This is a genomic window from Limnohabitans sp. 15K, from assembly GCF_002778285.1.
Taxonomy (GTDB): domain Bacteria; phylum Pseudomonadota; class Gammaproteobacteria; order Burkholderiales; family Burkholderiaceae_C; genus Limnohabitans_A.
In genome coordinates, this window is record NZ_NESM01000002.1 from 230,687 (window position 1) to 457,457 (window position 226,771).

224 protein-coding genes, 3 tRNA genes and 1 riboswitch (2 of these 228 cut by a window edge) are annotated in these 226,771 nt (G+C 56.1%); of the genes, 111 read left to right on the plus strand and 116 right to left on the minus strand.

Annotated elements, in window-relative coordinates; translation table 11 throughout:
* The 16 genes from B9Z40_RS09890 to B9Z40_RS09995 all read right to left on the minus strand — a co-directional run.
* A protein-coding gene (locus B9Z40_RS09890) for a ShlB/FhaC/HecB family hemolysin secretion/activation protein (protein WP_100173187.1) crosses the window boundary here: on the minus strand, nt 1-560 show its beginning. Its footprint begins 1,096 nt before the window's first position; 560 of the gene's 1,656 nt are visible here — the first part of the coding sequence; its start codon is at nt 558-560; its stop codon lies beyond the left edge, outside the window.
* Nucleotides 561-578: 18 nt separating this feature from the next.
* The gene (locus tag B9Z40_RS09895; RefSeq protein WP_100173188.1) at nt 579-7,826 is read right to left on the minus strand and encodes a YDG domain-containing protein; all 7,248 of its coding nucleotides are present in this window, start codon (nt 7,824-7,826) and stop codon (nt 579-581) included.
* A 126-nt stretch (nt 7,827-7,952) separates the two neighbouring features.
* On the minus strand, nt 7,953-10,262 hold the full coding sequence (locus B9Z40_RS09900) for a CHASE2 domain-containing protein (RefSeq protein ID WP_100173189.1): 2,310 nt from the start codon (nt 10,260-10,262) through the stop codon (nt 7,953-7,955).
* Nucleotides 10,262-11,605 carry a FecR domain-containing protein gene (locus B9Z40_RS09905; protein ID WP_100173190.1) on the minus strand — a complete coding sequence of 448 codons (1,344 nt, stop codon included), beginning with the start codon at nt 11,603-11,605 and terminating at the stop codon, nt 10,262-10,264. Before B9Z40_RS09905 ends, B9Z40_RS09900 begins: the two co-directional genes overlap by 1 nt.
* Nucleotides 11,602-12,315: a response regulator transcription factor gene (locus B9Z40_RS09910; protein ID WP_100173191.1), complete on the minus strand. Its 714-nt coding sequence runs from the start codon at nt 12,313-12,315 to the stop codon at nt 11,602-11,604. Before B9Z40_RS09910 ends, B9Z40_RS09905 begins: the two co-directional genes overlap by 4 nt.
* Before the next feature lie 33 nt (nt 12,316-12,348).
* Entirely contained in the window at nt 12,349-14,109 is a 1,761-nt protein-coding gene (locus B9Z40_RS09915; RefSeq protein WP_158238076.1) for a peptidase domain-containing ABC transporter, read from the minus strand.
* 17 nt (nt 14,110-14,126) lie between these two features.
* Nucleotides 14,127-20,987: a calcium-binding protein gene (locus B9Z40_RS17095; protein ID WP_143473950.1), complete on the minus strand. Its 6,861-nt coding sequence runs from the start codon at nt 20,985-20,987 to the stop codon at nt 14,127-14,129.
* Between the two features lie 55 nt (nt 20,988-21,042).
* Nucleotides 21,043-22,629, minus strand: coding sequence for a hypothetical protein (locus B9Z40_RS09955; RefSeq protein ID WP_143473951.1), 1,587 nt, complete (start codon nt 22,627-22,629; stop codon nt 21,043-21,045).
* 31 nt (nt 22,630-22,660) lie between these two features.
* Nucleotides 22,661-23,920: an HlyD family type I secretion periplasmic adaptor subunit gene (locus tag B9Z40_RS09960; RefSeq protein ID WP_158238077.1), complete on the minus strand. Its 1,260-nt coding sequence runs from the start codon at nt 23,918-23,920 to the stop codon at nt 22,661-22,663.
* On the minus strand, nt 23,917-24,669 hold the full coding sequence (locus B9Z40_RS09965) for a hypothetical protein (protein ID WP_100173200.1): 753 nt from the start codon (nt 24,667-24,669) through the stop codon (nt 23,917-23,919). The genes B9Z40_RS09960 and B9Z40_RS09965 overlap by 4 nt, the downstream gene beginning before the upstream one ends.
* A gap of 30 nt (nt 24,670-24,699) precedes the next feature.
* Nucleotides 24,700-26,136, minus strand: coding sequence for a TolC family protein (locus tag B9Z40_RS09970; protein WP_100173201.1), 1,437 nt, complete (start codon nt 26,134-26,136; stop codon nt 24,700-24,702).
* A gap of 241 nt (nt 26,137-26,377) precedes the next feature.
* Nucleotides 26,378-28,348 (minus strand): adenylate/guanylate cyclase domain-containing protein, encoded by a 1,971-nt coding sequence (locus B9Z40_RS09975; protein WP_100173202.1) that lies wholly within the window; start codon nt 28,346-28,348, stop codon nt 26,378-26,380.
* Between the two features lie 431 nt (nt 28,349-28,779).
* Complete coding sequence (locus B9Z40_RS09980) at nt 28,780-29,148, minus strand: hypothetical protein (protein ID WP_100173203.1); 369 nt, start codon at nt 29,146-29,148, stop codon at nt 28,780-28,782.
* A gap of 11 nt (nt 29,149-29,159) precedes the next feature.
* Nucleotides 29,160-29,669: a hypothetical protein gene (locus B9Z40_RS09985; RefSeq protein WP_143473952.1), complete on the minus strand. Its 510-nt coding sequence runs from the start codon at nt 29,667-29,669 to the stop codon at nt 29,160-29,162.
* Between the two features lie 10 nt (nt 29,670-29,679).
* Entirely contained in the window at nt 29,680-30,738 is a 1,059-nt protein-coding gene (locus B9Z40_RS09990) for a hypothetical protein (RefSeq protein ID WP_143473953.1), read from the minus strand.
* A 155-nt stretch (nt 30,739-30,893) separates the two neighbouring features.
* Entirely contained in the window at nt 30,894-32,426 is a 1,533-nt protein-coding gene (locus B9Z40_RS09995) for a sigma-54-dependent Fis family transcriptional regulator (RefSeq protein WP_100173206.1), read from the minus strand.
* Nucleotides 32,427-32,555: 129 nt separating this feature from the next.
* On the opposite strand from B9Z40_RS09995, the gene B9Z40_RS10000 reads away from it, so the two are divergent.
* Nucleotides 32,556-33,584: a hypothetical protein gene (locus B9Z40_RS10000; RefSeq protein WP_100173207.1), complete on the plus strand. Its 1,029-nt coding sequence runs from the start codon at nt 32,556-32,558 to the stop codon at nt 33,582-33,584.
* A 252-nt stretch (nt 33,585-33,836) separates the two neighbouring features.
* On the opposite strand, the gene B9Z40_RS10005 is transcribed toward B9Z40_RS10000, so the two are convergent.
* The 30 genes from B9Z40_RS10005 to B9Z40_RS10150 all read right to left on the minus strand — a co-directional run bounded on the left by B9Z40_RS10005 (nt 33,837) and on the right by B9Z40_RS10150 (nt 57,966).
* A complete protein-coding gene (locus B9Z40_RS10005) occupies nt 33,837-34,292 on the minus strand; it encodes a lysozyme (protein ID WP_100173208.1) in 456 nt (151 codons plus the stop codon).
* The gene (locus tag B9Z40_RS10010; protein WP_100173209.1) at nt 34,289-34,765 is read right to left on the minus strand and encodes a hypothetical protein; all 477 of its coding nucleotides are present in this window, start codon (nt 34,763-34,765) and stop codon (nt 34,289-34,291) included. The genes B9Z40_RS10005 and B9Z40_RS10010 overlap by 4 nt, the downstream gene beginning before the upstream one ends.
* Nucleotides 34,762-35,061 (minus strand): DUF6127 family protein, encoded by a 300-nt coding sequence (locus B9Z40_RS10015; RefSeq protein WP_100173446.1) that lies wholly within the window; start codon nt 35,059-35,061, stop codon nt 34,762-34,764. The genes B9Z40_RS10010 and B9Z40_RS10015 overlap by 4 nt, the downstream gene beginning before the upstream one ends.
* Before the next feature lie 75 nt (nt 35,062-35,136).
* Nucleotides 35,137-36,504, minus strand: a complete 1,368-nt coding sequence (locus B9Z40_RS10020; RefSeq protein WP_100173210.1) for an SPASM domain-containing protein — start codon at nt 36,502-36,504, stop codon at nt 35,137-35,139.
* Nucleotides 36,504-37,058, minus strand: coding sequence for a hypothetical protein (locus B9Z40_RS10025; RefSeq protein WP_143473954.1), 555 nt, complete (start codon nt 37,056-37,058; stop codon nt 36,504-36,506). Before B9Z40_RS10025 ends, B9Z40_RS10020 begins: the two co-directional genes overlap by 1 nt.
* Entirely contained in the window at nt 37,058-37,849 is a 792-nt protein-coding gene (locus B9Z40_RS10030) for a hypothetical protein (RefSeq protein WP_100173212.1), read from the minus strand. Before B9Z40_RS10030 ends, B9Z40_RS10025 begins: the two co-directional genes overlap by 1 nt.
* Nucleotides 37,850-37,860: 11 nt before the next feature.
* Entirely contained in the window at nt 37,861-38,472 is a 612-nt protein-coding gene (locus B9Z40_RS10035) for a hypothetical protein (RefSeq protein ID WP_143473955.1), read from the minus strand.
* A 12-nt stretch (nt 38,473-38,484) separates the two neighbouring features.
* The gene (locus tag B9Z40_RS10040; RefSeq protein ID WP_100173214.1) at nt 38,485-38,679 is read right to left on the minus strand and encodes a hypothetical protein; all 195 of its coding nucleotides are present in this window, start codon (nt 38,677-38,679) and stop codon (nt 38,485-38,487) included.
* A gap of 2 nt (nt 38,680-38,681) precedes the next feature.
* Entirely contained in the window at nt 38,682-40,127 is a 1,446-nt protein-coding gene (locus B9Z40_RS10045) for a hypothetical protein (protein ID WP_100173215.1), read from the minus strand.
* 18 nt (nt 40,128-40,145) lie between these two features.
* The gene (locus B9Z40_RS10050; protein ID WP_100173216.1) at nt 40,146-40,334 is read right to left on the minus strand and encodes a hypothetical protein; all 189 of its coding nucleotides are present in this window, start codon (nt 40,332-40,334) and stop codon (nt 40,146-40,148) included.
* 14 nt (nt 40,335-40,348) lie between these two features.
* Nucleotides 40,349-40,687, minus strand: a complete 339-nt coding sequence (locus B9Z40_RS10055) for a hypothetical protein (RefSeq protein ID WP_100173217.1) — start codon at nt 40,685-40,687, stop codon at nt 40,349-40,351.
* 1 nt (nt 40,688) lies between these two features.
* Entirely contained in the window at nt 40,689-43,658 is a 2,970-nt protein-coding gene (locus B9Z40_RS10060; protein WP_100173218.1) for a phage tail protein, read from the minus strand.
* Nucleotides 43,658-44,125 (minus strand): GNAT family N-acetyltransferase, encoded by a 468-nt coding sequence (locus tag B9Z40_RS10065; protein ID WP_143473956.1) that lies wholly within the window; start codon nt 44,123-44,125, stop codon nt 43,658-43,660. The genes B9Z40_RS10060 and B9Z40_RS10065 overlap by 1 nt, the downstream gene beginning before the upstream one ends.
* Nucleotides 44,122-44,685 (minus strand): hypothetical protein, encoded by a 564-nt coding sequence (locus tag B9Z40_RS10070; RefSeq protein ID WP_100173220.1) that lies wholly within the window; start codon nt 44,683-44,685, stop codon nt 44,122-44,124. The genes B9Z40_RS10065 and B9Z40_RS10070 overlap by 4 nt, the downstream gene beginning before the upstream one ends.
* On the minus strand, nt 44,685-45,284 hold the full coding sequence (locus B9Z40_RS10075) for a hypothetical protein (protein ID WP_100173221.1): 600 nt from the start codon (nt 45,282-45,284) through the stop codon (nt 44,685-44,687). Before B9Z40_RS10075 ends, B9Z40_RS10070 begins: the two co-directional genes overlap by 1 nt.
* A gap of 3 nt (nt 45,285-45,287) precedes the next feature.
* Nucleotides 45,288-47,783, minus strand: a complete 2,496-nt coding sequence (locus B9Z40_RS10080) for a phage tail tape measure C-terminal domain-containing protein (protein WP_100173222.1) — start codon at nt 47,781-47,783, stop codon at nt 45,288-45,290.
* A 7-nt stretch (nt 47,784-47,790) separates the two neighbouring features.
* Nucleotides 47,791-48,027 (minus strand): hypothetical protein, encoded by a 237-nt coding sequence (locus B9Z40_RS10085; protein WP_100173223.1) that lies wholly within the window; start codon nt 48,025-48,027, stop codon nt 47,791-47,793.
* A 23-nt stretch (nt 48,028-48,050) separates the two neighbouring features.
* Entirely contained in the window at nt 48,051-48,494 is a 444-nt protein-coding gene (locus B9Z40_RS10090; protein ID WP_100173224.1) for a hypothetical protein, read from the minus strand.
* 17 nt (nt 48,495-48,511) lie between these two features.
* Nucleotides 48,512-49,159, minus strand: coding sequence for a phage tail tube protein (locus tag B9Z40_RS10095; protein ID WP_100173225.1), 648 nt, complete (start codon nt 49,157-49,159; stop codon nt 48,512-48,514).
* Nucleotides 49,160-49,175: 16 nt separating this feature from the next.
* The gene (locus B9Z40_RS10100; RefSeq protein ID WP_100173226.1) at nt 49,176-49,514 is read right to left on the minus strand and encodes a DUF3168 domain-containing protein; all 339 of its coding nucleotides are present in this window, start codon (nt 49,512-49,514) and stop codon (nt 49,176-49,178) included.
* Nucleotides 49,515-49,522: 8 nt separating this feature from the next.
* Entirely contained in the window at nt 49,523-50,008 is a 486-nt protein-coding gene (locus B9Z40_RS10105) for an HK97-gp10 family putative phage morphogenesis protein (protein WP_100173227.1), read from the minus strand.
* The gene (locus B9Z40_RS10110) at nt 50,009-50,353 is read right to left on the minus strand and encodes a phage head closure protein (RefSeq protein WP_100173228.1); all 345 of its coding nucleotides are present in this window, start codon (nt 50,351-50,353) and stop codon (nt 50,009-50,011) included.
* Nucleotides 50,350-50,973, minus strand: a complete 624-nt coding sequence (locus B9Z40_RS10115) for a head-tail connector protein (RefSeq protein ID WP_100173229.1) — start codon at nt 50,971-50,973, stop codon at nt 50,350-50,352. The genes B9Z40_RS10110 and B9Z40_RS10115 overlap by 4 nt, the downstream gene beginning before the upstream one ends.
* Nucleotides 50,974-51,420, minus strand: coding sequence for a hypothetical protein (locus tag B9Z40_RS10120; RefSeq protein ID WP_100173230.1), 447 nt, complete (start codon nt 51,418-51,420; stop codon nt 50,974-50,976). It lies immediately after the preceding gene.
* A 26-nt stretch (nt 51,421-51,446) separates the two neighbouring features.
* A complete protein-coding gene (locus tag B9Z40_RS10125; protein ID WP_100173231.1) occupies nt 51,447-52,760 on the minus strand; it encodes a phage major capsid protein in 1,314 nt (437 codons plus the stop codon).
* Between the two features lie 133 nt (nt 52,761-52,893).
* Nucleotides 52,894-53,820 (minus strand): S49 family peptidase, encoded by a 927-nt coding sequence (locus B9Z40_RS10130; protein WP_100173232.1) that lies wholly within the window; start codon nt 53,818-53,820, stop codon nt 52,894-52,896.
* Complete coding sequence (locus B9Z40_RS10135; protein WP_100173233.1) at nt 53,817-55,301, minus strand: phage portal protein; 1,485 nt, start codon at nt 55,299-55,301, stop codon at nt 53,817-53,819. Before B9Z40_RS10135 ends, B9Z40_RS10130 begins: the two co-directional genes overlap by 4 nt.
* A gap of 4 nt (nt 55,302-55,305) precedes the next feature.
* Nucleotides 55,306-57,018 carry a terminase large subunit gene (locus tag B9Z40_RS10140; protein ID WP_100173234.1) on the minus strand — a complete coding sequence of 571 codons (1,713 nt, stop codon included), beginning with the start codon at nt 57,016-57,018 and terminating at the stop codon, nt 55,306-55,308.
* Between the two features lie 9 nt (nt 57,019-57,027).
* Nucleotides 57,028-57,486 carry a phage terminase small subunit P27 family gene (locus tag B9Z40_RS10145; RefSeq protein WP_100173235.1) on the minus strand — a complete coding sequence of 153 codons (459 nt, stop codon included), beginning with the start codon at nt 57,484-57,486 and terminating at the stop codon, nt 57,028-57,030.
* Between the two features lie 114 nt (nt 57,487-57,600).
* A complete protein-coding gene (locus tag B9Z40_RS10150) occupies nt 57,601-57,966 on the minus strand; it encodes an HNH endonuclease (RefSeq protein WP_100173236.1) in 366 nt (121 codons plus the stop codon).
* Between the two features lie 128 nt (nt 57,967-58,094).
* Here B9Z40_RS10150 and B9Z40_RS10155 point away from each other — a divergent pair, with 128 nt between their 5' ends.
* Both B9Z40_RS10155 and B9Z40_RS10160 read left to right on the plus strand, forming a co-directional pair.
* Nucleotides 58,095-58,283 (plus strand): hypothetical protein, encoded by a 189-nt coding sequence (locus B9Z40_RS10155; protein ID WP_100173237.1) that lies wholly within the window; start codon nt 58,095-58,097, stop codon nt 58,281-58,283.
* Nucleotides 58,284-58,297: 14 nt separating this feature from the next.
* The gene (locus B9Z40_RS10160) at nt 58,298-58,771 is read left to right on the plus strand and encodes a DUF3489 domain-containing protein (protein ID WP_100173238.1); all 474 of its coding nucleotides are present in this window, start codon (nt 58,298-58,300) and stop codon (nt 58,769-58,771) included.
* Here B9Z40_RS10160 and B9Z40_RS10165 read toward each other — a convergent pair.
* From B9Z40_RS10165 to B9Z40_RS10230, 15 genes are all read right to left on the minus strand, one after another.
* On the minus strand, nt 58,720-60,003 hold the full coding sequence (locus B9Z40_RS10165; protein WP_100173239.1) for a site-specific DNA-methyltransferase: 1,284 nt from the start codon (nt 60,001-60,003) through the stop codon (nt 58,720-58,722). The two genes, B9Z40_RS10160 and B9Z40_RS10165, sit on opposite strands and share 52 nt — an antisense overlap.
* A 188-nt stretch (nt 60,004-60,191) precedes the next feature.
* On the minus strand, nt 60,192-60,713 hold the full coding sequence (locus B9Z40_RS10170) for a DUF6456 domain-containing protein (RefSeq protein WP_100173240.1): 522 nt from the start codon (nt 60,711-60,713) through the stop codon (nt 60,192-60,194).
* Nucleotides 60,706-61,248 (minus strand): hypothetical protein, encoded by a 543-nt coding sequence (locus B9Z40_RS10175; protein ID WP_019425663.1) that lies wholly within the window; start codon nt 61,246-61,248, stop codon nt 60,706-60,708. Before B9Z40_RS10175 ends, B9Z40_RS10170 begins: the two co-directional genes overlap by 8 nt.
* A 399-nt stretch (nt 61,249-61,647) precedes the next feature.
* Entirely contained in the window at nt 61,648-63,969 is a 2,322-nt protein-coding gene (locus B9Z40_RS10180; RefSeq protein ID WP_100173241.1) for a PriCT-2 domain-containing protein, read from the minus strand.
* Between the two features lie 8 nt (nt 63,970-63,977).
* Entirely contained in the window at nt 63,978-64,247 is a 270-nt protein-coding gene (locus B9Z40_RS10185) for a DUF6511 domain-containing protein (protein WP_143473957.1), read from the minus strand.
* 68 nt (nt 64,248-64,315) lie between these two features.
* Nucleotides 64,316-65,890 carry a DEAD/DEAH box helicase gene (locus B9Z40_RS10190; RefSeq protein WP_100173243.1) on the minus strand — a complete coding sequence of 525 codons (1,575 nt, stop codon included), beginning with the start codon at nt 65,888-65,890 and terminating at the stop codon, nt 64,316-64,318.
* 45 nt (nt 65,891-65,935) lie between these two features.
* Nucleotides 65,936-66,889 (minus strand): oxidoreductase, encoded by a 954-nt coding sequence (locus tag B9Z40_RS10195; RefSeq protein ID WP_100173244.1) that lies wholly within the window; start codon nt 66,887-66,889, stop codon nt 65,936-65,938.
* Complete coding sequence (locus B9Z40_RS10200) at nt 66,882-67,283, minus strand: hypothetical protein (protein WP_143473958.1); 402 nt, start codon at nt 67,281-67,283, stop codon at nt 66,882-66,884. The genes B9Z40_RS10195 and B9Z40_RS10200 overlap by 8 nt, the downstream gene beginning before the upstream one ends.
* A gap of 11 nt (nt 67,284-67,294) precedes the next feature.
* The gene (locus tag B9Z40_RS10205; RefSeq protein WP_100173246.1) at nt 67,295-67,807 is read right to left on the minus strand and encodes a DUF669 domain-containing protein; all 513 of its coding nucleotides are present in this window, start codon (nt 67,805-67,807) and stop codon (nt 67,295-67,297) included.
* A 22-nt stretch (nt 67,808-67,829) separates the two neighbouring features.
* On the minus strand, nt 67,830-68,624 hold the full coding sequence (locus tag B9Z40_RS10210) for an ATP-binding protein (RefSeq protein ID WP_100173247.1): 795 nt from the start codon (nt 68,622-68,624) through the stop codon (nt 67,830-67,832).
* Nucleotides 68,624-69,148 (minus strand): hypothetical protein, encoded by a 525-nt coding sequence (locus tag B9Z40_RS10215; RefSeq protein ID WP_100173248.1) that lies wholly within the window; start codon nt 69,146-69,148, stop codon nt 68,624-68,626. Before B9Z40_RS10215 ends, B9Z40_RS10210 begins: the two co-directional genes overlap by 1 nt.
* Nucleotides 69,149-69,161: 13 nt before the next feature.
* Nucleotides 69,162-69,584 (minus strand): hypothetical protein, encoded by a 423-nt coding sequence (locus B9Z40_RS17100; RefSeq protein ID WP_143473959.1) that lies wholly within the window; start codon nt 69,582-69,584, stop codon nt 69,162-69,164.
* Nucleotides 69,585-69,764: 180 nt separating this feature from the next.
* Nucleotides 69,765-70,340: a sigma factor gene (locus tag B9Z40_RS10220; RefSeq protein ID WP_100173249.1), complete on the minus strand. Its 576-nt coding sequence runs from the start codon at nt 70,338-70,340 to the stop codon at nt 69,765-69,767.
* Between the two features lie 87 nt (nt 70,341-70,427).
* Entirely contained in the window at nt 70,428-71,240 is an 813-nt protein-coding gene (locus B9Z40_RS17105) for an ImmA/IrrE family metallo-endopeptidase (protein ID WP_143473960.1), read from the minus strand.
* Nucleotides 71,241-71,249: 9 nt separating this feature from the next.
* The gene (locus tag B9Z40_RS10230; protein ID WP_100173251.1) at nt 71,250-71,528 is read right to left on the minus strand and encodes a helix-turn-helix transcriptional regulator; all 279 of its coding nucleotides are present in this window, start codon (nt 71,526-71,528) and stop codon (nt 71,250-71,252) included.
* Nucleotides 71,529-71,716: 188 nt separating this feature from the next.
* On the opposite strand from B9Z40_RS10230, the gene B9Z40_RS17200 reads away from it, so the two are divergent.
* From B9Z40_RS17200 to B9Z40_RS10245, 4 genes are read left to right on the plus strand one after another with little or no spacing between them, the layout of a single operon-like run.
* The gene (locus B9Z40_RS17200) at nt 71,717-71,857 is read left to right on the plus strand and encodes a hypothetical protein (RefSeq protein WP_158238078.1); all 141 of its coding nucleotides are present in this window, start codon (nt 71,717-71,719) and stop codon (nt 71,855-71,857) included.
* The gene (locus B9Z40_RS10235) at nt 71,850-72,293 is read left to right on the plus strand and encodes a DUF2924 domain-containing protein (protein WP_100173252.1); all 444 of its coding nucleotides are present in this window, start codon (nt 71,850-71,852) and stop codon (nt 72,291-72,293) included. The genes B9Z40_RS17200 and B9Z40_RS10235 overlap by 8 nt, the downstream gene beginning before the upstream one ends.
* The gene (locus B9Z40_RS10240; protein ID WP_100173253.1) at nt 72,293-73,636 is read left to right on the plus strand and encodes a recombinase family protein; all 1,344 of its coding nucleotides are present in this window, start codon (nt 72,293-72,295) and stop codon (nt 73,634-73,636) included. The genes B9Z40_RS10235 and B9Z40_RS10240 overlap by 1 nt, the downstream gene beginning before the upstream one ends.
* Nucleotides 73,633-74,052, plus strand: coding sequence for a hypothetical protein (locus tag B9Z40_RS10245; protein ID WP_100173254.1), 420 nt, complete (start codon nt 73,633-73,635; stop codon nt 74,050-74,052). The genes B9Z40_RS10240 and B9Z40_RS10245 overlap by 4 nt, the downstream gene beginning before the upstream one ends.
* Nucleotides 74,053-74,101: 49 nt before the next feature.
* Here B9Z40_RS10245 and B9Z40_RS10250 read toward each other — a convergent pair whose 3' ends face one another.
* From B9Z40_RS10250 to B9Z40_RS10265, 4 genes are all read right to left on the minus strand, one after another.
* On the minus strand, nt 74,102-74,848 hold the full coding sequence (locus B9Z40_RS10250) for a DCL family protein (protein ID WP_100173255.1): 747 nt from the start codon (nt 74,846-74,848) through the stop codon (nt 74,102-74,104).
* A 115-nt stretch (nt 74,849-74,963) separates the two neighbouring features.
* Entirely contained in the window at nt 74,964-75,482 is a 519-nt protein-coding gene (locus tag B9Z40_RS10255; protein ID WP_100173256.1) for a macro domain-containing protein, read from the minus strand.
* The gene (locus tag B9Z40_RS10260) at nt 75,472-76,053 is read right to left on the minus strand and encodes a hypothetical protein (RefSeq protein ID WP_143473961.1); all 582 of its coding nucleotides are present in this window, start codon (nt 76,051-76,053) and stop codon (nt 75,472-75,474) included. Before B9Z40_RS10260 ends, B9Z40_RS10255 begins: the two co-directional genes overlap by 11 nt.
* 20 nt (nt 76,054-76,073) lie before the next feature.
* Nucleotides 76,074-76,364, minus strand: coding sequence for a hypothetical protein (locus B9Z40_RS10265; RefSeq protein WP_143473962.1), 291 nt, complete (start codon nt 76,362-76,364; stop codon nt 76,074-76,076).
* Between the two features lie 162 nt (nt 76,365-76,526).
* Here B9Z40_RS10265 and B9Z40_RS10270 point away from each other — a divergent pair, with 162 nt between their 5' ends.
* The 8 genes from B9Z40_RS10270 (at nt 76,527) to B9Z40_RS17110 (ending at nt 87,693) form a co-directional block, all read left to right on the plus strand.
* The gene (locus B9Z40_RS10270; RefSeq protein ID WP_199172541.1) at nt 76,527-77,444 is read left to right on the plus strand and encodes a YafY family protein; all 918 of its coding nucleotides are present in this window, start codon (nt 76,527-76,529) and stop codon (nt 77,442-77,444) included.
* Nucleotides 77,441-79,528, plus strand: a complete 2,088-nt coding sequence (locus B9Z40_RS10275) for a DEAD/DEAH box helicase family protein (protein WP_100173259.1) — start codon at nt 77,441-77,443, stop codon at nt 79,526-79,528. Before B9Z40_RS10270 ends, B9Z40_RS10275 begins: the two co-directional genes overlap by 4 nt.
* The gene (locus B9Z40_RS10280; RefSeq protein WP_100173260.1) at nt 79,525-79,725 is read left to right on the plus strand and encodes a hypothetical protein; all 201 of its coding nucleotides are present in this window, start codon (nt 79,525-79,527) and stop codon (nt 79,723-79,725) included. Before B9Z40_RS10275 ends, B9Z40_RS10280 begins: the two co-directional genes overlap by 4 nt.
* On the plus strand, nt 79,722-81,707 hold the full coding sequence (locus tag B9Z40_RS10285; protein WP_100173261.1) for an AAA family ATPase: 1,986 nt from the start codon (nt 79,722-79,724) through the stop codon (nt 81,705-81,707). Before B9Z40_RS10280 ends, B9Z40_RS10285 begins: the two co-directional genes overlap by 4 nt.
* Nucleotides 81,704-82,105: a hypothetical protein gene (locus B9Z40_RS10290; protein WP_143473963.1), complete on the plus strand. Its 402-nt coding sequence runs from the start codon at nt 81,704-81,706 to the stop codon at nt 82,103-82,105. Before B9Z40_RS10285 ends, B9Z40_RS10290 begins: the two co-directional genes overlap by 4 nt.
* A gap of 4 nt (nt 82,106-82,109) precedes the next feature.
* Nucleotides 82,110-84,746 (plus strand): DNA-directed RNA polymerase subunit alpha C-terminal domain-containing protein, encoded by a 2,637-nt coding sequence (locus B9Z40_RS10295; RefSeq protein WP_100173263.1) that lies wholly within the window; start codon nt 82,110-82,112, stop codon nt 84,744-84,746.
* Between the two features lie 377 nt (nt 84,747-85,123).
* Nucleotides 85,124-86,506, plus strand: a complete 1,383-nt coding sequence (locus B9Z40_RS10300) for an AAA family ATPase (protein ID WP_100173264.1) — start codon at nt 85,124-85,126, stop codon at nt 86,504-86,506.
* A gap of 152 nt (nt 86,507-86,658) precedes the next feature.
* Nucleotides 86,659-87,693, plus strand: coding sequence for a hypothetical protein (locus tag B9Z40_RS17110; protein ID WP_143473964.1), 1,035 nt, complete (start codon nt 86,659-86,661; stop codon nt 87,691-87,693).
* Here B9Z40_RS17110 and B9Z40_RS10305 read toward each other — a convergent pair.
* The 7 genes from B9Z40_RS10305 to cysS form a co-directional block, all read right to left on the minus strand.
* Complete coding sequence (locus B9Z40_RS10305) at nt 87,686-88,870, minus strand: site-specific DNA-methyltransferase (RefSeq protein ID WP_199172542.1); 1,185 nt, start codon at nt 88,868-88,870, stop codon at nt 87,686-87,688. The two genes, B9Z40_RS17110 and B9Z40_RS10305, sit on opposite strands and share 8 nt — an antisense overlap.
* Before the next feature lie 361 nt (nt 88,871-89,231).
* A tRNA-Ser gene (locus tag B9Z40_RS10310) sits at nt 89,232-89,324 on the minus strand.
* An 18-nt stretch (nt 89,325-89,342) separates the two neighbouring features.
* Complete coding sequence (locus B9Z40_RS10315) at nt 89,343-90,605, minus strand: aspartate kinase (RefSeq protein ID WP_100173266.1); 1,263 nt, start codon at nt 90,603-90,605, stop codon at nt 89,343-89,345.
* A gap of 72 nt (nt 90,606-90,677) precedes the next feature.
* Nucleotides 90,678-91,667, minus strand: coding sequence for a tRNA lysidine(34) synthetase TilS (gene tilS, locus B9Z40_RS10320; protein WP_100173267.1), 990 nt, complete (start codon nt 91,665-91,667; stop codon nt 90,678-90,680).
* Nucleotides 91,668-91,696: 29 nt separating this feature from the next.
* Nucleotides 91,697-92,671: an acetyl-CoA carboxylase carboxyltransferase subunit alpha gene (locus B9Z40_RS10325; RefSeq protein ID WP_100173268.1), complete on the minus strand. Its 975-nt coding sequence runs from the start codon at nt 92,669-92,671 to the stop codon at nt 91,697-91,699.
* Between the two features lie 47 nt (nt 92,672-92,718).
* Nucleotides 92,719-93,366, minus strand: a complete 648-nt coding sequence (locus B9Z40_RS10330) for a DNA-3-methyladenine glycosylase (protein WP_100173269.1) — start codon at nt 93,364-93,366, stop codon at nt 92,719-92,721.
* The gene (gene cysS, locus B9Z40_RS10335; RefSeq protein ID WP_100173270.1) at nt 93,363-94,739 is read right to left on the minus strand and encodes a cysteine--tRNA ligase; all 1,377 of its coding nucleotides are present in this window, start codon (nt 94,737-94,739) and stop codon (nt 93,363-93,365) included. The genes B9Z40_RS10330 and cysS overlap by 4 nt, the downstream gene beginning before the upstream one ends.
* A gap of 241 nt (nt 94,740-94,980) precedes the next feature.
* Between cysS and B9Z40_RS10340 the strand changes: the two genes are divergently transcribed.
* From B9Z40_RS10340 to B9Z40_RS10355, 4 genes are read left to right on the plus strand one after another with little or no spacing between them, the layout of a single operon-like run.
* A complete protein-coding gene (locus tag B9Z40_RS10340) occupies nt 94,981-95,493 on the plus strand; it encodes a tetratricopeptide repeat protein (RefSeq protein WP_100173271.1) in 513 nt (170 codons plus the stop codon).
* A gap of 28 nt (nt 95,494-95,521) precedes the next feature.
* Nucleotides 95,522-96,199 carry a peptidylprolyl isomerase gene (locus B9Z40_RS10345; protein WP_100173272.1) on the plus strand — a complete coding sequence of 226 codons (678 nt, stop codon included), beginning with the start codon at nt 95,522-95,524 and terminating at the stop codon, nt 96,197-96,199.
* Between the two features lie 4 nt (nt 96,200-96,203).
* Nucleotides 96,204-96,710: a peptidylprolyl isomerase gene (locus B9Z40_RS10350; RefSeq protein ID WP_100173273.1), complete on the plus strand. Its 507-nt coding sequence runs from the start codon at nt 96,204-96,206 to the stop codon at nt 96,708-96,710.
* 11 nt (nt 96,711-96,721) lie between these two features.
* Nucleotides 96,722-97,501, plus strand: coding sequence for a UDP-2,3-diacylglucosamine diphosphatase (locus B9Z40_RS10355; protein WP_100173274.1), 780 nt, complete (start codon nt 96,722-96,724; stop codon nt 97,499-97,501).
* Nucleotides 97,502-97,571: 70 nt separating this feature from the next.
* On the opposite strand, the gene B9Z40_RS10360 is transcribed toward B9Z40_RS10355, so the two are convergent.
* Entirely contained in the window at nt 97,572-100,424 is a 2,853-nt protein-coding gene (locus tag B9Z40_RS10360) for a DUF349 domain-containing protein (RefSeq protein ID WP_100173275.1), read from the minus strand.
* A gap of 244 nt (nt 100,425-100,668) precedes the next feature.
* Between B9Z40_RS10360 and B9Z40_RS10365 the strand changes: the two genes are divergently transcribed.
* The 3 genes from B9Z40_RS10365 to nrdR all read left to right on the plus strand — a co-directional run bounded on the left by B9Z40_RS10365 (nt 100,669) and on the right by nrdR (nt 103,410).
* Nucleotides 100,669-101,418, plus strand: coding sequence for a lytic transglycosylase domain-containing protein (locus tag B9Z40_RS10365; RefSeq protein ID WP_158238079.1), 750 nt, complete (start codon nt 100,669-100,671; stop codon nt 101,416-101,418).
* A gap of 60 nt (nt 101,419-101,478) precedes the next feature.
* A riboswitch (ZMP/ZTP riboswitch) is annotated at nt 101,479-101,651 on the plus strand.
* A 52-nt stretch (nt 101,652-101,703) separates the two neighbouring features.
* Nucleotides 101,704-102,948: a serine hydroxymethyltransferase gene (gene glyA, locus B9Z40_RS10370; RefSeq protein ID WP_100173277.1), complete on the plus strand. Its 1,245-nt coding sequence runs from the start codon at nt 101,704-101,706 to the stop codon at nt 102,946-102,948.
* A gap of 12 nt (nt 102,949-102,960) precedes the next feature.
* Entirely contained in the window at nt 102,961-103,410 is a 450-nt protein-coding gene (gene nrdR / locus B9Z40_RS10375; protein WP_100173278.1) for a transcriptional regulator NrdR, read from the plus strand.
* Between the two features lie 24 nt (nt 103,411-103,434).
* Here the strand turns inward: nrdR and B9Z40_RS10380 are convergent, their stop codons facing one another.
* Nucleotides 103,435-104,001 (minus strand): GspH/FimT family protein, encoded by a 567-nt coding sequence (locus B9Z40_RS10380; protein WP_233204871.1) that lies wholly within the window; start codon nt 103,999-104,001, stop codon nt 103,435-103,437.
* A gap of 71 nt (nt 104,002-104,072) precedes the next feature.
* On the opposite strand from B9Z40_RS10380, the gene B9Z40_RS10385 reads away from it, so the two are divergent.
* The 6 genes from B9Z40_RS10385 (at nt 104,073) to B9Z40_RS10410 (ending at nt 109,599) form a co-directional block, all read left to right on the plus strand.
* The gene (locus tag B9Z40_RS10385; protein WP_233204872.1) at nt 104,073-104,534 is read left to right on the plus strand and encodes a type IV pilin protein; all 462 of its coding nucleotides are present in this window, start codon (nt 104,073-104,075) and stop codon (nt 104,532-104,534) included.
* 5 nt (nt 104,535-104,539) lie between these two features.
* Nucleotides 104,540-105,163, plus strand: coding sequence for a PilW family protein (locus B9Z40_RS10390; RefSeq protein WP_100173280.1), 624 nt, complete (start codon nt 104,540-104,542; stop codon nt 105,161-105,163).
* Nucleotides 105,160-106,377 (plus strand): hypothetical protein, encoded by a 1,218-nt coding sequence (locus B9Z40_RS10395; RefSeq protein WP_100173281.1) that lies wholly within the window; start codon nt 105,160-105,162, stop codon nt 106,375-106,377. The genes B9Z40_RS10390 and B9Z40_RS10395 overlap by 4 nt, the downstream gene beginning before the upstream one ends.
* Nucleotides 106,374-106,793: a hypothetical protein gene (locus tag B9Z40_RS10400; protein WP_100173282.1), complete on the plus strand. Its 420-nt coding sequence runs from the start codon at nt 106,374-106,376 to the stop codon at nt 106,791-106,793. Before B9Z40_RS10395 ends, B9Z40_RS10400 begins: the two co-directional genes overlap by 4 nt.
* Nucleotides 106,794-106,869: 76 nt before the next feature.
* Nucleotides 106,870-108,003, plus strand: a complete 1,134-nt coding sequence (ribD, locus tag B9Z40_RS10405; protein WP_233204873.1) for a bifunctional diaminohydroxyphosphoribosylaminopyrimidine deaminase/5-amino-6-(5-phosphoribosylamino)uracil reductase RibD — start codon at nt 106,870-106,872, stop codon at nt 108,001-108,003.
* A 60-nt stretch (nt 108,004-108,063) separates the two neighbouring features.
* Nucleotides 108,064-109,599 (plus strand): AMP-binding protein, encoded by a 1,536-nt coding sequence (locus B9Z40_RS10410; RefSeq protein WP_100173284.1) that lies wholly within the window; start codon nt 108,064-108,066, stop codon nt 109,597-109,599.
* Between the two features lie 9 nt (nt 109,600-109,608).
* Here B9Z40_RS10410 and rpiA read toward each other — a convergent pair whose 3' ends face one another.
* Entirely contained in the window at nt 109,609-110,280 is a 672-nt protein-coding gene (rpiA, locus tag B9Z40_RS10415) for a ribose-5-phosphate isomerase RpiA (protein ID WP_100173285.1), read from the minus strand.
* A 92-nt stretch (nt 110,281-110,372) separates the two neighbouring features.
* Between rpiA and B9Z40_RS10420 the strand changes: the two genes are divergently transcribed.
* Nucleotides 110,373-111,416 carry a quinone-dependent dihydroorotate dehydrogenase gene (locus tag B9Z40_RS10420; RefSeq protein WP_100173286.1) on the plus strand — a complete coding sequence of 348 codons (1,044 nt, stop codon included), beginning with the start codon at nt 110,373-110,375 and terminating at the stop codon, nt 111,414-111,416.
* 22 nt (nt 111,417-111,438) lie between these two features.
* Here B9Z40_RS10420 and B9Z40_RS10425 read toward each other — a convergent pair whose 3' ends face one another.
* The 5 genes from B9Z40_RS10425 to B9Z40_RS10445 form a co-directional block, all read right to left on the minus strand.
* Nucleotides 111,439-111,729 carry a BrnA antitoxin family protein gene (locus B9Z40_RS10425; RefSeq protein ID WP_100173287.1) on the minus strand — a complete coding sequence of 97 codons (291 nt, stop codon included), beginning with the start codon at nt 111,727-111,729 and terminating at the stop codon, nt 111,439-111,441.
* Nucleotides 111,719-112,018 (minus strand): BrnT family toxin, encoded by a 300-nt coding sequence (locus B9Z40_RS10430; RefSeq protein WP_100173288.1) that lies wholly within the window; start codon nt 112,016-112,018, stop codon nt 111,719-111,721. The genes B9Z40_RS10425 and B9Z40_RS10430 overlap by 11 nt, the downstream gene beginning before the upstream one ends.
* A gap of 70 nt (nt 112,019-112,088) precedes the next feature.
* Nucleotides 112,089-112,907 carry an acyl-CoA thioesterase II gene (locus B9Z40_RS10435; RefSeq protein WP_100173289.1) on the minus strand — a complete coding sequence of 273 codons (819 nt, stop codon included), beginning with the start codon at nt 112,905-112,907 and terminating at the stop codon, nt 112,089-112,091.
* A gap of 80 nt (nt 112,908-112,987) precedes the next feature.
* On the minus strand, nt 112,988-113,620 hold the full coding sequence (locus B9Z40_RS10440; protein ID WP_143473965.1) for a hypothetical protein: 633 nt from the start codon (nt 113,618-113,620) through the stop codon (nt 112,988-112,990).
* A 28-nt stretch (nt 113,621-113,648) separates the two neighbouring features.
* Complete coding sequence (locus B9Z40_RS10445) at nt 113,649-114,758, minus strand: NAD(P)/FAD-dependent oxidoreductase (protein ID WP_100173291.1); 1,110 nt, start codon at nt 114,756-114,758, stop codon at nt 113,649-113,651.
* A gap of 188 nt (nt 114,759-114,946) precedes the next feature.
* Here B9Z40_RS10445 and B9Z40_RS10450 point away from each other — a divergent pair, with 188 nt between their 5' ends.
* Nucleotides 114,947-115,708 carry an SDR family NAD(P)-dependent oxidoreductase gene (locus tag B9Z40_RS10450; protein ID WP_100173292.1) on the plus strand — a complete coding sequence of 254 codons (762 nt, stop codon included), beginning with the start codon at nt 114,947-114,949 and terminating at the stop codon, nt 115,706-115,708.
* Between the two features lie 244 nt (nt 115,709-115,952).
* Here B9Z40_RS10450 and B9Z40_RS10455 read toward each other — a convergent pair whose 3' ends face one another.
* Both B9Z40_RS10455 and xseA read right to left on the minus strand, forming a co-directional pair.
* Nucleotides 115,953-116,534: a superoxide dismutase gene (locus B9Z40_RS10455; protein WP_019431287.1), complete on the minus strand. Its 582-nt coding sequence runs from the start codon at nt 116,532-116,534 to the stop codon at nt 115,953-115,955.
* A gap of 205 nt (nt 116,535-116,739) precedes the next feature.
* Nucleotides 116,740-118,035: an exodeoxyribonuclease VII large subunit gene (gene xseA / locus B9Z40_RS10460; protein ID WP_233204886.1), complete on the minus strand. Its 1,296-nt coding sequence runs from the start codon at nt 118,033-118,035 to the stop codon at nt 116,740-116,742.
* A 414-nt stretch (nt 118,036-118,449) separates the two neighbouring features.
* On the opposite strand from xseA, the gene B9Z40_RS10465 reads away from it, so the two are divergent.
* The 6 genes from B9Z40_RS10465 (at nt 118,450) to adk (ending at nt 122,344) form a co-directional block, all read left to right on the plus strand.
* Complete coding sequence (locus tag B9Z40_RS10465; RefSeq protein ID WP_100173294.1) at nt 118,450-119,067, plus strand: MotA/TolQ/ExbB proton channel family protein; 618 nt, start codon at nt 118,450-118,452, stop codon at nt 119,065-119,067.
* An 11-nt stretch (nt 119,068-119,078) separates the two neighbouring features.
* Complete coding sequence (locus B9Z40_RS10470; RefSeq protein ID WP_100173449.1) at nt 119,079-119,501, plus strand: biopolymer transporter ExbD; 423 nt, start codon at nt 119,079-119,081, stop codon at nt 119,499-119,501.
* Between the two features lie 15 nt (nt 119,502-119,516).
* Complete coding sequence (lpxK, locus tag B9Z40_RS10475) at nt 119,517-120,536, plus strand: tetraacyldisaccharide 4'-kinase (protein ID WP_100173450.1); 1,020 nt, start codon at nt 119,517-119,519, stop codon at nt 120,534-120,536.
* Nucleotides 120,537-120,577: 41 nt separating this feature from the next.
* Entirely contained in the window at nt 120,578-120,784 is a 207-nt protein-coding gene (locus tag B9Z40_RS10480; RefSeq protein WP_100173295.1) for a Trm112 family protein, read from the plus strand.
* 10 nt (nt 120,785-120,794) lie between these two features.
* Complete coding sequence (gene kdsB / locus B9Z40_RS10485; protein ID WP_100173296.1) at nt 120,795-121,571, plus strand: 3-deoxy-manno-octulosonate cytidylyltransferase; 777 nt, start codon at nt 120,795-120,797, stop codon at nt 121,569-121,571.
* 116 nt (nt 121,572-121,687) lie between these two features.
* Nucleotides 121,688-122,344 carry an adenylate kinase gene (gene adk, locus B9Z40_RS10490; RefSeq protein WP_100173297.1) on the plus strand — a complete coding sequence of 219 codons (657 nt, stop codon included), beginning with the start codon at nt 121,688-121,690 and terminating at the stop codon, nt 122,342-122,344.
* Between the two features lie 88 nt (nt 122,345-122,432).
* On the opposite strand, the gene B9Z40_RS10495 is transcribed toward adk, so the two are convergent.
* Nucleotides 122,433-123,404, minus strand: a complete 972-nt coding sequence (locus B9Z40_RS10495; RefSeq protein WP_100173298.1) for an asparaginase — start codon at nt 123,402-123,404, stop codon at nt 122,433-122,435.
* Nucleotides 123,405-123,478: 74 nt separating this feature from the next.
* On the opposite strand from B9Z40_RS10495, the gene lexA reads away from it, so the two are divergent.
* The 10 genes from lexA to B9Z40_RS10545 all read left to right on the plus strand — a co-directional run bounded on the left by lexA (nt 123,479) and on the right by B9Z40_RS10545 (nt 131,563).
* Nucleotides 123,479-124,150, plus strand: a complete 672-nt coding sequence (gene lexA / locus B9Z40_RS10500) for a transcriptional repressor LexA (protein WP_100173299.1) — start codon at nt 123,479-123,481, stop codon at nt 124,148-124,150.
* A 120-nt stretch (nt 124,151-124,270) separates the two neighbouring features.
* Nucleotides 124,271-124,612, plus strand: a complete 342-nt coding sequence (locus B9Z40_RS10505) for a hypothetical protein (RefSeq protein ID WP_100173451.1) — start codon at nt 124,271-124,273, stop codon at nt 124,610-124,612.
* 57 nt (nt 124,613-124,669) lie between these two features.
* Entirely contained in the window at nt 124,670-125,677 is a 1,008-nt protein-coding gene (locus B9Z40_RS10510) for a D-2-hydroxyacid dehydrogenase family protein (protein ID WP_100173300.1), read from the plus strand.
* Nucleotides 125,678-125,721: 44 nt separating this feature from the next.
* Nucleotides 125,722-127,242: a 3-hydroxyacyl-CoA dehydrogenase gene (locus B9Z40_RS10515; RefSeq protein ID WP_100173301.1), complete on the plus strand. Its 1,521-nt coding sequence runs from the start codon at nt 125,722-125,724 to the stop codon at nt 127,240-127,242.
* Between the two features lie 2 nt (nt 127,243-127,244).
* On the plus strand, nt 127,245-128,024 hold the full coding sequence (locus B9Z40_RS10520; RefSeq protein WP_100173302.1) for an oxepin-CoA hydrolase, alternative type: 780 nt from the start codon (nt 127,245-127,247) through the stop codon (nt 128,022-128,024).
* A 57-nt stretch (nt 128,025-128,081) separates the two neighbouring features.
* Entirely contained in the window at nt 128,082-128,801 is a 720-nt protein-coding gene (locus B9Z40_RS10525; protein WP_100173303.1) for a Crp/Fnr family transcriptional regulator, read from the plus strand.
* A 64-nt stretch (nt 128,802-128,865) separates the two neighbouring features.
* Nucleotides 128,866-129,951 carry a phosphotransferase gene (locus B9Z40_RS10530; RefSeq protein ID WP_100173304.1) on the plus strand — a complete coding sequence of 362 codons (1,086 nt, stop codon included), beginning with the start codon at nt 128,866-128,868 and terminating at the stop codon, nt 129,949-129,951.
* A 39-nt stretch (nt 129,952-129,990) separates the two neighbouring features.
* On the plus strand, nt 129,991-131,250 hold the full coding sequence (locus B9Z40_RS10535; protein ID WP_100173305.1) for an acyl-CoA dehydrogenase family protein: 1,260 nt from the start codon (nt 129,991-129,993) through the stop codon (nt 131,248-131,250).
* A gap of 55 nt (nt 131,251-131,305) precedes the next feature.
* Nucleotides 131,306-131,382 (plus strand) — tRNA-Pro (locus B9Z40_RS10540).
* A 104-nt stretch (nt 131,383-131,486) separates the two neighbouring features.
* A tRNA-Arg gene (locus B9Z40_RS10545) sits at nt 131,487-131,563 on the plus strand.
* Nucleotides 131,564-131,596: 33 nt separating this feature from the next.
* On the opposite strand, the gene fliS is transcribed toward B9Z40_RS10545, so the two are convergent.
* The 7 genes from fliS to flhA form a co-directional block, all read right to left on the minus strand.
* Entirely contained in the window at nt 131,597-132,019 is a 423-nt protein-coding gene (gene fliS / locus B9Z40_RS10550; protein ID WP_100173306.1) for a flagellar export chaperone FliS, read from the minus strand.
* 109 nt (nt 132,020-132,128) lie between these two features.
* Nucleotides 132,129-132,719, minus strand: a complete 591-nt coding sequence (locus B9Z40_RS10555; RefSeq protein ID WP_100173307.1) for a hypothetical protein — start codon at nt 132,717-132,719, stop codon at nt 132,129-132,131.
* A gap of 5 nt (nt 132,720-132,724) precedes the next feature.
* Nucleotides 132,725-133,282: a hypothetical protein gene (locus tag B9Z40_RS10560; protein WP_233204874.1), complete on the minus strand. Its 558-nt coding sequence runs from the start codon at nt 133,280-133,282 to the stop codon at nt 132,725-132,727.
* 8 nt (nt 133,283-133,290) lie between these two features.
* Nucleotides 133,291-134,001 (minus strand): RNA polymerase sigma factor FliA, encoded by a 711-nt coding sequence (fliA, locus tag B9Z40_RS10565; RefSeq protein WP_233204875.1) that lies wholly within the window; start codon nt 133,999-134,001, stop codon nt 133,291-133,293.
* A gap of 5 nt (nt 134,002-134,006) precedes the next feature.
* Nucleotides 134,007-134,831, minus strand: coding sequence for a MinD/ParA family protein (locus tag B9Z40_RS10570; protein WP_100173309.1), 825 nt, complete (start codon nt 134,829-134,831; stop codon nt 134,007-134,009).
* On the minus strand, nt 134,824-136,308 hold the full coding sequence (locus B9Z40_RS10575) for a hypothetical protein (protein WP_100173310.1): 1,485 nt from the start codon (nt 136,306-136,308) through the stop codon (nt 134,824-134,826). The genes B9Z40_RS10570 and B9Z40_RS10575 overlap by 8 nt, the downstream gene beginning before the upstream one ends.
* A 6-nt stretch (nt 136,309-136,314) precedes the next feature.
* A complete protein-coding gene (flhA, locus tag B9Z40_RS10580; protein ID WP_100173311.1) occupies nt 136,315-138,432 on the minus strand; it encodes a flagellar biosynthesis protein FlhA in 2,118 nt (705 codons plus the stop codon).
* 235 nt (nt 138,433-138,667) lie between these two features.
* Between flhA and B9Z40_RS10585 the strand changes: the two genes are divergently transcribed.
* Genes B9Z40_RS10585 through B9Z40_RS10630 form a run of 10 tightly spaced genes read left to right on the plus strand, consistent with a single transcriptional unit; the run spans nt 138,668 to nt 146,886 of the window.
* Complete coding sequence (locus B9Z40_RS10585; protein ID WP_100173312.1) at nt 138,668-140,191, plus strand: flagellar hook-length control protein FliK; 1,524 nt, start codon at nt 138,668-138,670, stop codon at nt 140,189-140,191.
* A gap of 24 nt (nt 140,192-140,215) precedes the next feature.
* Entirely contained in the window at nt 140,216-140,794 is a 579-nt protein-coding gene (gene fliL / locus B9Z40_RS10590) for a flagellar basal body-associated protein FliL (RefSeq protein ID WP_100173453.1), read from the plus strand.
* Nucleotides 140,795-140,831: 37 nt separating this feature from the next.
* Nucleotides 140,832-141,830, plus strand: a complete 999-nt coding sequence (gene fliM / locus B9Z40_RS10595; RefSeq protein ID WP_233204876.1) for a flagellar motor switch protein FliM — start codon at nt 140,832-140,834, stop codon at nt 141,828-141,830.
* Between the two features lie 19 nt (nt 141,831-141,849).
* Entirely contained in the window at nt 141,850-142,161 is a 312-nt protein-coding gene (fliN, locus tag B9Z40_RS10600; RefSeq protein WP_100173314.1) for a flagellar motor switch protein FliN, read from the plus strand.
* A gap of 17 nt (nt 142,162-142,178) precedes the next feature.
* Nucleotides 142,179-142,517: a flagellar biosynthetic protein FliO gene (gene fliO, locus B9Z40_RS10605; protein ID WP_100173315.1), complete on the plus strand. Its 339-nt coding sequence runs from the start codon at nt 142,179-142,181 to the stop codon at nt 142,515-142,517.
* The gene (fliP, locus tag B9Z40_RS10610) at nt 142,514-143,266 is read left to right on the plus strand and encodes a flagellar type III secretion system pore protein FliP (RefSeq protein WP_100173316.1); all 753 of its coding nucleotides are present in this window, start codon (nt 142,514-142,516) and stop codon (nt 143,264-143,266) included. Before fliO ends, fliP begins: the two co-directional genes overlap by 4 nt.
* Before the next feature lie 11 nt (nt 143,267-143,277).
* Nucleotides 143,278-143,547 (plus strand): flagellar biosynthesis protein FliQ, encoded by a 270-nt coding sequence (gene fliQ / locus B9Z40_RS10615; protein ID WP_100173317.1) that lies wholly within the window; start codon nt 143,278-143,280, stop codon nt 143,545-143,547.
* Between the two features lie 18 nt (nt 143,548-143,565).
* A complete protein-coding gene (fliR, locus tag B9Z40_RS10620) occupies nt 143,566-144,342 on the plus strand; it encodes a flagellar biosynthetic protein FliR (RefSeq protein WP_100173318.1) in 777 nt (258 codons plus the stop codon).
* Complete coding sequence (flhB, locus tag B9Z40_RS10625) at nt 144,335-145,498, plus strand: flagellar biosynthesis protein FlhB (protein WP_100173319.1); 1,164 nt, start codon at nt 144,335-144,337, stop codon at nt 145,496-145,498. Before fliR ends, flhB begins: the two co-directional genes overlap by 8 nt.
* Nucleotides 145,495-146,886 carry a hypothetical protein gene (locus tag B9Z40_RS10630; protein ID WP_100173320.1) on the plus strand — a complete coding sequence of 464 codons (1,392 nt, stop codon included), beginning with the start codon at nt 145,495-145,497 and terminating at the stop codon, nt 146,884-146,886. The genes flhB and B9Z40_RS10630 overlap by 4 nt, the downstream gene beginning before the upstream one ends.
* A 168-nt stretch (nt 146,887-147,054) precedes the next feature.
* Here B9Z40_RS10630 and B9Z40_RS17115 read toward each other — a convergent pair whose 3' ends face one another.
* Both B9Z40_RS17115 and B9Z40_RS17120 read right to left on the minus strand, forming a co-directional pair.
* Nucleotides 147,055-147,234 (minus strand): hypothetical protein, encoded by a 180-nt coding sequence (locus B9Z40_RS17115; RefSeq protein ID WP_143473966.1) that lies wholly within the window; start codon nt 147,232-147,234, stop codon nt 147,055-147,057.
* 21 nt (nt 147,235-147,255) lie between these two features.
* Nucleotides 147,256-147,444: a hypothetical protein gene (locus tag B9Z40_RS17120; RefSeq protein WP_143473967.1), complete on the minus strand. Its 189-nt coding sequence runs from the start codon at nt 147,442-147,444 to the stop codon at nt 147,256-147,258.
* Nucleotides 147,445-147,528: 84 nt separating this feature from the next.
* Between B9Z40_RS17120 and B9Z40_RS10640 the strand changes: the two genes are divergently transcribed.
* Entirely contained in the window at nt 147,529-148,533 is a 1,005-nt protein-coding gene (locus B9Z40_RS10640) for a hypothetical protein (RefSeq protein ID WP_100173322.1), read from the plus strand.
* Between the two features lie 19 nt (nt 148,534-148,552).
* On the opposite strand, the gene B9Z40_RS10645 is transcribed toward B9Z40_RS10640, so the two are convergent.
* Both B9Z40_RS10645 and B9Z40_RS10650 read right to left on the minus strand, forming a co-directional pair.
* Entirely contained in the window at nt 148,553-148,963 is a 411-nt protein-coding gene (locus tag B9Z40_RS10645; protein WP_100173323.1) for a surface-adhesin E family protein, read from the minus strand.
* Between the two features lie 8 nt (nt 148,964-148,971).
* Nucleotides 148,972-149,898, minus strand: a complete 927-nt coding sequence (locus B9Z40_RS10650; RefSeq protein WP_100173324.1) for a GNAT family N-acetyltransferase — start codon at nt 149,896-149,898, stop codon at nt 148,972-148,974.
* 87 nt (nt 149,899-149,985) lie between these two features.
* Between B9Z40_RS10650 and B9Z40_RS10655 the strand changes: the two genes are divergently transcribed.
* From B9Z40_RS10655 to B9Z40_RS10670, 4 genes are all read left to right on the plus strand, one after another.
* A complete protein-coding gene (locus tag B9Z40_RS10655) occupies nt 149,986-150,168 on the plus strand; it encodes a hypothetical protein (protein ID WP_100173454.1) in 183 nt (60 codons plus the stop codon).
* A 15-nt stretch (nt 150,169-150,183) separates the two neighbouring features.
* On the plus strand, nt 150,184-151,047 hold the full coding sequence (gene motA, locus B9Z40_RS10660) for a flagellar motor stator protein MotA (RefSeq protein ID WP_100173325.1): 864 nt from the start codon (nt 150,184-150,186) through the stop codon (nt 151,045-151,047).
* On the plus strand, nt 151,047-152,027 hold the full coding sequence (locus B9Z40_RS10665) for a flagellar motor protein MotB (RefSeq protein WP_100173326.1): 981 nt from the start codon (nt 151,047-151,049) through the stop codon (nt 152,025-152,027). The genes motA and B9Z40_RS10665 overlap by 1 nt, the downstream gene beginning before the upstream one ends.
* 83 nt (nt 152,028-152,110) lie before the next feature.
* Complete coding sequence (locus B9Z40_RS10670) at nt 152,111-152,614, plus strand: hypothetical protein (RefSeq protein ID WP_100173327.1); 504 nt, start codon at nt 152,111-152,113, stop codon at nt 152,612-152,614.
* 74 nt (nt 152,615-152,688) lie between these two features.
* On the opposite strand, the gene B9Z40_RS10675 is transcribed toward B9Z40_RS10670, so the two are convergent.
* On the minus strand, nt 152,689-153,960 hold the full coding sequence (locus B9Z40_RS10675; RefSeq protein ID WP_100173328.1) for a sigma-54-dependent Fis family transcriptional regulator: 1,272 nt from the start codon (nt 153,958-153,960) through the stop codon (nt 152,689-152,691).
* Nucleotides 153,961-154,287: 327 nt separating this feature from the next.
* Here B9Z40_RS10675 and B9Z40_RS10680 point away from each other — a divergent pair, with 327 nt between their 5' ends.
* From B9Z40_RS10680 to B9Z40_RS10700, 5 genes are read left to right on the plus strand one after another with little or no spacing between them, the layout of a single operon-like run.
* Complete coding sequence (locus tag B9Z40_RS10680; protein ID WP_100173329.1) at nt 154,288-154,779, plus strand: LPP20 family lipoprotein; 492 nt, start codon at nt 154,288-154,290, stop codon at nt 154,777-154,779.
* A gap of 4 nt (nt 154,780-154,783) precedes the next feature.
* A complete protein-coding gene (locus tag B9Z40_RS10685; RefSeq protein ID WP_100173330.1) occupies nt 154,784-156,040 on the plus strand; it encodes a hypothetical protein in 1,257 nt (418 codons plus the stop codon).
* A gap of 21 nt (nt 156,041-156,061) precedes the next feature.
* Nucleotides 156,062-156,616 (plus strand): hypothetical protein, encoded by a 555-nt coding sequence (locus B9Z40_RS10690; protein WP_100173331.1) that lies wholly within the window; start codon nt 156,062-156,064, stop codon nt 156,614-156,616.
* A gap of 22 nt (nt 156,617-156,638) precedes the next feature.
* A complete protein-coding gene (locus B9Z40_RS10695) occupies nt 156,639-157,751 on the plus strand; it encodes a flagellar hook-length control protein FliK (protein WP_100173332.1) in 1,113 nt (370 codons plus the stop codon).
* Nucleotides 157,748-158,029: an EscU/YscU/HrcU family type III secretion system export apparatus switch protein gene (locus B9Z40_RS10700; RefSeq protein ID WP_100173333.1), complete on the plus strand. Its 282-nt coding sequence runs from the start codon at nt 157,748-157,750 to the stop codon at nt 158,027-158,029. The genes B9Z40_RS10695 and B9Z40_RS10700 overlap by 4 nt, the downstream gene beginning before the upstream one ends.
* 43 nt (nt 158,030-158,072) lie before the next feature.
* Here B9Z40_RS10700 and B9Z40_RS10705 read toward each other — a convergent pair whose 3' ends face one another.
* The 3 genes from B9Z40_RS10705 to flgA form a co-directional block, all read right to left on the minus strand.
* The gene (locus B9Z40_RS10705) at nt 158,073-158,495 is read right to left on the minus strand and encodes a flagellar protein FlgN (RefSeq protein ID WP_233204877.1); all 423 of its coding nucleotides are present in this window, start codon (nt 158,493-158,495) and stop codon (nt 158,073-158,075) included.
* Between the two features lie 16 nt (nt 158,496-158,511).
* The gene (gene flgM / locus B9Z40_RS10710; RefSeq protein ID WP_100173335.1) at nt 158,512-158,814 is read right to left on the minus strand and encodes a flagellar biosynthesis anti-sigma factor FlgM; all 303 of its coding nucleotides are present in this window, start codon (nt 158,812-158,814) and stop codon (nt 158,512-158,514) included.
* Nucleotides 158,815-158,961: 147 nt separating this feature from the next.
* Nucleotides 158,962-159,804 (minus strand): flagellar basal body P-ring formation chaperone FlgA, encoded by an 843-nt coding sequence (flgA, locus tag B9Z40_RS10715; RefSeq protein ID WP_233204878.1) that lies wholly within the window; start codon nt 159,802-159,804, stop codon nt 158,962-158,964.
* A gap of 266 nt (nt 159,805-160,070) precedes the next feature.
* Here flgA and flgB point away from each other — a divergent pair, with 266 nt between their 5' ends.
* The 12 genes from flgB to fliD all read left to right on the plus strand — a co-directional run bounded on the left by flgB (nt 160,071) and on the right by fliD (nt 172,950).
* On the plus strand, nt 160,071-160,460 hold the full coding sequence (gene flgB, locus B9Z40_RS10725; RefSeq protein WP_100173337.1) for a flagellar basal body rod protein FlgB: 390 nt from the start codon (nt 160,071-160,073) through the stop codon (nt 160,458-160,460).
* 2 nt (nt 160,461-160,462) lie between these two features.
* A complete protein-coding gene (gene flgC / locus B9Z40_RS10730; RefSeq protein WP_100173338.1) occupies nt 160,463-160,888 on the plus strand; it encodes a flagellar basal body rod protein FlgC in 426 nt (141 codons plus the stop codon).
* 14 nt (nt 160,889-160,902) lie between these two features.
* Entirely contained in the window at nt 160,903-161,592 is a 690-nt protein-coding gene (locus B9Z40_RS10735; RefSeq protein ID WP_100173339.1) for a flagellar hook assembly protein FlgD, read from the plus strand.
* A gap of 44 nt (nt 161,593-161,636) precedes the next feature.
* Complete coding sequence (locus B9Z40_RS10740) at nt 161,637-164,042, plus strand: flagellar hook-basal body complex protein (RefSeq protein WP_100173340.1); 2,406 nt, start codon at nt 161,637-161,639, stop codon at nt 164,040-164,042.
* Between the two features lie 40 nt (nt 164,043-164,082).
* On the plus strand, nt 164,083-164,844 hold the full coding sequence (locus tag B9Z40_RS10745) for a flagellar basal body rod protein FlgF (RefSeq protein WP_100173341.1): 762 nt from the start codon (nt 164,083-164,085) through the stop codon (nt 164,842-164,844).
* A 20-nt stretch (nt 164,845-164,864) separates the two neighbouring features.
* Nucleotides 164,865-165,650, plus strand: coding sequence for a flagellar basal-body rod protein FlgG (flgG, locus tag B9Z40_RS10750; RefSeq protein ID WP_199172543.1), 786 nt, complete (start codon nt 164,865-164,867; stop codon nt 165,648-165,650).
* A 7-nt stretch (nt 165,651-165,657) separates the two neighbouring features.
* Entirely contained in the window at nt 165,658-166,398 is a 741-nt protein-coding gene (locus tag B9Z40_RS10755; RefSeq protein WP_100173343.1) for a flagellar basal body L-ring protein FlgH, read from the plus strand.
* 24 nt (nt 166,399-166,422) lie between these two features.
* Nucleotides 166,423-167,547, plus strand: a complete 1,125-nt coding sequence (locus tag B9Z40_RS10760) for a flagellar basal body P-ring protein FlgI (RefSeq protein WP_100173344.1) — start codon at nt 166,423-166,425, stop codon at nt 167,545-167,547.
* Nucleotides 167,548-167,557: 10 nt separating this feature from the next.
* A complete protein-coding gene (locus tag B9Z40_RS10765; RefSeq protein WP_100173345.1) occupies nt 167,558-168,040 on the plus strand; it encodes a rod-binding protein in 483 nt (160 codons plus the stop codon).
* A complete protein-coding gene (flgK, locus tag B9Z40_RS10770) occupies nt 168,037-170,520 on the plus strand; it encodes a flagellar hook-associated protein FlgK (protein ID WP_100173346.1) in 2,484 nt (827 codons plus the stop codon). Before B9Z40_RS10765 ends, flgK begins: the two co-directional genes overlap by 4 nt.
* A gap of 11 nt (nt 170,521-170,531) precedes the next feature.
* Nucleotides 170,532-171,446 carry a flagellar hook-associated protein FlgL gene (gene flgL, locus B9Z40_RS10775; protein ID WP_100173347.1) on the plus strand — a complete coding sequence of 305 codons (915 nt, stop codon included), beginning with the start codon at nt 170,532-170,534 and terminating at the stop codon, nt 171,444-171,446.
* Between the two features lie 82 nt (nt 171,447-171,528).
* Nucleotides 171,529-172,950: a flagellar filament capping protein FliD gene (gene fliD, locus B9Z40_RS10780; protein ID WP_100173348.1), complete on the plus strand. Its 1,422-nt coding sequence runs from the start codon at nt 171,529-171,531 to the stop codon at nt 172,948-172,950.
* A gap of 29 nt (nt 172,951-172,979) precedes the next feature.
* Here the strand turns inward: fliD and B9Z40_RS10785 are convergent, their stop codons facing one another.
* Genes B9Z40_RS10785 through B9Z40_RS10795 form a run of 3 tightly spaced genes read right to left on the minus strand, consistent with a single transcriptional unit; the run spans nt 172,980 to nt 174,698 of the window.
* On the minus strand, nt 172,980-173,846 hold the full coding sequence (locus tag B9Z40_RS10785) for a hypothetical protein (protein ID WP_100173349.1): 867 nt from the start codon (nt 173,844-173,846) through the stop codon (nt 172,980-172,982).
* 1 nt (nt 173,847) lies between these two features.
* Nucleotides 173,848-174,201: a cyclic nucleotide-binding domain-containing protein gene (locus B9Z40_RS10790; RefSeq protein WP_100118856.1), complete on the minus strand. Its 354-nt coding sequence runs from the start codon at nt 174,199-174,201 to the stop codon at nt 173,848-173,850.
* Nucleotides 174,198-174,698: a Crp/Fnr family transcriptional regulator gene (locus B9Z40_RS10795; protein ID WP_100173350.1), complete on the minus strand. Its 501-nt coding sequence runs from the start codon at nt 174,696-174,698 to the stop codon at nt 174,198-174,200. The genes B9Z40_RS10790 and B9Z40_RS10795 overlap by 4 nt, the downstream gene beginning before the upstream one ends.
* 341 nt (nt 174,699-175,039) lie before the next feature.
* Between B9Z40_RS10795 and B9Z40_RS10800 the strand changes: the two genes are divergently transcribed.
* Both B9Z40_RS10800 and B9Z40_RS10810 read left to right on the plus strand, forming a co-directional pair.
* Entirely contained in the window at nt 175,040-176,983 is a 1,944-nt protein-coding gene (locus B9Z40_RS10800; protein WP_100173456.1) for a methyl-accepting chemotaxis protein, read from the plus strand.
* A gap of 218 nt (nt 176,984-177,201) precedes the next feature.
* Nucleotides 177,202-179,049 carry a methyl-accepting chemotaxis protein gene (locus tag B9Z40_RS10810; RefSeq protein WP_100173352.1) on the plus strand — a complete coding sequence of 616 codons (1,848 nt, stop codon included), beginning with the start codon at nt 177,202-177,204 and terminating at the stop codon, nt 179,047-179,049.
* 103 nt (nt 179,050-179,152) lie between these two features.
* Here the strand turns inward: B9Z40_RS10810 and B9Z40_RS10815 are convergent, their stop codons facing one another.
* A complete protein-coding gene (locus tag B9Z40_RS10815) occupies nt 179,153-179,542 on the minus strand; it encodes a response regulator (RefSeq protein ID WP_100173353.1) in 390 nt (129 codons plus the stop codon).
* Between the two features lie 26 nt (nt 179,543-179,568).
* On the minus strand, nt 179,569-182,787 hold the full coding sequence (locus B9Z40_RS10820; protein ID WP_158238082.1) for an ATP-binding protein: 3,219 nt from the start codon (nt 182,785-182,787) through the stop codon (nt 179,569-179,571).
* A gap of 194 nt (nt 182,788-182,981) precedes the next feature.
* Here B9Z40_RS10820 and B9Z40_RS10825 point away from each other — a divergent pair, with 194 nt between their 5' ends.
* From B9Z40_RS10825 to B9Z40_RS10870, 10 genes are read left to right on the plus strand one after another with little or no spacing between them, the layout of a single operon-like run.
* A complete protein-coding gene (locus B9Z40_RS10825) occupies nt 182,982-183,356 on the plus strand; it encodes a response regulator transcription factor (protein WP_100173355.1) in 375 nt (124 codons plus the stop codon).
* Nucleotides 183,357-183,364: 8 nt separating this feature from the next.
* On the plus strand, nt 183,365-184,528 hold the full coding sequence (locus tag B9Z40_RS10830) for an adenylate/guanylate cyclase domain-containing protein (protein ID WP_100173356.1): 1,164 nt from the start codon (nt 183,365-183,367) through the stop codon (nt 184,526-184,528).
* Between the two features lie 39 nt (nt 184,529-184,567).
* Entirely contained in the window at nt 184,568-185,098 is a 531-nt protein-coding gene (locus B9Z40_RS10835; RefSeq protein WP_100173357.1) for a PAS domain-containing protein, read from the plus strand.
* A complete protein-coding gene (locus tag B9Z40_RS10840; RefSeq protein ID WP_100173358.1) occupies nt 185,064-186,569 on the plus strand; it encodes a methyl-accepting chemotaxis protein in 1,506 nt (501 codons plus the stop codon). The genes B9Z40_RS10835 and B9Z40_RS10840 overlap by 35 nt, the downstream gene beginning before the upstream one ends.
* 19 nt (nt 186,570-186,588) lie before the next feature.
* Nucleotides 186,589-187,992 (plus strand): chemotaxis protein CheW, encoded by a 1,404-nt coding sequence (locus B9Z40_RS10845; RefSeq protein WP_100173359.1) that lies wholly within the window; start codon nt 186,589-186,591, stop codon nt 187,990-187,992.
* A 7-nt stretch (nt 187,993-187,999) separates the two neighbouring features.
* The gene (locus tag B9Z40_RS10850; protein WP_100173360.1) at nt 188,000-189,046 is read left to right on the plus strand and encodes a protein-glutamate O-methyltransferase CheR; all 1,047 of its coding nucleotides are present in this window, start codon (nt 188,000-188,002) and stop codon (nt 189,044-189,046) included.
* Entirely contained in the window at nt 189,043-190,149 is a 1,107-nt protein-coding gene (cheB, locus tag B9Z40_RS10855) for a chemotaxis-specific protein-glutamate methyltransferase CheB (protein WP_100173361.1), read from the plus strand. The genes B9Z40_RS10850 and cheB overlap by 4 nt, the downstream gene beginning before the upstream one ends.
* A 10-nt stretch (nt 190,150-190,159) precedes the next feature.
* Nucleotides 190,160-190,567: a response regulator gene (locus B9Z40_RS10860; RefSeq protein ID WP_019431196.1), complete on the plus strand. Its 408-nt coding sequence runs from the start codon at nt 190,160-190,162 to the stop codon at nt 190,565-190,567.
* Between the two features lie 48 nt (nt 190,568-190,615).
* Nucleotides 190,616-193,885: a chemotaxis protein CheA gene (locus tag B9Z40_RS10865; protein ID WP_100173362.1), complete on the plus strand. Its 3,270-nt coding sequence runs from the start codon at nt 190,616-190,618 to the stop codon at nt 193,883-193,885.
* A 19-nt stretch (nt 193,886-193,904) separates the two neighbouring features.
* On the plus strand, nt 193,905-194,321 hold the full coding sequence (locus B9Z40_RS10870; protein ID WP_100173363.1) for a chemotaxis protein CheW: 417 nt from the start codon (nt 193,905-193,907) through the stop codon (nt 194,319-194,321).
* 37 nt (nt 194,322-194,358) lie between these two features.
* On the opposite strand, the gene B9Z40_RS10875 is transcribed toward B9Z40_RS10870, so the two are convergent.
* Nucleotides 194,359-194,946 (minus strand): hypothetical protein, encoded by a 588-nt coding sequence (locus B9Z40_RS10875; RefSeq protein ID WP_143473968.1) that lies wholly within the window; start codon nt 194,944-194,946, stop codon nt 194,359-194,361.
* A gap of 346 nt (nt 194,947-195,292) precedes the next feature.
* Here B9Z40_RS10875 and B9Z40_RS10880 point away from each other — a divergent pair, with 346 nt between their 5' ends.
* A complete protein-coding gene (locus B9Z40_RS10880; protein WP_100173365.1) occupies nt 195,293-195,661 on the plus strand; it encodes a flagellar protein FlaG in 369 nt (122 codons plus the stop codon).
* A 161-nt stretch (nt 195,662-195,822) separates the two neighbouring features.
* Nucleotides 195,823-196,659 (plus strand): flagellin, encoded by an 837-nt coding sequence (locus B9Z40_RS10885; protein ID WP_100173366.1) that lies wholly within the window; start codon nt 195,823-195,825, stop codon nt 196,657-196,659.
* Between the two features lie 561 nt (nt 196,660-197,220).
* Here the strand turns inward: B9Z40_RS10885 and B9Z40_RS10890 are convergent.
* The 11 genes from B9Z40_RS10890 to pseB are packed head-to-tail and all read right to left on the minus strand — an operon-like array spanning nt 197,221 to nt 207,746.
* The gene (locus B9Z40_RS10890; protein WP_100173367.1) at nt 197,221-199,002 is read right to left on the minus strand and encodes a motility associated factor glycosyltransferase family protein; all 1,782 of its coding nucleotides are present in this window, start codon (nt 199,000-199,002) and stop codon (nt 197,221-197,223) included.
* Complete coding sequence (pseI, locus tag B9Z40_RS10895) at nt 198,992-200,077, minus strand: pseudaminic acid synthase (protein ID WP_100173368.1); 1,086 nt, start codon at nt 200,075-200,077, stop codon at nt 198,992-198,994. Before pseI ends, B9Z40_RS10890 begins: the two co-directional genes overlap by 11 nt.
* On the minus strand, nt 200,064-200,603 hold the full coding sequence (pseH, locus tag B9Z40_RS10900; RefSeq protein WP_233204879.1) for a UDP-4-amino-4,6-dideoxy-N-acetyl-beta-L-altrosamine N-acetyltransferase: 540 nt from the start codon (nt 200,601-200,603) through the stop codon (nt 200,064-200,066). The genes pseI and pseH overlap by 14 nt, the downstream gene beginning before the upstream one ends.
* Complete coding sequence (pseG, locus tag B9Z40_RS10905) at nt 200,596-201,687, minus strand: UDP-2,4-diacetamido-2,4,6-trideoxy-beta-L-altropyranose hydrolase (protein ID WP_100173369.1); 1,092 nt, start codon at nt 201,685-201,687, stop codon at nt 200,596-200,598. Before pseG ends, pseH begins: the two co-directional genes overlap by 8 nt.
* Before the next feature lies 1 nt (nt 201,688).
* Nucleotides 201,689-202,456: an imidazole glycerol phosphate synthase subunit HisF gene (hisF, locus tag B9Z40_RS10910; protein ID WP_100173370.1), complete on the minus strand. Its 768-nt coding sequence runs from the start codon at nt 202,454-202,456 to the stop codon at nt 201,689-201,691.
* Entirely contained in the window at nt 202,450-203,088 is a 639-nt protein-coding gene (gene hisH, locus B9Z40_RS10915; protein WP_100173371.1) for an imidazole glycerol phosphate synthase subunit HisH, read from the minus strand. The genes hisF and hisH overlap by 7 nt, the downstream gene beginning before the upstream one ends.
* Nucleotides 203,089-203,098: 10 nt before the next feature.
* Nucleotides 203,099-204,250: an N-acetyl sugar amidotransferase gene (locus tag B9Z40_RS10920; RefSeq protein ID WP_100173372.1), complete on the minus strand. Its 1,152-nt coding sequence runs from the start codon at nt 204,248-204,250 to the stop codon at nt 203,099-203,101.
* Nucleotides 204,251-204,268: 18 nt separating this feature from the next.
* Entirely contained in the window at nt 204,269-204,889 is a 621-nt protein-coding gene (locus B9Z40_RS10925) for a pseudaminic acid biosynthesis-associated methylase (protein ID WP_100173373.1), read from the minus strand.
* The gene (pseF, locus tag B9Z40_RS10930; RefSeq protein WP_100173374.1) at nt 204,886-205,590 is read right to left on the minus strand and encodes a pseudaminic acid cytidylyltransferase; all 705 of its coding nucleotides are present in this window, start codon (nt 205,588-205,590) and stop codon (nt 204,886-204,888) included. Before pseF ends, B9Z40_RS10925 begins: the two co-directional genes overlap by 4 nt.
* Nucleotides 205,587-206,747: a UDP-4-amino-4,6-dideoxy-N-acetyl-beta-L-altrosamine transaminase gene (gene pseC, locus B9Z40_RS10935; RefSeq protein WP_100173375.1), complete on the minus strand. Its 1,161-nt coding sequence runs from the start codon at nt 206,745-206,747 to the stop codon at nt 205,587-205,589. The genes pseF and pseC overlap by 4 nt, the downstream gene beginning before the upstream one ends.
* 3 nt (nt 206,748-206,750) lie before the next feature.
* Nucleotides 206,751-207,746 (minus strand): UDP-N-acetylglucosamine 4,6-dehydratase (inverting), encoded by a 996-nt coding sequence (pseB, locus tag B9Z40_RS10940; protein ID WP_100173376.1) that lies wholly within the window; start codon nt 207,744-207,746, stop codon nt 206,751-206,753.
* 187 nt (nt 207,747-207,933) lie between these two features.
* Between pseB and B9Z40_RS10945 the strand changes: the two genes are divergently transcribed.
* From B9Z40_RS10945 to B9Z40_RS11005, 13 genes are all read left to right on the plus strand, one after another.
* A complete protein-coding gene (locus tag B9Z40_RS10945; protein ID WP_100173377.1) occupies nt 207,934-208,761 on the plus strand; it encodes a flagellin in 828 nt (275 codons plus the stop codon).
* A gap of 106 nt (nt 208,762-208,867) precedes the next feature.
* The gene (locus B9Z40_RS10950; protein ID WP_143473969.1) at nt 208,868-209,326 is read left to right on the plus strand and encodes a M48 family metallopeptidase; all 459 of its coding nucleotides are present in this window, start codon (nt 208,868-208,870) and stop codon (nt 209,324-209,326) included.
* Between the two features lie 347 nt (nt 209,327-209,673).
* Complete coding sequence (locus tag B9Z40_RS10955) at nt 209,674-210,150, plus strand: hypothetical protein (RefSeq protein WP_100173379.1); 477 nt, start codon at nt 209,674-209,676, stop codon at nt 210,148-210,150.
* Nucleotides 210,151-210,211: 61 nt separating this feature from the next.
* The gene (locus tag B9Z40_RS10960) at nt 210,212-211,390 is read left to right on the plus strand and encodes a flagellin (protein WP_100173380.1); all 1,179 of its coding nucleotides are present in this window, start codon (nt 210,212-210,214) and stop codon (nt 211,388-211,390) included.
* 203 nt (nt 211,391-211,593) lie between these two features.
* Nucleotides 211,594-211,806: a hypothetical protein gene (locus tag B9Z40_RS10965; protein WP_199172544.1), complete on the plus strand. Its 213-nt coding sequence runs from the start codon at nt 211,594-211,596 to the stop codon at nt 211,804-211,806.
* A 159-nt stretch (nt 211,807-211,965) separates the two neighbouring features.
* Complete coding sequence (locus tag B9Z40_RS10970) at nt 211,966-213,399, plus strand: sigma-54-dependent Fis family transcriptional regulator (protein WP_100173381.1); 1,434 nt, start codon at nt 211,966-211,968, stop codon at nt 213,397-213,399.
* A gap of 11 nt (nt 213,400-213,410) precedes the next feature.
* Entirely contained in the window at nt 213,411-213,782 is a 372-nt protein-coding gene (fliE, locus tag B9Z40_RS10975; RefSeq protein ID WP_100173382.1) for a flagellar hook-basal body complex protein FliE, read from the plus strand.
* Nucleotides 213,783-213,807: 25 nt separating this feature from the next.
* The gene (gene fliF / locus B9Z40_RS10980) at nt 213,808-215,661 is read left to right on the plus strand and encodes a flagellar basal-body MS-ring/collar protein FliF (RefSeq protein WP_233204881.1); all 1,854 of its coding nucleotides are present in this window, start codon (nt 213,808-213,810) and stop codon (nt 215,659-215,661) included.
* 22 nt (nt 215,662-215,683) lie between these two features.
* Nucleotides 215,684-216,778, plus strand: coding sequence for a flagellar motor switch protein FliG (gene fliG / locus B9Z40_RS10985; protein ID WP_100173384.1), 1,095 nt, complete (start codon nt 215,684-215,686; stop codon nt 216,776-216,778).
* On the plus strand, nt 216,765-217,751 hold the full coding sequence (locus B9Z40_RS10990) for a FliH/SctL family protein (RefSeq protein WP_100173385.1): 987 nt from the start codon (nt 216,765-216,767) through the stop codon (nt 217,749-217,751). Before fliG ends, B9Z40_RS10990 begins: the two co-directional genes overlap by 14 nt.
* Nucleotides 217,738-219,060 (plus strand): FliI/YscN family ATPase, encoded by a 1,323-nt coding sequence (locus B9Z40_RS10995; RefSeq protein ID WP_233204882.1) that lies wholly within the window; start codon nt 217,738-217,740, stop codon nt 219,058-219,060. Before B9Z40_RS10990 ends, B9Z40_RS10995 begins: the two co-directional genes overlap by 14 nt.
* Nucleotides 219,061-219,080: 20 nt before the next feature.
* The gene (locus tag B9Z40_RS11000; protein WP_100173459.1) at nt 219,081-219,530 is read left to right on the plus strand and encodes a flagellar FliJ family protein; all 450 of its coding nucleotides are present in this window, start codon (nt 219,081-219,083) and stop codon (nt 219,528-219,530) included.
* A 133-nt stretch (nt 219,531-219,663) separates the two neighbouring features.
* Nucleotides 219,664-220,848, plus strand: coding sequence for an ABC transporter substrate-binding protein (locus B9Z40_RS11005; protein WP_100173387.1), 1,185 nt, complete (start codon nt 219,664-219,666; stop codon nt 220,846-220,848).
* Nucleotides 220,849-220,938: 90 nt separating this feature from the next.
* On the opposite strand, the gene B9Z40_RS11010 is transcribed toward B9Z40_RS11005, so the two are convergent.
* Entirely contained in the window at nt 220,939-221,874 is a 936-nt protein-coding gene (locus B9Z40_RS11010; protein WP_100173388.1) for a LysR family transcriptional regulator, read from the minus strand.
* A gap of 111 nt (nt 221,875-221,985) precedes the next feature.
* On the opposite strand from B9Z40_RS11010, the gene B9Z40_RS11015 reads away from it, so the two are divergent.
* The 6 genes from B9Z40_RS11015 to B9Z40_RS11040 form a co-directional block, all read left to right on the plus strand.
* On the plus strand, nt 221,986-223,251 hold the full coding sequence (locus B9Z40_RS11015; RefSeq protein WP_100173389.1) for an aromatic ring-hydroxylating dioxygenase subunit alpha: 1,266 nt from the start codon (nt 221,986-221,988) through the stop codon (nt 223,249-223,251).
* Nucleotides 223,251-223,739 carry an aromatic-ring-hydroxylating dioxygenase subunit beta gene (locus B9Z40_RS11020; RefSeq protein ID WP_100173390.1) on the plus strand — a complete coding sequence of 163 codons (489 nt, stop codon included), beginning with the start codon at nt 223,251-223,253 and terminating at the stop codon, nt 223,737-223,739. Before B9Z40_RS11015 ends, B9Z40_RS11020 begins: the two co-directional genes overlap by 1 nt.
* A 95-nt stretch (nt 223,740-223,834) precedes the next feature.
* Nucleotides 223,835-224,152 carry a non-heme iron oxygenase ferredoxin subunit gene (locus B9Z40_RS11025; protein WP_100173391.1) on the plus strand — a complete coding sequence of 106 codons (318 nt, stop codon included), beginning with the start codon at nt 223,835-223,837 and terminating at the stop codon, nt 224,150-224,152.
* 119 nt (nt 224,153-224,271) lie between these two features.
* A complete protein-coding gene (locus B9Z40_RS11030) occupies nt 224,272-225,135 on the plus strand; it encodes a branched-chain amino acid ABC transporter permease (protein WP_100173392.1) in 864 nt (287 codons plus the stop codon).
* Between the two features lie 13 nt (nt 225,136-225,148).
* On the plus strand, nt 225,149-226,156 hold the full coding sequence (locus B9Z40_RS11035; protein ID WP_100173393.1) for a branched-chain amino acid ABC transporter permease: 1,008 nt from the start codon (nt 225,149-225,151) through the stop codon (nt 226,154-226,156).
* On the plus strand, nt 226,149-226,771 hold the 5' portion of the coding sequence (locus tag B9Z40_RS11040; RefSeq protein WP_100173394.1) for an ABC transporter ATP-binding protein. It continues 145 nt past the right edge of the window; 623 of the gene's 768 nt are visible here — the first part of the coding sequence; it begins with the start codon at nt 226,149-226,151; the stop codon falls past the right edge of the window. Before B9Z40_RS11035 ends, B9Z40_RS11040 begins: the two co-directional genes overlap by 8 nt.

The window sequence follows — 226,771 nt, forward strand, 5'->3', positions numbered from 1 at the left end:
AAGGAAAAGCTCACCGCATCGAGCTTTTGCTCCAAAGACAAAATATCCACGGGCATACCGGGCTTGAAGTCGGCCTCGAAACGGGCGTTCAAATCTTTGAGGTAAAGGTTGGCCAGCGCCTCGTCACGGGTGAACACCTTGACACTGTTGATGCGCGGCAGCACCAAACGGATGTGCAACTTGTTGCCCTCGACATCGGTTTGGGCATAGGCCATGAAGCCCATGGCCTTGGCCGTGTCGTTGACCCAGCCTTTGAAAGCGATCATCTCTTCTTCGGTCACGGGCTTGCCCATGAAACGCTTGAAGTAAGCCTCAATCTCGGGGCGAAGTGCGTCGTCTTTGATGTCCAGCACATCCAAACGCGCCATGGGGCTCACGTCTGAAAAGTCTTGCAAATCCGGCGCTATCGGTTTGGCCGCTGGTTTGGCGGGCAGTTTGCTTTGCGATTCTTGAATGCTGCGCTGCGCGTCTGCGCCCGCATTGCTCTGCGCCCAGACGCCTGAAGTAACGGCCATCAAAGCCAAAGTCAATGCGGTTTTTTGAAAAGGATAAAGTTTCATGACTTCACTCGTTTTGTATTAGTTCTTGCTGTTAGCAGCCTGCACCGGTGCAAAGCACATCTCGACGCCCGGAATTGTAGATTCTTGGCACTCGCACTTTTCTGGGTTGAGCACCGAACACTCTTCGCGGCTGATGACTTCGTCTTCAGTCGAACCCTCAGCCACACCCAAAGCCGCACCGCTGTTACCACTGCCCGACACCACTACCCGGCCACCACCACTGGTCCTCGATGGGTTCACGATCGGCTGGACCGGATTGATCGCAGCCACCAAAATGGCGGCTCGTAAGACCTCGCCCGCCAAGGTGTAGTTTCTTGCCACGCCATTGGCGCCATTGGCCAGAGCGTACTGTGTGGTCACCGCCTTGTTGCTGCCAATCTCTGCATCGGCAAACTGGCCTGTGGCAGAGACCACCAGCGACTCGCCCGCCACCAAATTCACCAATTGACCGGGTTTGACTTGCGCGTTCGTGTTGCCGTCTACGGTTTTGTCTTGTGCCACGCTGCCCGTGATGCTCAGCGCCCGTTGCAGCACTTTGGCCGAAGCACCCGATTTGTCACTCACGTTGTAGTTGCCAGCGGATGTACCGTTCAGGCTCAAACCACTGACGGTGACCGCCTGGCTGGCCACAACGCCTGCACCGTCAAAGGCCACGTCTTTGCTGGCAAAGTTGCCCACGCCCGACTGGGTCGACACGCTCACGCTGTCGCCCGTGACCAGGCCTGAGACTACTGCATTGACAGTGTTGATAGTTGCGGTGGTGGTGCCGTCGTACACCTTGTCGCTGGCGGTGATGCCTGAGACGCTGAGGTCTTTGGGGGTAATCTTGGCCGTAGTGCTGGCAATGCTGGTGGCATTGGTCAGTGTGTAGTTGGCACCATCGGTACCACCCAAGCCCACACCCGTTCCTGTCACCGTCACAGTTTGTGCCACCACATTGCCGGCCCCATCACGGGCCACGTTTTTGCTGGCGAAGGTGCCTGTTGCACCCAACACGTTGACCACATCACCGGTCAAGATGCCAGCGCTGTTGGCGTTCAGTGTGGCGGCATTGTTGCCGTCATAGACTTTGTCAGCTGCGGTCACCGTGGCTGCAATCGCTTTGGGTGTGACCACGTAGTTGGCCAAACTGGTGGGCGCTGCGGTGTAGTTTGCAGCGTCATCGCCGCTCAGGCCGTTGGCCACGGTCTGTTTATAGGTGCCTGCCTTGAGTTGGCTGCTGCTGCTGTTGGCTGCGTCCACCAAAGTGGCCTTGGCATTACCCAGATCGACTTTGTCACCCGAGAGCACACCACTGACGCTGGCCGCACCTGTGGCCGCTGTTGTGCCGTAAGTGGTGGTCACGCCAGCGATCTGGGTGTTCAGGGCCAGTTTGCTCACCACATAGTTGGCACTACTGGTACCGCTGAAGTTGTAGTTATCAGCATCGGTGCCACTCACCCCTGACGAGACGCTTTGCACATATGTTCCGGCTTTCAAATTCCCACTGCTGCTGTAAACAGGCGCAATCAGAGACGCAGAGTTGATGCCGACCAAATCACCCGCAATTGCACCAACAAACTGCACCCCACCGATGCCCGCATTGCTGCCGTATGTGGTTTGAACAGCTGCAATGTCAGCACCCAGCGCCAACTTGCTCACGTTGTAATCGCCTCGATTGATATCGGAAAATGAATAATTTCCAGCATCTGAGCCGCTGAGGGCGGTGACAGATTGGATGCCAGCATAACTTCCGAATTTCAGGTTGCCACTGCTGCTGGTGTTGCCCGTTGTATCAATGGTCACTACTGGAGAGATGACATCACCCGCCAGAATTTTGGTCAGTGTGACTGTTCCCTTTACAAGTGGTGAGCCATAAACAGATTGACTTGCACCCACTGAACCTGTCAAAGCCAATTGCCCCACTGTCACGCGCGCTACTTCACCTGTTTTCAATGTCATTGTGTACTGGTTGCTTGCAATGCCGAAGTCGTAACTTCCTGCATTGAGAAAACTGGCACGGCTGTATGTAGCACCGGTTGAAGGAGTCAGCGACACATCATTCATCAAGTCAGCACTGGAAATATTCAACGTACCCGCCGCGCTAGTCTGGGTGATCGTCCCCGCATTGCTGGCAATCACAGCAGATTTGAGTGACGCATTCAATGCTGAAACGTCTGCACCCGAGTTAGATGTGTTCACATCACCGTAGGTTTTTGTGACACTGCCACCATTAACTTGAATCGCCACCTTCTCGCGGAACATCACTTGTGCACTGGCACCGCCAGGGATGGTGCTGCCATAAGCCGCGTTAGCGACAGCGTTCTTCGTGTTCGCCAAAATGGTGGACAGAAAAAGGCCACTGTTAAATACACTCAAGTTGGACAAGGCACCGGTGTCGATGGCGTTCCCTGTATAGACGTAGGTCTTGCCTGTGCTGTTTTGCGTAATGGTGTTACCCGATACCGTCTTCACCTGACCGCCTGTGCCGGTGCCTGCAGCAATGGCCGTGCCCGCAGCAACGACTACGTTACCGGTGCCGTTATTGATAATTTTGGGTGCAGTAACGTTGCCTGCACCTGAGGTTGTGACTTGAACGCCGCCACTGCCATTTTGGGTAATGGCCAAATTAGTTCCGTCGATCGCACCCGAATCAGTTGACAGGCTTGGCCCTGCAGACAAAACGACCGCTCCAGATCCTGCGTTTGTGATGGTGTTAGCCTGACCGCTGTTAGCAATAACGTCTCCTTTAACCGCCGTGATTTGAACACCTCCATCAGCACTGGTGTTCTCAATGATGGTTTTATACAGTCCCACACTGCTGCGGCTAGTACTGTTGGTCGAGCCTCTCAAAATCAGATTGCCAGTTGCCGAACCAACTGCTAATTTGTTGAGCACTTGAGCGCCATTGTCCAAGCCAATACCTGAATCGATGTTGCTGGTACCTGTGATGCTCATGCCAGTACCAGACTGGGTTTTACCAGACCACATGTAAAAACCTACACCAGCACCTTTGCTCTCTGCAGTGGCCGTGAGGTTGTTGGTTGCAATCAAGCTACCGCCAGCCCCGTAGTAACCCAACACATCAGCGGTAGTGTTAGAAGCCAACGCGTTGAGCGTGATGTTTTTTGCAGTCACTGTGGCACCATTGGTAATGCCTGCAAATACAGTGTTGTTTGGACGGTTGTCGGCTGCAGTCTTGCCCGTCAAAACCACATCACCATTGCCTGTGATGTTTGCCGCAATATTTAAACCCGTCCCACTTGTTCCTGTCGAAGTACCGTCAAGTGTGATGTTGCCTGTACCCGCGGAGGTGACGCCGTTGATACCGTTCACAGATGTCACATTCAAGGTGCCGTTGGTTGTTTTGACGTCAATATTGCCTGAGCCTGTTGTCTTGGCTGCAAGGTTTAGCGCATTGACTTGGCCTGAAAACTGGTTGCCTGCCGACGACATAGCCAAGTTGGACACATTGCTAGTGATGCGTTTACTCAAAGTGCCAATGCCACCACTCGTAGCTGTCAAATAGAGGTTTGTGGCAGTGATCGAGCCAGCAGATTGGGTGATATTCCCACTGGCGTTGAGGTTGACGGTGTTGCCTACGGCGCTCAAGTTGACGGCTTTGGCCACATCCAAATTGCCAGTGATGGTGGCGCTGACCGTGCCATTGCCTGAGATGGTGTTGTTGATCACGGTATCGACGTTACGGTTGTAGACCAAGCCAGCACCGTTGGCAAGAGTAACGTCTCCTGCACCCAAGGTGCCTGTGCTGCCGCCGCTGCCAACTTGCAAAGTACCAGCGCTGATAGTCGTGGTTCCGGCGTAGGTGTTGGTGCCCGTGAGGGTGGTGGTGCCTGCACCTTGCTTGACCAAAGATCCACCGCCGCTGATCACGCCCGACAGTGTGCCTGCCATGGCGCTGTTCACCGTGATCGAGCCGGTGTTGCCCGCAGCTGTGGTGATGTTGCCTGTACCCGAGACAGCGCCGGTGGTCGATGTGAGCGTGGTCGTGCTGCTGGTGCCGGTGGTGCTGATGGCTGCCCCGATATTGAGGCCAACACCTGGTGTGGTGCGCTCACCGGTCAAGCCAATTTGACCTGTTGCAGTAATGGCTGCGGTGGTAGAAATGCCATTGCTGGCGGTGCTGGTGCCCAACAAGCTCGTCGTTGGAGCCACAAAACTGACAGTGCTGCCAATGCGCACACCTTGAGACGAGGTTGAATTGTTACCAGTGCTCTTGCCGCTAAGCACAATTTGACCACTGGTATCGCTGGCTGTGATGGTGCGCAGAGTCGGGTTGCTGGCTAGATACAGGTCGTTGCTGGCCAGGCCATCTGAGATTTGAACGCCTGCGTGAGTGGTTGAAGTGGCCGTACCACTGCCTGCTGTAAAAACGCCCCCAGTGAACGTGCCGCCGGTGTTGTCAATGATCACGTTCTTGCCGGTGATGGCTGTCGAGGTCACCGAGTTGGGAACGCCGTCTTGAATGAAGATCGCGCCCTGGTTGCTCTTGAGGGTGGTATTACCGCCTGTAGACACAAAGGAAGATGCACCGCCTTGGTAGCCAGGGGCAGCGCCACCTGAAAGGTAAAGAGCCGAATAAATAGAAATGGCGTCTGTCGCAGCATTGTTGTTGGTGGCGCTGACGGTGAGGTCACCACCTGCTCTGGCCTGGACACCGGCCATGGTGATGGTGGCGCCGGTGTTAGCTGTCGAAGCGTTGTTGGTGCCCGTGATGCTCAGGGTGCCGCCTGCGGTGTAGGCATTGACCAAGTTTTGCCAGTTGGTGGAGGTGTGGGCAACGGCTGTGCCGGATCCTGCGCCATTGAGGGTGCCGGTGATGGACAGATTGCCAGCAGCCGTGATGGTGTTGCCTGCGCCTGGACCGATCATGCTGTAAAAACCGTAGCCCGTTTGACCGCTGGCGGTGTTGGCTGTACCGTTGATGGTGACGTTGTTGCCGTAAACGCGCACATTGCCGCCGTTGAACTGAACGCCTTGGTTTCCACCCTTTCCAGAGCCAATGATGGTGACATCACCGCCGCTGTTCAATGTACCAACCTGGTTGCTATTGAAGTACACGCCATGGCCGCTGGTGGTGGCCACGCCGTTTAGAGTAATGGCACCTCCATTAGATTTGATAGTGCCGTAACCGTCATACAAGTTAATACCTGTACCTGTTGCCTGCCCTTTGATGGTTAGGCTGCCTGTGTCCGCGGTGATCAAACCACCTCGAAGCATGAAGCCAGCATTCAAACTGGCATTGCTCGAGTCTTGAGTGCCCAAGGTGACGTTGCCTTTGGTCGTCAAGCTGGGGTTGGTGGAGCTGCCGCCATAGGCACCAAAGCGAATGCCGCCATAGCCTGCCACGTCATGCGTGCCTTGAACGGTCAAGCTGCCCGTGCCGCCATCCAACGTGACGTTAGAGCCATCGTTAAAGACGACTGCGGAATTGATCGCACCGGCTGTGCTGCTGCTGATGCCGGTCATGACGCTACTGCCTATTGACTTGAAGCTGCTAGTGCCAGAAAAAAGCACGCCCTGGTTCCACTCGGCAGAGCCCTTAGCAGTGCCTGTCACCGTGATTGTGTTGGCGGTAATGCCCGAGCCATTGTTGAAGTTCACACCACGGCTGCCGCTGTTGGTGTTGCTGTTGGTGCCTGTGAGGCTCACGTTGCCATCGCCGGCATCGATTACGCTGTTGAGCGTTAGGCCGCTGCGGTTGGTGACCGTCGCGGCATTGCCAGATGCAGTCATGGTGACGTCGAGCTTACCCGTGGAGGTATCGCTACTGGCTTTGCCAATACGTTGATTCACAATGATGCCGTTGTTAGCTTCGAGCGTAAGCTTCGCATCTTTGCTGCCATTTTTAACAATCACAGCATCGACCACGATGTTTCCATCAGAAGTGCCAACAGAGCCAGCTAAACCTGTACTGATTTTGACGTTGGTCCCCGCATTCAGCGCATCTTGAATGGTTGTGTTTTTTATTTGGCTTTCAGTGACTGCTATTGTGTCTTGAAATGTGGTGTTTGCAGGGGGTGCTCCAGCATCTGAAATCGAGGGGGTAAAAGGTAAAGGTGTGCCACTGACAATCCGGATGTTGGTGGGGTCGAGCAACCAGTCTTTGGCTTTGACGGAGATGCCGTCCACTTCCAAATAACCGCCCGAAGTCTCCACAAATCCGCCCTTCGACTCCAGCTTTGCCCCGCTCGCGTCGGTGCTTTTAGCCAGCACGCCTGATTCGGTGTCGCGACCAATGATGATGTCGCCGCCCTTACTCATGATTTGCGTGCTGTTGGCTGTGATGCTGCCACTCACCTTAATCTGCCCGCCGTCGGCCAGCAAGTGCACCGCCCCGCCCTGCACCCCTGTGGCGTCAATGCTGCCGCTTTGGATGATGCTCGCCACCATGGTGCTGAGCGATGTCGCTTGCATGTAAACCTGACCGCCTTCGGTGACGATGGTGCCGGTTTTGCCGTTGGCCACGGCTGCGTTGATGCGGCTGGGGCTCAGTTCGAGCTTGATGCGGCCGCTGCCGCTGACTGGGATCTTGACCGTTTCGGCTGCGGCCAGGTAGGCAGTGCCGCCTTGCGTGTTGATTTGGCCTTCGTTGCTGACACTGGCGCCCAACAAAGCGACGTAGCCGCCCGTGGTGTTGATGCGGCCTTGGTTGACCACTGTGGCCGTGCTGCCGTTGCGCTCAAACTGCTGGTTGCCCGCCATGAAGTTGGCGTCGGTGATGCCCAGAGTCGAAGCCGTGAAGCTGCTGGCGTTGACGCTGCCGTCTTTGCCAAAGAGCACGCCATTGGGATTGACCAAGACCACTTGGCCGTTCGCATTGAGCTGGCCCAGGATCTGGCTGGGGTTGGCGCTGGTCACGCTGTTGAGCATGACGGCGTCTGCGCCGGGTTGCACGATGTTGACCTTGGCGTTTTGACCAATGTCGAAGGTATTCCAGTTGACCACCGCTTTGGAGGTGCTCTGGGTGATGTTCATCACGGCACCCGACTGGCTTATAGAGGCTGCACCTTGAGCGACTTGACCACCTGTGGGCAATGCGCTTGTTGCAACCGGCCCAGCCCATGCCAAAGTGACCAAAGCGCACGAGGCCGTCAAAACACCCACAAATTGCAAAACCGTACTGAGCCAATCGGTGCCCGCAAAACCCACAAATTGGCCTGAAGCTGCGCCGGTGGCCTTGCCTTGGCTGCTGGCATGTTCGCCCACGGCGACCAGGCAGCCCAAGCGTTTCGAAAATATGGTTTTAAAGTGACCCGAATTCATAACCGCTCCAAACAGATACCAAAGATTTCACAAAGAAGTCGGTATTGTCGTGGCGATTATCGAAATTAACTCTTAAGGAATCATAAATTAACCAATGAAATCAATCAATTTGGCAGAAAAGACCATTCAAAGTCCATTTATTGTCGAAATTGGTACTTTGATGCGCACCAAGGCGCGGCTACCGGGCTCGGTGGGCAAGTCCAGTTGAATTTGGCCGTTGTGTTTTTGAACCACCGTTTTCACAAACTCTAGCCCCAAACCGAACCCTCTGGACGTGTGCTCTTGGCCTGTGCTGTTGGCCACTTGTTCGCCCACGGTATTGGCGATGGTCAAGTGCACCATGCGCCCTGCCAATTGGGTATCGGGGTCGTGCGACAAGCTGAGGCGTATCTCGGTGTTGGCTTGGCCATAACGGATCGCATTGACCAGAAGGTTCACCAGCATGCGGGTGAACAGGCGCTGATCGGCCAGGATGAATTGCGGATCATCGTCAAAGTCTTGCACCAGTCGCATTTGGCGGCTGTGCGCCAAGTCTTTGACCTGGAACATGGCTTCGTCCAGCAGGCCGTCCACCAAAATCTCAGACCGCTGGTAGGTTTGCGCCTGCGCTTTGATAGAGAAGATGAAGTCGTCCATCATGTTCAGCAGGGTGTAGGCGTGGCGGTAGATGTTGGCTGCGGTTTTTTGGGCTTCGGGGTCTTGTGCCCGAGCCTCACCGGCCGAGTCCACTGGCTTTTGGCGGCTGAGCGAGATGATGGACGCAATGGGGGTGCGCATGTCGTGCGAGAGCAGTTGCAGCGTTTGCTCGCGCTGGGCCTGAAACTGCCGCACTTCGGTGATGTCGGTCAGGGCAAAAATCCACAAGGTGCTGTCGTCAGACTGCGGCAACTGCGCCACGCGCAAGATAAAAAACCGTGCTGTGCCAGACCCCACTCGGGCCGTGACGTAATGGTCTTTGCCCAAAAGGGGCTCCAGGTGGCGAGTCGTGCCCAAACCCAAATGCGCCAACAAAGGGAGCAGTGACTGGCCCGTATCGAGCAAACTCTCGGGAATGTCTTGCTTCATGCGGGGGCTGACCAAGAGCACGCGCTGCTCGGCATCGGCCACCAACATGGCGGTCGGGATTTCAGAGACGATGCGGTTCAAAAATGCCACCCGTTCGCTGGTCACGCCAATGGCTTTGTCGAGCAAACGCGAGTATTGCAACACGGTGTCACTGGCAAAGTGCCGCAGCTTGAGCCCACCTCTGCCCAGCGTTTTGCGTTGAATTTGAACTTGCTGCAGTTGTGCGGCACGTTCACCCATGAAGCTGACAATCATCTCGTTGCGTCGCCAAGCCCATGCGGGTTTGACCAAGCCAATCGCCAAAATGCACAGCCCCGGGTCAAACCACGCATCACCCGCCCACAGAAAAACAAAGCTAACGACCAAGGCTGAAACCACGGTGATCAGCGTGACCAGCAGCTCAAAAAATGGGCTGAACACCATGAGGGCGATCATGACCGAGAGCACCGCCCAAGAGCTGAGCGCCAACTGCACCCACAGGGGGACAGGGCTGATGAGGTTACCGCGCAAGATGTCATTGAGTAAGTTGGCATGCAACATCACACCGGGGGTGCCCGAGCCTTGCCGCCCGGAGTAAATGGTGGGAAAGTGGTCGCCCAAACTGGGGGCGACCGAGCCGATCAACACGTATTTGTCTTTCAGCAGCCCCAGCGGGAATGAGCCCGACAAGGCGTCGGCCAAAGACACCACGGGCAAACCGATTTCGGGGTCAACCAAATTGAAACGGCGATAGGCCCCGTGAGACTGGTAGTTTTGAGCAGGTTGGCCAGACACCGCCAAGGCCAAATGCGGCAAGTTGCCCTCTTGCAAATAAGCTCCCCGAGAAAACCCGTCGCTCTCAAACGTGATGTTGATGTGCGCCAGTCCTTGGGCCGCGTCGATCAATTGGCCTTCAGGCTTGCGAACGACAAAGTGCGCACTGGCCTGAGCGCGGGGTTGCTCCACCGACAAAAAAACCTTGTGCCGCCGCATCTCTTGCGCCAGCTGCGCGTCGGCCGGACTGGGGTCGGGGAACAAGATGTCAAAGCCAATGGCCTTGGGTTGGTTGCCGGTGTCGGCCAGCTTTTTGAGCAAATCAGCATACACACGGCGGTTGAGGGGCCAGCCGCCCAGCTCATCAATGGTTGCGTCGTCAATGCCGATGATGACCACGTCGTTCGAGGGCAAAGGGGCTCGCAAACGGTGCATCTGGTCATAAATGACCAGGCCCGGCGTGGTGCCCCATTGCATGACGGTGAAGAGGCACAAGGTGCTGAGCGCAAGCAGCGTGACGACTACCCATTCCAGATAGAAGCGCTGCTCGTCGCGTGATCGCCGTCCTTGCCACAAACTTGGCCAAATCTTAGTCAAAGTGGCCAACAAGGGGTTCATCAGTCGGCGCCAGGGATGGCCACCAACTCAAACTGGCCGTTGATGCCGGCTTTCGCAGTGCTGTTCACATCGTGCTGAATGCGCCAACGGTATACGCCAGAGGGCAAGCCTCGAAACACCAACAGGTTGTTGACATTGGCCTGAATGGGGCCATTGATCAAATCCACCGTTTGGCCTTGCGCATCCACTTTTTGGAAAAGCAAGTGCGGGTTGTTGAACCCTGCCATGTTGAATGGCACGTTGCAACGCCATTGGTCCAGGCGTTTGTAGCCCTTGCACACGGCAAAGTCTTGCGACGAACCCATCAGGCCCGTGGTTGAGACCGAGGCCCATTGGTAAAACACGGGTTTGACACCCAACTCAGGGGCCAACACTTGGGACTGCTTGGGTTGGCTTTCGGTGACGGGGGCGCTGAAGTTGGCGTCCTCGGCCGTGAGCAGCATGAAACGGTCCGCCGAGGGATCGGCCTCGAACTTGAGCAGCCAGTCTTTGCTGCCGCCTTGCACTTCGGCTTTGCTGTAGCGAGGGGCAGAGAGCAGTTTTTCGATGTCGAGCGACTGGCCATTGGCTGCGATGGCCACACCTTCGCCAGATTGAGCGCGTTTTTCGGCCTTTTCTTGCCCGCCGCGTGCACCCACAGCGCCAACTTTGACTTCGACCTGGCTGGTGCGCTGACGGGCATTGAAGCCCACCCGGAACTCGGTGCCACGGACACCCGCGACCGACGTGGGCGTGAGCACTTGGAAAGGCGCGTCATTGCTTTGGCGTTTGCGGGGCACGTCGATTTCCATGCGCCCATCGAGCAACTCGATTTTGACTTCTGGGGATGTTTCGAATGCGTTGCGGCGCAGAGTTTTGAGCTGAATAACGGCCCCCGACATCAGGCGAAGCATGGAGTCGTCTTCGAGGGTCAAGGCAAATTGGCAGCCCGCTGGGATGCGCAGAACAGCGCCTTCGCTCAGAACGGTGCCCATTTGGATGGGTGCAGAAGCGTTGCCATCGATCTGGATCACCGATTTGCAATTGAGCCTGGTAACGGTGGCTGTGGCAGGCGTGTGCTTGAGCAAGTCACGCGGGATGTTGATTTTGTGCCCCACCGAAATGCGGTTCACGTTGACCAACTTGTTGGCCTGAATCAAGCGTTTGAGGGCATCAGCGCCCTGCATGTGCTTGGCGACCAAGCCCAACAAGGTGTCGCCTGGCTGCATTTGGTAGACCAAGTGGTCGGCATCCGGCGGTGTGGCGATTTGCGCATGGGCGGCGCTGGTCATGGCCAACAAAGACGCCAAGACGGCGCAGCGCCAATGGGTCAAGGTCTTTTGCATGGGTTTGATTTTGGTCATGAACTGGCCCCCTCGGCTTGGGCCATTTGCATCAGGCGGTACCCAAATCCGTGCACCACCACCAAACGCACTTTGTCGGCGTTGGCACCGATGTTGAGTTTGCGGCGAATCCAGGAAATGTGCACGTCCAAGGTGCGTGATAGCGCGTCTTCCTCGCGACCCCAGACCTCTTTCATGATCCGGTTGCGGGCAATCGGACGGTCGGGATTTTCAAACATCAAACGGCAAAGTTCATATTCTTTTTCGGTCAGCACCACCGCATGGCCGTCGACCTTGATCGAGCGGTCGATGTGGTCAAACACGTAACCGGGCATCAACTCCCCCCCTTTGCTCAAAGGGGCAGCGGGTGCAAATCGACGCTGCAAAGCGGCCACACGGGCCATGAATTCAAATGCCCGAACGGGTTTGGCGCAATAGTCGTCGGCACCCGCATTGAGGGCCTGGACAATCTGGTCTTCGGCGCTGTTGCTGGTCAAAAAGACCACGGGCGAAGCGAGTTTGAGCACTTCACGCAGGTGCTGCAAAACCTCGAGCCCATTGGGACCCGGCACATGCCAGTCGAGCACAAACAAGTCAAAGGTGTCTCGGCCCAGCGCCCGCATGATCTGGTGGCCGTCTGCGCAATGCTCCACCGTGTGTCCGGCTGCGGTCAAAAGCGCCGTGACTTCTTGGGCCAGGGTGATTTCATCTTCAAGCAGGGCGATGTGCATAAGCGGCGTTCAAAAAATAGGTCTCAATTCTAATCAAGCCACCAAAAGCTTTGAGGTGGCGTCGTCGGCCAGCAGACGACCTTGGTCCAGCACCAACAGTCGCTGCGTGATGGCCAACACGGCCGCACTGTGGGTCACCACGATCAAGGTCACGTCGGTCAGGGCGGACAAGCGCTGCACGATGGTTTTCTCGGTTTCGGTGTCCAGGCCGGTGGTGGGCTCGTCCAACAGCAGCAGGCGCGGGCGGGTGGCGAGTGCACGGGCCAGGGCCACTTTTTGGCGCTGACCACCGGACAGGTTGGCGCCGTATTCCTCTACCGGCAGGTCGAGGCGGAGCGCACCCGAGGCCAGGTCGATGTCGAGCGCCGAGACATGCACGGCGTGGGCCAGCGCAGCCATGCGCTGCTCGGGCGTGGCGTCGTCGGGCACGTTCATCAAAATGTTGGACTCGAGCGTGCCAGCCATCAGCGGTGCTTCTTGCGGCTTGAAAGCCAGCCAGGTCACCCGGTCTTGCGGGGCAATGCTGTGCAGCGCAGCGTGGTCGACCCGCACCTCTCCCTGCGTGGGCTGAATGGCCCCCGCCAAAATGCGAAGCAAAGTGGACTTGCCCGAACCCGGGCGACCCAGAAGGCCCACACGTTCACCGGGCTGAAAGTTCAGGTTCAGCTCTCGCAGTGCGGACTGGCCGTTGGCATATTGATGCACCAGCTGGTGCGTGGCGATATGCCCGCGCACCGTGCCCACCGGGCGACGCAGGCTGTCCATGACGTCGGCGCTGCTGGCTGTAGGCGTGGGCAAGGCGTTGGTGTGGTCAGTGGGCAGTGCTCCACCCTGACCTGGCGCGGACTGCAAAAAGGGGGCGAGCTGCTTCATGGACTGGCGCAACTCCGTCCAACGGCCCAGCGCCATCAGCACCTGGCCCACCGTGCCCAGTGTGCGGCCGCTGAGCATGGACACCGCAATCAATGCACCCACCGTGATTTGCTGACCGAAGATCAGATAAGCACCGACCACCAACAAGCTCACATAGCTGAGCAAGCTCACGGCCATTTGCCAGTGGCTTTGCACCACCAAAGACAGACGCAAGTCGCTGGAGGATTCGGCGTGTTGGCGGGCCGATTGCTGAAAGCGGCTTTGCATGCGCGTACCTGCGTGGCTGGTGCGCAGGGTGTCGAGCGATGACAAGGTGTCGGTGAGCAAGGCCAACTTGTTGGCTTGCTGCTCGTTGACGGCGCGGTTACAGCGCTCGGTTCGCGATTTGAGCCACTGGCCGACGGCGATGTAGAGGCCCACCCAGACCAAGACGACGATCAGCAGTTGCCAAGCGATGACACCGATGGCCACGAGGATGAACACCAAAAACGGCAGATCGGCCATGGCCAGCAGATACTGCGACGAAAAGAAGTCGCGGGCCGAAGCCAGGTCTCGGTAGAGCGTCAAAAAACGGGCCGCCATGCCCGGCTGCGCACCACTGCGGGCAGAGGGCTGAAGCAAGACCGCAAACAAGCGATCGTCAATTTTCTCGTCAATCAGCTGCGCCACACGCTCGATGTCCCGCACCCGAATGGAGCGCAACACCAACTCAATGGCCAAGTACAAGACCACCCCAATGGCCAGCACCCACAGCGTTTCAAAAATGCCGTTGTGCACAACCTTGTCGTACACCAACATGCCAAATAAAGCTGGCACCAGCGTTCCTATGTTGATGAAGAAGCTCGACAAGGTGAGCCAACCTAAACGGCCACGCAGAACGTAGGCCAGCCAGGATTTGAGGCTGGTGAGGTCTTGGGGCATGGGGGATAGCGAGTCACTCATACGTATTGCACCTGCGCAATTTGAACCAATTTCGTGGAGTCAGAATAGAAGGTTGTGGAGTTGCGGGTGTCTGTGAAATAGACGCCCGTCTCAGCCACGATGTCATAACTGTCGTTTCCGCCCAAAGCCAGCTTTAAAACACAGGCCGCACCGGAAAGATCAACCAAACTCTTGATGGACGCGCTGTTGAACTGCACTGTAGAAGCCACACCATCTCCAGCCATATCGATTTTATCGATAGAGGTGAATGAGCCGTTGGTCAAGATGGTCAGATCAATGGTTGCGCCTGCAGTTCCCTTGATTTGCAATGTGTCTATGACCCCTGCTGCCCCCTGGATAAGGGCAGTTGAAGCACTGGCGGTCAAGTTTGATGAATTAACGATGAAGGTATCCCCCCCACCACCACCGATGGCCTGATCTCCAGCCAACGAGGTGTTGTTTGTAGCCAGATCAAAGGTATCGGAACCTGTACCGCCCGTCAGGGTATCAACACCGTCCCCCCCCACCAAAGAATCATTGCCACCACCACCCGTGATGCTATCGTTGCCAGCGCCACCAAAAATAGTGTCGTTGCCGGTCCCTGCGCTCAGTTTGTCGTTACCCGCTTCGCCATGAATTGTGTTGCTGCCATTACCACCGCTCACGGTATCGTCACCTTCACCAGCATAAATGGTGTCATTGCCCGTGCCCGCAGTCAGCGAATCATTTCCGGTACCACCATCCAGTGTATTGTCCCCATCGCCACCATTGACCGTGTCATCTCCAGCGCCTGCATAAATGGTGTTGGCAACTCCCAATGTGCCAGTCGCTGAAATATTGTCCTTACCGGCACCAGTTTTGATGTTCTCGATGTTTTTGATCGTATCGGTGCCTTGTTCCACGGCATTGATCATGAAAGAAAGCGTAGACGTGTCGTTGGCCTTCAGCTCAACCGTCATATCGTTGGTGGCAGTGCTGTAATCCACCCAATCACTTCCGGCACCACCATCCAAGGTGTCATCTCCCAAGCCACCGACCAAGGTGTCGCTTCCGGTACCGCCAGTGATGCTGTCATCGCCAGCCATGCCATTGAGTGTGCTGGCGACATTGCTGCCAATGATGGTGTTGTCAAGCTCGTTGCCGTTGCCATTGCTGGCACCACCAGTAAGGGTCAATTTTTCTAAATTTGTGCCCAACGTCAGATCAACAGCACTGTTGACTGTATCTATACCTTCATTTTGTAGTTCAACGATTTCGTCTGTTGAGATGCTGACAAAATAAGTGTCGTCACCTTTGCCGCCAGTCATCTTGTCGACGTCACCACCGCCATCAAGTGTGTCATTACCATCACCGCCACTGAGGGTATCGCTACCCGCATTGCCGATCAAATAGTTGTTACCACTGTCACCAGTCAAGGTGTCGGCGGCACTGCCACCGGTCAGGTTGGTGATGCCACTGAACGTATCGCCTAATGCATCGCCTTGCGTGCCTTGACCTGATGCCAAGGACGCAGTGACAGACAATGACGATGATGCGTACGAAGCAGTATCAATGCCACCGCCACCGGTGAGCGAGTCAGCACCAAGCCCTCCGATGAAGATGTCGTTGCCTGTGCCGCCGATGAGGGTATCGTTTCCATCCAAACCCGACAGCGTATTGCCAGAGTTGTTCGCCTGAATGATGTTGGCCACGCTGTTGCCTGTGCCGGTCAGTACCCCCGTGCCAGTCAAGGTCAGGTTTTCCAGATTGGTCGAAAGCAAATAGCTGATCGAGCTTTGGACTGTGTCTGTGCCCGCCGAAGAGTTTTCTGTGATGGAGTCTGAGCCACTGTCGACGACATAGGTGTCGTCTCCCAGGCCTCCAATCATGCTGTCATTGCCTATTCCGCCGTCAAGCGTATCGTTACCTGTGCCTCCAGTTAGCGTGTCATTTCCGGCACCGCCACTGAGGCTATCGCTGTTGTTATTGCCGGTCAGGGCGTTATCGCCCGCATTGCCTATCGCTGATGTTGCCAACCCGATCAATTGCAAATTTTCAACATTGACTGCCAATGTGTACCCATCGAGCGACACTTGAACGGTGTCAATGCCAGCCGAGGCATTCTCAGTCACAACATCACTCAGACTGTCGACCACGTACACGTCGTTGCCAGTGCCGCCAGCCATGCTGTCGTTGCCAGAACCCCCATCCAGCGTATCGTTGCCAGTACCACCGGTCATCGTGTCATTGCCAGCGCCACCACTGAGGCTATCGCTGCTGTTGTTACCGACAATGGTGTTGGCCAAATCATTACCCACACCCTGCGTCGCGTTGCCGGTCAGCATCAGTTTTTCGAGGTTGGCACCCAGTGTGTAATTGATCGCGCTTTGAACCGTATCCGAGCCTTCGCCAGGATTCTCGGTCACCACGTCACCGGCGTTTTCCACAACGTACGTGTCATCGCCAGCACCTCCCACCAGGGTATCGGCACCTGAACCACCATCGAGAACGTTGGCCCCACTGTTGCCCGTGATGGCATTGCCCAAAGTGTTGCCTGTGCCGTTGATCGCCGAACTGCCGGACAAAATCAGATTTTCGACGTTGGCAGACAGCGTGTAGGTCACCAAACTTTGAACAAGGTCCATGCCTTCGTTGGCGTTCTCTGTGACCACATCACCGAGGTTGTCCACCACGTAAGTGTCATCACCAGCCCCTCCGATCAAAGTATCGGCACCAGCCCCTCCATCGATTAAGTTGGACGCACTGTTGCCTGTGATCGTATTGCCCAGACTGTTACCTGTGCCGTTGATCGCAGCAGTGCCGGTCAATGTCAGCTTTTCAATGTTGTCAGCCAATGTGTAGGTCACAGCGCTTTGAACTTGGTCAATGCCTTCGTTCAGTTTCTCAGTGATCACGTCGCCAATGTTGTCCACCACGTAGGTGTCGTTGCCATCACCGCCCACCAAGGTATCGGCTCCTGCACCACCGTCCAATGTGTTGGCTGCACTGTTGCCGGTGATGGTGTTGTTCGCGCTGTTGCCAGTGCCATTGATTGCCGTACTGCCAGTCAATGTCAGATTTTCGATGTTGTCACCGAGCGTGTAAGTCGCAGAGCTTTTGACAGTGTCTGATCCTTCATTGGCCACTTCCACAATCACGTCCGATGTGCTGTCCACCGAGTACGTGTCATCACCAGCACCGCCGACAAGGGAGTCCTCGCCTGCCCCACCGTCCAAGGTGTCATTGCCTGCGCCTCCATTGATGGTGTCTTTTCCGTCACCGCCATTGAGCGCGTTATTGCCTGAATTTCCCGTGATGGTGTTGTCCAGGCTGTTGCCTGTGCCGTCGATGTTGGCTGTGCCTGTGAGGGTCAGCTTTTCGATGTTCTCGCCAATGACATAGGTCACCGAGGTTTGAACTTCATCAGTACCTTGACCTGCATTCTCAGCGGTTGAGTCGGTGGTGTTACTCACAATGTAGGTGTCATCACCTGCACCACCGGCCAATTTGTTGTCGCCTACACCGCCATCGAGCGTATCGTTTCCGTCCCCGCCATCCAGCGCGTCATTGCCGTCTCCACCCAACAACTTGTCATTGCCGTCGTTGCCCGAAATATTGTCATTGCCCGCACCGCCGTCCAGCGTGTTGTCGGCGTTGTTGCCTTTGATGACGTTGTCATCGGCATTGCCGGTGCCGTTGATGGCGGCATTGCCCGTCAGGGTCAGGTTTTCCAGGTTGGCTGCCAGCGTGTACGTGAAGCTGCTCTGCACCAGGTCTTTGCCTTCGCCTGCGTTTTCGGTGATGACATCGCCCGCATCGTCCACCACATAGGTGTCGTTGCCAGCGCCGCCGACCAGGGTGTCGGCACCTGCTGCGCCGTCGAGCGTGTTGTCTGCGCTGTTGCCGGTGATGACGTTGGCCAAGCCGTTGCCCGTGCCGTTGATTTTGGCGCTGCCCGTCAAGGTCAAGTTTTCAAGGTTGGAGCCCAAGGTGTAAGTCACAGAGCTGCTGACTTGGTCTTTGCCTTCGTTGATGTTCTCAACGATGGTGTCGGCCACGTTGTTGATAACGTAGGTGTCGTCACCCGTGCCGCCAATCAGGTTGTTGATGCCGCCACCGCCGTCCAGTGTGTCGTTGCCCGCCAGGCCTTGCAGCGTGTTGTCGCTGGCGTCTCCGGTCAGGCTGTCGTTGAACTGGGTGCCACGCAGGTTTTCGATGCTGGTGTAAATGTCGCCCGCGGCTTCGGCCACATTTTGTGCAGCGCTGCCAAGCGAAGCGGTCACGCCTTGGGTGGCGTTTTCATAGCTGACGGTGTCGTGGCCTTCACCACCTTGCAAAGTGTCTGCACCCAGACCGCCTTCGAGCACGTCGTCACCGCCGCCACCTTGCAGCAGGTTGCTCTCTGCGTCGCCCACCAGCACGTCGTTCTTTTCTGTGCCGATCAGGTTCTGGATGTTTTTGAAGGTGTCGCCAGAAGCGTCTGGCCCCGAGTTGTAAATCTGCTGGTCCGCGCCCAGGTAAACGCTCACGCCCATGGCCGAGTGCACATAGGTCACGGTGTTGCTCCCGGTGCCGCCGTCAAACACGTCGCCACCCGCGCCGCCTTCGAGGGTGTCGTCACCAGCACCACCGCTCAGGCTGTTGTTTTTCTCGTCTCCCACCAGGGTGTCTGCATAGGCGCTGCCCAGCAGGTTCTGGATGTTGGTGAAGGCATCGCCTTGGGCGTCACCACCTTGGTTGTCAAGCTGGCGGTCCGCCGCCAAATAAACGGTCACGCCCTGAGACGAGCCTGCATAGCTCGCGGTGTTGGTGCCCGCGCCACCGTCCAAGCGGTCAGCACCGCCCGAGCCTTCCAGCGTGTCATTGCCCAAACCGCCGCTCAGCTTATTGGCTTGCGCGTTGCCTGTCAGGTGGTCGTCATAAGCACTGCCCAGCAGGTGCTCGATGTTGACGAGTACATCGCCTTGGGCATCGCCACCTTCGTTGACGGCTTTGCCTTGTAAGGACACTTTGACCGCATCGGTGGATGCGCTGTAACTGGCTGTGTCTTGGCCATCCCCACCATCCAGGGTGTCGAGGCCCACGCCACCTTGCAGCGTGTCATCGCCCGCACCGCCGCTTAGGATGTTGTCGTTGGCGTCGCCCGTCAGGTTGTCGGCCTGCGCGCTGCCCAGCAGGTTTTGGATATCGGTGTAATGGTCGCCTGCTGCGTCTTCGGTGTTGTTTTCTGGGTGCAGCAAAGAGGCAGTCACGCCAGCTTGAGCGCTGGCATAACTTGCGGTGTTGTTGCCCTCGCCGCCAATCAGCTGGTCGGCCCCGCTTCCTCCGGCCAGCGTGTCGTCGCCTTTGCCACCGCTCAAGGTATTGGCACGGCTGTCGCCCCACAGGCTATCCGCGAAGTCGCTGCCCACCAGGTTCTGGATATTTTTGAGCACATCGCCTTGGGCTTCGCCGCCTGCGTTCAGGCTTTGCTCTGCGCTGGCCGTGTGCACGGTCACGCTTGTGGCCGACGTGCTGTAGCTGGCGGTGTTGGTGCCGGTGCCACCGTCCAGCGTGTCGGCACCCAAGCCGCCGATCAGGGTGTCATCGCCACGCCCGCCGTTGATGGTGTCGTTGCCGCCCAAGCCGCGCACGATGTCGTGGCCGTCGCCTGCGTTGATGACGTCGTTCAGTTTGTCGTCGCCCTGAATGTCGTAACTCACGCCACGGGCCAACAGGTTAAAGATGGGTTGGCCGTTGGCGTCGTTCGCGTAGGTCTCTGAAACAGATCGGAAATCGCCATGCGAGAAAGTGAGCGTCTGGCCACCCGTTTCAATGACGCTACCGGCCGCGTTGTAATACTTGACCAAGACTTGAAAGTCGGTTTTTTGAACGGTGACGCCGTCTTCGGCCACCTTCCAAGTCAGGGCCAACTGCTGGGTTGCACCGCCTTTGACGACCAGCTCCAGCGGCTTGTCAACAAGGCTTTGGCCGTTGATTTTGAAGTCTGCAGGCACGCTGGTGGTGCCCAGGGCCAAGGTGTAGACGGCTTTGACCGCTGTGGGCGCACCGGAAAGCAGCAAGTTGTTTTGCACCACGCCATCGACCCATTGCGGCTTGACCTCAGACGAACCGGCCGCAGGAGCTTTGACCACGACTGGGAGTGGGGCCTCGGCCATCATTTGCCGCGGCTGAACAGCATCCAGCGTCTTGGTGGCATCCAGCAAAGTAACCGCAGTGACTTTGTAGTCGCTGCTGGCCCGCAGCTCGCGGTCTTTGCCCGATTGCTCTGAGGTATTGGTGTTTTCTGGTACAGGCGGGCTGCCCGGCGTCGGCGAAGCCAAGGGGTTGGCCACCACGTCAGAGGCTTTTTTAAAACCTGTGCCAGGGCCCTGCCCTTGCGCCTGCGCATCTCGACCGTCATTGGCCGAGGCACTGACCGTGGACAGACTTTGCAGCAATTTTTCGACCTGCTCAGCCGTTTCGGTCATTTGTTTCAGCGCATCGTTGACGTCTTGCCCAAGTCCAAATTCACGACCCTGAACGTTGTCGGCTTGCGCAGGTTGCATGTCTGCAGAGCGCAAGCGAAAGCTGCCACCCTCGACGGGTTTAAGAATGCCAATTTTTTTGACCTGATCGGCTGCGGTGATGCTGGAGCCATTGCTGAAAACAATTTGGCTGTCGGGTTGAACCGCCGCCTGCAGAGCGCCTTGCTGCAAGATGATTTTTTCACCCGACAGCGTGATGATGACCAAATCCAAATCGACCGATTGAACAGAGGCCACATCCTGTTCCCGAATGGGCAGTTTGAACTGTGTGCTGCTGTTGAGGGGCGTTGCTGCAATCAGTTGAACTGCTGGGTCCTGCGAGGATGAGGTGGACGGCTTGGGCTCAACAGGCGAGATGGTTTTTTCGGTCATTTTGGAAGCGTGAAACAGAACGGCGATAGAACACTGGCCAGGCCAGTCTTATCGATCAGGTGTTGATGGGGCTTGGCTGTGGGGTGTTGAGACCCAGCAAATGCACCATTTGCTCGTTGCGGAACTTGTTTTCTGTGAGCAATGCATCGAGGCGGTTGAGCAACTCGGCCCGCGTTTGAGCCTGATCCTGTGTGCGCATTCCGACTTGCTCGATGGCAGTCAAAAATTCCTTTTGGTGCACGGACAGCTGAACTTGGGTTTCTTTTCCGTGCAATACATTGCGCTGGTCTTGCTCGGCCATTTGTTTGACCAGCAATTGGGTGCCGTGCAAATGGGACACCATTTGCTGCAAGCCCGATTGCTGAATTTGGGCCCAGTGAGACCATTCGTTTTGGCGCGTTTGGTTGTCGGTTTGCATCTGCACTTGCCAATTGTTTTGCTGAACCTCCAGCATGTGCTGCTGGTGCACCGCCTGGTTGCGCCAAATTTCTTGCAATTCGTTGGACTGCGCTGTCAAGCGTTGGTTTTGATCGGCAAAGGCTGTTTGCAAAAAATTGTTTTGCTGGGACAGCTGCTGGGCCATCAACTGGCTCGCATCGACCATTTGGGCCTGGTTCTCGGACAATGCGGTTTGTGAGGATTGCAGTTGAAGCAAGGCCTGCAAAGCCTTGTCTTGCGTCTGTGTTTGCTCTTGCAAATGCTGCACCAGCGAGCTGGCCGCATGGTTGGAGGTTTCAACCCGGGCGACCAATGTGGCCATGCTGCCCAACAACTCCCTGACCCGCCTTTCAGACTGGTCCAACGCCAAAGCCAGGCCTCGCAACAAAGGCGAGTGCTCAGACAGTTGCCCCAATGCCTCGGCCAATTCAGCGGCAGGGTCATCCAAGTTTTCTTCGGTGTTGGGCGCGATGTCCAGCATCAACGAGGTGTCGGAATGCACGAAGGACACCAGGTCACTGGAGGCGCTGCGCACCCCCACCGACAACACGCCCATGATGAGTGAACCTAAAACACCGAACAGCGAGGCACTGAAGGCAACGCCCATGGCTTGCATGGGCGCCGTCAATCGCGCCACCAGCTCACTGATGGCGGCGACGGGATCGATCATGCCAGCGCCCAGATTGAACGAGCCAATCAGCTTGCCGATCTCGGCCAGCGCGCCCAGCAAACCAATAAAGGTGCCCAGCAAACCCATGCCGACCATCATGCCGCCCATGAATTGCGACATCATCAAACGACGGGTTTGTCGTGCGCTGAATCGCTCCATCTCCGATTCGACGGCGGAGTGCTGAACCGATGAAAGTGGTTTGCCGCGCAAACCCTGAATCAATTGCATCAAAGAAACGACATCGTACTTTTTGCTGATGTCATAAAGCGTGGCCTCAAGCTCTGCGTCGGCAATGCCGCTGTCCACCATGAGGCGGTATTGACGGAACAGGCTGCCCTCTTTGTTGATGCGGCGAACGTGTGCCATCATTTGGTAACAGCCTACAACCACCAACAGAAAGATGATGTAGTTGATCTGAGGGTGAGGGTTGCCCTCGACCGTGCTCATGATGGCATCCCAAAAAATCACTGCGCCTAAGAAGACGAGCGCAACAGGAACACCCATGTACCAGTAATAAAGTTGGAGTCTTTTCATTTTTTATCCTCTGTCTATCTAAGAGCGTGAATCAGTGGGGTTCGGTGAAAGCTTGCTGCTGAAAGCGCAGCAAAGGCGAGAGCAAATAGGACATGACGGTGCGTTGGCCCAACACGACATCGGCGCGGGCCGTCATGCCGGGCAAGATGGCCAAGGCGGTCATGCGTTCGGAAGGTGTGTCGGTTTGAATCAAGACTCGGTAATAACGCTGGCCCGATTCATCGGCCAAGGTGTCTGCACTGACCTCGACGAGGCGGCCGCTCAGGGCGCCGTAAACGGCATAGTCGTAAGCACCAATCATGACCCGCGTGCTCAGACCCGGTCGCAGAGAAGCACGGTCGTTGGGCCTGACACGGGCTTCAACCGCCACGGGGCCTTGGTTGGGGGTGATTTCCAGAAGGACCTCGCCTGGCTTGACCACGCCACCCATGGTGTTGAAGTTCAGCCGGTTGATGTAGCCACTGGTGGGGGCACGGACTTCTGTGCGTTCAAGGCGATCGGTATCGCCATCGACCGCCAAATGGAGTTTGGCCAGTTCAGCGCTCACCTGCGTCAACTCGGTACGCGCCTCTGAACGGAACTTGGCAGAAGACTCGTCCAAACGCGCCGACAACTCGGACACCGCCGCTTGCAAGCGCGGCAAGGAAGCCTGGATGTCGTTCAAAGTGGTGGTCAGGCGCTGGGTACGACTTTGCGAGTCGATCAACTCCATTTGCGAGGCGGCGCCTTTTTTCGCCAAGCCCTCCATCATGTTGGATTGTTTTCGGGCCAAGTCCAGCTCAATCTGGGTGCTGACAATGCGGCTACGGGCCTCCGTCAACTCAGCTTGACGTTGTGTGTGTTGCTGGCCGATGACCAAGCGCTCCGAGCGCAAACGCGACAAACGCTCTTTGAAGGCATTGACCGCTTCTTGTTGGATTTCTTGCGGCACTTCCAATGGAAACTGCGGTGCTGCCTGGCCTTGTGCCTCTGCGGTCAAGCGGGCTTGTTGCGCCAACAAGGCTTGCAAACGCGAACGCCCTTGCTGAACGGATGTGTTGGCCTGCACGTCAGACAAACGCATCAACACGTCACCAGCTTCCACCACTTGGCCTTCGCGCACCAAAATTTGCTGCACGATGCCGCCTTCCAGGTGTTGCACGATTTGCGCACGGCCTGCCGCAATGATGCGGCCCTCAGCGCGAACAATTTGGTCCACTGGAGCGACCATGGCCCAGGCGATGGCGCCGGCCATCAACACCACCAAAAAAGCCAAAAGCATCCGATCAAAGCGCACTGAACGTTGGTTCATGGCACCCATTTCAAGAGCACTTTGCTGTTGTCGGCACCGGCTTGTGTGCTCTCGTGGATTTTCAGGTCAATGGCTGCGCTGGCGGCTCCGTTTTCAAGCAAGGCATTGCGCACCGCATTGGCGCGGTAGAAAGACAAGCGAGCCGCCTCTGAAAAGCCCTTGGGCGAAATCACCGTGATTTGCCAACGGCCTGCCTGCAAAGGACTGATGGTTTTCAGTTTGCCCATCAGCTCGGTTGTTTCGGCAGCAGACATGGTGACCACGTCTGGGCTGAACATCACCACAATCGCCGATGGCGACAGGTTTTGGACTTTGTTGGCCTGTTTGGGTTCGACGGGTTTGTTGTCTTTGACCTGCACCACCTCCTGCCGTACATCTGGGCTTTGGGCCAGTTGACGCTGCGTCTCTTCCAGTTTTTTCTGGGTGATTTCAAGTTTGGCCTTCACCTCGTTGATCGTTTGCTGCATGCGGCTGACGGTGTCGTCTTTGCTTTGTGCATTCGCGTCTTTTTGTTGCTCACCCTTTTGCTTGTCTTGGGTGTGGGAGGCCGATGTGGCGGTTTGCTGGGACTGAGCCTCTTCAATCGCTTTCTTTTTGGTCATTTGCGCCAATTGCAAGGTCGCGCCCAACACCACGATGCTCATGACCGCGATCACAAACAGCAGGTTGATGGCCAGGTTGGTGACGGCGTCAACGTAACCGGGCCAAAAAATATCAGCGGCTTCGCCGGAATCAGAGGTGCTGGCCATGGTGTTTTCTTATATTCAGGGGTGAGTTCATCAAGGCTTGATGGCGCGCAACTGGCCTGTGCGCTGAAGAATTTGAGCGTGGGCCTTGATGTTTTGACCCATCGACTGCACCAAACGTTGCCGCGCTGCGAAAAAACGCTCGCTGGCATCCAAGGCATCCAGCAAAGACCCCAAACGGCCTGTTTTTAATTGTTCGGCCACGGCCTCCACCACTTTGGCAGCCGACGCTTGCTCCAATTGCGCCGTTTGAATGCGCAAAACAGCCGATTGCAACAAGGCCATATCGCCTTCCAAGGCCTGACTCAAGCGTTGGCTTTCGTCGGTGAGTTTGGCCTCACGCGAACGCAACTCCGCACGCGCTTGTTCAGCTTGGTGCCACTCCTTGCCACCCAAAGACGTGGCCCAGGTAGCGACCAACAAAGCGCGTGTATTGGTGTGCGGGCCGTTGGTGCCTTGCACGTTTTTGCTGTTGTCGTGCTCCAAGCTGACACCGACCACAGGCAAGTACTTGGACATTTCTGCCTTGATGCGTGATTGCTGCGCTTCGATGTCAAGCTGGAGTGCTCGCAAATCTGGGTTTTGCGCCAATGCCAAAGTTTGGAGTTGCGGCGACCCGACAGCGACATCTGGAAAGCGGGATGCATCGGGCAAACGAATGGCCAAGGGCGTCAAGCCGGTGAGGCGACTCAACTCCAATAGGCTGTTGCGATAAGCCGCTTGTTGCTCGATGCGGATTTGACGGGCGTTCAGCACCCTTGTACGGGCCCGCTCCAAATCTGCTGGGCTGGCGGCACCCGCTGAAACACGCGTCTCCAAATAATTGAGGATGTTTTGCAGTTGCGCCAGTTGCACGTTCGAAAAATCAAGCACCAAGCGTGTCGAGGCCACATCGACCGTAGACCGAACAACGGACATGAGGACGTTGTCGTAAGCCGATTGAAAACGGAACTCGGCCGACGTTTCGGCTTGACGGCTGGCTGCCAACTCATGCGACAAAGGCGCGTTGTACAAGGGTTGCGTGAGGCGAACCGTGCTTTGTCGGTAGGTGTGTTTGTCTTGCGCCAGTTGCAGGGCTTGCGATTGCTCAGGCCCCGTGGCGTGACGCAATGAAAAACTGGGCAACAAATCGGCGCGGGCGATTTTTCGGCCGGACTGGGCCATTTCAAGCTGAGCGCGGACTTGTTGCAATTGGGGGCTGATGTCGAGCGCGCGCTGGATAAATTCGGTCAATTCAAGCGCTGGCTCGTTTGAAGGGCTCACCTGAGCAGAGGCATCCCCAATCTCGACTGCGGGCAATGCCAACACATCGCTTTGGGTCACATCGCGAAAGCGAAGCGGGTTGCGCTCATTGACCGCTGTTTGACTCCAAACGCTTGACGCCCCCATGGCCAAGGTGGCGATGCATGCCCAATTCAATAAGCGCAAGGGTGGCCAAGGGCAAACAGCAGAATGGTTGATGATTTTCATTTGTGTCAATTTTTGAACTTATTGACGCAATTTTCTCATCTAATATGCCTAATTAATGTTAAAAATTCTTATAAAACACTCTCAAATTGTAATTTTTTGTTAAACAAACCAGTTGAAAATCATTAAAATTGACAACCACGAAAAACATCCAAAGATGCTGGATACCCCAAACAAGTCCATGTGAACTTCTACGTGAGGTCAGGTCATCCGCACCTCATGATTAAATTTATCAAAATAAATTTCACTTATTTTGAAATACATATTCCCCACCCCAGTCATGACCTGGCGGGTTGTTGATGTAATCGCCACAACGATCAATGAATATTTTGCAGGCCAGATCATCTTGCCGCAACGTCAGCAGCTTTTGAAATCTAAAGATGGCCCTGTCCCAATCCTTGTTAAGGTAAGACTGCACCGCCTTGCTGAACATCTCAAGGAACTCAGCATCTGAGCCCGTGATATCCCCTTTGCGAGAGACCAGCTCATAGATTGGCACCGGCTCAGTCTTGCCCTTGACAACAACAATGTCTAGCAACCTGTAGACAAACTCGTCTGGCAGCTCATTGAGTACAGACTGACTGATGATGATGGAGGTGGCGTACTCCTTATTAAGCCCCTCCAAACGGCTTGCAAGGTTGACGGCGTCTCCCATTGCCGTGTAACTTAATCGCTGGTCTGAACCAATGTTGCCTACGACCACATCCCCCGTGTTCAGCCCTATGCGGGTCTTGAAAACAGGGCGCCCCTGGTTGGCCCACTCTTTCGACAGCACCTTGAGTCGGTTGTTGCACTCAATGGCCGCCAAACAAGCCTGAGTCGCATGCTGAGGCGTCTCATTGGGGGCACCCCAAAACGCCATGATGGAGTCTCCGATGTACTTATCTACAGTCCCACCGTGCCTCAGAATAATTTCCGTCATCACGGTCAAATACTCAGATATTTGACTTGACAGTTCGTTGGGGGTTAATTTTTCAGAGATGGTTGAAAAGTCAGCGATATCAGAAAAGAAGATCGTGAGTCTGCGTCTTTCTCCCGATGCCTCTATCTCCTCACCGTTGCGGATAAGTTGTTGAACCAACTCCGCAGGAATGTATTTTTTAAATGAACGCAGACCAATCTTCATCGCGTTCATCGCGTCAATGAGTTCTTTGAGCTCCCCCAACTTGGCGGGTATTTTGAGTGTGCCCTCGAGTTCAAAGTTTTTAATTTTTCCCGTTTCGATCACAAGGCCCTTGATTGGCAAGGTGATCATGCGGAACAAAAGGAAAATGATTCCTGAGGAGAGCAGAAATCCTAAAGCGCAAATCAAGATGGCGTTGTTCCTGACCTCGGCGAGGGAATCAAAGTATTGGGTCTTGCCCACATACTTCAACAGCGCGACATAGTCACCCTGGAAGTTTTTGATAGGTATGTAAATTACCTTTGTATTGAGTGCTTTATCAAGCTCAGTCAGAGTGGCCCCGGACTTTGCACTCTTGATGACGTACTCATCGGGCATCAGGTTCTTGAAATACTTCTCTTTGGACTCGCCAACCGAGTCAATCAGCGCCCGGTCGTCCAGCGAACCAGACCCCCTAGAGAGGTTGTAAATTGCCCAGTCACCAGCGTAGTTGTCTAGCAACCTGTTCAGCAAGGCCCCGCCCAATTCAAAGCCAGTCTCCAGTGAACCAATATGCTTCGTCTCCAAGGTTAACGGTATGACCGCGCGGAATCCAAAGCCACTTGTCCCTTGTTGCAAGCCCGAGACCAGTGAGTTGGTCAGGTTTGACTTTGCCAAGTTTGGGCGATTGTCAGCAGAGTCATCAAATCGTTCAGGCGTCTGTGCCCTGTAAAAAAACTTCCAGACAGGTGACTTATCTGGCTTGTAATAGAGCTGCAACTGGCTAAACCCTAACGGCTTTAAGTCAGCCCAGATGCTGTCCATTACTGGCCGGACGGCCTCACGGTCGTACTTCGAAAAAATGTTCAAAAGTGTCGCATTTTTAGCGGTTACCACAGCAACAGCATCAGCAAGCTTTTGAACCTCGTTTAACTTGTCGTACACGCCTGCGATGAGCATTTGATTGGACTGCTCTTCCGACATCAAGATGGATGACGCAGTCTGCTTGTAGAAAATAACTGTCAAAAGAATCAACAGCACCTGTATCAATAGAAACACGAGCACGAACGAATTTTTCAGCTTGAAAATTTTCGCCCATTTAATTAAGTTCATGCCATTCCTTAGATTATTAATAATTTGGGGTTAATTCAAAATCAAAGTGACTGGTCTTTTTAATCGCCAATGCCCAAAATCTGAATCGGATTTTTACAGTAAGTTTAGCTTCGAAAGTATCGTTGCCTGCCTTCGCTAAACGCAACATGCTGAGCCGTATGTGTACTGATTTTGAGCAACTCACTAGAAAGTGAGAGACCTATTGATGTTGATCGTGTCAACAACTTCACTCATGTGAATACCCAAAACAAAACCCCGCACCAGATGGCTCTGATGCGGGGTTTTCTTTACTGGCGGGCTAGAAGATACCAGATCGCAAACCGCCTAAATCCCCCAAGGGCAAGCCGATCAAGCACTTGGGGGCCGGTTGATCATTCTAACTGTTGGGACGTCGCCTTGAAGTTGCCCAACCGGGCTGCAGGTAATACAAGTTACTTGTCTTCAACCTTTAAATTGCCGACGAGTTGAGCGTAGAAATCTGGCATTTCTTGCTCACTGAACTCCCACGCACCACACTCATTTCTGATGGCGTCCCACAACGACCATCCCCCGAAAGCAACAACCGCTTGACCAATAATGCTCATGAATGCCGCGATTGCCTTATCGGCGTCAGGCTCTGCTTTCTCTTCATAAGCAAGCAATACCGCGATAGGCAAACCCTCGCCTACAGCCATCACCTTCCCTAGGTAGCCCTCCGACCCCATTGCACGCATTCTTTCATCGATCGTGTCTGCGATATTTTTTAGGTCTAGCTCGAAGGGCAAGCATTCCAAACTTAGCGAAAAGGCAATAGTTTTCATTCGAATGGCTCTTAAAATTCAAATTTATGGAATTTCCAATTGGCACCAGATGGAATTTCAACTACTTGCGAACCCCCATCAAAAGCGTTTTCAATTGAATAAATGTATCGCTTGATAGCGTCAACATTTGGCTTTGGCCCACCTTGGTAAATATCTGGCATTGGCGGGAAGCTCCTATCAACGCCTTGAGCTTGTTTTCTTTTGAAATTGAACATCTCAAAAAATTTGTGCATCTTGTCCTGCTCACGTTCGTTTGGGAAAACGATTTTCACGTGAGTGGCACTTTCGTGGATGGCCTCAACGCCCTCAAATTCAGAGACTCCGATTTGTGTACCGTTGTTCAGAATCCACTCAATAATTTGCCTGTAGCAGCTCCAAGGAAACAAGTATTCAAGCTGCCAGTCCTTGGACTTTCCATCTTCTGACTTAAGAATAGCTTGGAGCATATACAAGTCTGCTGCAAAGCTGAATTGTGCTGGTTTGCTCATTGAGTTTGGCTGTGGGCGTTGGCTGAAAAACATGATTTTCCTTTCACTCTGCTGAGTAGACATTACGGAAGTAGCCTTGGCTAGACCATCGCCCTGGGCTACCTTTGGGGTCCCAGCAAGTAGTTCTGATCTTTGAGCCAACGAGAGTTTTAGCCTTTTGAGTGATGGCTCCATCAGGATCAAATGTGGACGTCTTCATATGCCGCTGGCTTCCGTCGCCCATCATCAGAACGGTACAAACTGAGCCGCGCACTATTTGATTTTCCTTAATGCTAACAAGCGCATCTGGTTCTGAAAGAGTGGCAACACTCTTTTCGCTTTCTGCAGTTTCAGTCTCAGACTTAAAAGTTGCCTGCTCATTGGCGGCAATCTTTTTCAACAGCAGGATCTGCGCTTCCAGAGCTTTGTTTCTCGCCTCGAGTTCATCCACTGGCAGCTGTGATTCCGTTTGGGCCTCACTCACATCTTTGGGCTCCGTTGAATAGCGCCACGCGGCACATCGCCATGACCTTGTTCGCCAAGAAGCAGGATGCATCCGACGAATGGTTTGCACATTGGGAAAGTGAGCGCGTATCGTTGCCTCAACCAAAGACCGCAACGGAGTATTCACTTCAAAGTCATTGCCCTTGGTGCAGCAGTTCATGACAACGTCATTCGGTCTGAGCAACGCCCGAAGTCTTGAAACAAAATTCTCCTGACCACCTTGTGCCCACACAGCCCGGAAGACTTTGTCGCGGTGCACGGAAGTACTCGTGCCTAGGGAGCATTGATGTTGAATTGCATTGATCAGCACCAATCCAAAACCATCAACGTCTTGAAGGTTGATAACTTCATGCAGAAAATCGCGAATCATGTCTCCGGTAAAGCCCTTGGCTGGACCGATGTCGCCGATGAACTCATCAACGTGCGGCGACTCCAAAACCATGATTAAACAAGGTTGCCCAGTTCGTTCTTGCGCTGCTACCCGCAATGGGAATTGTGGTTTTCCGACGGTGTCTGACAGGAGGCCAAGGTACTGGTCTGGACAGGCTCGCGCATCAATCGAATGTTCAGTCCCCAAGATTGTGTTACCGACAATTTGTTCAAAATTCAGTGCTGCCATTTAGATCTCCTAAGGTTTGTTGCCTTAATAATTGCGAGATCCATGCCAACCGCCCCAGATTCATACACTCTATATAAATCAACCACTTAGGCCATTCGACCTGCGACGAAATGTAAATTTATTTACAATAAAATAAAATTATTTACGATGAAATCTTAATTGGGCGGAAAATCTACGCTCATGCCCAATCGCTTCATCCAATTGGCAAGAGTCTGATGATTTGCAAAGCCAAGCAGTTTTGCGGCGGCGGATTTGCGTTGTCCCGACTGCTGCAGAGCCTGGTTGATGAGGCTCCGCGCCACTTCATCCAACTGCTCTTGCAACTCAAAGCCGTCACTCAATATCTGGAAACGATTTGGCAATGCATTTCGCGCCACGGGAAGCATCGCCGCTTGAATGTCTTGCTCAGTGACATCTGGACCTGCAGACCAAATGACAGCGCGCAACAGCGTGTGATAAAGCTCGCGGACGTTGCCGGGCCATGCGTATGACTGCAAAAGCTTAAGTGCGGCCGGAGTAATAGTCTTATTTTGTGCTTCGGGCCTGCCTGCCGAATCTGCGTTGATGCTTGCCAAAAAATGGTACGTCAGTAATTCTGCATCACCCGTACGTTCCCGTAGCGGCGGCAGCTGAATAATGCCTACAGCTAGCCGGTGAAAAAGATCTTCCCTAAAGCGACCCGCAGCTACGTCGGCTGCTAAGTCACGGTGTGTTGCCGCCAGGATGCGCGTGTTTATTTTGATGGGCTTGGACTGCCCCATTGGGGTAATTTCATGCGACTGCAACGCGCGCAACAAGCGGACTTGAGTATCCAATGGCAAGTCACCCACTTCGTCAAGAAAAAGCGTTCCGCCTGAAGCCTCCAGAAAGTGTCCTTTTCTGTCGGCAGTAGCTCCTGTGAAGGCCCCTTTTTTATGCCCGAACAATTCCGAGTTGGCCAACTCTGGAGCAATGGCGCCGCAGTTGACCGCGACGAACGGCTGCCCCGCCCTTGAACTTGCAGCGTGTATGGCCTCTGCAAACAACTCCTTGCCTGTACCGGTCTCCCCCAGAATCAGGACGGGGACCTCATATGCAGCAATTCGGCGTGCAAGGCCTATTTGGCTGGCAACCACCTGGCTTTGATGAATGATCTTCTCAAACTCTGGTGTTGAGAATTGGGCTGCGTCAGACAGTCGCTGGACCCGCTCACCGCTGCGTTGCAGATATTCTGGAAGGAAGTCGCTGGCCAAATCGAAGAAAAAATCAACAGACTCGACGCCTTTTTCTCTGGAAGTTTGAATCAGCTTTGCTGGGAAACGCGTCTTCGACAGAATGATCCAGATGGCGGCCATTGCTGGTGTGCCAGGACTGACGTGAAAAGTGAGTTCTACGTCATCGCGCGGCAAGCCTGCTTGCTGGAGGTTTGAACTGACTTGGGTGTAGATGTCCCCGTAATCGATGGGACTGCTAAGGTCAACGCTGTAGAGGTCGATTGAGGAAGAGTCGTAACTGGACACGGACTCCAGCCAAGTGCAGTAACTCTTGCTTCGATCAAAGTCGTAGTTTGTCAGCAGATAGACGCGGTCGTAACGGTTTTTATCGCGCAATGCTGTCGCGATTGGGCCAAGGTCAGAGCCGCGCTTGGCCTCAGCGCATTCGTGGTCGGCTGCGCCGATCCATGCGATTAGCCAAGATTTGGGGTTCATCAATCAAATCATATGTCATCCAGGACGCTTACTTCAAGTCAAATGCCATGTTACTTCTCAGTTCGCAATCGTACTGATAAGATGGAATTCGTTGAAAAATTCGATTGACTGTAGATCTCGAAGGTCCCTATGCAGATGAAAAAAAACGAACAATCCAAAGTAACCAGTTTTGGCGACATGAAGAAATTAGTCACGCCATCAACGGTGTTCGACATACACGAATTTGTAATTAACCAAGTTAACGAGTATGACTCTCTGGATGTTGTCGTCCTCTGCAATGAACATGCTAACTGTGACTCTCTTCCGCTTCGCTATGGGATGCATTTCAAGACGGACGAGACAATTAGACTTTCACGCATTAAATTTTCAACAAGAACTCAAAAAGATCCAAATCGAATTGGCCTAGAGGCGTACTTTATTGACTCTAATAATATTGAACAATCGGGTCAGTTTGTCATCGGGACACGCCGGGGCTTTGATAAGCCAGTTCTGATCACAGTTTGGCGTAACGACACCGACACTGAGTTACATCTCTCAGAAGTAATGATTAGCCTCAGAAAAGATGGCTACTTAACCCCAGAGGTACTACTTGATTTGCATCCAATGTACATGCAAGGGAAGATTGCCAAACATGCGGATTTGGTAGTACTGCTAGGAAATACCTTGAGTGAGCAACAAGTACAAAGAATGAGTGAAATCGTGGCCGAAGCCGTCAGCAAGACTGATCAGTTGATTGCTGAACGGGATGCAGCGACCGCCCTTGCACAAGAGAAGGCTCAAGACCTCGAAAAGGAAAAGGGAGATCATGCAATAACGAAAGAACGGGAAAAATTTCTAGAAAAAGAAGTTGAGCGTTACAAGTTAGAAAAACTCTCTGCAAGCCGGGATAACAAGCAAGCAACGCTTTCATCACCAGACACCTTAGTGCAAGTACTTGAGCGACAAATCTATCGTGGATCAAGTTGTACCATTCTTAAAATGGGTGACGGAAGCCAACGTCACATGAAGACATCTACATTTGACCCAACTGGATCAGTTACTGCCCATGCGAAAACACTCATAGGTAAACGTGTTCGTATATCTTGCTGGGACCCAATTAACCAGCCCGGCCGTTGGAGCAATGAAGGTTATTTCAGAAACGTATACGCGACTGAGTAGCCATTAACTACTTGAGCCGAAAGGCTCAGAGAATATCAAGCCAACTGAACCATAAGGATCGACTTGATAACTCTTCGGGATCGAAGCAACCATGCGGCTCCACGAACCCAAAGGAGCCCGCAGCATGCAAGCCCACACTCAAGAACTAATCGACTCAAAGTCCGAGCCAAGTCCCATGGCCATCATTGGTGCCATCCTCGCCCAAGGGGCAATACGATGCCTTGATCGGCAGAAAAGGGAACAACGAGTTGCTCAAAAAAGTAGCGAAACTTCCGCCTCGCGCCTGAGAACCAACCCTGGCAGTACTCTGCCGCCACCGTAAACCCACCGCCGTAACTCCTGCCCCGCACCTGGCCAGTCCCGCTGATTGACACGCCGTCGAAGCGTTGACACCTGCAACCTACCGGCTCCAAGGTTGAACGTGAAATCCACAATGGCTGCAAGCCGTCCCTCTGGCTCAGTGGCCAGCACCGGACAGAATCGCAGTGTGGCTCGCAGTGCATAGGCCATATCGACAGCGAGATAAGCCTCGCCCTCTTCCATTGTGATCGGCCGATGCTTGGAGTCGCAAAGATGGCCGTATCCGATTGTCCAAAACCCTGACGGACAGACATACGGATAAGCGCGGTCAGGGTCTGACTTGGGCACCCGGCAGAACCCCTCGAACCGCTTGGCCAAGTCGATCGCTGCCTGCGGCACTTCGATCATGGCCGAACCTTGTCAAACACGCGCCCCAAAAACCAGAAGTTCAGCACCCCGGCCCAAAGAGCCTGGTCAGCTTCAGTCCATGCGTGCAGAACTGCTGTGCCCCAATCAGCACCTGCAGAAAGTGCCGCCGCAAATGCCGCCGTCTTTGCCGCACAGTACAACGCCATGAACCAGTAAGTGATCACCGGGCGCACCGTGCTCGAGAGCGCATCTGCCCATGCTACCCCGGTCTTTTCACCTTGGGTGCGCACGGCATCGCGCAAGGTTTCGATTGCGCCGGTGTTCCATGCTCCGTCGGCAGCCGCGCCGATCTCGGACATGCGCTGGGCACCGCGCAGTTTCTCGAACTCCAGCGCCTTATCCTGCATAGCCAATTCATGGCCACGCTCGCCTTGGCGGTCGAACCATTTCAGGACCTCTGGAGCCAGGCGGAACGCGCCACCCAGCAAGCCACCCAACAGTGTCTCGATCATTGGGGACCTCCCATCAGCCGTAACTTGATGGCGATGCCGACCAGCAGTGCAGCTAACACTCCGGTGGTCAGCACCTTGACCGTGGTTTGCCAGGCCGTTCGGCGCGCTTCACGCCAGGCATCGATGAGACCCCGCAGGTCACGGATATCGCGTGCAGCGTGCCCGTTTTCAAGGCCAAGGCAGGCCAATGCACGCTCGGCCCCTCGCTCGGCTGCCCGGGTGAGCAACTCATCAAGGTCCTCCGGGCGCAGGTTCAGGATGTCAGCGCTGTGGGTGTTGGTGGATTCTTCTGTCATGGGCATCTCCAAAAAGAAAAAGCCCGCACTGGAGTGAACCAAGCGGGCGATTGATGAAACGATTTATTTGTTGGCTTAGGCTGTTTGCTGCGCTGCAATGATCGGAATCACGCGCCTTACTGGCGGCGACTCCACGGTGCTTTTGGCCAGGCCAAAGATGTCCTTGCGCTCCGGAGGCAGATCGCCATCGATAAAGACCGGCATGCAACCGGTGAGGTACTCAATAGCCGCCGCAAAGAACACCAAGTTGTCCGAATAGGCGGCGTCGCACCCAGCATCCCAAAGCGGCCCTTCCAAGAACATGCACGAGCCCTTGCACATTTGAAGCACTGGGCAAGACGAGCAGCCTTGGCGCTCGCTCCAGTGCGTGGCGCTTTTCATGCGCACGGCGGACAGATCGGAAAGCTGGCCGATCAAATGACTCTGGCCATTCGGAGCCGTCGCTGCGGCGCTCACGTTTTGGCAGGTGACGACATTGCCTTTGAGATCGACAGCCAGGTTGTGGCTGCGGTCCATACCGCACTTTTGTCCCAGCGCAGAGGCTGGGCGCTGGTAGCGAATGGAATCGATGAAGTCTTGGATCTTTTGGTTGGTGAGGTCAAAGCGACTGGCAAGGCCGGTGCGGACTTCACCAAACCCTTGCCTGCGAAACTGTGCGTGCTCAGCGGTGGTCTTGAAGGTGGCGGCCAGGCCACCTTCATCGTAGGGGTCGATGAATGCGCCTTCACCAATCTGAACGTCAACTCCAAAGCGTTCTTGCAGCCAAAGTTGCACCGCCGCCCTGCTGGGGTTTTGGCTGCTGATCATCGCGTTGATGCTGATGCGACCCTGCGGATGGAGGCGCGCGTACAAATCCATGATGGCGGCGCGCTGCTGCGGATCATCCATCGGGTCTACCCCGCGTGCGTGGTATCCCGGCCCATCGTGGGAGAGCCCGACGACGAAGCCTATGCGGTCCAGCCACTCGTTGGTCTCAAGACTGAGCAACGAGCCGTTGGTGATAATAAAGAACTCAGCATTCGGGTACAGCCCTCGCAGGCGCACAGCCAAAGGCTTCAAGGTCTTGATGTACACCAGCGGTTCACCGCCCCAAAATTCAATCCGTTCGGGAGCCTGGCTCAGGCTGGCGGTCAACTGCTGCAGGAAATCCTCCACATCCTCGGGGTTCGTGCTTTCGGCATGGGGAACAAAGCGCTGGCTGCAGTAGTTGCACTCGTAGTTGCAGGACAAACCGAGGCTGATTTTGAGGGTCTTGATCAGGCCTTTTCGGCCTGGCTGGGTGGTGCTCACGACCGTGGCGTCCTGAAACGTCTTGGGCTTGACTTCCATTACCGGGGAGCCAAACCCATCCGCTCCCCAAGTCAGGCTGCTGGTCTGATTGTCGTAATGCAACTCGCGTTCCGTGTTGTCCGGCGCAATGAGCTTGATCTTGAACTGGGCCATCAGAACACCTCCATCTCGAGATGAATCTCGACGCTGGGACGCTCGCCCAGGTAAACATGGCCGAAATGCAGCAAGTGGCTCGGAAACACCAGAAGCAAATCCGGCTGCGGATCGACCATGGTCACGCGCTCTTCACCAGGCAGCGCCTTGCTGCCAAAGGGTCCGATCGGACTTTGCAAAACAAGTGCGCCATCATGCTTGCCGCGCTCATGGTCAGGGTGGGCATCCCCATCGATCCAGTAAATGGCAGAAAGGTGTGCCGACTCCACATGAGGAGGCACAAAGTCGCCTTTGAACTGAACCAACTCCCTTCCAGTTATGGATGCGACATCAATGCCAAAAGCCTTGGCTGTTACCGCTTTGATTCGGGCGAAAACTTCTGCAAATGCTGGGTCCATGAGTTCGAGTGACTCGCGGGTCGAGCGGCTCCAAGGTTTTCTCTTGGAGTTGAGTTCGCCATAGACGGCGAGCGTCTTGTCCTTAAGGACCTGGCGCTCCTCATCCGTCAATCCAAGTTGGGTGCGAAAGACCGGAGTTGGGAAAAGCAGTTGCATCATGCAGCCACCACCGCAATCCGCGCATCCTCTGCGCCTGGAAAATACTTCCAGCCGAACTTCACCCGGATTTCATCTCCAGCAGACATGCCTGCCGCCGAGACGGGAACCGAAGCCAAACCATGAGACGCACGCACGCGTGTAAAAGGCACCAGCCCACTCACAGCTTCCAGGCAGACAACAGCCTCCCGGTCAAGCAGTTGACCAGCTACATCCTCGATGCGCAATTCGATCAAGGCACTGCCGCCTGCTGCAACACTGGCAGGCGCTTGCACATGAATGAACGGAAACGCCATGGTGCGAACAGCGCCGCTGCTGGCCGCATCGCTCCAGACCAACGCGCAGTGCTCATCGACCTGAATGTTGGCATCCGTCGCCTGCGCGTTGAGGTTCACCGTGATGAACAACTCATCGTCACTGGCCGCTGCGAATGGCACGTTGATGCCCACCAACAGATTTCTCTTGAGGCGTTGGGCGTAATCGACCGCTGTCTCGCGATTGGGGAGTGTCTCTGGGTACAGCGCAAAGACAGGAAGAAACGCCCCGGCATGAACAGCCAAAAAGTAGGTCTGGTGATCGCACCAGTCGTAGCGCTTGCGCAGGTCAGCGATGTTGACGACCACCGACTCAAGCAGCGTCAAACCACCTTCACCAGTAGCTGATTCATCGGTCGCAAGCGCAGGAAGATACAAGGAAACGCTCAGGTCGCTGGTGGCGGGGTCGAAACCAAGGTGAACGGTGGGTTGAAACTGGGGATGGATTTGTGCGTTGCGCACTGCAATGATTTTCATGAGCGGAGTCCTTAGCAGCAGCAATCGCAGTTGCAGTTGCAGTTTGTGTTTCGATAAATACGCACCGTGTTGTCAGTCGCGACTTGAACCAGTGCGTTGACAGCTAACGCACCTCCGATGCCGTCACCAACATTTCCGCTGTACTGAAAGGCCGCCACTGCAGTGGGGCGTCCGCTCACCCCTGTCCAGGGCACGCTGCCTGCGCTACCCGCGTAGTTCACTGAGAAGTTCGACGGGTTGTAGACATAGAAGTTGGTGCCGTCGTTGCCTCCCCACAGCCAGGTGGGTTGGCCAGCTTGCCCAGACCAGTTGTAGGTACCAGCACCTGCGGTTGAATTGAGCTGACTTGCCGTTGCCGCGTTGCCACTCACGCTGATGGGCCAGGTTCCCGATGCACCAGTACCGCCGGGTTGTGGAGGCGTAAAGCCAAGGGCAACAATCACCTGCGCATAGGTCGGAGCTGTGGCGTTGATAACACCCAGAGCCGTGCGCGCTGTTGCGGCTGTGCCGTCTGAGCCCAACAAACCCGTGAGGTAGTCGTTCAAAGAATCAAGGGCAGTTTTGAACTGCCCTTGGGTGACTGTTGTGCCAGTGAAACTGGCCTTGGATGGAATAGTCGCCATGAATGCCTCCGGTTATTTCCACATGGGCGCGGAGTCCCCCTGACCCGGCACATAGCCAGGCACAAAGGTGACGATCACGCCGTCTGCGCGTTTGAGATAAATCTTTCCGTCCGCCACGTTGAGCACCAACTCACCCAGCGTGACTTGCGCAGCGGTGGGCACGGCGGCTGCCGTGCTGCTGCGCTTGTGCAGGATGGTGTTGGCCATGGTTAGAACGAGCCTCCGTCAATCGTGGCGCTGGTGGACAAAGCGTCCGTGATGCCAAAGCCAGAAAGGGTTGTGGGTTTGCCGCTGACGCTCGTCCACGCGGGCGTAACAGTGACAGCCGTACCGATTGCTGTGACCCTGCCCTTGGCATCGACCGTGATGGGTGAAACGGCAGTCGCACTGTTGTTGTAAGTGCCCGCAGTCACGCCACTGGCAGCCAAAGTCAGCGCCATGGAAGTTGTGCCTGAGCCAGTGACATCGCCCGAAACGGTGATGTTCTGGTTGGCTGTGATGTAGCCTGGGTTGGTTCCCGCAGTGACCCGTCCGGTAACGTCCACCGTCATGCTTGAGTAAGTGCCAGCCGTGACGCCCGAGGCGGTGATCGACAGGGTATTGCCGGACTTGGTCAAGCCAGTACCCGCAGTGAGTTGGCCCAGACCGTTGAATTGCTGGAAGGTCAGCGCGGTGGTGCCAAGGGTGATCGCCCCATTGGTCGCAAGCACCCAACCCGAGTCAGCGTAACTGGTGCCTTCCTCAACAAAGACATAAAGGCCAGAGGTCAGTTCGCCGCCCGGAGAGTTGTCAGCATCTGCCGATCGAGCCCATGCACCCGCCGCTGCAATATACAAACCGTTTTGCGCACCAGCGGTTTGGTCTTTTACCAAGACACGGTCACCTGCCACCAGTACTACACCGTCAATGGTCTGAATACCAGACAAGGTGATGTTGGCCGTCGTGGTCGCGCGAACCGAGGCTTTGAAATCAAGGCCAGTGATGGCGTTGTCTACGTATTGCTTCGTCGCAGCGTGCAGCGCATTGGTGGGGTCCGCAGCCAGTGTCAATGCACCGGTAAGCGTGCCACCTGCAAGCGCCAAGGCATCGGTGATGCCGTAGCCGGACAGTGTGGTGGGTTTGCCAGTCACGCTTGACCAAGCCGGTGTCAGAGTGACCGCTGCACCTGTCGCTGTGATCCGCCCCTTCGCATCCACAGTGAAAGGTGTAATGGCTGTGGTGCCGTTGTTGTAGGTACCCGCAGTGACACCGCTGCTGGTCAGAGTCAGCGCAATCGCTGTTGTGCCTGAACCCGTAGCATCACCAGACACCGTGATGTTCTGGTTGGCAGTGAGATAACCCGGATTTGAGCCGCCAGTCACGCGTCCCTTGGCATCCACCGTGACGTTGGAGTAACTGCCAGCAGTGACACCACTGGCCGCCAGTGCCAGCACCACGCCACCCGACAGCGTGCCGGTGCCAGTTGCATCTCCACTGACTGCGAAGCTGTCAGCTTTCTTAGCAAAGACACCCGAGCCAGCGGCGGCGGTGACAACACTTCCGGACTCGCCGATGAACAGAGTCTTGCTGACTTCGGACCAAGCCAGTTCACCCACTGCCAGCGTGGGCGGCGTAGCGGTGGTGGCGGATCGTTTGATTTGAATGAGGTTGGGCATAAGGTTCTCCGTTGGAATTTAGAAATAGCCCGCGTCCAGGGCCAAGGCAGTGACATCAGGCAAGGGGCCGGGCGGACCGACCGCACCCTGATCGCCCTTTGGACCTTGAGGTCCGGGAACGGTGAGCGTGACTTCAACCGAAGTGCTGTCCCATTGCGGCTCCAGGCTTAGGCTGACTTCGGTGGTGGTGGTGATCGTTGTGCTCATTGACCGGCCTCCATTTACTGGCTCACATCGGGCACCACTGGCACGATGAATGTTTCAGTCGATCGCACCATCCCGCCGTCATGCACTTCGACATCGCAGTACAGATTGGCGGGTGCCGGGAATGTGGCCGACTGCGCCGGATCAACAAGCGAAAGGTAAAAACGGCCAGGGTTCACGGTCTGGTCAGGGTCAATCGCCGCCGACAGATTGGCAACCAAGCCTCCAACGCTGGTGCGCAATTGGGATCGAATGGTTTGGTTGGTCAATTGACTCGCCACACCGTTGATGCGGTAAACGCCAGACAAAGCGAAGGTATCGCCCCGCTTGAACGGGGGCGTTGTTTGTGAAGTCATCTCAATATCCTTGGACGTAGGCGTCCACCGTCCCAGCGGTTGCAGCGCCACTGGCGTTGAAACACTGGATCAGGGGACCTGAAGTTGATTTATCGACCACGCGGGCCGTGGTGGCAGAGCCACCGTCAGAATGCAAAGTAAGACTCACGATCACCACGTTTCGCCAGCCGGTGCCAATCGACAAACGCGAACCGCTCGTTGCAATCTGTACATCCGGCAGGCGAATCGTTTTATCCGGCACATCGATTTGCGCAACCACCGAGCCAATGAGGCCTTGCAAATTGCTCTGATCTACATCGATGCGGAACTGGTAGGTCGTTCCTGCGTCAGCCCAAGCCCGACCCGGAAATGGCACGTAGGCCACGTCCGATGACTTCTTCCAAGTGATCTTCCAGGCATAGCCACTGACGGTGGCAGCGATGGTGAGGCTACCGCTCTCGGTAAACGTGACGCTGCCAGTCCAGAAAATGGCCTGGTACTGGGGCACCAGAAACACGGCTGTGGTGTTGGTCCACAACTGCGCCGTGTCGTTGCTCCACATGCGCGATGAATCGGGTGCCACCACCGGCGTCGTATTGAGCGTGTAGCTTGCAAATACGTTCTCCACCGGCGCATCACCTAAGTTGCAAGCAATGGCTGTGACGTTCAGGCTCTCATTGCCGGTGGTATCGACCGCTTTGATCAGGATCTGACCAGCACCATAAGGAATGGTCACCAAATCCCATGGGGAGACAGCCAGCAGGCCGGTATGCAATTCCAGCGCGTCCGACCAGGAGCGACTGCCACCCGGCTGCCAGCGCACCCGATAACCGGCAAGATCGATATCTGAGACCGGCCCCCAAGTCAGGCGCTCGCCGTCCAGGCGTAGCCATGGAACATCTGACGGTGGCGCAGTCTTGCCCACTACCTGCACGGTTCCCTGGCTCCAGGCTCCGCGCACGCCGATCGAGTTGATCGCACGAATGCGCACGTTGTAACTGGCACTGTCTTGCACGGGCGACACCCAGGCCACGCCCAACTCGGCAGCCACGATATCCACCGGTGACCATCCCAGATCGGTTGTCGCTTTGGATTGAACTTCAACCTGCCCCTTTTGGGCGTAGACCTCGGTAGGTGCCGTCCAGCCCACGCGAATGCGGGAAATGACAGAGCCATCAGCCAGTCGCAGTAATTCAGATGTGCCAGAGGCCAGGGTGAGACCCGACACCGCAGGCACGCTGAACGGATCTGGCAAATTGGACTGAGCGATGACGGCGGCAGGCGACAGGACCGCTTGCGTGTAAACACTGGCGCTGTATTCACGGGCAACGACATAGACCTCGTCGTTGTCCTTGATCTCGATCTGCATGATCCGGAACAACTTGGCGGACCAACCCGGCGTTGAATGCGTGATCGGCACGACATCACCGACTTCGCAGCGCAAACCTTCCTGAAAAGCGGAGAACTTCACGACCAAACCGTAGCGGCTCTGATTCAGCGTCAATTGACCGATGTTTTGCGCGCGGTAGCTATTGGCCGTGAACGGCAAATCAATCTTGGCCTCCAGAATGAGGCCGTTATCGGTAGCACGCAAAGCTGTGGACTCGACCATCGCCAGATCAGGCTGCCACTTCTTGGCTGGGTTGTAGAACCCTGCGGTGACCCGGTTGTACTTGGCGCGTTTACCGGCCTGGCTGATGACCCAGGAGCCGGTAATGTTGCTCTCGGTGAACCCAAAGCTCGAGGCTGTGGTGGCAACGTCAAGCACCAACCGGTACTTGCCGCCGCTAAACACCAGCATGCCACGGCACGCGGTAAGCAGTGCGCGCACGTTGTCATATGCAGTCTGGTTGGTGTCGATCGTGCCATCGCATGCGTAAGCCGCATAGTTCACCTGGGCGAGCGTGTGCTGGCCAGAGCCTGCTGAAGTCAGATCGATAGCGGTCCCAGCAAAGGCATTGGCCATCGTGGTGGCCAGTTGGTAGCTGGTGTCAGTGACCTTGATTGCGTAATAAGTCGTTCCCGCCACCAACGGACTGGGCACGGTGGTTGTGCTGCTCACCTTGACGCCATCCCCTGTGTCGATAGGTATCGGCTGGGCGAAAGTCAGCGCTTCGGTTGTGGTGCTGACAGTAAAGATGTCAGAGAAACTTGGAGCCGTGATCCGAATATCGCAGGCGTTCGCAGCTGCTGCAATGCTCGTGTCATCGATTGCGCTGGACGCAATACCGCGACCGTAAATGGCGTTGCTCAGGTAGTCCCGGATGACGAGTGCCGGATTGTTGGAGTACCGGGTCTGGCCGTCTCGTGGGTCGAACAAAGTCCTACCACGCACATCGGCGGTGATCGTGGGCAGGCCGGAGAATGCGTTGCGGTCGTATTTGAGCTTGACGTACAGGTAGGCGCAGTTGGAAAGTTTGCAGGCGCTGGTCCACTTGGGCACATCAGCGGTTAGTGCTGCATCGGCTGCTTCACCGGGTGTACCCAGATGCTTGGTGACAGTGAGCAGCCCCGTGAACTTGGCGTCCGTAGAAAGCACATCGTCCAGATACACGTTGTCGATCGCTGTCACTGGCCCTTCTGAGAGAACCAGCACCAGATGCAGGTATTCGTTGCTGCTTCCGGAGACCTCAATGAACACCCGCGTGCCACCCACCCGTCGGCGACCGTAGATCACTGGGATGGGGTCGACATTGCTCTGGGAGTTGATCAGGATGCCTTGCGCCTGGGCCGAGGACAGCGCGGACTGGGCGCTTGATGGCGAGTTCGAACCGATCAGTGACTGCACCGCCAGGTTGGCAACACCCCCGGCGACCAGGCCTGTAGCACCGCCGATGAAACTGGCGGTGGCAAGCGATGCGCCAAGAACGTCAGCCGCTGCAGCCGTAATGCCAGACTCAATGACCATGCCAAGTACGGCATCGGCCACCACCGCACCAACGGCCTCAGACACCACCGATCCAACGATGGCTCCAATGACGATGCCTGCCATTACGCGACTTCCCTGCGGCGAACTACCTTGGCGTACATGCGTTCAACGTCCTGGTAGCCCAGGTGTTCGAGCAGGCGACCGAAGTCTTTGGTCTGTTTGACGTGGTAATAAATCTTTTGCACGCCCTGGGCTTTGAGGCCCATCTCGGCAAAGCGCAGCAGCTTCAGAACGACACGCCCGGCCCGTACCTCGGGCACGGCATACACGGCGCTGTTGGCGGCGACCAGTGCGTCCTGGTAATGGATGTGGGTCTGCACGATGAATGCGGCGTAGCCCACAATCACACCATTGCGTTTGGCGATGAAGGTGGCAAGTTTCCCGGCTGCATCGAGTTCGCCGTAGCGAGCCCAGTCGACGTTCAGACGATCGAGATCCTTCTGGCCGACTTCCTCGTACTCGCGTTCGGCCAATGTTTGAAGTTCTCTCGTAGCCATGCCGATGGGGATGCGCGCATACGTGTAGCTCAAAGAGACCCCCACTTGATTTCACGGTTGATATTGGTCACGAACTGAAATCCCCGGTCGCCCGGAAACCAGATCTGTTCTTCCGGGTCGTTGGTGTGTCTGCCCGGCGTGCGTTGGAAATCCACCCATTGCGAGCTGGCAGTCACGGCGATCGTGCAGGTGCCGTTGTTCGGGTCGTCGGAAATTTCCATGCTGTCAATCCGACCATCGAACACCAGCAAGGGGTTGCTGATGATGGCCAGGCGGTAATCCAGAAAACCCTTGTAGATGGCGATGCGCCGGTCGATATAAGGCTTGGACAGTGCAATCGAAATCCAGGTCTGGTCCACTGCCGAGACTTGCACCGTGACATTGGGGATGCTCATGTCACTGGTCTCTGACAGACCGGAGAACCCGAGAAAGTGACCGTTGGCCGTATAGGTATTGGTGCTCCACAGCACGTTGATCCAGGCGTCCGTCATACGGATGGTGCCGTCGTCAAACCAGGCCTCAACCAAATAGACAGGCTGGTTGCTTGACTTGAGGATCTCGGCGATGAATTCTGAACTTGCGCCGCGATCCATTAAAAGGCCTCCACCAACTGCAAGCTGAAGTTGTAAATCGACCCAGGAGCCACTGCAGACTCCATGGTGTCTGCGCCCAAAGCCAGCGTGAACGGCACGTTGCGCACGGTAATCACTGCGCCGTCGGCAGGCACCGCCAGCAAGGCTGGCTCAATCGCAACGGTAGCCAGGCCAAAGGCATCGGCATTCACATCAGCGGTGACCATATAGACCTTGGTCTGGCCTGTGATGCCAAGGAAGTCACCCGCTTTAAGGGCACCAGTAAGTCCTGCCGTCCAGCCACGCGTCGACAGACTTCTGCCTTGTTGGTTAGCACCGTTGATCTGCGGCGTGCCAGTGGCCACGCCTTGAGGCAGTTTGTGCGCAGGCAGCACAGCGGTGAAGCTGTCCCACTGGCCGCGTTGGGCGACAACAAAGGCCTGAATCGGTGCGAATTGCGCACGGGTCAAACCCACCCAGTCGGCAGTGATCACCCAACGCTGAGCGCCGTTGGTACGAACACTGCGGCGCAGGTTGTGCGAGATCGACACGCGTGTGGGCTGATAAGACTGAATCTTGATGGCGCTGGGCGCTGGGGTCAGGGGAAAGGTGCCGCTCATGACTTATCCCGTGATCCCATAGCGTCCGCGCATGTTGAGCGCCTGGTTCACGATGCCCACCACCACGGCCTTGTTTTGCACCATCGCAGACTGGAAACTTCGTGCATCCATGGCTCGAACCGAGAAATTGATGTTGATTGGCGCTTGGGCTGTGGCCGTGCTGCTGTCACTGCCGACTGGGGTGCTGGGTGACTTCCCGTTGGGAACGATTGTTCCTGCGCCATTGGGCACAAACCACTCCGGGCCTTGCTCGCCCACGATGTAGGGCTGACCACCTGCGACCGGGCCGCCATCAGCCTTGAACAGGCCCGACAGAAAGTTCCCGGCACTGCTGAACATTCCTGAGAGCGACATGCCGCTGGTCGCTTGCGCCAGTGGTTTCATGATGCTGTTTTGAATCTGGATGCGAATCAGGTCCGCGATGATGGAGTTGGCCAGGCTCTTGAAGTCGAGCTTGCCGGTCTGCACAAAGCTCACCAGCGCGTCTTCCATGCCCTTAAACGCATTCGTAAAAAGGCGCTCGGACTGAGCAGCCGCGTTGGTGACGGTGTCGATGTAGTTGTTGAGTGCCTTGGTAACGCCCATCTCCCACGAGCGCTCAGCATCCCATCGGGCTTCAATCGCTTTGACCATGACTGCCGTGGATTTGACGGCCTCATAGCGCAGGCGCTGCTGGGTGTCTGCTGTTAATTTAGTGCCGCTTTGCTCGGCATCCCAGATTTGCTGCTCGACCGCGAGAAAGTTCTTGCGCTTGACGTTGGCAATTTCCTGCGCTTGGGCGTTCATTCCAATCAGATCGGTCTGAAAGATGTACTGCTCGTTGGCTTGCTCCAGGCTGTGCGTAAAGGCATTGATGCGCTTGGTCTCATCGAACTTTTGTTGGGCATCGAAACGCTCATTAACGGCCTGCACCAGGGCGGCTGTTGACTTGGTAGCCTCAGCGCGCAATCTCTGCTGGGCCTCTGAAGACAGCTTGGAGCCGTTCTTTTCTGCATCCCAGATTTGCTGTTCAACAGCCAGAAAGTTCTTGCGGCCCTCAGTAGCAAGCGCTTGGTCGCGGGCGTTCAGTCCAATCAGGGTGTTTTGAAACTCATACTGCTGGTTGGCAACATCCAGGCTGTGGGCGAAAGCATCAATACGTTTGCCCTCATCAATCGACTGGATGCTCGACACCGTGGCCGTCACCTTGGCCATGTCACCCAGACGGCCTTCCTTGACCGCCAGCAGGCGGCCTTTTTCGATCATCGCCTCGTACTTGCCCAGTTTGTCTTTGATGGCTTCGACATTGAGCGAGTCCAGATACGAATCAAACGGGCTGGTTTTGTCAGGCCGCTGGTCTGGAATGGCAAACGAGCGCTTGGCTGACTCGACGGGCTTTTTCAGCCCCGCATCACGCTGGGCAAACTGCTCGTCGAGTTTGGTGAGAAACAGCGGCGCGGTCCAAATCTTGACCATGTCCTCATTGAAGGACTCGGCGTGGCTCTTGAGGTCTGAGGTCAGCGTTTCAAAACGGCGCTTGACCGGATCGAGTGACTTCTCACTGATCATTTCTGCGCCAATGCCGTCCATGAAAGCCAGGACCGAAACGATGTCCGCCCCGGTGGCTGCAATTGCGTTACCGGCAATGCGAACAATCCGAACGCAAGCGTCGAAGATGTCGATGAAGGCAGCCACTGCGCGCAAGCCTTCACGCGCCCAGGTCTCAATCACGTTGTCCTGCTTGAGTTGCTTGGCGGTGTCGTTAAGGCGCTCGGTCATGCTGCCTGAAGCCAACAAGGCATCGGTGAAGTCACGCATCACCGGAAGCAAGGCCGAGGCAATGGTGTTGTAGAGCGACTTCTTTCTGCCCTCCAGGCGCACGAGGTTCTTCTCGTACATGTCTGCTTCGGCTGCCATCTCGGACGTGACCTTGGCGTTGAGTTCGCCGATCTCAGCCAAGTCTTGCATGAACGGAAGCAGTTCTGCGCCGCGTTTGCCCAGCAGCATCTGGGCTGTGGCCACCGCCTGGGTGCTGCTGTCCATGGAGTCGAGCTTTTTGGCCAGATCCAGCATGACTTCACCCGAGTCGCGCAACTTGCCAGAAGAATCGGTGACCTCAACGCCAAGCGATTTGAATAAGTCGGACTGCTTTTGACTGCCGCCTGCTGCCTCGAACATGGCTTTGGAGAGCTTTTGCAGCCCGCCACCAACCTCTTCCAAGCTGGTTCCCGAGAGTTTGGCTGCCGACTTCAAGCCTGAGAGGGCTTCAACCGTCGCGCCGGTCTTCTTAGCCATCTGGTCGAGTTCACCCGCCGACGCAATCGCCCCCTTGATGCCGTCGGCAAAGGCATCAAAGGTGTATGCCGCCGCCATGGCCATCACTGCGCCCTTGACCGCCTTCATGGCGGTTTCCGACACATTGCCGATGGTGTCCATGGCTTTTTTGGCCATGAACTCGGCCTTATTCAGGTCGGATTCAAAGCGAGCGACATTGACCACGAGACTGGCGAGGGTTGCCATGGGAGATTTATTCCTTTTTGCCCAAGAGGGCTGAGATCAAACGGCTGTGCGCCTCCGCATCGGGCGGGGCATCGGCATCCTTGGTGGTGGCAGGCTCTGCAGTTCGCAGTCCCGGCATAAAGTCATCGGCCTGATACGCGTCCTGACCTTCTCGGCGGTGGACGTTGGCCAGCGTGGCGCAGACCTGACCGAAGCCAAAGTCGGCCCGCATGTCCGGCAAGCCTTCCAGAGAGGCAAACGCCATCCACTCCGCAACCTGCTGTGAACTCAGGCTTGCGAGGAGATGGTCAGGGTGTTGGAATCCAAGGGCAAGGCAGAGTCGGAAGTAGAAACGGCGCTCGGGACGCCGCTGGAGTTTTTTGTGAGTTCCTCCACATCTGCGCCGGACAAGCCATTGAGCTTTTGCGCAATGGCAAAGACCCGGTCCAGTGCCGCGCCAGATTTGGCACCGAGCAGATCAACTTCATCGTCGGTGAACAGACGCTGGCCACCTTCATCAATCACAGTCAGCCCAACCAGACGCGCACGCATATTGGTGAGATCAACCTTACGGTCCTTGCCCTCGCCACGGACCATGCTGGCCTCAAAGGCATCACGCTCGCGACCGGTGAAGCTGCGAACACGCACGGAACCACCCCATTCGGGGACATCGACGTCCTCTGTTTGAAGGTCGTTGGCGCAAAGGATGGCGGTTTTGGAAAGAAGTGTCATAGGAGTCCTTGGAAAAATTAAGCCCAGGTGATCGAGCCGGAAATGCGCAGTTCAGCTGAGCGCCGGATCGCCTGATCCACCGCGCCTTGGCTGTTGAATTTCTTCACGTAGGCGGTGAAGGTTGCGGTGTTGCCGTTGGGCAGAAGTAACTTGAAGCTCTTGGCCACGCCGGTCACCAGGGCAGTCATCAGGGCCAGTTGGCCTGCATCGCTGTTGTCCTGATCGACCTCGATGGCAAAGGCACCCGGATCAAAGAGACCAAGAATGAATTCCTTTGCCGTCGAGTCAAAGTTGGTTCGCTCAATCTCGGAGGCTGAGCCGTCAAAGCCGCTGTAGCTCTTGACGTTGGAAATCTTGGTCCACTGCACAGGGGTTGCAGTGCCGCCGCTGGTGTAGGTCGTATAACCAGTCGCGTCCAGTCCAGCGAGGGTGACGATCTTGGTCGTAGGTTCGATGTACTGAACAACGAAGCTGTTGCCGTTAAGCTGCGTGGTGCCAACTACGCCAGCGATAGTGATCACATCGCCCTTGTTCAATGCGGTGACTGCTGAGAGCGTGACCCGGCAAGGGTTGGTGAGCGAGACGGCAGTGATGGTGAGCGCCGACCCGGTGGTTGTGCCGATACTGACGGTGGAGCCTTGGGCTGAGATGGCGGTGCTTGGCATAGAGTTCTCCTAAAAGTTAGTGCCAGATCGAAAAATCCAAAATCACCCGGTGCAGGAATGCCTCGGGCTCGAATTGGTCTTGCTCAAGAAGCAAGACGTGGGTGATGGCGCTGCTTTTCATGGCGGCCTTGACCGTCTCGGCTAAAACAACGGCAGCGGCGTAGGTGGTGTCAAAGCAGTCCACCTGCAGGCGGGTGTTTTCAACGGGTGCGCCGTCGGCCAGGGTGTTTTCTGGTGCGCTGGATACGCGGGCATAGACCACGTAGGGCTTTGACACGTTGTTGGGTGCAACGTTCGGAAACACCCTTCCCCCGGCCACACCTGCGAGGGCCGCGAAAAGGTCTTGTTGAATCATTTTTTGATCTACTTTTTCAATTCGCGTGCGGCTTGCTCTATGCGTTCAGCCAGCCGTGTCTTGATGGCTGTTAGCGCATCGTTTTTCTTCATGTCAAAAGCAGGCCGCAAAAAGGGGCGCGCGGACATCTTTACGGTCCCGAACTCCACAAAGCGCCAGTACCAGGCGTCCTGGGACAAGTTGCCCTTCTTGCCTTGCTTGCGGTACTTCTTGCCATGCCGAACCGTGACAAAGAAGGTCTGCTTGTTCTTGTTCGACAACTCTGGGATTTGTTTCAAAATCACCGAGCGCTTCAAAGTGCCGGGTGGTGGCTGGTCAGGCCCCAGATCGCCCGTGGCAACAGGAGCTTGCAACTTGGCTTCATCCCGGATCAGCTTGGCTCCGGCATAGACCGCTGCTCGCAAGCCGTTCTTGGCCACGCGGTCAGGCAACTCTTTCAAAGCCTTGGCCAAAGCATCAAAGCCCTCAATCTGAACGCTCTCGTACTTAGCCATTCAATCCAGACCCTCAGAGGCCAGCAGCGTGACCAGCACGTTTCGCTCTTCATCATTGAGAGCCGCGTGGATGTTGAAAATCCGCGATCGGTACAGAGCCCGGTAACCAGCCACCTGACGCGTGTCAGCAAAGATGGCTTGATAGCGCACAACGATTTGGTGTGAGACCTCGCTTGCCATGCGCTGAGAACTTTCCAATTCCCGGCCACTCAAGGGTTGAATCTCAGCCCAAAAGGTGCCCAGGTCAGTCCATGTACGAACAGGCCCGCCGTAACTGTCTTGCGCCGTGCTTTGCCGCTGCAAGGTGATGCGCCGGTTTAACTGACCAGAGCGAACCGGATTCATACCGTCACAACCTTGTACGGATCGAGCAGCCCATCAATGAAGGGCAATGATTCGATGCGTCCTCGCGAGAGCGCAGCCACCTCTTCGCGGTGCGCATACAGGCTGCCCACGCGCAGCTTGATCCAACTCTTGATGCCTTCTGGAACTTGCGAAGCAGTACCGTACCCGGCATCAAAGGTGACCGACACCGCACCGATCTGCGGCAAGCAAATCGGCCAGATCTGCCCGAACACCGGCGTGATTCGCGCGGGTTCACAGGCTGCATCGACCGTGTAGGTCAAAGCAGGCATGGTCTGATTCACAGACCCCATGTCCAGGTAATTGATCGACACCACCGACTGCACCGGAGCTTTGGCCAACAAAATCGCATGGCCTGGCAAGGTGAAAGTCTGCCCTGCAGGCACACCCATCAGCGACGGTCCGGGAAAGCAGTCGAGCACTTGCTTCCAGCGGGCAGTGGTGAGCTGCCTGCCGGTCAGTGTCTCGGCTGCTTGCCGAGCCGCAGTGATGAGTGAGGCGATCAGCATGTCATCCTCGTCAAAGTCCACCCGCAGATGCAGCTTGGCCTCAAGAAGCGACACCGGCTCCTCTGTGGGTGGCGTGACGAGTTGGATGGGCATTTAGATGACCTGCACCACAGCCGCTTGGTTCGAAGCATCCGCAGGCGCAAAGCGTGGATTGAGGCCAAGCACCTGAGCTGAGGTCTGGCTTGTTGCCACTCCCACCGTGACTGACAGGCGAACAAAGCCAAAGCCGTTCACAGTGTCGAGTTCCTCGGGCTTGACGTTGATCAGCGCCTGCTTGTTGTCGCCGGTGGCTTTGACGATCTGTGTGATCGCTTTGCCGGTAATGTCCTTGGCACTGGTGCCAGAGCTGTCCATGGCCTGCTGTAACTTCGCATCCACTGTGGCGCTGGTGCCCAGCACTCCGGTCTGGACCAGAGAGAGAAACCCGTGGTGGTTAGCCACAGAAATCCAGCCCGTAGTGAGTGTTCCCGCCGCTTGCACGGCAGGGTCGATGGTGGCGAGAACGGACAGCAGTTCGCTGCCTTTTGCATTGGGAAACATAGTTTTCTCCTAAGGTTGGGGGCGGCTTAGCGCGCGCCCAGTTGGATGAAGGGCGACATCGTTGCGCTGCCTTTGGCAGGTGTGATGGGGCTGTTGAGCTTGGACTGGCCATCCATGCGAAAGGTCGTGCGAAACGCCGTCAGGTCCGCATCGAAGTACAGGTGCATCGATGTGGCGGTCTGCATGCCACCCGCCTTGGTGATGGTCTGGTAGTACTTGAGGTCCACCAGCAAGATGTCGCCTTGGGCCGAGAAGGTGTTGGCGTGTTGAGACACAAACACCGGGCGACCGAGCAAGGTGCCGTAGGGCGAGACCTGCAAGCCACCGACGGGCAGGCCCGTGGGGATGTAGATCGGGTAGTTGCCCAAAGTCAGCGTGAACAGCGCTGGCAACACGTCGTTGTTGACGATCCAGACGGCATTGGCAAAGCTGCCTGAGGGCAAACGCGCAATCATCTTGGCCAGGTTCTGAGGCACCAGCGTTTGGGTTGCTTGACCAGACTCCTTGGTCACGGTGACCGTTGCGCCAGAGCTGAGCGCTCCCACGGGCACACCGTTGCCAGCACCAAATAGGATGGACTCGTTGGTTTTCCAGCGAATGGACAAGGCAACCTTTTCGGGCAGATAGGTGGTCAGCGCATTGGCGTCGTCCAGAAGTTCGTCCGTGGTGGGGACCAGCGCCATCAGCTTTTTAAGGCGCAAGGTGGCCAGGCCCAGCACCGGCTTGGATGCAACAGCCGAGGCTGCTTCTCCCTGCCAGTAGGCGCGGATACCGTTGGTGCCCCAGGGCGTGGTCTCGTCCTTGGGGAACGCCATGCTGTTGCCGCTGATCTCGACGTTGTCGGTCATAGGCAGCAAGGAGTCCTCACCCAAAGAGAGCTTGAAGATTTGCTGAGAGAACTGAGGAGGCACCAAAAAGCCGCCGTCTTGACCCGAAGCCTCGTTGGCAAAGCTGCCAGGTGCTGCCGCACCACGACCACCGCCAATGAGCAAACGATCATCGAGGGACTTGCCGGGTTTTTCTGCTTGGTAGACCGCCTGCATGAACTCGCCCGCTGTGCGAAAGCCGTGCATGGGATCGGCCTCGCGGTTGTCGGTGACTGTAATGAAAGCGCCAGAGGCTGCTGGAGCCTGGGCCATTTGCGCCTCTTCGGCGATCAGACTGGCTTCGCGATCAATGGCGTTGCTCGCGGCTTCAATTCGACTCTTGAGTGCGTCGAAGGCAGTCACCTCCTCATCGCTCAGGTCACGGTTATCCGCTGCGGCACGGTCGGTGAGCGCACGCGCTTCTTTGACCAGGGTAGATTTGCGAGCCTGCAGCTCGCGCAATTGCTTACTCATTTGGGATTCTCCAAAATCAATGGACGTAAAAAAACCACCGGGTCTGAATTGACGAGGTGGTTACTTGGGGTGCGGCCAACGGGCCGCTTCACTTTGCTGACAGCCCTCTACGGAGTGCTGCCCGAAAAAAAATTCACATCAAGGCCAGCGAATTTCTCGCCTGGTTGAGCCGTGATGCATTGGGTTTAATTTGTGCGCGCGCATCGCGACGCATCTTTTTGACGACATCTTCAAATGTGGCAATGCCGTCGACCATGCTGCTTGCAAGAGCTGCCTCAGCTCCAAGAACCCGGCCCTGTCCCATGCCGTCTCGCACCTGGGAGATGGGCACACCGCGCCCTTTGGCCACGGCCTTGGTGAACGCCGCGTAGTAGTCATCGACGCGGGACTGCATAAAGCCCTGAGCTTCTTCATCGAGCGGTGCATACGGATTGCCCTCAACCTTGAACTTGCCTGCCGAGATAAGCGTGGTTTTGACTCCGGCCTCATCCATGGCTTTGCTGTAGTCCTGGTGCGCTTGCCACACACCGATGGAACCTACTTCGCCGCCAGGGGTGACGTAAAACTCGGAAGCTGAACAACCAATCCAGTAAGCCGCCGATGCAGCCAAGCTGTTGGCGATGGCCACGACAGGCTTTTGGGCGCGGGCACTGACGATTTCATCGGCCAGTTCAGCAACTCCGTAAACGCTGCCGCCAGGGCTGTCGATGTCGATCAGGATTTGAGTGACGGTTTCGTCCTGGAGTGCAGCCCGGAGCATGTTTGAAAACTGCTGAGTACTGGCAGTACCAGGGCCAGAAACATCGTCCACCATGTTGCCTCGTTGCGTGACAACCCCGTACAACGGCAGCACAGCAATCCCGCCGCCAGATTTGGACACGCTTGCTTGGCGACGCGCATCGCGTGCACTTCGGTCGGCTGCAATGCTGTGCATCACTTCATCGCTGGCGCGGGCATCTCCTGACCAACGGGCAATAACCGCAGTGACTGCACTGAGACGCTCGGGCATCAATGCCCAGGGGGTTGCCAAATATTCAGCAACCAGTAATTGGTGGTTCATTGTTTCATTCCCAGTGATTTAAGTGATTGGCAAAGCTGCGCCTCTTCAACTGATGTGCTCGTCTTCGCCCAGGCGTTGACTTGCTCCAATGGCACTGCCAGGGATTGCGCAATCAAAGTCAGTTCTTTCTCTTCAACCCGACCGGCCCGCGCGATGCGCCTGGCCCAGCGCTCAGCGCTCGAATCGATCAGGGCACGCAAGCGAGCAACTGCTTCGACCGAGGGCTCTGTTGCTTCTTGCGACGGATACTCGGTTTGTTCGGTATCAAGTTCCACATCCTCTGCGTTACTTTCCTCGACCATATTGAGCGGACGTAGTGGTTCGTCCAGGCCCTCAAGCGGGTTGAGGTTCTCCGCAATGCGTGCTTCGTTGCGGGTGAGCCACCCGTTCTGAATGCCACTTTGGTAATACGACGCCCGGCTGGCGGCATCGCCGCGCATCAGGTTGGCGAAATCAAACTCAACCTCGATGTCGTCACCTTCAAGCAGCAGCTCGGACTCGATGCTGGCTTCCCAGCGCTCGGCCCACGGCGTCATGGTGTGCATGACGAACTCCAGACTTTGCTGCTCGATGTTGGAAAACGTTGCTCGGTCCAGGTCGCCAATCATGTGCGGAGGCACACGAAAGAGTCTGGCCACATCCGTGATCTGAAACTTGCGCAGTTCCAGGAACTGGGCGTCTTTGTTGGTGACGCCCACTTCGTGAAACTTCATGCCGTTTTCCAGCACCAGGACCTTGCCCCGGTTGGCACCGGACTGCGCCTGTTGGTAGGACTCGCGAAACACCTTCTTGGCCTCGGAGTCCTTGAAGGAGCCGGGGAACTCAATCCAACCGCCGGTAGGCTTGGCATCATTGGCAAAGAAGCGCGCGCCGTAGTCTTGGGCTGCCAGTGCCATTCCAAGGTTTTCTCGGGCAAGCTCAATCGGGCTCATGCCCATCAAGCCATCTGAGGACAGACCACGTAAGTGCCAGACCTCGCCACGCGGCAGGATTGACTCCGTGCCAAAGCGGTCTGTAAACCGGTATCGGTATTCACCTGATGGCAGCAACTCAAGCCGAATACGGTCCGGATGCAGTGGCATCAACTCCACCACCTCCCCTTTGGCGTTCGTGATGATCTGGTTGTAGGCGTTGCCACGCAGCGCCAGATGACCTTGCAGCATCTCGCGCCACTCAAACGGGTTCTGAAAACGGTTGGGTCGCTTGGCAAGCAAACGGTAGAGCCAGTGGTCGGTCACCTTGTCTTTGCCACCATCGGCGCGCCGTTGGTAGATGACCAGTGGCAGTGAGGCCATGGACTCCGACAAAACTCGAACGCAGGCATAGACCGCCGCAAGGCGAAGCGCGCTGTCGGGTGAGACGCGCATCCCGCTGCCAGTGCGAGCGGAGACCGGTTCAAAAAAGAAGTCTCCCCACGGCGAGCGATCTCCACCGGAAGCGTTGGGACCACGGAAGCGATCAAAGAAGCTTAAAAATCCCATCAGTTCAGAGCAACACCAATTCGTAGTCGGATCCCAGCACCACCGAGTCCCCCGGTTTGATCGCGCGCGACAGCGCCATGATCAGTGCAACGATTCCGTCGATCTTGTTTTCTGCTCGCTCCTTACGCGGGTAAATGTTGTCTTTGGCATCAAGGTGGGCCACCACGTTGCTGACCATCCAACCGAGTACTGGGTCACCGTCATGAACCAATTTCTTTTGAAGCACCAGGGCTTCAAGCGTCTTCATCGGCTCTGAGAAATTCAGCACCGTGGGACGCACTTCAATCATGGGCAGGCCCTCACTCATCATTCGGGTCGAGAGTTGCGTCGCCTGAAACGGATCAAACGCGACTGCCTGAACAGCAAAGCGAGAGGACAGATCGTTCAGATCCGCTTCGATCCAACTGAAATCAATCACATTGCCCGGCGTCACGGTGAGGCGTCCGGTATGCATCCATCCCGGGTACTGACTGTTGCCGTTGGCATTGACCGTGTCCTCTGGCAGGTAGTACTTGCCGAAGACTACGAATGCGTCAGCAATCTCGGGATGGGCAAACACAATCACCAATGCCGCAATGTCTGTCTTGCTGGCCAAGTCCAGGCCCACCCAGCAGGGCTGGCCAACAAAGGACTCGATGTCTAGGTCCTGATCAGCACAGGCGTCCCAGGAGCGCATGTCCATCCATGCGGTGTCGGCATTGACCCACTCGTTCAAGTGTTTGGTCTTGAAGTTGTTCATCGCACTGGGCAACTGCATGGCCTTGGCCTGCAGCGGTCCCAGGATTTCCGGGCGCACAGAGATACCCCAGTTGGGGTTGGCCTTCATCAGCGAGTCTTCGCTGGTCCAGTCGTCCCCGTCATCCAGCCCGTAGACGATGCCAAACTGGCTGTCATCCTCGAACACGCCATCGAGCAGTCGGGTTACAAAGGTGCGTACCTCGTAGCAAATGCCTGCGCGATTGCTGCCAGCGGTGGTGATCACCCACAGAAGTGAGTTGTCTCGCTTGCCGGTACCGGTCTCCACAACGTCGTAGACGGTGCGAGTCTTATGGGCGTGCAGTTCATCAATGCAGCCGAAGTGAATGTTCAGGCCGTCGAGCGTAGATCCCTCTGCCGAGAGCGCTTCAAACTTTGAGCCGGTATGCAGCACGTTCATGTTGTGCGCACCAACGTTGACAGAGAACCGGCTGCGAAAGCCCTGTGACCTGCGAGCCATGGTCTGCGCATCACCAAACACAATGCGCGCCTGGTCGCGGGTGGTGGCCAGAGAGTAAACCTCTGCACCACCTTCACCATCGGCGGCCAGCATGTACAGCGCAAGCGCAGACGACAGGGTCGACTTAGCGTTGCCACGTGGCACCTCAATGTACGAGCGCCGAAAGCGGCGATTACCGTCAGGCTTGACCCATCCAAATACGGTGGTCAGGATGAACACCTGCCAAGGCTCCAACTTGATCGTCTCGCCTGCCAGCGGCCCCTTGACGTGGGGCAGGCGTTCAATGAACGCGCACAGGTTGTCAGCGGGATGGAATTCCCGCCCGTCCTTGTCGGTGAGCTTTGGGTTGAACTGGTAGGGACTTGCCTTGCCCTTGAACTTTGCCAGATCGTTCAACTGCCGTTGGCATGCCCGCTGGACCCATTTGCAGGTCAGGATGTCACCGGCAACGACTGCCTGCGCATACTTGCGGGCAACGGCGGCGTAGTTATCTGCTGCCAAAGTTCAGTCTCAGCCTGCTATGTCCGCCCAAGGATCGAGATCGATCTGGGTATCTGTGGGCTGTGTGATACGCGATCGAGAGGCTGGCGTAAATCCCATCTCCACCGCTGCCTTGGTCATGATCTGGGCCTGCTTGTTGGCGATGGCCAGGTACGGCGACTGCATCGGCACACCGGTGTTCGGCGCTTTGATCAGCAGACCCGTCTTGGTGATTCCGATCTGGGCCTTGCGGTACAGGTCAGCGGCGCAGGACCAAACCTCCAGCACCGACATATCGAGTTTGCGCAGCAAATGCTCGGGCGCGCTGTCAATGGCATAGCGCCAGGCCTGCTTGGCACCGTCCGACATGTACTCGGGCGGCGCAACCAGATCCCCTTGGGGCTGCGGCTCATGCGGGTTGGTCCTGCACTTTTGCAGGGTTCCCCTGAGCTTTTTAATCTCTGTGGGCAGTGGCTTTCTTCCGGCCATCAATATTCCGTTCTGGGGTAACCCCCCTAGGTTTCAATTTGCACGCGCAAAAATCTTGGCAGGCGCACGCATCTTTGGCCGCCGTCTGTAGAGATTCAGACCCCCTAGGGGGGGTCAGCTGCGCCGTGCGGTCTCTCGCGCCGTCTTTCGGTTGTGACATGAGACGCAAAGGCCTTGCAGGTTCAGCCAATCAAAGCGCTCTCCGCCGTCCTTAAGCGGCCTGATGTGGTCAGCAACCTTGGCAGCCACCACCAGTCCAGTCGCCTTGCAAGCCACACACAACGGGTGTTCTCGCAGGAAGGCGGCACGGACCTCACGCCAGCGCACTGACTGGTAGAAGCCCACCTCCGCATCAAAGCCACGCCTGGCACGCCCGTAGTCCCGGTGCACTTGGGTACGGTGTTGATCGCAGTAGCCCGGTTTGTCCAGCACCAACCCACAGGCGGGATGTCGGCAGGGTGTTGGAGCACTGCGGGGCATGGCGGCTTGTTATTGGCTTATTGCCAACTCTTTCAAAAAACTAATCGCAAATGATGCAGATAAAGCTTGGATTCACTGGGAATCAGAGCGTTCATAGGAACGTCATCAACAAACGAAGGAGCCAAGTGATGGACACCCAAAAACTGGAGCAACTACTCAACCAAATCGCCGCAGAACATCTGCACATCGACACGCTGGCAACACGCAACAGCGACCGCCTGGACTTTCATGAAGTCAGCGTCTGGGGCCTCAAAGAAGCCCTGCAAGCCGCATTCACGGCTGGCCAGCAATCCAAACAAACAACCCAACCAAACTGATACCAGAGGTCAACATGAAACTCACACCCAGCCAAACCTTGCTTCTCAACGCTGCAGCCAGCCATCCTCAGCATGTGCTGACCGACTTCCCGTCCAACCTCAAAGGTGGTGCATTGATCAAGGTACTAACTAGCCTTGGCAATGAAGGCCTGATCAGACCCCACAGCAAAGGACCAGAGGGCTCTACCCGTTTTGCCATCACCGTTGCAGGCATGAAGGCCATTGGTATTGAGCCACCGGCCAAACCCAAACGCGAAGGCAGCAAACAGTCGGTACTCATCGATCTGATGAAACGCCCCGAAGGTGCAACCCTCCCTCAAATGGTGGAGGCCACAGGATGGCAAGCGCACACGGTGCGCGGATGCATGGCCGGGACTTTGAAAAAGAAACTGGGCCTGACCATCGACTCCGTCAAGGAAAGCGGTGGTGAGCGGGTCTACAGGGTCTCACCCTCCAGCTCGCTCCCCACAGCATCCAAAACAGACTGACCTTGCGGCGCAAGATCCGAAAACGCAGAGCCATCCGATTCACGGGTGGCTTTCTGTCCTGTGAAGTCCTCCCAGCGCTTGACGATCACGTCCACATACTTGGGATCCATCTCCATGAGTCGTGCCTGTCGATTGGTTTTTTCGCAGGCAATGAGCGTGGTGCCAGAGCCGCCAAACAAGTCGATCACGATGTCACGCGTCTTCGATGAGTTCTTAATGGCACGCTCTACCAACTCCACCGGTTTCATCGTCGGGTGCAGGTCGTTCACGCGAGGCTTGTTGTAATTCCAAATGTCTGACTGGTCGCGGTCGCCGCACCAGAAGTGTTTAGCGCCGTCCTTCCATCCGTAGAGGATGGGCTCGTACTGGCGCTGGTAGTCGGCGCGACCGAGCGTGAAAGTGTTCTTAGCCCAGATCACAAATGTCGACCACTTGCCACCCGCATCAAGCCAGGCCTTTTGCAGTGTGTGCAACTCGGATGAGCTCATGCACACGTAGCAGGCACCTTTGGTGACCACCAACAAGTTGACACAGGCGTCATAAAGGAACTTGTAGAACCCGTCACCGAGCGCATCGTTCATGATGCGGCGGTCCTTGCCGCGCATCTTGTCTTTGGCGTTGTTGCCGTAGTCCACGTTGTAGGGTGGATCAGTGAACGCCATGTCGGCGAGTTGACCGTTCATAAGGCGCTCCACATCGGAGAGCACTGTGGAGTCACCACACAGCAAACGGTGCTGACCCAAGACCCACACATCACCTGTTTTGGAAACAGGTTCGGCTGGCAATTCGGGTACTGCATCGTCTTCGGTCAGGCCCGTAGTGTCGCCGTCGCCATTGAGCAAACGCTCGAGTTCTTCGTCACCAAAGCCCATCAACTCCAGATTGAAGTCAGCCTCATCGAGTTCGGCAATCTCAAGCTTGAGCAACTCTTCGTCCCAGCCAGCGTTTGCAGCAATGCGGTTGTCGGCCAGGATGTAGGCTTTCTTTTGAATTGCGGTGAGGTGGCCCAGCTCAATCACGGGCACTTGTGTCAGTGAGAGTTTGCGCGCGGCAGCCAAGCGGCCATGTCCTGCGATCACGCCTTTTTCGCCGTCTGTCAGGATGGGATTGGTAAAACCAAACTCGGAGATGGATGCGGCAATTTGTGCCACCTGGTCTTCGCTGTGGGTGCGGGCGTTTCGCGCATACGGGATGAGCGAATCCACCGGGACCATTCGGATCTCGGGTGTCATTTGCAAGCTTTCGGGTTGAAGCGCAGCGTGTAAGTCGACCGGTAGCGGGTACTTGCAAGCGCGATAGATGTGAGAGGTGAAGACCCAAACAAAACGCCCACAAGGCGCGAACCGTGTGGGCGTAATTTGAGTGATTAGCTGAATGCTACCGCTTCGATATATACCGCGTCAATAGGTTATTTGATGATTTATCGCGAGTACCCGTAATGCACCGCCAACACCCCCAAAGCGCCAACCAAAATACCCTTGGCTTCATATTGATTGAGTGATCGTCCGTTCCACCCTTCTTGGGCAGACCACTCCTTCACGCTTTGACCCAAACCGGCCACGTGCCAGACAGCGCAACCACCGGGGCTGCCGATACCGCCCACCGCATCGAGCGCCTCACCCAACCGCTTTCTAGCCCAGGCACAGCGCTCAGTCATCGTGTCCTGCCAATGACCACCAGGTATGCGATCAAGCGGTGGTGAGCCCGCTGAACTTAGCTGAGCAAAAACAAATGTGCGAGAGAAGTCCTGACCCGCGTCGTGCATCTGCGCCGTGATCGCGCCATTGCGCATCAAAAGGCCGAGCGAGTCGACAGTCCGGAAATGCTCGGTGCGAAAGCTGGTGCCTTCCTCCGCCTCACTGATCCACTCACCAACCCGACCGCCGGGCAGACTCACCAAAGTGCCATGGGTCAATGGCTGTGCAACTTGCTTTTTAGCCATGGCGCACCTCCTTGCTCAAGGCGGGATCCGTACACTGCGCCAGCGCCCAGTGCAAGAGCGCAAGAGCATCCGCCTCGTTGTCGTCGGTGACTGGGTGGCCCAGCGCTTTCATGGCCGCAATCACCTCGGCCTTGCCCGCGTTGCCTTTGCCAGTGGCATGGCGTTTGATGGTGCCCACAGGCACACCTTGGTACGGTATCTGGTGACGCTCACACCATGCGGTCAGCGTGGCCAGCAAACCGCCGTAGACATGCGCAGCATCTACGCCGAGGTGACGGCGCACCTCTTCAAAGTAAACGGCTCCAATGACCGCTGAATCGGTTGGTGCGTCACTCTCTGAGCCACTCAAGGCGAGCATGTCATCGAGCCAACGTCCAAAGCGCAGATAGCGCATGCCACCGCCCTCAAAGCGTTGGGACTTGAAGCTCACGAAGCCATGCGCCACAGGACCGTTTGCCGAGCGCAGTGCCCAGCCGGTGGTCGTACCCAGGTCAAGAGCCAGGATGACGAGGCGTGGGGTTGATTTGTAATTCATCAGGGATTTCCTCCAAGGGTTCGTACAAGTTTTCTTGTGCGACCTGGAGGAGCACTGGCACCAAAGCCGTGTCAGGGCGGGTGCGGCTCCCTCATGTCTGTCATTTCCGATTTTTTCAATCGGATGCGGTTATCAGGGCTTACAAAAAGTCTTCAACAGATGGCGGGGCTTATTTCAATACTTCATCTTTCAAAGGTGGAGTCCGGGTCTGGTGGGGTACTTATTTCAATACTTCTTCTTTCAATATATATACCTATGTCTCTCTCTGACCACCTCTAGGGCAGGCGTTTCGCGCGCGCGAGGATTTTTGGGTGCGTATAGCTACCCCTGTATTTATTTGTATATAGAGGCACCCCCTTTGAAAGAAGGTCGTAATTGAATGAAGTCCTCATAGACCGTTCACTGTTCAGTTGGGACATCATTTCCCGCCAGCTTGATCCACTGGCTGGGTCTGCCGCCCGTTGGCATGGCGAACACCTCAACCAGGTGGGCGTCCGTTAAGGTACGCAGCACGCCATCTCGCTGGCGGTGGTCCATGAACTGGGTGCGCCGTGTGAACTCGCTCTTTGACATACCAGCGGCATCGCCATCACGCAGGATTTGCAAAGCGCGCTTGTGGTTGGACTCGACTTGGTTTTCTGAAACGCGCGCGCTTGCTTCTCGAATAGTCAGCTCGGCACAGTGGCGCGAGAGCGCAATTCCCCAGTGCGCGTCGTGGTCCTCGATCTGCGGTGTCACCGCGTCGCGCGACACAGCGCGAATGAGAGCCAATTTGGTGGCGTTCTCTTCAATGCGCGCCAAGATCGATGAAAAACCGGTGCCTCTCGATAAGCGAAGCTTTGTCAACAACTCGTGGTCTAGCAAGCGAAACGCGTCACGCGCTTGCGCGGTCATCGGAACGACACGCGGATCCACCAGCACTTCATCAATCGCGCCCACATCCGTGAGGTTGCCGTTCAACTGACCACCTCCCTGGTGGATCAGCAGCAGTCGGTCGATGAGATCTTGCGGGGGATCTATCGTGCCAAAAAGTTCGTTGCTATTGGGGAAATCGTCCTCGCTCTCCAGAATCAGAAAGCGCGCCAATGAACCGTCGGCCACATTCGACGCCTGCAGCGCCTGCCAAAAGTGCAAGGGTGTGGTGGTGCCGTAGATGCAAGCGCAGGGCTGGTGAATGGCACGGTGCGCGTTGTTGAGTTGGTTGCTTGCGTACTCAATGCCAAAGTAAGTCGTGCCTGATGTGGTGTACAGCTCGGTCATCAGATCCAGGATTTCACACACGTAGCGCGGGGAGCGTTTACGGTCAGCGGCTGCCGACAAAAACATACCGAACTCATCTAGCTGAAAAAGAATGGCGGGCTGACGCTGGATGGCTGTCAAAAGACCGGAACCCGATGCGATCTTGTTGCCGCCCAGGTATTGCAGCAACCCGGCCTTGCGGAATAGCTCGTTGATAACCACGCGGCTGTGGTTCTTGCCTGCGCCGCTCTCAGCGATACCTACGACATAAAGGTTCGAGCGCGTGTTGCTCTCGGTGCGGTACTTACGCCCCATCAGCGCGCCGATGGCACACAAACTCGCTCCAAGCGCCAGCACAGGCTGTGGACGCTTTGCCGTCGTTGCCATGAGCGCCATCATGTCGGCAATCACGCCGCCAACTTGATCCCAGCCCGTCGGCAGTGGTTTGGGTGGTGGCAGCACGGGAGGTGCACCTGATCCACCAATCGTGATGGGGTTTGATGTTTGCAGCGTTTGCAGCATCTCCTTGGCCGGGTGGTGTCCGTTCATCACAATCTCACCATTGAGCTGCAGATCAGCATCTGGAATCCAGCCGTTGTCCAGCGCCAGCTTGTAGATGGTTCCCGCCCCAATGCGCTGAGGCGAAAAGCTCCCCCAACTTTTAGCGGTTGTCTTGGCATCGTTTTTACTGGACGACGCAGACCAGGACTCAAAGAGCGGCCACCCCTGCTCGGCAAGCGCACCTTTGATGGCCATGCCAATGCGCACCCAACTGTCGTAGTCCAGGTCCTGGTTGGGGATGTACTGAAGCGCGTCTTGCACTGCCTCGAACGTGCCGCGTTGCTCAGGCAGATTGGCGAACGCCTCTGGAGACTTCAAACCTACAGCCAGACTTTTGGGGCGCATAGATTCGGGGACCATCTCGTAAGCCTGGCGCGCAAACTCTCGAGCCTGTGCCTCGGTGATGACAGGCAGTTCTTCGATTTTCAGGTCGGCCAAGGTTTGCACGGGCCACTCGTAGGGCTTGCCGGTATCCGGGTGAATGCCATAGGCGATGAACTGCTGCCCCACACCCAAGACCTCAATGGGCGGGAACTTAAATCCACTGAAGGGCTGGGCCGCACGGTACACCAGCAATCGCTTGGGGGCGTTGCCGATACGAACTGCAGGTGTGTCGCCCAGCAGCCGCTTGGCTAAGCCCTCAATCTGAACAGCGATGTCTTTGGACTGCAGCACATCAATGTCGATGCCAATCACCTTGCCTGCGGCAATACCAATGCCAGCTTCGGGCCAGTCGCCCCAGATATCGACTTCGTTTTCAGTCGTGTCGCGCTCACAGTGACGGCTCCACTTGGGATAGTCTTGCCAGGCACCCAGGCGAAACATGCCCGGCTTCTTAGTGCTAGGCTGGATCGGCAAAATGGCATAGCCGCGATCTACGAGCGTGGCCCCAAGATGGGCCATGTAATTATTTGGATTCATGCGTTCCTTCAAAATGGTGGGTCATCTGCATAGGCAGTGCGAAGTGAGTCTTGAAAGGCGGTCACGACCACATCAATCAAGGTTGACCACTCCACTGCGGTGAAGGTGGCCAAGTCTGTTTTGGCAAGTGACTCGACGTACTCGCCACCTGTCTGGCAGGCCGCCGCCAGAGCATTGGTTTCATGTTGGTTTGGATCAATCATTCCCTTTAGCCTTGCTGCAATGTTTTGACAGCGCCTCGAACACAACTTCACGCTCGGCGCATCAATACGGATCAAACATGGCGCGAACCCATACCCTCGGGCATCGCGCCTGCAAATGGCGCACATCATTTATGCGCTCGACATCAAAAGCGCGCGCCGACGATTTCTGTGTAACGCCCGCTCGGGCGCACCGCGATCTGCGATGGGCACTTGAGCCGCAGCGATACGGCCAGAGCTTCATCAACACCACGGGGAAGTGGCAGCCCCGGTGCTCGGTTTGCCCACCAGCTCGCAGCCTTTTGCCGCGCATAGCCCTGGTGCTCAATGCAAACCCATTCGCTGTGGGAACTCAGTCCACTCCAGTAATCAACTCGAAGTGACGGCGGCTTACCAGTCTTGTCGTGCCGGGCATAGCTGACCCGTGTCACGGGCACCCACTCGGGTGGACCGCCAGAGAGGATGTCCAAAGTGCTGGCTTTGGCGTCAATCTTGATTTGCGGCTCCGGGAACATGTGGCCACAGTCGGGGCACTGACGTACCGCCGCGTGCACGATGCTGTCGCACTCAGGGCAGGCTTTGGTGGGCGCATCGCCGTCTTCACCCGCTTTGGGTGTCTTGGGCTTGATGGCGTCAATGGGTCCGTGGCGCGCAATGTTCCCGGCAAAGTCGAGAACCAAGCAGTCGGTCTTGCCCGGTGCAAGGCGGCAGCCACGACCAACGATCTGCACATACAAGCCCGCCGACTTGGTCGGGCGCAGCATGGCAATCAGGTCTACCGCAGGAGCGTTAAAGCCTGTCGTCAAGACATTGGCATTGGTCAGGCACTGAATTCGTCCGGCCTTGAAGTCATTGATGATCGCTTCGCGCTGGGCGCTGGGCGTATCGCCCACAATCGTCTCGCAGGTCACCCCTCTGCTGCGCACCGCATCACGCACGTGGTACGCATGGTCCACGCCAGCACAGAAGATCAGCCAGCTTTTGCGGTTTGTTGAGTACGAGAAGATTTCATTGACTGCGCTTTGTGTGATCGCGTCCTGGTCAATGGCCGCTTCCAAATCCTTCGGGATGAACTCACCGCCGCGTGTACCCACACCAGTGAGGTCAATTTGCGTTGCCATGCGTTTGGAGATCAGTGGCGAAAGGTAGTGGTCATCAATCAACTCGCGCACCGAAACCTCGTAGGCGATGTCAGTGAAGATGGCCTCACTACCTTCATGCAACAACCCAGAGTCAAGGCGGTATGGCGTGGCCGTCAGACCAATCACTTTGAGCATGGGGTTAATGCGCTTCAAGCCATCAAGAAACTTGCGGTACATCGTGTTTGAGGAGCGTGGGATCAAATGCGCTTCATCAATCAACACCAGATCGCACTGCTGAACGTCATACACACGCTTGTGAATGGACTGGATGCCAGCAAACAAAATCTGCGCACGGATCTCACGCTTCTTAAGACCTGCTGAATAAATCCCTGCCGGGGCTTGCGGCCAAAGCTTTTTGAGTTCGGCAAAGTTCTGTTCAATCAGCTCACGCACATGAGTCACGATCAGGATGCGCTGATCTGGAAAGGCTTTGAGCACGCCCTCAACAAAGGTGGCCATGACAAGGGACTTGCCACCAGCGGTTGGAATCACCACCAGCGGGTTGCCGCTCTCATCTTGGAAATAGTTGTAGATGCCTTGGATGGCAGCGCTTTGGTAGGGGCGGAGGGAAAAGCTCATGACGGGACTCCTTTTTCAATTGCGTTTAGGTTTGCGGTTGGGGATTCAGTTGGCGGCGTGCTTGTTCAAACCGGCATCGCGCCAGCGAACACCGTTGGTAAATTCGTAGTCAACCCAGTCGTCACCCGCATCGACTTGCGTAGCAGGAACAAGTGGTGGCAAATACAGGTGCTGCTCACAGCCGCTGCGCTGATCTACTTCGGTCAGGCGCTTTTGATGCCGGTCGCAATGCCAACCACCATCCACGGGTGTTGAGTGCAGGCAAGTACGGCAATTGATCGCAGGTGCCACCACGCTGTTGCCACTTGCATGGCAAACCGGTGCGTGGTCACACATGCGGCACTGATACCAACTTGGCTCTTCGCTGATGCGTGGCAGTGGTGTTTGGGTAAAGATGATTCGCCGAGCTTTTTCCAGAAGAAGTTCCGCATAAGTGACATCTGCCTCCACGCGTTCGACATACAGGTCATCGGTGTCCTTGTTCACAGCCAAGTACATCGATCGGGTAATTCCCATCAGGTGCATGTAGATTTGCATCTGGGCAAAGTGCTGCGGTTTGGACTCGCGTACATTCTTGGCCACCAGATCGCCAAAGCTCTTGTTGGAGTGCGTCTTGAACTCCAGCACGTGCCAGACTTTGGGTGCTTCAAGCAAATTGATGGCAACGCCATCGAGCGAACCACCAAAATGGCCGCCATGGGCTTGAACACGAAACTGACGTCCAGTCTCGGGATCGACTTCCAGCACAGTCGCACCGGTGCGTCTCAGGTTCAGCACCAGGCGCGCCTCCTCCAATTGACCGGTTTCAAACAAGCGCAGAAGTCGGCCTGGGTGCTTGCTGCGCGTGACCCAGCGAAAGTCGTACCAAAGCGCACGCTCGCATTCCTTGCCAATGAGGGACGCGCCAAGGTGGCTGCGAAACCCATCACTGGCATCTGCTTCATAGCCAGAGAAGATGGCCTCGCGGGTAAGGCTTGTGATGGCGGGCAATTCAGCCATGGTTTTCTCCCTGGCTGGCGTGCAGGTCACGTGCACGTTGCACCAGGCCTGCCCACTCCTGGTCATTGCAGTTTTCACGCACCACTTCAATCAAAGTGTCTTTGAAGGCATCACGGTGCTTGGGCGCAGCGCGTTTATCAAAGGTTGCAAGATGCACAGTCACCTGCGCCAGTTCCTGCTGCTTTAAACGCAGCGCGGTTTTGGCGCGATGGAACCAGGCAGCATCAAGCGTCTTCTTCTCTGTTTGCCGCCGAATGTCAGTCGTTGCGATCTGAATACGAATGGAAGCAATCTCGCCTTGCAGCGCAGCCATTCGCTCCCGACAGCCCTGCGCAGAGTCCGGCAGGTGAACCGGCTCAAGCGCGTGTTGATGCAATGTGAAGTGTTCTTGCATGCAGTGCGACCTCAGGCTTGGCGCTTCCAGGGCAGTCCGTTGGCAGCAGGCGTTGCTGTAGCAACGGCAGGACGCGCTGACGGGTTGGCTGGACCAGTGCTGAATGTGGGGGCGTTTGCTGCCTGACCGCTGCGAGGCAGGTAGCGGACCGAGTTGCTCTCGCCATACATGCCCTTCGGGGGGCGCACACGCACATCAGCAATCAATGGAATGAGGTGCAACTGCTCCGAATTGCTGACCTGCAACTTGCCAACGGCACGGCAGATAGAAGACAGCGTGCGCTGTGCGATTTGCACAGCATCTGCATTGGCATTGATGAGGTTCAGGCGATCAAAGAGCTTGCGGCCTGCGTACTGCCCCTCAATGACATCCACCTCAAGGTAGAGGTACTGGCCCATGCCGTCTTTGGTTGCACGCATTTCGCTTGCAACAATTTGGGCTAGGTATTTACCGGGTGGCAGGACTTCGTAGCCGCTGCTGGGTTCAACTGAGGATGCGTCGAAAGTTTGTCCGAATGAAGCCATGGTGATTTCTCCTATTTCAATTTCAGGTGGTTGGGTTGGTGGGGGTGACTGGGTTGGCGATCAACATGGGCTTGATCACATCGGGCATGGCCTGGGCAAAGGACTGCCAGTCCAGTGGCAGGGTCTCGGGAAGGCCATAGCGGTTCTTGGCCAAAAAGGCTGGGCGCTCGGCGGTGTGAATCACCCGCTCGCCCGAGCCCATGGCGCGGTTTACTTTTTTGTTGAAGCCGACATCGGCCTTCACGGTTGAGATGCGGTAGTTGGCAAAGAGCACGATGTCGGAGTGCTCCTGCATCAGCGCCGCTGCACGGGTGTGCAACTTGATGACGTACCGGTCATAGGGGTCGTGCTCGGGCGAGTCAAAACGCTTGATGTCGGTGTGCGCGATTTGCACAATGGTCATGCCACGGTCGTCACGCAGTGCGTTCAGGCCGTCGATGTACTGACGCCATAGGCTCAAAGCGGCCACGTAGCCTTTGCCGTACCCGGCGTCTTCAATCGATCCCCAGCCGTTGTCGCGGCAGGCCTTGCCCCAAACTAAGGGCTCGAGCCAGTCAACGCTGTCAATGACCACGGTTTTGAAGTCATGGTCTTCGGTGTAGAGCGAGGCCAGTGACTCAAGGACTTCCTCAAACGTGCGTGCAAGCGGGAAGCTAGCTGCCGGAATTGTTCCCAGACCGTCTTCCGTTTGCACGAACACAGGCTTGCTGGCTTCGGCGGCGAAGGTGGTTTTACCAACGCCCGCAACACCGTGAATCAGAATGCGAGGTGGCTTGGGCGTATTGGCGCGGGTGAGTTGTGCAAGTGAAATGGCCATCACACACCCCCACCAAAGTGACTGTCGTTGGCAGCGTCGGGGATTTCTCCGGTCTTGATCTGCTCGAGCTTGTAGCTGGGCTTACCGGTTTTGAGCGTGCGTGCAGGCTCGAATAAGTCGCGGATTCCGGGCGGCCAGGCGGTGTACTTGGACTCGGCAACTTTGATTTCGATGCCGACGTAGTTCTCAGGGTCCTCGCCCCACTTGCGCAGGGCTTCCACGGCTTCTTTGAGCTTGACCTGGTTGTACTCAGGACGTTTGGGCAAATCGGCGACGACCAAGTAGCCGTCGACTTCAAAGCGCACCGTGCCGGTGGACTTGCCAGCCTCTTGGCGAAGCTGTTGGGCCTGTTGTGCAAAACGATTGTTCAGCGTTGAGTGCAACGCCGCTTCATAGTGTCGGGCGGTATCACGAACTTCACTGACCTGCCTGATCAGGTGGTCCAGTTCAGCAAGTGGCAAAGCATCAAGCTCTGCCATGGAAAGCTGGCCGATTTCGTCCAGGATGGCGGATGTGGCGATCATCTGTATCTCTCTTTCAATGGGCTTTACGGGGGGCGGGTTGTGCGGTGCGCAATTGAGCGCGAATTTCTGGTGGCTTTAGGGAACTGCTTGTTCGTATGGCCAGATACCGATAGTTGTTATCTGAAATACGTTGGCTAAATAGATGCACGAGACCGAATTCGCATGCGATCCAAGCTCTGCGCGCGAGGGCATGGATGCGTGCGCGCTCTTTGGTTGAGCGGTCACTGCTGATCTCTGAGCGATCTCGTAATAACAAGCCCTCGTGATAAAGAATGGCTTGCCCCACTGATGCACTGGCAATCCAGTCGCACAGGTTTGCCTCACTCAAGGCAACAGTTGGCACGTAGACTTTGCGCTCTTGGACGAGCGGCATTGGGTCTGGTGGTAAACCCAGGTGGGCCTGGGTGATTTCGAGAAATTTTGTAGGTGCTAACAATTGCAGGCTCCATCAGCGTGTTGATCAATTGGCTTGCACAACCCGACCGGGTGGTGCTGCCGTCTCTTGCAATCGCGCTGATGGCGGAGCTCACTGCTCTTTGCTTTTCACGCGATATATAGGTTCTTACTGGTCGAGGCCATGGTTTTTCTCAGGCCACTTTGGCCTGCGGTATTGGGCTTACGCCGCCAACCTGAAGCCGAACATTCGAAGGTGCATTTGCATTTCATTGACACGCCGATAAAACGTGGCACTGGACATACCACTAGCTTTGCAGGCACTGGACACGTCAAGGTGGGCATCAAGCAAATCAAAAAATTCGAGTTGCTCATCGTTCATGTACTTCCGGGCTTTATCCAGGTCCAACAAAGCCATGTGGTCACTGATCAAATCGGTTTCATCTGCCCACATAGGCACCAGGTTGTCGTCGATGTGCTGCTCTGGATCACCCATTTGCGGGTCATTGGCTGCTTCACTTCCCGCCGAGAAGAAGCAGATGCGAGCGCGGTCTTTCATCAGTTCATCAAGAACTTCAACGGCGCGGTGCTTTGACACCAACCCGGTGTAGGTGTTGGCGCTGGCGCGTTGCGGATCAAACCCCGGAGCTCGTTCAAGCAAATCAAGCAGTAACTCTTGCTGCAAGTCTTCCCTGTCCGCGCTTGGAAGTCCCAGGCGTGCGGCGAGTCGGTAAGTTCGCGTTGCTGCTGCAGCAAATGCAGCATCGAGGTATGTTGGGTCAATTGGTTGGTTTTTCATCTTCTTTTGCCTTTGCGCGTTTAGTCAATGGTTAACGATATAGTTCAAGAAAAGGCACCCGCAGGTGCCCACTGTTAATTGGTCCGGTCAGTTGGCCTTGTTTGCCGACGAAATCATCCCGTATCGCATCATGCGCACTTCGATGAATGCTGGAGTGACCCCGAAATGCGGAGCCAAGGCTCGTGTAAACGACCAGCAGTCCATGTCATAGGTGACTTCAGACCAGACGATCTTTTTCTCACCATCCGGGGTCTCCGCGAAAAGCGTGTCTTCACCGTAACGGATTTCAAGGGCGTGCTTGGGGGCTTCTTCCATCACCGCGTCCCACAACAGATCTCGAGGCACCAAGAGCGAGCCCATGAATTCATTGGCCCGCAGTTCTGCAAACCGAATATGAGAAGGCAGAAGGGTGTCAGCTTTTTGCAATTGCGCCTGTGTTTCTGTCACCAATCTGAAAGCGCGAACGGTACCCGTTTGCATCAAATCTGCAAGCGGCTGATTCTGGTGGTGTGACACAAGCGAAGGGCCATCAAAAATTGCATGGCCCATCTCATGAGCCAATGTCGACAAACGCAGTTCTTCGCTAATGCCAGAGCTAGCTGGGGATACGCAAACTGAAACCGCATCGACAGAACTTGTTGGGGTGAACTCGAATACTCCGAACACCGGATTTTTTTGTTCATCATGGACTTGGTGTTCAAGGTCAAGCCAAACATCGTATGCCACGCCATTGACATTTAGTTCGCTGATTGCAGCAACGTCCGCAATGGTCAATGCACGGCGGTCTGAAAGCCCAAGTTGCCGCCGCACCTCACTGGCCACCCGTTCAATGTCTCCATGGCTCGGGTAATGTGGCTCGTAACGGTGGTTATGTCGGTAGTGCAGTTTGAGGGCTGGCATAGGCGGGGCTTACGGTTTCTTGTTGAGGGAGCGATACAGACGAACGACCTCAGCTACTTCCTCTTGCATGTCGGGGGGCAGTCGGGATGCCTCAATGAACAACTCATCCTCACTCAAACCAAGGATGGTTGCTGCCTTTTTGATCAGTTCATCTTTTGGGGGGTTTTCACGCCCTGTTTCGATGCGAGACCAGTAGGCGGGACTGATCTCCAGTTGCCGAGCGAATTCGGTTAGCGTCATGCCAGCCTCCTCTCGCTTGGTTCGCACATAGGTGCCAAATGGGTTCATGAAAGTCCTAGATAGTCGTTACGTCGTTGCATTATAGCGCAACGACAAAATTTTGTGCAAGTGCCCTTTAAACGCACCCGCAAAGGGGGCAAGCGCCCTGAGAAAAACCACACCCGGGGGCGGTATGAACCTTCATGACCGCCCCAAAACACACCCCACAACCAACTCCGACCGCAGAGCCCAGCCCCATGGCCGTCATCGGCTCAATCCTGGCTCAGGGCGCTATTCGCCTGCTGGACCGCCAAAAACGCGAAGCTCAACTTGCTAACCGTACCGAAGAGAGCGTTCATACAGGTGTTTTGACTACCAAGGACAACACCCATGAATGACTCACTTATTGCACGCGTTGCAGCCCTTAAAACCTCGCCCACACCTGACCTCAAGCAAATGTGGCGAGAAATGTTTCAGACCGAACCACCGCCGTTTAACCGGCGCTTCCTTGAAACGCGTCTGGCATACCGGATTCAGGAGCTGGCCCTTGGGGGCCTACGCCGCGAGACCGTCAAGCGCCTAGAGAAGCTTGGCGAACAACTCGATGGCGGCAAAGCCGATGTTCGCCGCCGCAGGGTTGATGGCAGGCCCATCTGCGGAACGCGCCTGATTCGGGAATGGGATGGTGAGCGCCACGAGGTGGTGGTGCACGTTGACGATTTCGAATACGCGGGTCAACGCTACAAGTCCATTTCACGCATAGCCATGGTGATTACAGGCACCAACCGAAACGGTTGGACCTTTTTTGGCTTGTCTTCTGGAAGGAGCGTCTGATGGCTACCAGCCCTAAAGTCCTGTGCGCGATCTACACACGCAAGTCCACCGAAGAAGGCTTGGACCAAAACTTCAACTCACTGGACGCCCAACACGATGCCTGCGCAAATTACATTGCCAGCCAAAAGTCTGAGGGCTGGGTAACGCTCAAGGACCGGTATGACGACGGCGGCTTCTCAGGAGGTACGCTTGAACGCCCGGCCATCAAGCGTCTGCTCGAAGACGTCAGTAAGGGCCTGGTGAACACCATCGTGGTTTACAAGATTGATCGGTTGTCTCGGTCTCTTGCCGACTTTGCAAAGCTGGTCGAACTGTTTGATCAGCACAAGGTGACCTTTGTTTCGGTCACCCAGTCCTTCAACACCACCACCTCTATGGGACGGTTGACGCTCAACATCCTGCTGTCCTTTGCGCAGTTTGAGCGTGAGTTGTCCGGTGAACGGGTGCGCGACAAGATTGCTGCCTCACGCAAGCGTGGCATCTGGATGGGTGGGATGCCCGCTTTGGGCTATGACGTGGTTGAGCGAAAACTGGTGCCCAACCCCAAAGAAGCAGCCATTGTTCAGGAGATTTTTGCTCGCTTTGCGGCTACGCCCTCGATGGCAACCATTGTCAAAGACCTGCGCAAGCGCGGTGTCACCTCCAAATCATGGACAACAGCCAAGGGCGTTGTCCGCGAAGGCAAGTTGATCACCAAAGGCCTTGTCTACAAGATCTTCAGCAACCCGGTCTACATAGGCATTGCGGCCTACAAGGGTCAGCACTTCCCTGGTGAGCATGACGGCATCATCACGCAAGATCTGTGGGATACGGTGCAGACGCACCTGAAAAACGGCACCCCTATGAATAAGGCGAGGCTGGCGGGTCGGGGCAGCGCACCGTCTCTACTGCGCGGACTTATTTTTTCTGAACAAGGACGGGCCTTCACGCCTGGCTGGACGCGCAAGCAGCACAAGACCTACCGCTACTACATCAACACCGACTCAATCAAGATCGGCAAAGAAAGCTGCGACATCTGCCGTATCCCCGCCGGTGAGATCGAACAGGTGGTGGTTGAGAAGATGCGCGGCATCCTGCGCTCACCAGAGGTGCTGGCCCACGCGGTGCGTGAGGTAAATACTCAGCGGCCCAAAGTTGAAGAGACAAACGCCATAAGCGCATTGCAGTCCATCGACGCGGTCTGGGACGAACTCTTCCCAGCGGAGCAGGCCAAGGTTCTGCATACCCTGGTTGATCGAATCACAGTGCGCAAGGACGGCATCGCAATCAAATGGCACGACAAGGGCTTGAACAAGCTGTTGCGCGACACGCTTGAACCACAGAAAGAATTGGAGGCTGCATGAGCACCGATACCGAAGCGGGATTCACCACCGAGATTCCGATGACTTTTCGCAGGCGTGGGGGCAAGGCCGTGATCGTGCTACCCAACGGGGATCGCGCCATTGAGCGGCGCGAGGCGCTGATTGATAACGCCATGGTCAAACTGCTGGCTCGCGGCCACCGCTGGCACCGGAAACTATTTGACGGTACCCACGCTTCAATTGAAGACTTGGCTAAGTCAGAGAGCATCAGCCCATCGTTTGTGAGCCGCATTTTGCGATTGGCCTATCTATCACCAACGGTTGTTGAAGCCATCCTGGACGGAAAATACCCAGCGAATCTGACAATGAAAGATTTGATGGAGCCGTTTCCAATGGAGTGGGAGGGGCAGGAAAAACTCTTCCTAAATCCAATACCTATCGAGAAAACTAGCAGATGAACAGGCACTTGATATATTTTTAGAAAGTGCACGCAACCAAGAAAAATCTCTAAGAGACTTTCACGGGACGCGCCACCTTAGGTTTTCTAGCAGCGCTCGCGGTTTGAAGATTTGCCTCTTTCGAAAGTATCCTCATCACAGCTTGGGCATGGTGAAACGATCGAAAAGCATCTGCAACTATTTGATCAATAAAAACAGACTTCATCTGACCATCTGCAGGTTCAGAAATAATTCCAGTTGGCACATCACTGCTCCAGCCTCTCGCGGCTCTAAAGCCGCTAACCATGTGCGAAAAAAAAGGCCAGGCGTGATCAAGATGCGCTTCATCTATCGTGACAAGTTTTCCAGTCAATTCGCAAACGACACGCCCCTGACTATCACCGTAGTCTTTAAAGGCTTTCTTCTTTGCTTGAATCAGATCAAGAGCAACAGCTTCGCGGCAAGCGTTATAAAAATCCTGCGAAATGCCCTTGGGTTTCCCTTTCACCGCATCAATGTAAGAAAAATCTGTTTCGCTTCCGTCGTTACGAACAACCCAAAACCCTGAACTGCTCCAGCCTGTGCCTGTATTTAATCGTCGTTCAAAATGAGCAATCTGGCCATTACCCTTCAACGGTTCGCCCACAGCTTCCAGAATGGGATCGTAGCGGTCAATAAGGTCAACTAAGTCTGTGTGATGGGAGCCATCATTCACTCGATCGTTATCTTGATATGAGTGCAGAATCTTCTTGAAGTGCTCAAGAGCACTTGATTGCGTCTTAAACACGCGAGACCCAACAGTGACTGATTTGGCCATTTAGTTATCCTTTTTAAATGTACCAAGAAAAATTTCTTAAGATTAAAGAATACTGCTTTTAACGTTCTTATCCACTTGAACTTAATGCGTACCAAGTGTCCACGATAGAGCGTGGCTAAGATCTTGTTGTTGACGACTCGAGGGTAGAAGTAAATACCCCCTTCATTTCTTGCGTGCCAACGCAAATCCGTACCAAATGGATCTCTGGGTAGTCCTCACTTCGACTCACTAGGCCGTTAATGATGATTTCAGCAGACAACTCTGGTGGGAACTTGAAAACGCCAGTTCCGATCGCGGGCATGGCCATTGATTTGATTCCTGCTTCTTTGGCCACACGGAGAGTCTGCGCAACAGCAAGGTCGAGGTATTTCTCGGGGTGATCGTCATTGATGAAGCTGGCTGCCCTCGTGTGAATCACAAATAGGTTTGGCAGTTCAAAGCCGGGGGTCACAACCGCTTCACCCAGAGCAATCGGCGAATGGCGACGGCAGTATTGCTCAAGCTCTGGCCCGGCTGCAGTATGAATTGCACCGGCAACACCTGATCCAAAGCGAAGGTTGGCATTTGCTGAATTAACCAAGGCATCGACGTCAGGTTGATGGACGATGTTACCTACGACGATTTCAATGCGCACGCTTTTTCCCTCGAGATTTCTTCTTTTCCCACATCGACAAAATCACCTGATCCGAAATATCGCCCATACGTGGAATGACCCAATTGACGCCGCCATCGCCCACGGCTTCATAAAATTCGTCGGGGGTCTTCCAAAGTCCCCACCATTCACACACTGGCCCGCCTTGCCCATGTATTTCGATCTGACAGCCTACAAAAGCATGAGATCCGTCACTACCAGTCAAACGGTACGCGTGTAACGAAGCAAGCAAATAACCATCGTCACCGGTTTGCCCATGTTCAATTCGTTGTCGCGCCCAATTCACACGGTCGGCATCTTGAACTTCAACTTCCTTGGGGATTTCAAGGTTGTAACGAGTCTCTGAGTCTGAAAATTCAAGTTGAGCGATGTAACCCAACTTAAGGGCAGATTGCTCCCCAAGATCGTTTATCAAAAAGTCCCATCCATCGACCTCCAGCCACTCGTAGATAAGACTTAGCCCCTCAGGCGCTTCTACACCAGCCGAAAATTCTCGCAATACAGTGTCCGCGACAGCTTGAAGATTAGAAGGCAAATGCGGGGCAGTATTCACTCGGGACTTTCATTCATTTTTTACCAGTTGTCGTCGCTCATGCCAAACTTATCGGCTTTTGAGCTTGGCCAGTCATCTTTGTCGTTAAAAACGGCTCCGAGTCCTGTGGCCGAGCTTCCCAAGCGGGTGCTGCCGTCAGTGCTGAAGCTTCCCATCTGAGTGAAAACAGACCCATCTGACCCAAAGGTGGTAGAGCCCATCTTTGTGTAGGTCGTGCCGTCGGACGATACGCTGGTGGTATCCGAGACTTTTTGCAAAGTCTCCCCTGAGTCGGACACAGCGAATCGCCCCAAGATTTGCCAAAAAGACATGCTCATCTCCTAAAAGTGATGATTTCGGTCCAACCGACCGGGTACGACCTTATCGTTCAAAAAAATTCTAGCACCAATGACGCCTATCTGCATCAAAATGATTAAGTGCAGTCATTGAATATGCTAGAGTGGAACATTCGCAAATAAGGTGGAGATAAATCCGTGGTCAACAAACGTGTTGCTGCTGCACTTGACGACCTGACGCAGACGCAAAGAGAGCGACTTTTCTTCATTGAAGTCAAAGCTTTCTTCTGTGGCGATCTGACCCGCGCGGATATTGAGAGACGCTTTGGGGTCAAGCCTGCTGCTTCAGCACGCGACCTAAGCACCTACCGTCGCCTGGCACCACTCAACCTCTTCTACGACGCCGGTCAACGCAAGTACGCAACGACCGACCGCTTCACACCCTTGTTTGAACACTCAGCAGAGCGCGTTCTCACCTGGTTCCGAGCAGGCTTTGGCGACAACATGGACCAAAAGCTCAAGCGCTCTGTCCCCTGTGAAAGCGCCAGCGACCTGGTTAAACCCGAAATCGAAACACTAGCGACGCTTACTCGCGCCATTGCCGGAAGACGCCAGGTCAAGGTCAACTACCTGTCGTTGACCTCTGGAGCCTCAACAAAGACGCTGTGCCCCCTAGCCTTGGCCGACACTGGCCTGCGCTGGCATCTGCGCGCATATGACCGCGAAAAAGACCGCTTTGCTGACTTTGCGTTGACCCGAATCGTCAAGGCCAAGGCTCTTGATTCACCCATCCCTGTCGAAGAGCAGATCGAATCAGATGTGCAGTGGGCGCGGATTGTCCATATTGAACTGGTTCCACACCCTGGCATTGCACACCCAAAAGCCATCGAAGCAGATTTCAGAATGAACAACGGTTTGCTGGCCCTTGACATGCGAGCACCACTGGTTGGGTATGCCCTACGGCGATGGTCAGTGGATTGTTCTACCAAGCACTCCTTGGATCCCAAAGAACATCACCTCTGGCTGAAAAATTCACAAACTCTCTACGGAGTGGAGAGCGCTGCACTTGCGCCAGGGTACTCAAGGAATCTCCAACCAGGAGGTGAACTGCCTTGAACAATAAACAAATTGGGGATTTCGAAGACCTATCAACACTTCCTTTAGATTCGCACTACAGGACAGGTGAAAGAGACCCTGTAACTGGTTTTTATAAGCCATGCTTAGATTCGTCAGTCACATACGATCGAGCTGTCGGTTACTTCAGGTCAAGTATCTTCGCAGTGATTGGCCAGCCCTTTTTAGATTTTGCTAGGCGAGGAGGCAAGGCTAGATTCATTTGTTCTCCATCCATCACTGAAGAAGATTCCAAAGCTATTGCATCAGGATATCTTCAAAGAGAGGAAGCAATTGAGCGTGCGATCACCAGAGACGTTGATGAACTTTTGTCAGACCCGGCCTCCGACCACCGAGCCAAGCTTTTAGCCACCTTCATTAAATTCGAAACACTCGATATCAAAGTCGCAATCCGCAACGGTGGAAACGGTATTTATCACGAAAAAATCGGTATCTTTGCGGATGGAAATGGTCACCATGTAAGTTTTTTGGGGTCAGCGAACGAAACTTGGAGTGCCTGGCATGCAGAAGGTAACCACGAATCAATCGAAGTTTTTAGAAGCTGGCTGAGCACGGACGAAATCAGAGTTCAGTCTCATCGAAAGATATTCGATTTATTGTGGAAAGGCGAAACGCCTGGTGTAGATACGATTGAATTCCCTGAAGCCCAAAGACGCAAAATATTGTCAGTTGCGGCACCCGGTTTAGACGACCCAACCGGTGATACGCCACGGCCTATGAACTCTGGTCGCAGAAGGCTGATGCCACATCAGGCTAAAGCCATTGAACTATGGGAAAACGCAGGTCGACGCGGAGTCTTCGAACATGCAACGGGTAGCGGAAAAACATTCACCGCAATCGAGGCAATAAAAAAACATCTGGCAACTGGCGAGCCTGCACTTGTGCTTGTCCCAAGTCAATTGCTGCATGAGCAATGGAAGCGAGAAATACTTGAGGAGATTCCGGACGCATCAGTTCTGATGGCAGGAAGTGGGCATGTCAAGTGGAAAGATCGCGGAAGACTGCGCTCGCAAACGAGCCCAGGGCTTGGGATGAACAGAGTAGTGATTGCAACGATGCAGACAGCTTCGACCGATGCATTCATTAACGGACTCTATCAAGGCGAACATCTTTTGATTGTTGCGGACGAAATCCATCAGATAGGTAGCCCCAAAAACTCCATCGCGCTAACTATTAAAACTGGCGCTAGCTTGGGTTTGTCGGCAACTCCTATCCGATATGGAGACCCAGAGGGTACACAGCGAATATTCACACGCTTCGGCCCGGTGATACCCCCGGCGATTACTTTACAGGATGCGATTGCAGCAGGAAGACTTGTTAACTACGAGTATTTTCCGCATGCCGTCCACCTAAGTGATGAGGAATCTGAACTCTGGAAAAAACTCACTAAGCAAATCAGTTTCGAGTTGGCGAAATCCAAGAAAAAGGACAACAGCACGGGGCTGTCCGACAAAGCCAAGATGCTACTTATCCAGCGCTCGCGAATTGCCAAGAAGGCAAGGGTAAAAACAGGTCTGGCCACAAGTGTGATTAAAAAGGAATTCAATGAGGGGCAAAGTTGGCTGGTCTATTGCGAGGACTCGGACCAGCTAAATGAAATGCTTCTCAAGCTCCGCGCCGAGGGCTTACGTCCACTTGAATACCATTCAAATATGTCTGGCGAAAAGTCCGATGCACTTAACTGGTTCAAGAAATTCGGTGGTGTACTGGTATCAATAAAGTGCTTGGATGAAGGCGTTGACATACCTGCGGTTAGCCACGCTTTCATTTTGGCTTCAAGCCAAAACCCCAGGCAATTCATTCAGCGACGTGGGCGGGTGCTACGCAAGTCTGCTGAAAAGAACTTAGCGGTAATTCATGACGCGATCGTAGTACCGATCGATCCTCAAAGCGAAAGTGAACAGATATCACTCTTAAAAGCAGAATTGATTAGGGCATTAGAGTTTGCCAACTCAGCACTAAACAAGGGTGCCGGAGCAGACCTTCGGCGAATCGCGCTAGAAATGGGAATTGACCCCTCACCCGATGGTGAAGCTGCCATTGAAGAAGACCAGGAGGAAGAATGACTAATGACAATGATATGGCCCTTGCGGCCTTACTGAAAGCTGCGGAGATGGATACATCTTTGCCAACGGAACTGCTTCGCAAATCTTTTGCTATTCAGCGCAGGCATCAATTTGACCGTGATGAAACTCGTGAAGTCTCATTGCAGGAGCTGAGAACTTTGCTGGATGCAATGGTCGAAGAAGAGGAACAAAAATGATTCTGCACAGCCTCACCGCAACGAACTTCATGCCTTATAGGGGCAAGATGTCATTAACGTTTCCGACCGATGCCGACAAAAATGTAATGTTGGTTTTCGGTGACAACATGCGTGGAAAAACCAGTCTACTTAACGCATTGCGTTGGGTTTTCTATGGAAAAGCGATAGGTCGGCACTCTCGCGAAATTGCACTCTTTGATCTTGTTAATTCCGAAGCGACCATGGAGGGCGACTGGTCTATGGAGGTGGTCGTCACCTTCGAAGCCGATGGTCACCGTTATGAAATGCGACGAACCGCCAATAGACGCGCATTGGTCTCTAAGCCCACCCGCTCCGAGGACCTGGTCATGGATCGAGGCATGCGCAAGGATGACATCCCCTTAGGTGATCATTTGATCGACGCCGAGATAAATCGATTCGCTCCAGAGCAAACATCACGGTTTTTTCTTTTTGACGGCGAATTGTTGGACGAATACGAGCAACTGCTCATAGACGGGAGCGAGCAAAGCAAGGCAATCAAAGAAGCGATCGAACAGGTCCTGGGAGTGCCAACTCTTATTCGAGGGCGGGACGATGCTCAAACAATTTTGAAAGCGGCTCAAAAGCAGCAGACCGCAGATCTCCAGAAGATGGGGGGATTTGAGTCCCAAGCCGAGAAGCAGAGGCACTACCAGACACAAATCGATTCAATTGAAAAAGACATTAAAGATCAACATGAACGTTTAAAAAAGGTCAATACGGATCGCGAAGAACTTGACGACGATCTAGCAAAAGTTGAAGCTTTATATCAAGCGAAGCAAAAGCTCGATGACGCAATTTCAACTAGAGATAAGGCTGCCAAACGACAAGATGAACTTCAGCAACAGAGGATAGGACTTGTCAAAGATTCCTGGAGGGAAGTGATTCGACCACTTTTGACTCTTAAGCGAGAACACATTCAGGACGAGCATTCGAAGTTCACCACCCAAATGCTCGCCCGTGACAAGGTTGAGACAAAGATTGCACAGCTACAAGAGGCCGTTAAATCGGAAACTTGCCAGGCTTGCGGTCAACAGTTGCATGAAAAGGAACGTGTAGCTGCAGGCGAAGAACTCGGGAAGCTTCAAGCGGAACTGTTGGGATTTAAGGTTGATATTGCGTTGTTCTCAAAACTGTCTAGCGATATGCAATCACTGGACAAATTATTGAAACCCACAGATGCACGTCAAATCGCTTTCATTGACAACGAAGTAAACCGTCTTAGTGTCGAATTGACAAAACTTGACAATCAAATTGAGGAACTCAACGAGTTGATCAAAGGTCAAGACACTGCCGAAATAGCACGCAAGCGATTTATGCGTGACGGTCTAATTAAGGAAGCTGCACGAATTACTGGCGAGATTGCATCAAGCCAAGAAAAACACACTGGATTTCAACGCGAGTTAGCAATGATCTCCAAAATCCTCGAGGGACTTCCGAAAGCGCGGGCTGCCAAAAGTTCACGATTGGTCAAAATTGCATCTGCCCTGGAGAAGGTGTACGCAAAAAGCATTGATCAGTTGCGCGACGATCTCAAAGCCACAGTAGAAGTTTTGGCCAGTCAGGCTTTTCGCAGACTCACTACGCAAAGCCAATATTCAGGACTACGGATAAATAGCAATTATGGTTTAACGATACTAGACGAGCGCGGTCAAGAGGTTCCGATAAGAAGCGCTGGTGCAGAACAGATTGTCGCCCTGTCGCTCATAGATGGTTTGGCTCACGCGGGCCGGTCAGCTGGCCCCGTGGTCATGGACACTCCATTTGGCCGCTTAGACAAGAAGCATCGGGCGAACATACTTGCCTATTTGCCTACCACCACATCTCAACTCGTTATGTTTGTTCACGAAGGAGAAGTTGACCGAGCGAATGACCTTGTTCAACTCAAATCAAAAGTTGGCTGTGTTTATGAAATCAAGGAAGTAAGCCTAAGGCACTCGCGCATCGAAAGGATTAACCAATGAGCGAACTTACTACAAACTCCACTGCAATCCCAAATGAGCGCACCCAAGTGCGACTGAGCAATAAATGCCACTCTATTCTTACTCAAATGAAGGAAGACGGCTATCTAGCGGAAATGACTGATGGATATCGTCTGGGGATCGCCCTAGCGCTGTCAATGGGAGCACAACTTGACGAATTGTCTGCTGAAAACCGAAACTTTATTGCTGTTTCAACATTAGATCCAACCGGGGAAATCGCTGCTGCTATTCGAATGTTAGTAAATCTGGAAGGGCAAAGTGTGTATGGCTATGCGGAAAGATTAGCAGACTGGGGAATCAAGGAGATGCAAACTCGATTCAAAGGAGGGTTCCTCGATGTCGCATCGCTAATGAACACAGCTGCAGAAATGGCGACTTGAACCAATGAGGCCAATTCGCGCATTTTTGTTCTCCCAAGGTGAGAACGGCCAATGGGGTTGCCAAGTTTTTAGAGACTTTGAGCCACTTTCTGAAGCGGCAATCGTAGCTAATTGCGAAAAGCAGTATCCCGTCGGTGTGCATGTAGGGTTTGAGCGACCCGATACGGAATCTGTCGCAGAATTGCTCTGCAAACAGGAAGGACTTGTCTACTTATCAAACGGGGCTGTTGGAACAATGCCCCTACCAGTGAAAGCAAGTGCTATATCAATTGGATCTGCTGGTGAGTGCACTTTTCATACTGCAATCGATGGCTTCGGATACCAATTGGAAAATACTGATGATGTGTCATCAAATTCGCTGTTGGTGCGACCCACACCATCAATACCTGAAAATATCAGCCCCAGGGGATGGGTTGCATCATTGTCCAAACACATTCCTGAATTAGCGCACAAGGTAAGCGCGGCGAAAATTTGGGACGAAGACTCCTACCTCTTACGGGAGTCAGATTTAGATTTGGATACACGCTATCTTGCAGGCCTTCGTCGCTATGAAATATTGGAGAGCGAACAACCCAACGCTCTCACATTTATCGACCATCTCAAATCAGCCCCCCCATGGCTCCTAAACGCTCCAATTGCACTTCTAAATCTTTCGGTTCGATCAAACAATGTATGTGCTGCACATGATCTAAAAACTATTGGCGATTTCGCCAAGTACGGGCTTAAAGGTTTGTACAAGCTTCCAAATTTAGGCCAAAAATCTGTCCATGAAATCAGCCGAGAAATGGTTCATCTTTTCACGACTGGGCATCCATTAAGGGCAGTTGAGACGAAGCTTGAGTGGGTAATTCCCGCTCGGTTGGGCGGTCCCAGACCGGAATCCGAATCTGACGAAAACACTAAAGAATCCGATACTAAACCGAGTGGCACCAAGGAGCCTGCTACACGAGCATATGCAAATATCACTGAAGGCCTTGTAGAAGCGGGACAAAATCTCGATCAAAACGAACGAGGTATTTGGGCCGCACGAATGGGATTCCGCTGTGAGGCCATGACCTTTCAACAGATCTCTGATCAAATTGGACTAACCCGCGAGCGAGTACGTCAGATCGAGGTAAAGATTTACAAAAAGGTCCGATCTCATCCATTTTGGGATGAGCTTTCAAGCAAAGTCAGTGAGCACCTTCGCGGAAGAAGTGCCCCATTATTTCTTAATGGTCTCTCTGCTATCGATCCATGGTTTGACGGCGCAGACGATCTTGTCAATCCACTTCGACAAATTTCAGACAACATTGCTCGACTTGGATTCCACATCCTGACATGGAACAACGCAGTTGTGGTTTCGCGTATGACTCAGGCCCAATGGCATGAAGCGATTGACGATGCCAAAAGCACCTTAATGGCAATAGCTGACCAGAATCTTAGCGAGCAAGACGCGCTATCGCAGGCAGCTGGGGCCTTGATAGGGAAAGGCGAGGATATGCGCGAAGCTTTGCTAGAAGAGGTCTCCAAGTTTTGCATTTGGTCTGCGCTACCTGATGGCTCTCGAATTTTCACGGGCTTTGGAAAATCTGCAACCGCTTTAGTAGCGGGACTATTGCAAGCATCAGACACGCCCTTGCATATAGATGAGATTCAAAGTCGCATTCGTGCCAATTCCAGCTATGAAGCAACAAACGCTTCCAATATACGCAGGGCGGCTTCCGAAGTTTGCATGCTTTTCGGCCGAGGCACCTACGGTCTGATGAAGCATTGCCCTCTGAATGCATCACAAATGCTGGCTGTCAGAGCAGAGGCTGAGGACATCGTCGCGGGAGGGGCACCTTCAAAGCAATGGCATAGCAGTGAACTTTACAACGAGCTTCTAAACCGTGGATTCTCTTACGAAGGAAAGCTTGATAAATACATCATCAATATTGCATTAGCTAATTCCTCGAGCCTAGTCTACTTGAGACGGATGATTTGGGGTGTGCGAGGTGAATGGAAAGACAGCGCCGATGCGCGCCTAGATGTTAAACAAGCTATTGTTTCCTTAATTGAGAGTGAAGGAAAGCCGATGACAACGGCACAGATTCGCTCAAAGCTTATCGAAGACAGAGGGCTGAATATTCACTTTCAAATATGGGCTACAAGCCCGCTCGTACGTATCGGACCCGGAATCTGGGGGCTGGAAGGTAGGGATGTGGATATGGAGCAGGCTGGAGCAACAGCTTACCGCCTACTAAAGGAGCTTTCAGCTAGACAAGAAGGTATGCATGTTTCGGAAGCCGCTGCATTCTTGGGCCTCGGTAGCGAGGACGAAGTATCGATGCTGACATCAATTGGGAATAAGGATGGCTTGCGGATGGATAAAGGTCAGTACTGTTATCTACAGCCGTGGGGTGAGTCGCGCCGTATATCTGTTTGGGAAGCTGCTACCTCAACACTAAAAGATCACCCTCAAGGCCTTGCAAGAAGCGATCTGCAAATGTATGTAGAGAGAATTGCAAAACGCAAGATTGATCGCCAACAACTCAGTGGAATTTTGCAAAACATCGACGCCATTTACGACGCGACATCAGGACTTTGGAAATTCGCAGGGCTGGTTGGCGCAGATGATGAAAATGAAGAGGAAATTGGCAGCCTTTCCGATGCGGCATGAACTAGTCGGACAAGGTAAAAATAATTCACACGAAGGGCTACATCTTGGCAACTTTGCAGAAGAACATTCTTGGGGCGGAGGCTGCAACACGCTCAGCCTGCGCGGCTCCATTACGGGACTTTTCCTATGACCGTAGGACATGCGGAACCCGCGACCTCAGCTTATCTGAACCAGTGTCACAAGAGACTGGTTATTGGGCAAACCCGTCAAACATTAGCAGTAAGCCTCCAAGGTGGATCGTCCGTATCGACGGAACTGGGCCTGATCTTTCTGTTGACTTAGCCCGCAACGAAGATGGGCAGCCATTACAAGGTGCGGGGACTGTTGGCTACATAAATAACGGTCAGGGTCGATGTGCCTTAGCTGCATTTCGGCTAATGCCTTCTGTGCAAGTTGATGCCGAATCGTATGCATTCCCAAGCGATTGGGAGTGGATCGTACAGTTCGCTTTTGGCAAACCGCTACCTGTCGGCACTTCCGGTGATTCGTTAAGTGATTTTGCTCCGGAGCGAAGCGAAATTGGCTACAAGGGTCGTGCTGACAACAAATCAAACGTAAAGATTCAGCAAATCAGTTTGGTGATGTCTCTTGCCTCACGGCAGCCATTCGAATTACCTGACGGCCGGATAATTACCTACGAAGCAGCAACAGACGCATTGCAATCTTGGCTCTCATCAGGTACGGCCGAAACCTTTGCCTACGACCCTAGCGATCCAAATGAACTCACTCGACTAGAACTCGACTTAAGGCGCTGTTTTGGATCGGCAATTGCAGCAAATCCATCTGATTCGCCAAACATCATTCCATCTCCCGAACTATTCGGAATTCCTGAAGAAGTGTATGACCTGATAAATGCTTCTCTTCGAGCGGGTAAACGACACTTCATTTTTCATGGCCCACCTGGAACCGGTAAGACCACTTTGGCTCAATATATCGCTGAAAGCATCGGGGACGGCACAAGCGAAAGTTACACCCTACTCACTGGATCTTCATCGTGGAGTTCACAAGATCTTGTTGGCGGTTATCAGCCGCTAGGCCCAGGAAAAATGGGCTTCATCCCCGGCGTTATGCTCAGAGAATTTAGCAAGCCTATCATCATCGACGAACTTAACCGCTGCCCAATTGACAAGGTCATTGGTCCTTTATTTGCAGTGCTTTCCGGTCATTCAACTTATCTTCAATATCGAGTTGATGTTGAGGACCCTCAAAGCGCTTTTTACCGGCTGCTTCCAAAAGCTAATCTTGCAATGGAGCCGCATGAATTCGCCCCAGGCCCCAAATGGGCAATGATTTGTACTTTAAACCAAGCTGATAAAAATCAACTCGAGCAAGTCAGTCTTGCAATGACTCGCAGATTCACTTGGATTCGAATTGGTACACCTCCAGATCTACGCAAGTTTGTTTACAGCGTCCTCGCCAAGCTTGCTCTTTTGAAGCGTCCCTACACCGACCTTTCACCAAACCCGGTCGCTGAAGCTTGGAGGATTGTTTGCGGATTTCGAGAGCTTGGAGCTGCTCCTGCAATTGACTTTTTGAAGCTCGCTGCAGCTGTTGATGACTCGATTGACTTTCTTGCAGTTCCTCTTCCATCCACCCAACGAGTGTTTGTCGCTGCTTTTGCTTCAACGTTCCTCCCACTGCTAGATGGCATCGGCAAAGACGAAGCTGTTGAAATGGCCTCTGCCTTATCGAGCGCGTGGAATCTCTCCGAAGAGACTTCCGCCGAGATGGAACGTAGACTTATGGATCTAGCCCTTTGAGCATAGAGGACATCGACCCTGTCTCTGGTTTCAGCTTGGGAATTGTCCTAGCAAGCTATGAAAGACTTGCGCCAAGAGGGCGTCTGCTAAACACAGATCACGCGCGAGTTCAGCGCGATGCTCTGCTTTTAGCCTGGGCAACTTCCAACGACATGTTTGAAATTGCTAAAGGTGCTATCAGCCATCGTTGGGGTATGCATCAGAGTGAATCATTGGAGTCAGCAGTTCAATTTGGGCAAATATCCGGATCAATCGACGCACGTGAAACCTTACTGCAACAGCACTTAACTGCAGACCTAAGCTTATTTGTTATCAATGAAGTGGTCCCTTCAAAAGAGTCTCTGGATAGGCGAAAGGTCGTAGCTTGGGCTTTGAAGCTCGCTCGCGATGAAATTTTGAAGGCACTTGATAGCAAACAGTGCTTCAGCCATACCAAACAGTTTCTTGATGAGCGGCTCGCTGTCCAAAAGACCGCACTTGCCACTCCCATGCTCAAAGATTCGGCCTCAGGAAAACTCGGACGATCGCCCCCAGGTGAGGCAGCGATAAATAGCGCACGTCGCAGTAAATCTGGCCTACATCCAAAGGCTGGAGATACATTACGCATTTACGAAGGGCTAAGACGGCTAGCTCCGTTTGCAGTGAGACGGATAGTTTCACAAGCTTTGATAGAACGCCTGAATAATCAGCGCCGTCTGGAACTAGCAGGCGGCCTAGCTATGGCAGAGGCTTTATCTATTGCGAGTGGTTACCCTCTGAAGTGGAACTCTGATGTCGCATCCGATGGGGTTATGGCCATAGTTGGGCCTTATGCTGTTGGCTGGCACAACCCTATAAACATCATTTCAGATCACTTTCAAGCGACCGTATCGACAAAAGATACGCGAACCGCCACAAGCATCTCATTCATTCAATGCGCAGTTGCGTCAGAGGCAAACCATGAGAACGAAACGATCAGGCTGGCCACAGAATCATTAGTAAGCCTATGTCGAAATGAATCAAAAAAAGGACCTAGCTTTGAAGAAACGCCTTTGTTTAACTGTGCAGTAGTCATGCGCAAACTCTTTGTATTTAGACCTGTAACGACTTCACCTGACCAGATGATCATCACTGAATTCGAAGAGATGGCACGGGGAAGACTACTTGAATTGGCCCGTCGAGTTTGCACCAGAACTCTTACTACCTAGTCTCGCCCCCATTGGGATGAAGTGGAACCTGAGACTCGTCTATTGGCTGAGCGCAGGGTGTGTTTATCGAGTACAGAGATGGCTTCCCTTTTACATTTTCTTGAGTCGCAGACTGGAACCGCGCCATTCCCCCTCGGATGTATTCACTGGACAGCTCAATGCATGCCCATTTTCGCTTTAAATTCTCGGCCACCATTCCAGTTACGCAAGACCCACCGAAGGGATCCAGAACCATATCACCAGGATCGGTAAGCATACGAATGAAGTATTCTGGTAACAGCGCAGGAAATCTAGCGGGATGGATATCGATGCCATTTTCACGACAATAGTCTTGGTAAACACCGTTGCTTTCGGTGTTTGCTATTGCCAATAAGTTTGGAGGAACAGCTCCACCGTTATCTTTGGAAAACTTGTCCGATATGTCATGCCCGGAAGGTCTCAGCTTCGCGTCATAGCCATTTTTTAGAAGTCCTTTCATAGAGTCCGAATAAGGAGCTAATACGCGTTTGTTACTTGCTTTGGGGAAAGGCGTTTTAGAAAGCCACCAGACACAATTGACCGCATCCTTCACTCTAACTCTTCTCACATTGACCCATTCTGCAGGACTAGGTAATTTTGCAGGATTCCACCAGTAGTGTTCTTGTGCCAGATGAAACCCGTACTCTTCGCACAGCATCACTAAGAGCTTAAAGTGGTACAGAGACCTAGTTGGAGTTCCAGACTTCCAGGCACCGCCGATGTCGATAACCAAACTGCCATCCGACTTTAGGACTCTATGGAACCCTTCTGCGAAGGGTCTAAACCATTCGCAATACCCTGCCGCATCTTCATTTCCATAACTTTTTTTTCGCACAAGGCCGAACGGCGGAGAAGTCATGATCAGGTTTACTGACTCAGGCTTTGCAACATGATGTAAATATTCAAGCGAGTTGCCTTGCAATATCCTTCCCTGCGATGTCTTGTGGGCTTCAATTAACTTGCCAAAGTCTCTGCCATGTAATTCCTCTTGCTGCTTTCGGGCCGGGGCCATGGAGACGTTATGCAAATGTCGTAAGTAGTCACCAAGAGACTTAAATCCAAGAGATGCAGAGACATCTTCCATCTCTTGTCGTTCGTTTGTAGTGAGTCTGATGCTCGTTACGTTTTCGCGAGTTTGTGCTAACAGCGGCCGTCCCATTGAATACTCCTTGGCAATTTTTTCGCATTCATCTAACTAGCAGTTAATTGTAATACAAAAACTCTTTGGATGGCCCGAACCACATAGCCACATCTTCTTGTGAATAGGTTGACTACCAAAACCCTCTGAACAAAGAAAATTCGTTCGGCTTGGTTCAAAGCACGTTTTGCAGAATCCTGCAATTTCACGGCTCGGAACCAAGTCCGAAAAAGTCATGAGGTTTTGAGACAAACGGGGTTTGAGACGTCTTTGCCGGGCCGCTGCATGAGGTTGCAGTCAGGAGCCCAAAGCAAAAAGCCCCGCGTGGTGCGGGGCCTGAGGCTGCCTCAAGGCCTGCTGAGCAGGTTTGAGGTCTTTGTACTGGCGGAAACGGAGGGATTCGAACCCTCGATGAGGCTCTACACCCCATACTCCCTTAGCAGGGGAGCACCTTCGGCCACTCGGTCACGTTTCCAGTAGATGAAATTATAACTTAGGCTTGGTCCAGATCGAAGGCTTTGTGCAGGGCGCGCACCGCCAATTCCATGTATTTTTCGTCGATCACGACCGAGGTCTTGATTTCCGATGTGGAGATCATTTGGATGTTGATGCCCTCTTCGCTCAGGCTGCGGAACATCTTGCTGGCCACGCCCACATGGCTTCGCATGCCGATGCCGACGATGGACACTTTGCAGATCTTGGCGTCGCCCGACACTTCGGCCGCACCCAGTGCGGGCAAGACTTTTTCCTTGAGCAGATCGATGGTCTTGGCGTAGTCGTTGCGGTGCACCGTGAAGCTGAAGTCGGTCTTGCCGTCTTTGCTCAGGTTCTGGATGATCACGTCCACTTCAATGTTGGCATCGGCCACTGCGCCCAAAATTTGGTAGGCAATGCCGGGCTTGTCGGGCACGCCCAACACGGAAATTTTGGCTTCGTCGCGGTTGAATGCGATGCCAGAAACGACGGCTTGTTCCATTTGTTCGTCTTCCTCAAAAGTGATCAGGGTGCCGGAGGCGGCTTCTTCGTTGATGTCAATGTCCCAGGGCGTGAAGCTTGACAGCACACGCATGGGCACTTTGTATTTGCCAGCAAACTCCACCGAGCGGATTTGCAGGACCTTGGAGCCCAGAGACGCCATCTCCAGCATCTCCTCAAAGCTCACGGTGTGAAGGCGACGCGCTTCGGGCACCACGCGGGGGTCAGTCGTATAAACGCCATCCACATCGGTGTAGATCAGGCATTCGTCGGCTTTGAGGGCAGCAGCCACGGCCACAGCCGAGGTGTCAGAGCCGCCACGGCCCAGCGTGGTGATGTTGCCGTTGTCGTCCACGCCTTGGAAGCCCGTGATGATGACCACTTTGCCGGCGTTCAGATCGCCCATCACGCGGGCATCGTCGATCGACTCGATACGGGCTTTGGTGAAGGCGCTGTTGGTCTTGATGGCCACTTGCCAACCGGCATAACTGACCGAAGGCTGGCCTTCTGATTGCAAGGCAATGGCCAACAAGGCTGAAGATGCTTGCTCACCTGTGGAGGCGAGCATGTCGAGCTCACGGCTGTAGTCATCGCCAGGTTTGGCGGGGGCCAATTCTTTGGCCAGGCCGAGCAGGCGGTTGGTTTCGCCGCTCATGGCGCTGGGGACCACGACAATCTGGTGGCCAGCACGGGCCCATTTGGCCACGCGCTTGGCGACATTGCGGATGCGCTCGGTCGAGCCCATCGAGGTGCCGCCGTATTTGTGAACGATCAAAGCCATGTGTAAGGTTCAAGTGATGGTGAAACCGGCCACGCAACGCCAAGAATCCTTGTCGCTGGCTCCGGAAAAACCCTAGATTGTACCCATCGGCCTGACGTTTTCTTGACCCGTCCAAGCCAAATGCTGGCCCTTTCGCTCGACAAAGCCCTGCCCCACCTTCAGGTGCAGTTGATGCCCCCGGGTCGTGCACGCCGCCACTTGGTCGAGCAATTCATGCAGTTGAGCCGTGCTGGGCGTGGTGGCATGGTGTTGACGCAGCCAGTGGCGCAACACCAGCGCTTGGCGGGCACGGCTGAGTTGCTGCAAAGCCTGAATGCATGGGGGCACGCCCACTTGCGCCAGGTCCATTGCAGCCACCTCGTTCAAGACCTCTTGCGCCTGTGCGGCATGCGCGGCACTGCGTGCAAAGGTTTCGCGAAAAGCGGGCAAAGCCTCGGCCAATGCGGGCAAGACGCGGGCGCGGATGCGGTTGCGGGTGTAGCGCTCGTCGGTGTTGCTGGGGTCTTCAACCCAGCTTTGGGGTTGCGCTTGTTCCTTGAGCCATTCGCGCAACGCTGCGCCCGGCACAGCCAAGCAGGGGCGGTGCCAGTTCAGGCCCTGGCGCCTCCACTGCGCCGGCATGCTGGCCAAGCCGGGCAAGCCTGCGCCACGCGACAAGGCGATGAGCAAAGTCTCTACCTGGTCATCGGCATGTTGGGCCAGAGCAATGTCTGGTACGTCTGGCCATTCGCTGTGCACCGCTTCGGCCAGTGCCGCATAACGGGCTTTGCGAGCGGCGTCTTCGGGGCTTTGACCTGGGGCATGGCCAGCTTGCACCCGGCGCACAGCCAAAGGCACGTTCAGTTGTTGGCACAGGTCACGGCAATGGGCTTCAAAAGCATCGGCCGCATCTTGCAAGCCGTGGTGGATGTGCACCGCCCTCACCTGCCCTGGCCAACGCTGCGCGCACGCCAACAGCAAGGCGGTCGAATCGGCCCCGCCGCTGAAGGCCACTGCAAAAGGAAGGCCCGGGCTGAAATCAGCCAGGGCCTGTTCTAGGGGGTGCGCCGATGGTTTGGCCATGTGGGGAGCCAGACGCCTCAGCTCAGCGCTTACTTGCCGGCTTTGGTGTCGGTGAAACGGCCGTAGCTGTTCAGGCGTTCATAACGGCGATCCAGCAGCTCTTTGGGTTTGAGATCGGCCAACTGACGCCAGGCATCGGCCAGAGCACGCTTGAGGAAAGAGACCATCTGGTCGGTGTCACGGTGAGCGCCGCCCACAGGTTCGTTGACGATCTTGTCGATCAGGCCCAAGGCCTTGAGGCGGTGGGCAGTGATGCCCAAGGCATCTGCCGCGACTTCGGCTTTGTCGCTGGTTTTCCACAAAATCGAGGCACAACCCTCCGGGCTGATGACCGAATACACCGAATACTGCAGCATCAGCACTTGGTCGGCGACCGAAATGGCCAATGCACCGCCCGAGCCACCTTCGCCGATGATGGTGGTGATGATCGGCACTTCCAACTGGGCCATCTCGAATATGTTGCGGCCAATGGCTTCGGACTGACCGCGCTCTTCGGCGTCGATGCCGGGGTAAGCGCCTGGCGTGTCCACAAAAGTGAAAACAGGCAACTTGAATTTTTCGGCGGTCTTCATGAGGCGCAGCGCTTTGCGGTAGCCCTCGGGCTTGCTCATGCCAAAGTTGCGCAGCGTGCGTTCTTTGGTGTCGCGCCCTTTTTGCTGACCCAGCACCATGCAGGCCTGACCGTTGAAACGGGCCAAGCCGCCCACAATGGACAAATCATCGGCAAAGTGGCGGTCGCCGTGCATCTCGACAAAGTCGGTGAAGATGCCGTGGATGTAGTCCAGCGTGTAAGGACGCTCAGGGTGGCGCGAAATTTTTGTGACTTGCCACGGGGTCAAGTCGCTGTAAATGTCTTTGGTCAGCTGCTGGCTTTTCTTGCTCAACTGCTCGATTTCGAGGGTGATGTCCACCGCCGACTCGGTCTGCACGTAACGCAACTCTTCGATCTTGGCTTCGAGTTCGGCAACAGGTTGCTCAAAGTCGAGAAATGTTTTTTTGGCCAAGTGGAACTCCTCTGTTCAGTTTTCGGGTGGACGCAGCGTCCAACCCCTCAATAGGCCACCGGAACCGGGTCCAGCGAGCGCCAAATATACCAAGTCGCCACCGTGGCGTAGGGGCTCCAGGCTTGGGCCACCTCACGGGCGTCGCTGCGGCTGACCGGCTCGCCCGAAAAATAGTTGCGGCTGATGCCGTTGATCAAGCCCACATCGTCCAGCGGCAGCACATTGGGCCGCATGAGGTGGAAGATCAGGAACATCTCGGCCGTCCAGCGGCCAATGCCCCGAATGGCGACCAATTCGTCAATGATGGCCTCGTCGTCCATCTCTTGCCAGGCCTTGACGTGCACCGTGCCCGAGCTGAAGTGCATGGCCAAGTCGACCAGATATTCGACCTTGCGGGCTGACAAACCGGCCGCCCGCATGTCGTCCACCTTGAGCTTGAGCACAGCTGCAGGCGTCAGGCGCTTGGTGAGCAAGGAAAAACGATCCCACACCGATTGGGCCGCTTTGACCGAAATCTGCTGGCCCACGATGGAGCGCGCCAAAGTGACAAAGGCGTCGCCCCGGGTTTCCAAAATAGCATTGCCGAACTGGGGGATGAGCTTTTTCATGACCCGGTCTTTTTTGGCCAGGTGCGCGCAGGCCTCGGCCCAGTACTCGGGCGTCACGGGAATCACTGCAGGCGACGAGGCGCTCATGGTGCAGCCTCCCAAGTTGTACCTGCGGCAGAGTCTTTCAAGACGATGCCTTGAGCCAACAGGTCCTGGCGGATGCGGTCGGCCTCGGCAAAGTTTTTGGCTTTTTTGGCGTCGGCCCGGGCTTGGATCAGCGCCTGAATGGCCGCCTCATCCAAACCGGCACCCGCTTGGAGGTACACCGTCGGGTCGGTTTGAAGCAAACCGAGCAAGCCACCCAAGGCTTTGAGCAAGCCCGAACGCTCGGGAGAGCCGCTGCGGTTGACTTCCCCTGCCAACTCAAAGAGGACGGCCACCGCCTCAGGCGTGCCAAAGTCTTCGTCCATGGCGGCTTTGAAGCGCGCGGCCAAAGGGTCTGCCCAGTCGATTTGAACGTCCGCAGCTGGCACAGCTTGCAGCGCGGTGTACAGGCGTTTCAAAGCGCCTTTGGCGTCGTTCAGGTGCACATCGCTGTAATTAAGGGAGCTGCGGTAGTGGCTGCGCACGATGAAAAAACGCACCGTCTCGGCGTCAAACTCTTTGAGCACATCGCGGATGGTGAAGAAGTTGCCCAGGCTCTTGGACATTTTCTCGTTGTCCACATTGATGAAGCCGTTGTGCATCCAAAAACGCGCCAAAGGCTGGCCATTGGCGCCTTCGCTTTGAGCAATCTCATTTTCGTGATGAGGAAACTGCAGGTCGGCCCCACCGCCATGGATGTCAAAGGTCTGGCCGAGCAACTCGCAGGCCATGGCCGAGCACTCGATGTGCCAGCCTGGACGGCCCGCGCCAAAGGGGCTGGCCCATTTCACGTCTTCAGGCTCGGTGGGTTTGGCGCTCTTCCACAGTACAAAGTCCAGCGGGTCTTGCTTGTCCGTCTCCACGGCCACGCGCTCACCAGCGTTCAGTTCGTCCAATGACTTGCCCGACAACTTGCCGTAACCCGGGAACTTGCGCACCGAATAGTTCACGTCGCCGTTGCCGGTGCGGTAGGCCAAGCCTTTTTGCTCCAGCGTGCCGATCATGCTGAGCATTTGGGGCACAAAGTCGGTGGCGCGGGGCTCGTGTTGGGGGCGCTCAATGCCCAACGCGTCGGCGTCCTGGTGCAGCGCATCGATCATGCGGTCGGTCAGGTTGCGAATGGTTTCCTTGTTTTCCAACGCGCGCTTGATGATCTTGTCGTCGATGTCGGTGACGTTGCGGACATAAGTGACCTGGTAGCCGCTGGCTTTGAGCCAACGCTGCACCACGTCGAAAGCGATCATGGAACGGGCATGGCCCAAATGGCACAGGTCGTACACCGTCATGCCGCAAACGTACATGCGCACATGGCCCGGCTCGGCTGGCGAAAAGTCAGAAACAGCACGGCTCAGCGTGTTGAAGATGCGCAGACTCATGTCAGATCAAAGAAATTTCAGAAAACAAAAAACCCACAAGACAAGGCCCAGCATCGGGCGCTGGGCAGTCAAGAGGCAGGCAGGAAATTCAGCTCAAATACAGCGCACATCAACGTGGGCAGCAAGTCTCGAAGGCAGCTTTGAGGCCACAGGGCCTCCGCTACAATGGCTTTCCAGTATATCCCCGTCAGGGCCCCTGCACTCCCTTTTTGGCTGCCCAGACCCGATCCTTTTGGCGCGCATGCACTCCCTATTTACTTTCGTACTGTCTTGTGTATTGCTCATGTTCAGTGGAGGTGTTCATGCGGACATTTACAGGGATGTGAACCGCCTGGTGGTGACTGAGCAATGGGCCAAAGCACAGACACAAGCCGAAGAACACCTGAAAACCCAGCCCACCGATCCGCAAATGCGCCTCTTGCTCAGCCGCATTCAAGACGGCCAAGGCCAAACCGTTGCGGCCATGCAAACCTTGCAGGCCCTAACCCAGTCTTTCCCAGAACTGCCAGAGCCGCACAACAACCTGGCCGCCCTGCTGGCACGTCAAAACCGTTATGCCGAAGCGCTGGAAGCTTTGCAAGCGGCTGTGCGTGCACGCCCGGATTACGCCACGGCCCTCGAAAACCTGGGTGATGTTTACATGGCATTGGCCATCGAGGCTTACCAAAACGCCAGCAAAGCCCTGCCATCACAACCCCGAACGGCTGCCAAACGCCTGGCAGCTGAGCAGCTTTTGAAGTCTTCAGCGCCATGACGCATGAAGTGAACGCTGAAAGAACACCATGAACCGGTTTCGTTTTTTGACCTCTTTGGGCCTGTCGATTGCCCTGGCCTTGCCGATGGCCAGCCAAGCTCAAACACCCAATGTGAGCAAAGTGCGCATCACCACTTCGATGGGCAACATCGAAGCCGAGCTGTACGCCGACAAAGCCCCGAAAACCGTGGCCAACTTTTTGCAATACGTGAACGACAAACACTATGACGGCACCGTGTTTCACAGAGTGATTGCGGGCTTCATGGTGCAAGGCGGCGGCTTCGACGCCCAGTACAAAGAAAAGAAAACCCGCGCCCCTGTGCAGCACGAAGGACGCCAAGCCTTGGCTGGGGGCCTGAAGAACAGCACCGGCACGCTGGCCATGGCCCGCACCAACGATCCGCAATCGGCCACCGCGCAGTTTTTCATCAATGTGGTGGACAACGCCTTTCTCGACCCCACCCCCATCCCCGAAGGCGATCCTGTCGCCAAGTTTGAATACCAAGGCCGTGTTTACGAGAACGTGGCCCGCGCCCAACTGCTGAATGCCCCCCAGCTGTTTGGTTACACCGTTTTTGGCAAAGTCACGTCCGGCATGGACGTGGTCCAAAAAATCAGGACCACCCCCACCGGGGCGGGCGGTCCTTTTCCTTCCGATGTCCCCCGGACACCGGTCCTCATCCAATCCATCACTTTGTTGAAGTAACACCATGAGCAACCCACAAGTCGAACTGCACATCACCGGTTACGGTGTCATCACCCTCGAACTGGACGCTGAAAAAGCCCCCAAGTCGACCGAGAACTTTTTGGCCTATGTGAACAAGGGCCACTACAACAACACGATTTTTCACCGCGTCATCCCTGGCTTCATGGTTCAGGGCGGCGGCTTTGAACCCGGCATGGACCAAAAGCCCACCGATGCCACCATTGAGAACGAAGCCAACAACGGCTTGAAAAACGACAACTACACCGTGGCCATGGCCCGCACATCGGCGCCCCATTCCGCAACAGCGCAGTTTTTCATCAACGTGGCCGACAACGGCTTTTTGAACCACACAGCGCCTTCTGCACAGGGCTGGGGCTACGCCGTGTTTGGCAAAGTGGTCAAGGGCACGGAAGTGGTCGACCAGATCAAAGGCGTGAAAACGGGCAGCAAAGGCGGCCACGCTGACGTGCCCAAAGAAGACGTTGTGATCGAAAAAGCCATCGCGCTCTGATTCACTGAGCCATGTCCGACTTGCGCACCACCATGCCGCCCTTGGGTCGGCTGACAGCGCCAGCGGCATGGCAAACCGTGGACCTGATCTCCGACCTGCACTTGCAGGCTTCGGAGACCGCCACTTTTGAAGCCTGGCGTGCCTACATGGCCAGCACCTCTGCCCAAGCGGTGTTGATTTTGGGCGATTTGTTTGAAGTCTGGGTGGGCGACGATGCCGCGGCCCTTGACCCTTTTTTGCAAAGCTGCGCTGACGTGCTGCAACAAGCCAGCCAACGCCTGCATGTGGCTTTTATGCCCGGCAACCGCGACTTTTTGGTCGGCCCCGATTTTCTGAACCGTTGCGGTGTGCAAGCGCTGTCAGACCCCTGCTTGCTGGAACTGGGAGCACAGCGCCTCTTGCTCAGCCACGGCGATGCCCTGTGTTTGGACGACAAGCCTTACCAAGCTTTCAGGCTTCAGGCGCGCAGCCCCGAATGGCAACGATCGTTTTTGGCGAAACCGTTGGCCGAGCGCCAGGAATTTGCCCGCAGCTTGCGCGCCTTGAGCGAGTCGCAAAAGCACGAGGGCATGAGTTTTGCCGATGCCGACGCTGAGATGAGCCTGTTTTGGTTGGCACAAGCGAGGGCCGATCGCTTGATCCATGGCCACACCCACCGGCCTGCAGACCATGCGCTGGGCGCGGCCCAGCGCCATGTCTTGAGCGACTGGTGTCTCGACCACAGTCCGTTGCGGGCGCAAGTGTTCAGGCTTCACCGCGACAGCGGATCAGAGCGGCTGAACTTGCCCTGAGCTTGGTATGCACTCGGTTTCAGATACAAAAACGGCCGCTTGAAGCGGCCGTTTTGCTGAGGGCAGTCAATCAGCCGCGCAACAAGTTTTTCAAGACGTTTTGCAAACGCCGTGCCGTGGCTTCTTCGTGCGGGCCAGACAAGACCTGCGCCACGTCTTGACCCCAGGTTTCCGTGGGGCCGGGCTGGTTGCGCTGCGTCAGCAATTGCAATTGCAACATGCGGCGCTCGCTCAGCTTGTCGGCAGGCGTCGGCACATCGGCGGCCATCTCCAAGCGCAGCAAGGCGGTAGAAGCCGGGGTCTTGGCCTGTGCGTTCACAGCTTGTGCCCAAGCTTGGCGCGTGGCGGTGTTGATGGCGCGGCCCAACTCCTGAGCACTGGGCAAGGCATCGGCTTGGCGATCTTGCCAAGCAGACATCAAACGGGTCAGCGTTTCGCCATGGGCCTGTGCCGCCAGCTTGCGCAGGGACATTTCTGCACGCTCCATGGCTTCACGCTGCGCACGGAAGGCGGCATCGCCCAAACGGGGGCCTCGGTCTTCACGGAAATCGCGCCCTTGGCCGGGAGCACCACGCGCGCCGCGGTCACCGAAGCGGTCTGCGCCGCGGTCGCCGCCTGGGCGTGCGCCACGGTCACCGGGTCGGCCGTCGCGCCTTGCATCGCGGCCATCTCGCCCGCCCGCAGCTTCTGTTTTCTTTTGACCTGGACGGTCGTCACCCCGCACGGCCACCACGGGTTTGGCAGGTTTGGGTGGTGCCACAGGCGCTGCGGCTTCCACGGGCACATCTGCGGGGACAGAGGCATCGGCATCCGAATCGGCATCTGTTTGTTCAGTCTGCGCGGCGTCGGTGGGGGCATCGGCCTCGGCGGGTGTCTCTGCCAAAGCTGGGACTGAATCGACGGGTGCTTCGGCCGTGGTTTCTGGCGAAGGCTCAGCTGCCAAAGCTGGAACAGCTTGGGGCGCAACTGTTTCGGCGGCTTGTGCTTCTTGCGCTTGGCCGCGCAAAGCCGCATCCAGTCCGGCCATGGCGGCGCGAATTTTGGCGGCGTCGCCGCCAGCATTGGCCGCATCCAGCGCCTTGGACGCGTCGATCACGGCGCGGTCGCGTGCCGTCAGTGGCGCGGCGGACGCTTGGCGGTCGGTGCCTTTGCGCTGGAAGGCTTCGTCCAGCGGGGCGCGGAACACTTCCCACAGTTTTTGTTCGGTCTTGCGGTCCAAGGGCACCGCTTGGGCTTCAACTTGCCAGCGCTGTTGCAAGGCTTTGACAGCGTCCACGCGCAAGGCGGGAGCGGCGCCCACTTCTCGGGCTTCGTTGATCAATGCCTGACGGCGCTCAACGCTGGCCTTTTGAGCGGCTTCCAATCGCGCTGCAGCGGCCTTGAAGATCGCCTTCCACTGCGACTGCATTTCACCAAAGGATTTCTCGCTCAGATGACCAGCATTGCGCCAGCGGTCGGCAAACTGGTGCAAGGCTCGCAACTGGGCACGCCAGTCATCACTTTCGGCGTTGGCGGCGGTCCAAGCTTTGACCTCGTCCATCAGGGCCACGCGCTGGGCGCGGTGGTCGGCGGACTCTTTCTTCATCTGCTCGAGCCATGCCAAAACGGCTTTGTAAGCTTCATTGCAAGCGGCGTCAAAACGCTTCCACAAAGCGTGGTTGGGCAAGCCGCCCTGGTCGATTTGCTTCCAGCTGTCACGCAATTGGCGCAGCTTGTCTTGCATCTTGCGGCCACCCACGGTGGGCACTTTTTCGGCGTCCAACAGTCCTTCGGCTTGGGTCACCAAACTCTGGCGAACCTGATCGGCCAGCCAACGTTGCCAGCCTTCTGCGTCGCCTGCGGCTGTGAGGGCCAAGTGCACACGTTCGTCAAGCGTGGTGTCCAGATTTTTGCCGTGGGTTTTGAGGGCAGCGCGCAATGCACTTGCGCCTTCGGGCAAGGGCGTGCCCTGGCTCTCGGTGATTTGTTTTTCAAGGGCCTCGAGCACTTCGGCCACGGCTTTGCCCGCTTGCTCGCGCAAAGCTTGGCGCTGGGCTGGGTCCATTTTGGGTTTGGCCGGCTTGGCTTCTTTGCTGCTGTCTGCAGGCGCAGCAGCGGTACCGGTGTTTTGCGCAGAGGCCTGCACTTCGGCAACCACCTCACCGCGCAAACGGCGAATCTCGTCGGCCCACACGGGCACGGAGGGCAAGTCGGCAGCGGCATCGCTCTTGGCAAGATGTGCCAGCGCCAACGCGGCAGAAAAGCCTTGCCAGACGGCTTGCAATTGGCTCAAAGCGGTGTCCAGCTGGGCCGAAAACTTCGCATCGACACTGGGCCAGACGGCGTTGGTGGTCAACTGCTGGGCTTGTGTTTGCCACTGGTCCACATCACTTTTCAAGCCGGTCAGCGCGATTTGGGCTTCTGCGATCGGTTTGGTCGACAGCACTTCAATGCGTTGGGCCAACAGGACGGCCGATTCACGCTGCACCATCACCTGGTGCTGCAAGTCTTCAACGCCTTTGAGCACTTCGGCCAAACGAACCTTCAAGCTGGCCAGCGGCTCGCGCGAAAGGGGTGCACCGGCTTTGGCGGCATCGCGCTGCCAAGCCATGGCGTCACCAATGTTCAAACGGGGTGCTTGCAACAACTGCTCTGCTTTGAGGGCCCAGTCGCTAACCAAAGCGTCTTGACCTTGCAAGCGCTTGAGTTCGTCGAGCTTTTCCTTGAGCACCTTGGCTGCACCTTTGTCACGCGACGACATTTCACGGTACACCTCGGCGAGCAGGTCGACCGTAGGCTCGGTGGCCAGCCATTCGCGCAAACGGGCGCTGCGCTCCCCCGAGGTGGCTGCGGTGAAAGCGCCCCCAGTGGTTTGGTCAAGGGCAGCGAGGTCAAGGGGCTTGGAAGGTGAAGTCACGGTAAAAACTTTTAAAACTCGGTTCATGCCAATACGGCATCGGCGTCGTCGTTGGGCGCACAGGCACAAAGCTTGGTCCCGCTGTCAACAACCCCGTATTTTCGCCGGGATTTCGCCAGACCTGCTGCAGTGGCCTGAATACGGCGCATTCTCTTGCCATTTACCGCACACACAGCGATGCATATACTCAAAAAATCTATTTATCGTAATTGATAGACTTGACTTGATATTTAAAATTCCTAAAATCCGCCCAATTTGGCATGGCCTCGCAATGACAACACCGATCAACATGCCCCATCTGGCCTTGTGTCTGCAAACCTTTGCGACCGATGTCCGCGAAGGTTTTGTCGAAATCACACGACACGGCCTGGCCATTTTTGGTTTGGCGGTGGTCTTGGTCAGCCTGACTTTTCTAGCGCAGCCCGAACTGCAAGCCTCGGCCAGTGAGGCTTTGTTCGGCTGGCTCGAATTTCGCCAATCGGAAAACCAAGAACCCACCCCTCAGCGCAATGCGGCCAACCGCTCGACCGTCAAGGACCCCAAAACCCTGACCCCTGAGCAACTGCTGGCCACCCGTTGGCTCAGCCGCAAGTACCGGGTTTCGGCAGAGCCCTTGAGCGCCATGGTCGCAGAAGCCTGGGCGCTAGGAGAACGCAGCCAGTTGCCCCCCAGCTTGATTCTGGCCATCATGGCCGTCCAATCCCGCTTCAACCCTTTTGTTTCAGCAACCCCGGGCCAAGTGGGCTTGATGCAAATCGATCTGCAAGCCCACGCGGAGGCATTGGCCCAGTTCGGTGGGCCTTTGGCCGCTTTTGACCCCTTGACCAATTTGCGTTTGGGTGTTCGGCACTTACAAGGCCTGATGCAGCAAACCGAGAATTTAGAAGAAGCCTTGGCCCTTTACGGAGTGTCCTCGGGCTTCAATGGCGAAGGCCAGTTTGTAGACCGGGTCTTGGCGGAGCAAGTGATGATAGAAAAATCCTTTGAAAAAGCATCTCCCACAGGCCGAGTGGCTCAGTGACCTCGCCGGTCACCATCGGGCCAAGTTCCCGGTTGGAGGTCAAATCGCCTCGGCTACACTTAGGGCGTGCGCGACTGGCGATAGGAGCCCCTGCTCGGTAGGACCGAACAGGATCACTCTGACGTGGAACGCGATGGCCCACCCGGCCGCCCCAAACCACTGGGAAGCGCACAGCCTGCAACTGGTCAACAAAACCAAACACGGGTTATCAGCCGTTCGCCTGGGCAGCCCTTGTCAAAGAACCCTTCGTTTTTGGTCAAGGTCACATCCATCCAAAGGACTGCCATGTACAACCGCAACACATTGATTGAGCAAACCGATCCTGAGCTTTTCGCTGCCATTCAGGCCGAGAATGCCCGCCAAGAGCACCACATCGAGCTGATCGCCAGCGAGAACTACGCATCGCCCGCCGTCATGGCCGCCCAAGGCAGCCAGCTCACCAACAAATACGCCGAAGGCTACCCAGGCAAGCGCTACTACGGTGGCTGCGAGCATGTGGATGTGGCCGAGCAACTGGCCATTGACCGCATCAAGCAAATTTATGGCGCAGAAGCCGCCAACGTGCAACCGCACTGCGGCGCATCGGCCAACGAGGCTGTTTTCTTGGCCTTCTTGAAGCCCGGCGACACGATTTTGGGCATGAGCTTGGCCGAAGGCGGTCACCTGACCCACGGCATGCCGCTCAACATGTCAGGCAAATGGTTCAATGCCGTGTCTTATGGTCTGGATGCCAACGAAGCCATCGATTACGAGGCCATGGAAGCTCAGGCCCGCAAGCACAAGCCCAAACTGATCATTGCCGGTGCTTCGGCCTATTCGCTGCACATCGACTTTGAGCGCTTTGCCAAAATCGCCAAAGAGGTCGGCGCTATCTTTTTGGTCGACATGGCCCATTACTCGGGTTTGATCGCTGCGGGCGTGTACCCAAACCCCGTGCCGCACGCTGACGTGGTGACTTCCACCACCCACAAGAGCTTGCGCGGCCCGCGCGGCGGCATCATCTTGATGAAGGCCGAGCACGAAAAAGCCATCAACAGCGCCATCTTCCCCGGCCTGCAAGGCGGCCCACTGATGCATGTGATCGCGGCCAAAGCCGTGGCTTTCAAGGAAGCGCTGCAGCCCGAGTTCAAGGCCTACCAAGCCCAAGTGATCAAGAACGCACAAATCATTGCTGAAACCTTGACCGCTCGGGGCCTGCGCATCGTCAGCGGCGGCACCCAGAGCCACGTCATGTTGGTGGACCTGCGTGCCAAGGGCATCACCGGCAAAGTGGCCGAAGCGGCCTTGGGCAATGCCCACATGACCATCAACAAAAACGCCATCCCGAACGACCCTGAAAAGCCGTTTGTGACCAGCGGCGTGCGCATCGGCACCCCGGCCATGACCACGCGTGGCTTCAAGGACGAAGAAGCCCGCGCCACGGCCCATCTGATTGCCGATGTGCTGGACAACCCGCTGGACGAAGCCAACTTGGCCGCTGTGCGCGCCAAGGTGCACGCCCTGACCAGCCGTTTCCCGGTCTACGGCTGATCGGGCTGCACGATGAAATGCCCGTTTTGCGGTCACCTCGAAACCCAAGTGGTCGAGACACGGCTGGCCGAAGACGGGGATTTCATCCGCCGCCGCCGTCAATGTGGGGCGTGTGAAAAGCGCTTCACCACTTACGAAAAGCCGGAAGTGAGTTTCCCGGCCATCGTCAAAAAAGATGGTCGCCGGATCGAATACCAACGTGAAAAACTGCGTGCCAGCCTCAACCTGGCCTTGCGCAAACGCCCCGTCAGCACGGAGCAGGTGGATGGCGCGATCGAGCGCATTGAAGAAAAACTGCTGGCCATGCCCAGCCGCGAAGTCGCTTCGCACCGCATTGGCGAGTTGGTCATGCGCGAGCTGAAAAAGCTCGACAAAGTGGCCTATGTGCGCTTTGCCAGTGTGTACCGCAACTTTGAAGACATCGACGAGTTCAAGACCCTGGTGGACGAAGTCCAAAGCTGAGGTTCGTCCCCAGCGTGGGCCTTCTCAAGGGCATGTCTGTGGAGTGTATTTTTCGATTCGTGGCTTGCCCAAGGCGTTGCTCACCACTTGCCAACCCTCTGGCGCGCTGACCTGGCAAAAGCGCCATGTACCGGCCATGAACGCACCACCGGTGCTTTGGCTGCGCCCTTCGGAACCATACGAAAAATAGCCTTTGACTGTGCTGGCAACGCCCATGCGCACTGCCTGTGGCACATCGCCATGCACCTCGATCAAGGGCTCGTCGGCTTCGCGTTGGGCATTGTCGTTTGCGTCCACAAACACGAGCCATCCGTTTTGCCATGGTGCGTAGGCATCACAAGCGTTGTCGCGCGTGCGTGGGCACAACGCCACGCGTTGCTGCCGCCGCAAAGCCTCCGAGCGGGCCAGCACCAAACTGCTTAGCAGCCCCTCAGCCTGGGCTTGCAACTGGTGGCGAGCACGCATTCCTGAAACCGAGGGTGCCGCCAAGGCCACCAACACCCCGACCAGCGCCAGCACCACCAAGGCCTCCAGCAGGGTGAAGCCCCCCGCAAGGTTTCGTGGCCTCGATTCACAGCGCAACAAATCCATTTTGTGCATGGCCAGACTGTACAAGAAGAATACATAAGGCCACAATAAATAAAAACTGGAGAGCCATGCACATGACCAGACCCCTCGCAGCTGCTTGCCCCTCTGCACAGCCAAGCGCCCGCGGCTGGACACTCGCCGAGCTGCTGATCAGCCTGGCCTTGATGAGCATGCTGGCGGCAGTGGCCCTGCCCACCTACCAACAACAGCAGCGCCAAGCCCGACGCGGCGATGGGCAAGCCGCCTTGCTGCAACTGCAAATGGACCAAGCGCGTTGGCGCAGCACGCACGACAGTTACGCCAACAGCGTGAGCGAGCTCGGTTGGGTGCAGGGTTTATCACCCCAAGGGCACTACCAAATCACGGTGACCGATGCCACGGCCGACGGCTATTTTGCGCAGGCCACCGGACTGGGAAGCCAAGCCGCAGACCGCGAATGCGCAAAATTGGGCTTGCGCTGGCAAGGCGGTGCCACCGCCGTGTTCAGCGCAGGCGAGCACCCAGACAGCGACCCGGCATCGTGCTGGCGGCGTTGAGCTGTATGCCCAAAGTCACGCAAGGCGGCGAAACGCTGATCGGCCTCTTGGTGGGTTTGTCGGTGGGTTTGGTGGTTTTAGCGGCTGGCTCTGCCATGCTGGCCAACCACCTGCGCGGCCACCGCATGGCGCTGCAAGACAGCCATTTGCACCACGATCTGCGCTCGGCCATGGACTGGATGGCCCGCGAACTGCGCAAAGCACAATACACAGCCGATGCGTGGCAAAGCCGCGCGCCCAGCGTTTGCGACGACCCGTTTTGCCAAGGCTGGCAAGACTTCAGCATCGAGGGTGACTGGATCGACTTCAGCTATGACCGCGATCACAACGGCGAAAAAGACGACGATGAATGCATGGGCTTTCGTCTTTCAGGAACCACCTTGCACGCCAGAAGGTCATGCAGCGGCAGCGGTGACTGGCAGGCCATCACCGACAGCGCCAACTTGGAGATCACTGCATTGCGTTGGCAATTGCGCTGCGAACTGCGCAATGGCTGGGTCCACCGAAGCGTGCTGATGGATTTGACGGCACAGTGGCCTCGGGACGCGGCCCGCCAAATCCGGCTCTCGCAAACCGTGCATTTGCGCAACGACTTGCCCGCCAGCACGCAGGCGCTGTTCTGCCCATGACAGCCCTCAGCCACACGCAAACGCAAAACGGTGCCATCACCTTGCTGGTGGCCATTGGGCTGGTCATCCTGGCCAGTTTGACCAGCTTTTACAGCGCCCGGAGCACGCTGATGGACCAACTGGCCAGCCAAAACCACGCCCATGCCAGTCAGGCCCGACTGGCGGCCGACACGGCCTTGGCGAGTGCGCAAGCGGCCTTGCCATCGACGGCAAACCCAATTTCGGCGCTGTTGGCCACCCGCGCGCCCTGTCCTGCGGGTGTTTCTGGTCCGCAATGGCAATGCAGCGCTGTACCGCTGACACCTCACCCGGCGATGCCTCAAACCCAAATGACTGCCATCGCTGTGCGTGACTTGGTGTTGTCGCCCCATGTGCTCACGCTGCATGCCAGCGCCAGCAGCACTGTAAACAACAGCAAGGCGCATGCGCGTGAAAGCTTGTTTGTCCCCACTGTGGCCACAGCACCAGCGCTGCCGGCCCCCGCTGCGTTGGTGCTCAATGGCTGTGTGACTGAAGCGGCTGGCGCCAGCTTGCGTGTGTGCCCCTTGGTCAGCCAAGGCAACATCTGCGCAGGCAGCGCCAAAGGCCCGGCTGTGCTGACGCATTTTGTGGTGGACACCAACGGCAATGGCAGCATCTCCAGCGCTGAAAAAAATGCCTGCTTGGCACTCAAAACCACCAGCTTGCCCGGCGGGGGCAGCAAAACCGGCCCCAACGCGGCCGTGGCTCGAAGCCCCTGCAACCGTGCAGCCTGGCGCAGTGTGTTGGGCGACATCACCGATGAACAGTTGCAAGCTTGGTCAGCAGCGCAAGAGGCCAATGGCCTGACAACGCAAACCAAGCCGCCCCGCTCGGTCTACTGGATCGACAGCCCCGCAGACTGGCAGATCAGCGTGGGCACACCCGAGACCCCAGCTGTAGTGGTGTTTTCTGCCAAGGCCTGCGCCCAACGCTGCCCACGCATGGCCACCAGCGTGCGCATTGTGGGCAGCGTCTTGCTCGACTCGGGCTGCAACGACGAGAAAATGCTGGGCTGGCAGGCCGGAACGATCGAGGGCCAGTTGGTAGTGGAGTCGGGCCTGCCCGAATGGCGCTCTGGCAATGTGTTGGCCAAGCCGGAGGGCCGCGATGCGTACATCGTCAACTGGCCAGAAGGCATCGATGCCCGCCGGGTCCAGCGCATCAACGGCAGCTGGAGCGAGGGCAAACCATGAAAAAACGACCACCCCAGCAGCAAGGCATGGCCTTGATGGAAGCCTTGGTGGCTTCGGCCGTACTGGGTATCGGCCTGGTGGGGGCCACGCAGCTGATGCTCAAAACCATCGGCAGCGCCAGCCTGAACCGCCAACACACCGTGGCCCAGCACCTGGCCCAAGAGGCCATGGACTGCTTGCGGGCTGACCCGGCCCTGTGCCCGGCACAAGACATCATGGAACACCAAGGCACGCGCTACACACGGCAAGCGCGCAGCACCGCGCGCGGTCAGGGGCTGGTGGATTTTCGGGTCAGCGTGCAATGGCCGACTTTGGGGGCCTCATCTGGGTCCTCCGGGGCTGCTGCCGAGCAGCGCATCGAATGGCACAGCAGTGCCTCGGGTTTGCCAGCTTGGGCAGGCTTATCCCCGCCATAATCTGCATGAGCCATCTTCGCCCTCCCCGCCTTCTTCACCGCTGACCCCTGTGCCCACTTCGCTAGAAACTTCTCCCTTGAACCGCGCCCTGGACCTGGCCCGCCAAGCCCTGTGGCTGACATCGCCGAACCCCCGGGTAGGCTGTGTGATCACTGCCGCCGATGGCACCTTACTGGGCGAAGGCCACACCCAACGCGCAGGTGGGCCACATGCCGAAATCATGGCGCTGCGCGATGCGGCCACCCGCGGGCACAGCGTGCAAGGGGCCACTGCCTGGGTCACGCTGGAGCCTTGCGCCCACCAAGGCCGCACCGGGCCTTGCTGCGACGCCTTGGCCGCTGCGGGCATGGGTCGCGTGGTGTCGGCCATGCACGATCCCAACCCGAAAGTCGCAGGCCAAGGCATGGCCCGGCTGGCGGCTGCGGGCGTGCAAACAGAGACCTTGCACCCGACAAGCAACATCGCTGTGCAGGCGCGTGAACTGAACATCGGGTTTTTCAGCCGCATGGAACGCAGCTTGCCTTGGGTGCGCATGAAAGTGGCCGCCTCGCTCGACGGGCAAACCGCGCTGCAAAACGGCCAAAGCCAATGGATCACTGGCCCCGAAGCACGCGCAGACGGCCATGCTTGGCGTGCCCGCGCCTGCGCCATCCTGACCGGCATTGGCACCGTGCTCGAAGATGACCCGCTGCTCAATGTGCGCGGCATGGACACCCCGCGCCAGCCGCACTTGGTGGTGGTGGACAGCCGCCTCGACATGCCCCTGAGCGCCAAGTTGCTGGACACACAAGGCACGGGCGACCAAGCCCGGCAAATATGGATTTACACCGCCACGTCAGAGCAAGTGGACAAACGCGCCGCACTGACAGCACGCGGTGTGACGGTGATCGACTGCCCCGGTTCTGGCGGCAAGGTCGATCTGTTGGCCATGCTGCGCGATCTGGCCCGGCGCGAGATCAACGAGCTGCATGTGGAGGCTGGTCACAAGCTCAACGGCTCGTTCATCCGCGAAGGGCTTGTGGATGAATTCCTGGTTTACCTGGCCCCCCAATTGCTGGGCCCCGGCCAAGGCCTGGCCAACTTGCCCGCCCTCACCGAGCTCAGTGGCGCGGTCCGGCTGGCCTTTCATGCGGTGGACCGGATCGGGCCCGATCTGCGCTTGCTGCTGCGTCGCCAGACTGACGACGGCGCATCGCAAAGACTTCTTTGAGACAGCCTACAGGCGCTCATCCCGACCAAAATCTCGGCTTGTTTTGATGGAGCCACCGAATTGAACCTCGCCCATTTGCTGCAACGCCAGGCCCGCACTGCGCCTGAGCGACCCGCCATCTTGAACGGCACCGAAGTGGTGGCCACGCATGGCCAATGGGCGCAGCGTTGCCAGCAACTGGCACGCCAATTTCAGGCTGAAGGTTTGCAGCCCGGCGACCGGGTGGTCCTGTTCATGCGCAACCATGTGCGCTACCTTGAAGTGGTGTTCGGCGCTTGGTGGGCCGGGCTGGTGGTGGTGCCCATCAACGCCAAACTGCATGTGCGCGAAGCGCAGTGGATCGTCGACAACGCCCAAGCCCGCTGGGCCTTTGTGACGGCCGACATCACCCTTGACATTGGCGAACACCTCACTGGCTTGGAACGTGTGATCGATGTGGACAGTGCCCAAGCCGATGCGCTGTGGCAGGGGCCCGATTCACATGTCGACACACCCATCACAGAGCGTGCAGCCGACGATTTGGCCTGGCTGTTTTACACCAGCGGCACCACGGGACGCCCCAAGGGCGTGATGATCACCCACCGAAACCTGATGACCATGGGCTTGGGCTATTTCTGCGATGTCGACGCTGTCAGCCCGCAAGACACCATTGCCTATGCCGCTCCCATGTCGCACGGCGCAGGCATTTACGCCATTCCGCACCTCATAGCGGGGGCACGGCACATGGTGCCGCCTTCCGGCGGGTTCGATCCGGCCGAGCTGTTTGCGCTGGGCCAGCAAGTCGGGCCACTGTCGATGTTTGCCGCGCCCACCATCGTCAAAAGGCTGGTAGACCATGCAGAGACAACCGGCTTGTCAGCCAGCGGTTGTGGCCAATCCTTCAAAACCGTTGTTTACGGCGGTGCGCCCATGTATGCGGCCGATATCCAGCGGGCGCTGCGCGTCATGGGGCCGCGCTTTGTGCAAATTTACGGCCAAGGCGAAAGCCCCATGGTGGGCACCGCCCTGTCACGCCATCACCTGCAAGACACCCAACACCCCCGGCACCAGGAGCGACTGGCCTCAATTGGTGTGGCGCAGACCCCTGTTCGCATCCGCGTCACTGACACGCAAGGCCACGACTTGCCTCTGGGTGAAATTGGCGAGGTGCTGATTCAGGGCGACAGTGTGATGGCAGGCTACTGGCGCAACCCCGAGGCCACGGCCAAAGCCATTCAAAACGGCTGGCTGTTCACGGGCGACATGGGCTGCCTGGACGCCGACGGCTTTTTGACCCTGAAGGACCGCAGCAAGGACATGATCATCAGTGGCGGCTCCAACATTTACCCCCGCGAAATCGAAGAAGTGCTCTTGCACGCGCCGGGTGTGGCCGAAGTGGCCGTGGTGGGCGCGCCCGATGCCGAATGGGGCGAGGTGGTGGTGGCTTTTGTGGTGCCGCAAGACGGGCACACCCTCGACATCGCCGCGCTGGACGCGCTGTGCCTGGAAGAAATCGCCCGGTTCAAACGGCCCAAACGTTACGAAGTGGTGGAGAGTCTGCCCAAAAACAATTACGGCAAGGTGCTCAAAACCGAGCTGCGCCAGCGACTGGCCTGATGCACCCGATCAAAAGTTCAGCGTCTTCACACCCGACGACGTGCCCAGCAAACACACCTGCGCTTTTTGCAGCGCAAACACACCCACAGTCACCACACCCGGCCACTGGCTGACGGTGTTTTCAAACGCCACCGGGTCGCTGATCTTCAAGCCCTTCACATCGACAATGTGCTGGCCGTTATCGGTCACCAGCGGCTGGCCGTCTTTGAGGCGCACCACGGCGCTGCCGCCCATGGCCACGAACTGGCGGATCACGCGGGCAGTCGCCATGGGAATCACTTCCACGGGCAATGGGAAGGCACCCAAAGCATCGACCAATTTGCTCTCATCGGCGATGCAGACGAACTGCTTGCTCTGCGCCGCCACGATTTTTTCGCGGGTGAGCGCCGCACCGCCGCCCTTGACCATGTGGCCCTGGTGGTCGATTTCGTCCGCACCGTCGATGTAGACCGAGAGGCTTTCGACCTCGTTGCTGTCAAACACCGTGATGCCCAGGGCCTTCAAGCGCACGGTGGAAGCCTCAGAACTCGACACAGCGCCTTTGATCTGGTCTTTTATCGTGGCCAGCGCGTCGATGAATTTGTTCACCGTGGAGCCGGTGCCCACGCCAACGATCTCGCCGGGAACAACGTATTTCAGGGCGGCTTGGCCCACCAGGGCTTTGAGTTCGTCTTGTGTCATGGGGTCGGGTTTGGGAAAAAATGAAGGGTGGCCGGGGGTTTGAGACAATCACTGCAATTGTTGTCAACGACTTTACTGGCCGGAATTATCCAATGTCCCTGATCCCTTACGCCCTCGCCCGCTCCTTTTTGTTCAAGATGGAACCCGAAGAGGCCCATGACCTGACGATCGAAGGCCTGTCCCGCACCCAGAACACCCCACTTGACCGCGTCTATCGCCAGCCCTTTGTGGCGCAGCCCATCACACTGGCGGGCTTGCAATTTCCCAACCGGGTGGGCATGGCCGCAGGTCTCGACAAAAATGCCCGCTGCATCGATGGATTGGGTGCCATGGGTTTCGGTTTTGTCGAAGTCGGCACCGTCACGCCCAAGGCGCAACCCGGCAACCCCAAGCCCCGCATGTTTCGCCTGCCCGAAGCGCAAGCCCTGATCAACCGCCTGGGCTTCAACAACGACGGGCTGGACGCCTTCATCGCCAACGTCAAGCGCTCCAAGTTCCGCCAGCAAGGCCGGCTGCTCGGTCTGAACATCGGCAAAAACGCCGCTACCCCGATTGAAAACGCCACCGACGATTATTTGATCGCACTGGCAGGGGTGTACCCGCATGCCGATTACGTGACGGTGAACATCTCCAGCCCCAACACCAAGAACCTGCGCGCCCTGCAAAGTGACGAGGCGCTCGACGGTTTGCTGGGCGCACTGGTGTCGAGGCGCGAAGAACTGGCTGCCGAACACGGCCGCCGCGTGCCCATGTTCCTGAAAATCGCCCCTGATCTAGACGAAACCCAAGTGGGCGTGATTGCCGCCACCTTGCAAAAACACGGCATGGACGGCGTGATCGCCACCAACACCACGCTGGCGCGCGACGCGGTAAGCGGCCTGACGCATGCCGAAGAAATGGGTGGTCTTTCAGGCGCGCCTGTGCTGGCCAGCAGCAACCGCGTGATTCGACAGCTGCGCGCTGCCCTGGGCAAAGACTTCCCCATCGTCGGCGTGGGCGGCATCCTGAGCGGTCACGATGCGATTGCCAAGATCGAAGCCGGCGCCGATGTGGTGCAGATTTACACCGGGCTGATCTACAAAGGCCCGGCGCTGGTCACCGAAGTGGCGAGTGCGTTGCAGCAGATGAAGCGCTGAATAAACAAATCTGCAACAGCTTTTATGGCTGCGCAGGATGCTCTGTCAGATAGCACCTCAAAGCTTGGTTAATGCGCGTTTGCCAGCCCTGCCCCTGGGCACGAAACGCCTCCAGGATGTCTTTGTCCAGACGGATGGCCACCTGTTCCTTGACGCCACTGCCCGCGGGCCTTCCGCGTTTGCGGGCCAAAGCCAGGCCGTGTGCCAGCTCCTCGGGGGTTGCGGGGCGTTCGTCCTCATCGTGCCCGTCCCACACATAAGGTGCCTCGCGCTCACTAACCTTCAAAGCTTTGATCACGTCTTTACGGCTCATCGCATTCGTTTTCGATCCAGACAAGGTAGGCCTCTCTTTCTTCACGGCTGGCACGGCGGAAACTGATGATCCGGATCGACGCATCTCGCGCCGTATGCACCACCGTCAAAACAGCCAAAAATCCCATGGCATACGACATGGACATAGTTCGCAGCTCTGCACCACGGACCACCGGGATGTCCAACCGATAACGAGAATCCAAAACAACTCCAGCCGAGGCAAAGTCCAGACCGTGCTTTTGCAGGTTGATTTGCCTTTTGGTTTCGTTCCAACTCAGCTTGGCATCCATTGAATTAATGTAGATGCGTTTAATAAAAACGTCAAGGCTTTTGAAGCCTGCATTGAACTGCTCCTCGCGCTCAGTCCTTGAAGTACACCAACTGGTGCGTGCTCGCCAGCAGCTGCCCCTCGGGGCTCCAAAGTTCGCCGGTCTGGTCAAAGTAGCCGTGGCGGTAGTTGAGCGCCTTGGCCACGCCCAGCACATGGCGCGTGCCCACCTGCGCCAGCAAGGCGCTGTCGGCGTGAAAATAAGTGGTCAGGGACACCGTACCAATCAAGGCGCGACGACGGCGGCGGATGTAGATACGTGGGAAAAAGCTGTCGCTCAAGGCCGCCAAAGAAGCAAAGTCCAATGCCCGCTCCGGCTCGTCGCGCATCCACAGGGTCGAGCGCGAATGGGCTTGCTCCTGCTCGTCAAAAGCTGCGGGAAAAGCGCCCTCGACAAAACGCATGTCATAACGCTGCGGCCATGCAGGCATACCCTTCACAGGCATACGGGCCACAGCTTCGGGTGCAGGCACATTGGCAGGCATCACGGCTTCGATGTCAGACCAGGTTTCACGACGCACCGCGAACACGGCCGTGGCAGTGGCCACCACGCCTTCGGCTTGGTGGGCTTCGATGATCCAGTGTTGGGTCGAGCGGTTGGTGCGCACCGGCCGGGCCACAAAACGGATATCGCCATCGGCCACCGGGGCCGCAAAGTTGACCGTGAGCGCCACTGGTTCACCCAAGCGCTCGGGGTGCAGCATGGCCGACTGCAGCAACTGCGCCGAGGTGGTGCCACCAAAGGGCCCGACCATGTTGGCATAGGCCGGGTGGGTCTTGCCTATGAATTCGTGGGGGGCGTCCGCAAGTGCAGAGGCGCGCAGGTCAATGGCTTCGTCGAATGGGTGCATGCGAACGATGATAAGTGGGCCTCTTGGCCCTGCGCTGTCTCACAAGCGATCAAATGCGGGCTATCAGTCGCTTGGAATGTTCAAGTACCGTGTTTGAGGCACCTTGCACGCCAGCGGATTCTGCGGCAATAGGCCACAAAGCGGCTTGCTCGGCGCTGTAACCATTTCACCCAGAACGGTCCGACCCCTCGCCATTTCCCGACTATGGATGGCAAGTGATGAATCAACAACAACAGCACCGTGTAAAGCATCAGTTTGCCGATGAACACCATCGCACCGATGGAATCAGGCGACACGCCACTCAAGGCGAACAGCGCAATGGCGGAACGCGGAGAGTCTGGAAAGATCGACAAAAAAACCATGCTGACCGGCCCCGAGTCTCGCAGCATGGCCAAGACTTGCGGCCCTTGTGAGCCCATCAGCTTTTGGCTCAGCGATTCGGCAGACGCCGTCAGCGTCCCCATGCCCAAGGCCAACAAAAAAGCACTCAATGCAGAAGCCAGTGCAAAGACCACCACAATGACTTTGCCCTTTCTCGGCTGAAGAACACACAGCGCCAGCACAAACATTTCTGCGGGCAACATGGGCAAAAATCCATCGAAAACCGACAAAACCGCCAGTAAGAAGATGGTTTTGGGCTCTGTGCCGTGGCGCAAAAGCGCGGTTTCAACCCTTTGAAAGAAGCGCTGGAAGAATGACGGCGAAGGGTGCATGGAGGAGCAACGCTTGAGGAGGATGGCCTCAGGCCAACCGAGCACAAACCTCGTCGGCAATGGCCAGCGAACTGGTCAAACCCGGCGACTCGATGCCCAGAAGGTTCACCAGACCCGGCACCCTGTGCTCGGCAGGGCCTTGGATCATGAAGTCGGCTGCTGCTTCGTGTGGGGCGTTGATCTTGGGGCGCATACCCGCATAACCCGCCTGCAAAGCGCCATCGGCCAAGTCAGGCCAGTACTTGCGCACCTCGGCATAAAAGGCATCGCCCCTGCGCGGATCCACCTGCAGGTCGGCGGGGTCTTCGACCCATTGCACGTCCGGTCCGAACTTGGCTTGTCCACCCAAATCAAGCGTCAGGTGCACGCCCAAACCGGCTTTTTCGGGCACGGGGTAAATCAGGCGGGAGAACGGTGCCTTGCCCGCGAGTGTGAAATAGTTACCCTTAGCGTAATGGGCTTGCGGCAGCTGGCTTTTGTTCAGCCCGTCCATGCGCTCGGCCATCGCCACGGCGCTCAGCCCTGCAGCGTTGACCAGCACCTTGCAAGCCAACTCGGTGCCGTCTTGCGTGGTCACGCGAATCGGGTGCGTGGCGGTGCCGTGCTTGAGGCCTATGTGCTGCACGGGCGAGACCAGCGCCAGCAGGCCGCCTGCGTTTTCCATGTCGCCCTGCAGAGCGAGCATGTAGCCGTGACTGTCGATGACCCCAGTGCTGGGAGAAAGCAGCGCCGCTTCGCAAGACAGCGCAGGCTCCAGCGCTTGGGCCTGGGCAGCCGAGAGTTTTTGCAAATCGTGCACACCGTTGGCAGCCGCCTTGGCCATGATGCCATCCAGCGCCAACACTTGTTCGGGGCTGGTGGCCACGATCAGCTTGCCCAACTGCTTGTGCGCCACGCCGCGCTCGGCGCAATAGGCGTAAAGCATTTGCTTACCCTGCACGCACAGCCGGGCCTTGAGCGAGCCCGCAGGGTAATAAATGCCCGCGTGGATGACCTCACTGTTGCGCGAGCTGGTGCCCGTGCCAATGGCGTTTTCCGATTCGAGCACCATCACCTCGCGGCCCGAAAGTGCCAGCGCCCGCCCCACAGCCAGGCCGACCACTCCGGCCCCAATCACAACAGCATCAACTTGTTCCATGGGCCGCATTGTGGCGCAGAGATCGGTGTTCTGTAGGAGTGGCGCCCTCGCCGCGATTGAATGCCCGCAGACCATAAGCATTCGCCCAGAGGGCGGGGCTCCTACAAAAAAAGAGGTGACACCCGCAAGACAGACACGGGCACCGCACAAGGGCAGACTGCCAGTGATTCAAACAAGGAGACCGTTTCATGTCGCTGTTCAATCTCACAGGCAAAGTCGCCGTCGTCACGGGTTCCAGCCGGGGCATTGGCCGTTCCATCGCACACCAGCTGGCCCGGCAAGGCGCCAAGGTGGTGGTGTCCAGCCGCAAGCAGGACGCCTGCGAAGTGGTGGTCAAGGAAATCCAGGCCGCTGGCGGCGAGGCGATGGCGATTGCCGCCAGCATCTCCAGCAAAGAGCAGCTGCAAAACCTGATCGACCAAACCCGCGCGGCCTGGGGCGCGATCGACATCTTGGTGTGCAATGCGGCCACCAACCCCTACTACGGCCCGACCACAGGTATGAGCGACGAGGTGTTCGACAAGGTCATGCGCAACAACGTGCTGTCCAACACATGGCTGTGCACCATGGTCTACCCCGACATGAAAGCCAAGAAGGACGGTGCCATCGTCATCGTGTCGTCGATCGGCGGCCTGCACGGCTCGGCCATTATTGGGGCCTACAACATCTCCAAGGCGGCCGACATGCAGCTGGCGCGCAACCTGGCCGTGGAATGGGGACCGGACAACATCCGCGTGAACTGCATCGCGCCAGGCTTGATCAAGACCGACTTTGCCAAGGCCTTGCACGAGGACCCGGTGATGAGCGCCAAGTACAACAGCGAAACGCCGCTGCGTCGCATGGGCGAGCCGGACGACATTGGTGGTGTGGCGGTGTTTTTGGCCAGCCCGGCTGGGCAGTATGTGACGGGGCAGACCATCGTGGCGGATGGGGGGATGATGATTCGCTGACTTTCCTTGGGACTTGGTGCTTCGGGTGCCGCTGAGCATGGGCTGGGGCCGGACACCTCATGAGGGAGTACCCAAAATCGGTGCCCGGCCCCAGCCCATGCTCAGCTCAGTGGTGGATTGAAGGTCAACCCAGCAGCAGGTTGTTGGCTCTGGTCGAACCTGTCCCCCTGGGGTCACATTCACCTTCGGACCAAAAAGCAAAAAGCCCGCATCAGCGGGCTTTTTGACTTGGAGAAAACCTCGATCAGCCGAAGTTCTTCTCGGCAAACGACCAGTTCACCAGCTTGTCGAGGAAGGTCTCAACGAACTTGGGGCGCATGTTGCGGTAGTCGATGTAGTAAGCGTGTTCCCAGACATCCACAGTCAACAAGGCGGTGTCGCCAGTTGTCAGGGGTGTGCCAGCGGCACCCATGTTGACGATGTCAACCGAGCCGTCGGCTTTCTTGACCAGCCATGTCCAGCCGGAGCCGAAGTTGCCCACGGCGCTCTTGACGAAGGCTTCTTTGAAAGCGGCGTAGCTGCCAAACTTGGCGTTGATGGCCGTGGCCAATGCGCCTGTGGGCTCGCCACCACCGTTGGGCTTCATGCAGTTCCAGAAGAAAGTGTGGTTCCAGATTTGGGCCGAGTTGTTGTACACGCCGCCGCTGGACTTCTTGATGATCTCTTCGAGGGACATGCTCTCGAATTCAGTGCCTTTTTGCAGGTTGTTCAGGTTCACAACGTAGGCGTTGTGGTGCTTGCCGTGGTGAAACTCCAGGGTTTCCTGGCTGTAATGGGGGGCCAAAGCGTCGATCGCGTAAGGCAGTGCGGGCAAGGTGTGTTCCATGAGGGTGTCCTTAGGTGGTTAGGGAAAAAGGTCAACGGGTGCATTTTAGGGGCAGCGTGATCGCCCTTGGGTGCTGCAGGTCACTGCTTTGAATGACCAGAAGTACACAAAGCCGAGGAGGGTTGGGGCCAGGGCGACGATTTTGGGTACTCCCTCATGAGGAGCCCTGGCCCCAACTCTCCTCGGCTTCCCCTGGATCACTGCATTACCGAGACACCGTCAATGGCACCACGCCATCCGACAAAGTGGCCTGCACGCTCTGACCGGGCTCAAACTGGCCGGCATGGGTCAGGGCCTGGCCCTTGTCGTCGCTCAGCCAGGCATAACCGCGCTCCAGCACCCGGTGCGGGTCCACCGACGACAAGCGCAAAGCGGCACGCTCCAATCGTTGGGCACGCTGCTGAACCTGCTGAGCCCGGCTGAAACCCAAACGATCATTCAGACGTGCCTGCTGGTGGCCACTGGCCGTCAACTGGGTTTGCGCTCCCGCTTGCAAACGGTGCGACAGTTGGTCCAGCCACTGCCGGTGCTCACCCAGCACAGCTTGCGGACGGCTCAAACGGGTGGAGATGGCGCTCAGGCGCTGGGATTGCCGGTCTTGCTGACGGACAAGACCCACACCCAACCGGGCAGCCACGCTGTCCAAGCGCTGGGCCTGCCGGTCTTGCTGGCGCAGCAGACCACGACTCAGCCGATGTTCCAAAACGGACAAAGCCTCCAAACCCACACCCCGGTCGGTCGCGGCCATCTCGGCCGCAGCCGTCGGCGTCGGGGCGCGCACATCGGCCACGAAGTCGGCGATGGTGAAGTCGGTCTCATGGCCCACACCGCAAATGAGCGGCACCGGGCTTTGGGCGATCACCCGGGCCAGGTTTTCATCGTTGAACGACCACAGGTCTTCCATCGAGCCGCCACCGCGTACCAGCAAGATCACGTCCACGGGCGGGCTGAGGGGGTTGTCTTCAGCTGTGAGGGCAAACATGTTTTGCAAAGCCTGCACCAGCGTGGCCGCAGCCCCTGCACCCTGGACCAAGGCCGGTGCCATCAACACCGGGATGTGCGGCACGCGCCGCTGCAAGGCGGTCATCACGTCGTGCCATGCGGCCGCGCCCAGCGAAGTCACCACGCCAATGGCGCGGGGCTGCACGGGCAAATCGCGTTTATGAGCGGGGTCGAACAGGCCCTCGGCTTCCAGCTTGGCTTTGAGGCGTAGAAACTGCTCAAACAAAGCACCCTGCCCGGCCCGTTCCATGGATTCGACAATCAACTGCAGATCGCCCCGGGCCTCGTACACGCCCAGACGGCCACGCACCTCGACCAGTTCGCCGTCGCGCGGGGCAAAGTCCATCAAACTGGCGGCCCGGCGAAACATGGCGCAGCGGATCTGACCCGTGTCGTCCTTGATGGAGAAATAGCAATGCCCGCTGGCTGCGCGTGAAAAGCCAGTTACCTCACCACGAACGGTCACCGGGTTGAATTGCGCATCCAAGGTGTCCGCCATGGCACGGCAAAGCGCAGACACCGTCCAAGCGCGGGGCTTTAAATCGTCATTCACAGGCATGTCATGTCGGTTTTATGGGGCTTGCAAGGGGGTTTTGGGTGGCCAAGCCAAGCGATATCAAGGAAAGTACTCCACAAGTGGCGTCACAGAGGCCTTTGAGAGCAGGAGGCACAAGAAACATTAGAACATCTTTGCAAGTCATTGATTTTATTGACTATTTTAAAAATTACCGTTCAAATTCAAGGGATTTTTTTCATACCGGAGTTTGCCAAGTGGCCAAAATCGCAAAGTTCTTCACAAAGTTATCCACAGATTTGGCCAGCCCTTGGGCACGCATGAGAAGCTTTTCGAGCAATTGAGTCGTTCATTGATAATCAGCCCTCATTCATCCGCGAAAAACTGGAAGGTCTGTTCTTGCTGTCCATCATACAAGCCGCTGGTTGGCCCATTTGGCCCTTGATTCTGTGCTCGGTTTTGGCTTTGGCCTTGATCTTGGAGCGCTGGATTCAGCTGCAAACCGCTAAAGTCATGCCCCCCCACATCTTGGCGCAAACCATGGAAGCACTGCAGCGTGGTGTGCCTGTTTCCGAAATGGTTCACACCCTGAACAAGGCCGGTGCCATGGGGCCTGTGTTGGCCAGTGGGTTGCGTTGCGTTCAAGACAACCGGGATGCCACAGGTGAAGACATCCAAGCCCACATGCAAATGGCGGGCCGTTTGGCGGCCCAGCGGCTGGATCGCTTTTTGCCAGCTTTGGCCACGATTGCCTCTGCCGCCCCTTTGTTGGGTTTGCTGGGCACCGTGGTGGGCATGATCGAGATTTTTGGGGCGCACACCGCGGCCAACAACCAACCGGCTTTGTTAGCGCATGGCATTTCGGTGGCCCTGTACAACACGGCTTTTGGCCTGATCGTGGCCATCCCCAGCCTGATGTTTTGGCGCTACTTTCGCGCCGTGGTGGATCGCCATGTGCTGGACATGGAAGTGGCGGCCGAGACTTTTGCCCGGCATCTGAGCCGTGCGCGCGCTTGAAAAGGTTGGCCGTGAACTTCAAACCCCGATCTGCATCCCCCGAACCCGATATCAACCTGGTTCCCTTCATCGATGTGCTGTTGGTGGTGCTGATCTTTCTGATGCTGACCACCACCTGGTCGCGCCTGACCGAGATCCAGCTGAACTTGCCGGTGGCCGATGCCACGGCTTCCCGTCCAAAACCGCGTCAAATCGTGCTGAGCATCACAGCGCAAGGGCAATACGCCGTCAACAAGTCCCCCTTGGGCAGCCGCTCGATGGGCGCTTTGGTGGCCGTGCTGACGCCCTTGGCTCACCCCGATGCCATGCTGGTCATCAGCGCAGACGCTTCTGCCACCCACCAAAGCGTGGTGCATGCCATGGAAGCGGCTCGCCGCAGCGGCTTGTCCAAAATCAGCTTTGCGGCCCAGTCCGCCGAAGCACCGGGCTCCTGATTGGCTCAGATCCTCATGGGCCTGACCGGATTCCTCCACCAACATCTGCCCCGCGTCTGGCTGCGGCGGGGGCCGGTGGCTTGGGCCTTACGGCCTGTGGCCGCGATTTATGGGGGCTTGATCGCACTTCGTCGCTTGGGCTTTGCCATGGGTTTTTTCAAAACCCAGCGCGTCCCCGCTTTGGTCATCGTAGTGGGCAATGTGGTGGCGGGTGGCGCAGGCAAAACCCCCGTCACCATGGCCTTGGCCAAACACCTGCTGGCGCGGGGATTCAAAGTCGGGGTGATCTCACGCGGGCATGGCCGCCAGACCCGCGACACCCGCGCCGTGACCTCAAAAAGCAAACCACTTGACGTGGGTGACGAGCCGCTGCTGATTCACCAAGCCACGGGCGTTCCCGTTTGGGTGGGTCGGGCTCGGGCCGATGCCGCGATGGGCTTGCTGCAAGCACACCCAGAAGTGCAGATATTGCTGTGTGACGATGGCTTGCAACACTTGGCCTTGGCGCGGGACATCGAGATTTGCGTGTTGGACGAGCGCGGCATTGGCAATGGCTGGTTGTTGCCCGCCGGGCCCCTGCGCGAGACGTGGCCCCGACCCGTCGACGCGGTGCTGCACTCCGGTCCTGAAGTCGCCGCGCTGTCTGCGGGGGCTTACCACGCCCCGCGCCAACTGGCCGACCATGCGCTGACCGCTGATGGCCGGCGCATCCCGCTTCAAAGCCTGACCACGGACAATGCACCGCCCCTGCACGCGGTGGCAGGCCTGGCCAGGCCCGAGGCCTTTTTCGAGATGCTGCGTCAATCGGGCCTGCCGCTGGCGAGCACGACCGCCCTGCCCGACCACCACGACTACCAAGACTGGCCCGCGCAGCCCGAGAAAACCTGGATTTGCACCGAAAAAGACGCGGCCAAACTCTGGGCGCACGAGCCCGGGGCATTGGCCGTGCCGCTGGTGGTCACGCCGGTCAGTGGTTTTTGGGACATGCTGGACACGCGCATCGACGAACTTTTGAAGCGCCAAACCCCTCACTGAATCGGTCTCGCCCCGAGCTGTCAGACCGTTATCATTGGCCCATGGACACCAAATTGCTTGAACTGCTGGTTTGCCCAGTGACCAAAGGACCGCTCAACTTCGACCGTGAGCGGCAAGAACTGCTCTCGCGCAGTGCCCGCTTGGCCTACCCGGTGCGCAACGGCATTCCGATCTTGCTGGAAAACGAAGCCCGCACCCTGAGCGACGAAGAAATCGACCAACTTGCCGCCCTGCGTCCAGCGCTTTGAGGCACCATCCATGAACGCATCCTTGAAGCAACCCGGCTTCACCGTGGTGATTCCGGCGCGCATGGCTTCCAGCCGCTTGCCAGACAAACCCTTGGCCGACATCGGCGGACTGCCCATGGTGGTGCGCGTCGCCCAACGCGCTTTGTTGTCCCAGGCTGCGCAAGTGGTGGTGGCTGCAGACGATGAACGCATCGTGCAAGCTTGCCAGGCGCACGGTGTTCGAGTCCTGTTGACCCGACAAGACCACATCAGCGGCAGCGACCGCTTGGCCGAAGCTTGCCAACTCTTAGGGTTGCCCAGCGATGCCGTGGTGGTCAATGTGCAAGGGGATGAACCTCTGATGCATCCCGGCCTGATCAACGATGTGGCGCGTGTGCTGACCGAGCGGCCCGAAGCCAGCATGAGCACGGCCGCCCATGCCATCGGCTCGGTGGAGGAGTTCACCAACCCCAACGTGGTCAAAGTGGTTATGGATGCACGCCAAATGGCCTTGTATTTCAGCCGCGCGCCCATTCCCTGGTGGCGAGACGGCCAAACAGCAGAGGGCTTCAACACCTTGCCCAACCCCGCCCCCCTGCGGCACATTGGCATTTACGCCTACCGAGCCGGTTTTTTGGCGCTGTTCCCTCAATTGCCTCCTGCACCCATTGAAACCATGGAGTCGCTCGAGCAACTTCGCGCCCTGTGGCACGGGCACCGAATTGCGGTGCATGTGACCGCCGAGGCTCCCGGTCCCGGCGTGGACACGCCCGAAGATCTGGCCCGCGTGCGCCAACTTTTGGGCTGAATGCGCGGGTTTACACCGTAAGCCAGCTTTGAGGCTGGCGTGATATTCTCAAAAACAAATGGTTGGGCTTCGGGTCTGGCCGACCGAACCGACTTCAAACAATAAGGACCTTCCCCATGAGACTGATTCTGTTGGGCGCACCCGGCGCCGGCAAAGGCACACAAGCGACCTTCATTTGCCAGAAATACAACATCCCTCAAATCTCCACCGGCGACATGCTGCGTGCTGCAGTCAAAGCGGGCACCCCCCTGGGCCTGGAAGCGAAAGCCGTCATGGAATCGGGTGGGCTGGTCAGCGATGACCTGATCATCAACTTGGTCAAAGAACGCATCGCCCAAGCGGACTGCGCCAATGGCTTTCTGTTTGATGGCTTTCCCCGCACCATTCCCCAAGCTGATGCCATGAAGGCGGCTGGCGTCAAGCTCGATTACGTGCTCGAAATTGATGTGCCCTTTGACGCCATCATCGACCGCATGAGCGGCCGCCGCTCGCATCCCGCATCGGGCCGCACCTACCACGTCAAGTTCAACCCACCCAAAGTGGCTGGCATGGACGACGTGACCGGTGAACCCTTGGTGCAACGTGCCGACGACCAGGAAGAAACGGTCAAAAAGCGCCTGGATGTGTACAGCGCCCAAACCCGACCCTTGGTCGACTATTACTCGGGCTGGGCCAAAACAGACGCCGCTGCGGCCCCCCAATACCGTGCCATCAGCGGTACAGGTAGCGTGGAAGACATCACTACTCGGGCTTTTGCGGCGCTGGCGGGCTGATTTTTTTCGGTTTGCCGAACCACAAAGCCCCGCAGTGCGGGGCTTTGTGGTTTCTGGGCTTGGCTTGAAGACGCCTGGGTTTTGCGCTTTATTCGAGCAAATCCAACATCAAACTGACCCGTGCCTTGAAGGCGTTCAAACCCAGCGTTGAGGGCTGCAACTCGGTTTGGCCCACGATTTGCCCCTCTGTGCAGCGCGAAACCAGACGCAAGGCCACACCTTGCGCCTGAGCTTGACCCAATGAGGTCAAAAACGCATGGTGCACAGTGCCATTGCCCGTACCCGCCACAACCAACCCTTTGACACCTGCAGCAACCAGTGCCTTGACTTGGCGGGCGTCTGCGCCTGCATGGCTATGCAGCACCGCCACCCAAGGCCAATCGGCAGCGGGCACCACCAAGGCAAGGCGGGCTTGGGCATGCAAGGCATGCCCCATTGGCCTGGCGTTTGAAGCACACCAGCGCACACGGCCTTGCTCCATGAAACCCAGCGGACCGGCCTCACCGGAGCTGAATGCGTCAAGCCGGTAAGGGTGGACCTTTTGCACATCGCGCGCACTGTGGATGCGACCGGCGCAAACCACCATGACCGCTTGCGCTTGGGGGTCACACACCAAGGTCAATGCATCCAGCAGGTTTTGCGGCCCATCAGGGGCCAAAGCCGTGGCCGGGCGCATGGCGCAGGTCAACACCACGGGTTTGTGGGTGTCCACAACTTGTTGCAAAAACCATGCGGTTTCTTCGAGCGTGTCGGTGCCATGCGTGATGACGATGCCAACCACATCAGCTTGCTCAAGCCAATGAGTGCAACGCTGCGCCAGCACCTGCCAAGTGGCGTGGTCCATGTCTTTGCTGTCGAGTTGTGCAAGCTGTTCGCAGACCAGATCATGGCCCTGCAAGCTGTCCTGAAGACCCGGCACAGCGTCCAAAAGGTGTTGGACGCTCAGTTGCCCCGCGGTGTAGCCGGTGTGGTCACTGACACTGCTGCCCGTGCCCGCGATGGTGCCACCTGTGCCCAAAACCACCACTTTTTGAATTTTTTTTGACGCCACCACTTGCACAACCCTAAAAACTGGTTAAAAATACAGTCACTGGATAGAAAAACAGTTTATCCAGTCCTCACAAGGAGACCGCCATGACCGACAGCCCCAAACTCACCGCCCGGCAGCAAGAAATTCTGGAACTCATCCAGAACACCATTGCTAACACCGGCGCACCACCCACGCGTGCCGAAATCGCCAGCGTGCTGGGCTTCAAATCGGCCAACGCGGCAGAAGAACACCTCAAGGCCTTGGCCCGCAAAGGCGCCATTGAATTGGTCAGCGGCACCTCCCGCGGCATTCGCCTCAAGGGCAGCAACCGCAGCAGCTTTCGCGCACCGTCCGACCTTTTCAGCCTCACATTGCCCGGTTTGGGCCAGCTGAGTTTGCCACTCGTGGGCCGAGTGGCTGCCGGCTCGCCCATTTTGGCGCAAGAGCACGTCGACCGGACTTACCAAATCGAAAGCAGCTTGTTCACCGAGCAGCCTGACTACCTGTTGCGCGTTCGCGGTATGTCCATGCGCGATGCAGGCATCATGGACGGTGACCTGTTGGCCGTCAAATCCACCAAAGATGTCCGCAATGGCCAAATCGTGGTGGCCCGCTTGGGCGATGACGTCACCGTCAAACGCTTGCGCAAGACCGCCACGGGCATTGAGCTTTTGCCCGAAAACCCCGATTACCCGACCATCGTGGTCAACCCCGAAGAACCTTTTGACATCGAAGGTTTGGCCGTGGGCCTGATCCGCAACACGCTGCTCATGTAAACCCTCTGCTTGATGCACCAGGTGGCGGGCGCAGGCGGAATGGTTCCGCCGGCCCTGGTGCAACAGGCTCATTCAGCAATCCTGCCTGTGTCCAACCTCCATGCTTTTGAAAGGTTTCACATGGGAATCGCTCTGCTTGCTATTTCGGGTCTGTTTCAAGGCCTCTCCAACTTGACCCGCCCTGCCTCGGTCGTGCCCAAGCCCTCGCGAGCCAATGCCGCACTGCGTCCAGTCTGGGCAACACGCCGCCCTGCCTGCATGCCTCAAGGCTTAAAACCTAGCGCCCAGCCGCACCGGGTGCACGCAGCGCCTGTCACTCCGGCCTTGCGGGTGTTGCGCGTCACAGAAAGCGACCAGCGGGTCAAAGGTGCAGGACGCATGGTCATTTCCGGACGAATGGCCGATGTGTGCGCCGAATTGGACCGCTTGGCGGCCATCGAGGCCTCACAGGCTCGCGTTTGACCTGAAAAGCACCCCCAGCGGCCAAATAGGGCCGCTTCGTCAAGGCACAATGGAGGGATGAACATTGTGATTCTTGACGACTACCAAGATGTGGTCCGCAAACTCGACTGCGCCGCCAAACTCGAAAATTTCTCGGCCAAGGTTTACACCAACACGGTCAAAGGCATGGGGCAATTGACAGTTCGCCTCAAAGATGCCGACATCATCGTGCTGATCCGCGAACGCACCCATTTACCCCGGGCTGTGATCGAGAAACTGCCCCGCTTGAAATTGATTGCCCAAACGGGTCGATTGGGAGGGCACGTCGACTTGGCCGCCTGCACCGAACGGGGTGTCGCGGTGGCCGAAGGTGTGGGTTCGCCCGTCGCTCCCGCTGAGCTGACCTGGGCCTTGATCATGGCTGCCGCACGGCGTTTGCCCCAGTACATAGGAAACCTCAAGCACGGTGCTTGGCAACAATCGGGGCTCAAAGCGGGCTCCATGCCCACCAATTTTGGGCTGGGCACGGTCCTCAAAGGCCGAACACTGGGCATTTGGGGCTACGGAAAAATCGGCCAGTTGGTTGCCGGTTACGGCAAAGCCTTTGGCATGGACGTGATGGTCTGGGGCAGCGACGAGTCTCGCAACAAAGCCATTCAAAACGGCTACCGAGCAGCGGCCAGTCGTGCGGCTTTCTTTGAAGAAGCCGATGTGCTGTCGGTTCACCTGCGCTTTAACGAAGCCACTCAAGGCATCGTGACCAGCGAGGACTTGGGCCGGATGAAGCCCACGTCCTTGTTCGTGAACACTTCCCGCGCCGAATTGATCGAACCCAACGCTTTGATTGGCGGCCTGAACCGAGGCCGTCCCGGCTTGGCTGCGGTCGATGTGTTTGAGTCAGAACCCATCCTCCAAGGCTCGGCCCTGCTGCGCTTGGAAAACTGCATTTGCACGCCGCACATTGGGTATGTCGAAAAAGACAATTACGAACTGTATTTCGGCGCTGCATTTGACAACGTGGTCAATTACATCAAGGGCACACCGACCAACATCGTGAACCCCGGCGCCTTGCAGGTTCGCCGCTGAGGCCAAAGCGCCGTTTCTTTCCACTCCATTTTTTTCATCCAAAAATGACGCTCGCATTTTCCAAAGTCGCCATCATTGGCGCAGGGGCCATGGGCCGAGGCATCGCCCAAATCGCCGCCCAAGCTGGCAGCCAAGTCTGGCTTTACGACACCCAGGCCGAAGCCATCGCCAAAGCCCGAGACGCGGTGTTCCAGCAATGGGACAAGTTGCAAGAAAAAGGACGCCTCAGCCCTGAAGCTGTCGCAAGCTACAAAAGCCAACTGAAAGGTGCCAGCAGCCTGCAAGACTTGGCCGAGTGCGAATTGGTGGTCGAAGCCATTGTCGAAAAAATCGAGATCAAGAAAAGCCTGTTCACCGATCTGGAGAAAGTGCTGGCCCCCACGGCCGTGCTGGTCACCAACACCTCTTCGCTGTCGGTCACCGCCATTGCCGCTGCCCTACAGCGCCCTGCCCAGTTTGCGGGCTACCACTTCTTTAACCCCGTGCCGCTCATGAAGGTGGTAGAGGTGATTGCCGGTCTCAAAACCGACCCGGCTGTCTGCGTGCGCCTGACTGAATTTGCCCGACAAATGGGCCACACACCTGTGCAAGCGCAAGACACGCCGGGCTTCATCGTCAACCACGCTGGGCGCGGTTACGGCACCGAAGCTTTGCGCATCGTGAGCGAAGGGGTGGCCGATTTCGCCACCATCGACCGCATCTTGCGTGACCAAGTGGGCTTCAAGCTCGGCCCCTTTGAGCTGTTTGACTTGACGGCGCTGGATGTGTCTCACCACGTCATCGAGGCGATCTACCACCAGTACTATGAAGAGCCGCGCTACCGCCCCAACGTGATCACCGCGCAGCGTCTGGCCGGTGGCGTGGTCGGTAAAAAAGTCGGCGAAGGCTTCTACAAATACGTGGAAGGCGCTGCGCAAGTGCCCCCCGAGCCGCCCGTTCCTGTGGTCGAAAACATCCCGCCCGTCTGGGTATCGCCCAGAGCTGCCCGGCGAATGGAACTCTTGCAAATTCTGAAAAACCTGGGGGCCAAAGTCGAAACAGGCGCATCGCCCTCCCCCGAGGCACTCACCATCGTCGCACCGCTGGGCTTTGACATCACCACCGTGGCTGTGGTCGAGCGCCTGGACCCTGCCCGCACCGTAGGCATCGATATGCTGTTCGACGACGGCGCCACGAAACGGCGCGTGCTGGCCACCAACCCTGCGACACGCGAAGACATGCGCGACGCAGCACACGCTTTGTTTGCACGCGACGGCAAAGCCGTCTCGGTCATTCGCGACAGTGGCGGCTTTGTCACGCAACGCGTGGTCGCAACAATCGTCAACATCGCCTCTGACATTTGCCAGCAGCGCATCTGCAGCCCGCAAGACCTGGAAACCGCCGTCACCTTGGGCTTGGCTTACCCCATGGGACCCTTGGCCATGGGCAACCGCTTGGGTCCCGACAGCATTTTGGAAGTGTTATTTAACCTTCAAACGGTTTATGGTGACCCCCGTTATCGTCCCAGCCCTTGGTTACGCCGCCGGGGTGCCATTGGCCTGTCGCTCATGCACACCGAAGGCTAAACATGACGGCCCAATTGCTCAGCACCAGCGAAGGCCAGACCCTGGTCCTGACCCTCAGCAACCCCGAGTTCCGCAATGCCCTCGGGCCGGAGATGTATGCCGCAGGCGTCGAAGCCTTGAGTGTGGCCGAGTCCAGCCCAGACGTGCGCAGCGTGGTGATCACCGGAGCCAATGGCATCTTCAGCGCGGGCGGCAATTTACAGCGCCTGCTGAACAACCGCCAGCTGCCGACCGAACACCAAGCGCAAAGCATTGAAGGCCTGCACAACTGGATCGAAGCCATTCGCACATTCCCCAAGCCCGTGATCGCAGCCGTGGAAGGCCCAGCAGCGGGTGCTGGTTTTTCACTGGCGCTGGCTTGCGACATGATTGTTGCTGCGCGCAACAGCGTTTTTGTGATGGCTTACAGCAGCATTGCCCTGTCGCCCGATGGCGGTGGCAGCTGGAGCCTGTCGCGCGCCGTGCCTCGCCAATTGGCCAGCGAACTGCTCATGTGCGGTGAACGCATCGGTGCCGAGCGCTTGCATCAGCTGGGCGTGGTCAATCGATTGACCGAAGCGGGTCAGTCCCTTCAGCAAGCACTGCAACTGTGCGAGCAAATCAACGCGCGCGCACCCAATGCACTGGCCAGCATCAAAGATTTGTTGTCCGATGCCGACGGCAGCAGTTTGAACGGTCAGTTGGCACGCGAGCGTGACCACTTTGTCAAAAACCTGCACCACACCAACGCAGGCATTGGCATTTCTGCATTCTTGAACAAGCAAAAACCCGAGTACGAATGAAGCGACTGGTCCCCCAGGCGACAAATTTCCGATCACCAGTCACTCAAAGGACAGAACATGGACGAACCGATTCTGACAATGGAGGAAAGAGAAGCGATCAATGCGGGTCGCTGGTTCTCTAGCCTTTCACCTTCACTTCGTCACGACATACTTCGATGCGCTTACGTCAAACGCCACAAAGACGGCGACATGCTCGCAGCACGCGGCGATCCACCCGAGCAGTGGATCGCCTGTGCCAAGGGCGCGGTGCGCGTGAGCTCGACCTCGGTGTCGGGCAAACAGATCACCTTGACCTATGTGGAGCCAGGCATCTGGTTTGGCGATGTGTCGATCTTCGACGGGGATCGCCGCACGCACGACTGCTATGCACACGGCGATACCACCACCTTGAACGTGGCCAAGGCCGACTTCAAGAAAATTTTGTCGCAGCACGTCGAGTTTTACGAAGCCATGCTGCGGCTGCAGTCTCGCCGCATTCGCCAACTTTACGGTTTGGTGGAAGACCTCAACACCCTGCCCTTGCGTGCACGACTGGCCAAACAGCTCAACCACTTGTTGCGCAGCTACGGTGTGCCGAGCTTGTCGGACGCGAAAGCTGTTCGCATCAGCTTGCAACTGGCCCAAGAAGAACTCGCCCAATTGCTGGGCGCTTCACGTCAACGGGTCAACCAGGAGCTCAAGCAAATGGAGCGCGAGCACATCATCCGCATCGAGCCGGGTGGTTTGGTGGTGCTCGACCGCGATGCCCTGATGCTGATCGTGAACGCGGACCACTGACACCCACTGAATTTTCACCATCACCGCTGCGTGCAGCGGCAACAGTCTTTGAACGGGTCACCCCATGAGTGCTTTTGATCATTTCGTGGGGACCCGGCCTGTCACGGGTTCTCACGCCTTCGACATTTCGGCCCTAGAGCGCTGGCTAACTGCGCAGCTGCCCGGCTTTGCAGGTCCCTTGAGCGTGGAAATGTTCAAGGGCGGCCAGTCCAACCCGACTTACAAACTCATCACCCCGTCGCGTCAATACGTGATGCGGGCCAAGCCGGGGCCGGTAGCCAAGTTGCTGCCCTCAGCCCATGCCATCGAGCGTGAGTTTGCCGTCATGCAAGGCCTGCACGGCACTGATGTGCCTGTGGCCCAAATGCATGTGCTGTGTGACGATGAATCGGTCATTGGCCGGGCGTTTTACGTCATGGACTTCGTGCCAGGGCGCGTGCTGTGGGACCAGTCTTTGCCAGGCATGACACCCACTGAGCGTGGCGCGATTTACGACGAAATGAACCGCGTGCTGGCAGCCCTGCACAAAGTGGATGTGGCCAAGCAAGGTTTGTCGAGCTACGGCAAGCCGGGCAACTACATCGAGCGCCAAATCGGCCGCTGGAGCAAGCAGTACGCCGCGTCCATCACGCAGCCCATCCCCGAGATGGACCAACTGATCGAGTGGCTTCCGAAGAACATCCCGGACAGCGCCAAAGACGAGTCCTTGGTCGGCGTTGTGCACGGTGACTACCGGCTGGACAACCTGATGTTCCACCCCACCGAAGCCCGTGTGCTGGCGGTGCTGGACTGGGAGCTGTCCACCCTGGGTCACCCCTTGGCGGACTTCAGTTACCACTGCATGGCTTGGCACATCACACCGGGCACGTTCCGGGGCATTGGCGGACTGGATTTCGCGGCCCTGGGCATCCCCTCTGAAGCCGAATATATTCGCCGCTATTGCGAGCGCACTGGATTCACCACGCCCGAGGCCTTGGCCAAAGACTGGAACTTTTACCTCGCCTACAACATGTTCCGCATTGCGGCCATTTTGCAAGGCATTGCCAAACGCGTCGAAGACGGCACAGCATCGAGCGACCAAGCCAAAAGCTCGGGTGCAGGTGCAAGGCCGATGGCCGAGTTGGCTTGGCGTTTTGCTTGCCAAGCCTGATTTCTTTCACACACAACCCCAACCCCTAGGAGATAGACCATGGATTTTGAATACACCCCCAAGGTCAAAGACATGCAAGCGCGCTTGCTGGCTTTCATGGAAGAGCACATTTACCCCAACGAGGCCCGCTTTTTTGCTGAGATCGCCGAAAACCGCGCCAAAGGCAATGCTTGGGTCCCCACCAAAATTGTCGAAGAGCTCAAGCCCAAAGCCTTGGCCGCAGGCCTGTGGAACCTCTTTTTGCCAAAGTCCACGCGTGCGCCCCAAGGCCTGTCCAACCTGGAATACGCGCCTTTGTGCGAAATTATGGGTCGTGTTCCTTTTGCCGCCGAAATTTTCAACTGCTCGGCACCGGACACCGGCAACATGGAAACCTTGGAGCGTTACGCCAGCGAAAGCCTGAAGGACGAATGGCTGGAGCCCCTGTTGCGCGGTGAAATCCGCTCGGCCTTCTTGATGACAGAACCCGATGTGGCTTCGTCTGACGCCACCAACATCGAATGCGAAATCCGCCGCGACGGCGACCATTACGTGATCAACGGCCGTAAATGGTGGTCTTCCGGCGCGGGTGACCCACGCTGTGCGGTGTACATCGTCATGGGCAAGACCAACCCTGAAGCGGGTCGTCACGAACAACAATCCATGATCGTGGTGCCCGCCAACACCCCCGGTATCACCGTGGTGCGTGCCCTGTCGGTCTTTGGTTACGACGACGCGCCACACGGCCACATGGAAGTGTTGCTCAAAGATGTTCGTGTGCCAGCCGACAACATCTTGCTCGGCGAAGGCCGCGGCTTTGAAATCGCACAAGGCCGCTTGGGCCCTGGTCGTATCCACCACTGCATGCGCACCATCGGCATCGCCGAACGCGCCCTGGAGTTGATGTGCAAACGCCTGAACGAACGCGTGGCTTTTGGCCGCGAAGTGGCACGCCAGACCGTGTGGCAAGAGCGCATTGCCGAGTCGCGCTGCATGATTGAGCAAGCCCGTTTGTTGACCCTCAAAGCCGCATACATGATGGACACTGTGGGCAACAAGGTGGCCAAGGCCGAGATCGCCATGATCAAGATCGTGGCCCCCAACATGGCCTGCCAGATCATCGACTGGGCCATTCAGGCCCACGGCGGTGGCGGTGTGTCGCAAGACTTCCCGCTGGCCTATGCCTACGCCCACCAGCGCACGCTGCGCTTGGCCGACGGTCCTGACGAGGTGCACCGCAACTCGCTGGCCAAGTTGGAACTGGCCAAGCAACTGGCATTGCCCGGCGATTTGGGCATGCCCATCACGCGTGGCAGCTGACTTTTTTGACCGCAAGGCCAAGAATGAGGTTTTTGAAGGTTAGAATAACGTCAGTCGGAGCGTAGCGCAGCCTGGTAGCGCATCTGCTTTGGGAGCAGAGGGTCGCGAGTTCGAATCCCGCCGCTCCGACCATTTCCTGTTGTTTGACCTTCAAGAAATTACCAAAGTCTGGTGACAGACACACAAACAACAAAGGCCCGTGAGGGCCTTTTGTGTTTCTGCGAATCTTGCAACTTCTGCCCGTAGCTCAGTTGGATAGAGCAACAGCCTTCTAAGCTGTGGGTCACAGGTTCGATCCCTGTCGGGCAGACCAATCGGCCTTACCCTCTTACAGGGACTATTTTTTTCAGTTGGCGTAGTAAGTCTTGCGACCGGTGTCGGCCAACAAAGTGGGCAATGTCTGCCAAGCTTGCGAAATGTCTTGGATCAAGGTCTTGACCTCTTCCAGCGCTGCCAAATCGTTGTAAGCGTTGACATGGAACAGTCGGCGTGTGATGTAGCCATACAGCTCGTTGAGGTTTTGCGCCAACTCGCCGCCACGCTCAAAGTCCAAAGCACCCTGCAAACCCACCACGATGCGACCAGCGCGGGCAATGGCTTTGGATTTTTCTTCGATCACATTGTTCTGAATGTGACCTGTAGCAGAGGCCAGGCTCTCGAGCAAGCCATCAAACAGCATCTGGATCAGCTGAATGTTGTCCGCAGTGGCCACACCGGTGGTGACTTGGACAGAACCGTAACTCTCAGCAAACTTGGAATAGGCACGCATTTGAAAAACCCCTTTACTACTTCAGTAACAGAGGAATCGGCGGTTCTGGGGGAAACTTGAGGCCTGTCTTGCATTTCTGCAGAGATTCATGCGCATCGAGCGGATGAGCTCAAGCGCCGGGAGTCGCAGTGGCGTCGGACGAAGAAGAAGGCATCAACCACTCGGACAAGGGGCTGGTGGCGTCCAACTGGGCTTTGGACCACAAGAACTCCCCAGCTTCGTCCATGGAGGCCCGAATAGGACCCCACTCGGCTTCGGGGGTTTGAGACGCGCTCAAGCCACATTGGTACAAGGCGTTGGCCTGGGCAGTGGGAATCCAAGACTCCACAGGGCCTTTGGCCATGACAATTTCTTTGGTGTTTTTGGGATCACTCGGCGGCGAGCCGAGAATGCCGTCTTTGAAGCCGTCTTTGTACAGGGCTTCCGCGTGTTTGGACAAAATCACGGGGTAGCGACTGCGCAAATCGGCCAAGGCTTGAGGGTCCAAGCCCTCGTTGGATCTGCCCGTCATGGCATCCCAAAGCTTCTTGGCGCTCAAGCCCATCGAAGGCGTGGCCAGTTTTGCCGCATTTTCATTGAGCGTGGTCACCACTTTGCGCGTTTCGGATTCAATCGAATTGACCCGGTCGATCAAATAAATGACCAGGATCAAGACCAGCAGCAAACCGATCGCCATCAAAGCGTTGAGCAAAGCGTCCATGGGAATCATGGCATAGACGCGCCGGGTGGCATGTTGGCATCGGTTGGATCAGATTCAGCCGCCTCTTCCAATGCAGCTTGTGCGGCCAACTCTTCGCGCAAAAAGTCCAGCACCTGAAAAGGCTCCGGCAAACGCAACTCGTAATGGCTGATCTGATGGGCCAAGGCTTGCATGGCCTCAATGGCTTTGGGCGCTGACAACTCGGTTCTTTGGTAACGCGAGCCCAAAGCAAAGGCCTCATTCACAAATTCTTCGGGCAAGTAAGCGTAAATCTCGGTGTCACCCGATCGGATTTTTTGAAACTTGGATGGTTTGGGGGCCTCAGGCATGGGCACACCCTGAATCAAGGCCGTACGGGCCAGCTCTTCCCAAGCCGCAGTTTGCTCGGCGCCATCCACAAAGGTTTTGTCCAAGTGGGCCCGGCAAATCAAACCCATGCGCAAGCGCAGACTGCGCGCCTCATGCGAGTCACCCTTCAAGGAGGCCACTTTTTCATAGGCAGCTTCCGCGCGACGCATGTCGTCGACGGGCTTGTTGCGTGAAAAAAGATCAAAGATAGACATGGTCAAACTCAAGCAATTTGCAAATTTTGCCGCAGTTTTTTGACCACGGTAGACAAAATTTGGCTGACCCGGGACTCACTGACCCCGAGAACTTCCCCGATTTCCTTGAGGTTGAGTTCTTCCACGTAGTAAAGAGACATCACCAGCCGCTCCCGCTCAGGCAGCTCATCAATGGCCTGCACCACGGCTTCCATGAATTCAGCCTCTTCCACCATGACCTCAGGCTGCATGGAACTGTCGCCTGGCATGCTCATCACTTCATCGTTGACGACTTCCATCGAGAATGTCTCGAAGCGTTTGGCTTGACCGCGCTCTTTGTGAAATTCCTCGATCTCTTTGCCCATGAACAAGGCCAACTCCGCCTGGGTGGGTGCACGTCCAAGCTCTGCGGCCAGCACATGTTTGGCTTCGTTTTCGTTTTTGTTGAAGGCCACGGCCGAACGTGGCAAATGCGACTGACGACGCACTTCATCCAGGATGGCCCCCCGCACCCGGCTCAGGGCAAAGTGTTCGAACTCAAAACCTTTGGTCGGGTCAAAAGACCGAGCGGCTTCGATCAAGCCGACCATGCCCACCTGAACCAGTTCATCCAATTCCATGAAAGGCGGCAAACGCGCTTTCAGGTGGACAGCCACCCGTTTGACCATGGGCATGTGCGCCAAGATCATGGACTCGTGTTGGTTGCCAACCTCTTCGTACAGAGAGACGTTGCTGCTCATGCGAGTCACCCGTTCCCTGGCACGCGGAGCATGCGCTCCATGAAAAACTGCATGCGCCCAGAAGCCGTCTGAATGGGCGGCAGCTGGTCCAGCGCTTCGGCCAAAGCCCGGAAATCGCGCGAGGCAGCACTGCCAGGGGCGTAATCCAAAACAGACTGGTATTTGCGCAGGGCTTGCAAGACCAACTCGTCACCCTCAATGGCATGCAGGTAACGAATCGAGATCCCCAGAAAACGGGCACAAACGTCGTTCAGGCGCCGGTACAACTGGCGACCTTCGTGGGCACTGCCCACCATATTCGGGATCAAATAAATTTCATCAAGCGACTGCTCGGTCGACATGACCTTGATCAAGCCGTAAGCATCGGCAATCGAAGAAGGTTGATCGCACACCACCACAAATCGGCGCTGGCAGGCGGCCATGAACTCCAAAACGGCAGGCGCAATGCCCGCAGCAACGTCCACCACCAGGTAATCAACCGGCTCATCGAGGCTGTCAAAAGAACGGATCATGGTCGCAATTTGGGCAGCATCCAGCGCCGCAATATTGCGCAAACCCGAAGCACCCGGCACCAAACGCACACCTTGGGCGGTAGTGACCAACACTTCTTGCAGGGTTTTTGTGCCATTGAGCACATGGCTGATGTTGAACGGGGCATGAGCGCCCAGCGCAATTTGCGCATTGGCCATGCCCAAATCGGCATCCAACAACATCACTTTATGCCCCCGGAGCGCCAAAGCGACGGCCAAATTGATGGCCACCGTGGTTTTACCGGCGCCCCCTTTGCCGCTGGCGACACCAATGACTTGGGGGAATGTATTCTTATCCATGAAGGGCCTTGGCGGACGACATTGTCGTGGCCCGTGGCTTGACGGCACGGGACTTGGGTTGAATTTCTGCGGCCGCAACTGCCGCTTTTTTGGCTCGCGGCTTGCGGGCGGCTTTGGGAGAAGGTTGGGCACCGCTCAGGTGCTGAATCTCGGGCAAGAAAGCCTGCAAAGGCATCATGGCCAAATCGACCAGACGCTCTGGGCCAAAAGCCAAAGCGGGCACGTTGATTTTGCCGTCCTCTGCCATGCAAGATACCCCCAGAGGCTGCTCACAAAGACCTTTGATCAAAGGCCAGGGATAAGCCGCTTCGTCCACTTTGGTCAACATCAATGAAGACCAGCGAATTTCGGAGTTTTGGAGAATTTTTTGCACACTGGTCACTGTAGCATCAACAGGCAGGACCGCATGAAGGTTCAGGGTCAATTGCGACTGAAGTTGTTGGGCTTGGGCTGAAAAATCAGCGCCCGGGGTGTCGATCCAGACGGTCTTGCCGTGCAAGTCGTCCAGCAGCGTCTGCAACATGCCCATGTCGGCAGCCCGAAAGCTAGAAGCGCCTGCTTGAGATGCCAACAACTGAATCTGCGACCAAGCACCGGGGCGCTGGTCGCCGTAGCTGATCATGACCTGCTTTTCGGCACCATGTTCCTGGGCTGCCGCGTAAGCCAAACGGCCCAACATCGAGGTTTTGCCGGCCCCCGAGGGACCGCACAAAGCATGCACGCCTTGGGTGGGGGTCGCCACCACAGGCCGGTCCATGGCTTCCACCAACATGCGCTGAACCACAGGCCAGGCTTCGTCCAGCGTTTCCAGCTGTTGGATGCTGTCGGTGAGCAAAGAACGCAAACCCGAGGGCATGCCCACTTCTTGCATCGCCAGGGTCAGTTTTTGGATGTCTGGCGACAAACCCAAGGTTTGCTGCCAAGGTTGCATTTGGCGCGACAGCGCAAATTCCTTGCGCAAAGCGGCCATTTCTTCACGCAGCATGTCCACAATTTCGTGGCTGCGCTGCTGTTCGTAGTGCGCCGACTTGGCCGCTTGCACGTCATGCTGGACTGGCAGAGCGACCGGCTCAGCAGCGGCCATGCCGGTCTGAGCGGCCAGTGGGGTGGCTGGCGTGGGTGCGTCCGGGCGAGCACGCAAGCGCTCGAGCGCGGTTTCGAAGGCCATCGCGCCATCATCGTCGGCTTCGTTTGCCTCATCAACAGGGGCGGTGGCGTTTTGAAACACCTCGGCAAAAGGCACAAACTTTTCGTCGTTCGCCTTGAATGACGCTTTTTCCTCGGTCCTGTCGACAGGGGGCAAAGAAGCCTGCGGCGCCTCCACCAAGGGTTCAGGGCCCACGTCCACCGCCACGATCAATTCGGTCTGCTGGTCCACGCGCTGACTGGAAATGATCAAGACATCGTTGCCGTACAACTGGATGGCTTTTTCATTGGCGGAGCGGCTGTCGCGGGCAATGATGCGTTTGAGTTCCATGATTTATCAGGCCTTGGGGGCGGAAGAGTTGTTGCGTGGATCGGCTTGAACGGTGTTGATCACCTTGACAGACTGATCGTCCGGAATTTCGCTGTAAGACAGAACGGTGAGGTCGTTCACGCGGTAGCGCACGGCGCGGGACATCCAGGGGCGAATGGCGGGAGAAACCACCAACACCGCAGGCAAGCCCTGCTCTTCGGTCGTGCGCGCACTCTCGCGCAGAGCAGCGAAGAGGCTTTCGGCCAAACTGGGCTCCAACACCATGCCGGCCGAATTGGTGTTTTGTTGGAGCACGTTGTGCAGCAACTGCTCCAGCTGGGGGTCCAGCGTCAGCACCGACAGGGTGTCGCGGTTTTCGGTCAGACTTTGCACGATCATGCGGCCTAACTTGGGACGTACCAGCTGTGTCAATTGATCTGGGTCTTGCGTGCGGCCGCAGACTTCGGTCAAGGCCTCGACAACGGTGCGCATGTCGCGGATCGGCACCGATTCTTGCAACAGGTTTTGCAGTGTGCGGGTGACCACACCCAAAGACAACTTGCCGGGCACCAGCTCTTCGACCAACTTGGGCGACTTGACCGCCAGTTTGTCGAGCAGCTTTTGGGCTTCGTCGTGGCTCATCAACTCGGAAGCGTTGTCACGCAGCACCTTGTTCATGTGGGTGGCAATGGCCGTGCTGGGGTCCACCACGGTGTAACCCAAAGCGCGCGCTTGGTCGCGCAGCACGGGCTGAATCCAGACGGCTTCCAGACCGAAAGCAGGTTCTTTGGTGGCTTGGCCTTCAATTTTGCCGTACACCTTGCCCGGGTTGATCGCCAATTCGCGGCCGACCTTGACTTCGCCGCGGCCACGCACCACGCCATTCAAAACAATGTGGTAGGCGTCTGGCTCGAGGTTCAAGGCGTCGCGGATGCGCACAGGTTGCACCAAAAAGCCCAGTTCGGCCGAGAGCTTTTTGCGCACGCCCTTCACGCGGGTCATCAATTGCCCACCCGACTCCACGTGGACCAAGGGGATCAAACCGTAACCAATTTCCAAACCAATCAAATCGACCTGCTCGACATCGTCCCAATCGAGCTCTTTGGGGGCGTCGCTGCTGGGCGCTGCAGGTGCGGCAGCGCTTTCTTCCAGCTGCATTTGTTTGCGCATGATCATGAAAGCCACACCCGCTGTGGCACCCGCCAACACCAAAAAGACCAGGTGTGGCATGCCGGGCACCATACCCATGATGGTCAAAATGGCCGCCGAGATGAACAAAGCCGGCACATTCGAGAATTGGGCAGTCGCCTGCTCGGTCATGGACTCGGAGGTTGTCACCCGGGTCACGATGATGGCGGTGGCCAGCGACAGGAACAGAGAAGGGATCTGGGCGACCAGGCCGTCACCGATGGTCAACAAGACATACAAACGGGTGGCATCGCCCACCGACAGGTTGTGCTGGCCGATGCCAATCGCCAAGCCGCCCACGATGTTGATGATCAAAATCAAGAGGCCGGCCATGGCGTCACCGCTCACGAACTTGGAAGCACCGTCCATCGATCCGAAAAAGTCAGACTCTTGGGCCAGCTCTTCGCGGCGCTTTTTGGCGGTTTCTTGGTCAATCACACCGGCGTTCAGGTCGGCGTCGATCGACATTTGTTTACCAGGCATAGCATCCAAGGTGAAACGGGCATTGACCTCGGAAACGCGGCCTGCACCCTTGGTCACCACAAAGAAGTTCACGATCATCAAGATCACAAAGATGATGAAACCCACGACGTAGTTGCCGCCGATCACGAACTCGCCAAAGGCCGCGATCACCTTGCCCGCGGCATCCGCGCCCTCATGGCCATTGACCAGCACCACGCGGGTCGAAGCCACGTTCAGCGCCAAGCGCAGCATGGTGGCAAACAGCAAAACCGAAGGGAATGACGAAAATTCGAGGGGTTTGCGAGTGCCAATCGCGATCATGATCACCACCAGGCTGATCATGATGTTGAAGGTGAACAAGATGTCCAGCAGCAAGGGTGGCAGGGGAACCACCAACATCGCCATGATCATCAAGACCAAAACGGGCAAGCCCAAACCCGCCAAATCGAAGCGCGAGAAGTTCTGTCGGATGGCGGACAGGGTCAATGTGGTCATGGGCTGGTCGGGGCTGGCAAGGTGAAGAAGGTATCAGGATGTAAATTTTCCAACACCATTAAGCAAAGTACATGCCACACCGATTGACACCCCCCCACAGGAATCGGCCAAGCTCCTCGCCCAAACCTGGTGCGTAACTTGCATGATCAGGGTATTCCTCAGGCCAGCGGCAAGAATTGACCGCTGACCGAGGAGTGTTTGACCCCGTCATTGCTTACCCAAAAACAACACGCCCATGACCATCACATCGATTGAAACCTCAAGCCAAACAGCCTCCAGCGCCAAAGTTGACATTTCAGCCTCCAGCAACGACCCCAGCACACGCGCTGAAAACAGCGAATTCGGACAAATCATGTCAGGGGTCATGCAATCTTCCGCCGAATCCAAAGCCATGACGGCTGGGCAAGAAGTGGCCGTTTCATCGGCTCTGCAGCCAGGATTTCCGGGCTCTTTTGGCGGCAATTTGGGCGCTTCTTTGGGTGGGGATTTTCTCAAGGCCGTGAATTTGGGTCCGACGATGAACGTCATCACTTCGGAGTCCACCGTCCCCGATGAACAAAGCCTGGAAGCATTTGCCCGCTCACAAGGGCTGGATGAAACCGCTGTTCAGTGGTTGATGGGCAGCACACCGGTCATCACACCGCCCGCCCAAACGAGTTCACCAGAGTCGACACTGGTCTTGAACAAAACCGCCTTGTTGGGTGATGCGAAAACGGCCAACACAACTGCTTTGTCCGGCGAAATACTGACGCCCGCTTCAACAAGCCAAGCTCAAGCCAGCCATTTAGCAGCCATCCCAAGCGGGGACGCCAATGAAAACAACAACGGAAATGTCAACATGAACGTTAGCGTGAATGGCAGCAAGTCTGATTTGAACTTGCTGACAAATGCCTTGACTGCTGCAGCACTTTGGACCATGACACAAGCCACAGAAAAGGCCCGCGGGGCCAGCCCAGCGCAAGAAGACCCCTCTGAAATCAGCAAAGTTCAAATCAACTTGATGGCTTCACCTGCCCCCGCCGCCTTCTGGATGCTGCGCAATCCGCAGGCCGTGACGCCCACCAAAGAACCTGCCACCACCGCATCCGGCATCGCTTTGAGTGAAATCGATTTGACGGACACCGCCACGCCAGAACTGCTGGAAAGCCTGAGCCAAACAGGGGCCGAGGGTGCTGCGCTCAACACCGCTGCCTCTGCAACGGATCAACCGACGCCTTTGTCTGGCCAGCCAGGTCACCGCGTGGATTTGGCGGCTGCAGCACGCCAGGACGCACAAAACCCTGACGCCAGTGCCTCGGCACCCGACTCCGGAAATGCCCAACGCAGTGAAAATGCCCAAAACTTGGCCGAAAAAATGGGCCAAGCCGTGGGGCAGCGCATCTTGTCCGAGATCGAAAAAGGCCAATGGCACCTGAAACTCTCTTTGCGACCCGCCACCTTGGGCCACATCGAGGTGGAAATGCGCATGCGCAGTGGTGAGCTGGACGCGGTGTTCACAGCACCCCAAGCCATGACCCGCGAACTGCTGCAAGAAGGCATGTCCAAACTCAAAGACACCCTGAGCCAAATGGGCATGGATGTTGCTTCAATGCAGGTAGGCGATGGTCAAACCCAGAAACGTGGCGGAGAGTCGACACCTGGACAAATGTCAAAATCGACTAAAACCAATGCGGATGACTCAAAATCCAGCCTTTCAGCCGTTCAAACCCCGGTTTCTCGAATGAAGATGGGGCAAGATGGGTGGGATGTCTTGGTTTGACACGCAAACACTGAAGGAACAATGATGGCTGACGAAGAAATTGAAGTTGAAGGCAAGAAAAAATCACCCCTGATCAAGATCATCGTGATCGCCTTGGTGGCGCTGCTCCTTTTGGTAGGTACCGCAGTGGGCACCATGTTTGTCACCGGGTTTTTTGACAAAAAGGACACTTTGGCGGCTGAGCAAGCCATGAAAGCCATGGAAGAAAGCGTCGCCGACCCCAAAGGTGCAGCCAGTGACAACACCCCCCAAAAGAAAGCCAAGGAATCGCCCGAACTCGAGCGTTTTGAAAAGAGCTACATGGAGCTGGAAAAGCCCTTGGTCTCCAACTTGACCGGTACGCGCAAAGTCATCCAGCTGAACGCGGCCATCATGACGCACTACGACGAACGCGTGTTCAAAAATGCCAAAAAGCATGAATTTGCACTGCGCTCTGTGACGCTGGATGTCATGCGTCAAACGACCGAAGCGGACATGGCCAAACCTGAGTTTCGCAAAGAATTGGCCGCCAAAATTCGCGAAGAAATGAACGCTTTGTTGCAGAAGTACGAGGACTTCGGTGGCATCGAAGAAGTCTATTTCACCAGCTTTGTGGTTCAGTGACCCGACATTTTGTTGAATTTGATCGATTTCCATGAGCATGGCTGAAACCCAAAACCTCTTGTCGCCCGAAGAACTGGCCGCTCTGTCGGCCAGCTTCAACGACGGCAGCATGGAAGTGGACACGGGCTACAACCTGGATGTCCAAGTGCGCAAGCACGACCTGGCCGCTGAAGACAGCAGCCTGGGGGTGAACGTCGCCTCGCTGGACATGATCAACGAGCGCTTTATCCGCATGTTCCGTTTGGGCATGCTGGAAGTGCTGCGCACCAGCCCCAGGGTCAACCCCACTCGGGCGCAAATTGTTCGCTTTGGTGATTACATCAAAGAGTTGAAGGCGCCCCTGTCGGTGAACATCATCCGCATGGCCCCTTTGCGTGGCTATGCCATGGTGGTGATTGACACCACCGTGGTCTTCAGTTCGCTGGACAGTTTTTTCGGCGGCTTTGGCCGTGGCGTTGGACAACTGCCCGCGGGCCGCTTGTTCACCCCGACAGAAGCACGCATCATCAAGATCATCTTGCAGGTTTTTTTCCGCTCTTTCAAAGAAGCTTGGGCCCCTGTGGCACCGATCGACTTTGAACACGTCAGCTCTGAGATCAACCCGCAGTTTGCCCAAATCGCCGATGAAAACGACCTGGTGGTGCTGAGCCGATTTGAATCGGACTCCACCAACCAAGGCTCTGGTTTCATTGACATGGTGATCCCGTATGTCGCACTCAAGCCTGTGCGCGATGTGCTGCGCAGCCGCGTGCAGACGGGTGACGGCAACGAAGAGTCCGACAAGGTCTGGCGCGTTCAACTGGACGACGCGGTGCGCGACGCCGAGTTGGAAATCCAAATTTTGTTGGGCAAGCTGAGCATGTCCTTGCAGGATCTACAAACCATGCAACCTGGCGATGTCTTGCCTTTCAAAAAACCCGAATCGGCGCGGGCCATGATCGAAGACATGCCTGTCTTCGAGGTCGAAGTGGGCGCGATGGGCAGCCAAGTGGCCGTCAAGATCACCGATGCCATCAGCCCCAACCTAATTGCCTGAACCCCATTGAGGAGCGCCCATGAACGAACTGAACAACCCCGAAGAATTCATCCCAGAATCAGGCACCAAAGGCCAGATCCATGGCGATGTGTTGCAAAACATCCCTGTCACCTTGTCCATTGAGGTGGGCCGTGCGGTGATCAAAATCCGTGACCTGATGCGCTTGACCCAAGGCAGCGTGGTTGAGTTGGACCGCATTGCGGGCGAACCCTTGAACCTGCTGGTTAACAACACCGTGGTGGCCCAAGGCGAAGTGGTGCTGGTGAACGACCGCTACGGCATCCGCCTGACGCGTGTGGTGCCGGCTTCCGAACGCCTTGACAACCTCTGACACGGATCGGTACGGGCATGACCTCGGTTTGGACTTTGGGTGACTGGTTGCAATATCTGTTCAGCTTCGTTTTTGTCATTGGTTTGCTCCTGACATTGCTTTGGACACTGCGCAGGTTGCAAAACGGCCAAGGCTTGTTGCGCAAACACACACAACGCCTGCAAACCTTGGAAACGCTGTCGGTGGGCACCCGCCAGAAAATCATGTTGATTCGGGTCGATGACCGAGAAATCCTGGTGGGCGTATCGGTCCACAACATGACCGTGCTGTCGCCGTGGCCTCACAACGACACAGACAAAGCCCTGCACAGCGACCCGGCCGCCATTGACGCCCTCACAGAAACCCCTACCCCATGAAGCGCACTTTCCACATTGGTCTGATCCTCACCCTGTTGGTGGGGCTGTTGCCTATTCTGGCGCAGGCTGCACCCGACATGCCCGCCATCACCAGCAGCAACACAGGCAAAGGCACACAGTACAGCATCACGCTTCAGTTGCTGGCCTTGATGACCACCTTGTCGGTGTTGCCCTCCTTGCTGCTCATGATGACGGCTTTTGTGCGCATCGTGATCGTCATGTCCATCCTGCGCCAAGCCTTGGGCACGGGCCAAACGCCCCCCAACATGGTGATCGTGGGTTTGTCGCTGTTCCTCACGCTGTTTGTGATGTCCCCGGTGCTGAACGACGTCTACCAAAACGCCCTGCTCCCCTACATGAACCAAGGTTTGGGTTTTGACAAGGCCTTGGCCGCGGCCGAAAAGCCGATTCGGGCCTTCATGCTTTTGCAAACCCGTGAGGATGACATCGCCATGTTCATGGAAATCGCCCGAAACAAAGGCGTGGCCAGTGCACAGGACGTGCCCTTCATGACGCTGGTGCCAGCGTTTTTGACCTCTGAGCTCAAAAGCGCTTTCACCATTGGCTTCCTGATTTACATCCCCTTTGTGGTCATCGACCTGATCGTGGCCAGCGTCTTGATGTCCATGGGCATGATGATGTTGTCGCCCATGATGATTTCAATGCCCTTCAAATTGATGTTGTTTGTGCTGGTCGACGGCTGGAGCCTGATCATGGGTTCATTGGCCGGCAGCTTTGCCATGCCTTAAAGGAGTACAAGATGGACACCGCGATGGTCATCGATTTGGGTCGCCAAGCTTTGTGGACGGCCGTGTTAGTTTGTGCGCCCTTGCTAACGGTGGCTTTGGCCGTGGGTTTGATCATCGGCATCATCCAGGCCGCCACATCGATCAACGAGTCCACTTTGAGCTTCATCCCCAAACTGATCGCTCTGGGTTTGGCCTTGCTGGTGTTTGGCAGCTGGCAGTTGGTCACCCTGATCGATTTCACGCGCAGTATTTTTCAGCGCATCCCGACCCTGTTCAACTGATCACGGGAATACGCCGCCATGAACTTTCTCGCAGCCGACGTCATTGAAAGGTTTTACACCTTTCTGTGGCCCATGCTGCGCATTTCGGCCTTGATGATCACGGCCCCCATTTTTTCAGTGAACGCCTTCAACCTGCGCCTTCGCATCTTGATGGCCTTGGTCTTGGCTTGGCTGGTTTACCCGCTGCACACTTGGCCTGTGGTCGATCCCTCCACCGCCCCAGGGCTGGTCGAGGTGTTCAACCAAATCATGATCGGCTCGGTGATGGGCCTGATCCTGCAAGTGGTGGTGGCGGCAATGGTGGTGGGTGGTCAAAGCATCGCCGCAGCCATGGGCCTGTCCATGGCCAGCATGATGGACCCTAACATGGGCAACGTGCCGGTCATATCTCAGCTGATGATCGTGATGTCTACCCTTATTTTTGTGGGTTTTGGTGGCCACGCCATCATGCTCGGCATCATCTCTGAATCCTTTTTTTCCTTGCCCATCGGCACCTCGATCCTCAACCAAGACGTGTATGGCCGCGTCTTGCAGTGGAGCTCCATGGTGTTTTTAGGGGCGGTGTTGATGGCCTTGCCCGTGATGGTGTCGCTGTTGTTCATCAACGTCGGTCTGGGCGTAGTCACCCGCGCCGCGCCCAGCTTGAATATTTTTGCTGTCGGTTTTCCTGCGCTGATCATCGCGGGTTTTTTGATTTTGATCATATCCCTCGAAAGCATCGGCGCCCGCATTGAGTGGCTTTGGGTGCAGGGCTTCACTGTCGTGCGCAATGTGATGGGGGTGACCAATGTCTGAAGCCTCCAGTGACGACAAAACAGAAGACCCGACGGCCAAGAAACTCAGCAATGCGCGTGAAGACGGCCAAGTAGCCCGTTCCTCCGAGCTGCCAGCGGCCGTCATTGTCATCGGTTCACTGACCATCTTGCTCATGAGTGGTGGCTGGCTGGTCAGCCGCATGGCCCAAATTTTTGCCAACGGCTTTGTGTTTGACCGCACCACCATCGACAAGCCCTTGCTATTGCCCGCGCACTTCGGCGACCAGTTGCTCTCGTCTTTCATCACAGTCATGCCCATCATGGTGTTCACTTTGATCGCTGCGATTGTGGCTTCGGGTGTGACGGGGGGCTACTTGTTCTCACTCGGGGCAGTTGCACCCAAAGGCTCCAAACTGAGCTTGATCAACGGACTCAAACGCATTTTCGGCACGCATGCCCTTGTCGAACTGGGTAAAGCCATTCTCAAGTTCACCTTGGTGTCGTCCGTGCTGTGGTGGTCCTTGAGCAACAACATGGACTCCCTGATCCAAATGGGCCAAATGGGCCTGGAGCCGGCCTTGACGGCGGCCGCGGTCATGATCATGAAATCAACCTTGTGGGTCGCTTTGAGTCTGGCGGTCATCGCGATGATCGATGTGCCTTACCAAAAATACGCCTTCATGAAGCAAATGCGGATGACCAAACAAGAGGTCAAGGACGAGTACAAGCAAATGGAAGGTAGCCCTGAGGTCAAGGCCCAGATCCGCAGGCGTCAACGCGAGATGGCGAACTCGCGCATGATGGCCCGCATCAAAGATGCCGACGTGGTGATCACCAACCCCGAACACTTTGCAGTGGCACTGGAGTACGACCCCACGGGCGATGGTGCACCCGTGATGGTGGCCAAAGGCTCAGACCACATGGCCAAACTCATTCGCGAAGAAGCCAAGGCCCATGGCGTTTACCTGTTTGAAGCCGCGCCCCTTGCCCGCGCCATTTACTTCACCACCGAAGTCGAACAACAAGTGCCCGAAGACCTCTACCACGCTGTGGCGCAGGTCATTGCCTATGTCTTCAGCCTGGAGGCGGCATCGCCCATGAACCCACCACAAGCCAAACCCCGCGTGAAAGTCCCGCCCAGCATGCAGTTCAACCCCGACGGCAGCAAGCTTGAGAAAGCGGGAGCCAAAGCATGAACATTCAGATCAACCCCGAGACCACCGCTTTGAATCCCTGCGTGTTCCGTGCAGCCGACCGCATGCGCATCGATGGCTGCGCCAACGCCGTGGCCCACGAAGGCCTGAGTCTGGCCCTGTATTGCCCATTTGAGGCCCTGCTCGACCACTACATGAACTTGTTGCTGGTGCGCGTGCGCCAGCAAGCGCCAGAACACCGCATCGAGGTCTACTTTCCGGCCAATACCGACTCTTTGCTGGGCCGCTTCAACGAAGTGCTGGCGACGCAGTCACTTAACCAAGCCGTCAAAGCGCATGCAGCCGTGAACCAAGCCCAAATCTGGATCGTGCACGACGCACAAACCTTGCCTGAGAGCGAGATCCAGCTGCTGGCACGCCTGATCCAAAATTTCCCCGGTGCCAACATTCGGGCCATCTTGTTGATGTCGGGCAACCCCAACGCCCAGAAGTCGCCTCTGTCGGCCTTTGGCCGGAAAATTTTGCGCTGGGACATCGAGGCCCCCACCGAAGAGCAAGCGCAAGCCGCTCTCGACCAGTCAGGCCAAGAGGGCAACTTCAATGCGGTTCAGCAGTTGATTCAGCGCATCCAGCGCCAACAACGCCCACAGCTGGACTCGCCACTCAATGCCCCTGAATTGCACATCATCCCAGCCGCAGCTTCGACCGCCGAGCCCAGCAAGGGCTCAGACTCCAAAGTTCATAAACAACTGAACGCTTTTCAGAAACACGGTGCCTCGGCCCTCCAATCTTGGCGCCTGCCCGGGGTGGGTGTAAAAAGCGCTGGGGTATGGCTTCGTCAGAACAACAAACTGGCACTGGGCATCACATTTGCCCTGGTCATGTCCACGCTCATGATGCTCTGGATTCAACCGGAGGCATTTGGACTCAAAGCGACCAAACCCGTGGTGGTGCCGCCTCTCGTCAGCCTCCAGTTGGCGATGCCCGCCGCTTCTGAGGCTACTCCGGCGGCCCCTTCTGCAACAGAAAGCCCCACCACGAACGCTTCGCAGCCTCAGGCGCCATCTCCCCAGCCCGCGCCAGCCGTGATGGCGACAACCCCGGTAGAACCGGCCATCGAGACGCCCGAGGGCACGCTTCAGGGCCAAGCTTGGCTGAGAAAGCTCGACGCCAACAGCTTTTTGCTTCAACACGGCACCGCCAGCAGCTATGCCAAGGTGCTGGACATACAACGTCGCCATCCGCCCTTGAAGGATGCCCAAATCATCGCGGCCTATCGCCCGGGTGAAAAATTAGCGCACTTTGTGATCGTCTCGGGCCCCTACACCAGCTTAGGCCAGGGTTATGAGGCCTCCAAGCGACCTGGCATTCCCCGCAGCTGGGTTCGCCCCACGCGCGGCTTGCAAGAGCAGCTCAAGAGCCCGACCTGAGCCCTGAAAGCCCACCATGACCCCGAAAAAAGTCTTGCCAAAAACATCGCCAAAAGCATCACCTCAAAGCACCGATGAAACCCCGGCAGCCGAAGTGACTGCGTCGGCCAAACGGTCTGCCTCGGTCGTGAAAAAGACCGCTGGCAAAGTGCCCAAAACGCCAAAACCTCAGACGCCGAAACCGGCGGGGAAAAGCTTGGGCAAAAAGGCGATACCACGGGCAAAGCCATCGGCTACACCCTCGGAAAGCCCAGCAGCAGTCAAAACAAGCAGCCGCTCAGCACCACGGTCTTCCGCACGACCCGATACGCAAACCAAGACACGCAAACCTGCTCGGGTGAAAGCCACCGCCCTGCCCTCCACACCAGATCAAGCTTCGAGCAATGCAGCGCTGAAAACAGACCCTGTGTTGCCCGAACAGGCCGTTGAAACCACCGCGCCTGAAACAAAGTCACCCGACAACATGGCGGCTGACAAAGCCACACCAGTCACAGTGACAGCCCCTGTGGTGAACGATGCCGAACTTTGGGAGCAAGGCAGCCCCATCCGATCACGCATCGCCCAGTTGAGAACACGCAATTCGCTTTTGGATGAACAACTTCAAAGACTGCGTCCCCCATTCCAAGTCCGAGGAAAGAAAAAATGAGCGAGAACACCTTCAAGCCCGCTGAGGAGCCCATCGACATCGCCGAGGTCGAAGGTCGTGAAACGACGCCCACCGAACCCACAGGTGACGCGGCAGCCCCCGAGACTCAGCCCACCCTTGCGCCCAAGCCGGCCCCAGGACCCAGCCCAGTGGCTGAAAAACCCATGCATGTGGGCATCACCGTGGACCAGCGGGCTTACCAGCAATACCAATCTTTGGCGCAAGTCGTTCTGGACTCTGCCGAGTTGGCCACCAAATCGGCCGAAGCGGCCACCAGTGTGAGCAGCCAGCTGCGACAAGCCACACAGGAGTTCAAGGAAGTCACCGACGCCGGACACAAAAAAGCCCGCCTTTTGCTGGCCGTGATGGGCGGCGTCATGGTCCTCAGCCTGATTTTCTTCCTCATCATGGGCGTGCGCTTGGTCAGCCGCATCAACCAGTTGGACGCCATGCTCATGGCCGTAGGCAAGCGCGTGGTCGAGCTCAACACCGGTATGGAGTCTCTGGAGGGTGTCAATCAGAGCGTCAAGGAGCTGGCTTCGCAACAGGTGGCCCTGACGAAATCTCAAGGCCAGATTGAAGGCCGCATTGACGCATCCCTCAAACAGTCTGAGAGCTTGGTACAAAAAGTCCCCTCAGAGACCGCCAAGCAAGTGGCCGCCAGCAGCGACTCGGTGATTCGCCAGGTCCAAGGCATCAACAGCAAACTGCAAACCCAAGCCAATGCGGTACAGTCTTTGGGCAACGAAGTGAAGTCTTTGAAGTCGGCGGTCGGCAATGTGGACGGGCTCAAACGCGATGTCGAAGCTTTGGTGACCCTGCAAAAAGAGCGTTACCTCGAAACGGTGCAAAAGAACAATGCCAACAACTCACGCGAGCGGGCTGTTCAGTTTCCGCGTTATGGTGGCGCCAAGCCCGGTGAAACCAATGCACAAGCGGGCACGCCTGCAGCAGTTCCCAACGCGCCTGCCACTGCAGCACCGCCAGCCAGCAAGCCCTGATGAGGCTTGAGGGGCTGGCTTACTCGATACAAACCGCGATGTAAGTCAGCGTGAAAACACCGTAGGGCGGAATTTTGCGCCAGTAGCCCATGTCGTTCACGGTGAACAATTTTTGCCCAGTCATTTTGGGGCCCGCGTAGCTGGTCATTTGCCCCAACCGGTGCATTTTGTAATTGCAGTCGTACTCGTTGATGTAACTTCTGGAGCGCACACCTTCAGCATCAGCGGTTTTCAGATCCTGCATTTCCCTGACACGGCGAATGGTGTTTTCTTTTTCGATGCTGTTGCGGTTGAGATACAGCGTGACCTCTTCGGATTCGCCCATGCGGGTCCAAGCCATGGCCTTGCTTGGAACCAACAGCCCCCACAAGGCCAAGCCGACGAGGCCAAGCACCAGACCAGCGCGCGTGGAAAACAAAGGCAAAGTCATGTCGTTTCTCAAAAATAAGTTCCGGCCAGGGTGATCGCACGGCCACCTGTGCCCAATTTAAAGCGCGAAATGCCTGGCAAATCGTGGGTATTCACGCCCCCCAAGTCGAGCACCTCGATGCCCAAATTTTGCAGGTAGATCACCGACTCCCAGAGCAAAGCATTGTGGGCGCTGAGCTGTCGACCTTGCTCATCGGCCCATCCCATATGGTAACTGGCCACCCGGCCATGCAACAGAAACAACATGCCCGCCACCGTGTTCTTACCCAGTTCTGCATAAGCCACCACAAACGTCTGCCGATGGTCCGCCGCTGCACCTGTGTAAGCCTGAACGAAATTCGTGGGCAGGCCATGAAACTTTTTCGCTTCACGCTGGTCCATCTCTTTGCCCAGCAACCATTCGCAGCGCTTCAAGCTCGGTTGCACATGAAACCGGATTTTTTCTGTCGCCAGCGCCTTGTTCAAGCGGTTTCTCCACTTGCCTTCCAAGCCAGCTTTTAAGGTGGGCAGACTTTGTTTCAAATCGAGAAGCACAGTCGAATAACCGGTCATCACACGCGACAGGCCTTGGATTTCAGCTTTATCGACTTGGTCGGCACTGCGGTCAGGCGAAAACAACACCACTTTGAGCCAAGGCACCGGCAAGCTTTGCCGCAAGCGCTTGTAAATCGCCGAACGCTGCTGGGGGGGTACGTCAGGTTGCCAGACGGGGCCGCGTGTGCAAGAAGCCACCGACAAATACCCCAACACGCGTTTGCACATGAACTGGGCCACCGCCAAAAGACGACCATCCTCCCAGACCATGGCGCGGTGCACGCGAACACCCAAAGCACCCAAAGCCTCGCCGTAAAGCCAAGATTGCTGCAGTGCGCCGTGGTGGGTCGAATGAAATTCTTCCCATTCGGCCTGCGGCAAAAGCTCCCATTTCACATCCATATCGTCATAATAGGCAAATTTTCCAAATTCATCTCAAGATACCCCATTTGCAACCGATTTACACAGTTGTAAATGGAATTTCAAGCCATGTCGTCACGTCAAGATTCCAGCATCCTGGGGCATGACATTCCGAAGGCCAGTTTGACGCCGTCAGGCTGGGCTTGGATTGCGCTGTACCTAGGCTTGCCCATCCTCTTGCTGGGCAATTTGGTGGACTTGTTTTTTCAGTGGGCATTGGGTTGGTGCATCGGCGTTTGGTGCATGGTTTAAAACAAAAGGGCCAGCATGTTTTTCTTTATCGGTTTAGCGGTGGTGTTCGGCGCCGTTTTTGGTGGCTACATACTCGCGGGCGGCAAAATGGCGCCCATCATCAAAGCCGCCCCTTTCGAATTCATCATCATTGGCGGCTCTGCCATCGGGGCGTCTCTCATTGCCAACAGTTTTCCGGTCTTCAAAGCGGCCATGGCTGGCATTGGCAAATGCATCAAAGGTCCGAGTTTTCACCAAGCCGACTACCTGGCCCTGATGCTTTTGGTGGGCAAGTTGCAAACCGTGATGAAAAAAGAAGGCGTTGTGGCCTTGGAATCGCACGTTGAAAACCCCGAGGCCAGCGCGATTTTTGGGGAGTTTCCCAAATTGGCCAAAGACCACTCGATTGTTCAGATGATCTGTGATCCGCTGCGCTTGATGGTGATTTCCCAGGGCAACTTGGACGCTGACGCGCTGGACGATCTGATGAAAAAAGCCATCAAGGTCCACCACCACGAGGCCTTGTTGGCCCCCGCAGCGCTTGCGGGTATCGCCGGCGGTTTGCCTGCGCTGGGTATTGTGGCTTGCGTGCTGGGTGTGGTGAAGACCATGGGCGCGATCGACCAACCCCCTCCTGTGCTGGGGGCGCTGATTGGCGCCGCCCTGGTGGGTACGCTGATGGGTGTGTTCTTGGCCTACGGCATGTTCGAGCCGTTTTCCGGCCGGTTGACACAAATCATCAACGAAGATGCTCAGGCATTCGACGTGATCCGTGAAATGATCGTGGGCAACCTCCGGGGCTACCCTCAACCCCTGTTGATCGAGTCAGCGCGTGCCTGCATTTCGCACCACAGCCAACCGAGTTTTTCTGAGGTCTTTGACGGCATGCGGGGATCTTGATGGCAGAGGCAGACAAAGCCGCAGCAGGAACGCCCGAAGAAGTTGCGGCAGCAGCCGCAGCAACCGAGGCCTTGAGGCCCATCATTGTTGTCAAAAAAATCATCGCCGACGATGGGCACGCAGGCGCTCACGGCGGTGCCTGGAAGATCGCCCTGGCCGACATGATGACGGCCATGATGGCCTTCTTTTTGCTCATGTGGCTGCTGGGTGCCAGCACCGAAGACAAAAAGAAAAGTGTGGCGGACTACTTTCGACCCGCATCACACAGCCAAATTGCAATGGGCGAGCTGGCAGGCTCCAACGGCCTGTTTGGCGGCACCTCCATCATCGACCCTGACGGTTTTCCTTTTTCGTCCAAACAAACCGCGATGCTCGAACGCATGACGCCTCAGGCCCAAGGTGGCCCGGGCGAAAGCTTTGGCTCCTCCAAAGAAGAAAACAACAAAGACGGTCCATCGGAGCAAGATCCCGGCAAAGAAAGCGGCACGGGCACGCCCAGCGAAAAGCAGGACAAACAAAACTTCGACAAGCTGGAAAAAGAAATCAAGCAAAAACTGTCGGAGAGCAAACAGTTCGAGAAGATCAAAGACCAAGTCAGCATCACCCGCGACAAAGAAGGCTTGCGCATCGAGGTGATCGACAAAGCCGACTTTGCCATGTACGGCTCTGGCGGTGCCGACATGGGCGCCAAGGCGGCAGCACTCATGTCCGAAGTGACCAAGTCTCTCAAGCCCTTGCCCAACAAATTGGCCATCCGTGGACACACCGACAGCACGGGCTTCCCCCCCGAGAGCATGCGCAACAACTGGAGTTTGTCGACCGAGCGTGCCGATGCCACCCGCCAATTCATGCAGGGACAAGGCATTGGCCCCAACCGGTTCTCAAGGATTGAAGGGGTGGCGGACACCAACCCGAATGTGCCCGGCAACCCCGCCGACCCACGCAACCGCCGGGTCAGCATCACGGTGCTCAACCAATGACCATGGCTCAGCGCTGCTGCTAAAGTCCTCAGCATGATGTTTGTAATGCTTTCACCCCACATCGCCCAGCGAGAGGTTCTTCCATGTTGAAAAATATCGCCATCGGTTTCGCCATTGGTCTTTTGGTGATGGGGGGCATTTGGGGCTTGGTGCACCTCATGGACGACAACAACAGCGTGACAACTGAGCTGACCAACCCCAAAAGTATGCCTGGTGGCAGCAAGGGCGTCATGGACTTGATCTGCGAGTTGGAATTGGACCTGGATGGTCAACTGGCTCTGGGCATCAAGGAAAACGAGCCCTCGCGCATCGCCATGGCGCAGATCGATTTTGAGCAAAAATCAGGCTGGTACCAAGGCAAGATTTCCATTTCCGAAAGCCGAGCTGGCTCCCTGACACTGATGGGCACTCGCGTTAAGGTTTACCGACCCGCCATGTTTCAACGCTTTGGCGTCATGATTTCAGGGGAAGAGTTTGTGGTGGACCGCAAAACGGGTCGTTTTGAGCAGTCGCTCAGTCTGTCAGATGGTCGCACCGTCAAACTCATCAAAGGCACTTGCGCCCAGGTGATCAAGCCACCTTTTTGAAACGGTTCAGGAAACGCCTTTTAAAAGGCCAACTTGAAGTCGACATGCCGAGGCGACACCAAACAACTTCGGCTTCAGGCCACGTTGCGCAGCTCGTACTTGTTGATTTTTTCGATCAAGGTCGTTCTTTGCAATTGAAGCAGTTTGGCCGTTTGGGACACATTCCCTTGGGTGCGTGCCAAGGCTTGCTCAATCAAGCTGCGCTCGACTTCCACCAAGTGCTGCTTGAGCGACATGCCCTCTGGCGGCAAGGTCTGAATCCCTTGAGCCAACAAAATCGCTTGCTCCACCTCGTTGATTTCATCGTTGGATGCGGACAAGGGGGCAGGATTGAACACCTTCACCGGCATGCTGAACGAGCCTGCAGGGCTCGACAACAGGTGAGACATCGGATCGTCTTCACGGTCAAACGGTGAAGAACTTGATTGTGGGCCAGGCGACACGCCAAACACGAAGTCGTCTGGGACGGGCGTCACCACCTGTGACACCGCTACCGAATCTTCCAGCGAAGGCGGGAAAGTCGCCGCCGCCGTCATGCCATGCTTTTCCAACCACTCGGCCTGCAATGCGGCCATGCCCACTGGCATCATGCAGGCAGGCACGGTGTTCACATGCAGCACCTGGGCTGGGTACAGGGTCGAGAAACGGTCAATCAAGTTGGACAACTCGCGCACATTGCCTGGCCAAGTGTAGGCCTGCATGAGCTGCATCATCTCGGGCGAGAAACGCACCGCGCGAATATGCGGCAAAGCGTGTTTGTCGGCATAAAAGTGCAACAACGCCGCCACATCCGAAGGCCGTTCCCGCAAGGGCGTGGTGGTCACAGGCAAGACATTGATGCGGTAGTACAAATCTTCTCGGAAACGGCCGGCTTCGACCTCGGCTTCCAGTTTTTTGTGGGTCGCGGCCACCACGCGCACATCCAGAGGCACCTCTTTCGAAGCCCCCACAGGCAAGATGCAGCGCTCTTGCAACACGCGCAACAACTTGACCTGCATGTCCATCGGCAAATCGCCAATCTCATCCAGGAACAGCGTGCCGCCGTGGGCCAACTCAAAGCGGCCCAAACGGTCGGAAACGGCCCCTGTGAAACTGCCCTTGCGGTGCCCAAACAGCTCGCTTTCAATCAAATCCCGCGGAATGGCACCGCAATTGATCGGGACAAACGGTCCTGCCGCACGGGGCCCTTGCATGTGCAAGGACTGCGCCACCAACTCCTTGCCCGTGCCGCTCTCACCCGTGATCAAAGCGGTTGAAGCCGACGCCGACAGGGTTTTGATCAACTCACGCAAAAAAAGCGTGGCTTGACTGTCACCAATGATGAGGGGTTGAGCGCGCGGTTTCATCCAAAAATGAAGGAGGGATCGTGGGATATCACAAGAGGTAGGCCAATCACTGGGTGCTGTTCAACTGAAGATTGAAAATGACACAAATGACAATATCCTTGTTTATAAATCAAAATTCACATTTTGACCACTTATAAATGCAATCTTAAGGACCCAATCTTTCAAAATTGGCTGTTTTTGCGGGATTTTGAAACGCCAGCCCTCGCCCATCGACACAGGCGTGCAAAAAGCGTGAACTCAAGACTTCCGATGTGCTGTCGATACTCCCATCAAGATAAATCAGCTGGACCACCCCAAGGGGACACGTCCAGCCTCTGGAGTTTCAAGATGACTTTTCACCGATCCCTGGCGGCTTCTTTGCTCACCTTGGTGGCCTTGGCAGGCTGTGACACCACACCCCTGAATGTGCTGACGGGCACTCAAGCCAGCGCGGTCGCAACCACGTCGATGATCACACCCTTGGTTGAAAAGCGCGAAACCTTGGTGGCCACCGGTTACGCGGTCATCAGCGTACAAAACCACAAAAATCCCGCCCAGCAACGCCTGTTGGCCATTCGGGCTTCCAAGCTTGACGCTTACCGCTCGCTCACCGAGCAGGTCTATGGCCAACAGCTCGACGCCACCACCACCGTGGCCGACATGACCGTCATGAGCGACACGTTCAGGGCCAAAGTGGAAGGGGTGATTTACGGTGCGGTCTTGGTCAGCATTGCCCCGGTGGGCGACGACACGTACGAAACCACTTTGTCGCTCGACCAAAATGTGGTCCGAGACTTGCGCAGCTTGTACTTGAACCAACTGGCTGCCCGCCGCCGTTGATGCCATGCTCAAACCAGCACTGACCTCCCGCGCTTTGCGCCATGGCCACAGCTTGGCTTTGGCCTTTGGCTGTGCAGCGGCCATGACAGCACAAGCACAGACCGCCACGGCTACAGCGCCTGCCATGGCCCCAATGGCCACGACAACCATGGGAGATGGCTCAGCATCCCAAGCCACAGCTCGCAAAGACAACCGTGCGCGCTCTCAAACGGCGAAACAGCATGAGGCGCAATTGGGCGCGATCCGTCAGGCCATTTTGCAAGCCACCATCGACCGCCCCACACGCGTGCTCAGCAGCGCTTGGATCGATGACAAAGGCGCCCTGCACGAGAACGCGCATTTCCAGTCGGAAGCCGAGGTGCGTGGTGTGCGTGTGCTGTCTTACTTGCAAGACGAGCAAGACACGCCACCACAAGTCAGCGCAGAAGTGCTCCCCTGGGGTTGGCGTGCAGCCCAGACCAAAGCCACCGAATGCAAGCCCCCTCCCCGCCCATGGCGTTTGCCCTTGGTGCTGCAAACCCGTGTCGACAACGGCTTCACGGGCGCCCAACAGTTTGCCAGCCAGTCGGTCATGCATTTGGTAGCCCAGTCTTGGACGCAACAAATGCAAGCCTCACAACGGTGGCGCGCCCAAACCAAGCCCACGCCCTCCGACAACGCTTACCTGCGTGCCCTGACGGGTCCCAGCGAAAGCGCTACCGGTTGGACCGCCGAATTGGTGCTCAAACCCCACGCGCCTGCACAAGACTTTTCCATGCGGCAAGCTTGGTATGACTTCAGCAAAAGCGAGAACGAATGGCGCTGGACCATGAGCTTCACGCTCGGCGAACGACACGCCAGCCAAGGTCCGATCGAACCGCGGTGGCAGATCGAACAAGTGATCACCATCAACCCACAAGAAGTCGGCCAAAATCCGACCGCCTGGGTGCATCGCCTGAAAGAACAACTGCAACAGCAAATGCAAGATTGGGCGGCTCAACTGGACAAACGCTCGGCCTGTGAACCTGTTCAGTTTCATGTGCGCCGCACCGAATCCGATAAGCTCACCTTGCAGGCAGGCATCGACAGCGGCTTGCGCCCCGGAGACCGTGTTTTGTTGATCAACCCCAGCCATGTACCCAGCCAAATGCTCGAACCCGGTGCGACCCAACACTTGGCTCTGGCCCAAGTGGTCACGGTCGGGCGTGACCGGACCGAATTGCAACAATTGGCAGGCCCCACTTTGGCCGCGCAAGGGCACTGGATGGCTTTGCCCCTCTGATCTGGCCACTAGAACCCTCCAATGGACGACCTCACCATGACCGCTCGGATTGACACCTCAACAAAGCGCAAGCCAGCACACCCTGCGTGGGCCGCCTGCTGCTTGCTGCTGGCCGCTACGGCAATGACCCTACCGCTCGCCCAAGCGGCAGAAACGTCGGCAGCAGCGGCATCTGCCCTCAAAGTGCTGACCGCACCGCTGAATGGTGACGGCAACGCCTCAGCCCCCATGGGCAACCCAGCCATGGGCAACACCCCTGCGGGTCACCACATCACGGTCCAAAAAGGCGAAAGCATCGATGCCGTCTTGCGGCGTGGTTTGCCGGGCATACCCTTGAAAGAGGAGTTCATGCGCCAAGCCCTGGCCAAAGCCAACCCCAAAGTTTTCCCAAAAGGACAAACCTACCCGGTGCGCCCCGGCACAGTCTTGGCGCTGCCTTCGGTAGAAGCCTTGCGCCAACACATTTCGGCACAAAGCCCGCAGGCGGCAGCTTTGTTTCAAGCGACAGCGGCCACCGATGAAGCCGCTGAAATGAACACCGGACCCGACAAACGCCGCTGGGTGCGCTTTCCTTGAGGCCGGACACAGGCAGCCCGGCATGATCACTGGGGCGGAAACCGCCCACCTGAATCTCAAGACGCCAGTCATTTACCTGGATGGCACATTGCCGCTGGTGGTGGAGCGAACAGCGGCCGAACTGGGCTTGCGCGACGGCCAAGTGGTGCAAGGCACGCTCGAATCCAAATTCGACAATTTGCGGCTGAACCTGCAGGGCCCTCAACCCGGCTCTTACATCGACCTGCCCAAAGACCTGCCTCCCGGCTTGCGACTGGCTTCGGGTGACACGGCTTTGTTCAGGGTTCAAGTGCTGGCCAACGGCACCATCATGTTGCGTCCCTTGCAAGCGGCACCCACAGGGCCCGCGTCGGCCAGCGCCACGGCAGCGCCAGCGCTGCCGGGCCGCACAGAACAACTGGGGTTCAGGCCCCCCGACATGAACGCCCTGCTCCAATTGCTCAAACCCGGGCTGCTTGAAGGCCTGCTGCAAAGAGGGCAAGCTTCGGGGCCTGAGTTAGGGGCATTGCAGCAGTGGCTCAGGCTGCGCCCCAACATGGCCCAACTGACCCCAGAAAAGCTGCAACAAGCCATGCAACGCAGCGGTTTCATGACCGAAAGCCTGCTAAGCCAAGGCCTGGGCGCAGGCCTGATTGACCTCAAAAGCGTCTTGAGACAACTGATGCGCGCAGGGTCGGCCATCGACAAAGACGGGTTGATTGGCGACAGCCTGGACGACATTGAGTCGCGCCAATTGATGGGTCAAGAAAGCATCAGTGGGCATGAATGGGTTTTCTCGATGATGTTGCCTTTTAGCGACGCCGAGCCAGTGGCCATGCGCTTGACACGCGGTAGGCGTCAGCCAGGCCAACCCAAACCACCCTTGGTCATTCACCTGCACACGCGCAACCAAGATCTGGGCGAAGTTTGGTTGCAAACCCGTATCAGCGAACAAACGGAGGTCGACATGGTCATGTGGGCCGAGCGCGAAGATGTCGTGGCACGGGCCAAAGCCTTGGCCAGCAACCTGGAACAAGAACTCGACAGCGCGGGCTTGAACATGACAAGGCTGCAAATCATCCATGGCCAGGGCCCGAAAGAACCCACGCCCTATGCACCGCCCGGCATGGGCAGTTTGCTGGATGTGCAAACATGAAAGGCCCCCTCAAGGAAGCCATTGCGCTGGAGTATGGCCCTCGTAAAACCCCCGTGATCAGCGCCAAAGGTCAGGATGATCTGGCCCAAAAGATCATCGAAGAAGCTTTGAAACACGGTGTGTATGTGGCGCAAGACCCGCAATTGCTGGCCTTGCTCAGCCGGGTCGATCTGGAAGCGGAGATTCCACCAGAGATGTACACCGCCGTGGCGGTCATTTTGTCGTGGGTGTATTGGCTCAAGGGCATGCGCCCGGGCGACGAAAAGAAACGGCCCTGAACCTGTGGGCAAAGAAACGAGCGCCAGCCCTGATCAGAGGCGATCAGGCGAGCTGGTAACCCCAAGCGCTGGGACGGCGGGCGATTTGCCCCATGCGGTCGTACAAATCCACCGATGGCGCTGCAGATTCGCCTTGCAAGGCTTGCAATGTGCCTTTGACCGCCTGCAATTGGCGCTGCAACAGTTGAATGTTGCGCAAATGGTCTTGTTTGCTTTGGCGCAAACTGTCTTGCAGTTGCTGCCACAACAAGGGCACAGGGGATTGCGGTGCAGCCCACTCGGCCAACTGGGCCAAGTTTTGCAGCAAAAGGTTTTTTTCTTCCTGAACCGCCTCGAAAGCTTCAAGATCGCGCAGTTTCAGGGCTTCAAACTCCAAACCCAAAATCTCAGCCAGACGTGCCACCGCATCGGGGGCCGCCAGCAAAGCAGCCTCCCAAGGGGACGAAGTGGTATCGGACGGGGTCATCTCGGTCATCGGGGGTTCAACCTTTGATCATTTTCTCGATCGCCACAAAGTTTTCGGCAATACGGCGCGAGTCCACAGGGTACTGGCCCTGCTGAATCGCGGTCTTGATGGCCTCGACCTTGGCGCGGTCAAATTCGGGTTCTTGCATCACTTGCTGGGCCACTTTGCTCAAACGCAATTCGTCCGTGGCAGGGGCTGCAGCGCGTGTGGCCTCTCCCGCAGCAGGGGCCAAAGTGCGTGGTTCACCCTTGGCAACCGGCTGGCGGCTGGCAGATTCTATTTGAGCCTTGCGGCCAAAATGAGAGATGGGATCGGTCATATGGGTTCTCTTTTCTGGTCTTTGAACATGGAGCTAAGACCTCGCTCGAATACTGAATCGGCATGAGATTCTAGAACTTGAGACAAAAATTGAATTTTTTGAGTTTTATGGGGCTAAGGCGCAACTTGTCATGAAAATGGAATCACTTTACAAGCCGGTCACTTGGTTGGGGCCTTGAACACGACCGCTCAGTTCACGACCGGAGTCGCGGTTTTTGAGCTTGATCTGCTCACCAAAACGGCCATCTTGCATCGCTTCGACCCGGGCAGAAATTTGAAACCCCTGCGCTTGACCCACCGATAAAAGCACCATCTGACCCCGCTTCACCAAAAGCGTGGGCCGAATGTCCTGACTGCGCAAAGGAGTTCCGGGACGCATATCCCGAACCACCTCGGCGTGCATGACCTCAGAGGCTTGCTCCAGCACGTTGACCGGTATATTGGAAGTATCGACTTCTTCCCGCGAAACATGAGTCTCATCGAGCAACATCCCCCGCTGCAAGGGCACTTTGGCCACCAACATCCAACGCTTGACCGGCGCTGGTGGTGTCTCAGGCTTGACCGGCGCCTTGGCCTGAACCGGGATGTCGGGTGCCAGGCCTGCCACGCTCACACGCACAAATTGCTGCCAAACGGGTTGTATGCAGCGCACACGGACTGTTTCTTCATTTGAAAATGGCAAATCCATGCTCAGGGCTTGGTCGCAAGCGCGCACCTTGACCCGAGCGTCGAGCGGGGCCAATGTGACCTGATCTGGCTTCACCTTCCGGGATTGGGCCACCCACTTTTGAACCGACGACTGCAAGACTTCAGCGGCTGAAGCCGGCGCGCTCTTCGCTTGAGCGGGTTTGGCTGCAAAAGCGGGCGCCCCCAAAAGCCAGACCAGCAATCCCAACAAAAGCCCTCGGGCGATCAACAAGTCCAGCAAGCGGCAAAGCCCAAGCAAGAGGTGTTTCATGGGGGTGTGGAAGTTTTGACGTTCGGTGTGCATGAATCTTGTTAAGCAAAAACAAGACCAACTTGAACCGACATGGCCATTGGCCGCACATCGGCAAACCCTTGCCGCCCACGACCAAAGCTTGCCGCTCTCAGGGGGCCTGCATCGCACACCCTATGCATCGGACCGCCAAAAGGTGACAGAAAAAGTTGGCACAACTTTTGCAGGTATCGACACAAGCCCGCTCAACTTGAGTGGGCAACGTCAAAAGACCGACGTACCTTGAACATCGAACAACCTTCCGTAGCCCAGGAGTCCAGATGAATTTGTTGAACCAAGCACTTGGCGTGCATGAACAAGCTTTGCAAGTCAAAAGCCGCCGCCTCGAAGTGTTGGCGCAAAACATTGCCAACGCCGACACCCCTAACTACAAAGCGCGTGACATCGATTTCAAGGCCGTGATGAGTGCCGCCCAACAACAAGACACCGCCATGACGGCCACCAACGCTGGTCATTTTGGTGCGGGTGAAGAGCTCGGCGCCGATGGCATGCGCTTTCGCACCCCATTTAACACTTCATTTGACGGCAACACCGTCGAAATGAGCGTCGAGCAAGCCCAGTACGGTAAAGCGGCAGCGGAATACCAGGCCACTTTGAACTTTTTAGAAAACCGGGTCAGCAGCGTTCGCAAAGCCCTGCGAGGAGATTGAACATGAGCATGGACAACATCTTTGGCATTGCCGGCACTGCGCTCAACGCGCAGCTCACCCGCATGAACGCCACCGCCTCCAACCTGGCCAACGCCGGCACGGTGGCCACATCGGAAAAAGACGCCTTTCGGGGCAAGCGCCCCGTCTTCAAGGCCCTGGTGGAAGAGCAAATGACCAACGCAGGCGCGGCCTATGTAGGTGGCGTGAAGATCGACCGAATGGTCGAAGACACCGTTCCTCCCCGCCGCGTGTCCGACCCCAAAAACCCCATGGCCGACAAAGACGGTTATGTCTACCAATCCAACGTGAGTGAAGTCACCGAGATGGTGGAAATGATGGCAGCCGCCCGCTCCTACCAAAACAACGTCGAAGTCATCAACACGGCGCGTCAACTGATGATGCGCACGCTGGACATCGCCAAAGCCTGATTCGAAAGCCATTCATGACCACCGACACCGTCGCTTCCTCCAGCCTGCTCAAAAACGTCACGCGTTACGAAGACGCAAAAGACGCTGCCAAAAAAACCAGCGAGGACATGGGCAAGCAAGACTTCTTGACCTTGTTCACCGCGCAGCTGCAAAACCAGAACCCCTTAGAGCCCGTCAAAAACGAGGCGTTTGTGGCCCAGCTGGCCCAGTTTTCCCAACTGGAAGCCTTGACCAACATGCAGACATCGCTGGACACCTTTGTGACCTCTATGTCGGGTGAGCGCATGCTCAACAGCGCCTCTTTGATCGGCAAAAAAGTAGCCATCACCGACGCCTTAACGCCGCTGGCCCAAGGCGGAAAAATCGACGCCAGCATCGATTTGCCAGAGGGCGCGGCAGGTGTGCAAGTCAATGTGACCGATGCCAAAGGCAACTTGGTCAAAGAAATTGTGGCGGGCCCTCAACTGCCTGGCGGCATGTCTCTGCAATGGGATGGCACCAACACCGCGGGCCAAATGGCAACGCCTGGCTTGTACCAACTGAGCGCACAAGCTGTGATCAACGGCAAAACGGCCACCGTCCCGGTGAACACCCTTGCCACGGTCAAAGCCATCACGACCAACCCCACCGATGGCAGTGTCAGCGTCGAAGTTGACGGCGGCAAAACACTTCTGCTCAAAGACGTCAAGCGCGTGGGCATTTGACCTTTCAGCACGACCCCATTTCAGATTAACAGGAGCCTTACAGCATGTCTTTCTACACCTCCCTCACCGGACTGAACTCGGCCACCGCCCAGTTGGCGGTCACTTCCAACAACATTGCCAACGTGGGCACCTCAGGCTTCAAGCGCTCGCGGGCCGACTTTGGCGACATTTTCTCCACCTCGCCTTTGCAAAAATCGTCCAGCAACATTGGCCAGGGTGTGTCCCTCAAGCAAGTGAGCCAAGAATTCAGCCAAGGCAACATCTCCACCTCGGGCAACTCGCTCGATCTGGCCATCACGGGCGATGGTTTCTTTCCCTTGAAGACACCCGATGGTCTGCAAGACACCTACACCCGCAACGGCTCGTTCACCTTGAACGATCAAAACAACGTGGTGAACTCGACCGGACAACGCCTCATGGCCGCCTCGGTGGACTCGTCCGGCAAAGCCGATTTGACCAACCTGAACGCCTTGACCATCCCTTCCAAAACGTCGGGCGAAGCGGTAGAAACCACCAAAATTCAGTTGGGCTTGAACCTGCCAGCCGACTCGGCAGTGATCACGGCCGACTTTGACCGCACCAACGCCAGCACTTACAACAAAAGCACAGCGCTGACCGTATACGACAGCGGCGGTAACGGTTACTTGGCCACGGTGTATTACGCGAAAACCCAAAACGCCACGCTGGACAGCCCGTTTTCCAAATGGCAAACCTACTTCTTTGTGGGTGACACCGAGGTCAAGCCTGCTCTGCAGCAAGCCACAGACAACTTGGGCAGCAACTATTTTGTGAACAAGTACGGCGATGTTTTGCCCAAAAGCGATCCCCGCGTGGTGCCCAGCTCTGGCACCACAGAGATGTACTCTTTGGACCAACTGACCGACACCCGATCTTCGTCGCCAGCCAAAGCCGTGGCTGCAACCCTGGCAACCACCGACTATGACGCAGTCTCAGGCTCTTTTAAGGCCGCGCCATCTGGCACGCTCAAATTTAGCCTGAATGTCGATGGTGCCCCCGCCAGTAACACTGCAACGCCTGCTACGCCAAAAGAAATCACCTATACCCTGGCCGCAGCAGACAAAGACCCACAGGTTTTGGCTCGCCAACTTGAAATAGCCATCAACAACGCCATGGGTGCACTGCCAGATACACCTGCTGTCGCAGGCACGCCAGCGGTTGTAGGACCGCCAGCTGTGGCGGCCATCCCCGGCAAGCCGGCCATCTCCAACGCGCGCTTCGGTATCACCGTTTCCTTTGACCCGGACACTGCCAAGTTCTCCATTTCCTCCGGCACTACGGGTGACGGCTCCAGCATTTCCATCTCCGCACCCGACGCCAATGCCACCAAATACTTGGGTTTGGTCAACAATGCGCCCAACTTGACCGTAGCGGCCTCTTCCACAGAAGCGTTGCGCGGCAAGCCCAGTGAGCCCGCTGTCTTGCGTGGTGAGATCATGACGATCAACACGGCCAAAAGCGTGCAGGTCACCTCCTCCAACAAAGATTTCTTTGTCTCGGTGGACGGTACCGTCAAAAAAATCGAGCTGCCATTTCCCACCACTTACACCAACATCGAATCGTTTGCCAAAGCCCTGCAAGACGAAATCAACACGATCACAGATCCTGAGACTGGCCGCAAAGTATCGGGCGTAACGGTGGCTTTTGACGCCAAAACCAAACAACTCAACTTCACCACCGGCACCACCGGCAGTAACGCATCCATCCAAGTCACTGGTTCAGCTGACTGGGGTTTGGCCAACACTGAAATGAAATTTGGTACCACCACCGAGTGGAAAAAACTGGCGCAATTCACAGAAAACGGCGCTTTGCAATTTGTGAAAAACGGTGAACAAACAGAAGATGCCACCGGTTTGTCGAGCAAAACCGAATGGTGGCCCGTTTACCTGGACCGCGGCGAGTTGAGCTTCGATCTGACCGGTAAACCCGTGTCCCCATTGACAGGTATGCCTTTTGAAACCGCCTTCTTACAAGGTGGTAAAGGCGCGCTGACCATGTCGATCGACTTCACCAAGTCCACCCAATACTCGAGCGCATTCGCTGTGCTGTCTCAATCACAAGACGGTGCGCCAGAAGGCGACCTGATGGGCCTGAACATCGGACCTGACGGTTTGGTCAATGCCACCTACTCCAACGGCTCACAGGTGTCGCTGGGCAAGATCGTCTTGGCCAACTTCTCCAGCCCGTCGGGTTTGCGCCAGGTGGGTGACGCGAGTTATTTGGCCTCCGCTTCCTCAGGCAGCGCCAAGATCGGTGAAGCAGGCTCAGCCGGTTTTGGTTCGATCCGTGCAGGTGCTACCGAACGTGCCAACGTCGACTTGACACAAGAACTGGTGGACCTGATCACCGCTCAGCGGAACTTCCAGGCCAATGCCAAAGCGATTGAAACCAGCAGCACGATGACCAGCGCGATCATCAACATCCGCTCTTGATGCACTGAATCCGTTCCAACTGAACATCTGAAAAAAAATCATGGACCGCCTTGTCTTCACTTCCAACGCCACCATCAAGGAGCAGGCGACCGCGCGTCAGGTGCTGGTCAACGACTTGGCCAACGTGTCCACGGTGGGCTTCAAAAGCAGTTACGACGTGGCGCTCAAAACCGTCAAAGTCAACGGTCCAGGTTTTGATTCACGCTTCCAAGCCCAAGCCATGGTGCGTGACCAAATCCGACTGACGCCAGGTCCCATCATGGCCACGGGCCGCCCCATGGATATCGCTTTGGCCGAAACCGCTGTGATGACCGTGCAAGCACCCAACGGAGACGTTGCATTCACACGGCGTGGCGACTTGCGGGTCAACCCCCAAGGCCAATTGGAAAACGGCTCGGGCCACTTGGTGCTCGGCAATGGGGGGCCTATCGCTGTGCCACCGGGCATGAATGTCTCGATCAACCCCGATGGCTCGATCTACGCCAAAGACCCTGCACAGCCTGCAACAGCGCCTTCCGTGCTGATTGACCAATTGCGTTTGCGCGATGGCAGCGACACCAAGCTGGGTCGTCGACAAGATGGCCTGTTCAAAGTAGACGGCCAGCCTGACGGTACCGACATCGCTTTGGGCAACGCTCAGCCCCGCGTGATTCCTCAGGCACTGGAAGGCAGCAACGTCAGCGCCATCGAGGCGATGACCAAGCTGATCGACCACTCGCGCAGTTTCGAAACCCAAATTCGCATCATCAAGGAAACCAAGGCACTCGACGAGTCCGGCGCTTCCATGATGAAAAACGCCTAATTAACTGACAGGAGCCCCCCATGGATGCATCAATGTGGATTGCCAAAACCGGCCTGGACGCGCAGCAAACGCGCATGTCGGTGATTTCGAACAACTTGGCCAACGTCAACACCACGGGTTTTAAACGTGACCGTGCTTCGTTTGAAGACATGCTGTACCAAAACCTGCGTCAGCCCGGCGCACAGGTGGGCGCCAACGCTCAGGCCCCTACCGGCCTGATGCTCGGCACCGGTGTGCGCATCGTTGCGACCGAAAAAACCCACACCCAAGGCAGTTTGGTCAGCACCAAAAATGCGCTGGATTTGGCCGTTCAAGGTGATGGTTTTTTCCAGATTACCCAATCCGACGGCACCATCGCTTACAGCCGTGACGGTAGTTTCAAGCTGTCTTCCACCGGCCAGTTGGTTACGGCCAACGGTGCACCGCTCCAACCGGCCATCACCGTGCCCCCCAACGTGGCCAGCATCACCGTGGGACAAGACGGTACGGTGTCGGTAGAAGCTGCGGCCGGTGGCGGCAGTCAGGTGATTGGTCAGATCACAATCGCCCGCTTTGCCAACCCGGCCGGTCTCCAGTCCATGGGGCAAAACCTGATGAAGGAAACCACCGCCAGTGGCGCGCCTCAAGTGGGCCAACCCGGCGTGACTGGCGCAGGCCAGCTCATGCAAGGTGCTTTGGAAGCCTCCAACGTGAACGTGGTGGAAGAAATGGTCAACATGATCGAGACCCAACGGGCCTACGAAATCAACTCCAAAGCCATCTCGGCCGTGGACGGCATGCTGCGCTTCCTGAACAACAACATGTAAGCCACACATGACCCGAATCTTTTTCTCCCCCCTTTCCGTAGCCATCGTTTTGGCGTTGGGCTTGAGCGGTTGCGCTTCAAACCCCACACCCATGGCGCACACCCCCCAATTTGCACCCGTTTTGCCGGTGACGCTCGAAAAGCCCTACATGGCCACAGGCGCCATCTACAACGGCCGCAAAAGCGACAACTGGTTTGGTCGCGTGCGTGTCTACAACGTGGGCGACGTGATCACAGTCTTGCTCAATGAATCCACCCAAGCGGGTCGAACTCAAAAAGGATCCGTCACGCGTACGGCCTCAAACGATGTGATTCCTTCTGTCGGCAATGCGCCCAATGGTTTGAACGCACGGGTACAAAACATGCGGTTGCCCACCAAAATTTTGGGCACCCAGTTGTCCGGCATTTTGGGTGGCGTTGACTTGAGCAAAGCCAACATCAAGAGCGAAGGTGGCGGAGAAGCCGACCAGCAAGCCAGCCTGATTGGCGATGTCTCCGTGACCGTGGCCGAGGTCTTGGCCAACGGCAACCTGATGGTACGCGGTGAGAAACAACTCGCCTTGACCGAAGGCGCAGAAATCATTCAGGTCAGCGGCATCATCCGCCCTGAAGACATCTCGCCCAACAACACCGTGCAGTCTCGCCGTTTGGCCAATGCCCAAATCGCTTACCGCGGCACAGGCGACATGGCCAATGCCGCCAAGGCGGGCTGGGGCACCAACGCCTTGATGAAGTTCTGGCCTTTCTAAAGCCAAACCACCCTGGAAACTCCCATGAAATCCACCCTTTTCTCTCTCATCGTGTTGCTGGGTTTGTCTGGCTCCGCCTGGGCTGACCGGGTCAAAGACTTGGCCTCGGTGGCTGCTGGCCGCACCAACCAACTGATTGGTTATGGTCTGGTGGTGGGCTTGCAAGGTACAGGCGATGGTGCTGATGTGTCGTTCACCGCCCAAAGCATGAAAGCCATGCTGGCACGCTTGGGTGTGGGCATTGATGGCCCCTTGTCTGACTTTGAACTCAGCGCGACCACCGGCAAGATCGACATCAAAAACTCGGCCGCCGTGATGGTGACTGCCGAATTGCCAGGCTTTGCCAAGCCTGGCCAAAAAATCGACATCAACGTGTCGGCCATCGGCAAAGCCAGCAGCTTGCGCGGCGGCAATTTGCTGCTCACCAGTCTGCGCGGGGTCGATGGCGAAATCTACAGTTTGGCCCAAGGGGCCCTCACAGCCACAGGCGTCGAGACCAGCGCTGCCGGCTCCAAAGTCAGCATTGGCGTGCCTACATCGGCCCGCATACCTGGAGGTGCCACCGTTGAACGCATGGTCGAAACACCTTTTGAAAAATCAGACCATGTGGTCATGAATGTCCGTGAGTCGGATTTCACCACCACCACGGCCATCGTCAATGCGATCAACAAAAGCTTTGGCAATGGCATTGCACAAGCCTTGGACGGCATGTCTTTCGCCATCAAAGCCCCCAGCGACATGTCCCAGCGCGTGGCCTTTATGAGCATGGTGGAAAACCTGGACGTGGTCCCCGGCGAACCACCGGCCCGTGTGGTCATCAACTCGCGCACCGGCACCGTGGTGATCAGCCGCAACGTCCGCATCACAGCGGCAGCCGTGGCACACGGCACCATCTCGGTGTCCATTGCAGCCACCAACGAAGTATCTCAACCCAACGCATTTTCGAATGGGCAAACCACGCCCGTACAAAACGCAGACATCTCGGTGTCTGAGCCCAAGAACCCCATGTTCCTGTTCCAGCCCGGGGTGGATTTGCGCCAAGTGGTGGATGCCGTCAACCAAGTGGGCGCAACGCCTTCTGCCCTGATCGCCATCCTGGAAGCCCTGAAAAGTTCGGGCAGCTTGCGTGCCGAACTGATCGTGATTTAAAGAGATATTCATGAGCGACTTGTCCACCAACACCGCCAGCACCTACCTGGACTTCAACGCCCTCACGCGCCTGAAGGGTGAGGCGGCGCAAGACCCGTCCAAGGCCATCCGCAAAACGTCAGAGCAGTTTGAGGCTTACTTCGTTCAGCAGATGATGAAAACCATGCGCGAGTCGATCGAAAAAAGCGATCTGGTTGAAGGCGGCAACATGGACACCTACCAAGACCTGATGGACAAAGAAATGTCCCTGGAAATGGTCAAACGCGGTGGCTTGGGTGTGGCCAATATGCTGGAAAAGCAAATGCTGCTGGCACAAGAGCTGAGCACCCAAGACGCTTTGCGCCTGCACGCGCCAAAGACCGAAGCCAAGGCCTTGCCACTGACACCGACGCGTGAAGCCATGTCGCTCAAGCCTGAGGTCGTCAAAGGTTACCAACTCGAACGCTTCAACGGTTTCAAACTGGACAATGCAGCCCAGGGAGCTAAACCATGAGTGACTTGCTCAGCATAGGCAGCTCAGGTGTCACCGCCTACCAGCGTGCGTTGGCCACGGTGTCCAACAACATTGCCAACGTCAGCACCGACGGCTACACACGCCAAGATGTTTCCCTAACTTCCAACCAGCCTAGGCCCTTGGGCAACAGCTATTTGGGTACGGGTGCCAGCTTTGACGCTGTTCAGCGCCAGTACGACGCTTTTGTGGAGTCCAACCTGCGCAACAGCAACAGCGATTTGGCCAGTCAAAAGCCTCTGCTGTCTTACGTCAACCGATTGATCGACGTGATGGGCGACGAAAGCATTGGCCTGACTACGGCCATGAATCGCTTCTTTGAAGCGTCCCGGGACCTGTCCAGCGACCCTGCTTCGGTGGTCACACGCAGCACATTTTTGCGCGATGCCGAAGGTTTGTCCTCCCGCTTCCAGCAACTCGCCAATCAATTCGAACTGTTGGACAACGAAACACGCCAATCGGTCGACACCGATGTGGGCCAGATCAACTCGCTGACACAACAGCTGGGCTTGCTCAACAAACAAATGTCCAAGCACAGCAGCGTGGACAGCCAGCCGTCTGAACTGCTCGACCAGCGTGACCGTTTGCTGCGCGAACTGTCTGGCCTGATTGCGGTCAAAACCAAATTTGAGCCCAACGGTGCGGTGCTGGTCAGCGTGGGCGATACGCTGGACCAAGGTATTTTGGTGCAGCAGTCCAAAACCCGCGCCATCAGCGTGTCGCAATCGGGTATCGACAAAAACAAGCTCGAATTTGCCATCGATGCTTACGGGACGCCTGAAACCATGCCGGGCATCAGCAGCGGAAAAATCGGCGGTGTGATGACCTTTCGGGAGCAAGTGCTGAACCCGGCCTCCGACTCCCTGGACAATTTGGCCCAGGTCATGACCCGTGAAATCAACGCTATTCACCGCGAAGGCGTGGATGCAGAAGGGCTTTTGGGCGGTGATTTGTTTGCTTTCAGTGCCGACAAACCCTTGCAAGCTGCAGGCATGCAAATGATTGTCAAAGACGCCAACCGGGTGGCTGCAGCAGGTCAATTCAGGGTCATCGACAACCCTTTGAACAGCGGCACAGCCCAAGCCCGCATCATTTACAACGCACCCGATTTTGCCGGTCCGACGGCCTTGCTCGGTGATTTGTCGATGGGGCAAATTCCTCAAATCGGCTCAGCCACGGTCAGCACCAGCGCAAGCCAAACTTTTGCCAGTTTGGGCTTGGTGCCCGTGGGCACACAAGATTTGTCCTTGACGCTCAAAAACCCCAGCGCCACCCAAACATTCCAAGTTCTGACCCGTGACGGACGCCATGTTTTAGGACGTGAATTGAATGCAGACCAGCAATCCCTGTTGCTCAAACGCAGCAATGGCATGGAAGCTGGCGCTACTTACAACACCACCCACCTCAATGCGTCGGGCGCAGCGGCTTATTTGGAAATGGACATTTTTATGGGGGCCAAGGCCGATGTGGGCCTGGTTCAACAGTTCAACCCCGCCACGCGTGAACTGCTGACACCCCAAAAAACTGCTGCAGTTCTGACCAGCAACAACTTTGTGCCTTCCGTGGGTGGGATCCAGGCTGGTGCCTTGACGCTCAATGGCCGGGCCATGCCCGCCTTGGCCAGTGCCAATAATTTGACCGCCGTGGTCAACTGGCTCAACAGCGAAACGGCCAACACAGGTGTCACAGCCAGTGCCTTTGATGGGAAGCTGGTACTGTCTCGCCCAGCCGGCAACACCACAGACGACATTCGATTGGGCATCGGGCCGAACGGCACGCCTGCCGACTTGAACAAACTGGGCTTTGACACCCGCATCTCGATCAAGGGTGGCACCACCGATGACCTTTTGGTCTTTGTGACCGACAGCAGTGGCGTTGCCAGCACCGCATCGGTGAGTGCTCAATTTGGTGGCATCGAAGGCAGTATGAAGCAAACCTTGCGAGCCTCACCGCTGAAGGTGACTTTCACATCGGACAACAGTTACAAAATTGTGGACACCCGCACGGACACGGTGGTAGCTGAGCGTCAGTTGGAAAGCAATCCCACCAACGCCATCCCTTCATTGACTTACCGGGGCTTGCGTCTGGAATTTTCAACCGCTCCCAAAGCGGGTGACGTTTTCAACATCGATGGCAACAAAGACGGCATTGGCAACAACGAAACAATGCTGCGCATGGTGGCGCTTGAAGACGATGCCATCATGCCCGGCGGCCTGACCATCACAGAGACTTACATCGAGCGCGTGAACCAAGTTGGCAGTGTGGCCCGGCAGTCGGCCATTGCCGAACAAGCACTCACCGTGGTTTACCAGCAAGCCCAAGAGGCGCGCGACGGGATCTCTGGTGTGAGCTTGGACGAAGAAGCCTCAGCTTTGGTCCGTTTCCAACAAGCTTACCAAGCCAACGCCAAAGTCATGCAAGTGGCGATGGCTTTGTTTGACTCCATCTTGCAAGTCCGCTGACCGGAGGCACCATGAAAATATCCACGTCCTTTTTGTTTGACCGTGCTACCGAGCGCATGAGCAAGATTCAAAACCGTTTGGCTACCACACAAGCCCAGATGGCCGAGTCCAAACAAATTCTTTCGCCAAGCGATGCACCTGACCAAGCGGCGGCCATTCAGCGCCTCAAGGGTGAAGTCCAACGGCAAGACAGCCACCAGCGCACGCTCGATGTGGCCATGCGCCGTTACACAGCTGAAGAGACCGCCTTGTCGGCATCCAGTGATGTCTTGATCCGTATAAAAGAGTTGGGTATTCAAGCTGCCAACGACACCCTCTCACCCGATGACCGCAAAGGCGTCGCCGTAGAACTCAAAGCCCTTCGAGACCAATTGCTCAGCTTGGGCAACACGCGTGACGACAGTGGCAATTATTTGTTTTCCGGCACCAGAGTGAACACCCCAGCTTTTGCGCAAGGAACGGATGGCAAAGTCAGTTACCAAGGCGATCAAACGCAAACCCGAATTCCAGCAGGAGAGGAACGCACGGTGCAATTTACCCGTGCAGGCACCGACGTTTTCAGCCGCGTTGTTCGACAAGACGGCAAAAGTGTAGGATTTTTTGATTCCCTGGATCAAATGATTGACGGTGTGAACGGCAGCCACACAGCCAAGATTCAGCAAGGTATCGCCGACTTGACCCAAATGCACAACAACCTGACCTTGTCGCAGGCGCAAAATGGATCGGACCAGACCGTGGTGCAATCCCAGCTGGACATGCTGAGCGAAACAACTTTGCGTTTTAAATCTACCTTATCGGAAATCGAGGACTTGGATTACGCGGAGGCGGTGACCCGTATGAACAAAGAACAGATGGCGCTGGAAGCAGCCATGAGCAGTTTTTCCAAAATATCAGGCCTCAGCCTTTTTGACTATATCCGTGGCTAAGTCGGAGGGCCTGACTCCATTTTCTGGAGTTTGAGCCGATTCATTCATCAGACCCGATCAGCCCCCAACAGAGACACCCCACATGGCCACCACCAGCAACATTGTCAACACCTTGGGTGCCGGATCTGGCATCGACGTCAAAGGCTTGGCCCAAAGCTTGGTGGACGCAGATAAGACGCCCAAAAAAGAACGCATCGACGCCAAGATCAAGCAAACGGAAGCCAAAATCACAGGCTTTGGCGCAGTCAAGTTCGCCCTTTCGGAGCTGAAAACCGCGTTTGGCAAACTCAACGACGCGAGCGACTTTGGCTCCATCAAACCGAACAATCCCCAGCCCAACGCTTTGGGCATTGCTGCCAGCAGCTCGGCAGAGGCCGGCAGCTACAACATTGAAATCTTGCAAACTGCGATCATGCAGCGGACAGCCAGCAGCAACTTTGCCGACCGCGCCACCCCTCTCAACGTCGTCAGCCCAGCCACCACCGGCACAGCTTTCTCTCTCAACTTGACGGTGGGCGGCGTAAACAAAGGCGATATCTCTGTTGTCAACCCCACACCTGCGGGCATGGTCAGTGCGATCAATGGTGCCAAGTTGGGCGTGACCGCACAGCTCATCAACACAGGCAATGGCTACAACGTGGTCATCACAGGTGAGACAGGGGCGACCAAAGCCTTTAGCCTAACCAGCAAAGACAGCAACGGCTCTGCCGTGCCGGGTGTCAGCTTCACGAACAACCTGCAAACTGCGACCGATGCCAGCCTTAAGATCAATGGATTGATGGTGTCACGCAGCAGCAACACCATCACCGACGTCATCGATGGCGTGACCCTTGATCTGTTTGCGACCACCACGGGCGCTGCCCGCGTTGATCTCAATCGTGACACGGCAAGCATCAAGGACAACATCAAGGGCTTGGTCAAGGCTTACAACGACTTTGAAGAAACCCTCAAAGTATTGGGAGACCGAGAAAGCAAAGTAGAAGAGTTCGGCGGCTCACTGGCTGGCGAAAGCTTGTTACAGACAGTGCGCAACCAAGTACGCGCCATGATCACCGACACCTCGAGCACGCCTGGCACTAACATCAAGGCCGCCCGCAACGTGGGACTGAGCATCGACCGTAACGGCAAACTCAATTTAGACGAAAGCAAACTCGATACAGCCTTACAAGACAACTTCAACGAAGTGTCCACCTTGTTCAGTGCGGGCACCAACAACAAAAGCATTTACAGCACGGCACCGGGGGGGCTGGCAGGCGACGCGGTCAACAAAATCGAAAAGATGCTGCTTTCAACTGGCTCGATTGACACCCAAAGCCAAAGTGCTACCGCCAAGATCACCAAGTACAAAGAAGAACTGGTCCTTTTAGAGGACCGCATGGCAAAACTCATGAACCGTTACATGAGCCAGTTCAGTGTCATGGAAAGCATTGTGGGCAACAGCAACAGCACCCGCGAAGGGCTCAAAAGCACCTTTGAAGGCATGATGAAGTCTTACGGAAATTGATCAGCGCAGAGCAGCACCAACAAGCCCAATCAGCTTCGGTTAGTCTTTTGCAGACCACGCACAATGAGTCTGGTCTGCCGAAGCTTGACCGCATCCAAACCCAAGCAACTCGCGGCCGGACTGGAAAACAGCGCTGCATGCTCCAAAAACAACAAACGGTTTTGTGGCAGCAGCAATTCTTCGGCTGCAGCAGGTTTCTTGGGTGCCCATTCGATCGACAAAGACCGGGTCAAGCCCGCAGAGGTCTCGGGCAAAGTGCTGGCCATGATGTCCGCCTCTTGCACCAACACGGTCAAGCAATCGGCTTGGCGCAGGTCATAGGGACGGGTGCGAACTTGCAAGTGAACGCCCTTGACCCGCGTTGGATCGGTGGCCATGATGCAGTACGCCAAAATTTGACGGTCTTCAAAGGTCAAACCAGCATCGGCCATCAAGGGCTGTAAATCTTGTACCGCACGCGCTTCAAATTCGCCAGGCTGGGCGTTGGAGCCCCCCGGGTGCAGAAAATCATGCCCCGCCATGATGCACAAAGCCATCGCCATCACCGCCGGTTGGCGAGCACCTGGCACATTCAAAGCCGCCGAGGTCTTGAGCAAATAAGTCATGCACACCAAGGTGTCGGCAATGTGCAAACGGTTGTGATACGCCGGCTCATAGCCTGCTGCTTGGCGCTGGATGCCGTCTTGCTCTACATGCTCAGACACGGCCCGCCCAAACGCCAGCCATCGGCTCACAACGGTGCCCTTGCGGGTACTGCCCAAACCCAGTTGTTGACACGCACGTTCAAACACCAAGGGCAAGCCCGGCCATTCCTGGGGCCAAGTCTTGCGCAAATTGCGCAAAGACAAACTCAATTCATGCAAGGTCGGCACCGCCAACTCTGGCCCCTCACCCATGTCAAGCCTTCGTACGCAAAGCGTTTTGCATGTTCTGCTGCAGCATCATGGCTTCAAAAACGGCCGTTAAAATCGGCGACGCCGTTTTGAGCAAACCCCGAAGGCCCTCTGCCGTAATTTCGAGCAAAACTGTGCCTTCGCCCGCCAAGGCCGTGGCGCCACGGATTCCGCCCTGCAACATGGCCTGCTCACCAAATGAGTCGCCTTCTTTCAAAGTCGCAAAAACAGCGCCAGTGTTTTTGTCGGCCATCCGAATGGTGCCCGACTGAATAAAGTACAGCTTGTCAGCGGGTTCACCCGCTTTGAAAAGAATTTGGCCCTCTTCGAGCTTGATTTCGTCGAATGTACTGCTCATGGCAACAATGGCGGTGGTGATGTCAGCTGCATGGTGCGCATGACGGTGGACTTGAGAATACCCTTCAAACCTGGCGGCATGTTTTTCACCAGCTTGGAGATCACATAAATCGGAAAGACACGAACCTGCACATCGTCTACCGCGATGGCGTCCATGTTGTAGGGCAAGCCCCCAACACCTTCGGCCAATCCAATCACGCTGCCTGGACCCAAGCGGTAAATATCTTCCCCTTTGACACCCAGCACAGCCCCTTTGATCACAAAGTAGGCCGAGCTCACCGGCTCTCCTTGGCGAGCGAAACGGGTTTTGGCGCGAATCAAGGACGTGCTCAGTTCGGATGATCCCCACAAGGAAAAATACAAACGCTCATTGGCATTGAGCTTTCCGGAGTGGTAGAGCTGCAAGCTTTGCTCAGAGTAAGGGTCCCGAACACCCAAAGCGTGCAAATGCTCAATATTCACGGAAAAGGAAGCTGCAACGAATTTGCTAGTGCTCATGGCATCCCCCGACAACGAGGCGTGAAAAATTGAAAAAGTGAATGAAAGCCCACAAGCGACACTTCAAAGACCAGGAAATGCCCTGAGGGTGATGGTATGAACCTCCAAGGCTCAAATCAAGTGTCATGGGTCCAATAACAAAGGAAACATTTTACATGAATATAAAGTAATTAACAAATTCAAGCAAATCTTAAATGATTCGGGCATTTATACCCACAAATGAAACAATAACGATAATTTTGCCAACATCGTGGTTATGATGATGTTCACGCGTTTTGACGCGCGACCCCTATCACCACTTCCCTGGTGCAGTCACCACCACCACCGTTTCTTATCTGCTCATGAACCACTTCAGCGTCAACATTCGCCTCTTCCTTTTGGTCGGGCTTCTGTCATTGGTGTCCATCATCGTCGGACTGACAGGACTCAAGGGCATGTCGGAATCCGTCAACGGATTGAGAACCGTCTATGAAGACCGGGTGGTCCCCCTGCGGGATCTGAAAGTGATCGCTGATTTGTATGCCGTGAACATCGTGGACATGACACACAAGGTTCGTAACGGCAACATCGAGTGGGCAGAGGCGCGCAAAAACCTCAAAGATGCACGCGAGGGCATCAACAAAAACTGGACGGCTTACAAAGCCACCTATTTGGTGGAGCAAGAAAAGGTATTGGTGGCCAGCACCGAGCCCATGTTGGCTGCAGCCGAAACGAGTCTCAACCAGTTGCAAACCATTTTGGAAGAAGAAGACTCGAAGGCGATTGCCCGCTTCACCATCGACACCTTGTACCCTGTGATCGACCCCATCAGCACCAAGTTTTCTGAGCTGATCGAAGTTCAACTGGATGTCGCCAAGTCAGAGTACACCCAGTCTCGAGAGCAATACGAAAACTCACAGTTGATCAGCATCGTGTTGCTCGGTGGTGGCACCTTGGCTGGCATTTTGTTTGCCTTGCGCATTGTGGGCTCGGTGGTCGGTCCTCTTCGTCAAATGCAAGAAGCGGCCCAAAATGTGTCGCAAAACTTTGACTACAGCACACGCATTGAAGTGGCTCAAAACGACGAAGTGGGCACCACTGCACGCGCTTTCAACACTTTGCTGCAAGCCCAACAAACCGCCATTGCGCAAGTCAACAAGGTGGTCCAACATTTGGCAGATGGTGAACTCAACCAGCGCATTGAAGGCGACCTGCAAGGTGACTTGGGTCAAATGAAGCGGGCCATCAACAACTCTTTGGACACAGTCCAAGAAACCATGAGCGGTTTCAATGGCTTGTCCAAAGCCTTGATGAATGGCCAGTTCGACCATGGCGTCGACTTCAGCAACAGCCGTGGCGAATTCCGCGAAAGTCTGGCACAAGCGGGCACAGCCTTGCAGTCGCTGCACCGCATGATCGGCGATGTCGATTCGGTCATGGCCTCCGTAGCTTCTGGCGACCTGACCCAACGCGTGCACACCGAGGCCACGGGCGATCTGCAACGTTTGAAGACCAACATCAACAGCTCCTTGGATGCACTCGGTCAAGCCCTGAGCGCCGTGCACAACAGCACACGCCAAGTGGCTGCTGCGGCCAACCAAACCAGCACCGCCATCGGTCAGATTTCTGACGGCGCACAAAACCAAACCCACGCCATCAGCCAAGTGGCCTTGGCGATCCGGCACACCGCCGAATCCGTGACCGATGTGTCCCGCAACACTGCCATTGCCAGCCAAAAGTCCCGCGACTCCATGGCCATCATGCAAACCGGCATGGGCAAAATGACCCAAATGGTTCAAGTGGTGAACAACATCTCGGTGCACTCAGACAAGATCAACAAGATCACCGAAGTGATTGAAAAAATCGCCAACAAAACCAACCTGCTTTCTCTGAACGCGGCCATCGAAGCCGCACGCGCAGGCGAGCATGGCAAAGGCTTCTCGGTGGTGGCTGAAGAAGTGGGCAAACTGGCCGCCAGCAGCGCCGAAAGCTCTCAAGAAATTGCACGCCTGGTGCAACAAGCTGTGGCCGAGACCGCGCAGGCTGTGCAAGTCGTGCAAGAAGTCAACCGCGACATGTCCATGATCGAGCAAGGCTCGCAAGAAACCGACCAAATGCTGCAACGCATCTCCTCGGCACTGGAAGAACAGTCCGCCGCCGTGGAAGAAATCAACTCTAACCTGGGCAGTTTGGACCGAATTGCCGTCAGCAACGCCGCGGCCTCCGAAGAGATCACCGCTACGGTCATCGAGTTGTCCAAACTGGCTGAACAAACCCGTCAAGACTTGGGGCGTTTCAGCGTTTAAAAAAAGGCTAAGACTCCTTTTTTATTTTCTCTTGGAACCGGCCCTGCGCTTTTGCAAGGGGGCCCATTTTTTGAACCGCTCCTCTCCTCTTTCTACCGCAGCCTCCTCATGGGTTTGGCTGTTGCTGGGTGCCTGGCTGGTCTACAGTTTTGGCACCCTGGCTTGGTACTTGATGAACGATCCCGCCTTCATGGCCAGCATTTGCAAAGTAACTTGATATGAATTTAAAACCGGGCGAATCCGTTTCTGCTTACGCAGATCAAATCCTCCAGACGCAACGTGCTGCGGCGGACCGCATCATGCTGAGCATGATGGTCTTTTTACTGGCGGCGTGCTTCGGGGTGGGCTGGGCGACTGACAGTCTTTCTTTGAGCCTTTTGGTCGGCCTTCCTGCATTGCTGGTGCCTGCAGCCATCTACCGCATGGCGCCTGGCTCACTGGCGTCTCGCTTGGCCATCGCTTTTGCCTTGATGGTGTTCAGCGCGCTCACGATCCAGCAAACCCAAGGCATGATCGAAAGCCACTTTGGCATCTTCACTTTGCTGGCCTTCCTGCTTTATTACCGCGACTGGCGTCCCATCGTGGCAGCCGCGGGTTTGATCGCAGTGCACCATGTGGGTTTTGGTTACCTGCAATCTGTCAACTCGGGTGGCATCACCCTCTTGCCCGGACAAGTGCACCTGACCGTGATTGCCATCCATGCGGGCTACGTCGTGTTCGAAGCCGCTGTGCTGATTTTCATGGCCACCATTTTGAAGCGCGAAGCTTTGGAAGCTGCCTTGGTTGCTGAGCTGTCCAGCCAAATCAGCGATGGTGATTTTTCGGCCCGCGGCCCAGCCGTCGATGGCGCAGAGTTTCCTTTGCTGCACAAAGTGTCTTTGATGCAGACCTCTTTACAGTCCGCTCTGAAAGACATCATTGGCGTGATGACGGCTGTCGCCCAAGGCCACTTGGACCGCCGCGTCACCGTCGAGGCGCGTGGCGATTTGGGCGCGCTCAAAGAGAACATCAACCAAAGCATCCACGTTCAGCAGGCGGTGTTCCAAGACATCACCCAAGTCATGCAAGGCGTGGCTCAGGGCGACTTTGCCAAGCGCGTGACGGCAGAAGCCAAGGGTGAACTCAACACCCTCAAGCAAAATATCAACCAAAGCATGTCTGCGCAGCAAACGGTGTTCCAAGACATTCGCCAAGTCATGCAAGGTCTGGCACAAGGCAATTTGCAACGCCGTGTTTCAGCGCAAGCTCTGGGCGACTTGAACGAGCTCAAGGACAACATCAACCAGTCCTTGGACGCACTGCATGCGGCGATGACCACCATCCACCAAAACGCCCGCCAAGTGGCAGCCGCCTCGGGTGAAGCCTCGAATGCGATTGGCCAGATCTCTGACGGTGCGCGTCACCAGACGGATGCCATCAGTCAGGTGTCCATCGCTGTTAGGCAGACGGTGACTTCTGTGACCGAAGTCTCTGAAAACACCGAAATTGCCAGCCAGAAATCCCGCCAATCCTTCACCTTGGTGCGCGGCAGCATGGTGAAGATGGACGAAATGGTCAAAGTGGTCAACAACATCGCCGCCAACTCGGAAAAAATCAACAAGATCACCGAAGTTATTGAGAAGATCGCCAACAAAACCAACCTGTTGTCACTGAACGCGGCCATCGAAGCTGCACGCGCTGGCGAACACGGCAAAGGCTTTGCCGTGGTGGCCGACGAGGTGGGCAAGTTGGCCCTGAACAGCGCCGAGAGCTCACAAGAAATTGCGGTGCTGGTCAGGCAAGCCGTTGAAGAAGCCAACAGCGCGGTCAAGGCCGTGATGGACGTGAGCCAAGACATGTCTGGCATCGAGCGCGAAACCCAAGCCACGGACCAAATGCTCCAACGCATCGCTTCTGCTCTGGTGCAGCAAAGCTCTGCGGTGGAACAAATCAACGTTAACCTGAACAACCTCGACCAAATCGCACGCAGCAACGCTGCGGCATCCGAAGAGATCGCCGCGACTGTGGTGGAGTTGTCCAAGATCGCCGACGCCACACGCCGAGAAGTGCAGCGCTTCGAAACTTAACGATGGACATTTGTGGGGGTACATGCCCTACCCTACACAAGATCCAACAACAAAAAAGGCCCTGAACTACAGGGCCTTTTTTCATGCTTGCGCGTCGTGCCACTCAAGTGCGCAATGCCAGCAATTCCTGAATTTGAGCCATCAGATCCATGCCTTTGAACGGCTTGGACAGGCTGGCGTCGGCACCCGGCAACTGAATGCTGTCAATGCCGTACCGCTCCATGATGTTGTGTGTGCTGCCAGACACGACGATGACGGGTATATCGGGGCGGATCTTGCGAAGTTCTTGGACAAAATCAACCCCATCCATGTTGGGCATCACCAAATCGGTGATGACCAAATCAATGGCGTGCTCGGTCAAACTGACCATGGCCTGTTGCCCGTCAAGGGCTGTGATGACCACATAGCCTTGCATCTCCAACATTTCCTGGATACCTGCTAACAACAGCTCTTCGTCGTCCACCATCAAAATGGTGGCTTGTTTATCAGCCATGGAGGCTCTCAATCGGTGGGGTTGACTCAAGCCTGCGTACAGGGCAAGTTGATGGTGAAAGTGGTCCCCTGACCCGGCGCAGAAACGCACTCGATGGCTCCGCCCATTTGGGTGATGATGCTGCGCACCATCGCCAAGCCCAAGCCCGTGCCCTTGCCCACCTCTTTGGTGGTGAAAAAAGGCTCAAAAATGCGCGACATGATTTCAGCCGGAATGCCATCCCCGTTGTCAGATACCGCAATCGACACATGGCTGGCATCAGGACGCCCGAGCTTGATACCAATCGTGCCATTGCGCCGATCACCAATGGCGTGACTGCCATTGACGCACAAGTTGACAATCACCTGCTGCAAAGTGCCGCTTTGTCCGCGCAAAATCACATCGGTGGTCAAGGCTTGTGCATCCACCACAATGTCGATGCCCTTCAAGGTAGCTTGCAGCAAACCCTGGGTTTCTTCGATCACCGGCAACAACTCGAACGGCACCAAGATCTCTTCTTCGTCGTGCACGCTGCCATCTTCCTCGAGTCGCTTGCGTTCACGGCCCAAAGCATTGAGTTTGAGCACGATGTCACGGGCCCGGGTGGTGGCTTGCAAAATGGCCGACAAGTTTTTGGCCGCCTTGGTCTCGCTGCCCAATTTCATTTCCACCAATTCGGCATGGTTTTGGATCACGCCCAACAAGTTGTTGAAGTCGTGCGCCACACCGGCAGCCAACTGACCCAAGGCGTCCAGACGTTGCGACTGCTCCACCTTGTGCACCATTCGCAGGTTTTCGGCTTCTTTTTCCTTGATCTCACGCATGTCCTTGATCGTCACCACCGCACCTGTCAAGCGGTTGTAGGGGTCGACCAAGGGCGAGGCAGTCAACACAACAGGCAACAAGCCCTCTTGTTCGCGGTGCAGCACCAACCAATCGATGTTGTGCATGCGCCGAATCATGAAGGCGCTCAAGGCATCCAGATCAGGAATCAACCAAACCATCATCTCTTCGTTGCCGGCCGCAGCCTGTGGCACCAACAAAGTGGGCAAGCGCATGATCGGGGCATTGCCTGCGCGCCAAGCCACCTCGATGACCAAGGGGTCATGGCCCGCGTTTTCCACATCGGTTTGATCGCGCAAGGCCAGCAGCTCTCGACTGGTTTGCTCGGCCAAAAGCAAAGGCTCAGAAGTCGACTGCGGCGGCACCGTCAAACCCAACAAAGCGCAAGCCGTGGGTGTGGCCCACTTCAAACGGCCCATCCTGTTGGCATACAACAAAGGAATGGGCAAAGACTGAACCAAGCCAGGGTCTTGCGCCAAATCTTGTACCAATCGGCGCAACAACCAAGACGTTTGCAAGGGCAGCCAATAAGCCAAGTCGTGGCCTTTTTGTTGCCCAGGCAGCAACTGCTGAACAGGTTGCAGCGCTGTGCTGGACTTGTCACTGCCCAGCAAATTCAGCGCCATGGGGTTGGCACTGATCACGCGACCCAAACGGTCCAAACGGAGCACGCCGTCTTGCATCGCGTCCATGCTCATTTCAAGCAACTGGTGCTGGGCCCGAATCTCCTCACCTTTGTTCACCAAACTCGACACATCGTGCAAATTGATGACGGTTTGTTGGGGCATGCCCGAGGCATCGGCCAAAAACGAAGAAGTGACCCGCACCGGTATGTGTGTGCCCGAGCGGTTGCGCAACTTGGCAATCATGGCCTCTTCATCGCCGGGCGTCAGTTTTTGCAAGGTGGTGGAATTGGCCACACCCCAAGGCAAATCTCGCTCACCGCGCACCAGCACCAGCGTGACGCGCTCACCCAACAGCAGGTGGTTGATGAAGCTGATTTCCACCGAGTGCATAGGGGCGCCAGCGCGCAAGCGCATGGGCAGGGGTTGACCCGAACCGGAGCGGTAGTAAGTGTCGTCACCGGACACCAAGGCCATCAAATCTTGCAACTCATCGGCCGGGGCATCTTGCAGCAATCCCCAAAATGGCGTGCCCTTGAGCTGATCCACACCGCAACCGAGCAACTGAGCCATCCGATGGTTCGCCCGTAAAACTTGCCCCTTCAGATCCAATACAGCCGCACCTAGCAGGTTGTCGGTCAGGACTTGCCAATAAGCATCGGGGTTCTCTACACCCAAGCGGGTGAGCATGTGGCCGTAACCCTTGAAGATAGACAACAACCTGGTTTCGTCCTCCTCAAACAACAAACTGCTGGGCTGGCCAACCAACAAATCACGGTCAAAGCCGGTCAGCTTGAGCAGAGCGGGGTTGCAGTCTTCGATCCGACCCGAACGGTCCACCACCACCAAGCCACTGTGCATGTTGCCCAAAATGTCATTGACATAGGCCATTTGCTTTTTCAGCGCACCCTCGCTGTCTTGCAACTTGTGGTGATTCTCTTGAAGCTCTCGCGTCAAATCGTTGGCTCGCGCCAAGGAGGCTTGCAAGGTGTTGCGCGCAGTGGCCGACTGCATGGCCACGGCAATGGCAGCAGAAACAGGCTCCATCAAGGCTTCCAACTGCGTGGGAAGTGCTTGGAAAGCCGTCATCAACAAAACACCACGAACTTGGTCCTCGATCACCAAAGGTACCAACACCACATCACCCGAACCTGTGTGGTTCAATGAATGGAGCAAAGCGCCAGGAATCTCAGCGTTACGCAAAATGGTTTTACTGGCAGCCAAAGCTTGCAAACTGGCATAAGCGCATGTCAAGTACTCTGGCAAGGCCAAATGGTGCCCTGAAGACGAACTTTGGCGGTGCAAAGTGCACTCGGCATGCAAACGTCGCGGAGAGGCATCTGCGTCCAGCACATAAACCGCGCAAGCACTCAAGCCCAAAAACCGCGTCAAAGTCTGCGACACCTTGTTCGACAAGGCCTCGGGCGTGTAATCGTGTCGAACGGTGTCATGGATCAAGGCCAGGCCCTGGTCGCGCCACGAACGCTCCTCGTGGTGATTCTTGGCTTTTTGCAAATTGCCCACCACCGTCGCCAAATCACCCAAGACACCCTGCCCGCCACGGGCCAAAGTGGCTTGGACTTGCGTCAATTGGTCCTGGGCGAGCAAGCGTGTGACATCGGCCAACTCCGCAGGTGTTGCACCTAAATGACTTTGGTCAATTTGCCACCACTGCCAAGCCGCGAAAAGAACCAAACTGCCCAAGCTGGCGGCCACTGCCCATTGAACCATTCCCCCCCAATAAGAGCCCAGCCAAACGGTCAGTAAAAGGCCGATCACCCCCATCCAAATCAAAGCCATCCAAGATTTTGGGGACCACGCGCGGAACAGGTTCATATAGAGGCAGCCTCAGAAATAAGAAATGTACTTAAAAGGACAAAATTTAAAGAAATAATGTCTCATTGGTACGTGTCAGAAGTTATCATTTTAATTGAGACAACCTCATTATTTACAATTTTATTGATAGAATCGCCGGCGATACGGAGATTATTTGAATGACCACGATTTTGCTTGTAGATGACGAAGATCTTTTGCGCGAGGGTGTGCGTGAAATTCTGGAATTTTCTGACTATTCGGTCATCGAAGCCCGTGATGGCATGGAGGCGCTCGAGCTTTTCGCCGTGAACAACGTGGACCTGGTCATCTCTGACATCGTGATGCCCAACATGGACGGTGTGGACTTTGTTTCTCGTTTGCGCGAGTCTTTCCCAGCCGTGCCGATTCTCACCATCTCCGGCGGCAGCCGGGTGGTCAGCGCCCGTTTTGGCCTCGATTCCGCCCTGCTCTCTGGTGCCAACGACAGCTTGACCAAGCCATTCACGGCGGTGCAATTGCTTGACAAGGTCAAAGCTTTGCTTGAAGTCAACTGATCCAAGTCATGCAGAACGAAGTCGGCAAATCTGCCCCAAGCTCAGAAAACCGCAGCAGCTCTGCTGAATTGGACATTGGCGCCAAAGTTTCTTCCGATTTCCAAAAAGCCAAGGTTTTGCTGGTTGACGACAGCCGCTTGATCCGTATGGGTTTGAGAAAGTCGTTGATTGAAATCGGCTTGTCCGACATCACCGAAGCAAGTGATGGGCGTGAGGCGATCGAGACGCTGGTCCGCGAACGATTCGATTTGATGCTGCTGGACATGGAAATGCCCGAAATGAACGGCATGGAAGTCTTAGCCGTCTTGCGCGATACCCCCCATCAGGCCTGGCCACCTGTGATTGTGATTTCGGGCGGCACCAGCCTGGAAGATGCCGTCCGCTGCATTGAGTTAGGTGCTGAAGACTACCTATCCAAGCCATTCAACCCTGTGTTGTTGCGCGCCCGGGTCAAAACTTCGGTAGAGCGCAAACGCTTGCGTGACCAAGAAGCTTTGCGCATGCGCCAGCTGAAAAAGCAACACGAAGCCCTGTCTTCTGAGCAGGCCAAAACAGAACAACTGCTGCTCAACATCTTGCCGCGCAAAATTGCTCAGCGCTTGAAAGCAGGCGAAGAACACATTGCAGACGCATTTCCGAATGTGAGCGTGCTGTTTGCCGACATGGTGGGCTTCACGGCCATGTCTCGCACCATGACGGCGAGTGCCCTGGTTGAAGTGCTGGGCGATTTGTTTTCTCGGTTCGATTTGATCACCGAAAAACACGGCCTCGAAAAAATCAAAACCATCGGCGACTGCTACATGTTGGCGGGTGGCGTGCCCGACCCGATGGACGACCACGCCCACGCGGTGATCGATGCAGCGATTGAATTTTGCACAGCCCTGGAAGAAATGCGCGAGCGCACCGGAGGCGCGCTGCGCATGCGCATTGGCGTGCACAGCGGCCCCATCGTGGCGGGCGTGATTGGTCTGCGCAAGTTCACTTACGACCTGTGGGGCGACACTGTCAACGTGGCCAGCCGCATGGAATCCACCGGTGAACCCGGGCGGATCCATGTGTCAGTCAACACGGCCAACTTGGTTCGAAACGATTTCAAGTTGGAGTCGCGTGGCTCCATTGAAGTCAAGAGCCTGGGTCAGGTTGAAACTTTTTTTGTCAACGGACGCATCTGAAGCCAACACCTTCGACAACCCCTCACACAAAACAAAGCCATGGCGAGACAACACATTCAACCCACACAGCAAGAAAGGCTCATGCGAGACGATGAATTCATCGTGTCCAAAGCCGATCTGAAAGGTCGAATCACTTACAGCAACCAAGTGTTCGCTGAGTTTTCAGGTTTCACCGAAGCCGAGTTCTTGGGCAAGCAACACAACTTGGTGCGTCATCCCGACATGCCGCGCTGTGTCTTCAAATTGTTGTGGCAACACATTGAGAGCGGACAGGAAATCTTTGCATACGTGAAGAACCTGTGCAAAGACGGCTCCTTTTATTGGGTCTTGGCCAACGTCACGCCATCGCGCGACGCGCAAGGCAAGGTCGTGGGCTATTACTCGGTGCGTCGCAAGCCCAACCCCAAGGCATTGGCTGTGATCATTCCGCTTTACAAGCAATTGCTTCAGACCGAACAAAACGCTGGCGCCAAGGAAGCCATCGAAACTTCCCTGACCCAAATGCACAACCTCCTTCAAGAAAAGGGCGTCAGCTATGAGCGCTTCATCCTCGACCTCCAAGGGCTTTGAACTCAGCCCTCAACTCCTTTTGGGGTTGGCGGGCGTTTTGGGTTTGAGTGCAACGGCCATCGCCCTGTGGCACTCGCCTGACAACCATGTCTTGATGGGGCTGAGCGCCCTGACGGTCATTGTCTTGTTGGTGGGCTTCAAAGCTGCCGGCCGTGAAAATGCATTGCTTGCTCGTATTGACCATGTTTTGTCAGAAGCGGCACAAGGCCAATTAGAGGCTCGCATCACCCAAATTCCGGCTCAGGGGCGTTTGGTCGATGCCGCTTGGCGCGTGAACGATGTGCTGGACCAAATTGAGGCGGTCTTCCGCGAGTCGATGACCGTGGTGACCCGCATGGGATCGGGTGATTTTTCACGCCACCCGCAAGCTGCAGGCCTCAAGGGTTTGTACCCGCAGGTGCTGGCCCAAATCGCCACAGTCCAGAAAAACATGGACTCCACGGTGCAAATGCTCAGCCAAAGCATGAGTGCCATGGCGCTGGGGGATTTTGAACACCGCGTCTCCACCCAAGGACAAACGGGTCAATTTTTGAGCATTTTGAACGATGCGCGAAAGACGCTTGAAGTTCTGGACACCCTCATCAGCGATGTCGTCAAAGTCATGGACGCCGTCTCCAATGGCGACCTGGGCCAACGTGTGCGCGCCAACGGCGAAGGTGCTTTGGGCAAACTCAAAGACGACATCAACAACTCTTTGCAAGCCTTGGCGATTTCGATGCGCCAAATCGGTGAAAACGCCCAACAGGTGGCAGGTGCCGCCAACGACACCAGCACTGCCATTGGCCAATTGGCCGACGGCGCACAAAGCCAAACCCAATTCATCGGCCACATGGTCAGCGCCATTCGCCAAACGGCTGCCGCGGTGAACGACATCGCGTCCAACACCGAGCACGCCAGCCGTCAAGCCCAAGAGTCGACCACCATCGTGCGTGGTGGCCAGGACAAAATGGTTCAAATGGTGGACGTTGTCAATGGGATTGCCTTGAGCTCTGAAAAGATCAATAAGATCACCGATGTGATCGAAAAGATCGCCAACAAAACCAACCTCTTGTCTTTGAACGCCGCCATCGAGGCCGCGCGTGCCGGCGAGCATGGCAAAGGCTTTGCGGTGGTGGCCGACGAAGTGGGCAAATTGGCCGCCAGCAGCGCTGACAGCACCAAAGAAATCACCCAGCTCATTCAGCAAGCCAGCCAGCAGGCCAAAGAAGCGGTGATCGCGGTGAAAGAGGTCAGCTCGGACATGGAGCGCATCGTCAAGTCCTCCACCGAAACCGATGGCATGCTGCAACGCATTTCAGCGTCTGTGGAAGAGCAAACACGCATGATCCAAGAGATCAACTCCAGCGTTGAGAATCTTGAACAAATTGCCCGCAGCAATTCGGCTGCATCGGAAGAACTGGCCGCCTCGATGATCGAGTTGTCCAAGGTGGCGGACTCCACCCGGACCGAAATCACCAAGTTCAGCACTTAAAGCGGCGAGACCACACACCATGGAACTGGTACTTTTTGACATTCAAGAAAACCGCTTTGCGCTGCGTGCGTCGGCGGTCAGCCAGGTGCTGGAATCCTTGGCCGTGACACCCCTGCCCTACGCACCTCCAGAGGTCGAAGGCTTGGTCAATGTCACGGGTACTGTGCTGCTCAAAATCGATCTCGCGCTGCGCTTGGGCATGCCCGCGCGCACCGCCGACATCAACGGCAATTTGCTGGTCGTCATCACGGGCCATGAAAACATTGCCCTTCAAGTTGATCGCGTGCACAACAAGATCAACCTGGACGAATCGCTGCTCACCCCTTACGTGGACCCCGACCAACGTAATTTGGTTTGTGGTGAGTTCACACTCAATGAGCGCATGGTCTTGTTGCTCGACGAGCAATCGCTGGACATGCGCAACATGGACCCCACGGGCGTCCCTGAAGGCGGCGGCGGACTGATAGGTTTTGACCTGCACGACGATGCCCGCGAAGAAAGCGCCAAACAAGCCAACAACGACATGGCCACCGTGACGGTCGAAGACTGCGGTGAAACCTACGCACTGCACATGGCCCATGTGCAAGAGATCGTTGAGATCGGCGCCTTGACGCAACTGCCCGGTGCAACACCTGAAGTTCAAGGCCTCATGCAATTGCGCGGCCAAGCCTTGCTGATCGTGTCTTTGGGCGGTTTGCTCAACCGCAGCCACACCACCGAAGCCAAATTTGTCCTGGTGGTCAAAGTTCAGGGTTTGCAACTGGGTGTGAGCGTGTCGGCGATTTTGGGCATCGAGCGTTACCCCCGCGAAGCGGTTCAAGCGGTGGCGGGCTCACAAGACGCCCAGCTGGAAGGCTACCTCAATGGTGCAGCCTCCCGCGAGGGCCACATGACGGGTTTGCTCTCGATGACCGGCCTGCTTTCACCGCAAGCCGTTGCCCAATACCAGCGTTTTCTGACCCAGCAAACCACATTCATGCTTCACAACAACCACTTGGTCCGCAGCGCCGTGCGCCGCATGCTTTCTTTCAGACTGGGGAACGAGCGCTGCGCACTCCCCTTAGGCATGGTGGACCGCGTGGAAGAGTACAGCACCAGTGTCGACCTGCCCGAGGGTGACAACAGCCTCAGCGGTGTGATCCAGATCAAAGGTGAAATTGCGCCTGTGATCGACCTGCGCAAGATGCTCGGTGTGGCACCGCTGGAAACATCGTCTTACGTGGTGGTTCGCGTGGACAACGAGCCTTGGGCTTTGATTGTCGACCGCATCGAGCGCGTGATCGACATCGAAGAAACCAACATCACCCCTGTCAGAAACCAGCAAAACGATTACCTGAACGAGGTTGGCAAGCTGGATGGCGAGCTGATTTCCCTCATCACTTTGGCACCGCTGACATTGGCTGCCAAACGCCAACAGAAATGAACGACCTGTGACACAAGATAAAAAAGTCAACGACCTGATCAGTCAAATGCGAACCGCGGTGGACACGGCGCGCTCAGCCACGTCGGCTGCTCCTACACCCGCGACCAGCACGCTGGCTCCCAAACCGATGTCCGGCTTCAGCAAGCCCGAAGAAACCACCCAATCACGGGCCTTGCTGCTATTGATCAACGAGTTGATGGGTGGTGTGGAAACACGTTTTGGCATCAAGCCCGGCACTTTGGTGGAACGCAAACTGGTGCGCATTTTCAAAGACATGCCCATGGCCACGTTGAAAGACTGGGTCGAGAGTATGAACAACTGCTCCACAGAACATTCTGAATGGCAGTCCTTGGTTGAAAACTTGACGGTGCACGAAACCTATTTCTGCCGCGACCCCGACCTGATGAGCATGTTGGGCGAAGAGATCATGCCGCACCTGTTGAACCTGCGCAAAACCCAAAAGCAAGTTCAAATTTGGTCCGCAGCCAGCTCTACCGGAGAAGAAGTTTATGACCTGACCTTTTCGGCTTTGCGTGCCATGCAAAAGGCCGGTTATGCCCGCATGTTTGAAGGCAAACTGGTCCCAGAAGCAGGATGGAGTGTGTTTTCATTCGGCACCGACATTTCCAACCAAGCCCTGCGTACCGCAAAAGCCGCTGTTTATGGTGACTTGGGCATGGGTTCCTTTCGCAATTTGCCCGACGAATGGAAGAGCATGTTCGAGGACGTCAAAATTGCGCCTGCCAACGCCATGCCGGGTGTGAACTATTTCAAGATCCGTGAATGGGTTCGCCAATGCACGCGTTTTGAACGCTTCAACCTCATGAACAACCGCCCACCTGTCATGGGCATGGATCTGGTGTTTTGCCGCAATGTCTTGATTTACTTTGAAGACCCAATCAAGAAAGCCGTGCAGACCATGCTGGCCCGGTCTATGTCGACCGGCGGTGTGTTGGTCTTGGGTGCATCGGTGCAAATGCTGGTGCCCGAGTATTTCGAATCGCGCTTGGGCAAGGGCGGTCCTTGGTACGTCAGAAACGACACCCGCGTATGATCAGATTACTGATTTCGGACGACTCAGCGTTCATGCGCATCGCCATCCGCAAGATGGTGGAGAGCCACCTCGACATCGAGGTGGTGGGCGAAGCCAAGACGGGTCAGATGTGCGTCGACATGGCGCGCGAGCTGCGCCCTGACGTCATCACCATGGACGTGGAGATGCCGGTGATGGATGGCCTGGAGGCCACCCGCCAAATCATGGCCGCGACGCCCTGCCCCATCATCATGCTGAGCAGCTTGACCGAACGCAACTCGGTGACCACCATCCGTGCCCTCGAATTGGGTGCGGTGGATTTCATTGCGAAAAAGTCTTCTTTTGTGCAGCTCGATATTGTGCAAATTGGTGCCGACTTGGTGGAAAAGCTCCGCTATTGGGCCAAAAAGAAAACGCGCCTGAGCACCCTGCGCAGCTTCACGGCTTCCGCCTCTCCTTTGGCTGCTGCCAAAAACGCTCCCACAGCGCCCCGTCAGTTGCGCTCAGTCCCCACCCAGCAAGCGGCGGGTCTGGTGGTTTTGGGCATCTCAACGGGTGGCCCGGCCACACTTCCGCATGTGCTCAAGTCCATGGGTCGTCTGGGCTGCCCCATGGTGGTTGCGCAGCACATGCCCCCCATGTTCACCAGCGGTTTTGCAGCGCACTTGCGCAGCGAAACCGGCTTGGACGTGGTGGAAAGCACCGAGCAGATGGAACTCAAACCCGGCATGATCGTGATCGCCAAAGGTGGCACCGATGTGGTCGTCCGCGAGCCCTTCCCCGGCAAGCTGATGCTGTACCAAAAAACCGATGCCAATGCGAACATCCACCCCAATGCCGACGTCCTGTTCCGCTCAGCCGCAGCGGCCTCATGCCCTGTGGTGGCGGTGGTGATGACCGGCATGGGCAGCGACGGTATGCTGGGTGCCAAAGATCTGGTGGCGCGCAAAAACGGCCATGTGCTGGTCCAGGAACCCGACAGCTGTATCGTGGACGGCATGCCCACATCCACCCTCAACGCGGGCTTGGCCACAGCTGTACTATCGCCCCAAGAAATAGGCACACGCCTGTCTCGCTTGTGTGCCACACGCACTCTTCCCACTTTCAAAACTTCTGTTTTATAGAGACTGCCTCATGACCAAGAAACGCATACTCATTGTTGATGACTCTTTCGTGATGCGCGCCCTGTTGCGTGGCATCGTGACCTCCGATCCTGATTTGGAAGTCGCTGGCGAAGCCACCAATGGCCTTGAAGCCCTTCAGCAAGTCAAAGAGATCGCACCCGATCTGGTCTTGCTCGATATCGAGATGCCCCACATGGACGGCATCGAATGCATCAAGCGCCTGCGCTTGATGAGCAAAGTGCCCGTGATCATCGTGTCTTCGGTGGCCCAAGCCGGTTCGCCGCAAGCCATCGAAGCGCGCAAGTTTGGCGCGGCCGAAGTGATTGCCAAACCATCGGGCGCGATGAGTCTCGACCTCAATGCCAAAAAAGGCCATGAGATCGTCACAGCCTCCCGCCGAGTGCTGGGTCTGTCGTAAAAGGCATTGCCTGTTTTTCGACACTAAGCTCGAAAGGAGTGTGGGACCGTGTCTGACGATTTTCTAGAAACCATCTGGGCGCAGTACGCAGTTGAGACCGAAGAACACATTGAAAGCATTGAGTCCTTGCTCGTCAAGGCCGACTCAGAGTCTCTCAATGCCGAAGAAGTTTCGGGCTTGTTCAGGGCCTTTCACTCCCTCAAGGGTTTGAGCCGTGTCATGGAGCTGGGCGCACTGGAATCGGTCGCCCACCGCTGTGAGGACTTGCTGGGCATGGTCCGTGAGGGCACAGCCTCGCTCGACAAAAACACCGTTGACCTGTTGTTGCGCTCGCTCGACGACATCAAACTCCTGTGCGAAAAGGCTGTGGCCGAACGCAGCGACGGAGAAAAACCGGTCGCCTTGTTGGCTGAGCTGGAGCGCGCCTTCAAAATGGTCAGTCAAGGCCAAGCCCTGACCGTTGCGGACAAATCAGAACTGCCTACTGCCACTGCACCTGCACCTGCACCTGCACCTGCACCTGCACCGGCCCCCGCGCCCGAATCTGCCCCTGTAGAAACACCTCAAAACGCAGCCCCTGCAAGCGCTGTGCCTGCCAGCACCCCTGCCCCATCGGCACCTGCTGCACCCGTTGTTCGCGCCGAACCCACCAAGGCCGCAGACGGCACGACGGACAATCGTCAAGTGGTGTTCTTGCGCCTGATCAGCAACGGCTTGCCCATTTTGGAGCGCCTGGCCAACTCGATTGCGACCAAAGAAGGTGGACCCCAAGTTTTGGCTGTGGCCAATGACATCCGCAAACCCCTGAGCTGGATGCTCAAAGGCTCCAACAGCCTGGGCTATGCCGGTCTTGACACCCGCATTGAAGAAATCCTGGACGCTTTGCCCGTCTCTGAAGAGATTTCTCAAGCCGATGGCGAGCGTATGGTCGATGTGATCGTCGCCTTTTTGGACGACCTGAAAACACTGGGTGAAACCACGGGTGTGGATCTGGGTGGTGAATCCTTGGCCAAAGTCTTGGCGCGCACACTCAAAGACAACCTGTTGATGCATTTATTGCAGGTTGAAGAGTTGCTGCAAACGCTGGAAGGCCCGACCAATGTGCACGATGACGAGATTTCCAACCTCTTGTCTCAGCGTTTTTCGCGGATCCATGGCTATCTGTCCTCTCTTTACCCGCAGTCGCGCACCGATGTGCCCCTGCTCTTAGTCGACGCATTTGCACGCGCAGCGCGCAACCAAATGGGCATTGACAGCGAAGTCATCGCGCTGTGCCGTGAATCCCTTCAGTTCATCCGTGATTTGCTCGGGACCAGCGGCCGTCAGCCCTTGAAACAAGGTCCTCTGAAAGCCGCCGACGAAAGCCTGCACCAGCGCATTCGCGACTACCTGTGGGCGCATGACGACGCCGGTGACACGCCTGTGGACGCCGTTCGCCAGTTTGTCGCATCGATGAACATACCGATTGAACTGTCTGAGCTGCTCTCGCCTGACAACACCCGCGAGTTGGTCGAAATGATCCAAGAAGGCCATTTGGCCTATCTGATCAAAGCCCACCTCGAATCGTCTGAAAGCATCGCCACCGCCTTCTTGGAATGGGTGCATGAAAAAGGTCGGGTCATCACCAACCGCACCTTGATCGAAGACAACCTCAGCTGGTACGAAATGCTCTTCATTTCGAAGGCACCGCGTGTATCGATTGAACAAGACCTGAACACCATCGACCAAGGCTCGGGCCATGTGGTGCTGCTGGGTGAGTTGGGCAAAGACCACAACAAACCCAACACTTCGGCCAAACCAACAACACCTGCACAGGCATCTGCGCCTGCCGCTGCAACCAAGACATCAACCGCACCAGCTAAAGCTGCTGCCTCGGCAACCACTGCAGCAGCTACACCAGCTGCCACGGCACCCAGCACGGCACCCGTTGCAGCGAGCTCAAGCACACCCAGCACCGAAGTCGCTGTGGCCAAACCTGCAGCAGCGGCCCCTGCGCGGGCGGCATCGCCTGCTGCGGCCAACGCCTCGTCCAACGTGATCCGTGTGCCGGGCGAAATGCTCGACCAGTTCATGAACCAAATTGGCGAAATGGTTCTGGTGCGTGGCCAACTGGCCCACATCATTGGTGACCAACGCGCTCGTGAAGGTTTGCACCGTCTGCGCCAGGAAGGCCAACAAAAGGACCCGCAAACCCAATTGGCCGATCTTCAGCAAGTGGCTGAAAATCTCGAAGACCAACTGCGCCGCCTGCAAGAAACCGACGCCTTGATTCAAGGTGCCTTGTCTCGCTTGCAAGACAGCGTGATGGGTTTGCGCGTGGTGCCTGTGGAGCTGGTGTTCAAGCGCTTCCCACGCATGGTGCGCGACTTGGCTTTGGCCCAAGGCAAACAAATCCGTTTGGAATTGATTGGCCAAGAAGTCAAGATTGACAAAGCGATGGTCGAATCTTTGGCCGACCCGCTGCTGCACATGGTGCGCAACAGCGCCGACCACGGCGTGGAAAAACCGGAAGAGCGTCGCGAATCGGGCAAGCCCGATGAAGCGGTGATTCGCATCCAGGCCGAACAGCAAGGCAGCCGCATCATGATCCGCGTGATCGACGACGGCAAAGGCATTGACCCCGAACGCGTGCGCCGCAAAGCGGTGGACCGCGGCTTGGTCAAAGAAGAAGACAGCCTGCAGATGAGCAAAGAGGATATTCTGAGCTTCATCTTCCGCCCTGCTTTCAGCACCGCCGATGTGGTCACCGAAACCTCAGGCCGAGGCGTGGGCATGGACGTGGTGCGCACCAGTGTGATGCGCTTGGGTGGCACCATCCACCTCGACTCCGAAGTCGGCAAAGGCACCACATTCACCATGCAAATGCCGCTGTCGGCGGCCGTGCAAGAAGTGTTGCTGGTCAATACCGCCAACCAGACCATGGCCATTCCTGGCCGTTACGTGGCCGAGTTGGTCGAGGTCAGCCCTGACGAGTACCAAACCGTCAAAGGCCGCACCGCCATTTTGTTGCGGGGCAACTTTTTGCCCATCGTGCGACTGGAAGAAGTACTGGGCTACCCACCTGCCGAAAAACAGTCACACCGCTATGTGGTCGTGCTCAGTGATGGGCAACGCACACTGGGTGTCTCGGTACACGAGTTCGTGGGTCGCCAAGAACTCTTTACCAAAGACATCCACCCTCGCTTGGCGGCTTTGCCCGGTGTAGGCGGCGCCAGCATTTTGGGTGATGGCCGTGTGGTGTTGATTTTGGACGCTGCAGCTTTGTACCGCTTGGCGGAAAACCTGCAAACCCCGCACCACTTGCCATTGGCCGCTTAATCCGGGCACTGCAAGGCACATGGCACAGTTCCTTCACATCCGGGTTGAAGACATTGACCTCTTGCTCCCTGCTTTGCAGGTGCATGAGGTCATTGGTCTTGAACAACAAGACCGCTCGGCAGATGACCATGCCATCTGGCGAGACGAAGTCATTGCCCGTTGCGACTTGGGCCACGTCTTGCAGCGCTGCCCCGCTGCTTTGCCCCATCGGCACTATGGCGTGGTCTACAGCCCAGACGAGACGGACGGCTTGCCGATTTTGATGCTGATTGACGAAGTTTTGGGCTTGCGCAACCCGACGCGTGAGCAGCTGCACAAGCTGCCCGGTGGCATATCTGCAGCGCATGGCCTGTTTGATGGCATTTGGATTGACAACAAGCTCGGGCTGAAAGCCTATTGCGTCAGAACAATATTGCCTGAAGATTTTTTGGGATAAATCTTCAGCGCTGAGTTAGGGCGATTGGCCCAACAACTCAATCGTTGGACAAACCGCTCAAGTCTTCTTCCACATCGGAAGCTTTTTCACTTTGGGTGAGTTCTTGGCGCAAGAACTTCATCACCACCATCTCAAAACCCAAACCGATTTCTGACAAGCAAATATTGTCTGCCACCTGCTGCATAGCGGCAATCGCTTGCTCTACGGTCAGTTCTGTGCGTTGGTATTTGGCACCTAACATGAAGGCAGTGTCGGCATACTCAGGGGGCAGGTACGACCAAATATCGGTTTTGGCGGAGCGAATTTTTTGATAACAATCCGCTTTGGGCATCGGAGGCGGCTCTTCGTTCTTGGCCACCGCAAAAGCGGCCATTTGCTGCCAGTCGGCCGTGCGCTCAGCGCCAGAAATGAAAGTTTTATCCAACTGGGCACAGCACAACATGGCCATGCCTCTGCGCATGCGGTTCGCCTCAAAAGTATCAGCAGACGACTCGACCACCTTCTCGTAAGCTTGCTTGGCTCGCTTTTTGAGAACTTCTGGTGACTCGGCTCCCTTGAAGATCGAAAACATGAATACCCGGTAATAAGTGCCAGCGCTTTGCGAGCATGACAAAAGAGAACGCATAGGCTTTGGCAAGGCCAAATTCCATACCCCAAACTGATTAGCAGTATAAACGTTGTTGTCAATATTGAGAATTTTTTTAGACAATAAAGAATTTCATGTATTTGGGCAGGTGGCGTTTTAAGGCATCTTCCATCCAATTCAAAATTGGATAAAAGTTGTACTTTTATGTGCAGCCACTGCACTCAAGGCTCAAAGCGGCAAAAAATTGCCGCTTTTTCGGCAAAACCGCTCAAGTTTTGCCGCCCACTGTCGAATCATGAAGACGATACCCCCAAATTGGTCGGCCTCAACGCTGGATCAACCGTCAGTACTGTCCGAGGGGGTGCCTGGATTAAAGGAATAACCCATGAGCAACGATATCACCCCCAACCGCCTGCCGCCCGCCGCAGTGCCCAGCACTCCCACCGCGAAACCTGCAGAGGCGGTACGCCCCCAAGTGGCCGAAGCGGCCAAACCTGCAGTTGAAACAAAACCCAAGCAAGACCCCCAAGAAAGCCGACGCTCTTTACAAGAGGCCTCGGAGCAATTGAACCAACAAATGCGCCGCAACAGCCGCGACCTGAGCTTCAGTGTGGACGATGTGGCCAATACCGTGGTGCTCACGGTGAAGAACAAAGAAGGCGAAGTGGTTCGCCAGATCCCCAATGAAGTGGCCCTGCGCGTTGCCCACAACATGGACAACGTTAAGGGCTTGATGCAAGACGGAAAGTCTTGATTCAAACAAAAAAATCAAACAATGCCTAAAGCTTGTTGACCAGCAACCGATTCATCAAGTAACAGAGATTCAAATTCGATTTTCTGTACCAAACAGGCAGGTCCTACTCCCTTCGGGTTCCTGCCAACCTTTTGAACTAAACCTCTCCAAGGAGTAAGACCATGTCAGTTATCAACACCAACGTGAACGCTCTGGTTGCGCAAAATGCAGCCACTGTCAACAGCCGCAGCATGACCAAAGCGATGGAACAGCTCTCTACCGGCAAACGCATCAACGGTGCCGCCGACGATGCAGCAGGTCTGGCCATCAGCAACAAAATGACTTCTCAAATTCGCGGTCTGAATCAAGCCGTTCGCAATGCCAATGATGGCATCTCGATGATTCAGGTGGCTGAAGGCGCTACTATTGAAGTGACCAACATGCTCCAGCGTATGCGTGAATTGGCCGTTCAAGGAATTAACGATACCAACACAGCCTTGGATCGTACCTCCCTCAAAACTGAATATCAGCAGCTTGGCAAGGAGATTCAGCGCATTTCAGCTAACACTGAGTGGAACACGACCAAGGTGGCCAATGCCTCTGCCAACTCTGCTGCGTTCCAAGTGGGCGCCAACTCTAGCCAGACCATCACCGTGGCGTTTTCTGATATTACTGGGTTGAGTGGAATGACCGCGGTTATTTCTGCTGCCGATGCTGCAAGTGCAGGCTCCGTAGCCGATTTTGCCGGTACAACATTAAGCAACTTAGATACTGCAATTACTGCTATCAGCTCTTACCGAAGCACACTCGGTGCATCCATCAACCGACTCAACTACGCAGCTGACAATTTGCAAAATGTTTCAACAAATACTTCTGAATCTCGCAGTCGTATTCTGGACACTGACTACGCGCAGGCAACGACAGAGTTGGCACGGACGCAAATCATCCAACAAGCGGCCACGGCGATGTTGGCGCAGGCCAACCAACAGCCTCAGTCGGTGCTCTCACTGCTGCGCTGATTGAATCTACGCTAGTTTGAAAGCCTGGTGGATTATGTCCATCAGGCTCTTTAAATTGCTTTTTCCGTTTTAATGCCGTTCCCATATTTTTTGACGTTGTCCGAAAATTGACAATTTGGTGAATCTTGAACCAACGACAAAAATCGGACAATTGAAAAATTTGGCTGTGTGGCATTGAAATCAAGGTACAGCCGTTAAATATACGTCATAAAATTTCGAAATTGGATAATAGCTAGCGGTTTACGGAGCACTAGGCCACTAATAAGAATATGGGCATCCAGAATTAATTTTCTAATAGGTATTTTTGCTGCAGATCGATAGCAGTTAAAATTTCAAAGCCTGCTAAGTCAATACCTTCCTAAAAAGCTACTCATTGAAACGGTGATCAATGAGTAGTGTTAGATAATTAGAATTTAACTACAGTATCCGAAAGAAGCCAATCTTAAATTTAAATAACTAATTTTTTACACATAGCTTCGCCATATAGCACTTCAACCCTGAACCCACCCTAATAACTATCGTAACAAGGAGGGCTATTTAGCACAAGGGATTCCAACCTAATCAGTTGAAGTAAGCATTCTTTAGAATTTCAGGATCAATTGTGCCGTGCTCAATCACCTTCTTGTAAAAACCATCTAAATGATCGAGTATTTCCTTGGCAAAACTGGCTGACGAAATAATATTTTCATAAATTTTATCATATTGACGCACAGCATCTTCTATTCCATTCATATCCTCGCGAATGTGAGTTTTATAACGAATATCATCAAAATTTGAACTATTCAATATATCAATAAACGATTTACTGCTTGGATGGTGATTTTTGAGGGCCATGTTCAATACATCGAGTCTTTTCAACTGTTTTTGATTGGGATTTTTTCCCATTTTCAGACACAGTTTGTGCCCTTTTTCTGCCAATACTTTCATGGCATCAATTCCATTACGAATCCTTACCAGCCCCTCAGCCAAGCGTTGAATGTGTTCAGGATCAATGCCCCTTTTAAAAGGCTGCACCAAGGGTGTCTTGAACAGTTTGGCAGCCTGTATCTCTTGACAGACGGTTGCAAATGGCAACTGTATTGCACCTTCGATTCGGGCTCCACCCTCTGTTGCATTGATGATCAGCCTTTCTGGTAAGGCCTTGATTCGGCTTTCATACCAAGTCTTATAGGTCAGCAGTTGGCGCTCAGTTCGCAGACGACCACCGTAGTAACCCTCCACGTCAAAACCCGCCTCCACCCGCCCAGATAAAAGACCAGCGTCATAAGGGTTTATGTATCCATCTGCGTGATCTTTCCCCCCAGTCAGAGCCAAATCCTGACCAATGAACACAATTGGATTGGCTTCCAAGTGCTCGGCCAGCGCAAAGGCTGATGTGGCCACCGAACCACCCGTACTCAATAGGGACACCTTGACGCCCAATTCCTTAAGAATCTGGTAAACAGACAGATTGGCACAGGTCAATAGGTGGTTCTGATCGTTAGACCATAAGAGCTTGCTTCCACAGCCAATGTCGACGCAAAACGCTGTGCCTTCATCTATTTCATTTCTTGGCCATGAGGGGACTGATTCAGGGTCAAGTGCCAGAATTGCATCTGGCACGATTCCGTGTGCTTTAAGAATGGGCCAAACCATGTCAACAGCTATGATGGTAAATAAATCCTGATTCATTGCCAATAATGGCAATTGTTTATTGAGAGATGGCCCAGCAGCCACGATCAGGGCGGGCCTGTCTTTACGTATACCTTGCCATTGTTGGAGGTATTCACCACCAGATGCCAACGGGGCATTAATTAGGGCATTGCGCAAGTACGGCATTGTCACACTCAGGTTGGTCGCCTTGCTCATGACCTTTATGTTGATGCCTGCGGCCACTTTCTCAAACAGTTGACGGGTTTCAGAAGGCCGCAAGTTCATTTGCGTCTGGGAAAGAATAGGTTTCCAACCGTCCATCGAATTGACATCGACAAGTTCTAGCAATTTCACGGCACGTTGCGCTACAGGTCCACCTGCGATGATTGTCAACCTCTCAGCCAAAAGATGCTGCCGCAGTGCATCTCGCTCTGAAATAGTTAGTTGATAGGCATAGGGCGATTCAGCCTCCAACACCACCACACGAGAGCACTGGGTCACGCGCGAAAAAACCTCATTAATAGAATCAGGATGGCAGGATCCATAGATCATCCAAAGCATGCGCTTTCTTGTCCAGTCCACGTCAACTGCCAGATCATCCAAGTCCAAAGGCCGAGGACCAGACTGGTCAGCAGCTTGATAAATCCAGTTGAAGGCTTCGATGCGCTCAGCATCGATGACTATTGACTGTAGATCCAGATCAGGACTCATCAGAGACTCCAAATTCGTTCAAAAACTTTTCATCAAAATGATGCCAACTAACGGGCGTGTGTTGATTAGCGGCATTTATCAAGCGTTTACCAATCAAAGCAGGCAGCCATTTAGGTGGCAAACCGAAACCAGGTCTCACGCTGGTAATGTCGCTTGGCTGGATTTCCTCTCCTGCTGTGAGGGAGCGGGTGAAATACAAAGACCTTCGAAACTGGGCATTGCCCTGTTCGCTGGACTTTCTCCCATAGTCAACTTTGCCCAAACACTGCCAAGCTCTCTTTGCACCCAAGCACAGGGCGGCCAAATCAGCCGGCTCCAGAGAAAAACTGTCGTCCGGCCCTCCACCGCTGCGGTCCAAGGTGAAGTGCTTTTCGATGATGCTGGCGCCCATGGCCACGCTGGTGATGGCAGTGGTGTTGTCCAAGGTGTGGTCTGACAAGCCTGTGACCAATCCAAAGCGATTGATCATGTCAGGGATGGTGCGCAGGTTGTAGTCTTCCGCTGGTGCAGGGTATCCACTCACGCAATGCAAAACGGCAAGTTGCTTGCAGCCGCCTTCCCGGGCGGCGTCAATTGCTTCCAGAATTTCTTTGGCATCGGCCATACCAGTCGAAATGATCATGGGCTTGCCAGTGCTGGCGGCGTATTTAATTAACGGCAGGTCCACCACTTCAAACGATGCGATTTTGTAAGCTGGGGCGTTCAGGTCTTCTAGCAGGTCGATGGCGGTGTTGTCAAAGGGCGAGCTAAAGATGGTGATGCCCAGTTGGCGTGCGCGGTCAAACAGGGGTTTGTGCCAGTCCCAAGGCATGTGAGCTTCTTCGTACAACTCATATAGCGTGCGGCCGTCCCACAGACCGCCGCGAATCTTGAAGTCTTCGCTGTCGCAGTTGAGCGTGATGGTGTCGGGCTTGTAAGTTTGCAGCTTGACAGCGTCTGCACCCGCCTTTTTGGCTTCTTCAATAATGCGCAGCGCAGTTTCAAGTTTTCCGTTGTGATTGGCTGATAGTTCAGCGATCACATAAGGCGAATGATCCGGGCCGATAGGTCGGCCTGCGATTTCAATTTGTGGCATTTGGTTGCTCCTGTTTTAGTTGGCTTTCGTGCCAGTCTTTAGCCAACAGGCCAAAGCAAAAAAGGGTGTGGTACTGATCAGAAATGCGTTTTTGTTCTCTAAGGCGGCCTTCTTCTGCAAAGCCCAGCTTTTGGTGGAACGCGATGGACGCCACATTGCTTTCAATAGCTTGCCCACACACTTTGTGTAACCCTAGGGCTTTGAAGGCGTGTGCCAAAGCAGCTTGGCCAAGTTTTGAGCCGCTGCCTTTAGGAGCGCCTGGCCGTGCGTAAAAACCCCAGTCTGCAATGCCGCCTTGGCAGACTGGGTTGAATTGAACAAAGCCAAGAGGATCGGAGCCTTCCAACACGATCAACTGTTGCCGGGTCTTGTCATCTTTCACACGTGCAAACCAGTTGAGGTGCTCTTCCAGGCTGATTTCATTCTGAGTCAGCATGTAGCCGCGCACATCGAGGTGGTTACGCCAAGCCAAGACCATGGGGAGGTCGTCTTCTGTGATTGCACGAACGATACAAGCGTCAGACATGGGGTGCCATAAGTAATTCGGCTACTTGCGATACGCCGTTGCACGCTACCAGTTTGGCTGCCGTTTGGCTCATTTTTCGGAGAGCTGCTGGTTGGTTTTTTTTGTTAAAGAGTGCAGACATTTGGGTCATCAGTTGCTGCGCGTCATCCGCTACCCAAGCAGCGTCATGCGACTTCAAGGCCATGGCTCCACTTTCTTGATTGCTCGCCAAGACCAAAATGAGTGTGGGCAAGCCCAAGGCACATCTTTCCCATGCACTGCCACCAGCTGCGCCGATGCACAAATCACTATCAGCCATGAGCTGCGCCATGTTGCTCACGCCAACCAACACTTTTGTTGGTCGGGTCATGGCGATTGCTTGAGCATGCACCTGGGCCAGCCAGGGGGCGGTTGGCCCCATGACCACTGTGATTCGCAGGTCGAGGGGCAATTTGCAGCGAGTCAGAGCGTCAAGTACTTGACCCGTGGCGTTAACCTGGTCCACGCCGCCCATGGTAATCAGCAAGTTTTGCAACTGTGGATGGGCGCGGCGCTGCAGGCTGTATTCGCGCCATTGGGCAAATTCGGGCCGGAGCAATGTGTGTGCCGGTCCGATCAGGGTTTGAGTGTGGCGCCTGATCAGCCCGTCGTAGTCTTTGGCTTGTCGGCCCAAGTTTTGGTCCAATAACAGTTCGCAATCGTGCGGGCGATCAGCCAGGTCGTCAATGGCCATGATGCGCCGTGTGTGAAGGCGCATGGTTTTTTCCCAACGACGGTCGAGCGCGTAATGATCCACCACGAGCCACTCAAGCAATTGTTTTCCGATTGCTTGCTGAGTTTGCACCGAATCACTGGCCCAGCCGGTGCCCAGCCATTTGGCATGGCTTGGATCTGCGGGCGCGCTAAAGCCACTTTCTGCTGGGGCAAGTGGTATGGCTTTGTACCCGCGTTGTTGGATCAAATCAAGCAAGTGGCCTGAATGCGGGCGACATATGAAGATGCTTTGCGCACCTCGGTCTCGCAGGGCGTCAGCCAGCGCCAGACAGCGCATGACGTGGCCAGTGCCAATGTTTAGCGAGGCGTCGGTACGAAAGGCTATATTCATTTCAAGCCGTAAAAGGTTGCCTAACTTGTACACCTGCAGCAGCCAGTGCAGCTTTTGCCCCTGCAGGGGTTTGTTCGGTGAAATGAAAAATACTCGCTGCTGCTACTGCTGAAGCACCTGCTTGGGTCACAGCTTCAACCATATGTTGGTAGTTACCTGCACCGCCCGACGCAATGACAGGTATCTTGACTGCATTGACAATAGCCTCAATCAGCTGCAAGTCATATCCTTGCATGGTGCCATCTCTATCGATCGAGGTGATGAGAATTTCGCCCGCACCGCGGTCCGCCAATTCACGCACCCAAGCAACGACCTCTCGCCCTGTGGCTTGCAGTCCAGCATGGCTAAAGCAAAGCCAAGCACCATCTTGAAAGCGAACGTCCACACTGGCAACTACGCACTGGGCACCATGGCGGTTGGCAATTTCGTTGATGAAATGGGGCTTCGCGTAGGCAGCAGTGTTAACAGCAACCTTATCGGCGCCTGCTCTCAACAGTAGCTGCACTTGATCGATGTGCGCGACGCCACCGCCCACGGTCAGAGGTACGAAGCAATCTTGCCCGAATTCGGCAATCGATTCAAAGTCTGGGTCGTCCGAAGACAAATGGGCAACGATATCCAACAAAGCGAGTTCATCCACTTCGCGCTGGTTGTAAACCTTCACAGCCGGCAACACAGGTCCCACTCGACGCCAACTGTCAAAAGCGACACCTTTGACCAAACCAAATTGCTTCCACAGAAGGGTTGGAATAACTCGAACCTTCAACATGACGGCCCCTCAATGAAGTTTTTGAGCACTTTGAAGCCGGCTTTGGAGCTTTTCTCTGGATGAAACTGCGTGCCCCAAACGTGACCCCTTCGCACAGCCGCCGTAACTGTTATGCCGTAGTCTGTGGTGGCAATCACGTCAGTGGCGTTTTGCACTTGAAAGGCGTAGCTATGTACAAAGTAAAAATCAGTCTCAGGGGGTATTTCGTGGAACAAATGGTCATTTGACTGGCCACTCGTCACCGCATTCCAACCTGCATGCGGCACTCGTAGTTGACAACCTAAAGCACCCAAATGTTTGACTTGCCCTGGCACAAAACCCAAACCAGCAATTGGTTCATCGTTGTCTGAACCCTCGGTGCTGCTATCGGCCAACAATTGCATACCGACACAAACCCCCAGAAGCGGTCTGTTGTACCCCACCACCGCTTCTTTGAGGGCCCCGATCCAATGCCCAGACTCCAGCATTCGAACACAGTCGGCAAAGTTACCAACGCCCGGCAATATCAGACAATCGGCAGCGCGCAAGTCCGACGGGCGGTTGATCAACAATGGCGCTACACGCAGTAACTCTAAAGCCCGCATCACTGAGCCTAAATTTCCCACACCGTAATCGATGACACCAACTTTCATTGCTTATCGCTTAGACATTGTCGTAATTGATTTTGGTCAAATTCCCTCGACGGTCTTTTTCTAAAGCACCACTTACATCGCGTTTGAAAATTTTCTTATTCGTAAACTGATCACATAGGCGAATGAACTCCTCAACCGACATATCAAGCGGCTGCAAAATGTCTTTCAAAGGCTTACCTAAATATTCCCAAGGAAACAACCCGTCTAAGCGCTTGACAGCTTCAATCCCGTCTTGCCGAGTCAACCGACCACGGCGAATATGCAAACAAGCCAAGTCAGTTGCTCTTCCAAAACCAAACTTCAAAAATTTAAAATAGTCGTGAATACCTGTGTGATGGTTGTCCAAATTCTCATAGTTCACCATCGATCCCTCAACCACCTTGTGGTACGTATGAAAACCGTTGGCTTGGGCGATCAATGTATTAGACAATCCATCCCAAGGAATGTAATGGCCCAAAAACAAGCCGGTCACTCCAACCCGTTGCAACTCTTCATCAGTGGGGTATGTGTATGGAATGAGATGCTTAGCCTCAATGCCTTCTTGACCAATCAGGTCTGCAACGCGCATACCCAACATTCCACCAAACTCCTCAAGCCAACGACGCGTGAGAACGTTGTTTTCCGCTGCCGCCGCGGGACCACCGTACTCGTTTTGTGAGTTTTCCCCCCAAACGATTAAGGGCACATTAAATTGAACTGCGGCACGGACCGGTATCGTGAAAATACCCACGTGTTCCGGCCATGAAATATCTCCCACTTGAGTCAACCCAACACGGTTAAGCTTGGCACGAATCAGAGGGTTGGGCGACACCTCGATGTAATCAACGCCCAAATGCTTGAGGTTCTCAATATTGGTTCTACCCAATGGGGAAAGATCACAAGTTGTAGATGTAACGCACAGTGGGTTCAACCCCAACTGAAGCATGCGCACCACTTGGTACGTGCTGTCCTTGCCGCCGCTAACCGGAACGATGCAATCCCAATTGGCGCCATTTTTCTGACGGTATTTATCAAGCAGCTTTAAAAGTTCTTGATATCGGACATCCCAATCAACATCTTTTCGCTTCTCAAAGCTTCTGCATGCGTTACAAATTCCATGTTCATCTAAATGAAGGTCCGGCTTGGTGTCTGGCATGACGCAGCATTTGCAATATTTGAGCATATCAACAATTCCTAAAATTTAATTTTTTTCCATCAGAAACCAAGTGATGTCATCTTGGGGGAAATTCGGGTCACGTCTGTATGCAAAACCATAGTCAATCAATTTGAGTTGCGGATGTCTGTCCATCAGTTCACCAGCAAAGTCTCGCTTAAAAAGGCGATCGCTGTGGCCCCTATAAGGGATTGCAACTGGAGCCGGGTTGTAATACTCAGCCACCAACAAGTACCGACCGCATGCGGAGAACAATTTGTCGTACACCTGCGGTAACACCTCTGGATTCAAGTGAATCAGGACTCCTTTGATCAAAGTCAGGTCCCATTGCTGTAAAGGAGAGAAATCCAAAATAGACTGGTTGTGAACTTGCTCGGCTGGAATAACCTTACCCAACTCTCCTGCCGCGTCTGCGTTTATTTCAATGGCATGGGCTTCGAGCCCTGGATGCAAAAGTTTCAACGCCTTGATATTCATGCCGATGTTGGCACCAAATTCGATGCAAGTCTTGAACCCCTTAGCTTGATGTAAAGCCTTGGAAAAAAAAGCCAAGTTTGAAGCCAACAATGCATCACCTTGGTTTCGCTGTATGTATTCGGTTCCAAAATTACCTGCCCAAAATTCTTCTTGATCGGTTTTATAGGTCATAACATTCTTTCTGTAGATTGATTGAGAATTTCAAACATCATTTCGGCACGAACCCAGTCATCTATGGTGTCGATATCTTGTACTCTGTACCGAGGTAACACGATGGGCGTTGAGACTTGCGAAAACAAGGGCGTTGCAGACAACCAAGCTTCAGCCCTTCCCCAATAGAACTGCCCTGCATCGTGATAGGCATTCTCGAGGTCTTGTGAGCGTGTGTTGAATTGCGCAGGGTTGAACATATCGATGCGCTGCTGGTCTGTGATTCGAAACGACCTTTGAATGGGAGCTGCAAAATTGGTCACCGTAAACGCGTATTGAGCGCCAGAACGTTGCAATAGTTCCAGGCCTCGGCGCAAGTCTTCGGCCTGCACAAAAGGTGCCGTGGCATACAAGCAGCAAGCAAATTGCACAGAACCAAACTGCTGAGCAATCCATTCAACGGCGTGGGCTACCACCGGGATAGTGCCGGTGTAATCATCAGACAATTCGGAGGGGCGCATGAAAGGCACATCGGCCCCATGGGCCCGAGCTACTTTCGCAATTTCTGCGTCATCTGTGCTGACAATGATGCGATCAAAACAGCCCGAGGCTTTTCCCGCCTCTATGGACCAGGCGATCATCGGCTTGCCACAAAAGGACTTGATATTTTTTCGCGGTATGCGTTTGCTTCCGCCTCGCGCTGGAATAACTGCGAGTCTCATAAGCTCATAGCCTCTCGAATGCTTTTGGAAACAAAAATCAAATCCTCATCGCTTAAATTGACGTGCATAGGAATGCTGATGGCTTCCCGGTAATACTGCTCTGCTTGCGGATAGTCACCTTGTTTGAAGCCCATTTTTTGGTAATAGGGCTGGGTGTGAACTGGGATGTAGTGCAAATTGACCATGATGCCTTTGGCACGCAGGGCTTCAAAAACTTGGCGGTGAGTGACTTTGATTTTTTTCAACTGAAGACGAATCACGTAAAGATGGTATGCGCTATAACTTTCGGGATGCTGCCAGGGCAACTCAAGGGGCAGCTCGGCCAGCAGTTCGTTGTAACGCTGGGCGATGTCATGACGACGTTTGACGTAGTCGTTCAAGCGCGTCATTTGGCTAACGCCGAGTGCGGCCTGCATGTCGGTCATGCGGTAGTTGTAGCCCAGCGCAACTTGCTGGTAAAACCAAGGGCCGTGCATGGGCTCAGTCATTAGCGCTGGGTCACGGGTTATTCCGTGGCTGCGTAGAAGACCCAGGCGGGTGGCCAGTTCGGCACTGTTGGTCAGGGCCATGCCACCTTCTGCGGTAGTAATGATCTTGACCGGGTGAAAGCTGAAAACGGTGATGTCGCTGTAGCGGCCGTTACCGATGGGCTCACCTTTGTATTGGCCGCCAATGGCATGTGAGGCGTCTTCGATGATTTTGAAGCCGTATTTCTGGCCCAGGGCATGGATGGCGGCCATGTTGCAGGGCTGGCCTGTCAAGTGCACGGGCACGACGATTTTGGGCAACTTGCCAACTTTTTGTGCAGCAATGAGTTTTTCTTCGAGTTTGGCGGGGCAGAGGTTGTAGGTGAGCGGGTCTGTGTCTACAAAGTCCACTTGTGCACCGCAATACAGGGCGCAGTTAGCCGATGCCACAAAGGTGTTAGGCGACGTCCAAAGCCAATCTCCAGAACCAAGATCAAGGGCCATGCAAGCTATATGTAGAGCTGATGTAGCACTGTTGACAGCCACTGCGTGCAGGGCTTCGGTCTGCGCCATAACGCTGCTCTCGAACTGCTCAATGGCAGGGCCCTGCGTGAGGTTGACGGACTTCAGTACGCTAATGACCGCTTCAATGTCTGCTTGCGTAATGTCCTGGCGGCCGTATGGAATCATGGCTCAGATGGACCCGATTTTGTCTTTGTTGGCGATGATCCAGTCTTGTAACTGCTGGTCACTCATCCATTCCGGATTGTTGTCACTGGCGTAAACAAAACCCTCGGGTACTTTTTTGCCTGTCTTGATACGCTTCTCGCAAACGGCCCAATTGTGGATAGTTGGCAGGATTTTGAAGTGTTCAGGGTATTCGTAGGTGTAGTGGGCATCTTCAGCACTGATCATTTGCTCGTGCAGTTTTTCACCCGGACGTATGCCAATGATTTCTTGACGGGCTTCAGGGGCAACAACGCGGGCCAGGTCGGTCACTTTCATAGATGGGATTTTTTTGACGTAAATCTCGCCTCCGATCATGTCATCAAATGCATGCCACACCAGCTCGACACCTTCTTCGAGCGAAATCATGAATCGAGTCATCCGCTCATCCGTAATTGGCAGAATACCTTTATCTTTGATAGACATAAAGAAAGGAATGACCGAGCCCCTTGACCCCATAACATTGCCATAACGCACAACCGAAAAGCGTGTCGTTTTTCCGCCGGAATATGAGTTACCAGCAACAAATAACTTGTCTGAAGCCAATTTGGTGGCTCCGTACAGGTTGATGGGGCTGCTGGCTTTGTCAGTCGACAGCGCCACCACTCGCTTGACGCCTTTGTCAATGCACGCATCGATGAGGTTCATGGCTCCCATGATGTTGGTTTTGACACACTCAAACGGGTTGTACTCTGCAGTGGGGACAATTTTGGTTGCGGCAGCGTGAACCACATAGTCCACACCATCCAAGGCCCGATGCAATCGATCTTTGTCGCGGACGTCACCTATAAAAAATCGAACACGGTCATCGCCCTCGAACTTTTTCGCCATATCCCATTGCTTCATCTCGTCGCGTGAAAAAACAATGATTTTTTTAGGGTTGTACTTTGCAAGCGTCATGGGCACAAAGGTGTTACCGAAAGACCCTGTACCTCCGGTAATTAAAATTGTTGAATTTTTCATAACTCACTCTCTTTTCCGTTGATTTATGCCCAAAAATTTGACATGCCAAGCAGCAAAGCACAAAACATGCCAAAAAAATCAACCCACTTCTTTTACTTTCTGAACCTAATTTTTAAATGATCCTAAAGTTTTTGTCGGTCATACCGATAGAAGAACTGTACGTTTGTAAAAAACGAGGAATTCATATATGTCTGTCGTCAACTCCAATTTGCTGGCCACCAAGGCCCAAAGCGCTTTGGTTCACAATAATCGAGTGCTTAGCCAGACGATGGCTCAACTTTCTACGGGCTCGCGCATCAATTCGGCGGCTGACGATGCTGCAGGCATCGCCATAAGCAACCAGCTAACTACCCAAGCCCGAAGCCTCAACATGGCGGTACGGAACACCAACGACGGAATTTCAATGATGCAAACCGCCGATGGTGCAGCCGGGGGCATTCAGGACATGCTTTACCGCATGAAAGAACTCGCGGTGCAAGCCGTGAACGACACCAACACCACCATTGATCGCTCAGCTCTCGATAAAGAGTTTCAGCAACTGGAAACACAGATTAGAAGCACTGTAGCCAACACCACTTGGAACGGCATGATTTTGCTAGATGGCACGGTGGGGAATGCAGGCACTGTGGGATACCACGTGGGAGCAGCATCGAATGATTCTTTTAATGTGACATACGCCGATTTCGATTTGGCAGCGCAACCCCTGACCACAGCCAGATCCATTAACACCGGAGCAAACGCCACGACAGCCCTAAGCTCCATCGACGGTGCCATCAACCAAATCAGCAGCGCCCGCGCCACCTGGGGGGCGGCCATGAACCGTTTGGTGCATGCGGGTGATAACGCAGCCAATGTGTCCAGGAATTTGACAGAGTCCAACAGCCGCATCATGGACACGGACTACGCGCAGGCGACTGCCGAGATGGCCCGCAGCCTGATCTTGAACGAAGCGGGTTCGGCCATGCTGTCTCAGGCCAACCAGCAGCCCTATTACGTGCTGGCTTTGCTGAGCTAAGAGCGTCGCCAACTGTCAGCCAGCACACTACTGGCACGCACTTTGCTTGTTACCCTTGTACCGATGTGCCGGCTATTTTTTGCCGCGCCACCACCAAGGATTGACCATGTTGCAAGCCGCCCCCGCCTTTCTGGCAAAAACCTCTTATTCAGCGCTCCTCACCAGCGCCACCCAAGAACTGAGCCCCGCCAAGATACGACAGTCCATTGCAGACTTGGTGGGTCAAAACCGTTTGATGGAAGCCGATTCCTTGTCCAAAGAGGCTTTGCAACGCTTCCCTCAAAGTGAAGACATCTTGGTCATTCGGGCCTTGGTGACACAAGTTCGTCAAGATTGGCCCGAAGCCAGTGTGGCCCTGGAAAAATTGATCGGCCTTCAAGGCCACCAAGCCCAAGCCGTGACTTGGGGTCAATGGGTGCGTGTGCTTCGCTGTATAGGCGACGATGCCCGAGCCATGACCGCGGTAGCCCAAGGCTTGGCAACCAATCCCAAAGACTTAGCGCTCCAAGAAGAATTCGCTGCCCTGCAGAGGGTTGGTGTTCAACCCGCATTAAAGGTGGCTTGAACCTCTGGGTTGACATTCGAACCAATCCGAAAAAGAACCTTACTGAATTTCTCCATGATCAGCGACCCCATCTGCAAGGATGGGGTCGTTTTTTTTCGCCCCTTAACTTCAGCGGCAAGAGTTTGCCAGGCGGCAAAAAAACGGCATTCACATGAACCCAGCCCCACCCAAATGTCAGCCGATCGACATCTAAAGCCTATGCATCAGGGCTTGCAACACAAATATATTTAAAAAAAGATCAATTTCAGGCTAAAGAAAAGCTGGCACAGGGTTTGCTTAAAAGGATCAACTTCGGTTTTGACACTTCAGATCCGAAAATTTTTTGACACATCCTTTTGGAGCCCGTGATGTCCGCACTTTTGAACGCCATGTTGTCGCAGTCCGCTTCGGGTCAATTCTTGACCATGCGTGAAGTATCCAAGTTCACCGCAGCCGAGATCCGCCAGACCATGGCCGATTTGGTGGGGAACGACCGCGTTGACTTGGCAGATGCCTTGTCTGCGGCGGGCCTCAGCCTCTACCCAGACAGTGAAGACATTTTGGCCATGAGCGCTTTGCTGGCCGAAATCAAAAGTGATTGGGACACGGCAGAACAGCTGCTGACTCAATTGATGACCCAACAAGGTCAACACACCACGCCTTTTACCTGGCGCCACCTGATTCGCGTGCTGCGCTGCCAGTGCGAACCCGGCAAGGCACTGCTGATGGCCAAACAAGCCATGACAGCCTACCCCGAAGACGACATTTTGCGTGACGAGTTTTTGTCGCTGCAAGAGCTGGTCTCCGAGCAGATGCCCGTTGAGGCTCCCACCCAACTGCATTGAAGACGAAAAGTCGGCACTGCTCACACCCTTTCCACAGAAACGCATTTAGAGAGTCACCACCATGTCTGTCATCAACACCAACATCAAGTCATTGGTTTCGCAAAACGCGATGGTCAAAAACAACCGTGAATTGGCCGAAGCCATGCAACAATTATCGACCGGCAAGCGCATCAACTCCGCCAAGGACGATGCCGCAGGTCTGGCCATTTCTTCGCGCATGACCGCACAAATCACAGGCTTGGACCAAGCGGTACGCAACGGCAACGACGCGGTCTCGATGTTGCAGACCACTGAAGGCGCAATGATCGAGATGACCAATATGCTGCAGCGGATGCGTGAATTGGCAGTTCAATCTTCCAACGACACCTACACAGCCGTTGATCGCGGGTATTTGGATCTTGAATTTCAACAACTCAAAACCGAAGTGAACCGCATCACCGACACCACCGAGTGGAACGGCATGGCCTTCTTGAATGGCTCGACCAAAAACGACGACGGTACTGTTGGCAAATTCGAGTTCCAGGTGGGTGCCAATAACGGGCAGGTCATCACGCACACCATTTCAGACATGGGATTTCGTGACGATGCAACAACCAAATTTGAAACAACCACCGCCAACGCGGTGGGTGTTGCACAAGTTTCCAAACTCACTTTGAGTGGCACTTACAAAGCAGGCGACAAAATTTCGTTCACTGCGGGCGGCGAAACCAAAACGTACACCGTATTGGCAGCCGATGTGGCCGATGCCAACAACGACACCAATTTGACCGCGATTGGCGCCAAACTTTTAACCGCAGCCGCTTCACCCATGGGCGATGTGGGTGTCACCGCCGCTACCAATGTGCTGACCTTCACAGCCACAACAGCGGGCACGGGATTCGACGTCAAAACCTCCACCGACTTGGTCGACCTTGGCGCTTTAAAGAATACGCGTTCATTGACGATTTTGAACAACACAGACGCCAACACCTCGCTGGTCCAATTGGACGTGGCCATCAACCGCATCAACACCGAGCGTGCTGGCTTGGGCGCGGTGATCAACCGTTTGAATTACGCCGTAGACAACCTGGCCAACGTGTCGGTCAACACCTCCGAATCGCGCAGCCGGATCATGGATGCCGACTACGCCAAGTCCAGCAGCGAATTGGCGCGTACGCAAATCATCTCGCAAGCCGCTACGGCCATGTTGGCCCAAGCCAATCAGCAGCCGCAAACGGTTCTGAAGTTGCTGCAAGGCTAAGCGGCTAAATCAATGCCATCGCCCTTACCCAGCACAGACGAGAGAACTCGCCAGTTTTTGTTGTCCATGTGCGCCCAGGCTCGAAGCCAATGGGTGGCACAAAGCATAGAAACACAGCCGTTGCAGGCTATGCAAACCCATGCACCCCTGAACAGGCAAGCTGTGCTCGACTTGTTGCAAGACTGAGCCTGCGCCCTATCCCAATGCCCGATATGCCTGCTGTGGCCGATCAACCCAACCGTGGCCCCAACTGCTGGCAATGCCGGCATTTTGCGATCACCCACATCCCTTCTTCGCCTTATGCTTGCCGCAGCATGGGCTTTCAGTCTCGCCTGTTGCCTTCGCTCGAAGTGCTGCGCGTGGATGGTCAGTTTTGTCGTCTTTTTTTGGCCAAAGAAATCACGATCAAAGCTTAATTTTTGGCTGTCAATCTTCCGTCAAGCCCCTGTCAATTTCTCAGTACTGATAAAAATATTAAAGTATTCATTTTGATATTTTATGGGTTTCTAAAAATACAAAATTAAGCTGGCACAAGGGTTGCTTAGTTAGTCTCATCTGAACATGAGACCAACACCGTGAAGTCACAACCCTCGACCAACCCCCTGGCCCTTTGGCTGGACCCCGAAGCCGCCCTGAGCCCCGAGCACAGCCAAGCGCTGCTGGTCAGCGGCTGGGCGGTCATGCCGGTCAACACCCTTGAGAATTTGCTTGCGCATGCCGCCGATGCAGCCATGGTGGTGTTGCACCTCACGGCTGACGTCACCCGCCTCAAAGCTGTTCAACAACTGTTACAAGACGCCGGGCTGAGCACCCCCGTGGTCTGCCGTGTTGAACGCCAAGAATTGGACCTGGCCGTGGAAGCCACACAAGCTGGTGCCCTGACGGTTCTGTCCAATCAAGATGTTCGCCAAGCTTCATGGCTGCGGTTGCACAACCAGCTCAACACAACGGCTGCCCGTTTGACACCGCAGCCTGTGCGCAACGTGGTGTTTGTCGACCCAGCCAGCCAGCACTTGTTGGCCATGGCGCAAAAAGTGGCCCAAGCCGATGTGACCGCCCTGCTGGTCGGCCCCACTGGTTCGGGCAAAGAGGTGTTGGCCCGCGTGCTTCACGAGGCCTCGGGCCGCGCACAAGGCCCGTTTGTGGCCCTCAATTGCGCGGCCATGCCAGAGAACTTGATCGAAGACATGTTGTTTGGTCACGAAAAAGGCGCGTTTACTGGCGCACACCGTGAGCAAAAAGGTTTGTTCGAGCAAGCCCAGGGCGGCACCTTGTTCCTGGACGAGATTGGCGAAATGCCCATGCACTTGCAAAGCAAGCTGCTGCGCGTGTTGCAAGAGCGCCAGCTCACCCGTCTGGGTGGCCAGACCATCATCCAGCTGAACGTGCGCATCGTGGCCGCCACCAACAAAGACCTGAAAAAAGCCATCGTCGAACGCGAGTTCCGCGAAGACTTGTACTACCGGATTGCCACCTTCCGCATGCGTTTGCTGCCCCTGGCTGAGCGCCCGGGTGACATCATTCCCTTGGCCATGCAGTGTTTGTTGCAACACGACAAAAAGCCTTGGCAGTTGCTGCCCCAAACGCAAGCCCAATTGCTGCAATACCCCTGGCCCGGCAATGTGCGCGAGCTTGAAAATGTCATGCGCCGCGCCATGGTGCTGTGCGCCGACCATGTGGTCACCCCTGGACACCTGATGTTTGACGACTGGTTGACCGCATCGGCCTTGTCCGCAGCACCTGCACCCTCCGTCGTGATGAATACACAGCCTGAGTTGGCAGACATGCCCAGCGCCATGCCCCGAGCCATGCCAGAAGAAGTGCCCCAAGCCACCGACTTGAACAGCGCTGCCCGAATGAACGAACACCAAGTGATCATGGCGACCTTGGCCAACACGCCCAGCAAAACAGAAGCCGCCAAGGTCTTGGGCATCAGCCCACGCACCTTGCGCTACAAGCTTGCGCAGCTGCGTGAGCACGGCTTGGGCATGGCCAGCGCCGCCTGCTGAAGGAGACTCGCATGATCGACAAAGCTATTTCCCCTGCCAGCATCCAGTCGATGCTGCAAACCCTGCGCAGCCACCAGAGCGAAGCCTCTGGCAAAACAGCCGGTATGCCAGGCGCCACCGAGCTGGGTGGCGTCCAAAACGGCGCCACAGGTGGTGTCCAGAAAACAGGTTTTTCAGATCTTGTTTCAGGTGCCCTCGGGCAAGTGAATGACCTGCAAGTCCAGTCGTCTGACATGCGCGCCGCCTTTGACCGTGGCGAGAACATGCAGCTGACCGACGTGGTGCTGGGCATGCAGAAATCTTCTTTGGCTTTTGAAGCCACCTTGCAAGTGCGCAACAAGGTGCTCAAGGCTTACGAAGAAATCCTGAACATGCCCGTCTGACCCCAAAAACTAAAGAAGTAACAACATGGCTGCAGCAATCGCAACAATGAACACCGGGGTCATGACATCCCCCCAAGGGTCTGACAATTTACCGGCCACCACCGCTGGCGGCAGCAGTTTGGCCACCGCTCCGGGTGCAACCGACAAAGACGGCAAAGCCGCAGGCACCAGCCTGAGCCCTTGGAGCACCAAGGGCATGTCGGATTCGTTCTCTCAAGTCATCAACCAGCCCTCCGTGCGCAAAGTGTTGCCACTGATCATCATGCTGGTGGTGGTGGTGGTTTTTGGCTTGATTTATTCATGGATGAACGTGGTGCCTTATCGCCCGGTCATGCCCGGCTTGCAAGAGGCCGACCAGCAAAAGGCGTTTGAATCGCTCAAGACCGCCGACTTCAGCCCCAAAATTGACCCCGCTACAGGCCAGCTGACTGTGCCGAGCACCCGCTTTCACGAAGCCCGCATCTTTTTGGCTTCGCAAGGTTTGCCCAAAGCGGGCGCCACAGGCCTGGATGGCCTGAAAGAACAGTCGTCCATGACCACCAGCCAGTTCATGGAACAGGTCAAGGTCAATGCCGCGATGGAACAAGAGCTGGCCCGCAGCATCATGCAAATTGGCAGCGTGCAAAGCGCTCGCGTGCACCTGGCCACACCCAAACAAAGCGTGTTTGTGCGTGACCGCACGCCCCCCAAAGCTTCGGTGGTGTTGGCCCCCTACCCTGGCCGCGCCGTGTCGGCCTCGCAAGTGCAAGCCATCGTGCACTTGGTGTCGTCCAGCGTGCCTTATCTGTCGCCTGACCACGTCACCGTGGTCGACAACGTGGGCAAACTCATGACCGAGTCGGCCACCGAACAAAAGCTCGGTTTGACCTCGGCACAAGAGCAGCACAAGCAGCAACTCGAAGAGGTGTACCGCAACCGCATCATGCAAATTTTGGCGCCCATGGTGGGCGAGGCCAATGTGCGCTCACAGGTGAACTTGTCGCTGGATTTCACCCAGATTGAAAGCACCACCGAAGACTTTGACAACCGCGACAAAGGCCCACGCACACGCTCTGAAGTGCTGGCCGAAGACCGCGCTGCCAGCAAAGCCGCCGAAGGTATTCCTGGCGCTTTGTCCAACACGGCTCCGGCTGCCCCCACCACCTCCGACGCCACGACCGCCGATGCCAACAAAGGGCAAGCCGAATCGGGCAGCAAACTCAGCAGCCGCTCGACCCGCAACTTTGAGCTGGACCGCACGGTGCGCCATGTGCGCAACGCCACAGGCGGCGTGATGAAGATCAGCGTGGCCGTAGTGGTGAATGAGCGCCCTGCGCCCCCCCCAGGCAAAGACGCGCCCGTGGTGCCCAATGCACCGACCTCTGTGGCCTACACACCGCAAGAGTTGGAGCAGATGCTGCAAGTGGTGCGTGGTGTGGTGGGTTTTGACCAACAGCGCGGCGACAATGTGTCGGTGGTTCCTGCCAAGTTTGAAGCACCTGCCAACCTGGAAACCATTCCTTGGTACCTCGAAGACGTCGTGCAAACAGGTATCAAGAGCAGTTTGCTGGCCATCAGTTTCATTGTGTTCATGTTCATCGTGATTCGACCGATCATGCGCAACATCTATGCAGACCGTGCGGCAGAAGCCGAACAAGCCAAGGCAGCGCTGAGCGATGGCGAGTTGAGCGAAGACGACATGCGCATGATCCAGATTGGCGAAGGCGACAGCTTGCAAGAGATCAAGGCCAAGCTCAAGCCCAAGAAGTCAAGCATCTCCATGGACATGCTGGACACTGCCAACACTTACGACGACAAAGTGGCCCTCATCCGCATGCTGGTGGCCGAAGACTCAGGCCGTGTGGCCAACGTGCTCAAGGGCATGATCAAGGTCAACTGAAGCACATCAAGGAATCAAGACCATGGCGACCAAAAAACCAGATGACAAAGAAGCCCCGGGCGCTCCTACAGCACCTGCAGCCAATTTACCTGTATCGATGACCGAAGAGTTGGCCAAGGAACTGGCCGAGCTCACTGGAACCCAACGTGCTGCTGTGTTGATGCTTTTGCTGGGTGAACAGCAAGCCTCCGAAATCATCCGCTTCATGAACCCCAAAGAGGTCCAGTCTTTGGGCGCGGCGATGGTGTCGGTGTCGGATTTATCGCAGGAGGCCGTCAACATCGTGTTGGACGAGTTCGTGAACCTGCTCAAGAAGCAAACCAGCTTGGGCTTGGGCACGGGCGACTATGTCGAAAAAGTGCTCAAACGTGCCTTGGGCGACGACAAAGCGGCATCGGTGCTCAGCCGCATCATGCCGGGTCAAGGCAGCAAGGGCCTGGAAATTTTGAAGTGGATGGACGCCCGCTCGATTGCCGAGATGATCCGCGGAGAACACCCGCAAGTTGTGGCCATCATTTTGTCGGTGCTCGAATACACAGTGGCGGCTGACGTGCTGAATTATTTGCCTGCTGATTCACGCCCGGAAATCATCCAGCGCATTGCCAGCTTGGAGACGGTGCAACCGTCGGCCATGGAGGAGCTGGAGCAAATCATGATGAAGCAGTTCGCCACGAACTCATCGTCCAAATCGTCGAGCTTCGGCGGTATCAAGGCCGCAGCGCAGATCATGAACTCGGTGAAGGTGGAGCTGGAGTCGTCCATCATGGCGGGCTTGTCGCAGATCGACGGCGACCTGATGCAGCGCATTCAGGACAATATGTTCACCTTCGAAAACTTGGTGAGCGTGGACAACCGGGGCATCCAGGCCATCATGCGCACGGCCGAGCCCGACCTGTTGATGGTGGCCCTGAAAGGTGCACCGGACTTCGTCAAAGACAAGTTCCTCGACAACATGTCGGCCCGGGCACGCGTCATGTTTGTGGACGACATGGAAAGCAAAGGCCCATTGCGGATCACCGAAGTGGAAGAGGCACAGAAGAACGTCATGCGCTTGGCACGCAAGCTGTCCGATGCGGGCGAGCTGGTGTTGGCGGGAGGCGGCGATGGCTTTGTCTGACCTGCACGAAGCACCTGCGGTCTGGAGCGTCGACCCCTTGCTCAACAGCAAGGTGCAAGCCCCCCGTTTCTTGCGCACCCAATGGGACGAAGCTTCGGTCCGTTCATTTGGCCCCTGGCGTGTGGCCGAAAAAGTCGAGCCCATCGAGGGCTTGATGACCGACTTGGCAGCAACGGGCACGGGCACCGAATTGGCCACGGCGACCAGCGACACAGACTTGCCCACCAGCGAAGACGCTCTGGCCCCGGCCGAACCCGAATCTCAGTGGACCGAAGCCGCGCTGGACGCCTTGCGCGACGAAGCCTACCAACGCGGCCTGCTCGAAGGTGAAGCCAAGGTGCGCGAAGAATACGAGGCCGAGCGCACTAAAGAGCGTGAGCTGGTGAGGCACTTGGGCATCGAGTTGCGCAGCATCAGCCAAGACCCGCAGCGGTTTTTTGAACCCCTCAAACGTTTGTCTTTGCATTTGGCAGAGCAACTGGTGCGTGCGGAACTTCAAATCTCAGGGCAAGCCATTCACAACCTGGTGCAAGCGTGCATTCAGCAACTGGACCACGCGGTGGAGCCTGTGCATGTGAGCGTGAACCCCGAAGATTTGCAGCGCCTGAAAGAGATGGGCAAATCGGTCACGGACCACATGCAGCTCGAAGCCGACACCTTGTTGCGCCCCGGCAGTGTGCGCGTGCGGGTGCAGGACACCGTGGTGCAAGACCTGATTGAAAACCGCCTGGAGCCCCTGGCCAGGCGTTTGCTGGCCCAGCCAGAAGCTTGGATGCAGCAATCCTCGCTGGTCAAAGACCGTGCCGAGGCCATGCCCGCCGACACCCCCAGCCGCGACTGGAGCCGCCAAGTGGTTGACGTTGAAGACGTTGAGGACTCCGAGATCAAAACGGCATCGCCTCAAAACCCACATTCAATCCCGCCCTCAGAACCTGCACCCCCAAAGTTAGACGACACCCATGATGAACTTTGACGCAGAAGTCAGCCAACTGATTGGCGACCTGCACGCCCCTGATCCCCAGCGCAATGGCACCTTGGTGCGTCTGGTGGGCATGCGTTTGGAAACGCGTGGCCTGATGGCACCGCTGGGCGCTTGCTGCGAAGTGGTGGGTCAGTTTGGTCATCGGGTCGAGGCCGAAGTGGTCGGCTTCAACGACGACACGCTTTACCTCTTGCCCTTCACCGAACCCCAAGGTATTGGGCCGGGAGCCAAAGTGTCGGTGATCAGCCACACCTCACAAGTGGCTTTGGGCCCTGAATTGCTCGGACGCGTTTTGGACGGACGGGGTCAGCCCCTGGACGGCCGCCCTGCCCCGGTTTGCACGGACATCCTCAGCCTGCAAGGCCGTCCCATCAACCCGATGGAGCGTGGCCCGATTCGGGAAATTTTGGACGTAGGCGTCAAGGCCATCAACGGCATGTTGACTATTGGCCGCGGTCAGCGCTTGGGCCTGGTCGCAGGCTCGGGTGTCGGTAAAAGCGTTTTGCTGGGCATGATGACCCGCTTCACCGAAGCCGACGTGGTGGTCATTGGCCTGATTGGCGAACGCGGCCGCGAGGTGCAAGCCTTCATTGAGGAATCCTTGGGACCCGTCGGTCTGGCCAAGTCGGTCTTGATTGCCGCCCCGGCCAACGAGTCGCCCGTATTGCGCCTCAAAGCCACACACATGACCCACGTCATTGCCGAATACTTCCGCGACCAAGGCAAAAACGTCTTGATGCTGGTGGACAGCCTGACTCGTGTGGCCCATGCGCAACGCGAAATTGGCTTGGCCGTGGGCGAGCCACCCACCGCCAAGGGCTACCCGCCTTCGGTGTTTGCGCTGCTGCCCAACTTGATTGAACGCGCAGGCGTGGGCCGCCACGGCGTGGGCTCGATCACCGCCATTTACACCGTGCTGGCCGAGGGCGATGACGCCAACGACCCGATTGTGGACATCGCCCGCGCCTCGCTCGACGGCCAAGTCATGCTGTCTCGCAAACTGGCCGATGCCGCGCACTACCCCGCCATCGACCTGAACGGCTCGATCTCTCGGGTGATGCAAAACCTGCTCTCGCCCGAAGACCAAAAGCTGGCCAACCGGTTTCGACGCCTGTGGTCGCTGTACCAACAAAACCAAGACCTGATCCAGGTGGGTGCCTACGAAGCGGGCAGCAACCCCGACCTGGACCAAGCCATCCGTTTGCGCACGTCGATGGAACATTTTCTGCAACAAGACATGCACACAGGCCAGGACGTTGCGGCCACGCGCCACGAAGTCCAAACCCTGATGTCGGTTTAACCCCCTGAAAGGCCATGTCCATGAGAGAAGCCCGAAACTGCTGGCCCGTGTTGGTTCGCAAAGCCCAAGACGCAGTCAACGAAGCCCAAACCGAGATTGCGCAAGCGCTGGCACGCGTGGACCAACTGGAAGCCAGCCACGCACGTTTGTGCAGTCTGTACGACGAATACCGCATGCAAGAAAACCAAAGCACGGCGCCGGTCATGGGCATGCAAGCGAGCATGAACCACCGCCAGTTCATGGCGCAGTTGCTCACTTTGCAGCAACGGGTGGTGCTCGACCTGAGCAAAGCGCGAACCACCTTGGCCCAAGCACGCAAAAAACGGGTGATGGCCGAAGTGGAACTCCACAAAATGACCTCTTTGGCCGAGCAAGACGCCAAAGCCGTGGCCAAAGATGTCATGCGTTATGAGCAAAGGCAAATGGACGAGCTGGGTGTGCGCCAATTCAACCTGAGTCCCCAGGCTTAAAAGTACAAGGGAAAGGGCAAAGGCTTGCCATTGCCCAACCCCATGATTTCCCCTAGGAAAACGGCCGTTTGACTGTCTCATAATGAAGCCAATGCTTTGATCGGCATCCGCTTCACCCTCATTGGAGACAAACATGACCTCACGACGTTCCGTATTGACCCAAGGCGCCGCCCTGTTGGGTGCCACCTCTGCCGGTTTGCTGGCCCCACAAAGCGCGCTGGCGCAAAGCGGCAAGATCCGCGTGGGCCTGATGCTGCCTTACACCGGCACCTTTGCCCAATTGGGTGTGGCCATTGAAAACGGCGTGCGCATGGCCATCAACGAACAAGGCGGCAAGCTGGGCGGCCGCGAAATCGAATGGTTCAAGGTGGACGACGAGTCCGAGCCCTCCAAAGCGATTGAAAACGCCAACAAACTGGTGCAACGCGACAAGGTCGACGTGCTGATTGGCACCGTGCACTCGGGCGTGCAAATGGGCATTCACCGCGTGGCCCGCGAAAGCGGCGTGATCAGCCTGATCCCCAACGCGGGCGTGCACATCGCCACCCGCGCCCAATGCGCACCCAACGTGTTCCGCACCAGCTTTTCCAACAGTCAGCCCACCATGGCGTTGGGCGAAGCCATGGTCAAGCGCGGCCACAAAAAAGCCGTCTGGATCACCTGGAAATACGCTGCTGGCGACGAAGCCTTTGAAGGCTTCAAAGAGAGCTACACCAAAGCGGGTGGCACCATCGTCAAAGAGTTGGGCCTGCCCTTCCCCAACGTCGAGTTCCAAGCGTTGCTGACCGAAATCGCCGCGCTCAAACCCGACGCCGTGGCCTGCTTCTTTGCAGGTGGCGGGGCAGCCAAGTTCCTCAAGGATTACGCAGCAGCGGGCCTCAAGGGCAAGATCCCTTTGTACGGCTCGGGCTTTTTGACCGAAGGCGTGCTCGAGGCTGCTGGCCCAGCGGCCGACGGCGTGCTGACGGCACTGCACTACGGCGACGGCATCGAGACCAAGCGCAACAACGAGTTCCGCCTGAACTATGCCAAGACCTTCAAGCTGCAGCCCGACGTTTACGCCGTGCAAGGCTACGACACTGGCCTGCTGCTGGTGCAAGGCGCCAACGCGGTCAAGGGCGATGTCAGCAAAAAGGCTGAGATGATCAAAGCCATGGAAGTGGCGGTGATCGACAGCCCGCGTGGCAAGTGGACCATGAGCAAGTCGCACAACCCGGTGCAAGACATTTACCTGCGCGAAGTCTCGAACAAAGAAAACAAGGTGATTGGCATCGCGGCCAAGGCCTTGGCCGACTCGGGTGCAGGTTGCCGCATGTGAGGCGACAGGCCTGAACGGCTTTGACCCTGGTCCCAAATCAAGGCAACTCAACCCATTTGACCGCGATCCGCCCCTCTGGCGGATCCCCTGTCAAATGGGTTTTTCTTCGTCTGGGGTTTGGCCATCGCCGAACAAACCCCAGCAAAATTGCCGCAGCCACTGGTGACCCGGGTCACGGTGCAAGCGGCTGTGCCAAAACTGGTGGATCGCACTTTCAGCCACAGGAATGGGTAAATCGCGCTTGACGAGGCCAAACGGACCAAGGGTTCGGTCGGCAAAGCGCTCGGGCACCGTGGCAATCAAATCCGAGTGGCTGAGCACATCGCCCAAAGCGACATAGTGCGGCACCGTCAAACGGAACTGCCTGCGGAGTTTCTGATTTTCCAAAGCCACATCGACCCGACCATGCCCGGTTCCGGCGGCCACGATGCGCACATGCTCGGCCTGGGTGAAGCTGCTCAGGGTCAGCTTTTTGTGGGCCGCCAAGGGGTGCGCCTGGCGCATGAGGCAAATGTATTTTTGGCTGAACAAGGCTTGCTGGAAAAAACCCGCCTGCAGTTGCGGCAGCAAACCCATGGCCAGGTCAACACGGCCCGTGGCCATGTCTTCTTTGAGCGAGGCCTGCGTCACGCTGAGCACTTGCAAGGTCACGCCTGGGGCTGACCGTGTCAAGGCGTCCACCAACACAGGCAAAAAATACATCTCGCCCACATCGGTCATGGCGATGGTGAAACTGCGTGTGCTGCTTGTTGGATCAAAGGCTGCACGCACATTCAAGGCCTGTTGCAAACCATCCAAGGCCATGGCCACGGGTTCTGCCAATTGCAAGGCGTAAGGCGTGGGTGCCATGCCCCCTTGTGTGCGCAAAAAAAGCTCATCGCCCAAAGTGGCGCGCAATCGCCCCAAAGCACTGCTGACGGCAGGCTGGCTCATGCCCAGAACCTCAGCCACCGCGGAAACCCGCTTCCTCAAAAGCAAATGGTGCAAGACCACCAACAAGTTCAGGTCGATTTTGGAAATGTCCATCTGGAGATGCGCTTTGATATTTGATTTTCAAATATCGACTATACAAAAAATCTGGTTTACTTATTTTTTGATTTTACGCATGATCGGGCCCAAGTTTGATCAGGAGTCCCCATGCAGGAACACCCCATCCACTGGGAAACACCAGGCACCAGCCGTGTCCCCTTTGCCCTTTACGCGAACCCAGACAACCACAAAAAAGAGCTGGATCGCTTTTTCTACAAAGCCCACTGGAGCTATGTCGGGCTGGAGGCGGAAGTTCCGCATCCGGGTGACTTCAAGCGGACGGTGATTGGCGAACGCTCGGTCATCATGACGCGCAGCCCAGATGGCCAAATTCACGTCGTCGAGAATGTTTGCGCGCACCGCGGCATGGCGTTTTGCCGTGAACGGCACGGTAACAAAAAGGAACTGGTCTGCCCTTACCACCAATGGAGCTACGCCCTGGACGGCAAGCTGCAAGGCGTGCCCTTCAGGCGTGGCGTGCGCCAAGATGGCAAAGTCAATGGCGGCATGCCCGCCGACTTTGACCCCAAGGCCCACGGGCTGAACGCTCTGAAGGTGGCCACTCGTGGAGGCGTGGTGTTTGCCTCCTTTGACCACGAGGTGGAATCGCTGGAAGACTTCATGGGCCCCACCATCCTGCGGTACTTTGACCGCTTGTTCAACGGCCGAAAGCTGACGATCCTGGGCTACAACCGCCAGCGCATTCCGGGCAACTGGAAGCTGATGCAAGAAAACATCAAAGACCCTTACCACCCCGGTCTGCTGCACACCTGGTTTGTGACCTTTGGCCTTTGGCGTGCCGACAACAAGTCCGAGCTGCGCATGGACGCGCACCACCGTCACGCGGCCATGATCTCCACACGCGGCACAGCGGGCCAAGCCGCCGGAGACAAAGCCCAGGTCACGCAGGTCAGCAGTTTCAAGGCCAGCATGCAGCTCAACGACCCGAGCTTTCTGGACATCGTGCCCGAGCCTTGGTGGCAACAGGGCGAACAGATGCCCACGGCGGTGATGATGACGCTGTTCCCCAGCGTGATTTTTCAGCAGCAGGTCAACAGCGTGTCGACACGCCACATCCAGCCCGATGGGCACGGCGCGTTTGACTTTGTCTGGACGCACTTTGGCTTTGAAGACGACACCCCCGAGATGACCGAGCGCCGCTTGCGCCAGTCCAACCTGTTTGGCCCGGCGGGCTTCGTGTCGGCCGACGACGGCGAAGTGATCGAGTTCTCACAACAAGCCTTTGAAAGCAAACCCGAGCACCGCATGCTGGTGGAATTGGGCGGACGCGATGTGGGCGAGACCGACCACATGGTGACCGAAACGCTCATCCGGGGCATGTACGAATATTGGCGCAAAGTGATGGAGGATTGATGATGGCCAAACCCTTGATAGACCTGCAAACTTGGTTCGACATTCAACAACTGCATGCCGATTACGCCAGCGCTGTGGACAGCGGCAACTGGGACTTGTGGCCCGAATTTTTCACCGAAGCCTGCGTGTACAAGTTGCAGCCGCGAGAAAACTTTGAGCGGGGCTTTCCGCTGTGCACGCTGTCTTTTACCAGCAAGGGCATGCTCAAAGACCGGGCTTATGGCATCCAAGAGACGCTGTACCACGACCCTTATTACCAGCGGCATGTGGTGGGCGCGCCCGTGGTGCGCAAGGTCGAAGACGGCCGCATCCACACCGAAGCCAACTATGCGGTGTTTCGCACCAAGCTCGACAAAGAAAGCACGGTGTTCAATGTGGGCCGCTACATCGATACCCTCGTACAAACCCCCGAAGGCCTGAAGTTCGCTGAGCGCATATGTGTGTACGACAGCGAGATGATCCCCAACTCCATCATTTACCCGATTTGAGCAATGTGGGAGCTGCGCCCTCGCAGCGAAGGGGCGCATCTTTCGCGGAGAGGGCGCCAATCCTACAGCAGAACGATCACCGAAAGAAAGTACCCATGACCGTTTGGATTGACGTGGCCGCCGAGGCCGATTTGTTTGAAGGCGCAGGCATCGCCGTGACGCCTGAGGGCCAAGACATTGCCCTCTTCAAACTGGAAGACGGCGGCCTTTATGCCATCAACAACCTGTGCAGCCATGGCAACGCCAAGCTGTGTGATGGCTTTGTGGAAGGCCACCAAGTGGAATGCCCATTCCATCAAGCCCTGTTTGACTTGCGTGATGGCTCTGTCGGCTGCGGCCCCGCCACCGAGCCCGTGAAATCATGGCCCGTCAAAATCGAAGATGGCCGGGTTTACCTCGATTTGAGTAGCTGAAATTCAGAGCGAAATGGCCTCTGGCCTGCGTCAAAGCTCGGCGGCCCCTGCCGTTAAACTAAGCGCCCACCCATTGACTGCAAACACAAAGCAGTTTGACCCTGATCACTGACCCACCGATGGACTTTGTTAATTTCTTGATCCAGCTGCTCAACAGCGTCCAGTACGGGCTGCTGCTGTTCATGCTGGCGGCGGGCCTCACGCTGATCTTCGGCATCATGGGCGTGGTCAATCTGGCGCACGGCAGCTTTTACATGCTGGGCGCTTACCTGGCTTGGTCACTCGCTGCGCAGCTGGGCAGCTTCACGCTGGCCATCTTGGTGGGCACGGCCTTGTCCGTGGCCTTTGGCTTGCTCATTGAGCGTTTGCTGTTTCGCCACTTCTACCACCGCGACCACTTGGACCAAGTGCTGCTGACGTTTGGCCTGATTTACGTGTTTGAAGAGCTGCGCTCCATGATTTGGGGCGACGACGTTCACGGCCTGCCCGTGCCCGAGTTGCTGGCCGCGTCCATTCCCCTGACCGAAAACCTGTCTTATCCGGTGTACCGCCTGTTCATGTCGGGCGTGTGCCTGGTGCTGGCTTTGGGTCTGTATTTGCTGATCTCCAAAACCCGCTTGGGCATGAAGATCCGAGCGGGCGCTTTCAACCGCGAGATGACCGAATCGCTGGGTGTGAACATCAAGCTGATCCACTCGGTGGTGTTCGCTTTGGGCATTGGCCTGGCCTCGATCGCGGGCATGATCGCCGCGCCTGTGTCCAGCGTCTACCCCAACATGGGCAGCCAAGTCTTGATCATGTGCTTTGTGGTGGTAGTCATTGGCGGCATTGGCTCGGTGCGCGGCGCTTTGATTGCTGCTTTGCTGGTGGGCCTGGTCGACACCTTTGGCAAAGTGCTGCTGCCCCAGGCCTCGGGCATGCTGGTGTATGTGCTGATGGCCTTGGTGCTGCTGTACAAACCCGAAGGCCTGTTCAAGCAATGAAAAAGACAAGAACATGAGCACGCCCCAAATTCACCTTGAAACACTGCCGCGCAGCATCCAGCTCGTGAAGGTGCTGGGCTTCGCGGCCCTGGCCGCATTTCCCTTTGTCGGAACCGACTTCTACACGGCCATGGTCGTGCGCATGATGATCCTGGCCATCTTGGCCATGAGCCTGGATTTGCTGCAAGGCGTCACGGGCCTGGTGTCGCTGGGCCATGCCGCCTACTTTGGCTTGGCCGGTTATGTGCTGGCTTTTGTCACTCCGCAAAACGAAGCCATCAGCCTGTACACCAGCTTGCCGCTGGCCGTGGGTGGGGCAGCGCTGGCGGCTTTGATCATTGGCTTTTTGGTGGTGCGCACCCATGGCATCTACTTCATCATGGTGACCATGGCCTTTGCGCAGATGATTTTCTACATCTTCTTTGACAACAAGGCGCTGGGCGGCTCGGACGGTTTGTTTCTGAACTTCCGCCCCGATGCGGGCGTCATCGACCTGGAAAACAAGCGGGTGTTTTATTACTTCACCCTGGGCTGTTTGCTGGCGGTGTATGTGTTCTTGCGCCGCCTGCTCTGGAGCCCCTTTGGCCGGGCGCTGTCGGGCATTCGCGTGAACGAGCACCGCATGCGGGCGCTGGGTTTCAACACCTTCAGCCACAAGTTGGCGGCCTTCACGCTGGCCGGGGCTTTGGCAGGCCTGGCGGGTTATTTGTGGGCTGCGCAAACAGGGTTTGTGAACCCCGAGCTCATGGGCTTTCACATGAGCGCACACGCCATCATGATGGTGATTTTGGGCGGCATGGGCAATTTTGCGGGAGCCATTGTGGGCGCCTTCAGCTTTGAGTATTTGCTGCATGTGTTCAAGGATTTGCCCGATGTGGGCAGCTTCAAAACCGGCAAACACTGGCAGATGTGGATGGGCTTGTTCATTGTGGCCTTGATCATCTTTGCGCCCAAAGGCATTTTGGGCCTGATCAACCGGGCTTTCCGCAGCAAAACGGCCAAGGAGGCAGGTCATGACTGATCGTCAAGTCTTGTTGTCCGCCCGTGGCTTGACCAAGCGCTTTGGCGGCTTGGCGGCTGTCAACGACGTCTCGCTGGATTTGTGGCTGGGCCACATCCACGCGGTGATTGGCCCCAACGGCGCGGGCAAATCCACGCTGACCAACCTGCTCTCGGGCGACCTGCCTCCCACCAGCGGCAGCATCACCTTGGGTGAGCACCCCATCAGCGGCTGGACGCCCGAAAAAATCTCGCGCCATGGCTTGGGGCGCAGCTACCAAAAAACCAACATCTTCACCACATTCACCGTGTGGGACAACGTGCGCCTGGCCGCGCAGTCGCGTGTGCAGCCCTCGCCTTTCAACCCACTGGGCTGGTTGAAGGCAGCGGAGCGCATTCAGGCTGTGAATCAGCGGGCTGAACGCGCCATGGAACTGGCGGGGTTGCAAGACCGCCGCCACGCCCAAGCCGGGGCCACCAGCCACGGCGAGCAACGCCAGCTCGAAATCGCCATGACCTTGGCCACCGAGCCCCGCGTGCTGCTGCTCGACGAGCCGCTGGCGGGCATGGGCCAAGCCGAGGCCGAGCGCATGGTGCAGCTGCTGCTGCGCCTCAAAAAAGAACATGCCATCTTGCT

Bases quoted from the DNA above. Each gene is read 5' to 3' on its own strand.
- B9Z40_RS09895 (WP_100173188.1), bottom strand. From the start codon at position 7,826: ATGAATTCGGGTCACTTTAAAACCATATTTTCGAAACGCTTGGGCTGC.
- B9Z40_RS09900 (WP_100173189.1), bottom strand. From the start codon at position 10,262: ATGAACCCCTTGTTGGCCACTTTGACTAAGATTTGGCCAAGTTTGTGG.
- B9Z40_RS09905 (WP_100173190.1), bottom strand. From the start codon at position 11,605: ATGACCAAAATCAAACCCATGCAAAAGACCTTGACCCATTGGCGCTGC.
- B9Z40_RS09910 (WP_100173191.1), bottom strand. From the start codon at position 12,315: ATGCACATCGCCCTGCTTGAAGATGAAATCACCCTGGCCCAAGAAGTC.
- B9Z40_RS09915 (WP_158238076.1), bottom strand. From the start codon at position 14,109: ATGCCCCAAGACCTCACCAGCCTCAAATCCTGGCTGGCCTACGTTCTG.
- B9Z40_RS17095 (WP_143473950.1), bottom strand. From the start codon at position 20,987: ATGACCGAAAAAACCATCTCGCCTGTTGAGCCCAAGCCGTCCACCTCA.
- B9Z40_RS09955 (WP_143473951.1), bottom strand. From the start codon at position 22,629: ATGAAAAGACTCCAACTTTATTACTGGTACATGGGTGTTCCTGTTGCG.
- B9Z40_RS09960 (WP_158238077.1), bottom strand. From the start codon at position 23,920: ATGAACCAACGTTCAGTGCGCTTTGATCGGATGCTTTTGGCTTTTTTG.
- B9Z40_RS09965 (WP_100173200.1), bottom strand. From the start codon at position 24,669: ATGGCCAGCACCTCTGATTCCGGCGAAGCCGCTGATATTTTTTGGCCC.
- B9Z40_RS09970 (WP_100173201.1), bottom strand. From the start codon at position 26,136: ATGAAAATCATCAACCATTCTGCTGTTTGCCCTTGGCCACCCTTGCGC.
- B9Z40_RS09975 (WP_100173202.1), bottom strand. From the start codon at position 28,348: ATGAACTTAATTAAATGGGCGAAAATTTTCAAGCTGAAAAATTCGTTC.
- B9Z40_RS09980 (WP_100173203.1), bottom strand. From the start codon at position 29,148: ATGAAAACTATTGCCTTTTCGCTAAGTTTGGAATGCTTGCCCTTCGAG.
- B9Z40_RS09985 (WP_143473952.1), bottom strand. From the start codon at position 29,669: ATGTTTTTCAGCCAACGCCCACAGCCAAACTCAATGAGCAAACCAGCA.
- B9Z40_RS09990 (WP_143473953.1), bottom strand. From the start codon at position 30,738: ATGGCAGCACTGAATTTTGAACAAATTGTCGGTAACACAATCTTGGGG.
- B9Z40_RS09995 (WP_100173206.1), bottom strand. From the start codon at position 32,426: ATGAACCCCAAATCTTGGCTAATCGCATGGATCGGCGCAGCCGACCAC.
- B9Z40_RS10000 (WP_100173207.1), top strand. From the start codon at position 32,556: ATGCAGATGAAAAAAAACGAACAATCCAAAGTAACCAGTTTTGGCGAC.
- B9Z40_RS10005 (WP_100173208.1), bottom strand. From the start codon at position 34,292: ATGATCGAAGTGCCGCAGGCAGCGATCGACTTGGCCAAGCGGTTCGAG.
- B9Z40_RS10010 (WP_100173209.1), bottom strand. From the start codon at position 34,765: ATGATCGAGACACTGTTGGGTGGCTTGCTGGGTGGCGCGTTCCGCCTG.
- B9Z40_RS10015 (WP_100173446.1), bottom strand. From the start codon at position 35,061: ATGACAGAAGAATCCACCAACACCCACAGCGCTGACATCCTGAACCTG.
- B9Z40_RS10020 (WP_100173210.1), bottom strand. From the start codon at position 36,504: ATGGCCCAGTTCAAGATCAAGCTCATTGCGCCGGACAACACGGAACGC.
- B9Z40_RS10025 (WP_143473954.1), bottom strand. From the start codon at position 37,058: ATGCAACTGCTTTTCCCAACTCCGGTCTTTCGCACCCAACTTGGATTG.
- B9Z40_RS10030 (WP_100173212.1), bottom strand. From the start codon at position 37,849: ATGAAAATCATTGCAGTGCGCAACGCACAAATCCATCCCCAGTTTCAA.
- B9Z40_RS10035 (WP_143473955.1), bottom strand. From the start codon at position 38,472: ATGGCGACTATTCCATCCAAGGCCAGTTTCACTGGCACAACAGTCACC.
- B9Z40_RS10040 (WP_100173214.1), bottom strand. From the start codon at position 38,679: ATGGCCAACACCATCCTGCACAAGCGCAGCAGCACGGCAGCCGCCGTG.
- B9Z40_RS10045 (WP_100173215.1), bottom strand. From the start codon at position 40,127: ATGCCCAACCTCATTCAAATCAAACGATCCGCCACCACCGCTACGCCG.
- B9Z40_RS10050 (WP_100173216.1), bottom strand. From the start codon at position 40,334: ATGAGCACAACGATCACCACCACCACCGAAGTCAGCCTAAGCCTGGAG.
- B9Z40_RS10055 (WP_100173217.1), bottom strand. From the start codon at position 40,687: ATGACTTCACAAACAACGCCCCCGTTCAAGCGGGGCGATACCTTCGCT.
- B9Z40_RS10060 (WP_100173218.1), bottom strand. From the start codon at position 43,658: ATGGCAGGCATCGTCATTGGAGCCATCGTTGGATCGGTGGTGTCTGAG.
- B9Z40_RS10070 (WP_100173220.1), bottom strand. From the start codon at position 44,685: ATGGATCGCGGCGCAAGTTCAGAATTCATCGCCGAGATCCTCAAGTCA.
- B9Z40_RS10075 (WP_100173221.1), bottom strand. From the start codon at position 45,284: ATGAGCGGCACCTTTCCCCTGACCCCAGCGCCCAGCGCCATCAAGATT.
- B9Z40_RS10080 (WP_100173222.1), bottom strand. From the start codon at position 47,783: ATGGCAACCCTCGCCAGTCTCGTGGTCAATGTCGCTCGCTTTGAATCC.
- B9Z40_RS10085 (WP_100173223.1), bottom strand. From the start codon at position 48,027: ATGGCGTTTGCCTCTCTGGAAGGCTTGCCGGACATGCGGGCCGACTTT.
- B9Z40_RS10090 (WP_100173224.1), bottom strand. From the start codon at position 48,494: ATGACACTTCTTTCCAAAACCGCCATCCTTTGCGCCAACGACCTTCAA.
- B9Z40_RS10095 (WP_100173225.1), bottom strand. From the start codon at position 49,159: ATGCCAAGCACCGCCATCTCAGCCCAAGGCTCCACCGTCAGTATCGGC.
- B9Z40_RS10100 (WP_100173226.1), bottom strand. From the start codon at position 49,514: ATGATTCAACAAGACCTTTTCGCGGCCCTCGCAGGTGTGGCCGGGGGA.
- B9Z40_RS10105 (WP_100173227.1), bottom strand. From the start codon at position 50,008: ATGGCTAAGTACGAGAGCGTTCAGATTGAGGGCTTTGATGCTTTGGCC.
- B9Z40_RS10110 (WP_100173228.1), bottom strand. From the start codon at position 50,353: ATGAATCCGGTTCGCTCTGGTCAGTTAAACCGGCGCATCACCTTGCAG.
- B9Z40_RS10115 (WP_100173229.1), bottom strand. From the start codon at position 50,973: ATGCCCATCCAACTCGTCACGCCACCCACAGAGGAGCCGGTGTCGCTT.
- B9Z40_RS10120 (WP_100173230.1), bottom strand. From the start codon at position 51,420: ATGTTTCCCAATGCAAAAGGCAGCGAACTGCTGTCCGTTCTCGCCACC.
- B9Z40_RS10125 (WP_100173231.1), bottom strand. From the start codon at position 52,760: ATGAGTAAGCAATTGCGCGAGCTGCAGGCTCGCAAATCTACCCTGGTC.
- B9Z40_RS10130 (WP_100173232.1), bottom strand. From the start codon at position 53,820: ATGAACCACCAATTACTGGTTGCTGAATATTTGGCAACCCCCTGGGCA.
- B9Z40_RS10135 (WP_100173233.1), bottom strand. From the start codon at position 55,301: ATGGGATTTTTAAGCTTCTTTGATCGCTTCCGTGGTCCCAACGCTTCC.
- B9Z40_RS10145 (WP_100173235.1), bottom strand. From the start codon at position 57,486: ATGGCCGGAAGAAAGCCACTGCCCACAGAGATTAAAAAGCTCAGGGGA.
- B9Z40_RS10150 (WP_100173236.1), bottom strand. From the start codon at position 57,966: ATGCCCCGCAGTGCTCCAACACCCTGCCGACATCCCGCCTGTGGGTTG.
- B9Z40_RS10155 (WP_100173237.1), top strand. From the start codon at position 58,095: ATGGACACCCAAAAACTGGAGCAACTACTCAACCAAATCGCCGCAGAA.
- B9Z40_RS10160 (WP_100173238.1), top strand. From the start codon at position 58,298: ATGAAACTCACACCCAGCCAAACCTTGCTTCTCAACGCTGCAGCCAGC.
- B9Z40_RS10165 (WP_100173239.1), bottom strand. From the start codon at position 60,003: ATGACACCCGAGATCCGAATGGTCCCGGTGGATTCGCTCATCCCGTAT.
- B9Z40_RS10170 (WP_100173240.1), bottom strand. From the start codon at position 60,713: ATGGCTAAAAAGCAAGTTGCACAGCCATTGACCCATGGCACTTTGGTG.
- B9Z40_RS10175 (WP_019425663.1), bottom strand. From the start codon at position 61,248: ATGAATTACAAATCAACCCCACGCCTCGTCATCCTGGCTCTTGACCTG.
- B9Z40_RS10180 (WP_100173241.1), bottom strand. From the start codon at position 63,969: ATGAATCCAAATAATTACATGGCCCATCTTGGGGCCACGCTCGTAGAT.
- B9Z40_RS10190 (WP_100173243.1), bottom strand. From the start codon at position 65,890: ATGAGCTTTTCCCTCCGCCCCTACCAAAGCGCTGCCATCCAAGGCATC.
- B9Z40_RS10195 (WP_100173244.1), bottom strand. From the start codon at position 66,889: ATGGCTGAATTGCCCGCCATCACAAGCCTTACCCGCGAGGCCATCTTC.
- B9Z40_RS10200 (WP_143473958.1), bottom strand. From the start codon at position 67,283: ATGCAAGAACACTTCACATTGCATCAACACGCGCTTGAGCCGGTTCAC.
- B9Z40_RS10205 (WP_100173246.1), bottom strand. From the start codon at position 67,807: ATGGCTTCATTCGGACAAACTTTCGACGCATCCTCAGTTGAACCCAGC.
- B9Z40_RS10210 (WP_100173247.1), bottom strand. From the start codon at position 68,624: ATGGCCATTTCACTTGCACAACTCACCCGCGCCAATACGCCCAAGCCA.
- B9Z40_RS10215 (WP_100173248.1), bottom strand. From the start codon at position 69,148: ATGATCGCCACATCCGCCATCCTGGACGAAATCGGCCAGCTTTCCATG.
- B9Z40_RS10220 (WP_100173249.1), bottom strand. From the start codon at position 70,340: ATGAAAAACCAACCAATTGACCCAACATACCTCGATGCTGCATTTGCT.
- B9Z40_RS17105 (WP_143473960.1), bottom strand. From the start codon at position 71,240: ATGCCAGCCCTCAAACTGCACTACCGACATAACCACCGTTACGAGCCA.
- B9Z40_RS10230 (WP_100173251.1), bottom strand. From the start codon at position 71,528: ATGAACCCATTTGGCACCTATGTGCGAACCAAGCGAGAGGAGGCTGGC.
- B9Z40_RS17200 (WP_158238078.1), top strand. From the start codon at position 71,717: ATGGCCGTCATCGGCTCAATCCTGGCTCAGGGCGCTATTCGCCTGCTG.
- B9Z40_RS10235 (WP_100173252.1), top strand. From the start codon at position 71,850: ATGAATGACTCACTTATTGCACGCGTTGCAGCCCTTAAAACCTCGCCC.
- B9Z40_RS10240 (WP_100173253.1), top strand. From the start codon at position 72,293: ATGGCTACCAGCCCTAAAGTCCTGTGCGCGATCTACACACGCAAGTCC.
- B9Z40_RS10245 (WP_100173254.1), top strand. From the start codon at position 73,633: ATGAGCACCGATACCGAAGCGGGATTCACCACCGAGATTCCGATGACT.
- B9Z40_RS10250 (WP_100173255.1), bottom strand. From the start codon at position 74,848: ATGGCCAAATCAGTCACTGTTGGGTCTCGCGTGTTTAAGACGCAATCA.
- B9Z40_RS10265 (WP_143473962.1), bottom strand. From the start codon at position 76,364: ATGTCTTTTTGGCAAATCTTGGGGCGATTCGCTGTGTCCGACTCAGGG.
- B9Z40_RS10280 (WP_100173260.1), top strand. From the start codon at position 79,525: ATGACTAATGACAATGATATGGCCCTTGCGGCCTTACTGAAAGCTGCG.
- B9Z40_RS10285 (WP_100173261.1), top strand. From the start codon at position 79,722: ATGATTCTGCACAGCCTCACCGCAACGAACTTCATGCCTTATAGGGGC.
- B9Z40_RS10290 (WP_143473963.1), top strand. From the start codon at position 81,704: ATGAGCGAACTTACTACAAACTCCACTGCAATCCCAAATGAGCGCACC.
- B9Z40_RS10295 (WP_100173263.1), top strand. From the start codon at position 82,110: ATGAGGCCAATTCGCGCATTTTTGTTCTCCCAAGGTGAGAACGGCCAA.
- B9Z40_RS10300 (WP_100173264.1), top strand. From the start codon at position 85,124: ATGCCTTCTGTGCAAGTTGATGCCGAATCGTATGCATTCCCAAGCGAT.
- B9Z40_RS17110 (WP_143473964.1), top strand. From the start codon at position 86,659: ATGTTTGAAATTGCTAAAGGTGCTATCAGCCATCGTTGGGGTATGCAT.
- B9Z40_RS10305 (WP_199172542.1), bottom strand. From the start codon at position 88,870: ATGGGACGGCCGCTGTTAGCACAAACTCGCGAAAACGTAACGAGCATC.
- B9Z40_RS10315 (WP_100173266.1), bottom strand. From the start codon at position 90,605: ATGGCTTTGATCGTTCACAAATACGGCGGCACCTCGATGGGCTCGACC.
- tilS (WP_100173267.1), bottom strand. From the start codon at position 91,667: ATGGCCAAACCATCGGCGCACCCCCTAGAACAGGCCCTGGCTGATTTC.
- B9Z40_RS10330 (WP_100173269.1), bottom strand. From the start codon at position 93,366: ATGAGCGCCTCGTCGCCTGCAGTGATTCCCGTGACGCCCGAGTACTGG.
- cysS (WP_100173270.1), bottom strand. From the start codon at position 94,739: ATGAGTCTGCGCATCTTCAACACGCTGAGCCGTGCTGTTTCTGACTTT.
- B9Z40_RS10340 (WP_100173271.1), top strand. From the start codon at position 94,981: ATGCACTCCCTATTTACTTTCGTACTGTCTTGTGTATTGCTCATGTTC.
- B9Z40_RS10345 (WP_100173272.1), top strand. From the start codon at position 95,522: ATGAACCGGTTTCGTTTTTTGACCTCTTTGGGCCTGTCGATTGCCCTG.
- B9Z40_RS10350 (WP_100173273.1), top strand. From the start codon at position 96,204: ATGAGCAACCCACAAGTCGAACTGCACATCACCGGTTACGGTGTCATC.
- B9Z40_RS10355 (WP_100173274.1), top strand. From the start codon at position 96,722: ATGTCCGACTTGCGCACCACCATGCCGCCCTTGGGTCGGCTGACAGCG.
- B9Z40_RS10360 (WP_100173275.1), bottom strand. From the start codon at position 100,424: ATGAACCGAGTTTTAAAAGTTTTTACCGTGACTTCACCTTCCAAGCCC.
- B9Z40_RS10365 (WP_158238079.1), top strand. From the start codon at position 100,669: ATGACAACACCGATCAACATGCCCCATCTGGCCTTGTGTCTGCAAACC.
- glyA (WP_100173277.1), top strand. From the start codon at position 101,704: ATGTACAACCGCAACACATTGATTGAGCAAACCGATCCTGAGCTTTTC.
- nrdR (WP_100173278.1), top strand. From the start codon at position 102,961: ATGAAATGCCCGTTTTGCGGTCACCTCGAAACCCAAGTGGTCGAGACA.
- B9Z40_RS10380 (WP_233204871.1), bottom strand. From the start codon at position 104,001: ATGGATTTGTTGCGCTGTGAATCGAGGCCACGAAACCTTGCGGGGGGC.
- B9Z40_RS10385 (WP_233204872.1), top strand. From the start codon at position 104,073: ATGACCAGACCCCTCGCAGCTGCTTGCCCCTCTGCACAGCCAAGCGCC.
- B9Z40_RS10390 (WP_100173280.1), top strand. From the start codon at position 104,540: ATGCCCAAAGTCACGCAAGGCGGCGAAACGCTGATCGGCCTCTTGGTG.
- B9Z40_RS10395 (WP_100173281.1), top strand. From the start codon at position 105,160: ATGACAGCCCTCAGCCACACGCAAACGCAAAACGGTGCCATCACCTTG.
- B9Z40_RS10400 (WP_100173282.1), top strand. From the start codon at position 106,374: ATGAAAAAACGACCACCCCAGCAGCAAGGCATGGCCTTGATGGAAGCC.
- rpiA (WP_100173285.1), bottom strand. From the start codon at position 110,280: ATGACACAAGACGAACTCAAAGCCCTGGTGGGCCAAGCCGCCCTGAAA.
- B9Z40_RS10420 (WP_100173286.1), top strand. From the start codon at position 110,373: ATGTCCCTGATCCCTTACGCCCTCGCCCGCTCCTTTTTGTTCAAGATG.
- B9Z40_RS10425 (WP_100173287.1), bottom strand. From the start codon at position 111,729: ATGAGCCGTAAAGACGTGATCAAAGCTTTGAAGGTTAGTGAGCGCGAG.
- B9Z40_RS10430 (WP_100173288.1), bottom strand. From the start codon at position 112,018: ATGGATGCCAAGCTGAGTTGGAACGAAACCAAAAGGCAAATCAACCTG.
- B9Z40_RS10435 (WP_100173289.1), bottom strand. From the start codon at position 112,907: ATGCACCCATTCGACGAAGCCATTGACCTGCGCGCCTCTGCACTTGCG.
- B9Z40_RS10440 (WP_143473965.1), bottom strand. From the start codon at position 113,620: ATGCACCCTTCGCCGTCATTCTTCCAGCGCTTCTTTCAAAGGGTTGAA.
- B9Z40_RS10445 (WP_100173291.1), bottom strand. From the start codon at position 114,758: ATGGAACAAGTTGATGCTGTTGTGATTGGGGCCGGAGTGGTCGGCCTG.
- B9Z40_RS10450 (WP_100173292.1), top strand. From the start codon at position 114,947: ATGTCGCTGTTCAATCTCACAGGCAAAGTCGCCGTCGTCACGGGTTCC.
- B9Z40_RS10455 (WP_019431287.1), bottom strand. From the start codon at position 116,534: ATGGAACACACCTTGCCCGCACTGCCTTACGCGATCGACGCTTTGGCC.
- xseA (WP_233204886.1), bottom strand. From the start codon at position 118,035: ATGGCGGACACCTTGGATGCGCAATTCAACCCGGTGACCGTTCGTGGT.
- lpxK (WP_100173450.1), top strand. From the start codon at position 119,517: ATGGGCCTGACCGGATTCCTCCACCAACATCTGCCCCGCGTCTGGCTG.
- B9Z40_RS10480 (WP_100173295.1), top strand. From the start codon at position 120,578: ATGGACACCAAATTGCTTGAACTGCTGGTTTGCCCAGTGACCAAAGGA.
- kdsB (WP_100173296.1), top strand. From the start codon at position 120,795: ATGAACGCATCCTTGAAGCAACCCGGCTTCACCGTGGTGATTCCGGCG.
- adk (WP_100173297.1), top strand. From the start codon at position 121,688: ATGAGACTGATTCTGTTGGGCGCACCCGGCGCCGGCAAAGGCACACAA.
- lexA (WP_100173299.1), top strand. From the start codon at position 123,479: ATGACCGACAGCCCCAAACTCACCGCCCGGCAGCAAGAAATTCTGGAA.
- B9Z40_RS10505 (WP_100173451.1), top strand. From the start codon at position 124,271: ATGGGAATCGCTCTGCTTGCTATTTCGGGTCTGTTTCAAGGCCTCTCC.
- B9Z40_RS10510 (WP_100173300.1), top strand. From the start codon at position 124,670: ATGAACATTGTGATTCTTGACGACTACCAAGATGTGGTCCGCAAACTC.
- B9Z40_RS10515 (WP_100173301.1), top strand. From the start codon at position 125,722: ATGACGCTCGCATTTTCCAAAGTCGCCATCATTGGCGCAGGGGCCATG.
- B9Z40_RS10520 (WP_100173302.1), top strand. From the start codon at position 127,245: ATGACGGCCCAATTGCTCAGCACCAGCGAAGGCCAGACCCTGGTCCTG.
- B9Z40_RS10525 (WP_100173303.1), top strand. From the start codon at position 128,082: ATGGACGAACCGATTCTGACAATGGAGGAAAGAGAAGCGATCAATGCG.
- B9Z40_RS10530 (WP_100173304.1), top strand. From the start codon at position 128,866: ATGAGTGCTTTTGATCATTTCGTGGGGACCCGGCCTGTCACGGGTTCT.
- B9Z40_RS10535 (WP_100173305.1), top strand. From the start codon at position 129,991: ATGGATTTTGAATACACCCCCAAGGTCAAAGACATGCAAGCGCGCTTG.
- fliS (WP_100173306.1), bottom strand. From the start codon at position 132,019: ATGCGTGCCTATTCCAAGTTTGCTGAGAGTTACGGTTCTGTCCAAGTC.
- B9Z40_RS10555 (WP_100173307.1), bottom strand. From the start codon at position 132,719: ATGGACGCTTTGCTCAACGCTTTGATGGCGATCGGTTTGCTGCTGGTC.
- B9Z40_RS10560 (WP_233204874.1), bottom strand. From the start codon at position 133,282: ATGTCTATCTTTGATCTTTTTTCACGCAACAAGCCCGTCGACGACATG.
- fliA (WP_233204875.1), bottom strand. From the start codon at position 134,001: ATGAGCAGCAACGTCTCTCTGTACGAAGAGGTTGGCAACCAACACGAG.
- B9Z40_RS10570 (WP_100173309.1), bottom strand. From the start codon at position 134,831: ATGGATAAGAATACATTCCCCCAAGTCATTGGTGTCGCCAGCGGCAAA.
- B9Z40_RS10575 (WP_100173310.1), bottom strand. From the start codon at position 136,308: ATGGAACTCAAACGCATCATTGCCCGCGACAGCCGCTCCGCCAATGAA.
- flhA (WP_100173311.1), bottom strand. From the start codon at position 138,432: ATGACCACATTGACCCTGTCCGCCATCCGACAGAACTTCTCGCGCTTC.
- B9Z40_RS10585 (WP_100173312.1), top strand. From the start codon at position 138,668: ATGACCATCACATCGATTGAAACCTCAAGCCAAACAGCCTCCAGCGCC.
- fliL (WP_100173453.1), top strand. From the start codon at position 140,216: ATGGCTGACGAAGAAATTGAAGTTGAAGGCAAGAAAAAATCACCCCTG.
- fliM (WP_233204876.1), top strand. From the start codon at position 140,832: ATGGCTGAAACCCAAAACCTCTTGTCGCCCGAAGAACTGGCCGCTCTG.
- fliN (WP_100173314.1), top strand. From the start codon at position 141,850: ATGAACGAACTGAACAACCCCGAAGAATTCATCCCAGAATCAGGCACC.
- fliO (WP_100173315.1), top strand. From the start codon at position 142,179: ATGACCTCGGTTTGGACTTTGGGTGACTGGTTGCAATATCTGTTCAGC.
- fliP (WP_100173316.1), top strand. From the start codon at position 142,514: ATGAAGCGCACTTTCCACATTGGTCTGATCCTCACCCTGTTGGTGGGG.
- fliQ (WP_100173317.1), top strand. From the start codon at position 143,278: ATGGACACCGCGATGGTCATCGATTTGGGTCGCCAAGCTTTGTGGACG.
- fliR (WP_100173318.1), top strand. From the start codon at position 143,566: ATGAACTTTCTCGCAGCCGACGTCATTGAAAGGTTTTACACCTTTCTG.
- flhB (WP_100173319.1), top strand. From the start codon at position 144,335: ATGTCTGAAGCCTCCAGTGACGACAAAACAGAAGACCCGACGGCCAAG.
- B9Z40_RS10630 (WP_100173320.1), top strand. From the start codon at position 145,495: ATGAACATTCAGATCAACCCCGAGACCACCGCTTTGAATCCCTGCGTG.
- B9Z40_RS17120 (WP_143473967.1), bottom strand. From the start codon at position 147,444: ATGCGTGATCGGATGGGGCTGCCTTGCTCCCAAAGTTCGGCATCGTTC.
- B9Z40_RS10640 (WP_100173322.1), top strand. From the start codon at position 147,529: ATGAGCGAGAACACCTTCAAGCCCGCTGAGGAGCCCATCGACATCGCC.
- B9Z40_RS10645 (WP_100173323.1), bottom strand. From the start codon at position 148,963: ATGACTTTGCCTTTGTTTTCCACGCGCGCTGGTCTGGTGCTTGGCCTC.
- B9Z40_RS10650 (WP_100173324.1), bottom strand. From the start codon at position 149,898: ATGGATGTGAAATGGGAGCTTTTGCCGCAGGCCGAATGGGAAGAATTT.
- B9Z40_RS10655 (WP_100173454.1), top strand. From the start codon at position 149,986: ATGTCGTCACGTCAAGATTCCAGCATCCTGGGGCATGACATTCCGAAG.
- motA (WP_100173325.1), top strand. From the start codon at position 150,184: ATGTTTTTCTTTATCGGTTTAGCGGTGGTGTTCGGCGCCGTTTTTGGT.
- B9Z40_RS10665 (WP_100173326.1), top strand. From the start codon at position 151,047: ATGGCAGAGGCAGACAAAGCCGCAGCAGGAACGCCCGAAGAAGTTGCG.
- B9Z40_RS10670 (WP_100173327.1), top strand. From the start codon at position 152,111: ATGTTGAAAAATATCGCCATCGGTTTCGCCATTGGTCTTTTGGTGATG.
- B9Z40_RS10675 (WP_100173328.1), bottom strand. From the start codon at position 153,960: ATGAAACCGCGCGCTCAACCCCTCATCATTGGTGACAGTCAAGCCACG.
- B9Z40_RS10680 (WP_100173329.1), top strand. From the start codon at position 154,288: ATGACTTTTCACCGATCCCTGGCGGCTTCTTTGCTCACCTTGGTGGCC.
- B9Z40_RS10685 (WP_100173330.1), top strand. From the start codon at position 154,784: ATGCTCAAACCAGCACTGACCTCCCGCGCTTTGCGCCATGGCCACAGC.
- B9Z40_RS10690 (WP_100173331.1), top strand. From the start codon at position 156,062: ATGGACGACCTCACCATGACCGCTCGGATTGACACCTCAACAAAGCGC.
- B9Z40_RS10695 (WP_100173332.1), top strand. From the start codon at position 156,639: ATGATCACTGGGGCGGAAACCGCCCACCTGAATCTCAAGACGCCAGTC.
- B9Z40_RS10700 (WP_100173333.1), top strand. From the start codon at position 157,748: ATGAAAGGCCCCCTCAAGGAAGCCATTGCGCTGGAGTATGGCCCTCGT.
- B9Z40_RS10705 (WP_233204877.1), bottom strand. From the start codon at position 158,495: ATGACCCCGTCCGATACCACTTCGTCCCCTTGGGAGGCTGCTTTGCTG.
- flgM (WP_100173335.1), bottom strand. From the start codon at position 158,814: ATGACCGATCCCATCTCTCATTTTGGCCGCAAGGCTCAAATAGAATCT.
- flgA (WP_233204878.1), bottom strand. From the start codon at position 159,804: ATGCACACCGAACGTCAAAACTTCCACACCCCCATGAAACACCTCTTG.
- flgB (WP_100173337.1), top strand. From the start codon at position 160,071: ATGAATTTGTTGAACCAAGCACTTGGCGTGCATGAACAAGCTTTGCAA.
- flgC (WP_100173338.1), top strand. From the start codon at position 160,463: ATGAGCATGGACAACATCTTTGGCATTGCCGGCACTGCGCTCAACGCG.
- B9Z40_RS10735 (WP_100173339.1), top strand. From the start codon at position 160,903: ATGACCACCGACACCGTCGCTTCCTCCAGCCTGCTCAAAAACGTCACG.
- B9Z40_RS10740 (WP_100173340.1), top strand. From the start codon at position 161,637: ATGTCTTTCTACACCTCCCTCACCGGACTGAACTCGGCCACCGCCCAG.
- B9Z40_RS10745 (WP_100173341.1), top strand. From the start codon at position 164,083: ATGGACCGCCTTGTCTTCACTTCCAACGCCACCATCAAGGAGCAGGCG.
- flgG (WP_199172543.1), top strand. From the start codon at position 164,865: ATGGATGCATCAATGTGGATTGCCAAAACCGGCCTGGACGCGCAGCAA.
- B9Z40_RS10755 (WP_100173343.1), top strand. From the start codon at position 165,658: ATGACCCGAATCTTTTTCTCCCCCCTTTCCGTAGCCATCGTTTTGGCG.
- B9Z40_RS10760 (WP_100173344.1), top strand. From the start codon at position 166,423: ATGAAATCCACCCTTTTCTCTCTCATCGTGTTGCTGGGTTTGTCTGGC.
- B9Z40_RS10765 (WP_100173345.1), top strand. From the start codon at position 167,558: ATGAGCGACTTGTCCACCAACACCGCCAGCACCTACCTGGACTTCAAC.
- flgK (WP_100173346.1), top strand. From the start codon at position 168,037: ATGAGTGACTTGCTCAGCATAGGCAGCTCAGGTGTCACCGCCTACCAG.
- flgL (WP_100173347.1), top strand. From the start codon at position 170,532: ATGAAAATATCCACGTCCTTTTTGTTTGACCGTGCTACCGAGCGCATG.
- fliD (WP_100173348.1), top strand. From the start codon at position 171,529: ATGGCCACCACCAGCAACATTGTCAACACCTTGGGTGCCGGATCTGGC.
- B9Z40_RS10785 (WP_100173349.1), bottom strand. From the start codon at position 173,846: ATGGGTGAGGGGCCAGAGTTGGCGGTGCCGACCTTGCATGAATTGAGT.
- B9Z40_RS10790 (WP_100118856.1), bottom strand. From the start codon at position 174,201: ATGAGCAGTACATTCGACGAAATCAAGCTCGAAGAGGGCCAAATTCTT.
- B9Z40_RS10795 (WP_100173350.1), bottom strand. From the start codon at position 174,698: ATGAGCACTAGCAAATTCGTTGCAGCTTCCTTTTCCGTGAATATTGAG.
- B9Z40_RS10800 (WP_100173456.1), top strand. From the start codon at position 175,040: ATGAACCACTTCAGCGTCAACATTCGCCTCTTCCTTTTGGTCGGGCTT.
- B9Z40_RS10810 (WP_100173352.1), top strand. From the start codon at position 177,202: ATGAATTTAAAACCGGGCGAATCCGTTTCTGCTTACGCAGATCAAATC.
- B9Z40_RS10815 (WP_100173353.1), bottom strand. From the start codon at position 179,542: ATGGCTGATAAACAAGCCACCATTTTGATGGTGGACGACGAAGAGCTG.
- B9Z40_RS10820 (WP_158238082.1), bottom strand. From the start codon at position 182,787: ATGGCTTTGATTTGGATGGGGGTGATCGGCCTTTTACTGACCGTTTGG.
- B9Z40_RS10825 (WP_100173355.1), top strand. From the start codon at position 182,982: ATGACCACGATTTTGCTTGTAGATGACGAAGATCTTTTGCGCGAGGGT.
- B9Z40_RS10830 (WP_100173356.1), top strand. From the start codon at position 183,365: ATGCAGAACGAAGTCGGCAAATCTGCCCCAAGCTCAGAAAACCGCAGC.
- B9Z40_RS10835 (WP_100173357.1), top strand. From the start codon at position 184,568: ATGGCGAGACAACACATTCAACCCACACAGCAAGAAAGGCTCATGCGA.
- B9Z40_RS10840 (WP_100173358.1), top strand. From the start codon at position 185,064: ATGAGCGCTTCATCCTCGACCTCCAAGGGCTTTGAACTCAGCCCTCAA.
- B9Z40_RS10845 (WP_100173359.1), top strand. From the start codon at position 186,589: ATGGAACTGGTACTTTTTGACATTCAAGAAAACCGCTTTGCGCTGCGT.
- cheB (WP_100173361.1), top strand. From the start codon at position 189,043: ATGATCAGATTACTGATTTCGGACGACTCAGCGTTCATGCGCATCGCC.
- B9Z40_RS10860 (WP_019431196.1), top strand. From the start codon at position 190,160: ATGACCAAGAAACGCATACTCATTGTTGATGACTCTTTCGTGATGCGC.
- B9Z40_RS10870 (WP_100173363.1), top strand. From the start codon at position 193,905: ATGGCACAGTTCCTTCACATCCGGGTTGAAGACATTGACCTCTTGCTC.
- B9Z40_RS10875 (WP_143473968.1), bottom strand. From the start codon at position 194,946: ATGCGTTCTCTTTTGTCATGCTCGCAAAGCGCTGGCACTTATTACCGG.
- B9Z40_RS10880 (WP_100173365.1), top strand. From the start codon at position 195,293: ATGAGCAACGATATCACCCCCAACCGCCTGCCGCCCGCCGCAGTGCCC.
- B9Z40_RS10885 (WP_100173366.1), top strand. From the start codon at position 195,823: ATGTCAGTTATCAACACCAACGTGAACGCTCTGGTTGCGCAAAATGCA.
- B9Z40_RS10890 (WP_100173367.1), bottom strand. From the start codon at position 199,002: ATGAGTCCTGATCTGGATCTACAGTCAATAGTCATCGATGCTGAGCGC.
- pseI (WP_100173368.1), bottom strand. From the start codon at position 200,077: ATGCCACAAATTGAAATCGCAGGCCGACCTATCGGCCCGGATCATTCG.
- pseH (WP_233204879.1), bottom strand. From the start codon at position 200,603: ATGTCTGACGCTTGTATCGTTCGTGCAATCACAGAAGACGACCTCCCC.
- pseG (WP_100173369.1), bottom strand. From the start codon at position 201,687: ATGAATATAGCCTTTCGTACCGACGCCTCGCTAAACATTGGCACTGGC.
- hisF (WP_100173370.1), bottom strand. From the start codon at position 202,456: ATGTTGAAGGTTCGAGTTATTCCAACCCTTCTGTGGAAGCAATTTGGT.
- hisH (WP_100173371.1), bottom strand. From the start codon at position 203,088: ATGAAAGTTGGTGTCATCGATTACGGTGTGGGAAATTTAGGCTCAGTG.
- B9Z40_RS10920 (WP_100173372.1), bottom strand. From the start codon at position 204,250: ATGCTCAAATATTGCAAATGCTGCGTCATGCCAGACACCAAGCCGGAC.
- B9Z40_RS10925 (WP_100173373.1), bottom strand. From the start codon at position 204,889: ATGACCTATAAAACCGATCAAGAAGAATTTTGGGCAGGTAATTTTGGA.
- pseF (WP_100173374.1), bottom strand. From the start codon at position 205,590: ATGAGACTCGCAGTTATTCCAGCGCGAGGCGGAAGCAAACGCATACCG.
- pseC (WP_100173375.1), bottom strand. From the start codon at position 206,747: ATGATTCCATACGGCCGCCAGGACATTACGCAAGCAGACATTGAAGCG.
- pseB (WP_100173376.1), bottom strand. From the start codon at position 207,746: ATGAAAAATTCAACAATTTTAATTACCGGAGGTACAGGGTCTTTCGGT.
- B9Z40_RS10945 (WP_100173377.1), top strand. From the start codon at position 207,934: ATGTCTGTCGTCAACTCCAATTTGCTGGCCACCAAGGCCCAAAGCGCT.
- B9Z40_RS10950 (WP_143473969.1), top strand. From the start codon at position 208,868: ATGTTGCAAGCCGCCCCCGCCTTTCTGGCAAAAACCTCTTATTCAGCG.
- B9Z40_RS10955 (WP_100173379.1), top strand. From the start codon at position 209,674: ATGTCCGCACTTTTGAACGCCATGTTGTCGCAGTCCGCTTCGGGTCAA.
- B9Z40_RS10960 (WP_100173380.1), top strand. From the start codon at position 210,212: ATGTCTGTCATCAACACCAACATCAAGTCATTGGTTTCGCAAAACGCG.
- B9Z40_RS10965 (WP_199172544.1), top strand. From the start codon at position 211,594: ATGCCCGATATGCCTGCTGTGGCCGATCAACCCAACCGTGGCCCCAAC.
- fliE (WP_100173382.1), top strand. From the start codon at position 213,411: ATGATCGACAAAGCTATTTCCCCTGCCAGCATCCAGTCGATGCTGCAA.
- fliF (WP_233204881.1), top strand. From the start codon at position 213,808: ATGGCTGCAGCAATCGCAACAATGAACACCGGGGTCATGACATCCCCC.
- fliG (WP_100173384.1), top strand. From the start codon at position 215,684: ATGGCGACCAAAAAACCAGATGACAAAGAAGCCCCGGGCGCTCCTACA.
- B9Z40_RS10990 (WP_100173385.1), top strand. From the start codon at position 216,765: ATGGCTTTGTCTGACCTGCACGAAGCACCTGCGGTCTGGAGCGTCGAC.
- B9Z40_RS10995 (WP_233204882.1), top strand. From the start codon at position 217,738: ATGATGAACTTTGACGCAGAAGTCAGCCAACTGATTGGCGACCTGCAC.
- B9Z40_RS11000 (WP_100173459.1), top strand. From the start codon at position 219,081: ATGAGAGAAGCCCGAAACTGCTGGCCCGTGTTGGTTCGCAAAGCCCAA.
- B9Z40_RS11005 (WP_100173387.1), top strand. From the start codon at position 219,664: ATGACCTCACGACGTTCCGTATTGACCCAAGGCGCCGCCCTGTTGGGT.
- B9Z40_RS11010 (WP_100173388.1), bottom strand. From the start codon at position 221,874: ATGGACATTTCCAAAATCGACCTGAACTTGTTGGTGGTCTTGCACCAT.
- B9Z40_RS11015 (WP_100173389.1), top strand. From the start codon at position 221,986: ATGCAGGAACACCCCATCCACTGGGAAACACCAGGCACCAGCCGTGTC.
- B9Z40_RS11020 (WP_100173390.1), top strand. From the start codon at position 223,251: ATGATGGCCAAACCCTTGATAGACCTGCAAACTTGGTTCGACATTCAA.
- B9Z40_RS11025 (WP_100173391.1), top strand. From the start codon at position 223,835: ATGACCGTTTGGATTGACGTGGCCGCCGAGGCCGATTTGTTTGAAGGC.
- B9Z40_RS11030 (WP_100173392.1), top strand. From the start codon at position 224,272: ATGGACTTTGTTAATTTCTTGATCCAGCTGCTCAACAGCGTCCAGTAC.
- B9Z40_RS11035 (WP_100173393.1), top strand. From the start codon at position 225,149: ATGAGCACGCCCCAAATTCACCTTGAAACACTGCCGCGCAGCATCCAG.